This window comes from Streptomyces sp. NPDC001933 (genome assembly GCF_042890955.1).
Lineage (GTDB): Bacteria > Actinomycetota > Actinomycetes > Streptomycetales > Streptomycetaceae > Streptomyces.
Window position 1 is genome coordinate 1 of the sequence record NZ_JBIASS010000008.1, and the last position, 230,686, is coordinate 230,686.

The following is a 230,686-nucleotide window of genomic DNA, read 5'->3' on the forward strand; positions in this document are numbered from 1 at the left end:
GGCAATCACGCTCGGGTGTTGTTCCACTCGGCGATGGCGTTCGATGCGTCGACGTACGAGATGTGGGTTCCGTGGCTGAATGGCGGCACCCTCGTGGTGGCCCCCGCAGGACATCTCGACGCAGCAGCGTACGAAGGTCTGATCGCTGAGCACGGGATCACAGCGTTGTGGTTGACGGCGGGTCTGTTCCGGGTGATGGCGGAGGAGGCGCCCGGGGCGTTCGCCGGGGTGCGTGAGGTGTGGGCGGGGGGTGATGTCGTCCCGCCGGAGGCGGTGCGCCGAGTCATGGACCACTGCCCGGACGTCACGGTTGTCAATGGTTATGGTCCGACGGAGACGACGACCTTCGCGACCACGCACCGGATCCACCGTCCCATCGATTACGCGGGTGCGATCCCGATCGGTGAGCCGATGGACAACCACCGGCTGTACGTCCTGGACGAGGGGCTGCGGCTGGTCGCTCCGGGCACGCCGGGCGAGCTGTACATCGCCGGCGCCGGCCTGGCGCAGGGCTATCTGGACCGGCCCGCGCTGACCGCCGACCGTTTCGTGGCCGACCCGTACGGCCCGGCCGGCACCCGGATGTACCGGACCGGCGACCTGGTCCGCTGGAACCTCGAAGGTTCCCTCGAATACCTGGGCCGCGCCGACCAGCAGGTCAAACTCCGCGGCTTCCGCATCGAGCCGGGCGAGATCGAGACCGTCCTCGCCGGACGGCCGGGCGTTGCCCAGGCCACCGTCGTCGTCCGCGAGGACCGACCCGGCGACAAACGCCTCGTCGCCTACCTCACCGCGGAGGAAGGCGCCCGGATCGAACCCGGGGACGTACAGAAGCAGGTGTCCGGGCTGCTGCCCGACTACATGGTCCCGTCCGCCTTCGTCGTACTCGACGAGATCCCGCTCACCGTCAACGGCAAGGTCGACCGACGCGCCCTGCCCGCCCCGCAGTTCGGCAACGAAGCCACCGGGCGCGCACCGCGCACCGCAAAGGAAGAAGTCCTCTGCGGACTCTTCGCGGAGATTCTGGGACTGCCGTCGGTCACCATCGACGACCACTTCTTCAACCTCGGCGGGCACTCGCTCCTCGCCACCCGGCTCGTCGGCCGGATCCGCACCGTACTCGGGGTCGAACTCACCGTCGCGACCCTCTTCGAAAACCCGATCGTGGCCACGCTCGTCGAGAAGCTCGACGGCGCCGAGGCCGCACGGCCCAGACTTCGGCCGATGCGCCGGATGGGAGTGACCAAGTGATTCCCCTGTCATTCGCCCAGCAGCGGCTGTGGTTCATCGCCCAGATGGAAGGGCCGTCGACCACCTACAACATTCCGCTTGCCGTGCGCCTCAACGGCGAACTCGACCGCCCGGCCCTCCAGTCGGCACTTCTGGACCTGGTCGGCAGACACGAGAGCCTGCGCACCCTCTTCCCCGACCAGGACGGCACCCCGTATCAGGACATCCTCGCCGAGGAGGACGTGGAGCTCCCGCTCCGGGTCGTCCCGGCCGACGCCGCGACGCTGTCGGCCGTGCTCGCCGAGGAGTCCGCCCAGGTCTTCCACCTCGCGGTGGACCTGCCGATCCGGGCCCGGCTGATCGCCCTCGGCGAGCAGGAGCATGTCCTGCTCATCGTGATGCACCACATCGTGTCGGACGGCGGTTCGACCGCGCCTCTGCTCCAGGACCTCGCCACCGCCTATGAGGCACGAGCCAGGGGCGCCGCCCCCGCGTGGGAGCCGCTCCCGGTCCAGTACGCCGACTACACCCTCTGGCAGCAGGAACTGCTCGGCGAGGGCGACGACCCGGACAGCGCCGGGGCGCGGCAACTGGGCTTCTGGCGCGAGGCGTTGGCGGAGCTGCCGGAGGAGGCCACGCTGCCGGCCGACCGTCCGCGCCCGGCCTCCGCCTCGTACACCGGCGCCACCTGCGACGTCCACCTGCCCGCCGAGATCCACATCGGCCTGACCCACCTCGCGCGGGAATCCGGCGCCACCCTGTTCATGGCGGTCCAGGCCGCCGTGGCGACCGCCCTGTCCCGCTCCGGCGCCGGCCCCGACATCCCGATCGGCTCCCCGGTGTCGGGCCGCATCGACGAGGCGCTCGACGGCCTGGTCGGCTTCTTCGTCAACACCCTGGTACTGCGCACCGACCTGAGCGGCGACCCGAGCTTCCGTGACCTGCTCTCCCGGGTCCGCAGGACGGACCTGGCGGCCTGGGACAACCAGGACCTGCCCTTCGACCGGCTGGTAGAGGTGCTGAACCCCGAGCGCTCGGCCTCCCGCCACCCGCTCTTCCAGGTGATGCTCACCATGGGCGAGGCAGGGTCCGACGTCATCGGGTTTCCGGGGCTCGACGCCCGTACCGAGTACAGCGCCCTGCAGATCGCCAAGTTCGACCTGACGTTCGGCTTCGCCGAGCACCGCACCCGCGACGGCCGTCCGGACGGTCTGGACATCACCATCGAGTACGCCACCGACCTCTACGACGCCCGGACGATCGACGCCCTCATGGCCAGGGTGAACCGGTTGCTGGAAGCCGTGGTCACCTCGCCCGACACCCCGTTGTCCGTCCTCGACCTGCTCGGCGAACACGAGCGGCGGCTGCTCCTGGAGGAGCGGAGCGGTACCGCCACCGGCATCTCCGACATGAGCCTGGCGGAGCTGTTCGCCGCGCAGGCCGCCCGGACCCCGGACGCGATCGCCCTGGTCGACGAGGACCGCGATCTGACGTTCGCCGAACTCGACGAGGTCACCAACCGGCTGGCCCACCACCTCATCAACGCCGGAGTCGGGCGGCACGACGTGGTCGCCGTCCTCATGGAGCGCTCGACCGACCTGCTCACCGCGCTGCTCGCCGTGGTCAAGGCCGGTGCCGTGTACGCCCCGCTGAACACCACCGACCCCGACAGCCGCCTCGTCCAGATCCTGGCCGACACCCGGGCACCGGTCGTCCTCACCGACCAGGCCCTCTCGGACCACCAGGTCGTCCTGGACGCCGACGCGCGGGTCATCGTGCTGGGCGACACCACCGACCTGGCCGGGCTGCCCGCCACCGCCCCCACCCGCACCATCCACCCCGACCAGCCGGTGTACGCGATGTTCACCTCGGGTTCGACGGGGGTGCCGAAGGGCGTCGCGGTCACCCACCGCAACGTCTCGGACCTGGCCGCGCAGACCATGTACGCCAACGGCAACCACCGACGCGTGCTGTTCCACTCGCCGGCCGCCTTCGACGCGTCGACGTACGAGATCTGGGTGCCGTGGCTGAACGGCAACACCGTCGTGGTGGCACCGCGCGGCCATCTCGCCCCTGCCGACTACCGACGGCTGCTCACCGAGCACCGGGTCACCGCGCTCTGGATGACCGCGGGTCTCTTCCGCGTCATGGCGGAGGAGGCGCCCGGGGCGTTCGCCGGGGTCCGTGAGGTGTGGGCCGGGGGTGACGTCGTCCCGCCGGAGGCGGTGCGCCAGGTCATGGACCACTGCCCGGACGTCACGGTCGTCAACGGCTACGGACCGACGGAGACCACCACCTTCGCGACCACCCACCGGATCCACCGTCCGCTGGACTACGCGGGTGCGATCCCGATCGGTGAGCCGCTCGACAACCACCGGCTCTACGTACTCGACGCCGCACTGCGGCTGGTTCCGCCCGGCGCCCCCGGCGAGCTGTACATCGCGGGCGCCGGCCTGGCGCAGGGCTATCTCAATCGCGCCTCGCTGACCGCCGACCGCTTCGTCGCGGACCCGTACGGCCCGGCCGGCACCCGGATGTACCGGACCGGTGACCTGGTCCGGTGGAACCTCGAAGGCTCCCTCGAATACCTCGGCCGCGCCGACCAGCAGGTCAAGCTCCGCGGCTTCCGCATCGAACTGGGGGAGATCGAGAGCGCGTTGACCGCCCAGGAGACGGTGGGGCAGGCGACCGTCGTGGTCCGCGAGGACCGCCCCGGTGACAAGCGGCTCGCCGGCTACCTCGTCGCCGCCGAAGGCGCCAGGATCGACACCGACGCGGTGCACCGAGAGATCTCCGGTGCACTGCCGGAGTACATGGTCCCGTCAGCCTTCGTCGTACTCGACGAGATCCCCCTCACCACCAACGGCAAGGTCGACCGGCGCGCCCTGCCCGCACCCCAGCAACTCGCCGACACCGGCGGCCGTGCGCCCCGCACGCCCGCCGAGGAAGTACTGTGCGGCCTCTTCGCGGCCGTGCTCGGACTGCCGTCGATCACCATCGACGACCACTTCTTCCGGCGCGGCGGGCACTCCCTGCTCGCCACCCGCCTCATCAGCCGCATCCGGGCGGTGTGGGAAACCGAGATCACCATCCGGGACCTGTTCCAGTACGCCACGGTCGCGCAGCTCGCCGAGCGGGTCGCTGCGGAGGGCAGTGGGGAACGGCGGCCGGCGCTGATGGCCGAGGAGCGGCCGGAGATCGTCCCGCTGTCGTCCGCGCAGCAGCGGCTCTGGTTCCTCGACCAGATGGAAGGCCCGTCCGCCACCTACAACATCCCCCTCGCCCTGCGCCTCAAGGGCCCCCTCGACCACCGTTCCCTTCAGCTCTCCCTCACCGACGTAACCACCCGCCACGAAGGCCTGCGCACCGTCTTCCCCACCCACGAGGGCACCCCCCACCAGCACATCCTTCCCCCGACCACCACCGAACTGCCCCTGGTCACCACCACCGAGGAGGAACTCACCGGGCGGTTGGCCGACCTGGCCGGCCAGACCTTCGACCTGGCATCCGAACTCCCCATCCGCGCCCAGCTGCTGAAGCTCGGGGCCGAGGACCACGTCCTCATGCTGGTGATCCACCACATCGCCTCCGACGGCTGGTCCAACGGACCCCTCTTCCGCGACCTGGCCACCGCCTACGCCGCCCGCACCGAGGGCACCGCCCCCGCGTGGGAGCCGCTGCCGGTCCAGTACGCCGACTACTCCCTCTGGCAGCAGCGAATCCTGGAGCGGGACGAGGAGCGCCAGCTCGACCACTGGCGCGGGGTGCTCGCCGACCTGCCGGAGGAAGCCACCCTGCCCGCCGACCACGCCCGCCCCGCCGTCGCCTCCAACCGGGGCCGCACACACGCCGTGCACTGCCCCGCCGAACTGCACACCGCCCTGATGTCGCTGGCCCAGGACACCGGGACCACCCTGTTCATGGTGGCCCAGGCGGCCGTGGCGACGCTGCTGTCCCGCTCCGGTGCCGGGCACGACATCCCGCTCGGCTCACCCGTCGCGGGCCGCACCGACCAGAAGCTCGACGACCTCGTGGGCTTCTTCGTCAACACCCTCGTCCTGCGCACCGACACCAGCGGTGACCCGAGCTTCCGTGAACTGCTCACCCGGGTCCGGGAGACCGACCTCGCCGCCTGGGCCCACCAGGACCTGCCGTTCGACCGGCTGGTCGAAGCCCTCAACCCCGAGCGCACCACCGCCCGGCACCCCCTCTTCCAGGTCATGCTCACCGTCGGCGACACCAGCGACGACGCGCCCGGGCTCGCCGGACTGGAGAGCGAGTTCGCCATCCCGCCGGTCTCCGTCGCGAAGTTCGACCTCACCTTCGCGTTCGCCGAGAACCGTGCCGCCGACGGCCGGCCCGACGGCCTCGACATCCTGATCGAGTACACCACCGACCTGTACGACGCACGCACCGTCGAGGCCACCGCGGACCGCCTGGTACGGCTCCTCACCGGAGCGGTCGCCACGCCCGATCTGCCCCTCGCGGAGCTGGAGATGGTGTCCGGGCCGGAGCGGGCGCGGCTGCGGGAGTGGAGCGGCGCCCGGACCTCGGCGCCCGGACTCGGGCTCGACGCGTTGTTCACGGCGCAGGCCGCCCGCACCCCGCACCAGGTGGCGCTGATCCACGAGGAACAGCAGGTGACGTACGAGGAGCTGGACATCTGGTCCAACCGGCTGGCCCGCCACCTGACCGCCCGCGGCGTCACCCCGGGCAGCATCGTCGCCATCCACCTGGAGCGGTCCCCGCAGCTCATCGCCGCACTGCTCGCCGCCCTGAAGGCCGGGGCCGGATACACCCTGCTCGACCCGCAGTTCCCGGCCGACCGGCTGAACACCGTGCTCGGGCAGACCGACCCGGCGGCACTGGTCACCCAGGCCCACCTGACCGCCCTGACTACCCCGGCCACCCTGATCGACCTCACCGCGGAGATACCCGCGATCACCACCCTGCCGGGGACACCCGTGGAGACGGGCGGGCACCCGGAGTCCATCGCCTGCGTGATGTTCACCTCCGGATCGACCGGCGTCCCCAAGGGCGTCGCGGCCTCCCACCGGGCGCTGGCCGCCACGTTCATCGGCCCCGACTACCTGGAGTTCGGCCCCGGGCAGACCTATCTGCAGAGCTCGCCGGTGTCCTGGGACGCCTTCGCCCTGGAGGTCTTCGGACCGCTCCTGCACGGCGGCGTCTGCGTCCTCCAGCCCGGCCAGCACACCGACCCGCACCAGATCGCGGAGCTGGTGGAGCGGCACGCCATCACCACCCTGCAGATGTCGGCGAGCCTCTTCAACCACATGCTCGACGAGCACCCGGCGGTCTTCTCCCGGATCAAGGAGGCCATGACCGCCGGTGAGGCGGCCTCGCCCGCCCACACCGCCAAGGCCCTGGCCGACCACCCCCACCTCCACCTCGTCAACGGCTACGGACCGGCCGAGAGCATGGGCTTCACCACCACCCACACCCTCACCGGACCGGCGCCCGCCATCCCGATCGGACGGCCGATCGCCGGGAAGCACGCCTACGTCCTGGACGAGAACCTCCGGATGCTGCCACCGGGCGTCCCCGGCGAGCTCTACGTGGCCGGACACGGCCTCGCCCACGGCTACATCGGACAGCCCGCACTGAGCGCCGAACGGTTCGTCGCCGACCCCCACGGCGCACCCGGCTCGCGGATGTACCGGACCGGCGACCTGGCCCGCTGGAGCCAGGACGGCGCGCTGGAGTATTTCGGCCGGGCCGACCAGCAGATCAAGTTGCGGGGATTCCGCATCGAGCCGGGTGAGATCGAATCCGCGCTGCTGCGGCACCCCACCCTCGCCCAGGTGGCGGTGCTGATCCGCGAGGACCGGCCCGGTGACAAACGGCTGGTGGCGTACGTGGTGCCCACCGAAGGCAGCCGCCCGGACCTTCCCGAGCTGCGCCGGCACGCGGTCGCGGCCCTGCCCGAGTACATGGTTCCGGCCACGTTCGTGCCGCTGGAGGCGCTGCCCCTGACGGTCAACGGCAAGCTCGACCGCCGGGCGCTGCCCGAACCGCCGCAGGCCGACACCGCCGGTGGCCGGGAGCCCCGCACCCCGGCGGAGGAGGTGCTGTGCGGCCTCTTCGCGGACGTGCTGGGGCTGACCTCGGTCACCATCGACGACCACTTCTTCCAACTGGGCGGCCACTCGCTGCTCGCGACCCGGCTGATCGGCCGGATCCGCTCCATCTGGGACACCCGCGTCACCATCCGGGACCTGTTCCAGTACCCGACCCCCGTACTGCTCGCAGAACACATCGCCACCAACACGGGCGGCGACCCGATGGAGATGCTGCTGCCGATCCGGGCCGCGTCCGCCACCGACACCGGGGCCCCGCTGTTCTGCGTCCACGCGGTCTCCGGGATGAGCTGGTCGTACGCCGGACTGCTCCGGCACATCGGCGGTCGGCGGCCGCTGATCGGGCTGCAGGCGAAGGAGTTGACCAGCCCCTCGGACCGGCCGGCCGGCATCGAGGAGATGGCTGAGGGCTACGTGGCCGAGATCCGCTCGGTCCAGCCCCACGGCCCGTACCACCTGCTCGGCTGGTCGTTCGGCGGACTGGTCGCCCACGCGATCGCGGCCGAACTGGAGGCGCAGGGCGAGGAGGTGGCCCTGTTGGCGCTGCTCGACTCCTATCCGCTGCCCGACGGATTCCGGCCACCCGCCATCACCGGGCGGGAGGTGCTGACCGCCCTGCTCGGCGGCCGCGGCGCCGAAATCGACGTTCGCTGCGCCGACACCGCCCCGGACGCCGGGGAGCTGGCCGCCGTACTGCGCGCCGAGGACGCGGTCCTGGGCGCCCTGGAACCGGACCAGGCCGCGGCGGTCGTGACCGCCACGGCAGGCAACCTGGAGATGCGCTACCGGTACGTGCCCCGGCGGCGGTTCGGCGGCGACGCGGTGTTCTTCAACGCCGCCCGGACCCCCGCCGCGGCCGGCGGCGCCGACGCCTGGGCACCCCATGTCACGGGCCGGGTCGAGGAGCACGACATCGACTGCGAGCACTGGGACATGACCACGGCCGAGCCACTGCGCGAGATCGGAAAGGTGCTGGCCGAGGAGTTGCGAGGAGCGCGCCACTGACTCACAGCGGCCCCCGGGTGCCCGGGTCCGCCACCACGGCGGACCCGGGCACCTTCGCGTGCGCAGCTGCCCCGGGCCCCCAATTGCCCGCGGGCTGCCGCTCATGCCGCCGGGCGGCAGGTTCCGGCCTGCATAGCGTGAAGCCATCCGCAGGCCACGGCTCCCGGCGACAGAAAGTCAAGGAAATGGTTGATCATTCCGGCTGGCGTGTCGGGGTAGCTTCAGCCCCCGTCCACCACGGCGAGATCCTGCAAGGCGTGTTCACCGGCGACGGCGGGCTCACCCGAGGTCTCGTCACACTTCCCTGCACCATTCACGCGACCCGCGCGACCTTCATCCCCGCTCCCGGCGCCGAGGTCACCGTGACGCCGGACTGGAAGGGCAAGGCCCGGCGCGCGGCGGAACTCGCGGTACGCGCCGTGACGCCGCCGGGCGCCGAACTGCCGGGCGGTCACCTCGACCTCACCGGTGACGTGCCGCTGTGCCGGGGGTTCGGCTCCTCCACGAGCGATGTGCTCGCGGCCATCTGGGCGGTGAAGGACGCCTTCGTCAGCCCGCTGCCGCCGCAGGACGTCGCCCGGATCGCGGTACGCGCGGAGACCGCCTCCGACTCCCTCATGTTCGAGGAGTCCACCGTCCTGTTCGCCCAGCGCGAGGGCACGGTCATCGAGGACTTCGGCTACCGGATGCCGGCCCTGCGGGTCCTCGGCTTCGGCTCACGCCCCGAGAACGGCGGGCGGGGCGTGGACACACTGACCCTCTCACCGGCCCGCTACGGGCAGGACGAGATCGACCTCTTCACCCGGCTGCAGGCCATGCTCCGGGAGGCCATCCAGATGAAGGACGTGGCCCTGCTCGGCTCCGTGGCCACGGCCAGCACGGAGATCAACCAGCGTCATCTGCCGATCCCGGAACTCGACCGCATCCGGGACATCGCGCGGACCACCGGGGCCGTCGGCGTACAGGCGGCACACAGCGGGGACATCGCCGGCCTCCTCTTCGACCGGGACGACCCCGAGGTCGAGGCGCGGACCGGCCTGGCCCAGGACCTCCTGCAAGAGCTCGGAATTCACGAGCAGTGGAACTACACAACGGGTGACTGACATGACGACGACGACCCTCCCCAAGGCACACTCCTCGATCGTGGAGGCGACGGAGCTGCCACGCATCATCAAGGTGACCGACAACCTCTACGCGGCGGCCTTCAGCCTGATGAAGCTGCTGCCCGCCCGCTACATACTCGACCGTGCAGAAGCCGCCGGCCTGATCTCCCCGGGCACCCGGATCATCGAGACCTCCTCCGGCACCTTCGCCCTGGGCCTGGCCATGGTCTGCCGCCTGCGCGGCTACCCGCTGACCATCGTCGGCGACTCGGCGATCGACCGGGACCTGCGCACCCGGCTCGAAATGCTGGGCACGACGGTGGAGATCGTCGAGCACACCGGTCAGCCCGGCGGCATCCAGGGCGCCAGGCTCGCCCGCGTGGCCGAGCTGCGCCGGCAGCACCCGGACGCCTTCGTCCCCGGCCAGTACGACAACCCCGACAACCCGGGCGCGTACGGCATCGTCGCCGACCTGATCGGCAGCACCGTCGGCACCGTGGACTGCCTGGTCGGCCCGGTCGGATCGGGCGGCTCCACCGGCGGACTCGCCGCCGCGCTGCGCCAGACCGGCCCCGCACTGCACCTGGTCGGCGTCGACACCCAGGGCAGCATCATCTTCGGCAGCCCGGACGGGCCCCGCATGCTGCGCGGGCTCGGCAGCAGCATCCACCCGGGCAACGTCAAGCACGCCGCGTACGACGAGGTCCACTGGGTCACGGCCCCCGAGGCCTTCCACGCCACCCACGAGCTCTACCGCGCACACGGCCTGTTCATGGGCCCGACCAGCGGTGCCTCCTTCCAGGTGGCGTCGTGGTGGGCCGAGCAGAACCCGGCGAGCACCGTCGTGATGGTGCTCCCCGACGAGGGCTACCGCTACCAGTCCACCGTCTACAACGACAACTGGCTGCGCGAGCAGGGGATCGTCCCCGCCCCCGCCGTCGGCGGCCCGCTCACCGTCGAGCACCCGCTGGACGCCACCGCCGCCTGGTCCAGGCTGCTGTGGGCCCGCCGCGGCTTCGACGACGTGGTGATGCCGGTGGTCGGCTCATGAGCGAGCGCCTGCTGCTCCTGGTGGAGAGCAACACCACCGGTACGGGACGGCTGTTCGCCAGGCGCGCGGCCGAGCTGGGTGTGGTGCCCGTGCTGCTGTGCGCGGACCCGGACCGCTACCCGTACGCCGCCGAGGACCGGCTGCGGACCGTCGTCGTGGACACCTCCGACGAGACCGCGCTGTGGGCGGCCGTCCGCGCCCTGGAGGACGGCGCCACCATCGCGGGCGTCCTGACCAGCTCCGAGTACTACGTGCCGACCGCCGCCGCCCTCGCGTACCGGCTCGGACTGCCCGGCCCCTCGGCCGAAGCCGTCCGTGCCTGCCGCGACAAGGCCGAACAGCGCCGGATGCTCACCGAAGCGGGCGTCGGATCGCCGGACTTCGCCGTCGTCCGAGAGGTTCCCGACGCACTCGCCGCGGCCCGCTCCATCGGACTGCCCGTGGTGGTCAAACCGGTGCAGGGGTCGGGGAGTCTGGGCGTACGGCTCTGCACCGACCTCGACCAGGTCGCCGAGCACGCCGCGACGCTGCTGGCCGCCACCGTCAACGAACGGGGCATCGCCGCACCGAGCCGGATCCTGATCGAGGAGTACCTGACCGGACCGGAGTACTCCGTCGAGGTGTTCGGCACCGAAGCCGTCGTCACCGTCGCCAAGCACGTCGGCGCGCTGCCGGTCTTCGTCGAGATCGGCCACGACGTGCCGGCCGCCCTCCCCGGCGAACAGGAGATCGCCCTGCGCGAGTCCGCGGTACGCGCCGTGCGGGCGCTCGGCCTCGGCTGGGGAGCCGCCCACGTGGAACTCCGACTGACCGGACCCCGGACCGCCCGGGTCATCGAGGTCAACCCCAGGCTGGCCGGCGGAATGATCCCCGAACTGGTCCGCAGGGCCTGCGGGATCGACCTGGTCCGCGCCCAGGTGCTGGCCGCCCTCGGTACCGCTCCCGAGCTGGAACGCACCGGATACGCCCGCGCCTCGATCCGCTTCCTCACCGCGGAACAGGACGGCATCGTCGCCCGGTCCGCCGCACTGACCGAAGCCGCGGCCAGGGCCCGCACGGTCCCGGGCACCGTCGAGGCGGTGCTCTACCGCGCCCCGGGCGAACCCGTCGGTCCCGCCGAGGACTTCCGGGGCCGCGTCGGCCACGCCATCGCCGTCGCCGACCGCTCGGTACGGGCGGCCGAGGCCGCAGACCGGGCCGTGGCGCTGCTCGGCGAGGCCGTGACCTACGCGGACCTGCACACACAGGAGGCATTCGCATGACCGCAGCGACGGCACACGGCGTCGACACCGGCCGGCTCAAGGCCGCGCTCGACGCCGAGGCGCACCGCATCGTCTACGACCAGTACCTGCCGGACACCGCGGACGGGCTCGGTGAGGAGCTGCGCTGCATCAGCGAGGTCGACCGCGCGCACCTGATCATGCTCACCGAGCGCGGCATCGTGGACGCCGACCGGGCCGCCGCCCTGCTGCGCGCCGTCGAGGAACTGCGCGGACAGGACTTCGCACCGGTCAGGGCCACCCCGATGCCGCGCGGCGTCTACCTGGCGTACGAGGGCCACCTCATCGGGAGGCTGGGCGACGAGACCGGCGGCATCCTGCACACCGGCCGGTCCCGCAACGACCTCAACGCCACCACCACCCGGCTGAAGACACGCGGCCCCTACCTGGCCCTGCTCGACGCGGTCGACCGGCTCGCCGGGGTGCTCCTGGCGAAGGCCGAGGAGTACCGCGACGTGATCATGCCCGCCTACACCCACGGCCAGCCGGCCGTGCCGATCAGCTACGGCCACTACCTCGCCGGAGTCGCCGGCGCGGTGCTGCGCGCGTACGAGTCGCTGTTGGACGCCGGACGCCAGATCGACGTCAACCCGCTGGGCGCCGGCGCGATCGGCGGGACGTCCGTCCCCATCGATCCCGGGCGCACCGCACAACTGCTGGGCTTCGGCTCCGCCGCCCCCAACTCCGTCGACGCGGTGGCCTCCCGGGACTTCGTGCTGGACCTGCTGTCCGCCTCCGCCGTACTCGGTGTCGCGCTGGCCCGCGCCGGGCGGGACCTGAGCACCTGGACCTCGGAGGAGTTCGGGCTGCTGAGGGTGGGCGACACCCTCGTCGGATCCAGCTCGATGATGCCGCAGAAGCGCAACCCGTTCCTGCTCGAACACATCCAGGGCAGGTCCAGCGCGAGCCTCGGCGCCTTCGTCGGCGCGGCGTCCGCGATGACCACCGGCGGCTACACCAACGCCATCGCGGTCGGCACCGAGGCCGTACGGCACCTCTGGCCCGGACTGAGCAGCACCACCGACGCGGTGACGCTGCTGAGCCTGGTGGTGGCGGGCACCGAACCGGAACGCGAACGCATGACGGAGCGGGCCGTGGACGGCTTCACCTCGGCCACGTACCTGGCGGAACGGCTCGTCCTGGACGGGACACCGTTCCGGGCCGCGCATCACCTGGTCGGAGAGACCGTGCTCGGCGCCCTGGAATCCGGCCGTTCGCTGGTGGACGCGGCCCGCTTCGCCGCCGTCGACGACGGCGGGCTGGCCCCCGACCGGGTGGCCGCGGCGTGCGCCCACGGCGGCGGACCCGGCTCCACGGCCGACGGGATCCGCGCCCTGAACGCCCGACGGGACGAGCTCAGGGCCCAGACGGCCGAGCGGCGCACCCGCTGGTCCGACGCAGGCGCGCTGCTCTCGCGGGCCGTGGCCGAGGCGGTGGCATCATGTCTGCCCGCCTGACCGAACGCGCACCGGGCAAGGAGCACCGGCCGCCGCCGCGCGGCGGACTGCGCCGCCACCACGATTTCCGGCTGCTGTGGCTCGGCGAGACGACCAACCGCGTCGGCATCAACATCACCGGGGTCGCCATGCCCCTGGTGGCCGTGGTGACGCTCGACGCGAGCACGCTCTGGGTGAGCGCGCTGGCGGCCGCCCCCTGGCTGCCCTGGCTGCTCATCGGCCTGCCCGCCGGTGCCTGGGTCGACCGGATGCGACGCCGGCCGATCATGCTGATCTGCAACGTGGTCCCACTGGTGCTGCTCGCCAGTGTTCCGGTGGCGGGCTGGCTCGGGGTCCTGACGATGACCCAACTGCTGGCCGTGGCACTGATCAACGGCTTCGCCGCAGTGTTCTTCGGGATCTCGTACAAGGTCTACCTGCCCTCCATCGTCGGACCCGAGGACCTCCAGGAGGCCAACGCCAAGCTCCAGGGCAGCGAGTCGGTGGCCCAGGTCGCGGGGCTGGGCGGCGGTGGCCTGCTCGCCCAGGCCTTCGGCGCCGCCTCCGGTCTCCTCGTCAACTCGGCGACGTTCCTCGTCTCCGCGCTGTGCCTGCTCGGCATCCGGAGCAAGGAACCGCTCCCGGAGAAACCCGAGCGGCACCGGGCCCTGCGACAGGACATCAAGGAGGGCCTGCACTACACCTTCAAGGATCCGTACCTGCGTGTCCTCACCCTGTACGGCACCGCCACCAACCTGCTGCTGACCGCCGAGGCGGCGATCCTGCCGGTCTTCATCATCCGTGAGCTCGGGGTGCCGGAAGGCGCGACCGGCTGGCTCCTCGCGTCGAGCAGTATCGGCGGGATCCTCGGAGCCACCACCGCGAAACGCCTGATCGCACGGTTCGGATCGGCCCGCGGACTGCTGGTCGCCACCATCGCCAGCGCCCCGTTCGCCCTGCTCATCCCGCTGACACGGATGGACTGGACCCTGTCGGCACTGGTGGTCGGGAGCGCGGTCCTCTCGCTCGGCGTCGTACTCGCCAACGTGATCCAGGGGGCGTTCCGCCAGCGCTACTGTCCGCCCCAGCTGCTCGGCCGCGTCTCGGCCAGTGTCTCGGTCGCGAACTTCGGCGCCATTCCCTTCGGTTCACTGCTCGGCGGGATCCTCGGCACCGCCCTAGGTCTGCGGCCCACCCTGTGGCTGCTCACCGCGGGACTCGCCCTGACCCCGCTGCTTCTCCTGATCGGGCCGCTGCGCCTGAGGCGGGACCTCCCGGTCGCGCCGGCCACGCCGTGAGACCCGACTCGCCTGTCACTCTCGTACGAACAGGAGAGACCCCGTGGAACAAACCCTGCCGTGGGTCGTCCGTGAGCTGCCACCCCCCGGCTTGCTCGACCTCTGGCTCCTGAGGGTCTCGGATGTCCCCATCGGCATCCTGGACGAACAGGTACTCGACGCGACCGAGCGTCAACGTGCCGCCACCCTCATGCACGCCGCCGACCGGACCCGGTTCACGGCCGCGCATGTCGCCCTTCGCCGGCTGCTCGGCTCGTACCTGAGCCTGCGCCCCGAGGACGTCCACCTCGGCCGGGACACCTGCCCCTGCTGCGGCGGACCGCACGGCCGGCCCACCGTGCTCGACGCCGACGACCGGCTGTTCTTCTCGCTGTCCCACCGCGGCGACCTCGCCGTCGTCGGAACCGCGGCGGCCCCCATCGGGGTCGATGTGGAACTGGTGCCGGACGAGGACGGCACCGCCGACCTCGCGGCGATGCTGCACGTGGACGAGCAGGCCGAACTGGCGGCGCTGAGCCCGCCGGCCCGGCCCCGGGCCCTGGCCCGGCTGTGGACCCGGAAGGAGGCCTACCTCAAGGGCCTCGGCACGGGCCTGGGACGCGACCCCGCGCTCGACTACGTCGGCTCGGGGCGCCCCGAGGGACCGTACCCGCCGTCCGGCTGGACCCTGCTCGACGTACCGGTGGACCGGGGCTACGCGGCGGCGGTGGCGGTACGCGGCGAACTGACCGTGGAAGGACCGCTCGTCCGCAGGCTCGCCGGCCTCGATCTCGTACGGCACGACTGCGACGCCCTCCAGACGGCGAGAACCCCGCCCTGACCACCCGCCGAGTCCGCCGGGTGCACCGTTTCGGTGATCACCCGGCGGCGGGCACGCACCACCCGGCCGCTCCCGCCGCGGCTGCCGATCACCGATACGTCCTCGCCAACACTCCTACGGACTTTTGGAACTGACGATGTCAAACGCTGTGCAGCAGGCCCCCGCGGCCCTCCTCCCGCAAGTGCTGCCCCGTACCACCGGGCAGCCCGACACCGGCGCCGAGCACGTGACGGGCGCCCAGTCCCTCATCCGCTCGCTCGAAGAGGCCGGCGCGGAAACCGTGTTCGGCATTCCCGGCGGATCGATCCTGCCCGCCTACGACCCGATGATGGACTCGACCCGGGTCCGTCATGTGCTGGTCCGCCACGAGCAGGGCGCCGGACACGCGGCCACCGGCTACGCACAGGCCACCGGCAAGGTGGGGGTCTGCATGGCGACCTCGGGTCCGGGCGCCACCAACCTGGTCACCCCGATCGCGGACGCGCACATGGACTCGGTGCCGCTGGTCGCCATCACCGGCCAGGTCTCCTCCGCGGCGATCGGCACGGACGCCTTCCAGGAGGCGGACATCGTCGGCATCACCATGCCGATCACCAAGCACAACTTCCTGGTCACGAACGCAGACGACATCCCGCGCACGGTCGCCGAGGCCTTCCGCATCGCCTCGACCGGCCGCCCCGGACCGGTGCTCATCGACATCACCAAGGACGCTCTCCAGGCGACCACCACCTTCCGCTGGCCGGCCAGGACGGACCTGCCCGGCTACCGCCCGGTCACCAAGCCGCACGCCAAACAGATCCGCGAGGCCGCCCGCCTCATCAGCACGTCGAGCCGCCCGGTCCTCTACGTCGGCGGCGGAGTGCTCAAGGCACGGGCCACGGCCGAACTTCGCGCCCTGGCCGAACTGACCGGGGCCCCCGTGGTCACCACCCTGATGGCGCTGGGCGCCTTCCCCGGCAGCCACCCGCAGCACGTGGGGATGCCGGGCATGCACGGGGACGTCGCAGCGGTCGCCGCACTCCAGAAGGCCGACCTGATCGTCGCCCTCGGGGCCCGCTTCGACGACCGCGTCACCGGCAGGCTGGACGGCTTCGCGCCGCACGCCAAGATCGTCCACGCCGACATCGACCCCGCCGAGATCTCCAAGAACCGGGTCGCCGACGTGCCGATCGTCGGCGACGCCCGCGAGGTCCTGCTCGCCCTGGTCCAGGCCGTCCGGGCCGAGCACACCGAGGGCCGTGCCGGTGACTACGACGCCTGGTGGCGGGAGCTGAACCACTGGCGCGCCACCTACCGGCGCGGCTACGAACTGCCCGCCGACCCGGGACTGCTCTCCCCGCAGCAGGTCATCGAACGGATCGGGCAACTGGCCCCGGAGGGAACGCTGTTCGCCTCCGGTGTGGGGCAGCACCAGATGTGGGCGGCGCAGTTCCTCCCGCACGAGGAACCGGGCACCTGGTTCAACTCGGGCGGCGCCGGAACGATGGGGTACGCGGTCCCGGCCGCGATGGGCGCCAAGGCCGGCATGCCCGACCGCACCGTCTGGGCGATCGACGGCGACGGCTGCTTCCAGATGACCAACCAGGAACTCGTCACCTGCGCGCTCAACAACATCCCGATCAAGGTCGCGATCATCAACAACGGCGCGCTCGGGATGGTCCGCCAGTGGCAGAACCTGTTCTACGGTGCACGGTTCTCCAACACCGTGCTGCACGACGGCGCCACCAACGCCACCACCGGATCGACCCGCGGAGTGGGATCCGCCCCCCATCACGGCACCCGGGTCCCGGACTTCGTACAGCTCTCCGAGGCGATGGGCTGTGTGGGACTGCGCTGCGAGAACCCCTACGAGCTCGACGCGATCATCGACAAGGCCAACGCGATCAACGACCGCCCCGTCGTGGTGGACTTCATCGTCCACGAGGACGCGATGGTGTGGCCGATGGTTCCTGCCGGCACCTCCAACGACGACATCATGGCCGCACGCGACGTACGCCCCGACTTCGGCGACTACGCGGACGACTGAGAGGACCCTCTGACATGTCCCAGCACACGCTCTCCGTCCTGGTCGAGGACACGCCCGGCATCCTCGCCCGTGTCGCCGCCCTGTTCTCGCGCCGCGGCTTCAACATCGACTCGCTCGCGGTCGGCACCACCGAACATCCCGAGCTGTCCCGCATCACCATCGTCGTCAGGGTCGACCACGAACTGGCCCTGGAGCAGGTGACCAAGCAGCTCAACAAGCTGGTCAACGTCCTCAAGATCGTCGAGCTGGAGGCGGACTCCGCCGTCCAGCGCGAACTGGTCCTGGTGAAGGTGAGCGCCGGCCACGGCACCCGGGCCCAGATCATCCAGATCGCCGAGCTGTTCCGCGCGAGAACCGTCGACGTCTCGCCCGACGCCGTCACCCTCGAAGCGACCGGCTCCGGCGACAAGCTCGACGCGATGCTCCGGATGCTCGCCACCTTCGGCATCAAGGAGCTCGTCCAGTCCGGCGCGATCGCGATCGGCCGCGGCTCCCGCGCCCTGGCCGACCGCTCCGCCCGCGAGGCCCGTCCGATCCGCCTGACCCCGGCCGCCACCGAGGCGCAGAGCGCATAGCCCGTGCCCGTCAAGTCCCGTCCGAACACCCTCACGTTCCAGTGATCAAGGAGAAGTACCATGCCCGCCGAGCTGTTCTACGACGACGATGCCGACCTGTCCATCATCCAGGGCCGTAAGGTCGCGGTCATCGGCTACGGCAGCCAGGGCCACGCCCACGCGCTGTCGCTGCGTGACTCGGGTGTCGACGTCCGGGTCGGTCTGCACGAGGGCTCGAAGTCCAGGGCGAAGGCCGAGGAGCAGGGCCTGCGCGTGGTGACGCCGTCCGAGGCCGCGGCCGAGGCCGACGTCATCATGATCCTGGTCCCGGACCCGATCCAGGCCCAGGTCTACGAGGAGTCCGTCAAGGACAACCTGAAGGACGGCGACGCGCTGTTCTTCGGCCACGGTCTGAACATCCGTTTCGACTTCATCAAGCCGCCGGCCAATGTCGACGTCTGCATGGTCGCGCCGAAGGGCCCGGGTCACCTGGTCCGCCGTCAGTACGAGGAGGGCCGCGGCGTTCCGTGCATCGTGGCCGTCGAGCAGGACGCCTCGGGCAACGGCCTGGCGCTGGCCCTGTCGTACGCGAAGGGCATCGGCGGCACCCGCGCCGGTGTCATCAAGACGACGTTCACCGAGGAGACCGAGACCGACCTGTTCGGTGAGCAGGCCGTCCTGTGCGGTGGTACCGCGGCGCTGGTGAAGGCCGGTTTCGAGACGCTGACCGAGGCCGGCTACCAGCCGGAGATCGCGTACTTCGAGTGCCTGCACGAGCTGAAGCTCATCGTGGACCTCATGTACGAGGGCGGCCTGGAGAAGATGCGCTGGTCGATCTCGGAGACCGCCGAGTGGGGCGACTACGTCACCGGCCCGCGGATCATCACCGACGCCACCAAGGCCGAGATGAAGAAGGTCCTCGCGGAGATCCAGGACGGCACCTTCGCCAAGAACTGGATGGCCGAGTACCACAACGGTCTGCCCAAGTACAACGAGTACAAGAAGGCCGACAGCGACCACCTCCTGGAGACCACCGGCCGCGAGCTGCGCAAGCTCATGAGCTGGGTCGACGACGAGGACGCGTAACACCGACGCCCCGGACGTCCGGCCCCCGGTGCGCGAAGGCGCCCGCGGGGACCGGGCGCCGCGCCGTGCGCCGGACAGCCCGAAGTCACAGCGACCCGCTACGTCACGCCCTTTCGGGAGGGCGGATCGCTTCCAGGGATCGGGACGGGGCCGTGTCGGCATCCGTCGGCCTCTTCGCGGTGGGGTGCGGTGGCGGTGCCGGGGAATAGCGGTGATCCTGGCAGGGGATCGTGGCTGTCTTCGCACGGCCCGTGTGCGTCGGTGGCCGCGCCGAACAGGAAGGCTACGGCCATGACAGCGATGCCGAACAAGACGACGCCAGAGCCCAAGGGGTCCGGCGCGAAGATCGACGGTGCGTCCCAGGTGGCCGGGGCCCTGCTGATGCTCAGCGGGCCGCTCAGCATTCTCGTGGGCGCGTCCGGTATCGCGGAGGACAACCTGTTCGCCGTCTCGACCCGGTACGCGTACCGGTTCGATCTCACGACCTGGGGCGTGATTCACCTCGTGGTCGGTGTGGCGCTCGTCGTTGCCGGGCTGGCGATCCTGATGAACAAGAGCTGGGGTCGCGGGGCCGGTGTGGCGGCGGCGGGGATCAGCCTGATCACGCAGTTCATGTTCGTTCCGTACTACCCGGCGTGGGCCATCCCTGTCATGGCACTCGACCTCGTGATCCTTTTTGCGCTGACCAGGTTCCATGTGGGAGCCGGCGGAGACCTGTGAACCCAGGTGTGATGGCGCTTCGGATCCTTGGTGGTTGGGTTGTTGTGGCCTGGTGCTCTGTGTTTCCGGTGGGGATTTGAGGGTGGGGGTGAGGTGCGCCGGCGGGATCCGGCCGAGGACGGCGACACCGTGGGCGTCGCCGGGAGTCGGGCGGAGTTCAGCCGCAGACGAGGAGCCTTGCCTGCGGAGGACGACGCCCACGCTGTCGAAGAGCTGGCAACGTCAGCCGGTGGATGCCCGCGAGGCGCCGAAGGCAGGAAGCAACTGCTCGATCGCCGGCTGAAACTCCCCAGATTCTCCCCGGACCGTAAGGTGCCATCGCCGGATAGCCTGGGGAAATGCTCACCGAAGTCACAGCGACCCGCTACGTCACGCCCTTGCGGGAGGGCGGATCGCTCCCCGGGATCGTCGAGGCCGACGACCTCGGCACCTATGTCATGAAATTCACCGGCGCCGGACAGGGGCGCAAGACGCTGGTCGCGGAGGTCATCTGCGGGCAGCTCGGCCGCCGGCTCGGGCTGCGGGTTCCCGACCTCGTGCAGATCCAGCTCGACCCGGTCATCGGGCTCGCCGAGCCCGACCAGGAGGTGCAGGAGCTCCTGAAGGCCAGCGGCGGGCTCAACCTCGGGATGGACTTCCTGCCCGGCTCGATCGGCTTCGACTCCCTCGCCTACCAGGTGGACGCGCGGGAGGCCGGACGGGTCGTCTGGTTCGACGCGCTGATCAACAACGTCGACCGGTCCTGGCGCAACCCGAACATGCTGGTCTGGCACGGCGATCTGTGGCTCATCGACCACGGCGCCACCATGATCTGGCACCACAACTGGCCCGGCGCCCAGGCGTCCGCCGCCAAGCCGTACAACGCCTCCGACCACGCGCTCGCCCCGTTCGCGCCCGACATCGAGGCGGCCGCCGCCGAGCTGGCCCCGCTGGTCACCGAGGAACTGCTCACCGAGGTCGCCGCCGACGTCCCCGACGAGTGGCTGGTGGACGAGCCGGGCTTCGACTCCACCGACGAGCTGCGCCGCGCCTATGTGGAGGCGCTGCTGCCGCGCGCCGCGACCATCCACGAGCGGATCACGATGGACGGGCCCACCGCGCCCAAGGCGTCCCAGGCCCCCGGCTGGCTCACCGAACACCTCACCCCCTGGCCGCACCCCACCAAGAAGAACGACAAGGACGGCCGGCCGTGAGCGAGCGCGATGTCTTCGAGTACGCACTGCTGCGCGTGGTGCCGCGGGTGCAGCGCGGCGAGTTCTTCAACGCGGGCGTGGTCGTCTACTGCCGTGCGCGGAGCTTCGTGGCCGCCCGCACCCATCTGGACGAGACCAAGCTGAGGGCCCTGGACCCGGCCGCCGATGTAGTCGGTGTACGCGCCGCCCTGCACGCCGTCGAGGGAGTGTGCCGCGGCGGTACGGACGCGGGCCAGGCGGGCGGTGACGACGCCGGCCGCCGCTTCCGGTGGCTGATCGCGCCGCGCTCCACCGTCGTCCAGCCGAGCCCCGTGCACAGCGGTCTCACGGCCGACCCGGAGGCCGAGGTCGAGCGGCTGCTCGACCTGCTGGTGCGCTGACCTCCAGGGCCTGGGGCGCCGCCCGCGACCACCGCGCGGGCGGCGCCGCCGGGTGTGACATGCGCCCCGGCGGCCGTGCGCCGTTGACACCGGGTGCCAGGGCTTCTAGCGTCTCGTCTGCTGAAGGTACTAAGCGGTTGCTCAGCCATCGGGAAGGTTCCGCGCACACGAGGTCCCGTGCCGGGGGTGCCCCGACGTCCCGCTGAGCGGCGATCCAAGGGCGAGGAGAACCAAGCATGTCCACCACCGAGCAGCGCGTCGCCGTCGTGACCGGAGCGGCGCGGGGCATTGGCGCCGCCACCGCGGTACGCCTGGCGGCCGAGGGCCGCGCCGTCGCCGTACTCGACCTCGACGAGGCGGCCTGCAAGGACACCGTCGAGAAGATCACCGCCGCCGGGGGAACCGCCCTCGCGGTCGGCTGCGATGTGTCGGACAGCGCCCAGGTGGAAGCCGCGGTCGCGCGGGTCGCCGCCGAGCTCGGCGCCCCGACGATCCTGGTCAACAACGCGGGCGTGCTCCGCGACAACCTGCTCTTCAAGATGACCGAGTCCGACTGGGACACCGTGATGAACGTGCACCTCAAGGGCGCGTTCCTGATGGCCAAGGCCGTTCAGAAGCACATGGTGGACGCCAAGTTCGGCCGGATCGTCTCGCTCTCCTCCTCCTCGGCGCTCGGCAACCGCGGCCAGGCCAACTACTCCGCCGTCAAGGCCGGTCTCCAGGGCTTCACCAAGACCCTCGCCAAGGAGCTCGGCAAGTTCGGCATCACGGCCAACGCCGTCGCCCCCGGCTTCATCGTCACCGAGATGACCGCCCAGACGGCGGCCCGGGTCGGCATGGGCTTCGAGGAGTTCCAGGCCGCCGCCGCCACCCAGATCCCGGTGCAGCGCGTCGGCCGCCCCGAGGACATCGCCAACGCCATCGCCTTCTTCACGGGCGACGAGGCGGGCTTCGTCTCCGGTCAGGTCATGTACGTCGCCGGCGGACCGCTCAACTGACCCGAAGGGCTACGGACATCATGACAGTGCAGGACAGCGGGAAGGTCGCGCTCATCACGGGCGGGAGCCGGGGCATCGGCTACGGCATCGCCGAGGCGTTGGTGGCCCGCGGCGACCGGGTGTGCATCACCGGGCGAGGCGAGGACGCCCTCAAGGAGGCCGTCGAGCGGCTGGGTGCCGACCGGGCGATCGCCGTGGCGGGCAAGGCGCACGACGAGGCGCACCGGGCGGTGGCCGTCGAGCGCACCATGGAGGCGTTCGGCCGGGTCGACTTCCTGATCAACAACGCCGGTACGAATCCGGTCTTCGGGCCGATCGCGGAGCTCGACCTCAATGTCGCCCGCAAGGTCTTCGAGACCAATGTGATCTCGGCGCTCGGCTTCGCGCAGCAGACCTGGAAGGCCTGGCAGAAGGACAACGGCGGGGCGATCGTCAACATCGCCTCGGTCGCCGGGATCTCCGCCTCGCCCTTCATCGGCGCGTACGGCATCAGCAAGGCGGCCATGGTCAATCTGACCCTTCAGCTGGCGCACGAGTTCGCCCCGGTCGTCCGGGTCAACACCATCGCACCCGCGGTCGTGAAGACCAAGTTCGCCCAGGCGCTGTACGAGGGTCGTGAGGAGGAGGCCGCGGCCGCCTACCCGCTCGGCCGGCTGGGAGTGCCGGAGGACATCGGCGGTGCCGCCGCGTTCCTCACGTCCAGCCAGTCCGACTGGATCACGGGGCAGACCCTGGTGGTCGACGGCGGAATTTTCCTGAATGCGGGCGTGGGCTGAGAACAGCCTGAGCGGATTTGGCCCTGATTGACTCAAGTGCCCTGTCGGGCCCGTGGATTGACCCGACGGGGCACTGCGGTATGGTCTGCCGACCCATGGCTGATCGAGGAGCGTTCACGTGTTCTACCGGGCCAGTCTGCAGGCCGCTGCAGCCCTTGCTTCCCTTTCTCTGCTGGCCGGCTGCGGACTTCTTTCCGACAGCGGTTCGGAAGTCGAGCAGAAGATAGTCGTCGGTACGACCAGTGAGCCATCCACCCTCGATCCGGCGGCGGCGTGGGACAACTCCTGGGAGCTGATGCGAAATGTCTTCCAGACCCTGATGAGCTACCCCAGCGGCAGCACGAAGCCCGAGCCCGATGCCGCGGAATGGTGCAAGTTCACCGATACCACCAGCACCTCCTACCGGTGCAAGCTCCGCGCGGGCCTGAAATTCTCCAATGGGGACAAGCTCGACGCCGAGGCGGTGAAGTATTCCCTCGACCGGATCACAGCGCTCAAGGTCAAGGGCGGCCCGGTCGGCATGCTCGGCTCGCTCGACCGGATCGAGACCAAGGGGGACGACATTGTCATCTTCCACCTCACCAAGCCGGATGCCACCTTCCCCTTCGTTCTCACCACGCCTGCGATGTCGCTGGTGGCGCCGAGCGCCTATTCCGAGCACAAGCTCCGCAGCGATGGAAAGGTCACCGGTTCCGGTCCGTACCTGCTTGATTCGTACAAGCCGGGGAAGAGTGCCGAACTGGTGAAGAACCCGGACTACAAGGGCTACGCCAACCGCAAGAACGACGCCGTGACCATTCGGTACTTCAAGGATTCCGCGCCCGTGGTCGCGGCGCTGCGGAAGAAGGAGATCGACGCGATCTACCGGGGTCTGACTGCCGAGGAGGTCGTCAGCCTGGAGGAGAACAAGGACAAGGACAGCAATCTGCAGATCGTCGAGACGGTCGGCGCGGACATCCGCTTCCTGGTCTTCAACCCGAAGGACCCGGCGGCGGGGAACGTGGCCGTACGGCGGGCCATCGCCCAGCTCGTCGACCGCGACGCCCTCGTGGCCAAGGTCTACCAGGGCACGGCCGAACCGCTGTACTCCATGGTTCCCAAGGGCATAGCCGGGCACACCACCAGCTTCTTCGACGCCTATGGCGACCCGGACCAGGGCAAGGCGAAGCAGATCCTGACCAAGGCGGGCATCACCAAGCCGGTCGAGCTGACGCTCTGGTTCGCCACCGACCGGTACGGCTCCTCCACCGCCCCCGAGTTCGACGAGCTGAAGCGGCAGCTGGAGGGCTCCGGCCTCTTCAGGATCACGCTGAAGAGCAAGCCCTGGAAGACGTTCCAGGAGGGCTTCACCAAGGGCGAGTACCCCGTCTTCGGCCGCGGCTGGTTCCCGGACTTCCCGGACCCGGACAGCTTCATCGCCCCGTTCCTCGGCAAGGACAGCATCACGGGGATGCCGTACATGAAGAACGAGATCACCAAGGAGCTGCTGCCGCAGACCCGCAAGGAGAGCGACCGGGGCGCGGTCAGCAAGCAGTTCGAACAGGTGCAGAAGATCCTGGTCGACGACGTGCGGATCCTGCCGCTGTGGCAGGGCAAGCTGTACGTCGCCTCCGGCGAGGACATCGGTGGTGGGGAGCGCGCCCTGGACCCGCAGACGGTCATGCAGATGTGGGAGCTGTACCGCAAGGCCAGCTGGTAGGCCGGAGCCGGACCGGCAGGGCGCGTTGTCAGTGGCCCCCGGTAGGTTCTCGGTTGAAAAGCTGATTGCTTACCGGAGGTTGTTGAAGTGACCGACACCGACCTGCTGCCCGAGTCCTGGCGCGGCGTCCTCGGCGAAGAGCTGCAGAAGCCGTACTTCAAGGAGCTCACCGAGTTCGTCGAGGAGGAGCGGGCCAAGGGGCCGGTCTACCCGCCGCGCGACCAGGTGTTCGCCGCGCTGGAGGCCACGCCCTACGACAAGGTGAAGGTCCTCGTCCTCGGCCAGGACCCGTACCACGGGGAGGGGCAGGGGCACGGGCTGTGCTTCTCCGTGCGGCCGGGTGTGAAGACGCCGCCGTCCCTGCGGAACATCTACAAGGAGATGAAGGAGGAGCTCGGCCTGCCGGTCCCGGACAACGGGTATCTGATGCCGTGGGCCGAGCAGGGTGTGCTCCTGCTCAACGCCGTGCTGACGGTCCGCGCGGGCGAGGCCAACTCGCACAAGGGCAAGGGCTGGGAGAAGTTCACCGACGCCGTGATCCGCGCCGTCGCCTCGCGGCCCGACCCGGCGGTCTTCGTACTCTGGGGCAACTACGCCCAGAAGAAGCTCCCGCTGATCGACGAGGAGCGCCATGCGGTGGTGAAGGGGGCGCACCCCTCGCCGCTGTCGGCCAAGAAGTTCTTCGGCTCCAGCCCGTTCCGGCAGATCAACGCGGCGGTGGCCGCACAGGGGCACGAGGCGATCGACTGGCGCATCCCCGACCTGGGCTGACCGGTGGTTTCGCCCCGGCCGGCGGCGGGCGTCCGGCGACCGGCCGGGGACGCCCGCCCGAGCCTCAGCGGGATTGGCCGCCGCTGCGGCTAGCGTCGAACGCGGAACGGGGGACGAGCGCGCACGGAGGTCGCAGTGACGGAGCAGCGGGAGGCGTCCAAGGACGCCGTCATGACCAGAATCGGCCAGGCGGTCATGCTGCTGCACGGCGGCGACCGGGAAGAGGCCCGCAATCGTTTCGGCGAGCTCTGGTCGGAGATCGGCGAGGACGGTGACGCCCTGCACCGGTGCACCCTCGCCCACTACATGGCCGACACCCAGGACGATCCGGGTGACGAACTGGCCTGGGACCTGAGGGCCTTGACCGCCGCCGGGGCGCTGACCGACGAGCGCGCGGCTCAGCACCCCGACGCGCCGGCGGTGCGGGCGTTCTACCCCTCGCTCCATCTCAATCTCGCGGCGGACTATCTGAAGCTCCGGCGCCCCGATGCGGCGCGGATCCATCTGGACCGGGCGCGTGCCGCCTCCGGGGTGCTCGCGGAGGACGGGGCGGACGACGGGTACGGGGGAGGGGTGCGGGCGGCGATCGCGCGACTGGAGCTGCGGCTGCGCGAGGTGTGAGGGTGGCCCGTCCACGGCGGACGGGCCACCTCTCGTTTCTCCCGTCGGGGCTCAGCGGCCGTAGGTGTTGTCGCAGATCCGGGACTGGGGGCTGCCCGCGGGCCAGCGCCCGTACCCCCGCCCCAGCGCGCAGACGTCCGTCCCGGCGACCGGGGCGGGCAGGGCCGGGGCGGGTACGGTCGCGGCGGGCGGCACACCGTGCGGCCGGGGCGGCGTGGCGGCCGGGCGTCGCTGCTGCCGGGGTGCGCGGGGCACGGAGCGGCGGGTGTCCGGCGGTTCTGCGTGAGCGGGGCGGGGCGCGGAGGCGGACGGCTCGGGGCTCGGCACGGCCTCCAGGGAGTCGTGGACCGGAGGCAGCACGATCTGCGGTGCCAGGTCCTGGGCCGGCCCACTGGCCCGGGGTCGGGGCGGAACGTCGGGTTGCGGCTGCACGGACACGCAGCCGGACAGCGCCGTGACGGCGACGCCCATCAGGAGACTCACGGTGATTCTGGTTCGTTGCACCTGATCAACTCTGCTGTGTGGGACGGGCTCCGGGGGAACCGGGAAGCCGGGATTGGCCCGCAAGAGTGACACCTGCCGGCGAGTGCGGCGGCCATGGTGACGCCATTGCTGTGGTGGTGCCATTGCCGTGGTGACGTCGGCAGTGGCGACACGGCGGGCGTGGTGCCCGTGGCTCAGTGCGGCGCCCATCGCGGGCCCAGCATCCCGCCGAGCAGTTCGGTGAAGCCGGTGCGCAGCTCCTCCTCGCTCGGTACGGAGCGGTTGTACGACCCCGCGGCGCACGAGAACATCAGCCCCTCACACCAGGCCACCAGGGAGAGCGTGTGCCGTTCGGGCTCGGCCGATCCGGCGGCCGTCATCAGTGCCGTCAGCGGTTCGCGGAACTGGCGGCCGGTCGCGTCGAAGAACTCCCGCAGTTCCGGGCGGCGGGTCGCCTCCAGGGCCAGTTCGTAGCGGCAGAGGAGCAGTTCGGGATGGCGGGTGAGATAGCGGTGCAGCGCCCGCGCGAGACCGGCGACCAGTTCCTGCGCCCCGGCGGCAGGACCCGGCAGTTCGGCGGGGGCGAGCACCCGCGCCTCGCGTTCCGCCAGCCGTCGCACCGCCGCCTCCAGCAGGGACTGCCGGGTCCGCGCGTAGTTGGACGTCGAGCCCTGGGGGAGTCCGGCGTGCTCGTCCACCGCGCGGTGCGTCAGCCCGCGCATCCCGCGTTCGGCGAGGAGTGCGAGGGCGGTATCGGCGATGAGGTCGGCCCGGGAGGTACCGGTCGTGCGTGTGGCCATGGGGCCAACCTACCGCTGGCACTACACCCGTAGTACGGTGAATCTGTCACTACAGGTGTAGTCCCATCGCTCCGGGATTCCGGAGCGACAGGGATGCGCGGATTGCTGGAGGAGCCATGGACAAGCCCCATGCCGTCGTCATCGGCAGCGGAATCGGCGGCCTCACCGCGGCGGTGGCCCTGCACGGCCGCGGCTGGCGGGTCACCGTTCTGGAGCGCGCGGCCTCCCTGGACCCCGTCGGAGCCGGTATCTCCCTCGCCCCCAACTCCCAGCGGGCCCTGGACGTCATCGGCATGGGCGACGAGATCAGGGCCCTCGCCGCCTGGCAGGGCGAAGGGGGCATGCGCGCCCCGGGCGGCCGCTGGCTCTCCCGTACGGACAGCGCCGCGGCGACCGAGCGGTTCGGCGGCTCGATCGTCCTGCTGCATCGCGCCACTCTCGTCGACCGCCTCGTGGCCCGGCTGCCCGACGGCACCGTCCGCACCGGCGCCGAGGCGGAGCTGCTGGACCCGGGGACGGCGGACGGCGCGCCCGCCGTGGTCGGGACTGCGGCCGGGAGGATCGAGGCCGACCTCGTCATCGGCGCCGACGGCATCAACTCGGCCGTACGGCGGGCACTCTTCCCGGACCACCCCGGACCCTCGTACGCCGGATTCACCACCTGGCGCGTCGTCGTACCCGCGCCCCAGCGGCCCTTCGCCCCGCACGAGACCTGGGGGCGCGGCGCACTCTGGGGCACCCAGCCGCTCAAGGACGGCCGGGTCTACGCCTACGGGGCCGCCGTCGCCCCGGCCGGTGCCCATGCCGCCGACGGCGAGAAGGCGGAGCTGATGCGCCGGTTCGGCAGCTGGCACGACCCGATCCCGGAGATCATCGCCGCCGCCGACCCCGGCCAGGTGCTCCGCAACGACGTCCACCACCTGATCGATCCCCTGCCGTCCTTCCACCGGGGGCGTACCGTCCTCGTCGGCGACTGCGCGCACGCGATGGCGCCGAGCCTCGGCCAGGGCGGCAACCAGGCCATCGAGGACGCGATCGTGCTCGCCCACCATCTGACGCCGGGCGGTGACCTCGGTGCGGGAGCGGCGGCGTACACCGCCGACCGGCTGCCCCGTACCTCGGCCATCGTCCGCAAGGCCGCACGGACCGCGCGTCTGATGCGGCTGACCAGCGCCCCCGCCGTCGTGACGCGTGACGCGCTGCTCTCCGTCGTCTCACGCCTCGGGCCCAGCCTCGTCCTGCGCACCTTCGACGGGATAGCCGACTGGCAGCCGCCGCAGCACACGTATGCTGCCCCTCGCGAGGCGGACACCGCGACGGTGGACGCCGAACAGTGAGAGGGAGACCCCTGTGAAGGTCGGCTGCATCGGGCTCGGCGACATCGCGCAGAAGGCGTATCTGCCGGTTCTGACGGCCCTGCCCGGGGTCGAACTGCATCTGCAGACCCGCACGCCCGCCACCCTGGATGCGGTCGCCGAAGCCCACCGCATCCCGGCCGGGCAGCGCCACACCGAGCTCGAATCGCTGATCGCCCAGGGGCTGGACGCCGCGTTCGTCCATGCCCCGACAGCCGTGCATCCGGAGATCGTGGCCCGGCTGCTGGAGGCCGGTGTCGCCACCTACGTCGACAAGCCGCTGGCCTACGGATTCGCCGATTCCCAGCAGCTGGTGAGCCTCGCCGAGGAGCGCGGAACGAGCCTTGCCGTCGGCTTCAACCGCAGGGCCGCGCCCGGCTACGCCCAGTGCGCCGAGCACCCGCGCGAGCTGATCCTCATGCAGAAGAACCGGGTGGGCATGCCGGAGGACCCGCGCACCATGGTGCTCGACGACTTCATCCATGTCGTCGACACCCTCCGCTTCCTGGTGCCTGGACCGGTCGAGCACACCGCCGTGCAGGCCAGGATCCGCGACGGCCTGATGCACCACGTGGTGCTCCAGCTGTCCGGTGACGGATTCACCGCCATCGGCACGATGAACCGGCTCAGCGGCTCGACCGAGGAACGGCTGGAGGTCTCCGGCCAGGACACCAAGCGCGAGGTCGTCAACCTCGCCGAGGTGATCGATCACAAGGGGCAGCCGAGCGTCCGGCGGCGCGGCGACTGGGTGTCGGTGGCCCGCCAGCGCGGCATCGAGCAGAGCGTGCTGTCGTTCCTGGACGCCGTCCGCGTCGGCAAGGTGCTGAGCGCCGCGGACGCCCTGCTGACCCATGAACTCTGCGAACGCATCCTGCGCGACCTGGACTGCGCCTAGAGGCCGACGACCGATGGGCCTCCGGATGCGTCGGGTCCCGCTCCGATGCAGGCTGGGGTGATGGGCCACCGGCCCGTGGAGGTGACCTCGTGAGACCTCACGACGAGCCAAAGGGCTGGGGCGCACTCCAGCCGCCGCCGGGCTATTACTCGGCCGACGGGCGGCCCCCCGACGAAATGCAGCGCGGTCTGATCCTCGACTGGGCGGTCAACCAGCGGATCGCGAGCGGCTGGCGGGTGGAATCCCGCTCCGGTACACAGGTCGTCATGGTCCGGGGGCACCGGCTGAACCATGTGCTGCACGCCATCCTGATGGTGTTCACCTGCTTCCTCTGGGGCGCCGTGTGGCTGGTACTGGCCGTGACCAACAAGGTCGAGCGGGTCTCGCTCACCGTCGACGCCCAGGGCCACATCGTCTCGGTGAACGGCCCCCGATAGCCCGGCACTCACGGCCCCTGGTCCGGCACTCACGGCCCCGGACGCTCGGCCGGCCCGCCGACCGCGGCGGCCGTCTCGTCCGTCACGCCGGCCGGCCCGCCCCGGTCACGCCGCAGGAGGGCCCGGGCCGCTTCGACGGCGCAGAACAGGGCCAGCACCGCCGCCGCCCCCTGCACCGGCCAGTCGCCCAGCCGCACATAGAGCGTGGTGCCCGTCGCCAGCGGTACGTCGTACACGGCGGTCCCACTCGTCTCCGTACCGAGCGGAGCCCCGACCCGCGCTCCCTGCGGTCCGTACGCCGTGCTGACGCCGGTGAGCGTGGCGTGCACCATCGGGCGGCCGTTCTCGGCGGCCCGCAGCGCCCCGAGCGAGGCATGCTGCTCGGGTGCCCAGCTGTGCTGGAACGTGGAGGTGGACGACTGGGCGATCAGCACCTGCGCACCGTCCTGGGTGAGCCGGCGGCTCATGTCGGGGAACGCGGACTCGAAGCAGACCAGCGGCCCGATGCGGAGCCCGTGCTCGCCTTCGGCCCCGGGCAGCGACATGATCACCTGCCGGGTGCCCCGCAACCGGTCCTGGCCCGCCGCCTGGCCCAGGGACGTGACCCACCCGAGCACCGACCGGGCCGGGATGTACTCCCCGAACGGCACCAGCCGCATCTTGTCGTAGCGCTCCCCGGTCAGCCCGTCCGGACCCACCAGCACCGCCGCCTTGAAGATCCCCGTACGGCCCGACCGGTCGGTCTGCCGGGCGTCCATGTTGACCAGCACATCCGCGCCCACCCGGCGCGAGAGGGCGGCGATCCGGGCGGTGATGTCCGGGTGCCGGTCGAGATCCACCCCCACACTGCTCTCGCCCCACACCACCAGGTCGAGATCGCGCCCGGCCAGGGAGCCGGTCAGCCGCTCGCTGAGGGCGAGCCGGCGCTCGACGCTGTGTGCCCCGGTGACCACACCCGGCTGTACGACGGCGATCCTGGCCACTCCCGACTCCTCGGGCTGCGGCGCCCAACTCGCCATCGCCCCCACGGCCAGAGCGCACACCACGATGCCCACCACGGCCACTGTACGGGCAGCCGCGGTCACGAAGAGCAGCGCGACAGCGGTGTTCACCGCCACCACCACGAGGCTCACCAGCCACACCCCGCCCACCGACGCCACCCGCAGCGCGGGAGCCACCTGCCACTGGCTGGCGCCGAGCAGCCCCCACGGACCGCCGAGCGCCTCCCAGGAACGGGCCAGTTCGATCATCAGCCACCCGCAGGGCACCACGACGACCGCCAAGGCGGCGGCCGCGGCGGACACCCGCCCGTCCAGCATCCGGAAGACCAGCAGCCCCCAAGGGGCCCAGAGCAGACCGAGCAGGGCCGCCAGGATCAGGATGAAGACATGGAGGCTGGGCATCAGCCAGTTGTGCACCGCCAGCATGTAGCCGGTGCCGCCGAGCCAGCCCTCCAGCGCCGCCCGGCGCCCCGTGCCGGCGGTCCGGATCAGGAGCAGCCACGGAACCAGGCCGACCCAGGCGAGCCACCACAGGGAAGGAGCGGGAAATGCGAGCGCGGGCAGCGCGCCCGCGAGCACCGCCAGGCAGCCGCGCCACCGGCCGGACCGCAGCACCCGCGACCACTGTCCGCTCCGACCGGCCGGAATCCGCATGCCGCGCCTCCTCGTCCTGCCTGATGAGCAGTCTCCCCCCTTGTCCACCGCTCCGCAGTTCTTCCCCGGCGCGGGAAGGCGGAAGCAGCGGTGGTGCGGCTCAGCCCGCGGTCGAGGGGCCTGTCGGGCCGCGCCACTTCTCGTGGACGGTCACGGTACGGATCCGCCAGCCGCTGTCCGTACGCGAGAGCGAGAACGCGTACCGCCCGCCGGAGACGAAGTTCGGCGCGGTGGCCCGTACCTCCGCGTCGCCCGAACCCGCCGTGGCGCTCTCCAGCCGCATCGGGTTCACGTAGTCGGCCAGCACCTCGGCACGGTCGCCCGGGTAACCGTCGAGGTCCTGGAACCCGATCCGGCGGTTGACGACCAGGTGCTGACGTACGGGGAAGAGCCGCATCGTCCGCGCCAGCCACTCGGCGACCTCGTGCGCCGGCCCTTCGACACCACCGGCACCGCGGTAGTCGGCGCGGCCGTCCGGGGTGAACAGGGCCCGGTAGTCCGCCCATTCACCGTCGTCCACCGCCACCGCGTAGCCGGTGATCACTGCATCGATGGCCAGCCGGTCCATCACGGTCGCGAGGTCCACGCGCTGTGTCATCGGGTCAGTGTCCGCCCGCCGGCGTGCGAGGCCAAGAGGCGTGCACGCACGACGGGACGGCGCGGTGTCAGCAGGGCACCACGGCAACCGGGCCCAGCGCGTGCGTGAGCGTGGTCTGCGCGACGGGGGAGAGCCCCAGCCCGAGGGACTCGCCGCCCCGGCGCCGCCCGATCACGGTCAGCGCCGCGGTCGCCGAGGCCGTGACCAGGGTGCGTGAGGCGGAGCCGGCCACGGGTTCCCTGACGACTTCGACCTGCGAGTACTTCTCCCGCCAGCCGGCGGTGAGCTCCGCGAGCGTGCGTTCGGCGGAGTCCGCCGCCGCGTCCCGGTCGAAGACGGGGCCGCCGGAGAGCATCGAGGAGAACATCGTCCAGCCGTGCACGATCCGCAGCCGCGTCCCGGGCCGGGAGGCGGCGGTCTCGAAGGCGAACTCGAGAACCGCCTCGCTGCTCTCGTCGGCGGCCACCCCCGCGACGATGTCGGAAAGCGTTCCCTCCACCGCCGTGTCCTCGTCCGAAGGCCCGCTGTGGACCACCACGACGGGGCACGCGGCCATCGACGCGGTGGCCAGGCTGTTGGAGCCGAGCATCAGGGACCGGAAGCCGCCCAGACCGCGTGAGCCGACCACCACCAGCGAGGCGTTCCGGCTGAGCGAAGTGAGGACCGCCGAAGGGTAGTCCAGTGGGGTCAGCGTCGACGGGTGGAGCTCCGGAGCGATCTCGGAGACCCTTCGCACGGACCGGTCGAGCAGCTCCTGGGCCTCGCGCCGCAGCGTTTCCTGCTCGACGCGCCGGTCGGGCGTCCGGGCGTGCACGATCGTCAGGCCGAGCCCCCGCCGTACGGCTTCGTGGGCGGCCCAGTCGAGTGCCTCCTGGCTGTGCGACGAGCCGTCGACCGCGGCGATCACGGGACGGTCGGTGCTGGTCATGGTTGCCTCCAGGTTCCGGCGATGGATGTCCCGGGCCGATGCGCGCGGACAGCGCACGGCGGGGTCTTTCGACCCTATCTGCCTGGAAGATCGGGAACACACCGCCACCCGCGTCAGGCCGTGGCACGTGCTGGCGAGAGAGACGCTGCGGCGTGTGGCGACGAGAGGGAAGCCGTGGCACGGGCCGGCGGGAGCGAAAGAGGCCGGCCCCCGCGATTGTCAGTGACGGGTGCGATCCTGCCCCCATGGACGAGCTGATGCGGCAGCGGCGCGTGTACGGCGCCGACCATGACGATCCCGACCCGGGGCCCCGGCCGGGGCACACCTATCGGGAGTTGGTGGGCGGCCCGCTCGACGGCCTGCTGCTCGACGTGACGGACTGGACGGACCGGGCGCTGCGCGAGGGCGCGGCGCTGAACACGGAGATCGGGCGATTCGGTCCGGGCGGCAGAGCGGAGTACGGGCCACGGGACGGCGACCCCGACCACTGGGACTGGCGGGGCGACACACCCTGACCGCGGAGCGGTTCGGCAGCACCAGAGGTGTCCTCCGAACCGCCACGGGACGGCTCAGGCCGCCGACTCACCCGCGTGCGGGCTCAGCACACCCGCGGCCACCAGCACGTACGGCAGCACGCCGAGCAGCACCCGGTAGATGACGAACGGCATGAAGCGACCCCCAGCGTCGTCCCCGTCATCCGGACGGCCGGGTGCCCGGCTCACCTGTGGCGGTACGCCGCACAGATGGCAGGCGACGGCTTCGGCGCGTTCGTTGCCGCGGGGGCCGACGTCCTCGACATCGACATAGCCGCATCCGGCTTCCTCATCACGGCGGCTGTCGCCGCAGCCCCGCCACTCGGGGTCCGGGCGCACAACCTGACCAGACGCGTGCAGCGCGGCCGCGCCCAGGTATTCCTCGCCGGCGAGGTCAGCGCCGCCGCGCCGACCGGGACCTTCGAGGTCCGGTTCGGCGTGCCGACGGCCGGAGGTGCCGGCTGGTCGCTGCTCTCCCTCCACCTGGGCGCCGACGGCGCACCCACCAAACCGACCTCGGCCGAGATCCTGCACAACGGACACACCGTCCAGGTCAGCAACTCCGGCTCCCTGCGGATCTACCGCGACGACGCCACGGCCGGCACTTCTACCCAGCTGGCCAACACCGCGGCGGGCACCGCCCTCACGGCAAACACCGTCTACACCCTGCGCTGCGTCATCACCGCTAGTCGGATCAGGGTGTCTGTGCCTGAGGCGGGCGTCTCCACGACGGTGACGGGCAAGGTGTACCGGGTGCCGTGGTCGGTATTCGTCGGCCGGAACCACAATGCCAGCGCCTCCGGACTGATCAACATCGTGAGCATCAGCACCCCCTGACCCTGACCCATGCCTATGGCGCCCAACATCTCCTGTTTTAGGATCACTTGGCATCGCGGTCCCATTCGGGCCCTGCGTGAGGAGATCAAATATGTCAATTCCGGAAGGCGCCTACGCCGTTCAGTTCACGATTACGGCCTACGCCGACGCCGAAGGCGTTGAGATCGGCACCACCTTCGAGATCCCGCTCAGCTCGTCCCTGTCCCAGCTGCCGCACGAGGACGCCGCGGCGCAGGCCGCCGCCGAGGCATACATAGCCAGCCTTGCTTCCACTTACTCGTCTGTGCGGGTCTACGCGAACCGCGTCTACCTGTGTCGCCAGCTTGGCGACGCCTGGCCGACAGATGCCACCGAAGGCGTAGCTTCCGCCTGACCACATCCAAAGCGACGCCCCCGTGCACGATCACGGGGGCGTCCTCATGTCTGGAGGCCCGATGACCATTCCTCTGTCCGCCTCAGCGGTCCTCACCGTTCTCGATGTTTTGCTCGATCATTCAGTCAGGGGTGGGAGGGCGCTGGGCCTTGCCGCGCTTCTGCTCGGTCGCCCACTGCTCGGCCGCTGCGATTGCCGCGTCCACGGTGTGCAGGCACATGGCGTGCCGGGCCCGGGGAGCGCATGCCTAGTAGAAGCCGCGCAGACAGGCGCGGTGGCGGCACCCCGGCAGCAAGGCAGGCACAGGTCTTGGCGATCACGGATTTGCGACGCTCTGTGATCACCGGGGAGATCTGTGCCTGTGCTGCGATCATGGCTGACCGAACCGCCCCGGAGCCTATTCGCCGCCCTACTGCCTGAGCGATTGACGTACGCGCCGATCCATCCGCTGGAATGCCACCGCCCACGCATCAGCGACCGAATCGTCTTCGACAAGATGCTGCAGCTCCTGCGCTTCGGCTGCTCGCACCAGGCGATCGCCGACACGACCTGCTCAATCACTACGATCCGCAACCGTCGCGACGAGTGGATACGACTGGGCGTGATCGCCCGGCTCAAGCAGATCGCGCTGGAGTCCTACGACCGGATCTTCGGCCCCGTCCTCGATCAGATCGCCGTGGACGGCTCCATCACCAAGGCCCCCGGAGGCGGCGAGGCGGCCGGTCGCTCACCGGTCGACCGCGGAGAACAGGGCCTCAAACGCTCGGGCATGACGGACGGGTACGGGATTCCCCTGGGCCGTGTCCTGGCCGGTGCCAACCGCCACGAATCCCGGTTGCTCGCCCCGACCCTGGACCGTCTGGACGACCTGGGGCCGTTGCCCGACGACATCACCGTGCACCTGGACGCCGGCTACGACTCGGACAAGACCCGCGCTCTGCTCAACGAACGCGGCCTGCACGGACGCATCGCGCACAAGGGGGAGAAGGCGCCCATCCAGGCCAGTCAGCGTTGGCATGTCGAACGCATCCACGCCTGGCAGAACGCTTTCCACCGGCTCGCCCGCTGCTACGAGCGTCGCACCACCGTCATCGACGCATTCTTCGACCTCGCCGACACGATCATCACCGTCCGTAACCTGATCCGGCAGGCATGGACCACCTACCGCTGGGAGGAACGCCCCCGACGCCGACCATGACCTGCCGCCTGTCCGCGCGGACTCTGAAGACCATCGTCAGGCCGCCCGCGCGGAAAGACGGGTATCGGCGGAGGACCAGTACTCCAAGCGATCTCGATGCCGGCCGGAGGGGTGTGTCAGTGCGCCTCCGTGAGTGCCTGCTCGTAGGCTGCCTGAAGGAGTTCGGAGGCCCGGGGGCGGTCGGGGTTCGGGCGGGAAATACCCAGGTGCACCTCGCGGAGTTCGTCCATGAGGTCCTCCCAGAGATGCGGGCCGCCGTCCTCCAGGAGGCGAGCGCGGACGCTGAGTTCGGGTGTGGTCGGGCGGTGCCGCATTCCCCAGGAGCCGAGCGCGACCATGATGGGGACTGTCTGGATGCCCGCTTCTGTGAGGCTGTAGGTCGCTCGACGTCCTCGCTCGGCCTGTTCCTGCGTGAGGAGGCCGCCGGCGACGAGGGCCTTGAGACGGCTGCTGAGGATGTTCGACGCGATCCCCTCCTCGGAGTGGCTGAGCAGCTCGCGGAAGTGTCGGCGCCCGCCGAACATCACGTCGCGCAGGACGATGAGGCTCCACTGGTCCCCGAGTGCCTCGACCGCCGCGTTGACCGCGCATCCGGACCGCGGTTTGTCTCGCATGCCCACCTCCAGTGATTGCATTCTGCCACCACCGAGTCTAGGCTCGCCCACGGCTAGTGATTGCAGTTCGCAATCACATCGCTTCGAGGGCAGGGGTCCGTGCAATGTCCCGCGTGAGGGTCCACAACTTCTCCGTCTCCATCGACGGATTCGCCACTGGTGAAGGGCAGAGTATCGACGCCCCGTTCGGCCACGCCGGCACGCGGCTCCATGAGTGGTTCTTCCCGACCAGGACCTTCCAGCAGATGCTGGGCAAGCCGGACGGGAGCACTGGGGTCGATGGCGCCATCGCCGGCACCTGGGATGTCGGCATCGGAGCGGAGATCATGGGCCGCAACAAGTTCGGCCCCCAGCGCGGGCCATGGGAGAACGACGACTGGAACGGCTGGTGGGGGCCCAACCCGCCCTTCCACACCCCGGTTTTCGTCCTGACCCACCACCCCCGCCCCTCGGTGGAGATGGAGGGCGGCACCACATTCCACTTCATCGACGCCACGCCGCAGGAGGCACTGAGTCAGGCGCGCGAGGCCGCAGGCGACCTGGACGTGAGGATCGGTGGCGGGCCGACCACGATCCGCGAGTTCCTCGTCGAAGACCTCATCGATCATCTGCACATCGCCGTCGTCCCGATCGTTCTGGGCCGTGGCGAGCGCCTGTGGGACGGACTCGAAGGACTCGAGAAGCGCTTCCAGGCCGAGTCCGTGACAACCCCCAGCGGCGTCACGCACATGACCTTCACCCGGCCGTAACGACCGCCCGCGCAGGCGGCAATCGGCCTCGGTCTCCCACCCCGCACGCTCCGAAGGCCGACCGGACGGACATCACTGCAACCGGCCAGGGCGCGCCGCTGATCCTGATCGGCAGCGCCTTCAACGACCGCGCGACCGTGGCCGGGCTCGCCGACATGATGGCATCGCAGGCACAGGATCTCCGGTGGTCACAGAGCGTCGCAACTCCATGATCACGGAACCTGTACTTGCCCCGTCTGCCAACGGGCCCCGCCCGTGCCTATCGGCGTGGCCTCTTGGCCGCGCGGGTTTTGAGTGAGACGAGACCTTCACTGACCCCGTCTGTACGACGGTGTGCCGGCCGCCGCACGGACGGCGATTGCCGCGATGTCGTCGTCGAGACGGTCGTGGCTGAAGCGGACCAGGTCGCTGTGCAACTGTCCGAGCAGCCGGGACGGGGAGCCCGCGTCCCACTGTCCCGCATGCTGCACCAGCGGGAAGAACGCGCCGGTGTGGTCGCGGGTCTCTGTGACGCCGTCGGTGTAGAGCAGCAGCTGGTCCTCGGCGACGAAGGGGAAGGTGTCGGTGCAGTAGTCCTCCCCGACCAGCGCACCCATGTTGATGGGTGGTGAGGGAGCGGTGGGGGTGACCTCGCGGACCGTTCCCGCGCTGAGCAGCAGCGGAGGGGGGTGTCCCAAGTTGACGATGCCGACGGCCGATCCGTCGTCGGGGATCTCGACGAGCACGGCCGTGGCGAAGTACTCCATCTGGTCGCCGGGCAGCAGTACGGTGTAGCGGCTCGTGCTGACGTCCAGTCGGCGTGCCAGTCGTGCCAGGTCCGGCTCGTCGTACGCGGCTTCTCGGAAGCAGCCGAGGATCGCTGAGGCCATGCCGACCGCAGGGAGGCCCTTGCCGCGCACGTCTCCGATGATCATGCGGACGCCGTGGACTGTCTCCAATGCCTCGTAGAAGTCGCCGCCTACGCGGGCCTGGGCCGCGGTGGCAAGGTAGAGAGCCTCGATGTCCAGCCGGCCGAGGTGGTGCGGCATGGGGCGCAGCAGGACTTTCTGGGTCGTCTCGGCGACGGAACGGACGTCGGCGAGGGTCTGCTCCCGCTGCTGGCGCACATGGCTGGCGAAGGCGGCCGCGACTGTGGCGCCCGCGATCACCGCGAGGGTGAACAGATGTGTGCGCTCCACACTCACGCCACCGATGGTCACGGCGATCACTACGTCGACGGCCGCGGCGAGCACACCTATGGCCACCGTTCCGACCACTGGCCACACCGAGGCAGCGAAAACGGGGGCGAGAGAGAGAAAGCGACTGAAGTGGAGGTTGCTCGGACTGACATAGGCAACCACAGTGATGATGGCGATCAGTGCCAGGGGCACCAGACGCATCACCCGCTCCCCGAGGCTGCTGCCGGCAAAACGCCGAAATCGACCCGAAAAGTTCACAAGGTCAGCTTATAGGGCAATTGTGGCGCACCGGCCGGACACGGAGCCGGCAGCCCGCCAGGCCCAGGACAACCGGGAACGGCTCGGACACCGAAGGTGGGTCATCAAGTGCGCCATCAGCGCTTTCTTCGATCTCGCCGACACGATCGTCACCGACCGTAGCCCGATCCGCCGAGCCTGGACCACCCACCGCTGGGGCCGCCGTCCGGCAGCAGGGTCAAGCGGAGGGCGCCCTCGGCGGTCTCGGCCGCGTTGCCACCGGCAGCGGCGGCCCGGGGGGGGCGAGATCGGTGGCCCGTAGGCCGGGGGCGAGTGTGTTGGGGGCCGCCTTGGGCGACCGGGAGGCGGCGCCGCCGCCGGTGCCGACGGCGATGGGCGCCGATCGCCGCACACCGGGTCTGCGCCGTGAAGAGGTGGCGGAGCTCGCCCGCATGTCGGTCGACTACTGCACGCGGATGGAGCAGGCATGGGGGCCGCGAGCATCGGCCCGGATCCTGAACGAGTTGGGGACCGAGGTCGACGCGCTCAAGGTCCGGTGGTGGCCGCTCGGCATGGCTGGTGCGATGGCCGGCGTCGTGGGCGGCGCGACGGGGGTGATCGCCCTGTTCCGGTGACCTGCCCTTCGCGACTGAGTGCTCGCCCGCACAGCACCGGCTGTGCGGGCCGTCCTTATTGCTCTCCGACTTTGCGATAGCACATGGCCATGCTGCCGGCCTCTTCGGCTCCTGCGTGGGAGGAAATCGGCTCCTGCGTGGGGGAAAGCGGGAGAAGGCTGGGAGGCGAGTGGAAGACGATCATGACGCGCGGATGCACGGGAATGTCGGAAAGCGCTGGATCGGAATAGAAGTGGAGAGTTGATCACCCGGCGGACTCGCCCGCGTGCGGGCTCAGGACCCCCGCGCCGACCAGGGCGAATAGCAAAATGCCCAGAATGATCCGGTAGATGACGAACGGCATGAAGCTCTTGGTCGTGATGAACTTCATGAACCAGGCGATGACCGCGTACCCCACACCGAACGCGATGACGGTCGCGAAGATGGTCGGCCCCCACGACACGTGCCCCTCGCCCGCGTCCTTCAGTTCGAACACGCCCGAGGCAAGTACCGCCGGGATCGCGAGCAGGAAGGAGTACCGGGCCGCGGCCTCACGGGTGTAGCCCATCAGTAGACCGCCGCTGATGGTCGCTCCGGAACGGGAGACACCCGGGATCAGCGCCATCGCCTGGCAGAAGCCGAAGATCAGGCCGTCCTTCACGCCGAGCTCCCTGAGCGTCTTGCGCTCCTTGGCGGCCCGGTGCTTCCCGCCCACCTCGTCGCGGGCGGCGAGACGGTCGGCGATGCCGAGGACGATGCCCATCACGATCAGCGTGGTGGCGATCAGCCGCAGATCACGGAACGGGCCCTCGATCTGGTCCTTGAACGTCACCCCGAGCACGCCGATGGGGATGGAGCCCACGATGACCAGCCAGCCCATCTGGGCATCGTGGTCGCCGCGCATCGACCGGTCGGTCAGCGAACGGAGCCAGGCCGAGACGATCCGGACGATGTCCTTGCGGAAGTAGATGAGGACTGCCGCCTCCGTGCCGATCTGGGTGATGGCGGTGAACGCCGCACCCGGGTCGTGCCAGCCGGCGAAAGCTGCGGTGAGCCGCAGATGTGCGCTGGAGGAGATCGGCAGGAACTCGGTCAGTCCCTGAACGAGGCCCAGGACGAACGATTCGAACCAGCTCATGGGGCTTTGGCCATCCCGGAGTGATCGTGCATCGGCAGACGGCGGTGAGGGCCGTCGGCAGTGTGCGCATTGCGGTCGAATGAGGACGGGGCCATGACGGGCCCCGGAGATCTTCGGTCGGTCGCGGGCAGGGTACCGCCCTCAGATGAACAGCGTTACGCGTCCCCCGGCCTCCCTCCGACAGCCTCCGGGCGCCCCGGTTCACTCGGCGGCCAGCCGGTGGCGCTTGCGCCAGGCGACGACGGCCGCGCCGAGCCCCGTCAGCACGATGAAACCCATCGCGGCCAGGAACGCCGGCGATGTCGGTGACGTGGCCTCGCTGCCCGCGACGACATACGCCGCGGTGTTCGGGATCGAGCCGAGCCCGGTGGCGACCAGGAACGGCGGATACCCCATGCGCGACACCGCCGCGCAGTAGTTGGCCGCTGCGAACGGCACGCCCGGGAACAGCCGCAGCGCCAGCATCGAGCGGAACCCGTGCCTGCTCAGCTGGCCGTCCGCCGCCTTCAGCCACCGCCCGCGCAGCAGCGTACGGAGCGCGTCCTGCCCCAGCACCCTGCCCAGCCCGAACGAGATGCCCGCGCCGAGCACCGTCCCCGCCAGTGCGGCGGCCAGCCCCGCCTGCGTACCGAAGAGAGCGCCCGAGGCGAGATTGAGCAGCGGCCGGGGAACGAAGGCCACGGTGCACACGCCGTACCCGACACCGAAGAGGACCACCGCCACGGCGCCGCCGCTGAGCTGGGCGGGCCAGCCGGTGGCGAGCAGCCGCTGGGGTTCGAGGAGGAGCATCGTCGCCGCGGCGCCCAGCAGCACGGCCACGAGCAGCGAGAACCGGGACCAGGGCGAGAGCAGCGCCCTCGTGCAGCGCACGGCGAGGCCGGGGGCGGGCCGGGCTGCGGGGACGGGGTCGAGCATGCCGGGAGAGTAACCGACACCGGTGGTGATCGCCGTAACGCACACGGCAGGGGCCGGTCCGCCGATCCCGCGCCCGTCGTCCGCCCTGCAGCCGGCGCGGGCCGAACTTCCTTTGCCGACGCTGCGGTGTACGCCGGAAAACCATTCGACGCCGCCGGGCCCGTCGGACATGATCGGACCCATGTTCCGGTACGCCTTCCTCGCAGCGCCGTCCGCAGTCGCGGACGCGCCGAAGGCTGCCGTGAGCCCCTTCATCGCAGCGGCACTTGTCGCAGCGGCAGCGTTCACCGCTGCTGCCGCGCCCATCGGCGGCGCCCGAAGCTGACCCTCCCCCGACAGTCCGGCGGACCCCGCAAGGGGAGGGTCGGCGGGGCCCTGGGGTCTTCTCTCTCAGCTTCGAACACCAAGGAATGAGCCATGCCCAAGACGGCATACGTGCGCACCAAGCCGCACCTCAACATCGGCACCATGGGCCACGTCGACCACGGCAAGACCACCCTGACCGCCGCCATCACCAAGGTCCTCAGCGACCGGGGGACCGGCACGTTCGTCCCGTTCGACCGGATCGACCGGGCGCCGGAGGAGACGCAGCGCGGCATCACCATCAACATCGCGCACGTCGAGTACGAGACCGACACCCGCCACTACGCGCACGTCGACATGCCGGGGCACGCCGACTACATCAAGAACATGGTCACCGGCGCCGCCCAGCTCGACGGGGCGATCCTGGTCGTCTCCGCGCTCGACGGGATCATGCCGCAGACCGCAGAGCACGTGCTGCTCGCGCGTCAGGTGGGTGTGGACCACATCGTGGTCGCCCTCAACAAGGCGGACGCCGTCGACGACGGCGAGGACACAGTGCTGACCGACCTGGTCGAGCTGGAGGTCCGTGAGCTGCTCTCCGCGCACGGCTACGGCGGGGACTCCGTTCCCGTCGTACGGGTGTCGGGGCTGAAGGCCCTGGAGGGCGACCCGCGCTGGACCGCGGCCGTCGAGGCGCTGCTGGACGCGGTCGACACGTACGTGCCGATGCCGGTCAGGTACACCGACGCGCCGTTCCTGCTGTCGGTGGAGAACGTCCTGACCATCACCGGCCGGGGCACCGTCGTCACCGGAGCCGTGGAGCGCGGCACGGTCCGTACCGGCGACCGGGTCTCGGTGCTCGGACCGGACCCGGACATCGAGACGGTCGTCACCGGGCTGGAGACCTTCGGGAAGCCGATGGAGTCCGCGGAGGCCGGCGACAACGTGGCGCTGCTGCTGCGCGGGGTGGAGCGCGACCGGGTGCGACGCGGCCATGTGGTCGCGGCGCCGGGCAGTGTGACGCCGAGCCGGCGCTTCACCGCGCAGGTGTACGTCCTGTCGGCGAAGGAGGGCGGCCGGACCACCCCGGTCACCACCGGGTACCGGCCGCAGTTCTACATCCGCACCGCGGACGTCGTCGGCGACGTCGACCTCGGTGCGGTGGCGGTGGCGCGCCCCGGTGACACGGTCGACCTGACCGTCGAGCTGGGACGTGACGTCCCGCTGGAGAGCGGACTCGGCTTCGCGATCCGGGAGGGCGGCCGCACGGTCGGCGCCGGGACCGTCACCGGGCTGCTCTGAACCGCCACGCGCCAAGGGCCCGCTTCCCGTGCCCCACGGGAGGCGGGCCCGTGCCGTGCGCGAGACTGACGGCATGACAGACACAGCATTGGTGCTCGGTGCCGGTGGAGTCACCGGCAGTGCGTGGGAGACCGGGATCCTGCACGGGCTCGCGAAGGCGGGCGTGGACCTCTCCGCTACGGATCTGATCATCGGCAGCTCAGCGGGAGCGATGGTCGGCGCGCAGCTGGCCTCCGGACTGCTCGGTCTTCCCGAACTCTACGAACTCCAGCTCGCCGATCCGCAGGACATGACGGGCGGCAGGCTCGGCCCGCTCATGCTGCTGCGGTACGCGGGGGCCGTACTCTCCGCTCGGACCCCCGAGGCGTACGGCCGGAAGCTGGGCAGGATCGCGCGGGACGCCCGGCCCGGCATCACCGAGGAGCAACGGCGAGAGGCGATCGCGAGCCGTCTCCTGTCGCCGGAGTGGCCGGGGCGTCCTCTGCTCGTCACCGCCGTCGACGCCATGACCGGTGAACTCCACACGTTCGACAGGGACGGTGGGGTATCCCTCGTCGACGCCGTCACCGCGAGCTGCGCGGTCCCCGGCGTCTGGCCCGTCACCCGTATCCAGGGGCGGACCTGGATCGACGGCGGGGTGCACTCCACGGCCAACGCCCAGCTCGCCGCCGGATACGGACGCGTCGTCGTCATCGCGCCCTCGGCGGGCGGCAACAAGGCCATCGCCTCACCGCGCTCACAGGCGGCCGCACTCGCCGCGGACGGTGCCCGGGTCGAGGTCGTCACCCCGGACGCGGCCGCGAAGAAGGCATTCGGCCGCAACCCCCTCGACCCGAGCTGCCGGGCAGCGGCGGCCCGCGCCGGGCTCGAACAGTCGGCCGCACACACCGAAGCCGTCGCCACGGTGCTGAGCAGCTGATCCGGCACCCCACAATGGGGGAGTGAACGACTCGATACCCGTCATCCGGGACGTGGACCAGGGCACCGCCAGACTCCTCCCCGACGTGGACCGGGACCGGGCCTGGCTGCTCACCGTCGACGGCGCGCCCCAGTCCTACGTCGACCTCGACGCGCCGGAGCACCTCGAGTTCGAGTACGCCCGACGGCTCGCCCATGTCGTCGACTGCGCGGCCGGGCCGGGCGCACCGCTGGACGTACTCCACCTCGGCGGCGGTGCGCTCACCCTGCCCCGCTACACCGCCGCGACCAGACCCGGCTCCCGCCAGGACGTCGCCGAGGCCGATCTCGGGCTCCTCGAACTGGTCGCAGAGCAGCTTCCGCTCCCCGGCCACAGCGGGATCACCGTGCACGGCACGGACGCCCGGGGCCTGCTGGAGCGGACCGCGCCCGCTTCCCTCGACATCCTGATCGCGGATGTCTTCGGCGGCTCGCGGGTGCCCGCCCACCTCACCTCCGTCGAGTACGCACGCGCTGCCCGCCGTACGCTGCGGGACCGCGGGATCTACGCGGCGAACCTCGCGGACGGCGCGCCCTTCGGCTTCCTCCGCTCCCAACTGGCCACCTTCGCAGCGGTCTTCGAGGAACTCGCGCTCATCGCCGAACCCGCGGTGCTGCGCGGCCGGCGCTTCGGCAACGTCATCCTGGTCGCCTCGCCGAGCCCCATCGACACCGCTGCGCTGACCCGTCGCTGTGCCGGCGACGCCTTCCCCGCCAGGGTCGAGTACGGTGCCGCGCTGGACCGGCTGGCCGGTGGCGCCCGGCCGGTCGGCGACGGTGAGGCGGTCGCCTCACCCGAGCCGCCCGACGGAGCCTTCAGCATCGGCTGAGACCGGCCCCCGGTCCTTCCCCGCCGCGACCTCGGTGATCTCCGGGGCCCGGGTCAGCCGACGTACCTCCGGAACGAACAGCACGGCCCCGGTGACCAGCACGATCAGCGCCGCGCACCCCCACAGGGCCTCGCTCCGCCCGACCAGCGACTCCACCGGGCCGGCGAGTGCGGTGGCGACCGGCATCATCGCCACCGAGCCGAACCAGTCGTACGCCGAGACGCGCGAGAGCTTCTCCTCCGGGATCTCCTGGTGCATGGCCGTCATCCACGAGACCCCGAACACCTCGATGGCGACGCCGCTGACGAACATCACCGCGCAGAGCGCGCCCACCGGCAACGGCACCGCGAGGCCCGCCGACGGCAGCGCCAACGGGAAGACGCAGAGCGTTCCGGCCAGCAGCAGTCGCCGGGGCTTCCAGCGCGTCATCAGCAGCGCCCCGCCCAAGGTGCCGGCCCCGAACGCGGCGAGGGCGAAGCCCCAGGGGCGGGCGCCACCGAGTTCGTCCCGGGCGACCAGCGGACCGTACACCGACTCGGCCGCACCCACGGCGGCGACCACCACCGAGAACTGGGCCACGATGCTCCACAGCCAGGGGCGGCCGATGAACTCCTGCCAGCCGTCCCGCATGTCGGCGAGCAGGCCGCCGCCCGGCGTGCGAGGGGGAATGTGACCGACGTCCAGGAACGCGCGCAGCGCACCCGCCACCGCGAAGGCCGCGGCGTCGACGGCCAGCACCCAGCCGGGATCCATCGCCGCGATCATGGCACCGCCGAGTGCCGCGCCGCCGATCGTCGCGCCCTGCGTGGCCATCCGGAACAGCGCGAAGGCACGGCTCGCCTGCTCACGGCTGACGCTGGACATCAGCATGCCCTCGGCCGCCGGGTTGAAGAACGCCTGCCCGGTGCCGCACAACGCGGTGAGCAGCATCATCTGCCACAGCTTCGGATCACCGGCCAGGACCAGCCAGGCGAACGCGGCCTGCGAGAGGCAGTTGAGGGTGTTGGCCGCGACCATCACCCGGTGGCGCGGCAGCCGGTCCGCGATCGCCCCGCCGATCAGCAGGAAGAGCACCAGGGGCGCGGTCCTGGCGGCGGCCACCAGACCGACGTCGCCGCCGTCACCGCCCGCCTTCAGAACGGCGAAGGCCGCCGCGATCAGCGCGCCATGGGTACCCAGGCCCGTGATGATCGCGGCGGCGGTCAGCAGACGGTAGTTGCGGTCGGGGTGCGGCGGACGGGATGCGGTGGCGGCGACAGTCACCAGGGGACTATCGCTGCCCCGCCCCCGCCGTGCCAACTGCTTTCCCGGGGGAGGGAACGGGGTCAGGGGGCGGGGGTGACGTCCACCAGCCGCACGGTGCTCAGGATCTTGTCGATCGTCGTGTCGGGGAGTTCGTCCTTGACGGAGTCGGCTCCGTACAGGACCCAGGACGCGAACTCACCCTTCTTGTTCTTGAAGGTGAAGGCGATGGCCTTGCCGTCGCTGTCGCACTTCTCCTTCTTCGTGACGTTCGGGGCGGTGGCGCTGACGACCTGGCCGGTGAGACCCGACTTGGTGGTGTACTGCTTGGCCTCGGTGAACTTGATGGTGCTCTGCGGCATGTGCTGCGCGTAGGCGGCCCACGCCCAGGTGCCGGCCTCGCTGTGGGCGTTCTTGGCGGCGTCGGTGGCGCCCTGGGCGCCCCTGGTGCCGGCGCTCGCGAGGCTCATGTCCTCCTCGACGCCGTCCTTGTCGGTGTCGTCCACGCACCACTGCTTCTGGTAGTACGACGGCGCGGAGAAGCCGATGAGGGGCGAGCCGTCACCCTTCTTCTCGTCCTCGAAGTACGAGAACACGCCGGGCTTCCCGACCTCCCAGTCGCCGGGCACGTCGAACTGGGTGCCCCACTTGGGGTTGGTGACGACCTTCCACCCGGGGATGAGGGGCTTGGGGTCCCCGTCCTCGCCGCGCGGGTTCACCTCGCCGGACGCGGAACCGGACGGCTTGGCGGGCGCCGAGGACTGCTTGTCGTCGGCGACGTCCTTGCCCTTGTCGTCCTTGTTCATCACGACGACACCGGTCACCACGGCGGCCACGACCACGGCGGTGGCGGCGACGATCGCGATGGCGGTGGTCTTCTTCTTGTTGTTGTCGCCGGGCTGCGGAGCACCGGGCGGGCCGGGCACCGCATACTGCGGCACGGTCGGCTGCTGGTACGGGTTCGGCTGCGCGTAGCCGGGCTGCTGGCCCTGCTGCGGATACCCCGGCTGCTGCCCCGGCTGTCCCTGCTGCTGATATCCCGGCTGCTGATAGGGATTCGGCTGCTGGTACCCCGGCTGCTGGTACGGGTTCTGATTCTGGTCCTGCGGGTTTTGCTCGCCCCCGGGCGGCTGCTGTCCTGGCCACATGGCGAGTAACGATAGAGGGGCGGTGGCCGGTCTGCTACGCCCGCCCCCGTGTGCGGACGGTGAAGGAAGCGATCAGGGAGGTCCACCGGAGGTTCCGGGGATGGCCAAAAAGTTCTACTCGTGAGTAACATCTGGCCATGAGTGCTGAACAGATGACCGTCGGCGAGATGCTCGTCGCAACGGTTCCGATGGCCCGGACCCTCAACCTCGAATTCCTGGAGACGACCGCCGAGCGCGCGGTGGTCCGCCTGCCGGACCAGGCCGAGTACCACAACCACATCGGCGGACCGCACGCCGGAGCGATGTTCACGCTGGCGGAATCGGCGAGCGGGGCGATCGTCATCGCCGCCTTCGGCGACCAGATGTCGCGCGCCGTGCCGCTCGCGGTGAAGGCGGAGATCGGCTACAAGAAGCTGGCCAAGGGAGTCGTCACCGCGACGGCGACCCTCGGCCGCCCGGTGGCCGAGGTCATCGCCGAACTCGACGAGGGCAAGCGGCCGGAGTTCCCCGTGACCATCGAGATCCAGCGCGCGGACGGCGCGGTGACCGGTGAGATGACGGTCGTCTGGACGCTGCGCCCCAACGTCTGATTCCGGCCGGCTTCGCGAAGAGCCGCCACGCGCCCCGGGGGAGGGCGCGTGGCGGCTTTTCGAGCTGTCCGGTCAACTGGCGGGACAGGTAGGCTTCCCGCCGTGCGCCGAGGAGTTGCCCGGCGGGCAACAGGCATCAGTTACGGGAGGAACCGGCGTTGCACATCCAGGAATGGCTGGAGACCATCCCCGCGGTCAGCGTCTACGCACTGGTGGCCGCGGTCATCGGGCTGGAGAGCCTCGGCATCCCGCTGCCGGGCGAGATCGTCCTGATCAGTGCGGCGCTCCTGGCCGCCGGGCACGACGGAATCAACCCGTGGATGGTCGGCGCCTGTGCCTCGGCCGGCGCGATCATCGGTGACTCGATCGGATACGCCATCGGCCACAAGGGCGGACGCCCGCTGCTGGCCAAGATGGGCGGGAAGTTCCCCAAGCACTTCGGCGAGAGCCAGATCGCGATGGCGGAGCGGTCGTTCGAGAAGTGGGGTATGTGGGCGGTGTTCTTCGGCCGCTTCGTGGCGCTGCTGAGGATCTTCGCGGGTCCGCTGGCGGGCGTACTGCACATGCCGTACTGGAAGTTCCTGATCGCCAACGTGCTCGGTGGCATCGTCTGGGCGGGCGGCACCACAGCCGTCATCTACTCGGTGGGAGTCGTCGCCGAGGCCTGGCTCAAGCGGTTCTCCTACCTCGGCCTCGTGGTCGCGCTGCTGATCGGCATCGCCTCGATGCTGATCGTGAAGAACCGGGCCAAGAAGGCGGCGGCGTCGGCCGCCCCGGCGCCCGAGTCGGCGACGGTCGTGGCCACCGACTGACCGTACGGCGCCGCCACGGACCGGGCGGTGCGATTCACGCACCGCCCGTCGCGTACCGCCCGCCGGGCTCAGCCCTCGTGGGCCTGGCGGTGCGCCTTGGCCAGCTCCACGTAGCCGACCGCGTTGAACCTGATGCCTTCGAGTTCCTCCTCGGTCAGCGGCCGCTTCACCTTGGCGGGGACCCCGGCGACCAGCGAACCCGGCGGCACCCGCATTCCCTGCGGGACCAGGGCCTGTGCCGCGATCAGCGAACCCGCGCCGATGTGCGCGCCGTTGAGCACGGTGGCGCCCATGCCGACCAGGACATCGTCCTCGATGGTGCAGCCGTGGAGCACGGCGTTGTGCCCGACCGAGACGCGCTCGCCGACCGTGACCGGGAAACCGGGGTCACCGTGGACGCTGCAGTTGTCCTGGATGTTGCTGTCGGCGCCGATGACGATCGGTCCGCAGTCGGCGCGCAGTACGGCGTGGTACCAGACGCTGGAGCCCGCGGCCATCGTGATCTCACCGATGACGACCGACGTCGGTGCCGTGAAGGCATCCACGTCGATGTCCGGCTCCTTGCCGCCCATTCCCGTGATCAACGCCTGTTGTGCCATCGCCCGTTCCTCCGTGCTCAGGTGTCGCGCGGCCGAGGCTGTCCGGTCCCGGCAGCCGGCCACGGCTGTTCGATCGCGCCTGGAGGAACGGTAGGCGACGGCCGGTCGACCGCGACCGAGTGGGGTGAACATCACAGGTCGCCGCGGTGATCGACTCGGGCGCCGCCGACTACCGTGAGCGAGTGCCGAAGAACAGGAACACGTTCTCATCCCTTGCCGCCTGGCGGCGACGCACCCTGTCCCGGGCCGTCCACCGCGGCTGGCGATGGGTACAGGAGACGGGCGCGGTCACCGCGGACCGGCCGGGTGCGCTGCGCTTCCGCCGGATCGGCGAGGGCACCCGGCTGGCCTTCCCGCAGGGCACTGTCTTCGGTGAGCCGTGGATCGAGCTCGGCTCGCACTGCGTGATCGGCGAACAGGTCACCCTGACGGCCGGGCTCATGCCCGACCTCGATCTCGGCCCCGACCCGATCCTGACCCTGGGCGACGGGGTGGTGCTCGGCCGGGGCAGCCATGTGGTCGCCGACACCACGGTGACCATCGGCCCGGACACGTACTGCGGGCCGTACGTCTACATCACGTCGACGAACCACAGCTATGACGATCCGCACGAGCCGGTCGGCCGGCAGTGGCCCCGCATGGAGCCGGTCGCCATCGGGCCGGGCTGCTGGATCGGCACCGGAGCGGTGATCCTCCCGGGGGCCACGCTCGGGCGCAATGTGGTGGTCGCCGCGGGTGCGGTGGTACGGGGCGAGGTGCCCGACCATGCGGTGGTGGCCGGCGCCCCCGCCCGTGTCGTGCGCAGCTGGGATCCCGAGAAGGGCTGGCAGCCGCCGCTGCGCACCCCCGCGCCGGTGCCGATCCCGACGGGCGTCACGCCCGAGCAGCTGCTGGCCCTGGCGGAACCAGGCGAAACCTCCGACTGACGGGCCTCAACCGGTCGCGAGCAGCACCGTGCCCACCAGGGCGAGACCGGCCCCGGCGGCCTGCACCCCGCGCAGCCGCTCCTTCAGTACGCCCCGCGCCGCCAGGGCGGTGACCACCGGATAGAGCGAGGCGAGCACGGCGGCCACCGTGACCGGCCCGTGCCGCGCGGCGATCGAGTACGTGCCGTTGGCCGCGACGTCCGCCAGCCCGACGAGCGCCAGGGCCGGCAGTGCGGCGAGCACTGCGGCGGCCCCGCCCTCCTCGGGCAGCGCCCGTGAGCCCCGGCGCACCGACGCGTACAGCGCCGCACCGCCCACCGCGACATTGGTGAGGCGCTGGACGAAGAGCGCCAGAAACAGCCCGGTCACCGTCGAGGACGCTTCCGCGATCAGCGACATCACCGCACCGAAACCGAACGCGGCGAGCAGCGTCAGCAGCACCGCCCGGCGCTGCACCGGAGCCCCGCGCAGCTGCGGGCCGCCCGCCAGGACGACGCCCACCACGGCGATGCCGACCCCCGCGAACTGCGGCAGCCCCGGCCGTTCCCCGGCCAGCAGCCCGACACTCACCGGCACGGCGACGCCCAGCGATCCGAGCGGGGAGACGACCCCCATCGGGCCGAGCGCCAGGGCCTGGTAGAAGCTCAGCATCGCGACCGGCCCGACGACACCCGCCGCGACGGCGAACCACAGCTGCGGGCCCGCCTCGCTCCAGCCGCCGGTCGCGACCACGACGACGCCCAGCACCACGGCCGCGACGGCCTGGGAGACGACGACCACGGTGAGTGCGGGGACGCGCCGGGTGAGCAGCCCGCCGCCGAAGTCGGCCAGCCCCCAGAGCAGGCTGGTGGCCAGCGCGAACAGTGCTGTCATTGCAGGCCTCGCAGTACAGTGCGGTGAACGGTGGAGTGCACCACACCGTAGTGCAGTATTTTCGACCCTGTCATCCAAAATATTGGACGGAATGTGTCTGACCTCGATCAGCTCACTCAGTCGCTCGCGCGCAATCTCAAGCGCTGGAGGGGGGAACGCGGCTTCACCCTGGACGCTCTGGCCGCCCGTGCCGGGGTCAGCCGAGGCATGATCATCCAGATCGAACAGGCCCGCACCAACCCGAGCGTCGGCACCACGGTCAAGCTCGCCGACGCACTGGGGGTCAGCATCACCACCCTTCTCGACTACGAGCAGGGCTCACCGGTCCGGCTGGTGCCCGAGAGCCAGGCGGTACGCATGTGGTCCAGCGACGCGGGCAGTTCCACCACCCTGCTCGTCGGTACGGAGGCCAGGGGGCCGCTCGAACTCTGGTCCTGGCGGCTGATGCCCGGCGACAGCAGCGCCTCCGACCCGCACCCCGAGGGCACCGTCGAACTGCTCCACGTCACCGGGGGCGAACTCACCCTGGTCGTCGACGGCACCTCGTACGCCGTACCGGCCGGCGCCTCCGCCTCGTTCGAGGCCCACCACCCGCACTCCTACCGCAACGACGGCTCCGAGCCGGCCGAAGTGACCATGGCCGTCTCCATTCCGCCCGTACGGTGAGACGGCCGTCCGAAGGCCCCGAGGCCGCTGTTAGCGTGGCGCATATGCGCGCTCCCATCGGCTCCTTCGAGAACGCCGCTTCGGCGGCCGACCGGCTCGATCTGCTCACCGCCCCCGTCGCCGCGGCCGTGACCGCGGGCTGGGGAGGGTTCCCCGCCGAGCAGATCATCCATGTCGACTCGGATCCGGCCATCGCCGACACGGCGGTCTTCGTCGAGCACCACGGCACGGAACTGCTCGACCGGTCGGCCAATTGCGTGGTGGTGGCGGGCAAGCGCGGTGGTGAGGTGACACTCGCGGCCTGCCTCGTCCTGTCCAGCACCCGTGTCGATGTGAACGGCGTGGTCCGCAAGCAGCTGGGCGCCCGCAAGGTGTCCTTCGCCCCGATGGACACGGCGGTCGGCGAGACCGGCATGGAGTACGGCGGCATCACCCCCATCGGCCTGCCCGCCGCGTGGCCGCTGCTGATCGATCCCGCGGTCGTCGACGAGGAGTGGGTGCTGATCGGCAGCGGCAGCCGCCGGGGCAAGCTGATCGTCCCGGGCAAGGCGCTGGCGGCGCTGCCGGGCGCGGTGATCGTCGAGGGACTCGGCATCAGGGGCTGAAGCCCCTTCGGGAGGGCCGCGCCCTCAGCCGGACGAGTGGCAGAGGGCGCGTGCCGCCGCACCGGCACGGTGGTCCGGCAACCAGTCGGAGGCGAAGTCGACGGCGTCGACGATGCGGTAGAGCCGGCTCGTCGACGACCCCACCCGGCCCGTACGGATCTGCGCACCCGTGCCCGCGCGGGCGAAGTCCGCGCCCAGGGCGGCGAAGTCGCTGTCGTCCAGCACGATGTCCTCGTACTCCCACCACTGGCGACTGCCCCCGGCCGTCACCACGCAGCGGTAGTTCCGGCGGGGCGGGGCGGGTACCCGGTACTCGCCGAGGTGGAACGCGGAACAGGTGTCGAAACCGGTGCCCAGCATGAGCACCTGGGCCCGCAGATCGTAGAGCCGGGCCAGTGGCGAATCCTCGCCGAGGTGGCAGTCGGGGCTGTGATCCGCCATCAGCTTCCGGGCCAGTGGGCCGAGCGCGGCGAAGGACGTCTGCGGGTGGCCGCTGCGCGCCGCCCCATCGCCGAGCCGTACGGCCTCCGACAGCCGGCCCATCGACGGTGCGGCAGACGTCGCCGGATCGAAGGGCGGCATGCTCGCCCGCACGGCCTCCCGTGCCCGGTCGTCGAGCCCGCGCACCCGGTCGAGGTAGTGCGGAGAGGTGTCGGAGTTCTCCGGCGTGAAGGAGGGGACGACGAGCGTGCCCTGCCCGAGGGCGTCCCGCAACGCACCGACCATCTCACCGACCCCACCACTCACCGGGCCCACCGCGCGCATCGACGCGTGCACCAGCAGCACGCCGTCGCGCTCCACCCCCAACTCGGCGAGCTGTCCGGCCAGCCGGCTCCGGCTGTGGGTGTGGGTCGGTGCGGCGGTAGTGGTCACAGCGGGCCATTCTCCCAGCCGGACGCCGGGCGCGAAACACGCACGCGACGGGCACGTGCGCGCGAGGAACGCAGTTGCGGTTCAGCGGTCCAGGGCGGGGATCTCGATGGCGGGGCACCGGTCCATGACCATGTCGAGCCCTGCCGAACGCGTGCGGGCGTACGCCTCCGGGTCGACCACGCCGAGCTGGAACCAGACGGCCCCCGCACCCGCCGCGACCGCCTCGTCGGCCACCGGGCCCGCCAGCTCGCTGTTGACGAAGACGTCCACCACATCGACCGGGAACGGGATGTCGGCCAGCGAGGCGTAGCCGTCCTCGCCGTGCACCCGCTCGGCCTTCGGATGCACCGGGACCACCCGCTTGCCGAAGCGCTGGAGCACCTCGGCGACACGGTAGGCCGCACGCGACCGGTTGCCGGACAGGCCCACCACGGCCCAGGTGTCGCCGCCGTTCACGAGAATCCTGCGGATCGTCTCTTCGTCTGCGTACATGATCCGCACAACGGACGGCGGCCCCGGACCATTCCCGTACGGGGCATAGGGTGGCCGGATGCAGGAGCAGTACCGGACAGTCGCCCGAGCGGGCGTGCACGAGACCGAGATCAACCGGTCGCGCTTCATCTGCGCGCTCGCGCCCGCCGCCACCGAGCAGGAGGCGCAGGACTTCGTCGCACGCATCCGCAAGGAACACCCGACCGCGACCCACAACTGCTACGCCTATGTGATCGGCGCCGACGCCTCCGTGCAGAAGGCGAGCGACGACGGGGAGCCCGGAGGCACCGCGGGCGTACCGATGCTCCAGATGCTGACACGCCGTGAGATGCGCTACGTCGTCGCCGTCGTCACCCGCTACTACGGCGGTGTCAAGCTCGGCGCCGGCGGACTGATCAGGGCCTACGGGGGAGTGGTCGGCGAAGCTCTCGACGAGCTCGGCACCATCACCCGCCGGCGGTTCCGCCTCGCCACGATCACGATCGGCCACCAACGGGCGGGCAAGCTGGAGAACGACCTCCGCGCCACCGGCCGCACCGTGCGCGAGGTCCGCTACGCCGAGGCCGTCGTCATCGAGATCGGGCTCCCGGACGCCGACGTCGAGTCCTTCCGCGGCTGGCTGGCCGACGTGACGGCGGGCGAGGCCGGGCTGGAGCTCGGCGGCGAGGCGTACGGGGACGACTGACCGGATTCCGTGCCCCCACAGGACCTTCCCCGCTCGGACCCGGCTTGCGGGGCGACGGCCCGGACGGGGCCGACGGTGATGCGAGACTGGGGTGGGCGGGACGAGAGGGACTCAGCGGCCCCGGGGGCGGAGGAAGAGAACGATGCAGGTCGGAGCCGGCTCTTGAGAATTCTGCACACGTCCGACTGGCACCTGGGGCGCTCGTTCCACCGGGTCTCCCTGCTCGAAGCCCAGGCCGCCTACCTGGACCACCTGGTGGCGACGGTGCGCGAGCACGACGTGGACGTGGTCCTCGTCGCAGGTGATGTGTACGACAGGGCCGTACCGCCACTGGCCGCCGTCGAGCTCTTCGACGACGCGCTGCACCGGCTCGCCGCCGCCGGCGTGCCCACCGTGATGATCTCCGGGAACCACGACTCGGCACGCAGGCTGGGAGTGGGCGCGGGACTGATCGGACGGGCCGGGATCCACCTGCGGACCGACCCGGCAGGCTGCGCCACCCCCGTCGTCCTGCCGGACGCGCACGGCGACGTGGCGTTCTACGGGCTGCCCTACCTGGAACCGGCCCTGGTGAAGGACGTCCTCAAGGCGGAGCGCGCCGGGCACGAAGCGGTGCTGACCGCGGCCATGGAACGGGTACGCGCAGATCTGGCCAAGCGCCCGGACAACACCCGCTCCGTCGTGCTCGCCCACGCCTTCGTCGCGGGCGGTGAGCCCAGCGACAGCGAGCGCGACATCACCGTCGGCGGGGTGGCCGCCGTGCCCGCCGGGGTCTTCGACGGCGTCGACTACGTGGCGCTCGGCCATCTGCACGGCTGCCAGACCGTCACCGAACGCGTCCGCTACTCGGGCTCGCCACTCGCGTACTCCTTCTCCGAGGCCACCCACCGCAAGACCATGTGGCTGATCGACCTCGACGCCTCGGGCACGATCACCGCCGAACGTCTCGACTGCCCGGTGCCCCGCCCGCTCGCCCGGCTCCGCGGCCGTCTCGACGACCTCATCGACGACCCCGCGCTGGAGAAGCACGGGGAGTCCTGGGTCGAGGCCACCCTCACCGACCCGGCGCGCCCGGCCGAGCCGATGGCCCGGCTCGTCGAGCGGTTCCCGCACACACTCAGCCTCGTGTTCGAACCGGACCGGGCCCCCGACGACCCGCTCGCCTCGTACGCCCAGCGCCTCAAGGGGCGCGACGACCAGCAGATCGCCGAGGACTTCGTGGCACATGTGCGGGGCGGCTCCGCTGCCGACGAACAGGAACGAACGGTGCTGCGCGGCGCCTTCGACCACGTCCGGGTGGACGACGGCGTGCGTGAGGTGAACCGTTGAGGCTCCACCGGCTCGACCTCACCGCCTTCGGCCCGTTCGGCACCACCCAGTCCATCGACTTCGACGCCCTCTCGTCGGCCGGTCTCTTCCTCCTGCACGGGCCGACCGGCGCCGGGAAGACCTCCGTGCTCGACGCGGTCTGCTACGCCCTCTACGGCGCGGTGCCCGGCGCCCGCCAGACCCCTGGCACCTCCCTGCGCAGCGACCACGCCCCGGCGGATCTCACCACCGAGGTCGCACTGGAGCTGACCGTCGGCGGCCGCCGCCTGGAGATCACCCGGAGCCCCGCACAGCCACGCCCCAAGAAGAAGGGCAGCGGCTTCACCACGGAGAAGGCCCAGAGCCGGCTGCGGGAGTACGGCCCCGACGACGGCTGGCGGCCGCTCAGCCGCTCGCACCAGGAGATCGGCGAGGAGATCACCCAGCTCATCGGGATGAGCCGGGAGCAGTTCTGCCAAGTGGTGCTCCTGCCGCAGGGCGACTTCGCGCGCTTCCTGCGCGCCGATGCCGAGGCACGCGGCAAACTCCTCGGCAGGCTCTTCGACACCCGCCGGTTCGCCGCTGTTGAGGACCGCCTCGCCGAACTGCGCCGCACCGCCGAGACCAAGGTCAGGGCCGGGGACGAACGTGTCCTCGCGGTCGCCCAGCGGCTCGCCCAGGCCGCCGGACCCGCCGGACGCGAAGCGCCGCTGCCCGACATCCAGCCCGGCGAACCGGGGCTCGCCGAAGGGGTACTGGAGTGGGCGGCGACGGCCCGCAGCGGCGCCCGCGAACGGCTCGACATCGCCGCCTGCGCCCTGGCCGCGGCCGAGGACCGGCAGTCGGCCGCCCGCCAGGCCCTCGACGGCGAACGCGAACTCGCCGCACTCCAGCAGCGGTACGAGGAGACCCGGCGCCGGGCCTCCGTGCTCGAAGACCGCCGCGCCGACCGCGACCGCCACCACGAGCGACTCGCACGGGCCCGCAAGGCGGACCTCGTCGCACCGGCACTGGATCTGCGCGACGACGCCGAGCGCGCCTACCGGATGACCTGCCAGGCCCGTGACCGCGCCCGCGCGGTGCTGCCCGGCACCCTGGCCGACGCCGGTGCCGAACAGCTCGCGGAGCTGGAGCGACGGCTGCGGCAGGAGCTCGGCGGGCTCGAAGCCGCGAAGCGGGCCGAGCTGCGCAGTGCGCAGATCGACACCGAGCGCGCCGGACTGGAGCGCCAGGCCAGGGCCGACGACGAGCTGATCCGCGACACGGAGGTCTGGCTGGCCGGCTGGGAGTCCACCCGCGACGGCCTGCGTGCCCGTATCGAGGCGGCCCAGGAGGCCGCCACCCGCGCCGAACAGCTGGCAGGCCGGCTGGAGCCCGCCCGCGCCCGGCTGGACGCGGCCCGCCGCCGCGACGCGCTCGCCGGCCGGGTGTCCGCCGCCGCCGAGCGGCTGGCCACCGCCCGTGAGCACGCCGCCGGAGCCCACGAAACGTGGCTGGAGCTGCGCGAACGCCGGCTGCGGGACATCGCGGCGGAGCTGGCGGCCGGGCTGGTGGACGGCGAGGACTGCAAGGTCTGCGGCTCGGCTGACCACCCCAACCCGGCCCGCACGGCCGACGGGCATGTCGACCGGGCCACCGAGGAGCGGGCGCTCGACGCCTACCGCCGGGCCGACGAGGCACGTACGCACGCGGACCGGGAGCTCGGCGTCGTACGCGAGCAGCACGCCGCCGCCCGCGTGGCCGCACTGCCGTCGGTGCCCCAGCAGAGGGACGGGGCCGATGCCGCCGACCCGGCCGCGTCGGCACGCGTGACCGGGAGCGCCGCCGTCGGTTCGGCCGGGCCGTCACCGACCGCCGGGACTGGTCCGGCAGCCGCGGGCCCGGCCGGCACCGCGCTTGATGCCGAGCCCACCGTGGCCGAACTCGGCGCGCTCGTCGACCGGTTGACCGGCATGCACGCCGAGGCGTACCGCACCGCGGCGGGCATGCACTCCGCGCGCGAGGCCCTCGCGGCCGCCGAGCGGGAACAGGCCGAACGCCTCGACGCCCGGCAGCTCGCCGAACGCCGGGCCGCGGCCCGCACCTCCCTGCGCGAAGGGCTGGACCGCGAACACGCCGCACTGGAAGCCGAGTTGGCTACCGCACGCGGCGATCTGGGCAGCGTGGCCGAGCACGCCGCGCTGCTGGAACGCCGCGTCGCGCTGCTCGCCGCGGCAGCCGAGGCGGTACGTGCGGAGGAGGCCGCCGCACAGCACCGCAAGGAGGCCGACGACCGGCTCGCGGACGCCGCGTTCCGGGCCGGATTCGACACCCCGCAGGCCGCGGCCGAGACCCTCCTCCCCGATGCCGAGCAGCGCGAACTCCAACGGCTCGTCGACGCCTGGCAGTCCGAGGCGGCAGCGGTGGCCGACCGGCTGGCCGAGACGGAGACCCGGGCCGCCGCCGAACACCCGCCGGCCGCGGTGGACGTCGCGCAGGCCGCGTACGGCACGGCCGAACGGCTGCTGCGGGATGCCTCGGCCGCACTGGCGGCCGCGCGCGAGCGCTGCGCCGAACTCGGCCGGCTCTCCCGCCGCACCGTGGACGAGGTGCGCGGACTGGGCCCGCTGCGCGAGGAGTACGACCGGGTGGCACGGCTGGCCGGACTCACCGCGGGCACCTCCGCGGACAACGAACGCAAGATGCGGCTGGAGTCGTACGTGCTCGCCGCCCGGCTCGAACAGGTCGCCGCAGCCGCCACCGCACGGCTCCAGCGCATGTCCTCCGGCCGCTACACACTCGTCCACTCCGACGCCCGCACCGGAGGCCGCAGATCGGGCCTGGGACTGCATGTCGTCGACGCCTGGACCGGCCGCGAGCGCGACACGGCGACGCTCTCGGGCGGCGAGACGTTCTTCGCCTCGCTCGCCCTGGCGCTCGGCCTCGCCGATGTGGTCACCGACGAGGCGGGCGGGGTGCGGCTGGACACCCTCTTCATCGACGAGGGCTTCGGCAGCCTGGACGACCAGACCCTCGACGAGGTGCTCGACGTACTCGACTCGCTGCGCGAGCGGGACCGCAGCGTCGGCATCGTCAGCCATGTCGCCGATCTGCGCCGTCGCATCCCCGCCCAGCTCGAAGTGGTGAAGGAACGGCACGGATCGGCGGTCCGGCACCGCACCTCCGGCGAGGTCAGCGGCTGATGGCGCGGCGGGGGAGCGGCGAGGAGTAGACGACGCTCGTGGTCACCGAACCGAGCGCGCCGATCCTGCCCGCGACCTCCTCCAGGTGACTCATCGAGCGGGCGGTGACCTTCAGTACGAAGCAGTCGTCACCGGTGACATGGTGGGCCTCCACGATCTCCGGAGTCCTGTCGAGCAGATCGTGGAACGGCTTGTAGTGGCCGTTGGGGAAACGCAGCCGTACGAGGGCGAGAATCGGCAGCCCGAGCCGCTCCGGGTCGACCACGGCGGCGTAACCGCTGATCACCCCGGCCTCCTCCAGTCTGCGTACCCGCTCGGTCACCGCGCTCGGGGACATCGCCACCGCGCGCGCCAGCTCGGCGAACGACGCGCGCCCCTCGCGTTGCAGGACATCGAGGATGCGCCAGTCGGTGGTGTCCGGGGAATAGTCGGTCATGGGCAGGAGACAACAGGGAAATCCCCGGCAGGGCAAGCATTGTGCCGGGGATCTCATCTTCCGGGAGGGGATCACCCACCGTAGATTTCTGGACATGACCTCGCAGCCCACCGCCACCGCGGCCCACCCCGTCCTGCGCGTCCCGCCCGCCTCCCCGGCGGCCGCCGTCGCCTACTTCGGCGCCTCGCTCGCCTTCCACGCGGATGTCTCCGATGTCGCCGCCGCGCTCGCGGCCGACGGCGATCCCGGCTTCGTGCTTCTGGACTCGCGCTCCACCGAATCCTGGAACCAGGGACACATCCCCGGCGCGGTGCACCTGCCGACCGCGCTCATTGCCGAGCAGGCCCACCAACTGCTCGACCCGGCGGTCCCCGTGGTCACGTACTGCTGGGGCCCCGGCTGCAACGGAGCGACGCGTGCCGCGCTCGCCCTCGCCGAACTCGGCTACCGGGTCAAGGAGATGCTCGGCGGCTTCGAGTACTGGGTGCGTGAGGGCTTCGAGTCCGAGACCTGGGAGGGGCGGGAGCGGCGGGACGCGGACCCGCTCACCGCACCGGTCGGCTCGGAGGACTGCGGCTGCTGACCGTCGCGAGCGACTGAGTGCCCCGGCCGGTCCGGCCGGTCCGGCCGTTCGGGCTGCGCAGGTGCTCGGCGGCCGGGACCACGGTATGGACCGGGCCCGGCCGCCGGGCCACCGCGTCAGAGCTTGGAGAGCTCGTCGACGAGATCGTCGAGACCGAGCGGCCCCTGGGACAGAGCAGCCATGTGCCAGGCCTTGGCGTCGAACGCGTCGCCGTGGGCCTTGCGGGCGTTCTCCCTGCCCAGCAGCCAGGCGCGCTCGCCCAGCTTGTAACCGATGGCCTGTCCCGGCATCGAGAGATAGCGGGTCAGCTCGCTCTCCACGAAGTCGGCCGGACGGCCGCTGTGATTGCCGAAGAACTCCTGAGCCAGGTCGGGCGTCCACCGCTCGCCGGGGTGGAACGGGGAGTCCGCAGGGATCTCCATCTCCGCGTGCATGCCGATGTCCACGATCACCCGGCAGGCGCGCATCATCTGCGCGTCGAGATAGCCGAGGCGGCGCTCCGCGTCGGGCAGGAAGCCCAACTCGTCCATGAGGCGCTCCGCATACAGGGCCCAGCCCTCGCAGTTGGCGCTGACTCCGCCGATCGACGCCTGGTAGCGGGAGAGGCTGTCGGCGACATGCGTCCACTGGGCGATCTGGAGGTGGTGGCCGGGCACGCCCTCGTGGTACCAGGTGGAAACCAGGTCGTACACCGGGAAGCGGGTCTCGCCCATCGTGGGCAGCCAGGTGCGGCCCGGACGCGAGAAGTCCTCGGAGGGCCCCGTGTAGTACGGGGCGGCGGCGCCGCCGGGCGGGGCGATGCGGGACTCCACCTTCCGTACGCGCTCGGCGAGTTCGAAATGCGTTCCGTCGAGCGCCTCGATCGCCTCGTCCATCAGGGCCTGCAGCCAGGCCTGGACCTCGTCGACCCCCTCGATGTGCTTGCCGTGCTCATCGAGATGGGCCAGCGCCTCCCAGGGGCCGGCGCCGGGCAGCACCTTCTCGGCCTCGGTCTTCATCTCGGCGAGCAGCCGGTGGTACTCGGACCAGCCGTACGCGTACGCCTCGTCCAGGTCCAGGTCGGTGCCGTTGAAGTAACGCGACCAGCGCGCGTACCGCTCGCGGCCCACCGTGTCCGACGCGCCCTCGACCGCGGGGGCGTACACATCGCGCATCCAGTCGCGCAGCGCCACGACCGACTCGGTGGCCTGCCGGGCACCGTCGTCCAGATCGGCACGGAGCGACGCGGGTCCGGGGGCCACGAAGTCCTGGAAGAAGCTCGAACCGCCCTCACCCGCCCACTCGTCGAGCTGGCCGACGAAGGTGGCGGTGGCGCGCGGGCCGCCGTGGAGCTTGCGCTCCAGACCGAGCGCCAGCGACTCGCGGTAGCCCTCGAACGCGGCGGGCACCGCGCGCAGCCGGTCCACGACCGCCGCCCAGTCCTCATCGGTCTCGGTCGGCGTCACGGTGAACACGTCGCGGACGCTGTGCGCCGGGGAGTGGAGATTGGAGACCGCGCGCAGCCCCTCTTCGGCTTCGTGGACGGCGAGTTCCGCCATGAGGCGCTCGCGCAGCAGCCGGCCGCAGCGGCGCTCGGAGTCGCTGTCCGCGCCGGGCAGCTGTTCGGCGGCATCGAGCTTGGCCAGGGTGGTGCGGGCCAGCTCGGCAATACCCTCCTGGCCTGCGGGGGAGAAGTCGGGAAGGCGGCGCGAGCTCTCCGCGACACCGAGGTAGGTGCCGGCGATCGGGTCGAGTTCGATGAATGCGTCGACGTAGGCGTCGGCGACCTGACGGGGCAGCGCGCTGCTGGAAGTGTCTGACATGCGGACATCCTCGTACGCCGGAGGCCTCCGCGTCATCATCATTCGGTCTCAGGGCCCCTGCTCCGCCGGTTCTGCGGGCGGCAGCAGCGGCCCGCACTCCCACTGCTGGAATATCAGCCGGGTCTCGACCCGGGCCACTTCGCGGCGCGAGGTGAATTCGTCCAGCACCAGACGTTGCAGATCGGCCGTGTCCGTGACCGCGACATGGACCAGGTAGTCGTCCGGGCCGGTCAGGTGGAAGAGCGCACGGGACTCCGGCAACGTCCTGATGCGTTCGACGAACGGACCGATGAGCTCTCTGCGGTGCGGCCGCACCTGTACGGAGAGCAGCGCCTCCAGGCCCCTGCCGAGCCTCGCCGGGTCCAGACGCAGCTGGTGGCCGAGGATCACGCCGGAGCGGCGCAGCCTGGTCACCCGGTCCAGGCAGGTCGAGGGCGCGACCCCGACCTCGGCGGCCAACTCGCGGTAGGTGGTCCGGGCATCGTTCTGCAGCAGTCGCAGAATGTGCAGGTCCACCGGGTCAAGAGCGACAGAATCAGCCATCTGCCGAACGTAGCACGGGGGATGACCATCCAGTCCCGGGCGTTGTTCAGAGTGGCGGCATGGACACCGAATACTCGATGGCGCCCCCGACGGCAACCCGGTCCAGGGCGCTCGCCACCGATGCCGTGCACGCAGGCCGCGACGACCTCGCGGCCCTCGGACTGCACGCCCCGCCGATCGACCTGTCCACCACCTACCCCTCCTACGACTCCAGGGGCGAGGCGGAGCGGATCGACACGTTCGCCGCCACCGGTGCGAGGCTCGAAGGACCGCCGGTCTACGCACGGCTGGACAACCCGACGACCGCCCGGTTCGAGACCGCGCTCGCCCGGCTCGAAGGGACCGAGAGCGCCGTCTCGTTCGCCAGCGGCATGGCGGCACTCACCGCCGTGCTGCTGGTCCGCGCGAGCATGGGACTGCGCCATGTGGTCGCCGTCCGGCCGCTCTACGGCTGCAGCGATCACCTGCTCGGCGCCGGGCTGCTGGGCACGGAGGTGACCTGGACCGACCCGGCGGGCATCGCCGACGCGATCCGCCCGGACACCGGTCTTGTGATGGTGGAGACCCCCGCCAACCCGACGCTCAAAGAGGTCGACATCCGCGCGATCGCGCACTCCTGCGGCTCGGTGCCGCTGCTCGTCGACAGCACCTTCGCCACCCCGGTCCTGCAACGGCCCGTCGAGCACGGTGCCCGGATCGTGCTGCACAGCGCCACCAAGTACCTGGGCGGGCACGGCGATGTGATGGGCGGGGTCGTCGCCTGCGACGAGGAGTTCGCGGCCCGGCTGCGGCAGGTGCGTTTCGCCACCGGCGGGGTGCTGCATCCGATGGCCGGATATCTGCTGCTGCGCGGCCTGGCCACGCTCCCGGTACGGGTACGGGCGGCGTCCGCGAGCGCCGCCGAACTGTCCCGCAGGCTGACCGCCGATCCGCGCGTCGCCAGGGTCCACTACCCGAAGCTGGGCGGTGCGATGGTCTCGTTCGAGGTGTACGGGGATCCGCACCGGGTGATCTCGGCCGTGCGGCTCATCACGCCCGCGGTGAGCCTGGGCAGCGTGGACACCCTGATCCAGCATCCGGCCTCCATCAGCCACCGCATCGTGGATGAGGGGGACCGGCAGGCCGCCGGTGTCGGGGACCGGCTGCTGCGCATGTCGGTCGGCCTGGAGGACGTCGAGGACCTGTGGGCCGATCTGTGCCAGGCGCTGAGCTCGCAGGACGCCGGACGTGAGCCCTCCGCTTCCAGGTCCTCTGCGGTCGGGTCGTGAGCGGTCGGGGCCTTCGTGCCCGGGTCTTCTTCGGTGGTCGGGTCCTGAGCTGGCGAGGAGTCAGCGACCGGCCTGCTCGTACGGGGGCAGTGAGCGGACCGGTGTCGCGTCCAGCCGGGCGGTGATGACCAGGGTGCCTTCCTCGATCTGGTAGTCCAGCGGCAGCGACAGCGCGCGCATGGCCGCGACCATGCCGGTGTTGGACGACTGGGTGACGGCGTAGACGCTGTCGCAGCCCGCCTCGACGGCGAGCGCCACCAGGCGGCTCAGGAGCTCGGAGCCGATGCCGCGGCGCTGCCAGTCGTCCTCGACGAGGAGGGCCACTTCGGTCTCGTCGCCGTCCCAGAGGAGGTGGCCGAGCGCCACCAGGCGGCCCGAGGCCGTCTGCACGGCCAGGGTGCGGCCGAAGCGGGGACTGAGCAGGTGGTCCAGGTAGCGGTCGGCGTCGTGGACCGGCCCGTGGTAGCGCAGTCGCAGCGTTCGCTCGGAGCAGCGGTCGTGCATCGCACGTGCTGCCGAGAGGTCACCGCGGTCCGCGCGGCGCACGGTGATGTCGTTGCCCTCGGGCAGGGTGAGCACGTGCTCGCTGCGCGGGACGCGGGGGCCGAGCCGGGCATCGAGCTCGACCAGGGCACGGGCGCGGGCGAACTCGGTCGGCGTGAACGGAAGATAGGGCCGTTCGATGGTGATGGCACCCCCGGACGGGTCGCGCAGCCGCATCACCGTCTCCTCCAGCACTCCTTCGACGGGTGCGGTCTCACCGGTCGCCCGGCCGGTGACCGAGACGGCGGGCAGCGAGTGGATGGTGCAGCGGCCGAGCAACTGCCGTAGCGCGAGGGGGAGCTCGGCCGCGTCCAGCGCGGTGCGGGTGGCGAGGCTCAGCACGCGCGTCGGGGCGTCGACCAGATCGTGTGTGTCGGCCCGCTCGATCCAGGTCGAACTGCCCCCGGCGGCGGAGATCGCCCGGCTCAGCTGCTGAGCCTGGAGCGGGGCGGGTGCCCGCAGCAGGAACTCGTCGACCGTGCCACGGGACAGCGGGTGCGTCTGCAGGGTGAGGATGTCGACCCGGTGCCGGGCGAGGGCACCGCACAGTGCTGCCAGGCTGCCGGGGGTGTCCCGCACCGTGGTCCGCATCCGCCACAGCGCCGTGTCCTCGGGGGACGGCGCCGGTCCCGTGCCGGTGGGCGTGTCCACCGGCACGGTCGTGACGACGTCGGTGCCGTGGCCCGGGACTGTGCTGCTGCCGTCCCCCTCGGCGGGGAGGCCGGTACCGGTCGGCGGCGGGGCGTGGCTGTGGCGCCGGGCCCACCAGGTGTGGAACGCGGCCGTCACGGCCAGAGCCACGGCCGAGGCGATCAGCAGGTACGGTCCGTCGGGCTGGTGTCCGATCAGGTTCGCGATGGCGTCGGCCACCGCGACCGCGGTGAACAGTGCGGCGAGCTCGGTCACGTCCCGTCGCCAGTGGTGGGAGCGGCGGGCGGTCTTCGCGGATGTCACATCAGTCATGGCTTCACTCTGGCCGAGTGTTGTTGCCTGACCACGAACACTCTGTGACTGATGGGTTAAGTGTGGATCTAGTCCCTTATCGCCCGCTTTCGTCGCATTGGTGGACTGTGGTGCGGCCGCTTCGGCACCGGGCTGTCACGCCCGATCCGAGTCCTGCTCCCAGGCGGCCTTCAGCCGGACTGCTTGACGTACCAGCTGCGATGATCCGCCGCGCGCGGCCGTTTCGGCGAGCCCGGGTATCGGCTCCCCGCCACCCACCGCACCGCAGTGCTCCACGCATTCGGCGGCCACGGAGAGCAGGTCGCCCAGTCCACGAGGCGCCTTCTCCTGCGCCAGCAGCCCCGGCAGGGCGCCGGTCAGCGCGGACAGCACCGTCCGGTACGCGCCGGTGGCGGCTGCGGTACGGGCGGAATCCGCGAGGCGGCTGGGCTTGATCAGACCGTTTCCGAGGAGGTCCGCCAGCTGCTCGCCGAGCAGCACCGCGTCGAGCTGCTGCCGGGTGGCGAGCATCAGCAGGGCGTCCACCGCCGACAGCCGGTCCTCCGGGTGCCGAGCCCCCAGCGCGTACGCCACCATCAGGTGGACGGCCTCGCCCGCGGGCGCGTCGAGTTCGGCGAGCAGTACGAGCGGCCCGAGGGTGTCCCGTATCTCCTCGATCACACCGGTCGCGACGTTCGGCAGCAGCCAGGCGGCCAGGGTCTCGGCGTCCTCGGGCAGGGTGGCGGTCCACTGGTCCGGGTGATCGTCCCAGTGGTAGCAGTGGCGATGCTCCGGAACCTGCGGCCGGCCCAGCCAGTGGAAGGAACGAGGGAACTCCTCCTGGATGAAGGGGCGTTCCTGGCTGGCCATCAGGGCGCGGGACGACCGTACGACCGTCTGCCCCTCCCGGCCCCTTTTCTCCAGATCGAAGCGGTGCACCCGCGCGAGCGGCTCGTCGGCCCGCAGCCATGCGGCCAGCCGGTCGCCTTCAGGGGTGCCGAGCAGTGCCGCCGCCTCCGCGGCCCCGTGCTGATCTCCGCGCCGCACCCGCAGCAGGGCCTGGGCGAAGTCGGCCTCGCCGGGCCGCACCCCGAGCCGCTGACAGGTGCGCAGCCGCTCGACCAGCACCGCCGGGTCGAGCGAGCCGGTGTGCCAGGTGGGGACGGCCAGCAGGAACGGAGTGGAGCCGCTCAGCACCGCGTCGGCCGCCTCCCACAGCCGGGCCCTCAGGATCCCGTTCAGCGCGGCGTGGACGCAGGTCCCGGTGCCGGTCCAGGAAGCGCGCTCCTCCTGCACGGCCCGTGCCGACACCCGTCCGAGCAGCGTGGCCACGACGAGCCTGATCTCCACGTCCGAGCGAAGCTGCCGCTCGGTCTGCGACGGCGGTTCGTTCTCGAGCCACCACTCACCCGCCAGCGCGTCACGCAACGCGTCCGTCAACGCCGACCGGTCGCTGTGGGCATGGCGGACCAGCCCGTCCAGGGCCCGCTCGAACGCGGTGACGTCCGGCGTCGCCGATCTGATCAGCGTCACCACCTCCTCGACCAGTTCGGGCAGCGTCGCAGGTGCCGGATCGAGGAGCTGCGCGTCCGGAACCGGGGGCAACAGCTCCTCGTACTCCTGCCTGCCGGGCGTCCCGGCCGCCGGGCCGCCGAACACCTCGGCCACCATCGTGCGGTGCGCCGGCCCCAGCAGCGCGGCCGACAGGGCGAGTTCTTCCCGTACCGGGGTCCCGGCGGCGGGCAGATACCGGGCCACGAGCTTGAGGGCCCGCTCCTGGATGTCGATGTCCTCGTGCTCGAAAGCACCCGCGACGACGGGCAGCAGTTCGTCGGCCGCCGACGGATCGCGGCGCAACACCTTGCCGAGCAGCACGAGCTGGGACCGCACCAGCTTCTTCTCGGTGCGGAACAGCACCGATGCCGAGACGTCCGCCAGGGCCCGCACGGTGAGCTCACCGCGTCCGTCCAGCCGGGTGAGCACCCCCTGGGCGTGGCCCGCCACGGTGGAGGCGCCCTCGGCGGCCATCCCGATCCAGTCCGCGAGCCGCTCGGTCTCCTCCTGCTCGGTCAGTTCGAGCTTGCGCAGAAGCCCCAGGAAGAAGCGCAGTTCGCTGAGCTTTCCGCCACGCAACAGCCGGGTCGCGCAACCGTCGACGAGTACCGACCGCTCCAGCAGGCCTTCCTCCGGGAGCGCGGCCAAGGTGGTGGCCCACTGACACGGGTCGTTCGCATCGTCGGGCCAGAGCATCTGCGAAGGCAGCTCCGGCACCTCGAAGATCCGCGGCAGAAGAGCAGGCGCGTACGGATCGCTGCGGAGCACCTCGACGAGTGGCCGCTTCTTGCGCCGATGCCACTGCGCCATCGAGATCGCCTCGGCCCAGCCCAGCACGAAACCATCCGTCGTGGGCACGGGACACCGCGCCTTCTTCACCAGCCCGGAGATCAGCTCGTACATGGTCTGCGCGGTCGCGGGCCGGGCCGCCAGCCGATGCGCGACGTCACCGAGCCACTCCGGGTCACGGTCCGCCAAGGCCGCGAGGACCAGCGGGAAGGGCTGGCGGTTCCAGCCGGCCAGATCCCGTCCGCCGATCCAGGAGGCGCATCCCGCGGCGCCGGTGTGGCAGCCCGCCCCGGCCACCAGCAGGGCCCTGCGGACCCGGTCCTGCTTGTCCCAGTTCCAGCTGCGCACTTCCTTCCGGAGCGCCTTCAGCTCGGCCAGCGCCGCTCTGCGTTCCGCCCGGTCCATCCCGGCCAGCACTTCCGGCACGTCGTGTGCGCGCAATTCCCGTACTGCGGTGAGGAGCTCCTTCATCGCACACCCCCGGCGACCGGAGCGCCGCGACGGACCATACGGACGGCCAGGGCGTGCTTGCACGGGCCCCGCCGTCCTCGGTAGTCCGCCCACCACTGGCAGGTGCAGCTCAGCATTCCGTCCTTCTCCCTCACCTGATAGCGGCGTTCTCCCGAGGTCACGGCCGCCACGTCCTGGTCGAGCACGACCGCACCCGAGCCGGCCAGCTGCCGGGCCGCCACCAGGCGCGGATTGTGCCGCTCGGCCCGGTCGGCGTCGTAGGGCAGCTCGCGGTGGAAGTAGGCCGCGTCCGCGAGGTCGTAGCCGACCCGGCCCGCCGTCCCCAGCCGGGTGAGCGCGGCCCGTACCCGCTCCACCGTGAGACCCGACTGCTCCGCCAGGTCGGCGGTGTCGATCCGGGGCTCCCAGGCCAGCAGCACGGACACCAACTCGGCGTCGGCCGCCGCGTCATCGGTGGCCAGCGCGTCGAGCACACCGCCCTCGCCCGAGAAACCGCGCGAGGCATCGGGCGAGAGCGTCAGCGTGAGACGCATGCCCGGCAGCACGACCTCCCAGGCACTCGCGGTCGCCGCCCCGTCGGTGACCGGCCCGTACACCCGGAGCGACGTGGCATGACGCAGCACCCGCTGCAACGCCACCAACCGCTCCGGTCCCGGCAGGCACACCGCCCCGGCCACCGGCCGGGTCGTCGGCCGAAGCGTCTTCCCGGCGGGAACCACCCACCGGGCGCCCCGCGAGGCGTTCCCCGAACGCGGCAGCGAACGGAGGAACCGGACGGCCTCGGCGGCCGGCAGCTCGGCCCGCAGATCGAATCCGGCCGACACCACCTGGGCCTCGGCGAAGCCGCGCAGCCACCGGTCGGGCAGCGGCACCTTCTTCTCCACGACCGGGCCGTCCAGCGTGGTGACGGCCATCTCGTCCGGACCCACCCGCAGATGCAGCGGATCGTCACCCGCTATCCGCGAAAGCGCCTCCCGCAGCGGATTGTTGACATCCACATTCGTCGTTCCGTGCCCCGTCCGCGCCCCGTCCAGACCGTCCTGCAGCACATCCAGGCGTGCGTACACCCCACAGCAGCCGGAGAACGACTCGAAGCGCAGCCGGTCGCCGTTGCCCGTCACCACCGGGTCGAGCGACGCGGGCAGGGTGCGCTGGTAGTAGCGCGTGGACGCCACGTCCGCCACCGCGAGCAGGCCCCGGGCGGCGATCCCCGGCGAGGCGAGGAAACCGGAGAAGAACCGGGGATGGGACTCGGCACCCCGCGGTGTGAGGCCACCGGAGGTCTCCAGCCCGAGGAGCTGCCCCGACTGCGAGGGCTCCAGGGCGGACGGGCGTGCGTAGGCCAATGCCTGAACGGATCGGGTCATGGAAAAACCGTAGATCCCACCACTGACAATCGGCCCCCGGTCATCGCCCGGGGGCCGGTCGCCGGGCGCCGGTTCACTGACCGACGCGCCCCGGCTGCAGCACCTTGCTGAACAGTACGGAGCCGCCCTGCGCCCGCAGCCGCACGGTCAACTCGCCGCTGTCGCCGTCGATGTCGACCTCCCCGAAGTACTGCGGCGACTCCATCGGCGACACGTTCGCCCGGTCCGGCGCCCGCACGAAGACCCGGTCGGGACCGAACGTCGCGTCGAGCGCGTTCGCCTGGAACTGACCTGCGGCCAGCGGCCCCGACACGAACTCCCAGAACGGCGCGAAGTCCTTGAACACCGCACGCTCGGGCTCGTAGTGCTGCGCCGACGTGTAGTGCACATCCGCGGTCAGCCACAAAGTGCCGGTGATCCGGCGGTGCTTGATGTACCGCAGCAGTTCCGCGATCTGCAGCTCACGGCCGAGAGGGGCCCCGGGATCGCCCTGCGCGACCGCCTCGAAGTCCGTCGAGCCGTCGGTGACCACCAGTCCCAGCGGCATGTCCGCCGCGATCACCTTCCACACCGCGCGGGACCGGGAGAGCTCGTGCTTGAGCCACCGCAGCTGCTCGGCACCGAGGATGCCCGTCGTGTCGTCGGGCTGCCGGCCGGGGGAGTTGGCATTGCGGAAGGACCGCATGTCGAGCACGAACACGTCGAGCAGCGGGCCGTGGCGCACCACGCGGTGCATCCGGCCCTCCCCGGACGCGGAGTGCAGCGTGGACACCGGGAAGTACTCGCGAAACGCCCGCATCGAACGGGCCGCCAGCACATCCACGTTCTTCTCGGTGTACCGGGTGTCGTCGAGGATCTGCCCCGGATACCAGTTGTTGCGCACCTCGTGGTCGTCCCACTGAACGATCGACGGGACCTGTGCGTTGAACTCACGGAGGTTGTGGTCGAGCAGGTTGTAACGGAAGTTCCCGCGGTACTCGGCGAGGGTCTCGGCGACCTTCGCCTTCTCCTCGGTGGTGACATTGCGCCAGACCCGCCCGTCGGGCAGCGTCACGCTCGGCTCGATCACCCCGTCCGCGTAGATGTTGTCACCGCTGCACAGGAAGAAGTCCGGATCGAGGCGGCGCATCTCGTCGTACACCGCGTAGCCGCCGATGTCCGGGTTGATGCCCCAACCCTGTCCCGCGATGTCGCCCGACCACAGGAAGCGCACCCCGTCGCGACGCCGGGCGGGGGCCGTCCGGAAGGTCCCGTGCACCGGCTCCCCGGTACGGCGCGGGTCGTGGGGATCGGCGAGCGTCACCCGGTAGTGCACCTGCTCGCCCGGCGGCAGCCCGTACAGCGGAGTCGTCCCGGTGAAGTCGGTGCCGGAACCGACGAGCGGACCGTGCCAGGTGCGGGCCCGCCGGAACGACTCCGTCGCCGATGTCTCCACGATCATCCGGGCCGGCCGGTCCGACCGCACCCAGACCAGCGCGGACGACGAGGTCACATCGCCCACCTGCACACCCCACGCCGCGCGCGGCCGACCGGACAACGCGAAGGCGGGGGCAGCCGCGCCCACCGCGGGGAGCGCGAGCGCGGCCGACGCGGCGAGCGAACCGCGCAGCACACTGCGGCGGGCGGGGGACGGAAAACGCGGAGCGTACGACATCGAGGCGCCTCCGGGGCGTGGTCGGCGGGACGAACGGGTGGCAGGTCGATCGACTCCACCCTTGTTCCCGTCGGCGGCGCGCACACCAACCTCAGATGAACACCCGGCCACGGCCCCCGCCTGTGGCCGGTCCTCCCACGTCCCGTTGCGCCGCCGCCAGCAGACGCACGCCCCGCTCGATGTCGGTCGGCGCCAGATGGGCGTAACCGAGCACCAGGCGCACCGCCCCGTCCTCGCCCGTCACGGTGCCGCAGGCACCCAGCGGCCGCAGGGCGACTCCGGCATCGGCCGCGCGCGCCATGAACACCGGCTCCGGGCCGTACCGCTCGGGCAGCGCGGCGATGATGTGGAGACCCGCGGCGATGCCGCTCACCTCGGTTCCTGGGAAGTGCTCCGCCAGCATCGACGTGAGGGTGTCGCGACGCTCGCGATAGGCGCGCTGACAGCGGCGCAGCTGCCGGTCGTAGCCGCCCCGGGTGATGAAGTCGGCGAGGACCGCCTGGTCGACGGCCGGATTGCCCAGATCCATCGTGCGCTTGTGGGCGACGACCTCGTCGGTCATGGCCGCCGGTGCGAGCAGCCAGCCCAGCCGGAGCCCGGGAGCCAGCGATTTGCTCACCGAGCCGGTGTACGCGACGTGTTCCGGGTCGAGCCCCTGCAGCGCTCCGACAGGTGCGCGGTCGTAGCGGAAGTCGCCGTCGTAGTCGTCCTCCACGATCAGCCCGTCCGTGGCGCGCGCCCACTCCAGAATCCGGCCGCGACGGGCGGCGGAGTAGGCGATCCCGGTGGGGAACTGGTGCGCCGGCGTGGTGACCACGGCGCGCACTCCCGAGCGCACGAGGGGCGCGGTCACCAGCCCCTCGTCGTCGAGCGGCAGACCGATGGTGGTGATGCCCGCGGACGCGAACAGCGCAGAGTGTTCGGGGCTCCCTGGATCCTCGACACCGACGGTCCGCACTCCGCGCCCGTGCAGTACGAACCCCAGCAGAGTCGTCGCCTGCGCCACGCCGGAACACACCACCAGGCGCTCCGGATCCGCGACCACCCCACGGCGCCTGGACAGCAGGGCGGCCAGGGCGTCCCGCAGACCGGGCAGCCCGCGCGGATCGGGATAGCCGAGCGCGCCGTGCGGCAGCCGGCCGAGCACCGAGCGGTGGGCGGCGGCCCAGGCACTGCGCGGGAACAGCGAAAGATCGGGCGTTCCGGGCCGGAAGTCCACGCTCACGTCCGCTGCACGCGGAGCGAGATCGCGCGCCCCCGCCACCGGAGCACGGACCCCTTCGCCGACCCAGGTGCCCGCACCACGCCCGCTGCGCAGATAGCCCTCGGCCGTGAGCTGTTCGTACGCCTCGGTGACCAGCCCCCGCGACACCCGCAGATCGGCGGCGAGCGCACGGCTGGACGGCAGCCTCGTACCCGGAACGAGACGGCCGGAACGCACGGCTTCGCGCAGGGCCGACTGCAGGGCACGACCGCGCCTGCGGGCCGGCTCCGCGGCGGCCGGAAGCAGCAACTCCCAGGCGGCGGTGGCGGACTCCCCGTCCCGAGAACGCTCCGACCGCGAATTGGTCTGCGAAGACATCATGAAAGTGGACCTTAAACCGGACCGCCCGGCTGCCTAGCGTCGATTCCATGAACGTCAGCTCTCTGCGCGGGGCGCTCCTGGCCGCCTTCGCCTGCATCCTCGTGGGTGCTTCCTTCACCGCCAACAGTGTCCTGGGCGAGTATCCGTACGCGGGCGGCCAGGCGCTGCGCTACGGCCTCGCGGCGCTCCTGCTCGTACTCCTCCTGGCCCGGGACGAGCGGTCCCGGCCGACTGCCGTGCTGCGCACGCTCACCCGGCGCCAGTGGGGACGCCTCGCGCTGCTGGCAGCCATCGGAATGGTCGGCTTCAACCTCGCCGTGCTCGGCGCGGAACGATCTGCGGAACCCGCCGTTCCAGGAGTGTTCGTGGGCTGTGCCCCGATCTTCGTAGCCGTACTCGCGCCACTCGTGGACCGCCGTCGGCCCACGCGTACGGTCCTGTACGCAGCCGCGCTCGTCGCCGCCGGGGCCTTCGTCGTCCAGGGCTGGGGCCGTACGGACCTGGCCGGCATCCTCTGCTCGGTCGGCGCGCTGGAGGGCGAGGTCGGTTTCGCCGTCCTCGCCGTGCCGGTCCTGCGACCGCTCGGACCGAAACTGCTGTCCGCCACGGTCTGCTCCATCGCTGCCGCGGAGTCGGTCTGCCTCGGCCTGGTCCTGGACGGCAGCGGTGTGCTGCGGACGCCCACCACGGCGGAGGCGCTCGCGCTGCTGTGGCAGGCAGCCGTGGTCACGGTGATCGGTTTCGTCTGCTGGTACATGGGCATGCAGCGCATCGGCGCCGAGCGCGCCACACTCTTCTCCGGCCTGATCCCCGTCTCCGCCGCGCTGACCGCACCACTCGTCGGCGCCGGTTCGTACGGCCTCGCACAGGTCGGCGGCAGCCTTCTGGTCGGGCTGGGGGTCGCCCTCGGATCGGGTGTCCTGTCGCGGAGCGAAGCGGCCCGGAGTACGGATCCGGCGCCCGGTGCGCCGTCAGCGGCTCGTGTCGAGAACGACGCGTGCCACCAGCGCCGGATCGTCGTTCATCGGCACATGACCGCAGCCCGGAAGCCGGACCAGCCGGGCGTCGGGGATGGTGTGCTTGGCCCTGATTCCCTGCCGGCGCAGCAGGATCCGGTCCCGGCTGCCCCAGGCGACGGTCACGGGCAGTCCCGGCACGTCGTCGGTGAACGCGACACTTCCCCCGGCGGCGAGCGTCTGATGGAAGCCGGTCGCCTCGCGCAGGGCAAGGGTCTCCGCGACGACGGCACCGGATGAACGGCGGCCGGGCCGGGCGTAGATGGTGCTGGTCAGCGCCGTGCGCCCGGCCGCGCTGCGCGAGAGCCGCTCGATCAGCGGGACCGGCATCGACAACGCGGCCCGCCGCATGGCCCGCAACGTCCCGAACGCGTAGCGGCGTTCGCCCTCGGTCCAGAAACCGGCGGGGGACAGCGCCGTCACCGACCGTACGAGCTTCTCCCGGCCGAGCCCCAGCGCCAGCAGACCGCCGAGCGAATTGCCGGCCACATGGGGCCGGTCCAGACCGAGCTCGTCGCAGAAGGCGCCGAGCACCTTCACCATGGTCGGCAGGTCGTACGGCAGACCCTCGGGCAGCTCCGGCGAGACACCGAAGCCGGGGAGATCGACGGCTATCACGTCCCTTTCCACGGCGAGCACGGACAGCACCGGATCCCAGGCCTGGTGGTGGTGACCGATGCCGTGGAGCAGGAGCAGCGGCTCGCCGGCGCCCGTCCGTCCATAGGCCACGGACACCGTCCGGGGCCCTTGCGATGAGTCGACGCTGAACGAGACCGTGGTGGCCATGCTGGTGCTCCCGGGGTGATCCGGCATGAAGGGGCCATGCCTGAAGGCGACTTAGACGTCTCGTCAATAACAATTACCGTTCAGTAGCCCGCAGTTCAAGAGGGGCCGGTGATTCGCGCTGGACAGGGTGCGACAGGTCGGCTGGGATGGGGGAGTGACAGCCGACACCGCGACCGATGTCTTCGAGAGCCACCGCCCCGTGCTCACCGGCGTCGCCTACCGCATGCTGGGCCGGATCGCCGATGCCGAGGACGTGGTGCAGGAGGCATGGCTCCGCTGGTCCTCCGCGTCCCGCGAGGACGTGCGGGAGCCGCGCGCCTTTCTCGTGAGGATCATCACCCGCCTCGCCATCGACCGGCTGCGCCAGGTGCAGTCGCGGCGCGAGGCGTACGTCGGGCCATGGCTGCCGGAGCCGGTCGTCACCGATTTCGGACCGTCCGTGCCCGACACCGCGGAGCAGGCGGTGCTGGCCGACTCCGTATCGGTCGCCGTGCTGGTCGTCCTGGAGTCCCTGTCGCCGCTGGAGCGGGCCGTCTTCGTGCTGCGCGAGGCGTTCGGCTTCCCGTACGCGGAGATCGCCGCCGCCCTCGACCGGACCGAGGCCGCGGTGCGCCAGCTGGCGGGACGTGCGCGGCGCCATGTGGAGGAGCGCAAACCGCGCTACGACGTCGACCCGGCGCAACGCCGTGACCTCACCGAGCGGTTCCTCGCCGCGGCGGCGGGCGGCGACATCGAGGAACTGCTGGCCCTGCTCGCCCCCGACGCGCGGCTCGTCGGGGACAGCGGCGGAAAGTCCAGGGCGCCGCTGCGGATCATCGAGAGCGCCGACAAGGTCGGCCGCTTCCTCTTCGCCGTCGCCCACGACCAGGCTGATGCCCTCGACCACCGGTTGCTGGAACTCAACGGCGGACCCGGCCTGCTGCTGCTCCTGGGCGGAAAGGTCGACTCGGTCGTTCAGCTCGACATCGAGGACGGGCTCATCCAGTGCGTATATATCGTGCGGAACCCTGACAAGCTCACCCACTTCCGCGACCTCCCGGAGAAGTAGCCGGCCCCTGGCCGCCCGGCCCTTCGTCGCGCCTGTCCGAAGCCCCGCGTCCTGCCCGGTCGTGGGGCTCTTTGCTGCGTTCGCCTCACGGCGCCACGAACGTCCTGTGAACGCTCTGCGGCAGAGACCCGTTTCCCTGCGTGACCGACCGAGGATTGGTCTTGACCAAGGGTGTGTACCGTCCTATGGTCTCAACGTTAAGACAGGAACCTTTAATAAATAACGTCGCGGAATAGCCGCTGGGTGATTGCGGAGGACAGGGTGGGGACGACGCAGCTGGAATCGGTGCAGGAGCCGAAGTACTGGCACCTCAAGACCGTGCTCAGTGAGGCACTCGACTCGGACTTTGCGGTGGGGGAGATCCTGCCCAACGAGCGCGAGCTCGCCGCCCGGTTCGGAGTCGCCCGAGCCACGCTCCGGCAGGCTCTGGAACAGCTCGAACTCGAAGGAAGGCTGCAGCGTCGCCGCGGCGTCGGGACCACCGTCGCGCCGCCGCGCGTCGGGGTCGCCGTCTCCACGGCACAGCGGGACTGGTCCGGCGGAGGTCCGGCCGAGGCCTGGCAGCCGGTGGACTGCTCCACCGCGGTCGCGCCGTCGTCGGTGGCGGCCGTGCTCGACGTGGAAGCCGACGAGCTGATACACATCGTGCGCCGGATCCGGGTGACCAACGGGCAGACCGTCGCGGCGGAGTTCCTGTACGTCCCGTCGTCATCCGTGCCCGAACTCTCCGCGATCGACGCTCCGTCCGGTCCTGCCCGGGCCCGCCGTGTCCTGCGCGAGCTGCACCGTCTCGGCCTCGACGGCCAGGACCGGTCGGTGGAGCTGGGCTCGGCGCGTGTGGACGACGCCAAGGAGCTCGACCGGCTGCCCGGCGCCCCCGTGCTCGTCGTCACCACCCGCTACCTCGCGGCGGGCGGTACCGCCGCGCTCTCCGTCGCCACGTACCGGGCCGACACCTGCCGGCTCACCTTCGGTGACTCGGGAGACCTGGAGATCAGCCACCACGACCAGGAACGCCGGGCCTCCTGACCGGAGCCGGCTCCACCGGTCCGCGCCGGTAGGTACCGTCCGCCGGCAGGCACCGTTCGCCGGTGTGCACGGCCCGTCGCAGTCAGCGGCGGGCCGTCACCGTTCCCTCCACCGCGAAGAGCTGCTCCTCCACGTGGTCGAGCGCCAGCCGTAGCGCACCGGTGGCCACCGCGGCCTCACCGAGCAGCGACAGCGTGACCCGTGGCGGCCGGAGGCAGTAGCGGGCCAGCTCGCTGCGGAGCGGATCGAGCACATCGTCCAGCCCGGTGGCCCAGCCGCCCACCACCACGAGCTCGGGGTCCAGCGCCAGCGCCAGCGCCGCCACATCGTGCACCAGACGCTGAATGAAGCGTTCGACCGCGGCCTGAGCCCGGGCATCGCCGCGCCGGGCCTCCGCGAACACATCGGCGACCGCGGGCTCGTCCAGCGGATCCAGCGGGGTGTCCGTCGTGGACAGAAGCCGCTCCGGAGTCACTTCACGGCCGAGCAGATGCAGCGCGCCGATCTCGCCCGCCGCACCGCCGAACCCGCGGTGCAGCCGTCCACCGATCAGCGAACCGGCACCCGGGCTCAGCCCCGCCAGGACGAACACGATGTCGTCGGACTCGGTGGCCGCGCCCTTCCAGTGCTCCGCGACCGCCGCGGCATTGGCGTCGTTCTCCACCAGGACCGGGCAGCGGAAGGAGCGCCTCAGCCGCTCGCCCAGCGCGAGACCCGTCCAGCCGGGCAGGGCGGTGCCCAGCCGGACCGTCCCGTCGGCCTCCACGATGCCGGGGCTGCCGACCCCGACCGCGCGCAGACTGCTCCTGGCCACGCCCGTCCGCCGCAGGAGGTCGGCCACCACGGCCCTGACCTTGTCGAGCCGGTCATCGGCGCCGGCGGTCTCCGACACCTCGCGGGCGCCCGCGCCGATGATCCGGCCGTCCAGCCCCGACAGCAGCGCGGAGACGCGGTGCGGGCCGATCTCGATGCCGAGCAGATGCCCGGCCTCGGCACGGAACCGGAACCGGCGGGCCGGCCGCCCCTGGCGCCGGGTCTCGCCCCCGTCGGGCCCCGACTCGACGACCAGCCCGGCCTCGAAGAGCCCCTCCATGACACCTTCGACCGTCGGACGGGAGAGTCCGGTGATACGGGTCAGGTCCGTCAGGGTCGGGGAGTCGGCACCTCGCAGGGCATGCAGTACCACCGCGGAATTGATGCGTCGCAACAGCGACGGATCCCCACCGGTCAGCCGGCCCACGGTGTGTCCTCCCAGCTCTAGCGCATGTCAGGCGGATGGTACTCGCTGCCCAGGTGCGGGGCGACCGTGGGCCGCGAGGCGGTTCCCAGGAGCCGGGAATTCAGCCCGGGGCGACGAACCCGGATTCATATGCCGCGATCACCGCCTGGGTACGGTCCCTCGCGCCCAACTTGGCCAGTACGGCACTGACATGGGTCTTCACCGTCTCGACGCCGACCACGAGCTTGGCAGCGATCTCCGCGTTCGACAGGCCACGGGCCATCAGCCGCAGGACCGCGGACTCCCGCTCGGTCAGGGCTGCCCGGTCCATGGCCGCGCGCGCCTTGCTCGTCCCGTACTCGGCGGCGAGCTGCCGGACCGCCGCCGGGAAGAGCAGCGACTCGCCTTCGGCGACCAGGCGCACGGCATGCACGATCTCGGCAGGCCGGGCACGTTTGAGGAGGAAACCGTCCGCACCGGCACGCAACGCCTCATAGACATACTCGTCGTTCTCGAAGGTGGTCACCACAAGAATCTTCGGCGGATCAGGCACCGTACGCAGCACCACCCGGGTGGCCTCGATCCCGTCCATCAACGGCATCCTGACATCCATGGCCACCACATCGGGGCGCAGCTGATGCAACAGAGGGATCACGGCGGCGCCGTCGCCCGCCTCGCCCACCACCTCGATATCAGGCTGGGCCTCAAGGACCGCACGCAACCCCGCGCGGACGAGGGGCTCGTCGTCGACCAGAAGTACGCTAACCGGCATTGGGCCACCCTAAGCGCTGTCCCGCACCCCCTGGCGGGCGCACGACGACAGCTGCGGCACCTCGCCGCGTCGCCGGAACACCCGCCCGCACCCGGTGTGCCGACGCCCCCTGTCTCGCGACCTGCCGCATTCGACGCCGCGCCGCCGCACTGATGGGCGAAGGGCTAAGGGGCAGCCCTGAGGCCGTCCAACGGGAGCCTGGCACGAACGCGCCACTCCCCTTCGTGCGGACCCGTCTCGGCCTTTCCGCCCAGCAGCGCGGCCCGCTCCCGGATGCCCCGCAGTCCGCTCCCGCCGCCCGGCACCGCTGCCGAATCGGCTATCGCGGCACTGAGCGGATTGGTCACCTCCAACTCCAGCCCGCCGTCGGCGACGGTGATCCGCACGCGGACGGGAACCGTACCCGAATGACGCAGCACATTGGTGAGGGACTCCTGAAGGATGCGATATCCCTCGCGGGAGACCGCGCCCGGAACCTGCTCCAGCGGACCTGACACGTCAGCGTCGATCTTCGCGCCCGAGCCGCGCGCGGAGTCCAGGAGCCGGTCCGCTTCCACGAGCGTCGGCCGTTGCCCTACGGGCGGCCCCGATTCGCGCAGCACCCGCAGAACCCGCTCCAGATCGTCGAGCGCGTCCCGGCCCGTCTCCTCGATCGCGGCAAGGGCCCGTTCTGTGAACTCCGGGTCGTGTGCAGCCCGGGCCGCGCCGGCCTGTACGACCGCGACCGTCAACGCGTGCCCGATCGAGTCATGCAGCTCACGCGCGATGCGGTTGCGCTCCAGCAACTGCTCGGTGCGCTCCTCCAGAGCGGTCAGCCGCTGCACCGGCGAGGGGCCGAGAAGCTGCTTGGCAGCCTCGGTGATCAGCCGGCCGCTCAACACGACGACGGCGAGCAGCGGCAGAAGGGGCAGAGGGGAGAGCAGGGCATACCACCAGTGCGGCTCCACCCCGCGGACCAGCCATTGATCGCTCGGGCCGCTGCCGGAGGCGGTGAGGACGAGGTCCACCGCGGTTGCCGACAGCCACACCGTCGCGTACCCCACGGGAACGGCGAGCAGCATTCGTATCTCCAGCCACAGCACGGTTCTCCAGCGGTCACCCCAAGTGGCGGCCGTGGCCGCGGAGATACTGGCATCAGCCTTGCCTCGTTCCTCCGGTGCGAGCAGAAGTTGTGCCTGTACCCCCTCGGCCAGCCGCATACCGGGCACCAGACCGACCGGTACCGCGAAGACCATGGGCGCCCATGGGGAATCCGGCGAAATGAACAACCACACGCTGTAGCCCGCACCCGGGATGAGGAGATGCAGCCACCGGGTGTAGGTGACAGATGCGGCGAGCGGGCGCAGAAGGCGGAACATGCAGCCATCGTGCCAGCCCGCATGCGTGCGGCGGCTCCCCCGCGAGAGGGAGACGATCCCCACGCGCGAGGGAAGCGGGGACCCGGACGAGACGGCGAGGCTGAGGACATGACCAGCATCGACGTCCACAAGCTCACCAAGGCATACGGCACGACCCGTGCCGTGGACAACCTCACGTTCAGCGTGCGCCCGGGGCGCGTCACCGGCTTCCTCGGTCCCAACGGCGCGGGCAAGTCCACCACCATGAGACTCGTCCTCGGCCTCGACCGGCCCACCGGCGGCAAGGCCACGATCGGCGGGCAGCCCTACGCCGCGCTCAACGATCCGCTGCGTCGGGTGGGCGCCCTGCTGGACGCTCAGGCCGCCCATGGCTCGCGCACCGCGCGGAACCACTTGCTCGCCCTGGCGGTCAGCAACGGCCTCGGTGCGCGCAGGGTCGAGGAGGTTCTGGAAGAGGCAGGCCTCAGCGAGGTCGGCGGAACCCGGATCAAGACCTTCTCACTCGGCATGCGACAGCGGCTGGGCATAGCGGCCGCCCTGCTGGGCGAGCCGGAGGTCGTGCTGCTGGACGAGCCGTCCAACGGTCTCGATCCGGAAGGCATCATCTGGATCCGTGAGCTGATGAAGCGGCTTGCCCGCGAGGGACGCACGGTCCTGGTCTCCAGCCATCTGATGAACGAGACCTCGTCGTTCGCCGACCACCTCGTGATCCTCGGCCGGGGCCGGCTCCTCGCCGACCTGCCGATGCAGGACTTCCTGGACTCCCGCAGCAAGCCCCGCGCACGGATGCGGACGACCGAATCCACGCGGCTGCGCGATGTCCTCATCCGCAAGGGATATGACCCCGCGCAGGGCGAGGACGGCTCATGGACCATCGAGGGCGCGAAGGCAGGGGAGGTCGGTGCGATAGCCGCCGCCGAAGGCATTCCTGTCCTTGAACTCGTCGATGAGCAGGCCACGTTGGAACAGGCCTACCTCGACCTCACCGCCGACGCCACGGAATTCGCATCGGCGCCGACCTCATCCGCCAACCGTCAGGAGGCCTGACCATGTCGACCACCGCAGTACTGCGCTCCGAGTGGATCAAGATCAGATCGGTCCGGTCCGTCACGGGATCCTTGATATCCGTCCTCGCCGTGACACTTGCCGTCACCCTGCTCGCGTTCTCCACGGTCGGCCAGGCCGAGGCGGACAATGTCGACGCCGAACCGGTCTTCGACGCCTTCTACGCGCTGAACTTCGGCCAGATCGCGGCCATCAGCTTCGGAGCGACCGCGATCTCGTCCGAGTACCTCAACGGAGCCCTGCGTATATCGCTAGCCGCCGTGCCACGCCGCAATCTCTTCTACGCTGCCAAGATCGCCCTCGTCGGAGCGCCGGCACTCGTCGTCGGCCTCGTCACCAGCTTCGGCGCCTTCCTGGTGGGACAGCTGTTCATGGGCGAGTACGCGATCGACCTGGGGGAGCCGGGCGCGCTGCGGGCGGCCTTCGGGGGCGGGATCTATCTGGCGCTGATGGCCCTGTTCGCCGCCGGACTGACCGTTGTGCTGCGCAGCGCCGTAGCCGTGCTCAGCCTGCTCATCCCGTTCGTCCTCATAGTCTCCTTCGTGGTCGGTGATGTCGCAGGCGGAGTTGCGCAGTATCTACCGGACCGGGCAGGACAGTTGGTGCTCCACCAGAACCCCGAGGGAAGTCTCGGACCGTGGGGCGGGCTCGCGGTGACAGCGGCCTGGGCGGTGGCTGCCCTATTGGCGGGCTGGTGGGCGCTCCGGCGCAGGGACGCGTAGCCGGTTGCCACGATCCAATACGGCTCAAGGCGGCTGAAAGCACCTCAAAGGCCATGGCGAGGAGCGGCTTGTCAGTGCTGCACGGTTTACTGGCGGCATGACCACCGCACATCACCTCCGCCTCATCGACACGATGCGCACCTCGGGCTTTCCCACGGAGCGCATCCGGTCAGGCTCGGGAGTCAGCGGGCCCGGCTACCACACGGCGTCCCTGCATGCGGACGTCGATCACTGGGACGACGACGAGGTGCGGCGACTGGAACACCGGGCCCAGTGCCTCGCGGAGCATGACGCCCTGCTGACACTGCTCGCCGGTCGCTGGGGTGAGCCGCAGGCGATCAGCCTGTGGAGTGCACAGGAGCGGATGACCGCCGGCGAGGAGATACCGGAGGCATGGGCCGATACGGTTGCGGGCTGCGAGTTTCTCCAGCTCTGGAGGATCGAGGAGCGGTGGATCGGCATCGGTCTCTACCTGGAGGAGGAAGGGCCGGGGTGTGAGTTGAACGTTGTGGTGACGGAGATCGATCCGCCGTGACCTGAGCAGGCCGTCGGCCGTCGGTCGGAACGACGTTCGGGGAGACGTTCGGTGCGGTCGAGACCTGATGCCGGGAACGGAGGCTGTGGCGCCAGGCGTGTCAGGTGGCTTCCGCGGGATCGGTGAGATCGGCGGGATTGGCGGGGGTAGCGGGGAAAGCGGGGTCGGCGGTGTTGTGGTCGACGCAGGCGAGGAGGCGGCCGTACTCCTCCGCCATTGTCTGAGCGGTCCAGTGGGCGTTGAGGCCGCTGGGGTTGGGCAGGGCCCAGACGCGGGCGCCGCCGATTGCGTGGTCCTGTGGGCCGATCCGTGCGGTACGCCTGCCGAAGGCCGTGCGGTACGCCGTGACCCCTACGACCGCCAGCCATTGTGGTCGCAGCAGTTCCACCTTGGCTACCAGGATCTGACCGCCCTCGCGGAACTCCTCGGCGGTGAGCTCGTCCGCGCGGGCGGTGGCCCTCGCGACCACATTGGTGATGCCGAGGCCGTATCGCAGCAGTTCGCTCTGTTCGGCCGGTTTCAACTGCCGCGGTGTGAAGCCCGACCGATGGAGTACCGGCCAGAACCGGTTGCCGGGGTGGGCGAAGTGGTGGCCCGTCGCCCCCGTCATCAGGTTCGGGTTGATCCCGCAGAACAGCACACGCAGGCCGCCCGCGACCACATCGGGAACGGTGCGGTCGCGGGCGGCCTGGAGCTCTTCGGGTGTCATCCGGCGGTGGTCGTGGCCGTCAGAGGATGGAGCCCGGCGTGTATGCGGCGGCCTCGGGGTGCTGCTTGGCGATCTCCTCGATGCGGGAGACCAGCGCCGTGACCTGGTCGCCCGCGGCGCCGGTGAAGGAGAGCTTGTCGGCCATCAGCGCGTCGAGCTGCGCGCGGTCCAGCGGGATGCGGTCGTCGGCGGCCAGCTTGTCGAGCAGCTCATTGCGCTCGGCGCCCTGCTCGCGCATGGCCAGGGCCGAGGCGACCGCGTTCTCCTTGATCGCCTCGTGGGCTACCTCACGGCCGACACCCGCGCGCACCGCGCCCATCAGGACCTTGGTCGTAGCGAGGAACGGGAGGTAGCGATCCAGCTCACGGGCGACGACTGCCGGGAACGCCCCGAACTCGTCGAGCACCGTCAGGAAGGTCTCCAGCAGACCGTCGAACGCGAAGAAGGCGTCCGGGAGCGCCACCCGGCGGACCACGGAGCAGGACACGTCGCCCTCGTTCCACTGGTCGCCCGCCAGCTCACCAGTCATCGACGCGTATCCGCGCAGGATCACCATCAGGCCGTTGACCCGCTCGCAGGACCGGGTGTTCATCTTGTGCGGCATCGCGGACGAGCCGACCTGACCCGGCTTGAAGCCCTCGGTCACCAGCTCGTGCCCGGCCATCAGACGGATCGTCTTGGCGACCGACGACGGGGCCGCGGCCAGCTGGACCAGCGCGGTCACCACGTCGTAGTCGAGCGAGCGCGGGTAGACCTGGCCGACCGAGGTGAAGGCCTGGGAGAAGCCGAGGTGTGCGGCGATGCGCTGTTCGAGGTCGGCGAGCTTCCCGGCGTCGCCGCCCAGCAGGTCGAGCATGTCCTGCGCCGTGCCGACGGGGCCCTTGATGCCCCGCAGCGGGTAGCGGTCCAGCAGGTCCTCGAGCCGTCCGTAGGCCACCAGCAGCTCGTCGGCCGCAGTTGCGAACCGCTTGCCGAGCGTGGTCGCCTGCGCGGCGACGTTGTGGGAGCGGCCGGCCATGACCAGCTCGCGGTACTCGCCCGACAGCTTGCCGAGCCGGGCCAGGACCGCCACCGTGCGGTCGCGCATCAGCTCCAGGGAGAGCCGGATCTGCAGCTGCTCGACGTTCTCCGTGAGGTCCCGGGACGTCATGCCCTTGTGGACCTGCTCGTGGCCGGCGAGGGCGTTGAACTCCTCGATCCGGGCCTTGACGTCGTGCCGGGTGACCTTCTCGCGCTCGGCGATCGAGGAAAGGTCGACCTGGTCGATGACACGTTCGTAATCGGCGAGCGCGGCGTCCGGAACCTCGATCCCGAGGTCCTTCTGAGCGCGCAGCACCGCCAGCCACAGCTGGCGTTCCAGCTTCACCTTCTGCTCGGGGGACCAGAGGACGGCCAGCTCCGTGGAGGCGTAGCGGCCGGCCAGGACATTGGGGATGCGAGGCTTCGCAGACACAGCAGTCACGTGTCCGGATTCTACTGGTGGTTTGTGCAGGCCAGCGCCGCGGTCCGGTTTGTGGGTTGCTACGAGAGCGGCGCCGAGTCGATCCGGCGCCAGGTCGCCACGGGGCCGGGGACGCCGTTGTCCTCGGGGGTGACCCAGAACGCCCGACCCAGCTCGGCGCTGTACTGGGCGCCCGTCCGGCCGTCGCCGGACGAGCGGCCGGTCAGGCGGCGGCCGATCCACGGCATCAGGTGCTCGCGGGCGAAGCGGAGGTCGTCGACCCGCCGCCTGGCCCACCCGGGCGGTACGGCGGTCGACAGGGGCGTGCGCCAGTCGTTCTCCGGAGGCAGTCCCAGCGTCTGCCAGACCGCCTCGGCGACCCTGGTGTGCCCGTCCCCCGTCAGATGCAGCCGGTCGACGTCCCACATCCGGGGATCACCCAGGGCCGCTGCCCCGTACAGATCGACGACCACCGCTCCGTGCCGGGCAGCCAGGTCGTCGACCAGGGCGAACAGCTCCTCCATCCGCGGACGGAAACGCTCCATCACCGGACCGTTGCGCCCCGGGCTGCGCATGAGCACGAGCGTGTCGCACGAGGGGGCGAGTCGCTCCACGGCCTCTTCGAGCCGTCCGCGGACCATGCCCATGTCGCACTTGGGCCGCAGTGTGTCGTTGAGTCCGCCGACGAGTGTGACGACATCCGCCCGCATGGCGGCGGCCACATCGACCTGCTCGTCGACGATCTGGCCGATCAGCTTGCCCCGTACGGCGAGATTCGCGTAGCGGAATCCCGGCGTGCGGGCGGCGAGCCGTCCGGCGAGGACGTCGGCCCAGCCGCGGTACGAACCGTCGGGCAGCAGGTCCGACATGCCCTCGGTGAACGAGTCGCCGACCGCGACAAGACTGTTGTAGGAGGCATTTGTTTCCATGGCGATGCGATCGTATCGCGGCGGATCCGGCCACTCCCGGGGGCCGGAAAAGGCCGGAAAAGGCCGGAAGGGAACGGAAGGGGCCGGACGGGGACGGAAGAGGCCGCGGCCGGAATCCCGTGCCGCGGCCCCCGCATCGGTCAGCGCGCCTTCGGGCGCCCCACCAGCTCGCGGAGCACGTCCTCCATGGTGACCATTCCGGCCAGCCGGTCGTCCTCGTCGAGCACCGCCGCCAGGTGCGTACGGCTGCGTCGCAGTGCGGTCAGGGCGTCGTCGAGCGGTGTGCCGGCCCGGACCCGCGCGATCGGGCGCATCGCCGTCACCGGGAAGGGCACATCGCGCGGTGCGGCATCGAGGGCGTCCTTCACATGGAGGTAGCCCAGGATCCGCTCCTCGCTGTCCATCACGGGGAAGCGCGAGAAGCCGGTCTCGTTCGAGAGCCGCTCCAGCTGTTCCGGCGTGGTCCCGACCCTGGCGTACACGACCCGGTCCACCGGCATCACCACATCACGCACCGGACGACGACCCAGCTCCAGGGCGTGGCGCAGTCGCTCGGCCGAGCGGTCGTCGACCAGCCCGGCGTCGCCCGAGTCCGTCACCAGCCGGGCCAGTTCGTCGTCGGAGAACGTGGCGGACACCTCGTCCTTCGTCTCGACCCGCAGGATCTTGAGCAGCGCGTTGGCGAAGGCGTTGATCGCGAAGATCACCGGGCGCAGCGCCCTGGCGAGGGCCACCAGCGGTGGTCCGAGCAGCAGTGCGGCGCGAACGGGCTCGGCCAGAGCGATGTTCTTCGGCACCATCTCGCCGAGGAGCATGTGCAGATACGTCGCCACGGACAGCGCGATCACGAACGAGATCGGATGGATCAGTCCGTGCGGCACGCCCACCGCGTCGAACACCGGCTCCAGCAGGTGCGCGAAGGCCGGCTCGGCGACGATACCGAGCACCAGCGTGCAGAGGGTGATGCCCAGCTGCGCGGCCGCGAGCAGCGCCGATACGTGTTCGAGGCCCCAGATGACGCTGCGCGCCCGCCGGTTCCCGGCCTCGGCTCCGGGCTCGATCTGACTGCGGCGCACGGAGATCAGCGCGAACTCCGCCCCGACGAAGAAGGCATTGACGACCAGGGTCATCAGTCCGATGAAGAGCTGGACGGCGATCATCGTGCGTCCTCCGTCCGCTTGTCGTCGCCGGGCAGCGGCGCATGCAGCAGCGCCCGCGCGGCGCGGCGTCCGGATGCGTCGACCACGTCGATCCGCCAGTCCGCCAGCTCGACGGTGTCACCCACTGCCGGGATGCGGCCGACCTCGGTGGCGATGAGCCCGGCGAGCGTCTCGTACGGTCCGTCCGGCACCCGCAGTCCGATCGTCTTCAGCTGGTCGATGCGCGCGGCGCCGTCGGCCGACCACAGAGTCCGCCCGTCGGCGTCCTCGCCGGCCGGTGCGAGGTCCGCGGTCTCGTGCGGGTCGTGCTCGTCGCGCACCTCGCCGACCACTTCCTCGACGATGTCCTCCAGCGTCACGACGCCCGCCGTGCCGCCGTACTCGTCGATGACGACGGCCATGGCGAGCTTGCCCGACAACCGGTCCAGGAGCCGGTCCACCGTGAGCGTCTCCGGTACGAGCAGGGGGTCGCGCAGCATCTCCGACACGCGGGTACGGGACCGCTGCTCGGCGGGGATGGCCAGCACGTCCTTGATGTGCGCCACACCGACGACGGTGTCCAGGCTGCCTAGGTAGACGGGGAAACGGGACAGGCCCGTCGCCCGGGTGGCGTTCGCGACGTCCTCGGCGGTCGCCTGCGCCTCCAGCGCGGTGACCTGGACCCGGGGGGTCATCACGTTCTCCGCCGTCAGTTCGGCCAGGTTCAGCGTGCGGACGAACAGTTCCGCCGTGTCGGCCTCCAGCGCACCTTGCTTCGCGCTGTGCCGGGCCAGCGCCGCCAGCTCCTGCGGGCTTCGCGCGGAGGCCAGTTCCTCGGCCGGTTCGAGGCCGAAGCGGCGCACGATCCGGTTGGCGGTGTTGTTGAGGTGGCTGATGAAGGGGCGGAAGACGGCGGTGAAGGCCCGCTGCGGGGTGGCCACGGTCTTCGCCACGGCGAGCGGGGAGGAGATCGCCCAGTTCTTCGGGACCAGTTCACCGACGATCATCAGGAACACGGTGGACAGCGCCGTTCCCAGCACCAGGGCCACCGAGGACGCAACGCTCGGGGAGAGGCCGACCGCCTCCACCGGACCGCGGATCAGCTTCGCGATGGACGGTTCGGAGAGCATGCCGACCACCAGGTTGGTGACGGTGATGCCGAGCTGCGCGCCGGAGAGCTGGAAGGTGAGGCTGCGTACGGCCTTCATGGCGCTCGCCGCGCCCCGCTCGCCCCGCTCGACGGCGCGTTCGAGCTGTCCGCGCTCGACCGTCGTCAGAGAGAACTCGGCCGCGACGAAGGCGCCGCAGGCCAGCGAGAGCAGTACCGCCACGAGCAGTAGAAGCACTTCGGTCATCGGTTCACCTCCGTCCCATGATCGGGCAGGGGCAGGAGGATCGCTCGGTGCCGGCGATGTCGACTACTGGGAGGCTCGCCCATGGGCGGACGCTCACACCTTTCGGAAGGATCGGACAGGAGGACACCATGGTAAAGGATCGGCAAAGGCAGCCGTCTTGTCGGTGATCTTCTCAGTCGCTGAGCGGCTTCACCCAGCGCCGCCAGTGATCCTCGCGGTGGTAGCCGCTCGCGGCCCAGGTGTGGTGTGCCCGTTCGTTGGCTTCGAGGACCATGGCGTCGACCCGTCGCCCGCCAAGGGCGAGGAATCGCTGTTCCGCCGCTTCCATCAAGGCGGTGGCGACCCCTTGTCGGCGGCAGTCGGGGTGCACGGCCAGCCGGTAGGCGGAGCACCGCCAGCCGTCGAAACCGGCGATGACGGTTCCCACGAGGCGGCCGTCACGGGCCGCCAGCAGCAGGGCTTCGGGGTCTGTCGAAATGAGCCGGGCCACTCCGTCGTGGTCGTCGCTGATGCTCGTGCCCTCCGCGGCCTCGCGCCAGAAGCGCAACACGGTGTCGATGTCGGGGAGGCCGGCGTGGCGTATGCGGAGATCACTCATGGGGCGAGCCAAGCAGAGCGCGGATCCGTTCGGCGAATGATTTCGCCATCGGGAGGCGGTGCGGCGACTCGGCGATTCCGTGACTCCGCGGATCGGCGATTCCGCGGCTCAGTGATTTCGTGACTCGGTGAACCCACGGATCAGTAGGCGGAGTTGACGTTGTCGATGGATCCGTAGCGGTCGGCGGCGTAGTTGGCGGCCGCGGTGATGTTGGCGATGGGGTCGGTGAGGCTGTTGGCGGTGCCGGCGACGTGGTAGGCGCTGAAGGTGGGCTGGATGACCTGGAGCAGGCCCTTGGAGGGGGTGCCCTTCTGGGCGTTGACGTCCCAGCCGTTCTGGGCGTTGGGGTTGCCGCTGGACTCGCGCATGATGTTGCGGTGCAGGCCCTCGTAGGTGCCGGGGATGCCCTTGGCCTTCATGATGGCGAGGGATTCCTTGATCCAGCCGTCCAGGTTGTTGGCGTAGCCGCTGTTGCCCTGGGTGTCGCCGCTGGTGGTGGCCTTGGCGACGGCGGGGGTGGTGGGCTGCTTGGTCTCGGCGGCGTGTGCGGAGGTGGAGGTGAGGGTGAGGGCGGCTGCCGCGGCGGCGGTGGTGGCCAGGGCGGTGACGGACAGGTTGCGCAGGCGGCTGGTGCGGTTCAGGGCGTGGGTGGTCATGCGGAAGTGACTCTCCTTGGTGAGGGGGGTGTGCCGTCCGGGGTGGGGGGCGGCGTGCGGGGCGGGGGCCCTGCGCGGTCCGGCGGGTGGTCCGTCCGGGCCGGTCGCGGTGGACTGCGACGAGAACCATGGTTAGCGGCGGCCGGGACGGGGGTCAATGATGTGACGTACTACCCCAATACGGAGCAATGTCCGAAATGAACCACTCTGGACCGTTTTCACGCTGCTTGGGACGACCCTGTTTCTACTATCCGGCTTAGGGTGTGACGTGGCCCCTGTGGGTGGCATCACACCCACAGGGCCATTTCGAGGGTTTAGGCGGGCGTTCTGTGCATGCCGACCCGTGCGCCGGCGCCGGTGCACTGCTCTTGCCGGTGCTAGCGCACGCGCGCTAGCGTGTTGCTGTGCCCAAGACTCAGCTGAACGTGAGAGTGGACGAGGCCACCGCCGAGGCCGCGCGACAGCGCGCGCTGCAGAGGGGGATGAGCGTGAACCGCTACATAGAAGAACTCGTACGGCAGGATGCGGGCGAGGTCGGCCACACCTTCGTCGAAGCCGCGGCCGACTTCATGAAGCAGTACGAGTCGGTGTTCGCCGAAGAGATCGGCCCGGAGCGCAAGGGCACGCGTTGAACCTCCAGATCGACCTTTCCTGGCTGCTCATGGTGGCCGAGCACAAGACCCCCGGCGACCCGCAGGTGGTCGACTGGGGTGCGCTCGTGGCCGCCGTGGCCCGTCATGAGGCCGAGATCTTCGGCAGCCCCGTCTACAGCGACCCGCATTCCCGGGCTGCCGCGCTCCTGCAGTTGCTGCTTCATGTCCCCGCGCTCGAACACTCCAACGCGATGTTCTCCTCGGCCGTCGCGTACGGCTATCTCGTCGCCTCCGGGCTCAAGGTCATCACCTCGCCCGAGCAGGTGCGTGACCTGGCCCGGCTGGTGAAGGAGGGCAAGGCCGACGTCCGGGCCATCGCCGACGAACTCCGCCAGTGGAGCCTGTGACCGTCCCGGCAGCGGAGCCCACGACAGCCCCGCGCCGGAGGAGCCGGTGACAGCTCCGGCGGTGGCGTCTGTGACCGTCCCGGCAGTGGAGCGGAGCCCGTGACCCGCCCCGGCGGCACGGCGGCGGTGGACCGATCCGCGTACGACGGCGGACCGGCGCGTCAGGCCGCCACGCCGGGGCGGCGCGCCACACCCAGCACGCATGTCGACGTGGGCAGCCGGATTCCCCACTCCGGCATCCTGACCCTGCGGTACGTCTCCACTACGAATCCGGCCTTCTCGATGGCGCCCAGCGTGTCGCGACCCGTATGGCAACCGCCTGTCATCAGCGGCCAGACCGTACGGTCCAGCGCTTGCTGCGTCACCGCCATGGCCCGGTCGTCGGCCCGCACATGCTCGAAGAAGCGCAGCTCACCGCCGGGCCGCAGCACCCGCACGATCTCCGCGAGCGAACGCTCCACATTCCGTACGCTGCACAGCACCAGCGAGGCGACCGCCCCGTCGAACGCCTCGCTCTTCACCGGCAGCGCCTCCGCCGCGCCCGGCACCACATCCACCGGGAGCCCGGCACGCAGCGCCGACCGCACCGCCAGCCGCCGCAGACTGTGCTCGGGTTCGATGGCCACCACCTCCGACACCGCGGGCGGGTAGTGCGCGAAGTTCAGGCCATTGCCCGCGCCTATCTCGATGACCCGGCCGGACATGCCGGCCAACAGCTCCGAGCGCACCGCGGCCAGCCCCGCCTTGGTCTCCGCGACCACGCTCATCCGGGCGTAGAACCGGGCGAAGACGGGGTGGTGCACCGCGTCCTGTGGGATTCTCGTGCTGCGCAGACGCATGACGGACCTCCTCGACCGGGCGCTCCGGCAGAAAGTGCGGCTACTTAGATTCTCCCCCGTCCCGCGCCGCTCATCCGCTCATCCGGCGGGCCGATTCCCGCCCAGCTCCGCCGCGAGCCAACTCCCGGCCCGCGCACGGAAGTCGGCGGGCTCCAGTGCTCCCGCACCGGCCGGCACCGCACCCAGCAGCGGGGCGCCCGCCACCACGGGGAGATCCGCCAGATTGCAGCGCGACGCGAGATCCGGCTCGGCGGGCATGCTGCCCACCACCACGCCGAGACACCCCAGCCCCCGGGCCCGCAGCGCCTCCGTGGTCAGCGCGGTGGTGTTGAGCGTGCCCAGACCGGCGGGCGTCACGACCAGTACCGGCGCGTCCAGCAGCCGGGCGGCGTCGGCAAGGGTCGAACCCTCGTCGTCGAACCGTACGAGCAGGCCCCCCGCACCCTCGATCAGCACCAGATCGTGTTCGGTCGCCAGCTTCTGCGCCGCGTCGGCGATCTCGTACGGCCGCACCGGCGGGAGACCAGCCCTGCGGGCGGCCGTGGCGGGCGCCAACGGCTCGGGAAACCGGGCCAGTTCGACCGCGGTGACATGGCCGCCCGCCAACCGTGCCACCTCTGCGGCATCACCGGGTTCGCCGGGGGCCAGCCCCGTCTGCGCCGGCTTGAGCACCGCGACGCCACGGTCCGCGCACGCCGCCGCCACGGCCGCCGTCACGACCGTCTTGCCGATCTCCGTGCCCGTCCCCGTCACCACCAGAATCGTCATCTCAGCCCTCTCGCGCAGCCGCGCACACGGCGCGGCAGATCCGTGCCACATCCTCGTCACCGGTCACATACGGCGGCATCGTGTAGACGAGGTCGCGGAACGGCCGCAGCCACACCCCTTCCCGTACCGCCGCCCGGGTCGCGGCCGCCATGTCCACCTCATGATCGAGCTGTACGACGCCGATCGCGCCCAGCACCCGCACATCCCGTACCCCGGGCAGTTCCGACGCCGGGGCGAGACCCTCCCGCAGCCCCGTGCCGATCCGCTTCACCTCCCGCTCCCAGTCCTGGCCGAGCAGCAGATCGACGGAGGCGCACGCCACCGCGGCGGCGAGCGGATTGCCCATGAAAGTCGGTCCGTGCGCGAGCACCGGCACCTCGCCGCTGGAGATGCCCTCCGCCACCCGAGAGGTGCACAGGGTCGCCGCCATCGTCAGATAGCCGCCGGTCAGCGCCTTGCCCACACACATGACGTCGGGGGAGACCCCCGCATGCCCGGCGGCGAACAGCTTCCCGGTGCGGCCGAAGCCCGTGGCGATCTCGTCGAACACCAGCAGCACCTCGTGCTCGTCGCACGCCTCGCGCAGCACCCGCAGATACGCGGGGGAGTGGAACCGCATCCCGCCCGCACCCTGCACCACCGGCTCCACGATCACCGCGGCCAGCCGGTCGGCGTGCTCGGCGATCAGCTCCCGCAGATGCCGTACGTACGCGGCGTCCGGTTCCGCGTCGAATCCGGCCGGGGGCTCGTCCGCGAAGACCTGGCGGGGCAGCACCCCCGACCACAGCTCGTGCATGCCGCCCTCGGGGTCGCAGACCGACATCGGCTGCCAGGTGTCCCCGTGATAGCCGCCGCGCCAGGTGAGCAGCCGCTGCTTGGCGGGCCGCCCGGCCGAGCGCCAGTACTGCAGGCACATCTTGACCGCGACCTCGACGGAGACCGACCCCGAGTCGGAGAGGAAGACGTGCCGCAGCGGCTCCGGAGTGATCTCGACCAGCCGGGTGGCCAGCCGCACGGCGGGCTCATGGGTGAGCCCGCCGAACATCACATGGCTCATCCGGCCCAGCTGATCACGGGCCGCCTCGTTGAGCACCGGATGGTTGTAGCCGTGCACCGCCGACCACCAGGACGACATGCCGTCGACCAACTCGCTCTGCCCGTGGGCCGGTTCGGCCAGCCTCAGCCGCACCCCGGACGCGGACTCCACGACCAGCGGCTCCTGACGTCCCGGCATCGGGCCGTACGGATGCCAGACGTGGGCCCGGTCCAGGGACCGCAGCTCGGCCGGGGAGAGGGCCTCAGGCATTGGGGGCGAGATCCGTTCCCGCGCCCCGACGGCGGACCGCCACCAGGTCCGTGCGCGCGGCCGGCACCTCCTGGGCATCGGGCGCGGCCTCCCCGGGCGCGTCACCGCACGGGGCGCAGCCGCCGTCGTGCGAACCGCAGCCGCCGGACTCCGCACGGTGCGCGGGCAGGGTCGTCGTGCCCGCCCCCTCCACCTCGAAACCGGCGTCCGCGATCATGTCCAGGTCCGCCTGACCCGCCTGCCCCTCGCTGGTGAGGTAGTCGCCCAGGAAGATCGAGTTGACCAGGTGCAGGGCCAGCGGCTGCATCGAGCGCAGATGGACCTCGCGCCCGCCCGCGAGCCGTACCTCCACGTCCGGGCAGACGAACCGGACCATCGCCAGAATCCGCAGACAGCGCTGCGGGGTGAGGTTCCACTCCTTGGCCAGCGGGGTTCCCTCGAACGGGATCAGGAAGTTCACCGGCACCGAGTCCGGATCCAGTTCGCGCAGCGAGAAGACGACATCGACCAGGTCGGCGTCGCTCTCGCCCATCCCGGCGATCAGTCCGGAACACGCCGAGAGCCCGGCGGCCTGCGCCTGCTGGACGGTCTCCACCCGGTCCGCATAGGTGTGGGTGGTGGTGATGTCCCCGTACGTCCCTTCGGACGTGTTGAGGTTGTGGTTGTACGCGTCGGCACCTGCCGAACGCAGCCGGTCGGCCTGTCCGTCGGAGAGCAGACCGAGGCAGGCGCACACCTCGACGCCCTCGTTCTGTTCCTTGATCGCCTCGATGGTCTCCGACACCCGGTCGACATCACGGTCCGTCGGACCGCGGCCGCTCGCCACCAGACACACCCGCTTGGCACCGCCTGCCACCCCGGCGGCGGCGGCCTTCGACGCCTCGTCCGGTTTCAGCCAGGTGTACTTGAGGATCCCGGCCTTGGAGCCGAGCCGCTGCGAGCAGTACGAGCAGTCCTCGGGGCAGAGACCGGACTTGAGGTTGACCAGATAGTTCAGCTTCACGCGCCGCCCGAACCACTGACGGCGCACCTTTCCGGCCGCGGCCACCACTTCGAGCAGATCGTCGTCGGAGGTCGCCAGTACGGCGAGGGCTTCTTCGCGGGTCGGCAGCTCGCGCCGCAGCCCCTTGTCCACCAGCGTGTTCAGGAGGTCCATGGTCAAGATCCTGGCCTACGGCACGGCCCGCAGCCAAGGAGGAACCGGACAACAGAGCCCGCCGAGGGTGTGTGTATTGCCACACCATGACCTGTTGCAACCACGGTTAGGGTCTGTGAGCTGCCTACAAAAGGGACTGCTCATGCCCTTCGACCCGTTCGACTGGATCGACACCGAGGCGCGCCGCCGCGCGGACGCCGGACTCGTCCGGACCCTGCGCCCCCGGCCCGCCGCGTCCGGACTCCTGGACCTCGCGAGCAACGACTATCTGGGCCTGACCCGACACCCCGACGTCACTGCCGCCGCCGCCGAGGCCGCGCGCGAGTGGGGTGCGGGCGCGACCGGATCCCGACTGGTCACCGGCTCCACCGCACTGCATGCCGAACTCGAAAGCGAACTGGCCGAATTCTGCGGTTTCGAAGCGGCACTGGTGCTGTCATCGGGTTACGCGGCCAACCTCGCGGCCGTCACGGCGCTCACCGGCCATGGCTCGCTGATCGTCTCCGACGCGGGCAACCACGCCTCGATCGTGGACGGTTGCCGGCTCTCCCGCGCCGGAACCGCCGTCGTTCCGCATGCCGACCCCGAGGCCGTGCGCAAGGCCCTGCAGGCGCACGGAGGACGGGCACTGGCCGTCACCGATTCGGTCTTCTCGGTCGACGGCGACGCGGCGCCACTGCCCGAACTGGCCGGAGTCTGCCGGGCCGAGGGCGCCGCACTGCTCGTCGACGACGCACACGGCCTGGGTGTGCTGGGGGACGGCGGCCGAGGGGCGCTCGCCGCCGCCGGTCTCGCGGGCGGCGAAGGAATCGTCACCACGCTCACCCTCTCCAAGTCCCTGGGCAGCCAGGGCGGAGCGGTCCTCGGCCCGGCCCGGGTCATCGAACACCTCGTCAACACGGCCCGGACGTTCATCTTCGACACCGGCCTCGCCCCGGCCGCGGTCGGGGCCGCCCTCGGAAGCCTGCGGCTGCTGCGCCGGGAACCGGAACGGGCCGCCCGGGCCCGCGCGGTCGCCTCGGCGCTGTACGAGCAGCTCACCGGGGCCGGCCTGACCGCCGTGCGACCGGACGCCGCCGTGGTCTCGGTGCGCGCCCCCTCGGCGGACGCGGCGGTCCGGTGGGCGGCCGACTGCCGTGCCGCCGGAATCGCGGTGGGCTGCTTCCGGCCCCCGTCGGTGCCGGACGGAGTGTCCCGGCTGCGGCTGACGGCGCGGGCCGACCTGACGGAGGAGCAGATCGCCACCGCCGTGTCGGTCGTGCGGCGAACCGCTCCCACCAGCTGACCGGAGGGGTCCGGACCGCTTCCGTCAGCCGGCCGGAGGGGTCCGGACCGCCTCCGTCAGCCGATCGGAGGGGTCTCGACCGCTCCCGGCAGCCGGCCGGCCCCCCGGTGCAGGCCGACGACGAACGAGGTCCAGGCCGCTGCGGAGAACCGCAGCGGTGGTCTGGACACGTCCTTGGAGTCCCGCACGGCCAGCCGCCCGTCACCGAACGGTGCGGCCTCCACACAGTTGTTCATACCCGTGCTGCGGCTGCTGCGCCGCCACCGTAAGCCGTGCTGTGCGAGGCAATCCGACATGACGCCCCCCTCGGGCGGTCCGGGGTCACTGACCGTCGCGGTCGATCGCGGCGATGAGGTCCAACGAGTGCTCCGGCGACAGCGCGTGAGCCTGCATCGTGCGGAAGGCCGAGCTGTACGCCTCAAGGTCTTCTTTCCGCTCCAGGTAGAGGCTACTCGTCAAATGGTCGAGAACAACCACATCCAGATCAGAAGTGCTCGGAAATGAGAAGATAACGAAAGGCCCGGTGAGGCCGGCGTAGGCGCCCATCGAGAACGGCAGCAACTGGAGCTGCACATGGGGCAGTTGGGCAATCCGGGCCAGATGGCGCAGCTGCTCCCGCATCACCCGGCAGCCGCCGACCTCGCGCCGCAGCACCGCCTCGTCGAGCACCGCGCTCAGCCGCAGCGGCGGATCGGTCCGCAGCACCCCCTGCCGGGCGAGCCGCACCTCCACCAGGGAGTCCAGCTGGCCGGCGGGCAGCCCGTCCAGCGAGGCCCGGGTCACCGCACGCGCGTAGTCGGCCGTCTGCAACAGACCCGGCACCACCGAGGTCTCCAGCGTGCGAGCGGTCCGCGCCTGGGACTCCAGACTGATGAAGTCGCGGTACTGGGGCGGGATCAGACCGCGATAGGCATGCCACCATCCGGTGCCGCCGCCACCCGCCGAACCCGCCAGCGCGGCAAGGAGATCCCGCAACTGGGGGTCGTCCACGCCGTAGGTGTCCAGGAGCCGGGTCACATCGGCCGGCTGCACCCCGCTCACCCCGGTCTCGATCCGGCTCACCTTCGACTGGTGCCAGCCGAGCATCCGCGCCGCGTCCCGACTGGTCAGTCCCGACGCGTGGCGCAGACTCCGGAGCTCCTCCCCGAGCTTGCGGCGTCGAACCGCAGGGCCGTGCTGCATGCGCGGCCTCCCTCCCTCTTCTGCCGAGCGGACAGTGTGCCGCCCGCATACGGTCTTGCGTGGCAGGGTTCACCGCTTCGAGCGACAGATATATGCATATCTTGATGGAACGCCGTCCCAGAGGGCAGCATCGATGGCAATCTGGCGCGAAGCGCAACCTGTACCGATCGCGGGTCGGTTCGGGTGGGAAAGGGACGGCTCTCCATGGCAGACCAGCAGGAAGCAAACGTCACTCTGCCGAGCGAGCCGGTCTCGGTCTCGGCGGCCCGCAAATATGTGGCCCGGGTGCTCACCGAATGGGGTCTGGCCGCCGGCACCGACTTCGCCGACAGTATCCAGCTCATCGTCTCGGAGCTCGCGACCAATGCCGTCCAGCACACCTTCGGGCAGTCGCCCACGTTCACCGTGGACCTCCGGCTGGAGCGGGAGGAGCAGCTGCACCTCGGGGTGACGGACAGTCACCCCCGCTGGCCCAGGCGGCTGCCCGCCGCCGTCCAGCAGGACAACGGCCGCGGCATGGTGATCATCCGCTGTCTGGCGAAGGAATGCGGCGGCCGGCTCACCGTCACGCCCACCGCCGAGGGCGGCAAGACGGTGTGGATCGCGCTTCCGTGGAGCATCCCCGTGCGGAGCTGACCGACGCGCACCCCGTTTCGCCGCACAGACGCGCTCACCCCGCTTCGCCGCCCGGCCGCTGCGCCGAGCCCGCCTTCCCGAACCCGCTGCGCAACAGGGCCTGGAGCGTCGCCGCCGCGGCGCTCGCCCGGTCACCGCGGTGCACCACCGAGATCGTCCGCCGGAAGGAAGCGGGATCCAGCCGCCGTACGGACAGCGGTGTGGGTGACATCGCGGCGACCATCTCCGGGACGACCGCCATCCCGATGCCCGCACTGACCAGCGCGCACACCAGCGCATAGCCGGGCGACTCACAGACCACGGCGGGTGTCGCCCCGGCCTCGGCCAGTGCCTGCTCCACCCCGCGTCGCGGCGGATGCGTGGGCGCGCTGCTGATCAGCGGCCGGCCCGCCAGTTCGGTCACCGGCAGTCTCCCGCTGCCCTCGGACAGCATCTGGCCGACCGCCGTGATCAGCACCAGCTCCTCGACCAGCAGCGGTTCGGCGAAGACCCCGGCGGGCCAGGGCGTCGCGGCGGCCGGCTCGTACACATGGGTCAGCGCCAGATCGACCTCGCCGGCGGCCACCGCCGCCACCCCCTGGGGCGGTTCGTACTCGGTGACCGCCAGCTCCACATCCGGGTGGGCACGACGGAAGGCGCTCAGCACCGGCGGCAGCAGATGGATGCCCGCCGTGGTGAACGTGCCGACCCGCAGGCGTCCGCCGGACAGTCCGGAGAGGCGGGCCAGCTCATGGCGGGCCTGGTCCATCTCGTCGAGGACGCGCCTGGCGCGTCCGGCCAGCAGTTCGCCCGCGGCCGTGAGCCGGGCGCCTCGGTGGTGACGTACCAGCAGTGCGGCGCCCGCCTCCCGCTCCAGCTTGGCGAGCTGCTGGGAGAGGGCCGGCGCGGTGTAGCCCAGACGTGCGGCGGCCCGGGTGATCGATCCGGCCTCCGCGACCGCCACCAGCGCCGCCAGCCGTGTCGGGTCGTACATTAAGCGTTCCTTTTGGCAGACCCAGAAGATTGCAAGTACACGCTAATGGCTCTGCCGGGTCAGGGTGGACCCATGGACGCACAACTGATCGCCTTCGTCGGGGTCGCCGCAGGAATGGTCGCGCTGCCGGGCGCGGACTTCACCGTCGTCGTACGCAACGCGCTCGCCTCCCGGAGCGCGGGGGTGGCCAGCGCGCTGGGCGTGGCCGGCGGCCTGCTGGTGCACACCGCCCTGGCTGTCGCCGGGCTCGCCGCGGTGCTCGTGGCGGTGCCCGCCCTGTTGCGTACCGTCCAGCTGCTCGGCGGGGTCTATGTCCTGTACCTCGGCATCAGCGCCCTGCGTGCGGCCCGGCGCCGCGCCCCGGACGGGGACGGTCCCGAGGACCGGCCCGCGGACCGGGGACGCGTGCGCGCGCTGCGGCAGGGCTTCCTGACCAATGCGCTCAATCCCAAGGCGCCGGTGCTCTTCCTGAGCCTGCTGCCCCAGTTCGTCCCCGACGGGCAGCCGCCGCTGCCCAGGACCCTGCTGCTCGCGGCGATCGTCGTCGCGATGGCGCTGGTCTGGTTCCCGGCCGTGGCGCTGCTCGTGGACCGGCTGGGGCGGTGGCTGCGCCGGCCGCGTACCGCGCGCGCCATCGAGGGCGGCAGCGGCGCGGCGCTCACCGCGCTGGGGCTGGTGCTGGTGACCGGCCCGCTGCCGCACTGAGCGCGGGAGGAGCCGGCGGCCCCGGCCCGGCGGCCGGGCCCCTCCTCAGCGGACCCGGCCGTAGTAGACGCTCTTGGTCCAGATCTTCTCCAGCCGCACCACGGAGCCGGTCCTCGGTGAGTGCCAGATCTTGCCCTTACCGGCGTAGATCCCCACGTGGTAGATGCTGCGGCCGTAGTGGAAGAAGACCAGATCGCCGCGTTTGCGGTGCGAGGCCGAGATGTGCCGCGTCCGGTTGTACTGCTGCTGGGCGGTGCGGGGGAGCTTCTTGCCTGCCTTCTTGAACGAGTAGAGCGTCAGCCCCGAGCAGTCGAAGCGGTTGGGCCCGGTGGCCCCCCAACCGTAGGGCGCCCCCTTCTTCGATGCCGCGATCTTGAGCGCCTTCATCGACAGTGTCGCCGCCTGGGCCTCCGTCGCGGCGCCCGGGGCGAACATGGTGCCGCCGACGGCGGCGAGTGTGAGAACCGAGGCCGTACCGGCCCGGACAAGCAGAGACGGGACATGAACCTGCGCAGTCATGCGCAACCCTTCGTCAGCCGCCTGTGAAGGATGACCTGTCGGGTTCGGGCTGGCGAAGTTGCCCGGCCGCGTTCGGCGGCTTCACCCCGAGGGTCGACCGGTGTTCAGGCCGACCCGTTGTGCTCGGGTCCTCCACTCCTGCCGATCCACTTCTGTCGACCAGGCATCCGGACGGCGGCAGGACTCGGCGTCCGCCCGGACCGCCCCGCCGCGGTGGCGGGGGCTTGTCGTCCCAGGGATCTTGACTCACCGGCTGCCGGATTTCCGAGCTGAAACAGGGATATGTGAGGCTCCTCACGACTGATCCGTTCGGGTGGACATAGTGATTTTTTGACGACCCGTCGGTGATCCGGAAGGGGTTCGTACCAGGCACGGAAGGCTGGATTCCGCTCACTGTCCACGTGTGAAACGCAAATTGAGTGGTCCCTCGGGAGGGGGACTTCCTACGCCGAACGAGCGAGGATTTTCGGTGAGACCGTCGGGCGTGTCGAGTACGGGAGTTGGGTGAAGGGCCGCCGGACGGCGAGGCAGGGGGAGTTGGGCGGGCCCCGCCGTCGGCACGCGGGCGTGGGATTCGGTCAACTGCCCTGAGCAGGGGGTACGGTGACGCGTCCGGACCGCCGTTCCCCGTCCAGCACGCGCAGCGCACGGGCGAGCGTGGCGGCGTGGATGCGTGCCTCGCCGCGCTCGTGCATCAATGCGAGGGCGTCCCGCAGCGCCCGTGACCGCGCCACGAGTGCCTGTGCGGCGCGCAGTGCGCCATAGGTGTCGCTGCCTCGGGCCGGGTTGATCCGGCCTACCTGGTCGAGGACTTCGAGGTAGTGGTCGATGAACTCCCCCTCGGTGCGGGTCAGTGCGGGCAGGGGCGGGAACTCCGGTGGCTGCATCGGGCGTTCACCTCGCGCCGTGCGGCGGGAGTGAGGAATTCCGGCTCTCCAGGACGTGGTCCACCAGCCCGTACGCCTTGGCGCCCGCCGCGTCGAGGATGAGGTCGCGTTCGGTGTCGGCGGTGATCTGCCCCTCGGTGCGGCCCGTGTGACGGACCAACAGCGTGGTGAGCATCGCGCGGACCCGCTCCAGTTCCCGCGCCTCGATCTCCAGGTCGGAGGGCCGGCCCCGCACCGGCTCGGTGAGCTCGGGCTGCCGCACGACGACCCGCGCGCCGGGCAGTGCGTACCGCCGGCCGGGAGCGCCCGCGGCGAGCAGCGTGGAGGCGCAGGAGCCGGCCTGGCCGAGACAGTAGGTCTCCACCTCGCAATCGAGGTACTGCATCGTGTCGTAGATCGCGGACATGGCCCCGAACGAGCCGCCGGGCGAGTTGATGTAGAGCGATACGGGCCGGTCCGGGGCGTCGTGCTCCAGATACATGAGCTGCGCGATCAGATCGCCGGCCGCGGCGTCGTCGACCGGGGTGCCGAGGAAGACGATCCGTTCGGAGAGCAGCTTGGAGTACGGGTCGAGGGTGCGGGTCCCGTTGGATGTGCGCTCGGTGAACTCGGGCAGAACGTGACGGGCGGTGGGACGGAACAGCATGGCGATGCCTTTCCTCCGGGGTCTGCACGGGGTCTGTACAGGCGCTGCGCGGGGCCGCACCGGCTTCCGTAAAAAATGTACAGGACGTACAGACAGCTATGATGGGGAGCATGGCCTACGAGATTCCGGTGACGCAAGCCCGGGCTGAGCTCGCCGAACTGATCAACCGCGTCGTCTACGGCGGCGAGCGCGTGGTCGTGACGCGCCACGGCAAGCCGCTGGTGGCGCTTGTCTCGGCCGCTGACCTGGAGCGACTGGAGAAGGGCGGGGCGGCCGTCGAGGAGCAGGTGATCAGTTCGGTCTCCTCGCTCGACTCCGCGGTGTCCGCTCCCGGCGAACGGCGGCGGTTCGGTATCGCGGCGGAGCACCGGCAGCACGGCGAGCCGGGCAGCTGAGCCCTGCCCCCGCGGTCCGCGCCGGCGAACGGCCTGCGCGGACCGATGCCCCTGGGCCGGCCGAAGACCGGCTGACGCACGGGAATTTACGTGCCGGAATCCATGTGCCGGAAATGTCGCGCCGGATTTAACGCGCCGGAAAAACTCCGGTCCTAACGTGCACCGTCTCGCGCGAGTCGGCGGTTCGCCGTCCAGCGGCCGTGCCGGACACGGCCGATGCCTCGCCGCGCCCAGGGACGGTACTGGGCACCGGACCGTGAGGTGGAGCCATGCGACTGACCCCGCACGAACAGGAACGCCTGCTCGTCCATGTCGCCGCCGACGTGGCGCGGCAGCGCCGGGCGCGCGGACTGCGGCTCAACCATCCCGAGGCGATCGCGCTGGTCACCGTCCACCTGCTGGAGGGCGCCCGCGACGGCCGTACGGTCTCCGAGCTGATGGCGTCGGGCCGTACGGTGCTGGGCCGCGACGACGTCATGGACGGGGTGCCCGAGATGATCCACGACGTCCAGGTCGAGGCCACCTTCCCGGACGGCACCAAGCTCGTCACCGTCCACGATCCGATCGTCTGACCGGAGGTGCCATCGATGATTCCCGGCGAGATCCTGTACGCGGACGGGCCCGTGCCGTTCAACGAGGGGCGCCCCGTCACCCGCCTCACCGTGCTCAACGCCGCCGACCGGCCCGTCCAGGTCGGCTCGCACTACCACTTCGCCGAGGCCAACCCCGGCCTGGACTTCGACCGTCCGGCCGCCCGCGGACTGCGGCTGAACATCGCCGCCGGCACCGCCGTGCGCTTCGAACCCGGCATCCCGGTCGACGTCGAACTCGTCCCGCTCGCCGGAAGGCGCGTCGTCCCCGGCCTGCGCGGCGAGACCGGAGGTGCCCTCGATGGCTGAACTCGACCGCGCCGTGTACGCCGACCTGTTCGGCCCCACGACCGGCGACCGCATCCGGCTCGCCGACACCGATCTGCTCGTCGAGATCGAGGAGGACCGCTCGGGCGGCCCCGGACTCGCCGGTGACGAGGCCGTGTTCGGCGGCGGCAAGGTGCTGCGCGAATCGATGGGCCAGGCCCGCACCACGCGGGCCGAGGGCGCCCCGGACACCGTCATCACCGGCGCCGTGATCATCGACCACTGGGGCGTCGTCAAGGCGGACATCGGCATCCGCGACGGCCGGATCACCGGGATCGGCAAGGCCGGCAACCCCGACACCATGGACGGCGTCCACCCGGACCTGGTCATCGGCCCCGAGACCGAGATCATCGCGGGCAACGGGAAGTTCCTCACCGCCGGGGCCATCGACGCCCATGTCCACTTCATCTCGCCGACCCTGATCGACCAGGCGCTCTCCTGCGGGATCACCACCCTGGTCGGCGGCGGCACCGGACCGGCCGAAGGCACCAAGGCCACCACCATCACCCCGGGGCCATGGCACCTCGCCCGGATGTTCGGTGCGCTGGACGCGTACCCCGTCAACATCGGCCTGCTCGGCAAGGGCAACACCATGTCGCGCGAGGCCATGCACTCCCAACTGCGGTCCGGCGCACTCGGATTCAAGATCCACGAGGACTGGGGCGCCACCCCCGCCGTCATCGACGCCTGTCTGGGCGTCTGCGAGGAGACGGGCGCCCAGCTCGCCATCCACACCGACACCCTCAACGAGGCCGGATTCGTCGCCGACACCCTCGCCGCCATCGCCGGCCGCTCCATCCACGCGTACCACACCGAAGGCGCCGGCGGCGGGCACGCACCGGACATCATCGGCATCGTCTCGGAGCCGTACGTCCTGCCCAGCTCCACCAACCCGACCCGGCCGCACACCGTCAACACCATCGAGGAACACCTCGACATGCTGATGGTCTGCCACCACCTCAACCCGGCCGTGCCGGAGGACCTTGCCTTCGCGGAATCCCGGATCCGGCCCACCACCATCGCGGCAGAGGACATCCTGCACGACCTCGGGGCCATCTCGATCATCTCGTCCGACTCCCAGGCGATGGGCCGCATCGGCGAGGTCGTGCTGCGCACCTGGCAGACCGCCCATGTGATGAAGAAGCGCCGCGGAGCACTCCCCGGCGACGGACGGGCCGACAACCGGCGGGTGCGTCGCTATGTCGCCAAATACACCATCAACCCGGCGGTCGCCCAGGGGCTCGACCGGGAGATCGGCTCGGTGGAGCCCGGCAAGCTCGCCGACCTGGTGCTGTGGGAACCGGCGTTCTTCGGCGTCAAACCGCAGACCGTGATCAAGGGCGGCCAGATCGCGTACGCGCAGATGGGCGATGCCAACGCCTCGATCCCGACCCCGCAACCGGTGCTGCCCCGCCCGATGTTCGGCGCGGTGGGCCGCTCACCGGCGGCCGGCTCCCTCAACTTCGTGGCCGACGCGGCCATCCAGGACGGCTTGCCGGAGAGCCTTGGTGTCGGCAAGAGCTTCGTGCCGATCAGCAGTACGCGCGGCGTCACCAAGGCGGACATGCGGGAGAACGACGCGACTCCCCGGGTCCGGGTGGATCCCGACAGCTTCGCCGTGACGATCGACGGCGAACCGGTCGAACCGGCGCCCGCCGCCGAACTCCCCATGGCCCAGCGTTACTTCCTCTTCTGATGCGGTGCACAAGACACCCGACGCGGGCCGTTCGGTGAGCCGCGCCGCGCTGCTCGTCCTCGCCGACGGCCGGTTCCCCGCCGGCGGCCACGCCCACTCCGGTGGCGCCGAACAGGCCGTGAAGTCGGGGCGGATCCGCGACGCCGAGGACCTTGCCGAGTTCTGCCGGGGCCGCCTGCACACCACCGGACTCACGGCCGCCGCACTCGCCGCGGCGGCCGCCCACGGCCACGACCCGCTCGCACTCGACGAGGCCGCCGACGCCCGCACACCGTCACCCGCCCTGCGCGCCGTCGCCCGCAGGCTCGGCCGGCAGCTGATGCGGGCCGCCCGTGCCACCTGGCCCGGCCCCGAGCTCGACGCGCTCGCCGAGGCCCGGCCGCGCGGCGCACACCAGCCCGTCGTCCTCGGCCTCACCGCACGATCGGCGGGGCTCGGGCCCGAGGACGCCGCGCACTGCGTGGCCTACGAGACCGTCGGCGGACCGGCCACCGCCGTCGTCCGCCTGCTCTCCCTCGACCCCTTCGAGGCCACTGCCGTACTCGCCCGACTCGCCCCCGAACTCGACCGGACCGCCGCACAGGCCGCCGCCGCGGCGCACGGAACCGTCGACGCGCTGCCCGCCGCCTCGGCCCCGCTCCTCGACATCACCGCCGAGGCACATGCGGCCCGCCCGGTCCGCCTGTTCGCCTCATGACCCCGCAGGAACCAGGAGCCGCACCCATGCACCTCGACCACACCCAGCACGGGCTCGCCGCCGTGAGCGCCGACGCCGCACGCCCGGACGGCACCCGGCGCGCCCTGCGCATCGGACTCGGCGGACCGGTCGGCTCGGGCAAGACCGCGACTGTCGCCGCCCTCTGCCGGACCCTGCGAGACCAGCTGTCCATCGCGGTGGTCACCAACGACATCTACACCCGCGAGGACGCCGCCTTCCTGCTGCGCCACGCCGTACTGCCGCCCGAGCGCATCCAGGCCGTGGAGACCGGCGCCTGCCCGCACACCGCGATCCGCGACGACATCTCCGCCAACCTCGAAGCCGTCGAGGACCTGGAGGACACCGTCGGGCCACTCGATCTGATCCTGGTCGAATCCGGTGGCGACAACCTCACGGCGACCTTCTCCAAGGGGCTCGTCGACGCGCAGATCTTCATCATCGACGTGGCGGGCGGCGACGACATCCCGCGCAAGGGCGGCCCCGGCGTCACCACCTCCGACCTGCTCGTCATCAACAAGACCGACCTCGCCCCGCACGTCGGCTCCGATCTCGACCGGATGGCCCACGACGCCGCCCAGCAGCGCGGGACGCTCCCCGTGGTCCTCACCTCGCTCACCTCCGGGGCGGGTGTCGGGCCCGTCGCCGACTGGGTGCGCGAGCGGCTCGCCGCCTGGACCGCATGAGCATCGAGGCCACCGCCCGGATCACGGCGGCGCTCGACGGCCGGGGCGTCACCTCGCTGCCTCTGCTGGAGGGCGACGGACCGCTCGCCCCGCGCCGCACCCGTGACATGTCCGGTTCCGGTGCCCGGGTCACCGTCGTCGGCGCCATGAGCGCACCGCTCGGCGGGGACCGGCTCACCATCGTGTCGCGGGTCGAAGAAGGTGCCCGGCTCACCGTCGACTCCGCCGCGGCGACCGTGGCCCTGCCCGGCACGGGGCGCGAACCCGCCACGTACGACATCGAGTTGAGCGTGGCGGAGCGGGCCGAGCTGTGCTGGCTGCCGGAGCAGCTCGTCTCGGCCCAGGGCAGCGTCCTGCACATGACCACGCGCGTCCGGCTCGCGCCCACCGCACGGCTGGTGCTGCGGGAGGAACAGATCCTCGGCCGCCACGCCGAAACCACCGGCACCCTCGTCAGCCGCCTCACCGTGCACCGCGCGGGCCGGCCGCTGATCGACCAGCAGATGGCCTACGGGCCGGGCGCACCCGGCGGCTGGGACGGCGCCGCGGTCCTGGGCGGCCACCGGGCCGTCGGTCAACTCCTCGTCGTGGACCCGGTGTTCGATCAGCGGTGCCCCGATGCGCGAACGCTGGGGGACACCGCCGTCCGCACCCCGCTCGCCGGCCCGGCCGTGCTGGTCACCGCCGTCGCCCCCGACGCGCGCCTGCTGCGCGGAGTACTGGACGACGCGCTGAACGATCTGCTCGAAGCCCGCGCGGGGTGACCGCCGAGGCCCCCCGCCTCACCCCTTCCGGTCGTACGCCGCCAGCCAGGCGTCCTCCGCCGTGTAGTCGAAGAGCTTCTTCCCGTATGCCCGCAGCATGGCGGGGAAGGCCTCCGTCCAGTCCTGGCCCGCCAGCTGTGCCGCGATCCACTCCACCGTCTCCGGCAGCGACTCCACATAGCCGGTGACCGGCCGGTACCCCAGCTCACGCTCGGCGGCCGTCATGTCGTACACGATGGGATGGGCGCCGCTCCAGGGCGTCGCGCCGACACCGTCCTCCCCGAACGGGCCCGCCATCAGCACGGTCTCGGTCCTGCGGCCGAGCACCGCGTCGACGGCCTCGCCGATCTCCGCGACCGTCGGCGCCTGCGGATCCCCGGCGTTCAGCACCCGTGAACCGGGCCGCAGGGCGGCGAGCCGGATCAGCTCGGCCAGGTTGGAAGCGTGGACCGGGTGGAAGCGGGACTCCCCGCCGAACGCGAGCACCCGCCGGGCGCGGCCGTCCAGGAGACGCTTCACGAAGTACAGCTCACGCGGCGATCGGCAATGCGTCCCGTGGATCGCCCCGGGCCGCAGCAGCGTCACCGGCAGCGCGTCCCCTGCCGCCAGCAGATCCTGCTCCAGCTGTATCTTCCGCGTCCCGTACGTCGTGTCGCCGGCCGGCACGGTGCGCTGCGACTCCGGGAGCGGCACCGGATACCGCGGCGCCCCGTCGGGTTCGCCCTGCGTATCGAAGCTGCGGCCCCGGTCGTCCTCGTACACCGCACCGCTGGAGACGACCACCGCCGAACCGATGCGGTCCGCGAGGCCGGTCAGCTGACGGGCGTGCCCCGCGTCGTACGCCACCATGTCGACCAGCACGTCGCAGCCGTCGCCCAGCGCCGCCGCGAGCGCCCCCTCGGCATTCCGGTCCAGGGCGGTCGTGCGCACCGCCGCGTCCCACTGCGGATCCCGGCCGCCGCCGAGCGAGGCGGCCGTAACCTCCCAGCCGTCCTCGACGAGTGACCGCACCGCCACTCGTCCGATCTGTCCCGTCGCGCCCAGCACCCATGCGTGTCCCTTGCTCATGGGAGCCACGCTAGGGCCCGGCGGTCACCGATCCCGGCGGCGTTCACCGAGCGCGGATCCGCCGTCAGCGTCGCAGTTTCGGGAACTTCTTCGGGAACTTCTTGGACTGTCCCGCCTGTTCGGCCTGCGCCGCCTTCACCTTGACCGCGTACTCGTCCACGTACTCCTGACCCGAGAGCCCGAGGATCGCGTACATGATCTCGTCGGTGACGGCCCGGACCGCGGCCTTCTGGTTCTCCATCCCGGCGTAGCGGGAGAAGTCCAGCGGCTCACCGAAGCGGATGGTGACGCGCTTGATGCGCGGGACGGTCTGTCCCGGCGGCTGGATCTCGAACGTGCCCACCATCGCGCACGGCACCACGGGCACCTGCGCCGTGATCGCCATGACGGCCACGCCCACCTTGCCCTTGTAGAGCCGGCCGTCGTGCGAGCGGGTGCCCTCCGGGTAGATCCCGAGGAGTTCGCCCCGGCTCAGCACCCCGAGCCCTTCCCGGATCGCCGCCTGTCCCGCCTCCTTGCCGGAACGGTCCACCGGGATCTGGCCGATGCTCCGGAAGAAGGCGGCGGTCAGCCGCCCCTTCACCCCCGGTCCGGTGAAGTACTCGGCCTTGGCGAGGAACGTGATGCGCCGCTTGAGGATCGCGGGCATCAGGAAGTGGTCCGAGAACGACAGATGGTTCCCGGCGACGATTGCCGCACCGTCCTCGGGGATGTGCTCCAGGCCCTCGATCCTGGGGCGGAAGAACAGTCGCAGGAGCGGCCCGAGGATGACGTATTTGAGCACGTGGTAGAACACGGGGTGGCTCCTAATGCCTCTCGTCTGGATCATGCCTGGCTCGCCGGCGCACGTCTCCGGGAGGGCAGCCTATGTGCAGCTGTCGTCCTCCGTAACCGTCTTCCTGACGTAGTCCTGGACCGCCGCGTCGAGTCCGATGTCGTGCTGGGCCTGCTCGGAGAGGTGCCAGCGGTGTTCGAGGAGCTCGTGGTAGAGCTCGGCCGCGTCCATCCGGGCGGGCGCGTGGTCGCGTGCCGCGCGCACGGTGGGCCGGAAGATCTCCCGGACCCAGCGGTGGGCCAGCACCTCGGTGCGGGCGCCGTGCCGGTCGCCGGGCGCGTAGTCGTCCTGGGTGGCCATCCAGCTCTCCAGGTCGTTCAGGAGCCGGCGCGCCTGGTTCTCCTCCGCGTCCATCCCGGTGAGCCGCAGGAGTTGGCGCTGATGATGACCGGCGTCCACGACCTTGGGCACGAACGTGACCGTGTTCCCCTGGTCCGAGTGCGATATCTGCATCTCGGCGACGTCGAAGCCCAGGTCGTTGAGGCGCCGGATGCGGCGCTCCATGTAATGGTGCTTGCCCGCCGGGTAGACGGAGGTACGGGTCAGCTCCGTCCACAGCGCCTGGTAGCGCTCCTCGATCTCCAGGCCGAACGCGATCGGGTCGATGGACGGATGCAGCGCGCCCGATGCCTCCAGATCGAGCATCTCGCCGCTGATGTTGACCCGGGCGAGCTCGATGTCGTACCCGCGCTGCCCGTCGCTGAGCCGGGGGTGCAGCTCACCGGTCTCGGCGTCCACGAGGTAGGCGGCGTACGCGCCCGCGTCCCGCCGGAACAGGGTGTTGGACAGCGAGCAGTCCCCCCAGGCGAACCCCGTCAGATGCAGCCGGACGAGCAGGACGGCGAGGGCGTCCATCAGGCGGTGCACCGTGCCGGGGCGCATGGTCGTCTCGAACATCGAGCGGTAGGGCAGCGAACCGCCCAGGTGGCGGGTGATCAGGACGGGTTCCAGGGGCGAGCCGTCGGCCCCGGTCCGGCCGGTGACCACGGCGAGCGGGTCGACGGCGGGTATCCCGAGCCGGTCGAGCGTACGCAGGAGTTCGTACTCGCGCAGCGCCGGCCGTTCGGCGAGCTCCTTCACGGCCACGGTCTCCTCGCCCGCTCGCGCGTAGCGCACGACGTGCCGGGAGATGCCGCGGGGGAGCGGCACGAGGTACTCGTCGGGCCACTGCTCCAGGGGGATGTGCCAGGGCAGTTCGAGCAGGAGGGCCGGGTGTTCGGGGTTGGTGGCGCTGATCTGCAGAGTCATGCGGTCACAGTCCCTGGGTCGTGCGACGGGTCGACCGTGATCGGACCCCGAAGGGGCGGTGCGGGTCAAGACCCGGGTCCGCACCGCCGCCACGCGCCGTCAGTCCTTCAGATGCTCCAGGATCCGGTGCATCCCGCTGTTCCAGTTCTCCTTGAGCGCCACGACGGCCGCGTCCAGGTCACCGCGTTGCAGGCACTCGGCGATCCGCTCGTGCTCCTGTGCCGAGCGCTCCAGGATGTCCTGGTCGCCCAGGGCGACCCGCTCGTAGCGGTGCATCGTCACCTTCAGGGAGGTGATCAGCTTCATCAGCCGGTCGTTGGTGCAGCCGGACAGCAGCAGGTCGTGCCACGCGTCGTCGTAACGCTCTATGACGTCGTGCGGTGCCTGCGGGGCCGAGAACGCGCGGGCCTCCTCCAGGAGGCGGGGGGCCGTCGCCGCCAGATGCTCCGGATCGCTGGACTCCAGGGCGAGCGCCTCCAGCGTCGCGACGATCGCGGACAGATCGCGGAACTCCTGCGCGCTGAGCGGCGTGAAACGGAAGCCCTTGCCGCGCTCGCTGGTGATGACGCCCTCACGCTCCAGCGTGATCAGTGCCTCGCGCAGCGGAGTACGGCTGACACCGAGCTCGGTGGCGAGCTGCCCCTCGTTGATCGGCGAGTTGGTCGCGATCGTGCCGCGCCCGAGGCGCTTGATCAGTTCCTCCTTGACCTGTTCGCGCAACGGGCGGTTTTCGATTGGCATGTGAAGCTGCCCTCCCCTTCGGTCCGGTCGATTATCCGCTACCGGCGGGTCACGCGGTACCGGCGCCGTCGACGGGGATGACCGCCCCGCTGAGGAACGCCGAGGCGTCGGAGGCGAGGAACGCCACGGTCTGCGCGATGTCGCGGGGCTGCCCGATCCGGCCGAGCGGCCGGTCGGCGGCGTCGGCGTAGAACGCGTCGGAGCTCTCGCCCAGCTGGCGGGCCTCCTCGGCGAGCATCCCGGTCGCCGTGTCGCCCGGGCAGACACAGTTGACGCGGATGTTGTCGGGGCCGTGGTCGATGGCCATGGCGCGGGTCATGTTGACGACGGCGCCCTTCGACGCGCAGTACGAGACGGCCCGGCCGCCGCCGCGGATGCCCCATCCGGAGCCGGTGTTGACGATGGAGCCGCCGCCCTGGGCCGCCATCCCCGGGATCACCAGCCGGCTCATCAGCATCACCGAGCGGATGTTCACGGCCATCACCAGGTCCCAGTCGTCCTCGGTGATCTCGCAGACCGTGGAGCGGCGGATGATGCCGGCGTTGTTGAAGAGGACGTCCACGCCGCCGAACCGTTCCTGTGCCGTGTGCACGACGGCCTCGCAGTCCTCGCGCCGAGACACGTCGCAGCGTACGAAGGTTCCTCCGGTGTCCTTCGCGGTGTGTTCGCCGCCCTCCGTGTCGATGTCGGCGATCACCACGCGGGCGCCGAGCTCGGCGAGGACCTGGGCGGTGGCGCGGCCGATGCCGGCTCCGCCGCCGGTGACGATCGCGCGCTTGCCTTCGAGGGAGATCATCCTGGGCTCCTTGTGTCCTGGGTCGGGATGTCGAGATGTCGGGGTGTCGAGGGGCCGGGGTTACGCGGTCACATGGCCAGGCGGTACAGCGAGGTGCGCCGCCTGCCGGTGATGACGGGAAGGTGGCCGGACAGCTCCGCGTCGAGCGCGTCGTCGCCGGTGTCCAGGAGCAGCGGGCGGCCGCCGAGCGCGGCCAGTTTGGCTTCCGTGCACAGCACGAGCAGGCGCTCGCGGCCGCCCGCCGCGCGCAGCACGCGCGGCGAGATCTGCTGATTGCCGCGGCCGAGGAGGAACCCCTGGCCGCCGATGGGGGAGAGGGCGATCCAGGCGGGACCGAGTGCCAGGAGGGTGTCCTCCCCGGCTTCGTGGACCACGATGCGGGGCGGGTGGCCCGGCCGCAGGGCGAGCGCGTCGACCCCGGTGAGCGAGACGTCCGCGCCGAGCGCCGCCGCCACCGCCCGGGTGGTGCTGCCGGGGCCGAGCACGAGGAGCCCTTCCCCGACCCGCTCGGCGACCTCGGCCGCGATCCCGCCGACCGCCCCGGGCGAGGCGGTGGTGCTGCCGGTCTTGCGCTGCTGCACGCGGACCGGCACGTCGGGGACGGGCAGCCACCCGAACAACCGGGAGGTGACACGCCCTTCGCCCAGGGCGTCCTCGTCGCGGTCCATCACCTCGGCGTCCCGCAGCCGGACGCCGCCCGCGCGGGCGAGCCACGCCGCCGCGACCTCGCCCGCGGCACGCGGGCTGACCGCGAAGACGGCCGAGTGCATCTTGACGCCGGTCGGCACGCCGAGGACCGGGCAGGGGACGTCGCCGGGGGAGCTGAGGGAGCCGGGGGAGTTGGAGGAGTTGCAGGAGCCGAGGGCGCCGAGCACGTCCCGCGCGGTGCCGTCGCCGCCGGCGAAGAGCAGCAGGTCGACGCCCTCGTCGACGACCGCCCTCACCGCGGCGGCCGTGTCCGCGGCCGAGGTGTCGCGGCCGGCCCCGGCGGCGTACACGATCCGTTCCGCGAGCCCCGCGGCGGCGGCGGAGTCGGCGCCCAGCCGCCCCGCGGCGGTGACGACGAGGAGCCCGTCCCGGGCCGACTCGCCCGCACGCGCCGCCAGTTCGCCCAGGGCCGCGGCCGCCCGTGCCCCCGCCAGCGGGCGTGCGCCCAGCGAGAGCGCCGTGCGGGCCCGGTCCGGGCCGTCGGTGCCGCCCAGGCCCACCCGGCCGCCGAGCCCGGCGACCGGGTTGACCACCAGACCGACCCTCGTCACCGGCCGGCCTCACCGAGCACCTTGCGGCGGTACGCGCGCCAGGAGACCGCCCAGACCGCGGGGTCGTCCAGGGCCTGAGGGCGTACCCGGTGGATGGTCGAACGGTGCGGCGCCGTACGTACGGTCTCCGGGTCCTCGTACGCCTCGCGGGCGATCTCCGCGAGGATCGCCGCGTACTCGTCGAGGTCGGCGCGCGTGTACGACTCGGTCGGTTCCAGCGTCATGGGCTCCGGGACCACGTACGGGTGGTGGCTGGTCCAGTAGTGCGTGCCGAAGTCCGCGGCGCGCAGGCCGATGTCCTCGGAGTGCAGCCCGGTGTCCTGGTGGAGCTTCTCCCAGCTGTAGCGGACCTGCTCGACGCGCGGGCGCCCGGCCGCGTACGGCACGGAGACGCCCGGGATCTGCCGGACCTTGTGCAGCAGGTAGTTGTTGTTGAGGACCGCCGTCTCTGCGGCGGCCCGCAGACCCTCCGCCCCGAGCGACATGATCCAGGCGTAGGCGCGGACCAGGTTCGGCACGACGCCGTAGAACGGCCGCATCTTGCCGACCGACCCGGGCCGGTCGTCGTCCAGCCGGTACGTGCCCGTCTCCGGGTCCAACTCGACGGTCGGGCGCGGGAGATACGGGGCCAGCTCCTCGGTGACCGCGCAGGCGCCCGCCGCCGGGCCGCCGCAGGCGTGCGGGGTCGAGAACGTCTTGTGCAGGTTGAAGTGGCACAGGTCGAAGCCCGCGTCCCGGGCGCGGGTGATGCCGAGGATGCCGTTGGCGTTGGCCTGGTCGTACGAGCACAGGCCGCCCGCCTCGTGCACGATCCGCACGAACTCCTCGATGCGCGGGTTGTAGATCCCGGTGTCCTCGGGGTTGGTGATCAGGAGCGCCGCCGTGCGTGGGCCGACCGCCGCCCGGAGCGCCTCGATGTCGGGGTAGCCGTCGGCGTCCGGATGCAGGGTGATGACCTTGAAACCGGCGGTCTTCGCGCAGGCCGCGTTGGACGGGTGGGAGAAGATCGTCGTGATGACCTCGTCGCGCTGGTCCAGCTCGCCGCGCGCGGCGAAGTAGGCGCGGATCATGGCGACGTTGGTGTAGATGGCGGCGGAGCCCGCACCGGGCTGGAGCGAGACCCGGTCCATGCCGGAGAGCTCCTTCAGCAGCTGCTCCAGGCCGTGGATGATCCCGAGGACGCCCTGGACCGTGTCCTCGTCCTGGAGCGGGTGCAGCGCCGCGATCCGTGGGTCGCGGACGAACTGGTCGTTGACCTTGGGGCTGTACTTCATGGTGCAGGTCCCCTGGCCGACGTCGATGTTGAGATCGGCGCCGAGGTTCTCCTGCGAAAGGCGCAAGTAGTGTCGCAGGACCTGCTGTTGGGACATCTCCGGCAGGGCGGGCGGCTCGGCGCGGCGCAGCGCGGCGGGAATCACGGGCATGCCGAGGGACGGGTCGGCGGCCGGGACGAGGACGCCCCGCTCGCCCGGCGAACCCAGCTCGAAGATCAGCTTCTCGTCCCAGGACGCCTGCTGGAACCGGCGCAGCCGGGGCTTGTCGGCGATGCGCGCCTCCTCGGGGGAGACGGACACGGGCGCGTGCGAGGCGGTCACTTGACGATCTCCTTCAGGGTCGCGGCGAGCCGGTCGATGTCGGACCCGGTGTGGACTTCGGTGACGCAGAACGCGGCCTCGTGCGTACCGGTCGGGGTACCGCCGAAGATGCCCCGCTCCTTGAGTTCGGCGCGGATCTCGGCGGCGGTCCGGCCGCCCGTGTAGCGGACGGTGAAGTCGGCGAAGTGCAGGGCGTCGCCGTACGGGATCTCGATGCCGGGCACCTCGGCGAGGCTCCTGCGGGCGTACGCGGTCAGGGCGAGGATCGTCTCGCCGATCTCCCGCATGCCCTGCGGTCCCATCAGTGCGAGATAGACCCCGGCGCCGATGCCGTGCAGCGCGGCGGCCGTGCCGACCCACTCCTTGCCCTCCTCGCGCAGCGCGAACGAGGTCCGTTCGTAGGCGACGTCACCGAAGCCGTACTCGCCCTCGACGCTCGTCGGCACCAGGCCGAACAGCCGTGACGGATACTCGGCGACCAGCCTCTCCTCGTCGCGGGTGGCGATGAAACCGGCGTTCGCGCCGCCGAAGCTCTGGTGCAGGCCCAGCGGCTGGATGTCGCCGCACGCGATGTCGGCGCCGTACGCGGAGGGCGGCGCGAGCACGCCGAGCGTGAGCGGATTGCAGCCCACGACGTACAACGCACGTGCCTCGTGGGCGAGTTCGGCGAGGCGGGGGAGCGCCTCGTCGACGATTCCGAGCGCGGAGGGCGTGTCCGCGTACACCGCCGCGGTGTCGCCCGCGGCGAGCGCCTCGCGCACCGCTTCGAGGTCGGCGCGGCCGGTGGCCGGGTCGACAGGGACCACCGTCACGTCGTGGTCGGGGCGTACGTAGTCACGGATGCGGGAGAGCTTGTCGGCGTCGATCGCGGTGGCGACGAGCAGCCGTCGGCGGCCGGTGATCCGCCCCGCCATGCGCAGGGCCGTCCCCGATGCCTGGAAGCCGTCGTACACCGGGACGTTGACGATCTCGACATCGAGCAGCTCGGCCATCATCGACTGGTACTCCCACAGCGCCTGGAAGCGGCCGTGGTCCTCGTAGGGCTCGCCCGCGTATGCCGTGAGGAACTCGCTGCGGTTGACCACCTCGTCCACGACCGCCGGTACGTGGTGCTGGTAGCAGCCGGAGCCGAGGAAGCTGAGCGCCTGCCGCGTCGAGGTGTTGCGGCCCAGCAACTGTTCCATGTGGCGGGTGAGTTCGGCTTCCGAACGCAACGGCTCCGGCAGGTCGAGGGGGCGGTGCAGCCGGATGCCGTCCGGGATGTCGGCGTAGAAGTCCTCGACGCCCGCGGCGCCGATCTCCTCCAGCATCGCCTGCCGCACGGCCGGCACCGCGTTCGGGATGTAGGGATGGGTGTAGGTGTGGACGGAGTCCTGGGGTGACGTCATGCCGCGCCTTTCGCGTGCGCCGACTCGGGGGACGGCCATGGACCACAGCAGCAAAAGTCTTTGGGTGTACACCTCTTGACGGCAGCCTCCGTCATTCAGTGTTCTGAATACAGCATTAGGCATTCAGGCTCCAGGAGGCAAGAGTGTCAACAGGACCCACCCGACGGGCTGTTCTGGCCACAGGTTTCGCGACCGCGGCAACGTCCCTGGTCAGTGGCTGTGCCATGGGCGGCGCGGGCGGCGGAGAGGCCCGGGACATCGACGGCAGGAAGGACGACGAAGGGGGCAAGGTCAGAGGCAGGATCAGCGTCTGGTCGTGGGACGTGGCGGCCAAGGCCATGAAGCGCCTCGCCCGCACCTTCGAGGAGCGCCACCCCGGCACCACCGTCGACATCGTCGACATCGGCTACGACAACGCCTACGACAAGATCACCGTGGGCCTGCGCGGCGGCTCGGGTCTCGCCGACGTCCTCACGGTCGAGGGCAGTCACATGCCGCGCTTCACCGGCAACTTCCCCAGCGGCTTCTACGACCTGACCAGCCTCGGCGGCCGCTACGGAGGCGACTTCGACCGCGCCGCCTGGCGCACCGTCACCGGCAAGGACAGCGCGGTCCTCGCCCTGCCCTGGGACATCGGTCCCTGTGCGCTCTTCTACCGCAGGGACCACTTCCGTGCCGCGGGAGTGGACCCCGCGTCGCTGGTGACATGGGACGACTACGTGGCGGCGGGCGTCCGCATCAAGAAGGCCACCGGCCGCAAGCTGCTCATCATGGACTCCACGGACGCCGGGATCCTGCCGATGCTGCTCCAGCAGCAGGGCCAGTACTACTTCAAGGGCGGCCGGGTCGCGCTCGACACCCCGGAGGCCGTGAAGGCCCTCACCCTGATGAAGACCCTGCAGGACGAGGGGCTCGTCGACTACCAGAAGGGCTGGGACGGACTCGTCACCTGCACCAAGGAGGGCAAGGTCACCACCACACCCACCGCCGCCTGGTGGACGGGCACGCTCACCGACGAGATGCCTGAGCTGAAGGGCAGGTTCGGGGTGGTGCCGCTGCCCGGCTTCACCACCGACGGCATCCGCACCTCCAACGTCGGCGGCTCCACGCTCTGCGTCCCCGCGCAGAGCAAGAACCCCCGCCTCGCCTGGGCGTTCATCGAGTTCCTGCTCACCGGCAGGGCCAACCAGGTCTCCATGCTCAAGCGCGAAGGCCTCTTCCCCGCCTATCTGCCCGCGCTCGACGACCCGTACCTGAGCGAGAAACAGGAGTACTTCGGCGGGCAGGCCGTCCTCGACGTGTTCGCCCGGCTCGCCCGCAACATCCCTCCGGTCGAGAACAGCAAGGACGACGCGAAAGCCACCGACATCGTGGTCTCCGCCGTCAACGGTGTGATGCTGCGCGGCAAGGACCCGCGTGCCACCCTCGACTCGGCCGCGCGGCAGCTCGCCACGGCCACCGGCCGCGAAAGGGTGAAGTAGCCCGATGGCCGTCCACACCACCTACGACCGGCCGGTCGCCCCCGCCCGTGCCCCCCGTGCCCCGGCCACGGCGCGCCGCAGACGCCGGCGCCCCACCGCCTGGATCTTCGCCGGACCGGCGGCCGTCCTCTTCGTGCTCTTCTTCGCCTACCCGCTGGGCGCGAGCTTCCTGCAGAGCTTCACCACCGAGGACGCCGGCGCCACCCGCTGGGCCGGACTCGACCAGTACCGGCGGATGATCGAAGACCCCGCCTTCCTGGAGTCCCTGTTCAACACCGGGGTCATTCTCGTCGTGCAGGTCCCCGTCATGATCGGCCTGGCCCTCGTCCTGGCCGTCCTGCTCAACCAGTCCTGGCTGCGCTTCCGCGGCACCTGGCGGGCGGTCTACTTCCTGCCCGCCGTCACCACACTCGTCGCGTACGCCGTCGTCTTCCAGGTCCTCCTCAAGACCGACGGCGGCCTGGCCAACCAGATCCTCGGCGCCGCCGGTATCGGCCAGGTCGACTGGCTCAACAGCCCCACCTGGGCTCGCGTCTCCCTGATCGCGTCCCTGACCTGGCGCTGGACCGGCTACAACGCCGTCATCCTGCTCGCCGGACTCCAGTCCATCGGCAAGGAACAGTACGAGGCCGCCGCCATCGACGGCGCCACCACCTTCTCCACGTACGCCCGGGTGATCCTGCCGCAGCTGCGTCCCGTCGTCCTGTTCTGCGTGATCACCTCCACCATCGGAACACTCCAGCTCTTCGACGAGAACTACGTCCTCACCCGCGGCGGCCCCGACGACGCGACCCTCACCCCCGTCGTCTACCTCTACAAGGTCGGCTTCCAGCAGCTCGACTTCGGCTACGCCGCCGCCATCGCCTGGGTGGTCGTGGCCCTCATCGCCGCGATCTCCGCCCTCCAGTACGTCGCCTTCGGAAGGGAGCGCCGCCGGTGACCGCCCTCCAGCAGCCCCCCGTACGCGTCCACCCGGTCCGGCGCCTGGGCCGCTACGCCGTGCGGCTGCTGCTCGCGGCCGGTGCCGTCGTCAGCCTGGTGCCGTTCCTCTGGATGGCGATCGCCGCGACGCACTCCACCTCCGACCTGTTCCACTCGCCGCCCCCGTTCCTGCCCGGCGGCCGGCTGCTCGACAACCTCGCGCGGCTCCAGGACACCATCGGCTTCGGCCGGGTCCTGCTCAACAGTGTCGGCATCGCCGTCGTCCACACCGCGCTCAGCTCGCTGATCTCCGCCATGTGCGGCTACGGACTGGCCAAGTACCGCTTCCGAGGCCGCGGTCTGCTGCTCGGCGCCGTGCTCGCCACGATGATGATCCCGTTCCAGGTACTGCTCGTGCCGCTGTTCCAGATGATGGCCAGCGTCGGCTGGATCGACTCGTACCAGGCGGTGATCCTGCCGTTCCTGGCGAATTCCTTCGGCATCCTCCTGATGCGGCAGGGCTTCGTCGACTTCCCCGACGAGCTCCTCGAATCCGCCCGCATCGACGGCTCCGGCGAGCTGCGCACCTTCTACCAGGTCGTGCTGCCGTGCGTGCGCCCGCAACTCGGCGCCCTGGTCATCTTCACGTTCATGGCGCAGTGGAACAGCTTCATCTGGCCCCTGCTCATGCTCAACTCGGAGGACAAGTACACCGTGCCCGTCGCGCTCAACACCCTCACCGGTCTCTCCCACGTCGACTACTCCGGCCTGATGCTCGGCTCGCTCCTCGCCACGCTCCCGCTGATGCTCCTCTTCCTGCTGTTCCAGCGGCAGTTCGTGGCCGGGCTGCTCGGCGGGGCGGTGAAGGGATGAGCCGCCCGCCCCGTGTCCCGGGCATCCTCTACGGCGGTGACTACAACCCCGAGCAGTGGCCCGAGGAGGTCTGGGCAGAGGACGCCGCGCTGATGCGCGAGGCCGGTGTGAACATGGTGACCGTCGGCGTCTTCTCCTGGGCCCGGCTCCAACCCGGCCCGGACTCCTGGGACTTCGACTGGTTCGACCGGCTCCTTGACCTGTTGCACGTCCACGGGATCGCCGTCGACCTGGCCACCGCGACCGCGTCACCGCCGGCCTGGCTGGTCCGCGCCCACCCGGAGATCCTGCCGGTCACGGCCGACGGCGTACGCCTCGAATTCGGCTCCCGCCAGCACTACTGCCCCTCCTCGCCCGACTACCGCGCCGCCGCGCTCCGCCTCACCCGCACCCTCGCCGAACGCTACGCACACCACCCGGCGCTCGCCCTGTGGCACATCCACAACGAGTACGGCGACCACGTCACCGAGTGCTTCTGCGCCCGCTCCGCCGACCACTTCCGCGCCTGGCTCACCGACCGTTACGGCACCGTCGACGCCCTCAACCACGCCTGGGGCACCGCGTTCTGGTCGCAGCGCTACGGCAGTCACGAGGAGATCGAACCGCCGCGCACCGCACCCGGACCGGTCAACCCGACACAACTCCTGGACTGGCGCCGCTTCTGCTCCGACGCCCTTCTCGAATGCCACCGCGCAGAACGCGAGGCACTGCGGGAGATCAGCCCGGACATCCCGGCCACCACCAACTTCATGTCGATGTTCAAGGCACTCGACTACTGGAAGTGGGCCGAGCACGAGGACCTCGTCTCCGACGACGCCTACCCGGACCCCGCCGACCCGCACGCCCACGTCAACGCCTCGCTCAACTACGACCTCATGCGCTCCCTCAAGGGCGGCCGGCCCTGGCTGCTCCTCGAACAGGCACCATCCGCCGTCAGCTGGCGTCCGGTCAACGTCCCCAAGAAGCCCGGAGTGCAACGCCTCTGGTCGCTCCAGGCACTGGCCCGCGGCGCCGACGGCATCATGTACTTCCAGTGGCGCGCCTCCCGCGCCGGCGCGGAGAAGTACCACAGCGCACTGCTCCCGCACCGCGGCACCGCCTCCCGGGGCTGGCGCGAGACCGTCCGCTTCGGCGCCGAACTCGCCCGGCTCGGCGAGATCACCGGCACCACCACCCCGGCCGACGTGGCGATCGTCCTGGACTGGGACTCGTGGTGGGCCCTGGAGGCCGAGGACCACCCCTCCGCCCGGATGCGCTGGCGCGAGCTGCTGCACCCCTGGTACGCGGCGCTCCACGCCCGCGCAGTCTCCGTCGACTTCGTGCCCCCGCACGCGGACCTGGACGGTTACCGGGCCGTCCTCGCCCCCAACCTCCACCTGCTGCGGACCGAGAACGCCGCCCGCATCACCGCCTACGTGCACGGCGGCGGCCACCTCGTCTGCGGGCCCTTCAGCGGCGTCGTCGACGGCCACGACCACATCCACGACGGCGGCGCACCGGGACCGCTGCGGGACGTACTCGGTGTCTCCGTCGACGAGTTCTGGCCGATCCCCGACGGTACGGAGCTGCCGCTCGCCTCCGGCGCACGGGCCACCCTGTGGAGCGAGTGGATCGAGCCCGAGGGCCCGGACACGGAGACCGTCGACTCGTACGCGGCCGGCGAACTGGCGGGCCGCCCCGCCGTCACCCGCCACCGCCACGGCACCGGCACCGCCTGGTACATCAGCGCCCACCTCGGCGACGGCATCGCGGCCGTGCTCGACGAAGCGCTGCGGGCGGCGGGCGTACGCCCCGTGCTCGACGTCCCCGAGGGCGTCGAGGCGACCGTACGCTCCGGCGCGCAGGGCACGTACCTCTTCGTCCTCAACCACACCGACCACGACACCCGGACGCCACTGACCGGCTGCCACGGGGCCGGCGGCACCGATCTGCTCACCGGAGCCGCTGTCCGCGACCACATCGACCTCGGCCCGCTCGGCGCCGCCGTTCTGCGCATTGCCACCGACTCCCCGGAAGGGACCGCGAAATGACCCGCCGCAGAGACCGACACCTGACCGCACACCGCCCCATCGGCGCCCTGACCGCGCTCCTGCTCGCCGGCGGCGCCCTCGCCGTACCGCAGACGGCCGCAGCCCACGGGCACCCGGAACCCCCGCCCGCCTACGCCGACGTCCTCGATCTGCACGGCACCCCCGCCGCCGCCGAGCCCGGCGACGACGAGGACAACAACCCCGTCACCGTCTTCGCCGACCGGGGCGCCTGGCACGCCTACGCACTGCCGGAGACCGGGGACGAGGACGCCTACGGCGGCTTCTCCGGACCCCTCTACATCGCCCAGGAATACCCCTGGTGGCTCAGCAAGTCCTTCAGCCGCATCCGCCTCACCGAACACGGCCGGCCCATGGACCTGGCCGGCGGCGGCGCCCCCCGCTCCACCTCGCTCCCGGGCCGCCTCCTCCAGTCCTACGACCTCGGCCGCGGCCTGCGGCTCACCCTCGAACTCCGCTTCGCCACCGACCGCACCGCCCTGATCAGGGCCGAGGTCCGCAACACCGGCCCCGCAACCCGCACACTGGGCGCCGACTGGACGGGCACCCTGCTGCGCCCCGCCGACAAGCCGATGCGCGACGCGCCGTCGCTGACCGCCACCGGCTCCGGCGTCGGGGTCGACTTCGCGAAGGTACGCGAGACCTGGGACTACCTCACCGACGGCACGGAACGCTTCGAGGTCACCCACAAGGACCGCGTCCGCACGACCGTGGACGGCGACACCTACCGCACCGAGGCGGCGCGGCCGGTGACCCTCGCGCCCGGCCGCTCGCACAGCTTCGACTGGACCGAGTCCTACACCTTCACCGCCGCCGAGCGCACGAAGGAGAAGGCGAGGGTCCGCGACGTACTGGCCCGCCCCGCCGCCGTCGTGTCCGCGTCGGACGCGCGCTGGCGCGGCTATGTCGCCGGGGTGACCCGGGGCGTCCCGGCCGACCGGCGGCGCACGGCCGTGAAGTCCCTCCAGACCCTCGTCACCAACTGGCGCGGCGCGGCGGGACAGATCAAGCACGACGGCATCACTCCGTCCATCTCCTACAAGTGGTTCACCGGCGGCATCTGGGCCTGGGACACCTGGAAGCAGGCGGTGGGCACGGCGCGCTTCGCACCCGAGCTGGCCCAGTCGCAGATCCGCTCCATGTTCGACTGGCAGATCCTCCCCGACTCCGCGAACCGCCCCCAGGACGCCGGGATGATCCCCGACGTCATCTTCTACAACGACCCCGAACGCGGCGGCGGCAACTGGAACGAGCGCAACTCCAAGCCCCCGCTGGCCGCCTGGGCAGTGTGGGAGGTGTACGCGAAGTCGGGGGACCGGGCGTTCCTGCGCGAGATGTACCCGAAGCTCGTCGCGTACCAGGACTGGTGGTACCGCAACCGGGACCACGACCGCGACGGGCTCGCCGAGTACGGCGCCACCGTCGACCCGGCCAACGACTCCCCCGAGCAACGGCGGCTCGCCGCGGCCTGGGAGAGCGGCATGGACAACGCGCCCCGCTTCGACGCCACCCTCGGCACCGGCACCGTCGCCAACAGGGCCGCCGACGGAACGCTCCTCGGCTACTCCGTCGACCAGGAATCCGTCGACCTGAACTCCTATCTCGCCGCCGACCAGAGCTACTTGGCCCGCATCGCGGGAGCGATCGGCCGGGGCGCCCACGCCAGGCACTGGAAGCAGCGCTCCGCCGCCACCTCCGCCGCCGTCCGCACGACGATGTACGACCCCTCGGACGGCTGGTTCCACGACACCGCGCTCGGCACCGGCGCACCGCTCACGGCCCGCGGCCGCGGCATCGAGGGCGCCGTCCCGCTGTGGACCGGAACGGCGTCCGCCGCGCAGGCCCGCGCCGTGCGCGACAAGCTGACGGACCCGGCGGAGTTCGCCACCACCGTGCCCTTCCCGACCGTGTCGAAGAGCTCGCCCTACTTCTCGCCGACCGCGTACTGGCGCGGCCCCGTCTGGTTCGACCAGGCCTACTTCGCCCTCGGCGGCCTGCGCCGCTACGGCTACGGCAAGGACGCGGACGCCCTGACGGACCGGCTCCTCACCCACGCCTCGGGCCTCACGGGAGACGGACCGGTCATGGAGAACTACGACCCCACCACCGGGGCGCCCCTCAACTCGCCCGGCTTCAGCTGGTCGGCCGCGCTGCTGCTGCCGATGCTGACGGGAGAGAAGTAGGACCCGTCACCCCCGCTCGGTGCGCAGCCGTACCGGACCCAGCAGACCGCTGACGCGCTGACCGGGAAAGACGAAGTGGGTCGGGCTCGTCGAGTCCAGGCGGGGTGCCAACGTCCCGAACACGGTGATCTCCAGGGCGTTGGCCCCCGGCACGACCAGACCCGTCAGATCGAACACGTACGGGGAACACACCCGCACCCCCGCCACGACGCCACCGACCCGTACCTCCGCCGTCCCCCGGACCCGCCCGAGGTCGAGCGACACCCGTCCCGCGACGGCCCCGGCCGGCACGGTCACCTCGCGGCCGTACCGGACCCCGCCGCTGTACTCGGCCAGCCCCTGACCCTCCCAGTCGCCGAGCCGGATCCGCCCGGGGCCGACCACGCAGCGCACCGGACCGGCCAGCGCGGCCCCACCCTCGTACCCCGGGCGGGTCCGGACCCGCAGTGCCGCCGTCCGCGGCCCGCCACGGTCACCGGGCGGCAGATCGGCCGTCACGGTGCGCACCCCCCGGGCATCGGTGGCGCTCACGTCGGCGGGGCACTCGGCGCCGTCCACGTGGACGGTGACCTCGCCGTACACCTGCGCCGTCAAACGGGTTGTTCCGGGCGGAAGTTCGCACCACAGCCACTCCAAGCCGCCCCGCCGCCCCGGAACCGCGAACCGGACCGGAACCACCGTGCCGTCGTCGGCCTCCGGGTCCAGCCAGGAGGCACCCGGCAGCGGATGCGGGCGGCGGCGCAGACACAGCGCGGCGGGGTCTCCCACCGGCTCACGGCGCACCCGGACCGGCTCGCGGCCCTGCGGCCCCTCGGCCCACCAGCGGGCGTCGCTGTGCAGCGTCGCGACGGACTCGCCGTCCGCACCGTCCGCACCGTTGATGAGCGCGTCCACCAGGACCGCGCGCTCGCCGTCGCCGGACGCCTCGACCGTGATGTGGTTGTCGCCGACCCGCAGCGCCGCCGCCACGTCGTGCCGCCGTACGCGTGGCACCGCGTGCTCGGCGTACGGGTCGAAGCCGCCCTGTCTGCCCATGAGCCGGCCGTTCACCCGCAGTGCGCAGGGCACCTTGGACGCGACCTGGACGACTGCGCGGGCGGGGAGCGCGGTCAGTCGCAGCGTCGTACCCATGGTCCCGGGCGCGTGGATCCACTCCGGGCGCCGGTAGTGCCCGGGGTCACGCACGAGCGCCAGGTGCGCCCGCAGGTCACAGTCCTGATCGGGTGTCAGTTCCAGTTCCAGGAGATGGACTCCGGCCGTCGTCCGTACCGGGCCCATCGCGAGATGACCCCCGTCGTCGAGCGCCACGCGAACACCGTCGAGCCGGACCCGCTTCGCCGCCGCCGCCCCGATCGCGAGGTGCCCGTCGAAGTCCTCGCCCAGGTGCATCGCCGCGCTCAGCCGCACCACCTCTCCGGCGACCGCACGGCCGATGTGCGCGAACTCCTCCGGCACATGCCCCTTCGGTCCCAGGACCGCACGATGCACCGGGTCCTTGTGCACGCCCAGGGTCTCGGACCATTCCAGTACCGACGGGCCGTCCCGGCCGGGCCCCTCGCGGAGCACCAGCGCGCGCGGTCCGAATGTCGCGCGGACCGTGGCCGGTGGCGGACCGGAGCCGGGAGGCGCCGATGCCCAGCCGTCCCGGACGCCGTCCTCACCGGCCGCCTCCGCCCGGTGCCGGAAGGTACGGCACTCGGTGACGGCCGGGCCGGCGGGGGGACCGGTCGCCGGGCGGGCGAAGTCGCCCCAGGTGTTGTCGAGCGTGGGCACGAGCACCATGTCCCACTCCGCGTCCGGGGGGATCTCGACGGTGGTGGCGGTGGACGGCCGGGCGCCGGAAACCACGGGCCCGTCCGGCTCCCGGCCCTGCGCGGCCGGGAAGACCAGCACGGCCGCGGGGCCCGTGTCGAACGGGACGTCGACCTCGACGGTTCGGGGCTCGTCGACGACGGGCCGCACCGGCAGCCGCCGGGAAGCGCCGCCGAACGGGTCCACCAGAACGGCCGGGCCCGCCACGTCCCGCACCCGGACCAGGGCGCGCCGCGCGTAGCGGGCGGGGTCGAAGTCGTAACGGACGTCCAGCCAGCCCAGGGCGGCGCCCCGCTCGTCGGGGGCGGCGACTTCCGCACGGGTCGCCCGCGGGGCGGCCGCGGTCAGGAAGACCACCGTGGCGCCGTCGACCCGCCGCGCGAGCGCGGGCACCGGCGCGCGGACGACGGGCCGTACCCCGCCGAGAGCGGCACCGAGCGAACGGGCCGGGTCGTCCGTCCGGGGTACGTGCACGGCCCGGCCGTCCGCGAAACACGCCCGCAGCCCGTCCGCAGCAGTGGACGGCCCGGAGCCCACGAGCTGTTCGGGGAGCTCGCCCCAGGCGATCAACCGACCGCCGGCGGAGACGAATTCGACGAGCCGCTCGGCCGTCTCCCGTTCGAGGACGGTGCACGAGGGAAGCACGATCGTCGAGTACGCCTCGTCCGCGACCCGCAGCCGTACGCCGTCGTCGAGCCGCGAGACGCGGGCCCGGGCCACCGAGGCGTCGTCGATGACGTCGGTGTCGAGACCGAGCCGGTCCAGGACGCCCGGCCGGGTGCGGAACCAGGCTATGTCCCCGATGAGTTCGAGATAGGCCGACTGGGCGCGGGACGCCGCCTCACCGACGCTGTCCAGGGCGGTGCCCGCCTGGGCGGTGGTGGTGGGCAGCAGGACCGCGACGTCGCACAGATGGTGACCGAGGCCCAGGATCGCGCAGAGCCGGGTCACGGCGTCGGCGAACACACGGTGGTGGCGCCAGTAGGGCTGGCGCCAGTCGGTCGCGGGCGGCGCCCACTCCCACCAGCCGCCCTTGGTCGTGTAGTAGACGGCATGCGGGTTGTACAGCGTGGCACCGGCACGGAGCCAGGGGAGCAGCCAGTCGAAGGTCTCCTCCAGGGTGCCGCCCCAGCCGGTGGAGTGGAACGCCTCGACCCAGGTGCGGGGACGGCCGTAGAGGTGGGCGAGCGAGGAGTGGACGCGGGCGTCCCCGTGATGGTCGGAGCCGGGCGCCGAGAACCAGCGATGGGTCCGCGCGTAGTCGGCGTACAGCTCCACGCCCGCGACCGGATGTCCGGCGCGGGCCGGGTCCTGCTGGTCGCAGCCGATGAGCAGCCCGTGCCGCTCGTGCCAGGCGGCCAGCGGCCGGAAGAACGCCTCCTCGGCCAGTTCGGCACGGGTCAGGTGGTAGTCGCGCCGGACCCGGTGCACGTCCCGGTCCGCGCAGTCCTCGTACAGGGCGTCCAGCCGCTCGGTGATGTCGTACCCGCGAAGACGCAGAAAGGCGTCGGCGAAACCGGCGGACCAGGTGGGCAGGGACGGCAGTTCGTCCTGGAACGAGCCGGCCACGACGGACCCGAGCCGGTCACCGAGCCGGCGCTCGAACTCCCCGTGCACCTGGTCCAGCAGCGCCGCGCACGCCTCGGCGCCCAGGTAGTCGAAGCCGAGTGCCTCGTGGTGATGGAGCGTCAGCCGCCAGCGGCCGGCGCCCGGCGCCCGCAGGACCCCGTCGGCCACCGTCACCGCTACCGCCGGGCCGGTGCTCCGGCCGTCGGCGTCGAGCGGTTCGGCACGGCCCGCGAGCGGCCGGCCCCGGGGCGGACACCGCAGCTCGCCGGCGCGCTCCGCCGAGGACTCGACCACGGCCCGTACCCGGCCGAGCCGGCGACCGGCGTACGCGGGCCGCTCGTCGACGATGCAGGCCTGCAGATCGGCGCCGGAGAAGCCGAGCTGGTCGTAGAACCAGAGCCGTACGCCCAGCTCACGGGCGTCGTCGCACACCCCGTCGAGCAGCGCCCACCACGCGTCGGAGAGGAACGGCGGGTCGTCGGCGTCGGAGCCGAACAGCGGACCCGACGGCGCCAGGTTGAGGAGCACCAGATTGTGCACCCCGCCCTCGGCGAAGTGCTCCAGCTGCGCCCGCAGCCGCGTCCGGTCGAGCCGTTCCCCGCTCCACCACCAGATCGCGACGGGCGAGAAGGCGCGCGGGGGCCCGGCGAGTACCGCCGCGACGCTCGGCGGGAGGAGCGGATCACCCGGATGTGCCATGAGAGGTCCTCAGCCCTTGAGGCCGCCCGCGAAGCCCTTGATCACATAGCGCTGGAGGACCACGAAGACGATCAGGATCGGCAGTGCGGCGAGCACCAGTCCGGCGAAGACGAGCCCGTAGTCCGAAACGTACTGGCCGACGAACGCGAAGATGCCCACCGGCACGGTCTCCTTGTCGGAACCGCCCAGGTAGAGCAGCGGTGTGAAGAAGTCGTTCCAGATGAACACCGCGTTCAGGATGATCACGGTGCCGGTGATGGGGCGCAGCAGCGGGAAGACGATCCGGGTGAACGCCTGCCGGTGGTTGCAGCCGTCGATCAGCGCGGCCTGGGCGTAGTCCTGCGGCAGCGCGCGGATGAATCCGGTGTACAGGAAGACGGTGAACGGCAGTTGGATGCCGGTGTAGAAGAGCACCATGCCCTGGTACGTGCCGAGCCAGCCGAGGTCGTCGACGAGCTTGTACAGCGGGATCATGCCGAGCTGGAACGGCAGCACGATGCCCAGCAGGAACAGGATGTACAGCCCGTAGCCGAGGCCGCGGGCGCACCGCGCGAGGTAGTAGGCCCCGGTGGAACCGACGACGATCAGGAGCAGCAGACTGACGACGGTGATGACCGTGCTGTTGAGCAGTGCGGGCCCCAGCGACGCGGAGGACCAGGCGTCGCCGAAGTTGCCGAAGGTGGGCGGCGAGGGCAGCGAGAGGGGCGACTCGGAGATCTGCCGGGGGTCCTTCATCGCCAGGGTGATCAGGGCGTACACCGGGAACAGGAAGACGACGGCGACGGCGATCATGACCAGTTCGAGGGCGTACTGCCCGTACCGCGGTCTGCGGCCCCCGCGGCCGGCCTTCCGGTTCACCGGTCCGCGGGCCGTTGTGACGCTCACGCGGTGACCTCCCTCGCACGCAGATAACGGAGCTGGACCAGGGAGACCGCGGCGACGAACAGCGCGAGGACCAGGGCCACGGCGGTGCTGTAGCCGAACTTCCCGTAGACGAACGCCTCCTTGTACAGGACGGTCGACAGGGTCTCGCTGGAGGTGCCGGGACCGCCGTTGGTGGCGGCGTAGACCTGGTCGAAGAGCTTGAGACCGCCGATGGTCGACAGCATCAGGTTGATCGTCAGCGCCGGGGCCAGGAGCGGCCAGGTGACATAGCGGAAGCGCTGCCAGGAACCCGCCCCGTCGATCCTCGCGGCCTCGTGGAGTTCGGCGGGCACACCCTGGAGCCCGGCCAGGAAGACGACCATCGAGTAGCCCGCGTACTGCCACACGACCATCGCCGCGACGGACCACAGGGCGAGCGAGGGGTTGCCGAGCCAGTCCTGACGCAGCCCGCCCAGTCCGACGGCGCCGAGCAGCCCGTTGAGCCCGGCGCCGTTCTCCGGGTTGTAGACGTACTTCCACAGGATCGCGACCATGACGGGGCTGACCACGGCCGGTGCGAAGAAGATCAGCCGCAGCACCGCGCGGGACTTGATGTTGGCGTGGACACCGAGCGCCAGCAGCAGGCCGATGCCGTTCTGGACGACGACCACGGCGATGGTCAGGAGCAGGGTGTTGGTGACGGACTCCAGGGCGCGGCCGTCGTCGAGCAGGGCGCGGAAATTGTCCAGGCCCGTGAAGGTGAAGCCGCCGATGCCAGACCAGTCGGTGAAGGCGTACATCACCCCGGCGAGGCTCGGGTAGAGCACGACGACGGCGTAGACGACGAGGGCCGGGACGACGAAGAGCCAGGGCGGGACGGTGTGGTCGCGGCGCCGGGCCGGCCGGCCGTGACCCGTTCGTGGAACGTCCCCGGCCGCCGTGACCACGCCGGGGACGGTCTTCTGGGGGGTGCTCGTCACGATTTCTTCCCGTAGGCCTCGTCCATCTGTCCCAGGGCGCCGTCGACGTCCGTCTTCCCGGCGAGCAGATTCTGCACTGCGGCGAAGTGGGCGGGCTGCACCTCGGCGTTGGGCCAGCTCTGGTCCATGAAGGGGACCGCCCGGTTGTCGTCGATGATGGGCAGGAAGTCTGAGAGGACCGGGTCGATCTTCGTCGAGGCATTGCGCTTGAACGGGATCGCGGCCACGGACTGTGCCCAGCGGTCGACGTTCTCCTGCTTCCCGAGGAACTCGATGAACGCCTTCGCCGCCGACTTCCTGGACCGTGCCGAGACGCCGAGCCCGACGACGATGCCCGCCGGGATCCACAGCTTCGCGGGGTCGTCACCACCGGGGAAGGGGAACATGCCGAGGTCCTCCGGAGTCCGGGCGGCCTGGCGGAAGTTGGCGAGCACGGCGGAGACCTGGACGGCCATGGCGGCCTTGCCGCCGGCGACCATCGAGGTCTGCTGCTCGTACGTCGTTCCGTTGGGGTTCTCGTTGAAGAAGCCCCGGCGCTGGAGTTCCTGGTACTTGCCCAGGGCGTCGGCCCACCCGGAGCCGCGGAAGTGCGCCTTGCCGGAGGCCATCTCGGCGTCGAACCCGGGGTTCTTCGCATAGACGGCGTTGGGGACCAGCGCGTACGTGATCAGCTGGGTGACCCAGGCCGTCTGTGCGCCGAGTGCGATCGGGACGATGCCCTTGGCCTTCAACTTGGCGCAGACATCCAGGAGTTCGCTCCACGTCCGGGGCGGTTCCACCCCGGCCTCGGCGAAGGCCTTCTTGTTGTAGATGGCGCCGATGGCGCTGCTGCCCGCCGAGTAAAGATACGTTTTTCCTTCGCGGCGGTAAGCGGGGTGGAAGTTCGCCGGAACCTCTTTGGTCCACGCCTGCTCGCTGAGGTCGGCGAGCAGTCCGGCCTTGGCCAGCTCGACCATGGACATGGCGCTGCCACTGCCCGGATAGAGCACATGCACATCCGGGGCGTTGCCCCCGGCGAGTTGGGTGCGCAGCACCGTCTGGACCTGGTCCGTGGGTGCGAAGGAGGTGGCGAACGTGTCGTCGGGGTGGGACTTGCGGTAGAGGCCGACGAGTTCCTGTATCGGCTTCTGCTGGTCGGCGACGCCGACGACGCGCAGCTTGCCGGAACCGCCGCCGGAGTCGGAGCAGGCGGTCAGAGCGGGCGGCAGGGCGGCGAGCGCCGCGACCCCGCCGCCGATCCGGAGAAAGCCCCGGCGGCCGACCGTGCTTCGGCCCGGCCGGAAGCGAGAACCCGTCGTCATGGTGTGTCCTCCTCGTACGAACGGGCGAACGAAGGTTTCGTCGCCGGTCCTGATGTGCGTCGGCTCGGGGCGAGCGACAGCGGCAGTTCAGCCCCGGGCGGCCCCGCGTGGCAGTCCACCGGAGGATGGGCCGCGGTGAAGCGGTAGGCGCCCGAGGACACGCGGTGGACCACGTGGTCGGAGGCGGTCGCGATCAGCGTGATGTGGCGGTCGTCGGCGCCCGGCACCAGGCCCGATTCGCGGACCGAGCCGGGGTCCGTGGTGGGCACGTGCACATCGGCGGTGGCGCCGGGCGGCACCTGGACACGCAGGGAGATCCGGTCGCCCTGCCGCTCCCAGGTCACCCTCACGGTGCCGCGCACGGACTCGTGGTGGGCGCTCGCGTGGCGCAGGCCGCCGGGGCGCGGCCGGATCCGCAGGTGCCGGTATCCCGTGGAGTCCGGCGCCTGGTCCAGGCCGGCGACACCGCGGTAGAGCCATTCGCCGATCGAGCCGAGCGCGTAGTGGTTGAAGGAGTTCATCGACGGTGCCCGGAAGCCCGTGCCCGGGGTCCAGCCGTCCCAGCGTTCCCAGATCGTGGTGGCGCCGTGCCGCAGCGGGAACCGCCACGAAGGCACCTCGTCGCGGAGCAGGAGCGCATGGGCGAGGTCGGCCCGTCCGTGGTCGTCGAGGACGGGCGCGGCGAGCGCCACCCCGAGGAATCCCGTCAGCAGGGCGGGTCCGGCCGACTCGATGAGTTCGGCGAGACGGCGGGCGGCCGCCTCAGCGAGCCCGGCGGGCAGCAGATCGAAGGCGAGCGCGACGAGATACCCGGTCTGGGTGTCACCGGCGACGCGTACGGACAGGCCGTCCGCGGCATTCCGGGACGTCACGAACTGCTCGGTGAACGTACTGCGGACGTCGTCCGCCAGCCGGTGGTAGCGCTCGCCGGTGTCCTTCTGCCTGAGCACATCGGCGGCCTGCGCGGTGAGCCGGGCGCTCTGCGCGAAGTACGCGGTCGCGATCACGTCGCGCGGGGTGGGGGTGCCCGGGGCGAGCCAGTCGGAGAAGTGCGGGCCCACCCGGTCGCGCCAGATCAGACCGGGGTTGTGGCGATGGATCAGGTCGACCCAGGCGCACATGCCTTCCAGGGCCCGGGAGAGGAACCGCGGGTCGTCGTAGACGCGGTAGAGGTGCCACGGGATGATCACCCCCGCATCGGCCCAGCCGGGCGCCCCCTCGTCCGCGACGCCCACGAGGCGCGGAGCGACATTGGTGAAGCCGCCGTCAGGGGTGCGGGCGTCGTCGACATCGCGCAGCCACTTGGTGAAGAACGCGGCGACATCCGCGTTGAGCGCGGCCGTGGGCAGGAAGACCTGCGCGTCCGCGAGCCAGCCGAGCCGCTCGTCGCGCTGCGGACAGTCCGTGGGCACGCTCACGAAGTTCGAACGCTGCCCCCACGCCACACAGTCGTGGAGCCGTCTCAGCTCGGCGTCCGAGCAGTCGAACTCCCCGGCCCACGGGGTGTCGCTGTGCAGTGCCACGGCGACGACATCGGCCTCGGCCAGCTCGGGCACGCCGCTGATCTCCGCGTACCGGAACCCGTGATACGTGAAGCGCGGCTCGAACACGATGTGCTCGCGCCCGTCCCCGACGAGCACATCGGTCGCCGCGGCCGTGCGCAGATTGGCGGTGTAGAGCCGCCCCGCCCCGTCCAGGACCTCGGCGTGCCGGATCACCACCCGGGCCCCGGCCGCGAGCCGGCGCACCGTCAGCCGTACACGTCCGGCGAGGTTCTGGCCGAAGTCGACGACGTGGGTGCCGGGGGAGACGCGTTCGACCGAGCGCGGGCGCAGTTCGGCCATCGCCCGCACGGGCTCGTCGGCGGAGGCCACCAGCAGGCGGTGATCGGCGTCGGTGACCTGGGCGGGGGACCAGCCGGAGTCGTCGAAGCCGGGCAGCTCCCAGCCATCGGCGGAGCGCCGGAGGTCATGGCACTCGCCCATCAGCAGATCCGCGTGGCGGATCACCCCGGTGGCGGTGCGCCAGGTGTCGTCGGTGACCAGCACGGAGCCCCGGCCGTCCGCCCCGGTCAGGTGGAGTTCGGCCAGGAACTGGGGGTACGAGCCGTAGTGGGCCCCGGACCGGCGCGGCTCGAAGCCGACGAATCCGCTCCACCAGCCGTCGGCGACGGTGGCCGAGAGGACGTTCTCGCCGTCCCGCAGCGATGCGGTGACGTCGTACGTCTGGTACTGCACGCGGTGGTGGTAGTCGGTCCAGCCGGGCGCGAGTTCGGCGTCACCGACCCGTTCGCCGTTGAGCCGGACCTCGTACAGGCCGCGCGCGCTGACGTACAGCCTGGCCCGGGTGCCGGCCGACGCGGTGAAGGCCCGGCGCAGCACCGGGCACGGGGCGAGCCCGTGGTCGTCGAGGGCGAACTCGCCCTCGGTGGGCGCGTCCATGACATCGACCGGGCGCGGGTCGTGGGTGATCCACGAGGCCCGCCACTCGTCGGTCCGGATGAAGCCGGTCTCGAACCACGAGCTGTCCTCGACGGGCGTGTCCGATCCGGCCGGCCACACCGAGACCCGCCAGTGGAAGCGCGTACGGCCCGGCAGCGCCGGACCGGCGTAGTCGACGGCCGTGGCGCCGGGATCGGCCACCCGGCCGGTGTCCCAGAGGGGTCGGCCGCCCCCGTCCGGATCCCCGGTGTGCTCGGTGACGCGGACCCGGTAGGCCACCGGGTCGTCGCCACGAACGTCGGAGGCCAGCCGCCAGGAGAGCCGGGGCGCGGGTTCGTCGATCCCCAGCGGGGTGGTGCGGTGTTCGCACCGCAGGGCGTACGGACGCAGCCTCCGGGCCTCCGGCCGGCCGGTCACCGGCCCTTCGGCGGGGCGGCGGGCGGGGACACCCGCTGCCGGGGAACCGGACACGAACACGTCCTTCCGTCGCACCGAATTTCCCGATGTGAAATCTAACGTTAATTCTGTGGCGTGGAGACTATGAGCCGCCCTCAGGGGTGTCAAGGGTGTTGCCGACCTGGGATCGGTCGCGTCGGAGAAGGGCTGATGTCTCCTCAACTAACCGCCTGTGAACGGCAATATGACCACTCGTAGGTGGTCTTGTGGCGTGTGTTTCCTCTGTGATATTCACCCTGTGATTACCACATGGACGGGCGTGAAATCACGCGCCGATCCCATCTCGTACCGGACGGAATCCCGCCCGACGAAGGGACGAGTTTCATGCAAATGAACAGAGCGTCAAGTGGTACCGGAGGGTTCGGAAGACGGGTGATGCTCGGCGGAACGGTCGGCATGGCCCTGGCGGCGTCCGGTCTGTCGGCCGGCCGGGCCTGGGGTGACACACCCTTCCACGAGGACCCGTTCGCCCTCGGCGTCGCGTCCGGCGATCCGTGGCCGGACGGGGTCGTCCTGTGGACCCGCCTCGCCCCCCAGCCCCTCGCGCCCGACGGCAGCGGCGGCATGCCGCCGTACGCCGTCGACGTGCAGTGGGAGGTCGCCCGCGACGACCGCTTCCGGTCCGTCGTACGCCGGGGACGGACCCGGGCGGTGCCCGAACTCGCTCACTCCGTCCACGTGGAGGTCTCCGGACTCCAGCCGGACCGGCACTACTACTACCGCTTCCGCGCCGGCCGCGTCCACAGCCCGGTCGGCCGCACCCGCACCGCGCCCCCGCCGAACAGCCGGCCCAGGGAGCTCGACTTCGCCTTCGTCTCCTGCCAGGCGTGGTTCGAGGGCTTCTACACCGCCTACCGGCACCTCGCCGAGGAGGACGTCGACCTGGTCCTGCACCTCGGCGACTACATCTACGAGAACGCCATCGACGCCATGGGGGGCGTGCGCAACGTCCCCGTGGCCGCCGAGCTGCGGCCCGAGCCGATGAACCTCGTCCAGTACCGCAACCGCCACGCCCTGCACCGCTTCGACCCCGACCTCATCGCCGCCCACCAGGCCCACCCGTTCGCCGTCGTCTGGGACGACCACGAGGTCGAGGACAACTGGGCGCGCGACAAGTCCAAGGCCGACACCGAGCCCGACCAGGACCCGGCGGTCTTCCGCGAGCGCGCGGCGGCGGCCTTCCAGGCGTACTACGAGCACCTTCCGCTGCGGCTGCCGAACAAGCCGAACGGCTTCGAGGCACGCATGTACCGCCGTCTGCGCTACGGGCGGATGGCCACCTTCCACATCCTCGACACCCGGCTCTTCCGCGACGACCAGCCCTGCGGCGACGGCACCAAGAGCGGCTGCGACGAACGGCTGACACCGGGCCGCACCATCCTCGGCCCCGAGCAGGAACAGTGGCTCTTCAACGGCCTCGGACGCTCCGACGCGACGTGGAACATGATCTCCCAGCAGATCCCCGTGACCCAGGTCGACACCGACCCCGGCCCCGGCCAGGCATTCGTGATGGACTTCTGGGACGGTTACGTGGACGCCCGCCAGCGGCTGTTCAAGGAGCTCACCGACCGCAGTGTGAGCAACCCGGTCGTCCTGACCGGCGACATGCACCGCCACCTCGCCGCCGATCTCAAGCAGAACTTCGACGATCCGGAATCACCGACGCTCGGTGTCGAATTCGTCGGTTCGTCCATCTCCACCACCAAGGACGGAATGGACCTGGACCCCTCCGGCGCCAGGCTGCTCGCGGCCAACGAGCACATAAAGTTCACGAACTTCCAGCGCGGATACGTGCACTGCTCGCTGACCCGTGACAGCTGCCGCGCCGACTTCAAGGTGCTGCCGTACGTCACCACCCCCGGCGCACCCATCTCGACCCGGACCTCCTACGTGACCGAGGCCGGTCATCCAGGGCTCCAGGAGGCCTGAGGCAACACCTGCCGAGCGGTGCCCCGGGAACGGGGCGCCGCCCGCGTGGCTTCCCGGGGTCAGGACTCGCGCGTCGCCGCCATCCCCAGGGTGATCAGGCCGAGCACCACCCAACCGAACCAGAGCCAGCCGCTGCTCCCCAGGGCCACCGTGTAGGCGGTGACCACGACCAGGGCGGTCAGCGTGAGCACTCCCATGGCCTTCGTGGATCCGGACATGCCCGCACCCTCCTCATCGGCCGTGCGGCCGTGGATGCCATCGTCACCCCTGAGGCATGCCCACCGCTACTGCCCGCGCGCCTGCAATGAGGCGAGATAGGCGTTGTACGCCTGCAGCTCCTGGTCACCGTCCCGGTCGGCCCGGCGGTCCGAGCGCTTCGCCGTCCGCTGCTCGGAGCGGTACCACTGGAAGACCAGCGCGATCAGCACCAGCACCGAGGGGATCTCACTGAAGGCCCAGGCGATACCGCCCGCCCAGCCCTGATCGCTCAGCGCGTCGATGCCCAGCGACGCCGGCGGATTCTGGTACGTCCCCACCATCGGGGTGGTCGCCATCATCAGCGCGATACCGAAGAACGCGTGGAACGGCATCCCGGCGAACAGCTCCAGCATCCGCATCACATAGCCGGGGCGGTGCGGCCCCGGGTCGACGCCCATGATCGGCCAGAAGAACACCAGGCCGACCGCGAGGAAGTGCACCATCATCGCGATGTGACCGGTCTTCGAGCCCATCAGGAAGTCGAAGAGCGGGGTGAAGTACAGCCCGTACAGGCTGGCGATGAACAGCGGGATCGTGAAGGCCGGATGCGTGATGATCTTCATGTACCGGCTGTGCAGCAGCTTGAGCAGCAGCTCGCGAGGCCCCGTGCGACCACGGCCCGCGACCGGCAGCGCACGCAGCGCCAACGTCACCGGAGCGCCCAGCAGCAGCAGGATCGGCGACAGCATGCTGATCACCATGTGCTGCACCATGTGCACGCTGAACATGACCATGCCGTAGTCGTTGAGCCTGGTGCACATCACCAGGGCGATGCTCAGCACGCCGACGACGAAGAACACGATCCGGCCGACCGGCCAGTCGTCCCCGCGTCTGCGCAGTCGCAGCACGGCGTACGCGTACAGGCCGATGCCGAGAACGCAGCTGATGAGGAAGAACGGGTCCGCGGAGAATTGGAGCCCACGTCCCAGCGTGAACGGCGGCAGATCCATGTTCATGCCGTGCCCGCTGTGATCCATCTGTTCACTCCTGCTGGGGGCATCCCCGTTTCGTGCCGGTTGTCCCGACCAGAGTAGAACTGCCCCCGGCCGCAGCTGCGGGCGGGGGCAGTCCGAAGGACCAGGGCCTCTCGTTTGGACCATGCCGGGCTCGCGTGCCCCGGTGCCGGATCCGGCCTGATCCAAACGAAAGACCCTGGGCGTCGCTCAGAGCACGCACTCCGCCTCGGCGTACCGCTCGGCCGGGACCGTCTTCAGCGTCTCCACGGCCTCGCTCAGCGGCACCATCACGATGTCCGTGCCGCGCAGCGCCGTCAGCATGCCGAATTCGCCGCGGTGCGCCGCCTCCACCGCGTGCCAGCCGAAGCGGGTGGCGAGCACCCGGTCGTACGCGGTCGGGGTGCCACCGCGCTGCACATGGCCGAGGATCACCGGGCGGGCCTCCTTGCCCAGGCGCCGCTCCAGCTCGCCGGAGAGCTGCGTGGCCATGCCGGCGAACCGCTCGTGCCCGTAGATGTCCTTGGTGCCCTGCTCGATCTCCATCGACGTGCCCTCGCGGGGCTTGGCGCCCTCGGCGACGACGACGATCGCGAACTTCTTGCCGGCCGAGAAACGCCGGCCGACCACCTCGGTCAGCTCGTCGATGTCGAAGGGGCGCTCCGGCACGACGATGGCGTGCGCGCCGGCGGCCATGCCCGAGTGCAGGGCGATCCAGCCGGTGTGGCGGCCCATGACCTCGACGATCAGCACCCGCTGGTGCGATTCGGCGGTCGTCTTGAGCCGGTCGAGTGCCTCGGTCGCGACACCGACGGCGGTGTCGAAGCCGAAGGTCACATCCGTGGAGGCGATGTCGTTGTCGATGGTCTTCGGTACGCCGACGATCGGCAGCCCCGCCTCGGAGAGCAGGTTGGCCGCCTTCAGCGTGCCCTCGCCGCCGATCGGGATGATCGCGTCGAGACCGAGTTCGGCGACATGGCCCCTGGCTTGCTCCACACCGCCGCGCAGATGGGCGGGCTGGACACGGGAGGACCCGAGGATCGTGCCGCCCCGGGCGAGGATGCCGCCGACCGCGTCGAGGTCGAGCTTGCGGTAGTCGCCCTCCAGGAGGCCCTTCCAGCCGTCGTGGAAGCCGATGACCTCGTCGCCGTGGTCGACCACCGCGCGATGAACGACGGAACGGATGACGGCATTGAGGCCGGGGCAGTCGCCGCCGGAGGTGAGAACACCAATTCGCATTGCCCGGGAAACCTTTGCAACGTGGGCCGACGACCGGACCACGTCGTCCGGTTGGATCCCTGCCACCCTACCGGCGCAGGGTGGCGGGACCGAACCGGGCGTCCGCCTGCTGGACTCCGCTCAGACGAGCGAAAACCGCCTCATCAGGCAGGCTGTGTCGCCGACGCGATGCGCTCCGCGCGCAGCGCCTCGTACCAGCGGTCGTCCGTCGGCGGCAGGGCGTTCACATCGAGGGCCAGCTTCAGCAGCAGGTCCGCGATCAGCGGGTTGCGCGCCATGACGGGGCCGTGCATGTACGTACCGAAGACGGTGTCGTTGTACGCGCCCTCGGTGCCGTCACCGGTGCCGTTGCCCCGGCCGAGCTGCACCCGGGCGAACGGCCGTGCCGTCGGGCCGAGATGCGTGACGCCCTGGTGGTTCTCGAACCCGGTCAGCGGCGGCAGGCCGAGCTGCGGGTCGATGTCGGCCAGTACGTCACCGACGCACCGGGCACCCTCGCCGCGGGTGGAGACCACGTCGAGCAGCCCCAGACCGGGCTCGCGCTCACCGAGGTCGTTGATGAACTCGTGACCGAGGATCTGGTAACCCGCGCAGACCGAGAAGATGATCGCGCCGTTCGACGCGGCCCGGCTGAGCCCGCCGTCGCGGCGCAGCCGCTCCGCCGCGAGCCGCTGCGGCCGGTCCTCGCCGCCGCCGATCAGATAGATGTCGCCGGACGTCGGGACCGGCTGGTCGCTGCGCACGTCGACGCGCTGCACGTCGAGACCGCGCTGCCGGGCCCGGCGCTCCACCACCAGCGCGTTGCCCTGGTCGCCGTAGGTGCTGAGGAGGTCGGGGTAGACCCAGACCAGACGCAGACCGTTGCTCATGCTTCGTCCTCTCCGGAGGTGGCCGGGGCCGGGGTCAGTTGCCGACACGACGGCGCAGATCCTGGAAGGCGGTGTAGTTGGCGATGACCTCGATACGGCCGGGTGGGGCCTGTTGCACGGCCTCGTCGAGGTTCTCGCAGACCCGGAAGTCGAGACCGGCCACTTCGAGCCGGACCGCCAGGTCCAGCTTGCGGTCGCCGAGCACGAAGATCGGGTGACCGGCGAGCTGGGTGTAGTCCACGTCCCACAGCCAGGAGGTGTCCGTGCCGTCCGCGCCGCGGGCGTTGACGGAGAGGATCACCGGCGTGGGCGGCGGGTCGATCAGGGAGAACGTCTCCAGCCAGCCCGCCGGGTTCTTCGCCAGCAGCAGCCGCAGCTCACGGCCGAGGAAGGACACCACGTCGTAGCGGCCCGCGACGGCCTGCACCTGGTACATGCGCTCCAGCGCGACCTGCGGCGGCACACCGAAGACGGCGGCCACGGCGGCGGAGCTGGTGGCGTTGGCCTTGTTGGCGCGGCCGGGCAGCTGGAGGTGGATCGGCCACGCCGAACCGTGCGGGTCCAGGACGTAGTCGCCGTGCAGGACCCAGCTGGGAGCGGGCCGGCGGAATCCGCACTCGCCGCAGAACCAGTCGTCGCCGGGGCGCTGCATCACACCGCCGCAGGACGGGCAGGACCAGGCGTCGTCCTTCCACGCCTGTCCCGCCGCGACCCACACCACATTGGGGGAGGAGGACGCCGCCCAGACGATCAGCGGGTCGTCGGCGTTCGCGACGATCACGGCCTTCGAACCGGACAGCCCCTCACGCCACTTCTCCGCCAGCATCCGGGTCTCCGCCGCGCGGTCCAGCTGGTCGCGGGAGAGGTTGAGCAGTGCGATCACCTTGGGCGTCGTGTCGCGCGCGACCCCGGCGAGGTACTTCTCGTCCACCTCGATCACGCCGTACTGCGCGTCCGAGCCGCCGGCCAGCGCGGAGGTGATGCCCGCCGGCATGTTGGCGCCGAGCGCGTTCGACACCACCGGGCCCGCGGCCCGCAGCGCCTCGGCGATCAGCCGGGTGGTCGTCGTCTTGCCGTTCGTCGCCGACACGAGGATCACGTCCAGGTGCTGCGCCAGCCGCCCCAGCAGGTCGGGGTCGAGCTTGAGCGCCACCCGGCCGCCGATCACCGATCCGCTGCCGCGCCCAGCGGCGCGTGACACCGCCGCCGCGGCCTTGCCCGCCGTCACGGCCAGCTTGGCCCGTGGCGACAGCGGCTCCGTGTTGCCTGCCATCGTCCTAGATCCTCCTTGCATCGGTCCACGCCCAGCCTATCGATGTCCGGCGCGACGGCCGCACCCTGGCACCGCCGGGAAGGTGGAGGTCACGTGGAACGTACGATTGCGGCCATGCGAAACCGCCCGATCCCCGGCAGTTCCGGACTGATTCGTGCCATGAGCCTGCTCGGTGATCCGGTGCTGCACGGGAGCTGTGAACCCGTCACCGACTTCGGTCCCACGCTCGCCCGGCTCGTCGAGGACATGTACGCCACCATGTACGCGGCCGAGGGCGTCGGCCTCGCGGCCAACCAGATCGGCGTCCCCCTGCGGGTGTTCGTCTACGACTGCCCGGACGACGACGACATCCGTCACCTCGGGCACCTCGTCAACCCCAGGCTCGTCGAGGCCGACGGCATCACCGTACGCGGCCCGGAGGGCTGCCTCTCGCTGCCCGGCCTCGAAGCGGGCACCCCGCGGTTCGACCGGGCCGTCGTCGAGGGCTTCACGGCCGACGGCGAGCCGGTCCGGGTCACCGGCACCGGGTTCTTCGCGCGCTGCCTGCAGCACGAGTGCGACCATCTCGAAGGCAAGGTCTACACGGACCGGTTGACCGGGCTGCGCCGCAGAAGGGCGCTGCGGGCGGCCCGCCGGGCGCCCTGGGCGCGCACCGGTCGGGCCACGTCCGAGGTCTGAGGCTGTCGGGAGGTCCCGACCGGAGGTCGCCCGACGGCCGCTCAGAATCCGGGGCCGCCCGGCCGGTCGCCCGCGGCGGAGAGCCGGCCCCACAGCAGATCGGCCAGGCTGCTCACCAACTGCTCGCGGGAGCAGGGGCGTTCGCCCAGCCACCAGTCGCCCGCCGCGTGCATCATGCCGACGATGCCGTGGCCCCAGATGCGGGCCATGGCCTCGCTGTCCGGGCCGAGGTCGACCCGCTCGGCGATCACCAGGGCGAGTTCCTCGCCGAGCCGGCGCAGCAGCGGTGCCGAGTGCCGTCCGACGTCGAAGCCCTGCTCCGTCGAGGGCGCCGCGTCGTCGGACGGGTGCATCAGGAAGCGGTAGACCTGCGGGCGGGCCTCGATGGCCGCGAGATAGGTGTCGAGCGTCGACTCGACGCGCCGGCGGCGCTCGGCGGGGGCGTCGAGCGCGGCGCGCAGGGCGATCAGCAGGGCGTCGGTGTGGCGCTTGGCGAGGGCGCGGTAGAGGCCGCCCTTGTCGCCGAAGTGCCGGTAGAGAATGGGCTTGGTGATCCCGGCCTCCGCCGCGATGGCGTTCATCGAGGCCCCGGGCCCGTCCCTGAGCACCACGCGGTCGGCGGCTTCGAGCAGCTCGCGGCGGCGGCTCTCGGCCGCTGTCCGCTGTCGCTCTGCCTGTCGTGTGCTCTCCATGTCGCCTCTCCCCGCCCCTGGCCGTGCATATTGCGTCCTGCCTGCGCAACGTAACACCCTGCCCAACGCGGCGCGGATCCGAACCCCGACGGTTGACAGAGGCTACTTGTCGGTAACAGACTGCGGTTACCGCAAGTAACGAGTGGTTTTTCACAGCAGTACGTGGAGGGGAACATGTCCGAGTTCACGCTCGAACTCAACGATGACCAGAAGCAGGTCCGTGACTGGCTTCACGGCTTCGCAGCGGATGTGATCCGTCCGGCGGCCTCCGAGTGGGACGAGCGTGAGGAAACGCCCTGGCCCGTCATCCAGGAGGCGGCCAAGGTAGGCATCTACTCCCTCGACTTCTACGCCCAGCAGTTCTTCGACCCTACGGGCCTCGGTATCCCCATGGCCATGGAGGAGCTCTTCTGGGGGGACGCGGGCATCGCCCTGTCCATCGTCGGTACGGGCCTGGCGGCCGTGGGCGTCCTCGCCAACGGCACCGAGGAGCAGATCGGCACCTGGATCCCGCAGATGTACGGCGACGCCGACGACGTCAAGGTCGCGGCCTTCTGCTCCTCCGAGCCGGACGCCGGTTCCGACGTCGCCTCGATGCGCACCCGCGCGGTGTACGACCAGGCCAAGGACGAGTGGGTGCTGAACGGCACCAAGACCTGGGCGACCAACGGCGGCATAGCCAACGTCCACGTCGTCGTCGCCGTGGTCGACCCGGAGCTGGGCTCCAAGGGGCACGCCTCGTTCATCGTGCCGCCGAACACCCCCGGCCTCTCCCAGGGCCAGAAGTTCAAGAAGCACGGCATCCGCGCCTCGCACACCGCCGAGGTCGTCCTGGAGGACGTCCGGATTCCCGGCCACTGCCTGCTCGGCGGCAAGGAGAAGCTCGACCAGCGCCTGGCACGGGCCCGCGAGCGCGCCGCCTCCGGCGGTGAGCGGGTGAAGAACGCGGCGATGGCCACCTTCGAGGCGTCCCGCCCCGCGGTCGGCGCCATGGCGGTCGGCACCGCCCGTGCCGCGTACGAGGTGGCGCTGGACTACGCGAAGACCCGCACCCAGTTCGGCCGGCCCATCATCGACAACCAGGGCATCGCCTTCCAGCTCGCCGACATGCGTACGCAGATCGACGCGGCCCGGCTGCTGGTGTGGCGCGCCTCGTGGATGGCGACCACGGGCAAGCCGTTCACCTCGGCCGAGGGCTCGATGTCCAAGCTGTACGCGAGCGAGACCGCGAAGAAGGTCACCGCCCAGGCCGTCCAGATCCTCGGCGGCAACGGCTTCACCCGTGAGTACCCGGTGGAGCGGATGCACCGGGACGCGGCGATCTACACCATCTTCGAGGGCACCAGCGAGATCCAGCGCCTGGTGATCGCCCGCACCCTGTCGGGCATGCCGATCCGCTGACCGTGTGTCCCCGGGCGCAGGGCCGAGCTCCGGCCCTGCGCCCGAGGACATGATCCGTCAGGCGGGCAGCTGGGCCTCGATGGCCGCGATGAGCTCGGGCGCCTGGGGCTCCGTGCCCGGGCGCAGGCGCGCGACCGGTACGCCCGCCGGCGAGATGAGGAACTTCTCGAAGTTCCACTGGACGTCACCGGCCTCGCCGTCCGCGTCCGCCAGCTGGGCCAGCTCGGCGTAGAGCGGGTGGCGCCCCTCGCCGTTCACGTCGGTCTTCTCCAGCAGCGGGAAGCTGACGCCGTACGTCGTCGAGCAGAAGGTCTGGATCTCCTCCGGGCTCCCCGGCTCCTGGCCGGCGAACTGGTTGCACGGCACACCGAGCACGGTGAAGCCGCGGGCCGCGTACTCGCTCTGGAGCCGTTCCAGGCCCTCGTACTGCGGGGTGAGCCCGCACTTGGACGCGACATTCACCAACAGGACGGCCCGGCCCCGGTAGTCGGCCAGGGATGTGGGCTCACCGGTGAGCGTGCGCAGGGGGATGTCGTGCAGCGTCATGAGGTCTCCTCGTGAGGTGTGGCTTCCACAGCCATTGTCACGCCCGGAACAGGCCGGAACAGGTCCGTACGAAGCCGGTCCGCCGGCCGTCCGTGCTCCCGCACGTCACCGACCTGCGGGAGTACGGCAGTCGCTGCGACCGCGGCATGACCCCGATGAGCGACCCGTGTACGGATACGGGCCGGGGTCGAACTCCTGTGCCTGGGCCGGGAGAACGGCGTACTCTCACCGGTCGGGCAGCGCCCGCGCGGGGCCGATCGCCTTGTAGTAGAGGGTCGTCGGCTTCAGGACCCCGGCCGGGTCCTCGGCGTAGTCCGGGATCGAACCGCACTCCGTCCAGCCCGCCGAACGGTAGAGCCGCTCGGCGGGACTTCCGCTCTCGGTGTCCAGAACCAGCAGTGTGACGCCGGCCCCGGCGGCCGACCGCTCGGCCGCGTCGAGCAGCGACCGGCCCAGGCCCCGGCCGCGCGCCGACGGACGCACCATCAGCTTGGCCACCTCCGCGCGGTGGCGGGCGTTGGGCAGCCGGGCCCGGGACAGGGCGATGGTTCCCGCGATTCGTTCCGCGTCGCGGGCGATCCACACCTGGAGGAGACCGGCGTCCACGTCCCCGGCCCGCTCCCGCCACCAGACGGCGGCCACGTCGCGGTCCAGTGGCGCGAGGAATCCCACCGACGATCCGCCGTCCACGGTGTCCACCAGAAGTGCGGCCAACTCGTCGGCGTAGGTGATCAGTTGATTCCCGCATACGGCGACGATCTCGGTCATGCGCAAAGTCCTCTCACGGCAGAACGATCATCAGGGCGTAGCGGACCTGTTCCGGCCCCGGGCAGCGGAAGTGTGAGGGGCCGCGCAGCCGGAACCGAAGACAGTCGCCGCGGCGCACGGTGTGCACGGTGCCGTCGACGGTGATCTCCACCGTTCCCTCCAGCACCCACACGTGCTGCTCCAGGCCGGACACCGGTGCGTCGTCGTACGCGACGGCGGCCCCCGCGTCGAGGGTGCCCTCGATGACCTCCGCGCGCAGGCCGGTGTGCGGCGGCGACACCGAGCGGCGTACGAAGCCCGATGCCTCGTCCCGCCAGACCGGCTGCCGCGCGGCGGGGACGAGTTGCGGGGGCTCCGCCTCCACCTCCAGCAGCAGGCGGGACATCGTCCGTCCGTAGACCGTGCACAACTTGCCGAGCAGCGCGGCGGTCGGGCTCAACTCGCCGCGTTCCAGCCGGGACAGTGTGGAGCGGCTCACCCCGCCGCGTCGCGAGAGTTCGTCCAGCGACCAGCCGTGCTCGGTACGCAGCTCGCCCAGGCGTGCGGCGAGCCGGGCATCGACGGAGCCGGGCTCCGTCTCTTCGGTTTCTCTCATCATGGAGATGATATCCCTGTATGGAGACGGGTCGTGCGAGGGCGACAGCCCCGGGAAGCGCTTGTTCTGCCGGGTGGGTACCGACGTGACACCCTTGGTCCGGGAGGCCCGGGCGGTCACTCGGCCCGCCCGGTCGCCCTGCTACCCGAGGAGGCCGCAAATGGCCAGTACCAGCACTGGGCCGTCGGTGGCGCCCGCCGGCCCTTCGAGTTCGCGCCATCCCTTGCAGATCGGCTGGACCGCCTTCGCGGCAGTGCTGATGATCTTCAGCGGAGCGATGGCGATCTTCGAGGGAATCGCAGCCATCGCCAGGAACAACGTGTTCATCGCCACCCGCGACTATGTGTTCCGGTTCAATCTCACCGGCTGGGGCTGGATCCACCTCGCACTCGGCATCGTCATCGTCATCGCCGGGTGCGCGCTGTTCACCGGAGCCGCATGGGCACGCGTGACCGGCATCGTGCTCGCGGGCCTGAGCGCACTCGCCAACTTCCTGTGGCTGCCCCACTACCCGCTCTGGTCCATCGTGCTCATCGCCATCGACGTCTTCATCATCTGGGCGCTGTGCGCCGATTCGCCCGAGGAGAAGAAGAGCGTCTGAGGTCAAGGCGCAGGCCCGTCATCCTCGATCCGGCCGGGCGTCGGCCGGGGACGGCGCGAGCCTGAGCGTGACGACGTAGGAGACCACGACCGCGACGATCACGAGCGGCATGACGGTCAGGCCCTCGGACCCCAGCAGCAGTGTTGCCAGCAGCACCGAGGTCATCGGGAGCTTCAGCATCGCCACGCACATGGCGCCGATACCCATCGCGAAGCCCGACGTGAGGTCCAGTCCCGGCAGATGGGAAAGGGCGGTACCGCCCGCCGCTCCCACGAACATCGCCGGGAAGACCGGGCCGCCCCGGAAGCTGCTCAAGGAAGCGCAGTACGCCACCGCCTTGCAGGCGACCAGTACCACGAGCGTGCCCACCGAGTATCCGGCGCTCTGCGCCAGCAGCGGATCGAGGGCGTCCTCCCCGGAGTACAGCACCCCGGACGCGTCCCGGCCGGTGCTCTGCGCGTAGACGAGAGCCGCCGCGCCGACGACCAGGCCCGTGACGACGGTGGCCGTCACGGGCCGCCGCAACACACGTGCCTGGAGGAACAGCGCGAACCACCGAATGCCCGTGCCGACGAAGGCCGCGGCCACGCCCACGACGAGCGCCCAGCCGAATCGTGCGAGGTCGGGCGCCGTGGCGCCGGGCACATGGTGAAGTGCCAGGGAGTACGTCCCGAGACCGGTCCACGAACCGAGTCCGGTGAAGATGAGCGCGCCGACGCCGGACGCCAGCAGACCCGGCACCAGGACCAGCCCGAGCATCATCCCGGCCAGCCCCGAGGTCTCCATCAGGAGAAAGGCTCCCAGGAGCGGCGACCCCAGCAGCGCGCTGATCGCGGCAAAGCTGCCCGCGGCTCCCATCACGGCACTCGCGCCGGGATTGATGCCGGGCCGGACCAGGCGCGCCGCGAGCACGGCAAGTCCGCCGCCGAGCGCGATCAGCGGTGCCTCGGGACCGAGCACCGCCCCCAGGCCCAGCGAGGCGAGCGCCGCCAGCACAATGCCGGGCAGTTCCACCGTCGACGGTGCCCCCGTGCTCACCATCCCGTCGGCGGGCCGGTGGCCGCCGCTGCCCGGCAGGTGGCGGATGGTCAGCCCGACCAGCAGGCCCGCGACGGCGAGCAGCGGAACCGGCCACCAGGACGGCGTACCGGCGAACCCCAGGGCCCGGGGCAGGTCGTGGTAGGTGAGCGACTGGAGTTCGTGGACGAGCGCGAGGAAGCCGAACGCCACCGCCGAGACCGGGACTCCGAGAGCCGCCGCCATCACGAGGAGCACCGCGTAACCGCGGGTGCGGATCAGCGCGGAGGGGTTCACTGCCGCCGGCGGGGTAGTCGCGGCGGGCTCGGTCGACATGATCGTTGTCTCCTCGGCGTCACAACCGTCCGGAACACGCTGTCCCGCAAGCGTCCACAAGGAGATAGCACAATGTGCGCATTCGGCCGTGATGTACCCGCTGTGCGGGTGCGGTGATCTCCGTACCGCCATTCCCCTGGACCAGCGCGCGGGCGGCGCCGGGGAAGGCTCAGACGTCCCGGGTCGCGGGAAGCCGGCCCGCCCGCACCGCGTCGACGAGCGCCCGGTGGTCCCGCTCGTTGCAGTCGGCGTACTTCTCGGCGAAATACGTCAGCGCCCGGTCGAACGAATGGCTGAGCCCCAGGTACGCCGCGATGGCGATCCGGTCGCCCGAACGGGCGTGGGCGCGGGCCAGCGCGGTTCCGCACGCCTCGCCGAGGACCCGCATGCCGGACGGCACCATGTCCTCCGGCTCCATGACGCCCTTCCAGTCGCGCAACTGGCGTACGTAGAAGTCGCGGCGCCTGCCGTCGATCCCCTCCACCCGCGCCCAGCCGAGGAAGATATCGCCCGCCGCCTGCATCAGCCGCTGCCCCGCGACCACGCGCTCGCCCTGGTTCCGGTACGCGCCGGGGCCGGCATGGGGCGCGAGCACCGAGGGGCCGGCCTCCTTGACCTGGAGGAGGAGCGGGTCCCCGCCGTCCCTGCCGTGCATCAGGATGATCCAGCAACGCGTACCGACACTGCCGACGCCGACCACCTTGCGCGCCATGTCCACGAACCGGAAGTCGGAGAGCAGGGTTCGCCGGTCCGACGGCAGGCTGCGGCCGTAGCGGCCGATCAGTTCGCGGAACCGCTCCTGAGTCGCGTCGCGCTCGCCCGCCGGGAGCAGATCGGCCACCGGTACGAGCAGCGGCGGGTCCGCCGCGATGCGCGGCTCTCCGCCCACCGTCACGGTGAGCTTGTCGAAGGCCCGAAGGCTGTCCCGGGTGCGGGCCTTGGCCGCGGCCCGTGACAGCTTCCTGCGGCCGCGCTTCGCCAACTGTTGGGAGGCCAGCGCTTCGAGACGGCCGATGTCGGTCCGCGAGTACCACACGTCGAGATTGCGCATGCCGGCGAACCGGATCATCGACTCCCGGTACGACCTCACCGTGGTCAGCACGATGTCCGCGCGCTCCTGGTCGGTGAAGCCGTTCGCCCGGCCGGCGACGACGAAGCCGGCCGCCAGGCGCTTGACGTCCCACTCCCAGGGCCCCGGTGACGTCTCGTCGAAGTCGTTGATGTCGAACAGCAGATTGCGTTCCGGCGAGGCGAACAGCCCGAAGTTCAGCAGATGGGCGTCCCCGCACAGCTGGGCCCTGATCCCACAGTCCCCGGTGGCGGCCAGGTCGGAGGCCATGATCGCGGCGGCACCCCGGTAGAAGCGGAACGGCGACTCGGCCATCCGGCCGTAGCGGATCGGTACGAGTTCGGGCACCCGGGCCGCGGACTGGGCTTCGAGGACGGCCAGCGGGTCGGGCCGGTTGGCCGGCGGTTCGAACTCGGCGTGACTCGACCGCGGGGCCGTCCTCCGGGCCGCCTTCCCGCGAGCCGCCCGCTGCTCCGGCGTCGCGTCCGGTGCCGTCCTGAGCATCGAGGTCACGTCCTGCGCCATCGGGTCCTCCTGACCGGTCACGGGCGTGCGCCACCGCGCCGCGGGCGTATGCCGCTCCCGCCGACGCCCGCCTGCCCGGCCCCGGGGGCGCCGCACCGGTCGGCGCTTCCGTGCCCCGAGTCCGATCATCGCGGCTCGGCCCGGTTCCGGCATCATCTGGACGCCGCCCGTCACGTCCCGCGTCCGGACCGCTACCGGCGGACGCCCGGGGCGGGGCGGTCCGGGCGAGCGAGCACGGGGTGCCTGGCGGATAGTGGAGGCCGGAGCGGTCCGTCCGTACACGGATGGTCACGGACCCCGGGAGTGGATGCTCATGGACCGATACCCGCCCATAGCCGAACACGGTCTGGTCGGCGACCTGCAGACCGCCGCACTGGTCTCCGCGCGGGGTGTCGTCGACTGGTTCGCCGCCCCCAGGTTCGATTCCCCCAGCATCTTCGCCGCACTGCTCGACCACGACGACGGCGGCTTCTTCCGGCTGGCTCCCGACGAGGCCGAGAGCTCCTGCCGGCAGCTCTACTACCCGGACACCGCGGTCCTGGTCACCCGCTTCATGTCGCCGGACGGCGTCGGTGAGGTGCTCGACTGGATGCCGCCCGCACGCACCGGGACCCCCACCGACCGGCACACCCTGGTGCGGACCGTGCGCGCGGTGCGCGGGACCGTACGCTTCGCCATGGAGTGCCGGCCCCGGTTCGACTACAGCCGGGCCGATCACGAACTCGAACTGCGCCCCGGGGGAGCCGTGTTCCGGTCACCGGGGATCGCCGCCCACCTCCGGACCGGATTCCCCGTGGCACGCGACGGCCGGGACGCGGTGGGCGAAGTGGTGCTGAACGTCGGCGAGTCGACCTTCGCGCTTCTCACCGTCTGCGCGGCGGACGGGCCCGCACCGCCCGAACCGACCGTCGACGCCGTCACGGAACAGCTCTGGGAGACCGTCGACTTCTGGCAGCGGTGGGTGCGCGGCTCCCGCTACCGGGGCCGCTGGTCCGACATGGTCAACCGCTCCGCCATCACGCTCAAACTGCTCACCTACGCCCCCTCCGGCGCACCCGTCGCGGCGGCGACCATGGGGCTTCCCGAGCAGGCAGGCGGCGAACGCAACTGGGACTACCGCTACACCTGGGTCAGGGACGGCTCGCTGTCGGTCCGGGCCCTGCTCGACCTCGGGTTCGTGGACGAGGCGATCGCCTTCACCCACTGGCTGGGCGACCGGCTCCGGGCGGACGACAGCGGGGACGAACCCCTCCGGATCATGTACCGCGTCGACGGCGAGCCGTTGCTGACGGAGGAGCCCCTGGCCCATTTCGAGGGCTACCGGGGCTCGTACCCGGTACGGCTCGGCAACGCGGCCGCCGGCCAGTTGCAGCTCGACATCTACGGCGAGGCCCTCTACGCGCTGTCCGAGGGCCGCGAGGTGGACCTCCAGGCGGGCTACCGGGGCTGGCAGGCGGTGGCCCGGACCCTCGACTGGCTCGTGGACCGCTGGGACCGGCCCGACGAGGGCATCTGGGAGACCCGCGGCGGACGGCAGGACTTCACCTACAGCCGGGTGATGTGCTGGGCGGCGTTCGACCGCGGCCTGCGCCTGGCGGCCGATCTCAGCCGGCCCGCCGACACCGCCCGGTGGACGGGCGCCAGGGACGCCATTCTCGAACAGGTCATGGAACGCGGCTGGAGCGAGTCCGAGCAGGCCTTCGTCCAGTACTACGGCAGCACAGTGCTGGACGCCGCGCTGCTGCTGATACCCAGGGTGGGGTTCCTCGCCCCGCAGGACCCCGGCTGGCTCGCCACGCTCGACGCCATGGACCGCACGCTCGTCTCCGACAGCCTCGTCTACCGCTACGACCCCGCGGCCTCCCCGGACGGACTGCGGGGCTCCGAGGGCACGTTCAGCCTCTGCACGTTCCTGTACGTCGACGCCCTGGCCCGCGCGGGCCGGCTGCACAAGGCCCGCTACGCCTTCGAGAAGATGCTCACGTACGCCAACCATGTCGGCCTGTTCGCCGAGGAGATCGGCCCCAGCGGCGAGCAGCTCGGCAACTTCCCACAGGCGTTCACCCACCTCTCGCTCATCACGGCGGCGCGGACCCTGGACGAGGCGCTGGACGCGGCACGCGCCAAGGAACGCGGCTGACGGCGCTCGGTGGTTGTCGGGTCCCCTCCGGCCGCAGGACACCCGACAGCCTCTCAGGGCGACAGCGGCCGGGACGGGGGCCCGAGCAGGACGGCGGTGTCGCCCGGCCCGGCATCCGGGGTGTGCGTGTGGGTGACCGGGGCGAGCAGCCCGTCGGCGCGTACGACGAACAGCACGTCGTGCCCGGCCGGTACGGCTCCGTCGGCCCGCCGCGTGAGCACCCGGGCCCCGGCCTCGTACCGGCGGGCCAGCTCCGGACCGGTCAGACCGGTACGGAAGAGGGGCTCGCCCCCGGTGTACGGCGCCACCACACCCTGGCTGTCGGCGTCCGGAGCGAGCCGGTGGACCGGGCCCTCGACGCTCTCCCGCAGGGTCATCGCCGCCAGTGCGTTGAAGTCGTCCTCCTCGGTGAGCAGCAGCACACCGGTGATGCCCTCCAGCTCCGCACCGGCACCCGAGGCCGCCGCGAGCAGCTCGCCCGTCGCCAGGGGCAGCCCGGCCTCCTCGATCCGGGCCCGCTGGCGCTCGGCACCCGCCCACATCAGCACGTCCAGCCCCGCCGAGTTGAGCGCGCGCCCCATATCGACCGCCCAGGGCGCGCCGCCCACCAGCAGCGGCCGGGACCGGGACGGGCGCAGCACCTTCAGCCGCCGGGCGACCGGAAGCGCCGTCAGGCCGTACAGCGTGACGGTGGCGACGATCACCACGAAGGTCGCGGGCAGGATCCGCTCGGCGCCGTCGACGCCCCGCGCCACCAGGGTCGCCGAGAACGTGGAGGCGGTCGCCGCGGCGACGATGCCACGCGGGGCCATCCACCCGATGAACCACCGTTCCCCGCCCCGGACATCGGTACCGGCCGTCGACACCAGGGCCACGAGCGGGCGCACCACCAGCACCAGGAGGGCGACCAGGGCGAGCGAGGGCAGCACCACGTGGCGCAGCGAGGCCGGGGTGACCGTGGCCGAGATGGAGATGAACAACAGGCCGATGATCAGCGAGACCAGGGTGTCGAGGAACGGCCGACGGGCCGGAAGGTCCAGCCCCGGCAGATTAGCCATGGCCATACCCATCACGACCGCGGAGATGAGCCCGGTGTCCTCGCGGAGCGCGTCACAGGCGGCGGCGATCCCGATCACCGCGGCGATCTGCGCCGACGTGGCCAGTTCCTCGTTCAGGCGGGCCCGGCGCAACAGCAGCCACAGCACACCGGCCCCGACCACGCCGCCCACCGCACCCACCGCGACGCTGGCCGAGAACTGCTCCAACTGGCTTCCGAAACCCTTGAGTTCACCGGCGACCACGGCATGGAAGACGAGCGCCCCCAGAATGCCGCCGACCGGATCGATCAGGGAGCCCTCCCAGATCAGGATGCGCTGCAGCCGCTCGGAGGGCCGTACGAAGTTGAGCAGTGGCCCGACGACCGTCGGGCCGGACACGACGAGGATCGCGCCCAGCATCACGGCCGCGCCCTTGGACATGTTCAGCACCGGCACCGCGAACAGCGCCGCGGACAGCCAGGTGATGAGCGCTCCCAGCCAGAGCAGCCTGATCACGATGCGACGCGTATGGCCCCGCAGCCGGCTGATCTCCAGGCCGAGCCCGGCCTCGTAGAGGATCACCGCCACCGCGAGCGAGACCAGCGGCGAGAAGGCCTCGCCGAGCAGCTTCTCGGGATTGACGTCGTCCGTCAGCGCCCCGGCGGCGAAGCCGACCGGCAGCAGGACCAGCAGGGCGGGAATCCGCAGCCGGCTCGCCAGCAGCTGGGAGCCGACCGCGAGCACCACGATGAGCCCCACACCCACCATTACCTCATCAGCCGTCATGTCCGTGCCTCCTCGGATGCCAGGTGACCGGCCGCCCTCGCGAACAGGGTCAGCCCCCGGTGGCGAAGCCGGGGAAGAGAGTCATCCCGCCGTCGACGTAGAGGGTGGTGCCCACGACGTAATCCATCAGGTCCGAGGCCAGCAGGGTCACCGCGGTGGCGATGTCCGGCGGATCGCCCACCCTGCGGTAGGGGATCAGCTTGAGGAGTTCGGCCTCGGCCTCGGGGGTGTCCCAGGCGCTGGTGTTGATGGGGGTGCGGATGGCACCGGGGGCCACGGCGTTGACCCGGATGCCTCGGGGTGCGCATTCCTGGGCCAGGGTCTGCATCAGCATGAGGACGCCGCCCTTGGACGCGGCATAGTTCAGATGCCCCGACCACGGAATGATCTGGTGGACCGAGCTCATGCAGATGATCTTCCCGGCGGCGCGGGACACCTCGGGCACGACGCCCCGGCGGTCGAACTCCCTGACCGCCTCCCGGGCGCACAGGAACTGTCCGGTGAGATTGACGTCCAGCACCTTGTTCCACTGGTCCAGGGTCATCTCCGCGGCGGCGGCGTCCCGCTGCAGGCCGGCGTTGGCGACCAGGACGTCGACCGTGCCGAACTCCTCGACCATGCGGGCGAACATGGCGACGACCTGATCCTCCCGGGAGACGTCCGCCTCATGGGCGTACGCCCGCACCCCGAAGCTCTCGATCTCCCGCACCACGTCCTCGGCCGCCTCACGGCCGGCGACGTAGTTGACGACGACATCGGCACCCGCCTGCCCCAGCTCCACCGCGGTCGCCCTGCCGATGCCGGAGCTCGCACCCGTCACCAGTGCCTTCTGGCCCTGCAACAGGGGCAACGGCATCCGCTGCCGGGCCGCGTCCGCCGGTGAAGGTGAAGTCATCCTCGTCTCCCGTCGTCCCGCGCGTGGCGATGTCCGGGCCCCGCAGGAATCCGGACCGGCCCGGGCAGGCCGTCCGCGCGCGACAACCATCCGTGGCGGCCGGGCACGGGCTTGGCACGGCTCGCACCACTCGGCTGTCGGAGTGACCCGCTGTCCCTCCGACGGAGCAACCGGGGCCGCGTCCGTCCGCCGCCACGACCGAGATGCGCACAGGCCCGCCCACTGTTCCAATGACGGAGGCACAGGCCCTGGCGGACCCGGGGCAGTCGAGATTCTGAGGAGCCGGTGTGAGCAGCGAGACCGACGAGACGGGGCCGATCGACTACCTGGTGATCGAATTCCCGGGCAGCCGGATGACGGGCGAGGGACTGCCCCTGCTGGTCGACCTGGTCGACCGGGGAATCATCCGGATCCTGGACCTGGTCTTCCTCCGCAAGAGCGAGGACGGAACGGTCGCGGGCGTGGAGCTCTCCGAGCTGACCGCGAACGGGCACGAGGACCTGGCCGTGTTCGAAGGGGTGTCCTCCGGCCTGCTCGGCCGGGACGACATCGACGAGGTGAGCGCGATTCTCGAACCGGGCAGCGCCGCCGGGATCGTCATCTACGAGAACGTGTGGGCCGGACCGCTCGCGGCCGCGCTGCGCCGCTCGGGGGGACGCCTCGTCGCCAACGGGCGCATCCCGGTCCAGGAGATCCTGGCATCGCTCGACGCGGCCGAGGCCGGGGTCTGAACAGGCCGGCCCCGCAGCGCCGACCGGTCCTCGTGGCACCGTCCGGCCCCCCGAACCAGCCAGTCAACCGGCCCCCCGCACCAGCCAGTCAAAAGGAGATGCACCATGCCAGGCCTTCTTCGTGGCGTCGCCCGTACAGCGGTGATCGCCGGAACCGCCACCTCGGTCTCCAACCGGGTCTCCCGGCGGCAGGCGGGCCGCTGGGCGCGCCAGGACGCCGAGCAGGCGCAGGCCCAGCAGGCCGCCACGGCGCCCCCGCCCACGTCCCTCGCGCCGGAGGACGAGATGAGCAACAAGATCGCCCAGCTCAAGGACCTCGGCGATCTCAAGAGCCAGGGAGTGCTGAGCGAGAGCGAGTTCGAGGCACAGAAGGCCAGAATCCTCGGCTCCTGACCGGCCCGGCCGGGCGACCGGGACCGCGCCGGCCCCCGCTGGGCGACGGGGGCCGCGACGGCCCGGCTCACTCCCGCTTGTCGTCCCAGGGCGTGCCCAGCCAGCCGTCGAAGGTACGGATCAGCGCGCACAGCGCCGCCGCGAGCCGCCAGTCGACCCACGGCGCGTGGACATGGACCTCGTCGTCGTCCGAGAAGAACTCCAGCGGAACCTCCCGGCCGGCCCGCCAGATGACGCGTCGCGGCCCGCGCGCCACATCGCCCCCGCCGCTCAGCAGGCTGCCCACGCCGATCGCCACCTGGACCGGGAACAGCAGCCACCACACGTACCACCAGAAGATCCGGCCCTTGAAGCCGACCGCCTCCGGGCAGCCGGTCTGGGCGACCGTCCAGCGGGTCCGCAGCCCTCTGCCGTGGAGGGCCTTCTCCCGGACGAGCGTGCCGATCAGCTCGCCCTGCGCGCCCAGCACCCGGTACGTGGCCACGCCGTCGGCCGCGGACGCGGTGACGAGGGTGGCCTGCCGGGTCCGGCGCTCGCCGTCGGCCCACAGGACGAAGGAACGAACCCCCGACTTGCGGGCAGCGAGGTACGCGGGTGCCCCGCCCTCCGGCAGTTCGCGCTCCACATGCGCGACCACCCGGGACTCGCCGCCGGGCGCGTCGGCGAACTCGACGACATGGCCGACGGGCGAGGCCGCGGCCGGCTTCATGGTCAGCACGCTGCTCACCGGTGAACTCCTCCGTTGTGTGCTGCTCGGATGTCTGCTTGCTGCTCGGACGCCGCACAGCGGACGGCGCCCTGAGAAGATCGATCCGTGGAATCCGCCGAGCCCCTCCCCGAGCCGTTCCCCGGAACCGGCGCCGAGCCCCCGCCCGGGGACGACCCGGCCGGCCGCACCGCCCGCCGGAAGGTGGTGCGCTGCCGCATGTGCGGCCGCCCGCTCACCGGTACGGCCTCCCGCCGCACCGGCCTCGGCCCCGCCTGCGACGCCAAGCTCCACCCGGCGCCCCCGGACATCCGCACCCGCCGCCACGAGGTCGAGCAGGACCCGCTGCCCGGCATCTGAGCCGGACACGGCTACTCACCGAGACGGCGGAACAGCCCCTCCTGCACCACGGAAACCAGCAGGTTGCCGCCCCGGTCGTAGATCCGGCCCCGTGCCAGCCCCCGGCCGCCCGTTGCGACCGGCGACTCCTGGTCGTAGAGGAACCACTCGTCCGCACGGAACGGACGGTGGAACCACATCGCGTGGTCCAGCGAGGCCATGTCGAAACCGCGCCGCCCCCACAACGGCTCCACCGGGATACGGACCGCGTCGAGCAGCGTCATGTCGCTGGCGTACGTCAGCGCACATGTGTGCACCAGAGGGTCGTCGCCCAGCGGGCCGACCGCCCGCATCCACACCGCGCTGCGCGGGTCCGCGTCCTCGACCTCCTCCTTCGTCCAGCGCAGCCGGTCGACGTACCTGATGTCGAAGGGCTGCCGGCGGGCCATCCGCTCCAGCGCCTCCGGGAGCGCCCCGAGGTGTTCCCGGACCTCCTCGGCGACGGTCGGCAGCTCCTCGGGGTCCGGGACCTCGCGGGCCGGCGGCAGCTGGTGCTCGAAGCCCGCCTCCTCCGGCCGGTGGAAGGACGCCGTCAGATTGAAGATCGTCCGGCCCTCCTGGACGGCCGTGACCCGGCGGGTGGTGAACGACCGGCCGTCCCGGACGCGCTCCACCTCGTACACGATCGGCACACCCGGCCGCCCCGGCCGCAGGAAGTACGCGTGCAGCGAGTGGACCGGCCGGTCCCCGTCGGTGGTCCGGCCGGCCGCCACCAGCGCCTGCCCGGCGACCTGCCCGCCGAAGACCCGCTGCAGGGACTCCTGCGGGCTGCGCCCACGGAATATGTTGACCTCGATCCGCTCCAGGTCGAGCAGATCGACCAGGCGCTCGGCGGGGTTCGTCATGCGGTTCGTCTCCACTCTCGCAACGGTGCCGCGCCCGCGGCGTACGTCCTCACAGCTGACCGACGGAGGTCACGCGGACCACGGCCCGGCCCTCCTCGTCGGAGGCGGCCAGATCGATCTCCGCGCTGATGCCCCAGTCGTGGTCGCCGTTGGGGTCGGCGAACGTCTGCCGGACCCGCCACAGCCCGTGCGCCGCGTCCTCGTCGATCTTCAGCAGCTTCGGACCGCGGGCGTCCGGACCGGTGCCCAGGTCGTCGTACTCGTCCCAGTAGGCGTCCATCGCATCGCCCCACGCGTCCTCGTCCCAGCCCGCGTCGCCGTCCAGCCCGCCGAGCTCGCCCACCTTGTCCAGCGCGGCCAGCTCCACCCGGCGGAACATCGCGTTGCGCACCAGGACCCGGAAGGCGCGGGCGTTGGCGGTCACCGGCTTCACCTCGTCGGCCCGCTCCTGCGCCTGCTCGGCGGTCTCCACCTCCGGGTTGGCCAGCTGCTCCCACTCGTCGAGCAGACTGGAGTCCACCTGCCGGACCATCTCGCCGAGCCAGGCGATCAGATCCTCCAGGTCCTCGGACTTGAGGTCGTCCGGGATGGTGTGCTCCAGCGCCTTGTACGCACTGGCCAGATAGCGCAGCACGATGCCCTCGGTGCGGGCCAGTTCGTAGTTGGAGGTGAACTCCGTGAACGTCATGGCACGTTCGTACATGTCACGGATCACGGACTTCGGCGAGACCGGGTGGTCGCCCACCCACGGGTGGCTCCTGCGGTACACGTCGTAGGCGTGCCACAACAACTCGCTCAGCGGCTTCGGGTACGTGACCTCCTGGAGCAGCTCCATCCGCTCCTCGTACTCGACACCGTCCGCCTTCATCTGCCCGACCGCTTCGCCGCGCGCCTTGTTCTGCTGCGCGGCGAGGATCTGCCGCGGGTCGTCGAGCGTCGACTCGACGACGGAGACCATGTCCAGGGCGTACGAGGGGGAATCCGGGTCCAGCAGGTCGAACGCGGCCAGCGCGAAGGTCGACAGCGGCTGGTTGAGCGCGAAGTCCTGCTGGAGATCGACGGTGAGCCGGACGATCCGGCCCTCCGCGTCCGGCTTGTCGAGCTGTTCCACGACGCCGCCGTCCAGCAGCGAGCGGTAGATCGCGATGGCCCGGCGGATGTGCCGCAGCTGCGCCCGGCGCGGCTCGTGGTTGTCCTCCAGCAGACGCCGCATCGCCTCGAAGGCGTTGCCGGGGCGGGCGATCACGGACAGCAGCATGGTGTGCGTGACGCGGAAGCGGGAGGTCAACGGCTCCGGGTCGGACTGGATCAGCTTGTCGAACGTGGTCTCCGACCAGGCGACGAAGCCCTCGGGGGCCTTCTTGCGGACCACCTTGCGCTTCTTCTTCGGGTCGTCGCCGGCTTTCTTGACGGCCTTCTCGTTCTCGATGACGTGCTCGGGTGCCTGCGCCACGACGAAGCCCGCCGTGTCGAAGCCGGCCCGGCCCGCGCGGCCGGCGATCTGATGGAACTCACGGGCCCGCAGCGTACGCACCCGGGTGCCGTCGTACTTGGTGAGCGCGGTGAACAGCACCGTACGGATGGGTACGTTGACGCCGACGCCGAGGGTGTCCGTACCGCAGATCACCTTCAGCAGACCGGCCTGGGCGAGCTTCTCCACCAGGCGCCGGTACTTCGGCAGCATGCCCGCGTGGTGCACCCCGATGCCGTGCCGTACATAGCGGGAGAGGTTCTGGCCGAACTTGGTGGTGAAGCGGAAGTTGCCGATCAGATCGGCGATCTTCTCCTTCTCCTCCTTGGTGCACATGTTGATGCTCATCAGCGACTGTGCCCGCTCGACGGCCGCGGCCTGGGTGAAGTGCACGATGTAGACCGGCGACTGCCTGGTGTCCAGGAGCTCGGTGAGGGTCTCGGTGATCGGGGTCAGCCGGTACTCGTAGCTGAGCGGGACCGGCCGGGTCGCCGAACGCACCACGGACGTGGGGCGGCCGGTACGGCGGGTCAGGTCCTCCTCGAACATCCGGACGTCGCCGAGCGTGGCCGACATCAGGATGAACTGGGCCTGCGGCAGCTCCAGCAGCGGGATCTGCCAGGCCCAGCCGCGGTCCTGCTCGGCGTAGAAGTGGAACTCGTCCATCACGACCTGGCCGATGTCGGCGTACTTGCCGTCACGCAGCGCGATGGAGGCCAGCACCTCGGCGGTGCAGCAGATCACCGGGGCATCCGCGTTGACCGAGGCGTCGCCGGTGAGCATGCCGACGTTCTCCGTACCGAACAGCTTGCACAGGTCGAAGAACTTCTCCGAGACCAGTGCCTTGATCGGCGCGGTGTAGAAGGTGACCTTGTCCTGGGCCAGCGCGGTGAAGTGCGCACCTGCCGCGACCAGGCTCTTTCCGGAGCCGGTCGGGGTGGAAAGGATCACATTCGCGCCGGAGACCACCTCGATCAGTGCCTCCTCCTGGGCCGGATAGAGGGTGATGCCCCGGGTCTCGGTCCATGACGAGAAAGCCTCGAAGAGGGCGTCGGGGTCGTCGGTCGGGGGCAGCTGATCGATAAGGGTCACGCCCCCATCTTGCCTGCCTTCCGCCCGGATGAGGGAACCGGACGACGGTATGAAGATCATGGGCGATACGCTTCCCACTCAACTCGGCCGTGCCACAACGGCAATGGCAGCGATACGACTCTGGGGGCGGGAAGAACCATGATGGGACCGGCACACTCTCTGTCAGGGGCGGCGGCCTGGCTGGGGGTGGGCGCGGCGGCGGCGGCCGCCGGCCATGCGATGCCGTGGCCCGTCCTCGTCGTCGGGGCGCTGATCACCGCCGGAGCCGCGCTGGCCCCGGACCTCGACCACAAGTCCGCGACCATCTCGCGCGCCTTCGGGCCGGTGTCCCGGGGGGTCTGCGAAATCGTCGACAAGCTCTCGCACGCCGTCTACAAGGCGACCCGGATGCGCGGTGACTCGACCCGCAACGGCGGCCACCGGACGCTGACCCACACCTGGGTGTGGGCGGTCCTGATCGGTGCCGGAGCCTCCGCCGCGGCGATCACCGGCGGCCGGTGGGCGGTGCTGGCGATCCTCTTCGTCCACCTGGTGCTCGCCGTCGAAGGGCTGCTGTGGCGCGCCGCCCGGATGTCCAGCGACGTCCTGGTCTGGCTGCTCGGCGCGACCAGCGCCTGGATACTGGCCGGTGTCCTGGACAAGCCGGGCAACGGCTCGGACTGGCTGTTCACCGCCCCCGGCCAGGAGTACCTGTGGCTCGGGCTGCCCATCGTGCTCGGCGCCCTCGTCCACGACATCGGCGACGCGCTCACCGTCTCGGGCTGCCCGATCCTGTGGCCCATCCCGATCGGCCGCAAGCGCTGGTACCCGATCGGCCCGCCGAAGGCCATGCGGTTCCGGGCCGGGAGCTGGGTGGAGCTGAAGGTGCTGATGCCGGCGTTCATGGTGCTCGGGGCAGTGGGCGGGGCGGCCGCGCTGAACTTCATCTGACCCGCCCCGCCGCTGACCGGCCCCGGGGCCGTGCGGTCAGCCGTGCCAGGACCGCCACAGCGCCGCGTACGCGCCGTCCGCCGCCACCAGCTCGTCATGACTGCCCAGCTCACTGATCCGGCCGCGCTCCACCACCGCGATCACATCGGCGTCGTGCGCGGTGTGCAGCCGGTGGGCGATCGCCACGACCGTACGGCCGTCCAGCACCCGGGCCAGTGAGCGCTCCAGGTGACGGGCGGCCCGCGGGTCCAGCAGGGATGTCGCCTCGTCCAGCACCAGCGTGTGCGGATCGGCCAGGACCAGCCGGGCCAGCGCGATCTGCTGGGCCTGCGCCGGGGTCAGCGCCAGACCACCGGAGCCGACCTCGGTGTCCAGCCCCTCCTGAAGAGCCTTTGCCCAGCCGTCCGCGTCGACGGCAGCGAGCGACGCCCACAACTCGGCGTCCTCGGCGCCCGTCCGGGCCAGCAGCAGGTTGTCGCGCAGCGAACCGACGAACACATGGTGCTCCTGGTTGACCAGCGCCACATGCGTACGTACGTCCTCCGCCCGCATCCGCGACAACTCGGCACCACCGAGCGTCACTTCGCCCACGCGCGGGGCGTAGATCCCGGCCAGCAACCGGCCCAGCGTGGACTTGCCGGCGCCGGACGGGCCGACCAGCGCCAGGCGCGTACCCGGCGCGACGTCCAGCGACACCCGGTGCAGGACGTCGAGCCCGGCGCGGTACCCGAAGCGCACCTCGTCGGCCCGGACGTCCCGGCCGTCCGGCACGACCTCCGCGTCCCCCGCGTCCGGTTCGATGTCCCGCACCCCGACCAGCCGGGCCAGCGACACCTGGGCGACCTGCAACTCGTCGTACCAGCGCAGGATCAGGCCGATCGGGTCGACCATCATCTGTGCCAGCAGCGCACCCGTGGTCAGCTGCCCCACGGTCAGCCAGCCCTCGATGACGAACCAGCCGCCGAGCATCAGCACCGCGCCCAGAATCGTCACATAGGTGACGTTGATGACGGGGAAGAGCACGGAGCGCAGGAAGAGTGTGTACCGTTCCCACGCCGTCCACTGGGCGATGCGGGTGTCCGACAGCGCCACCCGGCGCGCACCCAGCCGGTGCGCCTCCACGGTCCGTCCGGCGTCCACGGTCTCCGCGAGCATCGCGGCGACCGCGGCGTACCCCGCCGCCTCCGAACGGTACGCGGACGGTGCCCGCTTGAAGTACCAGCGGCAGCCGAGGATCAGCACGGGCAGGGCGAGCAGCACCGAGAGCGCCAGCGGCGGAGCCGTCACGGTGAGAGCGGTGAGCAGCAGCCCCGCCCACACCACACCGATCGCCAGCTGCGGCACGGCCTCGCGCATCGCGTTGGCCAGCCGGTCGATGTCCGTGGTGATCCTGGAGAGCAGATCGCCGGTCCCGGCCCGCTCCAGCACCCCCGGCGGCAGTCCCACCGACCGTACGAGGAAGTCCTCGCGCAGATCGGCCAGTATCTCCTCGCCGAGCATCGCGCTGCGCAGGCGCATCAGCCGGGTGAACACGGTCTGCACGACCAGCGCGAGCACGAACACCCCGGCGGTGCGCTCCAGATGGAGATCCCGCACCCCCTCGGAGAGGTCCTCGACCAGCCCGCCCAGCAGATACGGGCCGACGATCGACGCGATGACCGCGACGGCGTTGAACGCGACGAGCACTGTGAACCGCCCGCGATGGCGCCGCAACAGCTCCCGTACATAGCTCCGTACGGTGGTGGGGGTGCCGACCGGCAGGGTCGTCGCCGACTCCGGCGCGGCCGGGTCGTACGCCGGTACCGCTACGCCGATCATGCCCGTTCCTCGATTTCCTCGATCGTTCCGGTCGCGCCACAGGAGGCCAGGGCCGCGATCTCGTCGTCCGTCTCGCGTGTCACGACCGCCCGGTAGCGGGGCTCCGTGCGCAGGAGCTCGCGGTGCCCGCCGAAGGCGACGACGGTGCCCCTGTGCATCAGCACCACCCGGTCCGCGAGGTCGAGCAGCAGTGGCGAGGAGGCGAACGCCACGGTGGTACGGCCCTGGCGCAACGCCTTGATCCCGGCGGCCACCAGGGCCTCCGTGTGCGAGTCGACGGCGGAGGTCGGCTCGTCGAGAACCAGCGCCTCCGGGTCGGCCACCAGGGAGCGGGCCAGCGCGAGCCGCTGCCGCTGGCCGCCCGAGAGCGACCGGCCGCGTTCGGTGATCCGGGTCGTCATAGGGTCGCCGTCCGTGGTGGGCGACGCCTGCGCCAGGGAGTCCAGCACATCGCCGCACTGCGCGGCCGCCAGAGCCTCCTCGGTACGAACCCGGCCCGACGACGGGACGTCCAGCAGCTCGCGCAGCGTGCCGGAGAGCAGCACCGGGTCCTTGTCCTGGACGAGCACGGCGGTCCGTGCGGAGTCCAGCGTGAGCTCGTCCAGCGGCACGCCACCGAGCAGGACGGACGGCGCCGTCCGCGCCGCGGCGTCCCCGCCCGCGGAGCCGGGCGCTCCGTCCTCCGCCTCTGCGGCACTCCCGTCCGCGTCCGGAGCCGTGTCCGTCTCCGGGTCCGTCCGGGCGTGCCCGCCGAGCCGCTCCGCCAGCCGGCCCGCCTCGTCCGGATCGCCGCAGACCACCGCGGTGAACAGGCCGGCCGGGGCCATCAGACCGGTGACCGGGTCGTACAGATCACCGGTCGGCGCGGCGTCGGCGGCCGGTGCGGCATCGTCGCCCGACGGCTGGGCCGTGCGGTGCAACGACAGCACCCGGACCGCCCGCTGGGCGGAGGGCCGCGAGAAGGAGTACGCCATCGCGATCTCCTCCACGTGGCGGAGCGGGTACAGAAGCATGGCCGCCGCGCTGTACACCGTGACCAGCTGGCCGACCTCGATCCGGCCGTCCCGGGCCAGCATCGCCCCGTACACGACCAGCGAGATGAGCAGCACGCCCGGCAGCAGCACCTGGATCGCGGAGATCAGCGACCACATCCGCGCGCTGCGCACCGCGGCCTCGCGGACCTCCTGGGAGGCACGCCGATAGCGGCCGAGGAAGAGCTCCTCGCCGCCGATCCCGCGCAGCACCCGCAGCCCCGCCACGGTGTCCGAGGCCAGTTCCGTGGCCTTGCCCGCCTTCTCGCGCTGGAGGTCCGCACGCCGGGTCGCCCGGGGGAGCAGCGGTAGCACGGCGAGGGCCAGCAGCGGTACGGAGACCGCCACCAGAATCCCCAGCGACGGCAGATACAGCAGGAGCCCCACACAGATCAGCACCAGCGCGGCGGCCGCCGCGGCGAACCGCGAGAGCGCCTCGACGAACCAGCCGATCTTCTCGACGTCCGCTGTGGATACCGCGATCACCTCGCCCGCCGCGACCCGGCGCGTCAGCGCCGAACCGAGCTCCGCGGTCTTGCGGGCCAGCAGCTGCTGGACCCGGGCGGCGGCGGTGATCCAGTTGGTGACGGCCGTACGGTGCAGCATCGTGTCGCCCACCGCCATCAGCACGCCCAGGACCGCGATCAGCCCGCCCGACCACGCGAGCCGGCTGCCGGAACGGTCGACGACCGCCTGGACGGCCAGGCCGACGGCGGGCGGCAGACCGGCGAGGGAGCATTGGTGCAGCAGGCCCCAGGACAGGGAAGCGAGCTGGCCCCTGAGCTGGTTGCGGCCCAGCCAGAGCAGGAAGCGAGGGCCTGAGCGGACATCGGGATCGCCGGGATCCGGGTAGGGAAGATCGCGAATCTGCATGACGTCCCATGGTTCGGTGTGACTGGTGGTTCGGTGAATGGATCAAGACGAGTGATCCAAACCGTGCCAGGTTCACCCAGGGGCGTCGGATCGAGCAATTGGTTTTCTCCAGGAACGGCCGTATCGCGCCGCTGCCGCTGCCGCTGCCATCACCTGGGCTGCACAGGCACTGCCACTGCCACTGCCAGGGCCGCGACGCGCATGGGCGGGCGGGCCGGGCCGGCTCAGGCCCCAGCAGGGCCTGTGCCCGGCCCGGCCGGCCGGTCAGGCCTTCTCCGGGTTCTCCGAGTCCATGCCGGAGCGGGCCTTCTTCCACTTGCCGCGGGTGAAGTCCGGAATCTGCTGCGGCGCGCCCTTCGCCTTGATGGACAGGTGACTGAGCGGAACGGGCGACGTCCAGGTCGCCGCGTCGTACACATCGAAGTCGGGAACGAGGCCGAGCCGCATGCACTGCATCAGCCGGAACACCAGCATGTAGTCCATGCCGCCGTGGCCGCCGGGCGGGTTGGCGTGCTCCTTCCACAGCCAGTGGTCCCACTCCTGGTACTTGGAGAAGTCGCCCCAGCTGTCATTGGTGTGGTCGGGCTCGATGTAGATACGGGCGGGGTAGTCCTCGAAGACGCCCTTCGTGCCGCCTAGGCTGTTGATCCGCGAGTACGGATGCGGGGTGGACACGTCGTGCTCCAGCCGGATGACCCGTCCCTTGGCGGTCTGGACGAGACTGATGGTCCGGTCGGACTCGATATAGGTCTCCTTCCAGCTCGGGTCGCCGGCCGGCATGTTCTTCTCGCGGTACTCGGCGAGCCCGAGGGACGGGGAACCGACACTGGTGATGCTCACCGCGCGGTCGCCGCGGTTGATGTCCATGTAATTGGCGACCGGGCCGAACCCGTGGTTGGGGTAGAGGTCGCCGCGCAGCCTGGTGTGCCACAGCCTGCGCCAAGGGCCTTCGTAGTAGTCCGGGTCGAACATCAGGCCGCGCAGATCGTGGTTGTAGGCGCCCGCGCCGTGCAGCAGATCACCGAAGAGACCGGCGTGCGCCATGCGCAGCACCCGCATCTCGTTCCGCCCGTAACAGCAGTTCTCCAGCTGCATGCAGTGGCGCCTGGTCCGCTCGGACAGGTCGACCAGCTCCCAGAGCTGGTCGAGCTGGAGCGCGATCGGACACTCCACACCGACGTGCTTGCCGTTCAGCATGGCGGTCTTCGCCATCTGGAAGTGGAAGTCCCAGGGCGTCGCCACATAGACGAAGTCGATGTCCCCGCGCTTGCAGAGGTTCTCGTAGTCGTCCTCGCCGTTGGTGTAGACGGCGGGCGCCGGCTGACCCGCGGCGGTCACCTTCGCGGCGGCCCGCTGCGCCTTGGCCTTGACCGGGTCGCACACGGCGACGACCTGTACGCCGGTGACGGCGAGGAAGAGGTCGATCATGCTGCCACCGCGATTGCCGAGGCCGACGATGCCGACCCGCACGGTGGAGCGCCCCTCGAAGGGGACCCCCACCATGGTCGCGCCCTGGCGCTTCGGAGCGGCCGGCTGGTCCGCAGTGGCGGCCTCGGGGCCCCGGACGGGGGCGGCGGCTGCGGAGGAGGTGCCGAGAGCGCCGAGTCCGAGCCCGGCACCGGCCACCGAGGCGGTCGTCCGGAGGACCGAGCGGCGGCTCACGGAACCCTCGTCGCCACCCTGCGTACCGTCGTGTCGCTGTGCTGCGTCGTTCATCGATCCTCCAGAAAGGGGGTCTGACGTGCGCGGCTGGTTAATGAACTTCGGTAAGGACCCTGGTAGTTGAGTCTGTTGTTGCGCAAGGGGGGCGATTGGACTCCTGTGTCGAAACCATGGACTTTCGTGCCCGCACGAAGAAGCCGGGCGGGCTCGAACGCGTCGAGCCCGCCCGGCGGTCCGGGACGGCGAACGGGGGCCGTGCGGCCCGGTGATCAGTGAACAACGGCCCCGGTTCGGTGGTCAGCGCACGACGGCCCCCGGCCGGGTGGCCCGCTCCAACTCCATCAGCACCGAGTAGTACTGCTGCCCCGTTGCCCGGTCCATGCCGATCTCGCACATGCGGTTGGCCGAGAGGTACGCGTCGTACTCGCGCGCCTTCACCTCGGCGGCCTCCTTCGCCGTCGCCGAGGCCGTCAACTCCTTGTGCAGCATGCCCCGGTCGCCGGCGAAGGCGCAGCACCCGGCGTCGTCGGGGATCACGACCTCCTCGGCGCAGGCCTCCGCGACCGTACGCAACTGCTCCACATCGTCCAGATGCTGCATGGAGCACGTCGGATGCAGAACCGCCGACCCGGTCTTCCGCAGCACCGTCAGCTCCGGAAGCAGCTCGTCGGCCGCCCAGACGAGGGAGTCGACGATGGTCAGCTCCCGGTGCAACTCCCGGTTGTCATCGGTGAGATACGGCACCACCTCATGGGCGATGCCCAGGGTGCACGAAGAGGCGTCGACGACCAGCGGCAGCTTTCCGCCGGCCGTCCAGCCCCAGGCCGCCTCCACGATGCGGTTGGCCATCACGGCGTTGCCCTCGTCGTAACCCTTGGAGTGCCAGATCGTCGCGCAGCAGGTCCCCGCGACATCGTCGGGGATCCACACCGGCTTTCCGGCGCGGGCGGACACGGCGACGACGGCCTGCGGGAGCGAAGGACCACGATGGCCCTCGGGGCCGCCGAAGATGCGGTTCACACACGCCGGGTAGTAGACGGCGCTCGCCCCGACGCGGGAGGTCCGGGGCAGCTTCCGGGCGGCGGCGCCGGGAATCTCCGGCAGCCACTCGGGCACCAGATCGGGGCGCACGGCCCTGCGGGCGAGAGCGGTGATGGTCTCCAGCGGTCCGTCACCGAGCCGGTCACCGATCCGGTCGGCCGCGGCCACCGCGAGCCGCGCCGCCGCCTCCACCGCCTTGAAGTTCTTCGCTGTGAGCGCCGCGATGCGCTCCTCGCGCGGCGAGTGCCGCCGGTGGCGGAAGTCCTTCATCATCGCGCCGGTGTCGATGCCCACCGGGCAGGCGAGCTTGCACGTCGAGTCGCCCGCACAGGTGTCGACGGCGTCGTAGCCGTAAGCGTCGAGCAGCTGCGTCTCCACCGGGGAGCCGTCAGGCTGGCGCAGCATCTCCCGCCGCAGCACGATCCGCTGGCGCGGGGACGTCGTCAGATCGTGGCTGGGGCAGGTGGGTTCGCAGAAGCCGCACTCGATGCAGGGATCGGCGATCGCCTCGACCTCGGGGATGGTCTTCAGCCCGCGCAGATGGGCCTTCGGGTCGCGGTCGAGGACGATCCGGGGAGCCAGGACGCCGTCGGGGTCGATGATCTGCTTGGTGCGCCACATCAGCTCGGTCGCCTTGGGACCCCACTCCAGCTCCAGGAACGGGGCGATGTTGCGGCCGGTGGCGTGCTCGGCCTTCAGGGAGCCGTCGAAGCGCTCCACCGTCAGCCGGCAGAAGTCGTCCATGAACGCGGCGTACCGGTCGACGTCGGACGGCTTCGCCGCGTCGAAGGCGAGCAGGAAGTGCAGGTTCCCGTGTGCGGCGTGGCCGGCGACGGCGGCGTCGAAGCCGTGCTGCGCCTGGAGACCGAGCAGCGCCTCGCAGGCCTCGGCCAGCCGGGAGGGCGGCACCGCGAAGTCCTCCGTGATCAGCGTCGTGCCCGAGGGCCGGGAGCCGCCGACCGCGCTGACGAATGCCTTGCGGGCCTTCCAGTACCCGGAGATGACCTTGGCATCGCGGGTGAACGCATTGGTCACCGAGGGGACGGGCGCGACCAGGTCGAGCTCCTCCACGACGGCCGCCGCCGCCCGCTCGTACGCCTCCTGGCCGGGCTCGTCCGGAGCGCGGAACTCCACCAGGAGTGCCGTGGTCGCCTTGGGCAGCTCGGCCCAGTCCGCCGGTACGCCCTTGACGCTCACCGAGGCGCGCAGCGTATTGCCGTCCATCAGCTCGACGGCGATCGCGCCCGCCTCGTTGAAACGGGGCACGGCGGCCGCCGCCGCGGTGAGGGAAGGGAAGAACAGCAGGGCCGTGGAGATCCGGCGGTCCAGCGGCAGCGTGTCGAAGACGACCTCGGAGATGAAGCCGAAGGTGCCCTCGGAACCGACCATCAGGCCGCGCAGGATCTGGACCGGCGTCGAGCCGTCCAGGAAGGCGTCGAGCCGGTAGCCGTTGGTGTTCTTGATCTCGTACTTGGCCCGGATCCGGGCCGTGAGCTCCGCGTCCGCCTCGATCTCCGCCTTCAGGGCCAGCAGCCCTTCGCAGAGCCCCGGCTCGGCGCGGGCGAGGTTCTCGTCCGCGGCCGGGTCGCCCGTGTCGACGACGGTGCCGCTCGGCAGCACGAAGGTGAGGGAGGAGACCGTGCGGTACGAATTGCGGGTCGTGCCCGCCGTCATCCCCGAGGCGTTGTTGGCGACGACTCCGCCGATCGTGCAGGCGATCGCGCTGGCCGGGTCGGGGCCCAGCAGCCGGCCGTGCCGGACGAGGGCGGCGTTGGCCCGCACGACCGTCGTACCCGGGCGGATGCGCGCCCGCGCTCCGTCGTCCAGCACCTCGATGCCCGCCCAGTGGTGGCGGACGTCGACCAGGATGTCCTCGCCCTGGGCCTGGCCGTTCAGGCTGGTGCCGGCGGCCCGGAAGACGACCTCGCGGCCCCTGCCGTGCGCGTACGACAGGATCGCCGAGACGTCGTCGATGTCCTGCGGGACCACCACGACCTGGGGGAGGAAACGGTAAGGACTGGCGTCGGAGGCGTACTTCACCAGGTCGGAGACCTTCCAGAGCACCTTCTCCGGCCCGAGCAGGGCGATCAGCTCGCCGCGCAGCGGTTCGGGCGTGCCCGGAGCCTGCCGGTCGGGGACCCGGTCCACGGAGGGCTTGCGCGCCGCGTCGGGACGCAGTGCTTCCGGCTTCGGCTCCAGCAATGGCATGTCGAGGTCTCCTCGGCGGTTCGGTTCGGTACCACGGCGGCGGACGCGCCGCCCGGTGTCCAGGGGGCGTCCGTCAGCAGCGGCGCTCCGGCATTCCGTTGACCAGAGCGGACAGCAGTCCGCCGAGCACCTCGCGCTGATCGGCGGTCAGTGGAGCCAGGATCTCCTCTGCGGCGGCCCGTCGCGCGTCACGCAACGAGCGGAGGGTGGCGAGTCCCTCCTCGGTGATCTCGATGCGGACCACCCGGCGGCTGTCCGGATCGGGGGCGCGGCGCACCCGTCCGCTCGCCTCCAGACCGTCGACCAGGGTGGTCACGGCGCGCGGGACGACGTCCAGGCGCTGTGCGAGATCGGCCATCCGGGGCGGGCCGTCGTAATGCGCGACGGTGCGCAGCAGCCGGAACTGCGCGGGCGTGATGCCGATCGGCTCCAGCTGGCGGCTCTGAATCCGCTGGAGCCTGCGGGTCACCCGCAGCAACTGCTCGGCGAGCACGCCGTCGGCGTCGGAGGAGTCCATGGTGGGAACAATATCAGGATCTTGTTCATTGTGAGTATAGGTAACAATGAGCTATGCTCTCAAAAATCGGCTCGCCCGCGCGCTCGCCCGGTCCCCCGATCGAGCCCCGCCCGGGTCACAGCCGTCGCACGCCCGACGAAGGAGCCCATGAAACCCGACGCGATCAACTGGACACCCCCGCCGCGGGACGAGAGCCGTCCGCCCGCCGAAGTGCGCCGCATCCTGCGCCTCTTCCGTCCCTACCGAGGCCGGCTGGCGCTGGTCGGCCTGCTCGTCGGCGCTTCGTCACTGGTATCGGTCGCCTCCCCGTTCCTGCTGCGCGAGATCCTGGACACGGCCATTCCCCAGGGGCGTACGGGACTGCTGTCCCTGCTCGCCCTCGGCATGATCCTCACCGCCGTGACGACCAGCGTCTTCGGCGTCCTGCAGACCCTGATCTCCACCACGGTCGGCCAGCGGGTCATGCACGACCTGCGCACCGCCGTCTACGCCCAGTTGCAGCGGATGCCGCTCGCCTTCTTCACCCGGACGCGCACGGGCGAGGTCCAGTCCCGCATCGCCAACGACATCGGCGGCATGCAGGCGACCGTCACCTCCACGGCGACGTCACTGGTCTCCAACCTCACCGCGGTCATCGCCACGGTCGTCGCCATGCTGGCCCTCGACTGGCGGCTCACCCTTGTCTCGCTCCTGCTGCTGCCGGTCTTCGTCTGGATCAGCCGCCGGGTCGGCCGTGAGCGCAAGAAGATCACCACCCGGCGCCAGAAGCAGATGGCCGCGATGGCGGCCACGGTGACCGAGTCGCTCTCCGTCAGCGGCATCCTGCTGGGCCGGACCATGGGCCGCGCGGACTCCCTCACCAAGGGCTTCGCCGAGGAGTCCGAGAAGCTCGTCGACCTCGAAGTGCGCTCCAGCATGGCCGGGCGGTGGCGGATGTCCACGATCGGCATCGTCATGGCCGCCATGCCCGCGTTCATCTACTGGGCGGCGGGCCTCGCCCTGCAGTCCGGCGGACCCGCCGTCTCCATCGGCACGCTCGTCGCCTTCGTCTCGCTCCAGCAGGGCCTCTTCCGGCCCGCCGTGAGCCTGCTCTCCACCGGTGTGGACATGCAGACGTCCCTCGCGCTCTTCCAGCGGATCTTCGAGTACCTCGACCTCGAAGTGGACATCACCGAGCCCGAGAACCCGGTCCGGCTGGAGAGCATCCGCGGCGAGATCCGCTTCGAGGATGTCGATTTCAGCTACGACGAGAAGAGCGGCCCGACCCTCAGCGGCATCGATGTGACAGTCCCGGCCGGCGGCAGCCTGGCGGTCGTCGGCCCGACCGGATCCGGCAAGTCCACGCTCAGCTATCTGGTGCCCAGGCTCTACGACGTCACCGGCGGCCGGGTCACGCTCGACGGGGTCGACGTACGCGATCTCGATTTCGACACCCTGGCCAGAGCCGTGGGTGTGGTCTCCCAGGAGACCTACCTCTTCCATGCCTCGGTCGCCGACAACCTGCGCTTCGCCAAGCCGGACGCGACCGACGCCGAGATCGAGGCGGCGGCCCGTGCGGCACAGATCCACGACCACATCGCCTCACTGCCCGACGGCTACGACACCCTTGTCGGTGAACGCGGCTACCGCTTCTCCGGCGGTGAGAAGCAGCGCCTCGCCATCGCCCGCACGATCCTGCGCGACCCGCCGGTCCTGGTGCTCGACGAGGCGACGAGCGCCCTCGACACCCGTACGGAATTCGCAGTGCAGGAAGCCATCGACGCGCTCTCCGAGGGGCGCACCACCATCACCATCGCGCACCGGCTCTCCACCGTCCGCGACGCCGACCAGATCGTCGTCCTGGACCGCGGCCGGACCGCCGAGCGCGGCAGCCACGAGGAGCTGCTCCAGCAGGAAGGCCGCTATGCCGCGCTGGTCCGGAGGGACACCCAACTGGCCCCCGCGACAGGCTGATCGACGAGGCCGGGGGGCCGTCGGGCCGCACACGCGGCGACGCCGCCGCTCCCGTGGGACGGGGAGCGACGGCGCCGGGCGGAGCAATAGTCAGACGAGCCAACCCACGAAGTGGACGATGCCGGCGAGCAGGTTGGTGAGGAAGTTCATTTGGTGCTTCTCCTTGTGCGTATTGCAAATCTGGGACAGCGCAATCGCGGTCTGCAGCCCGTCGCTTGCGCCCTGTAATCATCCTGCGTCACAGCGGAGTTGAGCAACGAATCCCGGAACGATCACGCGTTCCAGCGAACACCCGATCCCCTGTTCGTGTGTTCCATTCATGAACCGCGGGGCTCGTGTCGTCAGGGCCGGGTTCCGGGCGGCGGGATAGCGTGCGCATGGTGAACGAACCCCCGGACGCCCCGCCCCGTCGCCCTCTCCGCCCGACCCGGCGCGGCCGTCTGGTCCTGTTCATCGGAGCCGCCCTCGTCCTGGTCGTGGCAGCGGCAGTGCTCGTACCGCTGCTGACGAGAGGGCCGAAGGTCGAGCAGGCCCGCTCGCTCGTCATCCCCGAGGGATGGCGGGCCTCCCAGGTGTACGCGGCGGTCGACAAGTCCCTCGATGCCGAGCCCGGGACCACCGAGAAGGCCGCCGCCACGACGGACCTGCCGCTCCCGGCCGCGGCGAAGGGCAACCCCGAGGGCTACCTCTTCCCGGCGACGTACCCCGTCACCTCCGCCACGACCCCGCAGAGCCTGCTCCGGTACATGGCCGACACCGCGGTCGAACGATTCGGCGCGGACCACATCGCCGAGGGCGCGCAACGCAACGGCGTATCGGTGTACCAGACGGTGACGATCGCGAGCATCGTGCAGGCCGAGGCGGACACCGTGGCCGACATGGGCAAGGTCGCCAGAGTGATCTACAACCGACTGGACCGGGGCATGCCGCTCCAGATGGATTCCACACTCAACTACGCGCTGAACCGCAGCACCCTGCACACCACCACGGGCGACACGAAGATCGACAGCCCGTACAACAGCTACGAGCGCGAGGGGCTGCCTCCCACCCCCATCGGGAACCCGGGGGAGCAGGCGATGACGGCGGCGATCGACCCCGCTCCCGGAGCATGGCTGTACTTCGTCACGGTCGCGCCGGGGGACACCCGATTCACCAGCAGCTATACGGAACACCAGAGAAACGTGGCGGAGTTCAACCGCAACCGCCGCAGCGCGTCCGCTCGTTGATCCCCCGCAGCCGTCGCAGCGGGTCCGCCGGCTGAGCCCCGCCCCGTCACACCGAGGCGGGCGTGAACACCTCGTCGACGTCCGCCGCCGTGTTCTTCTCGTCCAGCAGCCGGCCGATCGCGCGCACCGCGGCCCGCCCCGCCCGGTTGGCGCCGATCGTGCTGGCGGACGGCCCGTACCCGACGAGGTGGACGCGCGCGTCCCGGACCGCCCGGGTGCCCTCGACCCGGATGCCGCCGCCCGGCTCGCGCAGCTTCAGCGGTGCGAGATGGTCGATGGCGGCCCGGAATCCGGTGGCCCAGAGGATGACGTCCGCCTCGACCGTCCGCCCGTCGTCCCACGCCACCCCGCTCGGAGTGATCCGGTCGAACATGGGCAGCCGGTCCAGCACCCCCGTCTCACGGGCCCGCCGCACCGCGTCGGTGAGCGGCAGCCCGGTCACGGACACCACACTCTGCGGCGGCAGCCCGCGCCGCACCCGCTCCTCCACCATCGCCACCGCGGCCCGCCCCCGGTCCGCGTCGAAGGGGCCGTCCCGGAAGACCGGCGGCCGCCGTGTCACCCAGTACGTCTCGGCCGCCACCTCGGCGATCTCCATCAGATGCTGCGTCCCCGAGGCCCCGCCGCCGACCACCACCACACGCTGCCCGGCGAACTCCGCCGGACCTGGGTAGTTCGCGGTGTGCAACTGCCGCCCCAGGAAGCTCTCCTGGCCCGGGTAGCGCGGCCAGAACGGCCGGTCCCAGGTGCCGGTGGCGTTGATCAGGGCACGGGCGGCGTACGTACCCTCGGAGCTCTCGACGAGCAGCCGCCCGTCGGCGCCCTCGCGTACCGCGCTCACCTCCACGGGCCGGTGGACGCGCAGGTCGAAGGTGCGCTCGTACTCGGCGAAGTACTCACCGATCACCTCGGAGGAGGGCCGGCGGTCGTCAGCTCCGGTGAGCTCCATGCCGGGCAGTGCGTGCATGCCGTGGACCTTGCCGTAGGTGAGCGAGGGCCAGCGGAACTGCCAGGCCCCACCGGGGTGCGGGGCATGGTCGAGCACGACGAAGTCGCGATCGGGCTCCAGGCCGGCGCGGCGCAGATGGTAGGCGCCGGACAGACCTGCCTGTCCGGCGCCGATCACGACGACATCGACCTCGCGTGCTGCTGCGGCCACCCCAGAGTTGTTCACGTTTCTACTAACTCTGTCGCGGTCCAGGATCTTCCCAGATCGGCCAGGCCCGGCCCCGGGGCTTCCCCTGCCGGTCGACGGGCCGGCCCGCTGGTCGCCGCCCGGTCAGCGGCCCCCGGCGACCAGCAGCGGCGCCCCGCCCGGCGCCGACGCCGGCCGGCCGTTCGCGGCAGGCACCCCGAGCAGCGGCGACGCCGGTACGGTCGAAAGCAGGCCGCGCGCCGCCAGCTCGGGCGTCACGCCCTCGCCGAACCAGTACGCCTCCTCCAGATGCGGGTAACCGGACAGCACGAAATGCTCCACACCCAGCGCGTGGTACTCCTCGATCCGGTCGGCGACCTCCGCATGACTGCCCACCAGCGCGGTTCCGGCACCGCCCCGCACCAGCCCGACGCCCGCCCACAGGTTCGGCGAGATCTCCAGCTTGTCGCGCGAACCGCCGTGCAGCGCCAGCATCCGCTGCTGCCCGACCGACTCGCTCCGCCCCAGCGCCTGCTGGGCGGCCGCGATCGTCCCGGCATCGAGATCGCCCAGCAGCCGGTCGGCCGTCGCCCATGCCTCGCGCGAGGAGTCGCGCGAGATCGTGTGCAGCCGGATGCCGAAGCGGACCGTACGGCCCTGCTCCTCGGCCAGGCCGCGGATCCAGTCGATCTTCTCCTTCACCGCGGCCGGCGGCTCGCCCCAGGTCAGATAGACATCGGCATGCGCGGCGGCCACCGGGCCCGCCGCCGCCGACGACCCGCCGAAGAAGATGTCCGGCAGCGGGTCCGGCGGCAGCGCGGTCAGCCCGCCCTCCACCTGGTAGTGCTCACCCTCGAAGTCGAAGGGCCGCCCGCTCCACGCGCCCCGCACCACCGACAGGAACTCCGCGGTCCGCGGGTAACGCCGGTCGTGGTCCAGGTGGTCGCCGAACCGCCGCTGCTCCGTCGAGTCACCACCCGTGACGACGTTGAGCAGCAGCCGCCCCCGGGTGATCCGCTGATAGGTCGCCGCCATCTGCGCGGCGAGCACCGGTGAGATCACCCCCGGCCGGAACGCCACCAGGAACTTCAGCCGTTCGGTGTGCTGGGCCAGGGCCACCGTCGTCAGCCAGGCGTCCTCGCACCAGGTACCGGTGGGCGTCAGCACGGCCTCGAAGCCCAACTGCTCGGCGGCCTTGGCGATCTGCGCCAGGTATTCGATGTCGGGGGCGCGCACGCCGCTCACCGGAGTGATCCGGTCCCGCTTGATCCCGCCGTCGGTGTAGGCGTGCCGGTCGACGAGCGTACGTCCGTCGCCACCGGTGGGCAGGAACCAGTGCAGATGAACATTCATGACGAGGCCTTTCCGAAGGAGCGGGGAGCGGCGGAGGACGGAGGCAGATCGCGGTTGAAACGGGGGTCGACGTACTTCTCGAAGGAGAAGCGCCTCGGAATGAGCTCCAGATCGGCGAAGGTGTCGGCGATCGCCTGCTCGGAGGCGATCGCGGCAGGATCGAGGGCCACGGACACCCGGGTTCCGGCACTGCGCCTGACCGCGTCCAGGGCCACCTCGTACGGCAGCCCGGTCTCCTTCGCCCAGACCTTCGCCCAGGCATCGGGATGTTTGAACACCCAGGACTGTGCCCGCTGCAGACGGAGCAGCAGATCACCGATGGCCCGGGACTTCCCGGGGTCCTTCAGCGCGGCAGGCGAGGCCACCTGGAAGCTGAGACCGTTCACGACACCCTGACCGGTGGTCAGAACCCGGGACTTCGTGGTGCGCAGAACCTGCGAGGTGTACGGGTCCCAGATCGCCCAGGCGTCGACCTTGCCCCGGCTGAACACGGCCAGCGCGTCCGCCGGCTGAAGGTACTTCGGCTTCACGTCCTCGATGCCGAGCCCCGCCTTCTTCAGCGAGGCGATCAGCTGGTAGTGGGCCGAACTGCCCTGCGCCACAGCGATCGACCGGCCCCTGAGCTGCTTCGGGGACTTCAGTGGCGAGTCCTCGGGTACGACGATGGCCTCGCCGTCGGACGATCCGTGTGCGGCGCCCACCACGACGATCCTGGAATCGGAACCCGCCGCGAAGACGGGTGGTGTGTTGCCGACGCCCCCGAGGTCCACGGCCTGGGCGTTGACCGCCTCCAGGAGCGGTGGGCCGGAGGTGAAGGTCGACCATTTGATCCGGTAGTCGAGATCGTCCAGTTCACCGGAGGCCCGCAGGATGGCTTCGTAACCACCCTTCTGGTCGCCGACGGCGAGGGTGACACTGCCCTTCCCGTCGGTGCCACTGGTGGTGGTGGCGGCGGACGTGGCACCGCCGCAGGCGGACAGCAGCAGAGCCAGGGGCAGCAGGAGGGCGGGCAGAGCGCGGCTTCTCATCGGATCCTCTTTCGTCTTTCGTCATGAGCGGCGGGAGCCGGGGAGACAGATGGCCGGCAGCCCCCGTCTCAGGCGGCCTCGCCGGGCGCGGGGGGTGCGGCGGATGCGTCGCCGTCGACGCCCAACTCGGCCAGCAGCCGGGAGCGCAAGGCCGTGAACCCGGCATCGCTCGCACTGCGTGGCCGGTCCAGACCGACGGGCGTGTCGTACGCGATCGCCCCGTCCCGCATCACCAGTGCGCGGTCGGCCAGCAGCAGCGCCTCGTCCACATCGTGGGTGACCAGCAGTACGGCGCAGCCGCGCCGCTGCCAGAGCTCGGCCACCAGTCGCTGCGCCTTGATGCGGGTCAACGCGTCCAGCGCGCCGAACGGTTCGTCGAGGAGCAGCAGATCGGGCTCACGCACCAGGGCGCGGGCCAGTGAGGCGCGTTGCGCCTCGCCCCCCGAGAGCGTCTTGGGCCACGCCCCGGACCGCTCCCCGAGCCCGACTTCCGCCAACGCGCGCTCGGCAACGGCCCGTTCGGTCCTTCCGGGCAGACCGAGCAGCACATTGCGCCAGACCCGCTTCCACGGCATGAGCCGTGGTGCCTGGAAGGCGACCGCCCGTCGCCTCGGCACGAGCACCGTGCCCTCGATCTCACGGTCCAGCCCGGCGAGCACTCGCAGCAGTGTCGACTTCCCGCAGCCGCTGCGACCGAGTAGCGCGGTGAACTCCCCGGCGCGCAGGGTGAGATCGAGCCCGTCGACGACGGCCCTGCCGTCGAAGGAACGGGTCAGTCCCCGCACCCGCACCGCGCTCTCGGTGGGGCCGGCCGGTGCGGCGGGGCTCACTGCCCCGCGAAGGCCGGTCGCCATTGCAGCAGCAGCCTTTCGAGTGTGCGGACGATGACATCGGCGGTGAGGCCGAGGAAGGCGTAGACGACGAGGCAGACGACGATGACGTCGGTACGGAAGAACTCCCGGGCCTGGTTCATCAGGAAGCCGATCCCGGCGTCGGCGTTGACGGACTCGCCGAAGACCAGGGCCAGCCACGCGGTGGCGAGCGAGTACCGGAGCCCGGTCATGGCCCCGGGCAGCGCGCCCGGCAGCACGACATGCCGGATCAGTCCCCACCGTCCGAGCCCCAACGACGCACCAGCCTCGATGAGTTGGGCGTCGACACCGCGAATGCCCGCGTACACATTGAGGTACAGATGAAAGGCCACACCGAGCGCGATGAGCGCCACCTTCGGGGCCTCGCCGATGCCCAGCCAGATGATGAAGAGCGGGATCAGCCCGACCCAGGGGACGGTGCGCAGCATCTGCACACTCGCGTCCACGAGATCCTCGCCGAGCTGCGAGAGCCCGGAAACCAGCGCGAGCGCCGTTCCGGCAACACCCCCGAGCGCCAGCCCCGCGGCGACCCGCTGAAGCGAGATCCCCATCGCCGAGGGCAGCGTCCCGTCGGCGATCAGATCCGATCCGGCACGGGCGATGGTGCCGGGCGAGGCGAGTACATCGGCGTGCAGGATCCCGGTGGCACTGAGCACCTGCCACAGCGCGAGCAGCAGCAGCGGCCCGATGGCACGCCGAAGCCAACGGGGCAGGGCCCGCAGGCGCGCCCTCCGTGCGGAGTCCGGCACGACAGGTTCCAGGTCGAGCGGCCTGCGGTCGGGAGAAACAGGAAACTTACCGGATTCTGAAGACATATCCGGTGGTGCGAGGGCATGGCTGATGGCCATGAGGGCTCCACGAGCAGTCCATGGACAGGGGGAGGCGCACCGCGACCAGGGCAGCGCGAGCCCCCGCTGCCGTCACGGCAGCGGGGTCACGCAGGGCAGCGGACGGGGCGGGACACGCCGATGTGCGTTGCGTACGGGCAGACGCCTACGGCGAGGGGGACAGGCGGCAGGAGAGCCCGGTCACCGGCGGAGAAGGGGCTGAAAGTGCGTCAGCAGCCGCGACGACACGCGGCGGAGGCCACCCGCAGCAGGTCGATGTGACCGCGCGAAGTGAGCAGAGCTGAACGGAACATGCCGCTGAACGTAGCGATCCATCACCGAGACGGTCAATGACGTCTCGGCAGATGGACGCGCGATCCTGCCCCATGGGCGCGATGATGGGCCCATGCCCCACGCCTTCGCCACCAGCGTTCTGCACATCACCACCGGCACGACGGAGTCCGTCACCGACCTGACCGCCGAGTGCGAGCAGTTCCTCGCCCGGCACGCCGCCTCCAGGGACGGTCTCCTCAACATCTTCGTACCGCACGCGACCGCCGGCATCGCCGTCCTGGAGACCGGAGCCGGCAGCGACGACGACCTCCTGGCCACCCTCCACACCCTGCTGCCCGCCGACGACCGCTGGCAGCACCGCCACGGCAGCCCCGGCCACGGCCGCGACCACGTACTGCCCGCCCTCGTCCCACCCCACGTGACGCTTCCGGTGATCGGGGGGCGGCTGGAGCTGGGGACGTGGCAGTCGGTGTGCCTGGTCGACACGAACAAGGACAATCCGCGGCGGCAGGTCCGACTCTCGTTTCTTGGGTGACGGGGGTGCCGACTGTAGGTCTGAGGCCCGGCCGGACCGAGAGTTCGGCTGGTGAGGCGTATGCGGGCACGTGATTCGAACGCGATGTTGTCTCTCGTCGCCTGGTACATGCGACGAGTCGGTCGGCCCATCCCGTCGCTCGCGCGCGGGGTGCTGAGCGCGTAGAGCGGTACGGCCGACAGGGCTGTGACGGCCGTGGTTCTTCGGAGGACCATGGCGTCGGTGTCACCGACGCGCAGGCGGGCGGCCGCACGAGGCCGACCTGGGCCGGCCAAGCCGCAACAGCGTGTCCTGTGCCGGCGTCCGCTGGTCAGCGCGGACGCGGGAATCCTCGTTGTGCCGGCCGCTCGCGCCCCTGGGGACGTGCCGGTCTCAAAAGGCGCCACCCTGCTCGCAACTCCCTTTGAAAATAGCCGAGTTGAATCGGCCTGGCCAAAAGGGAAAGGGGGACGGGTGCGCCTGGCGCGGTCGGCCTCAGGGGTGTCTCGCTTGTTATGGCCGCGTCAGAGATGCGGCAAGGGTGACGGTATTGCCCGGTGGCCCTCGCCCTGCCGCAGCGCGCTGCGATCTCCGTGCCCGGCCTGGCGCGCGTGGCACCTCGGCCGTCGTTCGCCGCGGAGGGACTCGGTTGCGGAGTGTTGACACCCATCCGCACGCCACTTATGTTTGCCACTAAATTTAGTGTCCAAAATTAGCGGCTGCGCTGCGAGTCGCTCCACGTAAGCCCAAGAAAGGAGGTGTGGCGCGTGTCACCAACTGCCCACACCTCGCCCCGCGGCCTGTCCCGCACGGCGGTTCTCGCGTTGCTCGGGCGCAGTGGTCCGCTGAGCCGGATCGAGATCGCCCGGCAGCTGGACCTCAGCCCGGCAACCGTCACCCAGATCACGAAGCGCCTGCTCGCCGAGGGGCTGATCGTCGAGGCCGACTCGGTGCCCTCGGCGGGTGGCCGCCCGGCGATCCGGCTCGCCGTCGTCGCCGATGCGGGGCGTGCCATCGGAGTGAAGGTCGCGCCCGATCATGTGACCGTCGTGCACGTCACGCTCGACGGCTCGGTCACCGGCTGTGTCACGCACCCCTTCGACGCCCTGGACGCCGATGCCCTGGACCGTCTTGTCGTGCTGCTTGCCCCTGAGGTGCACGCCGTTCGCGGTGCGGCCCCACTGATGGGGCTCGGGGCCGGGGTGCCCGGCCGGGTCGACACCGACGGCAGTGTCGACTCGCCCGTACTCGGCTGGCGCCGGGTCCCGCTGGGCAAGGTGTTGTCCCAGGCGCTTGCCTTGCCCGTCCTGGTGGACAACGACGTGAACACGGTCGGCGCCGCCCAGCTCCTCTACGGGCACGGGCGCGGTCGCGACGACTTCCTCGTCCTCACCCTCGGTTACGGTGTCGGCCTCGCGGTCGTCGACGGTGGCTCGGTGCGTCGGGGCGCCCGGGGTGCGGCCGGCGAGATCGGCCACGTACCCGTCATGGACAACGGGCGCCAGTGCCAGTGCGGCAACCGAGGCTGCCTGGAGGCCTACACCGGTTTCGCCGGGCTCATGCGCACCGCCATCGAGCATGGCCTGCTACGGGAGGGCGACCGGCCGGAGTCCCTGGTGGCTCTCGCGGAGGCGGGGGAGAGCGCGGCCCTCGAAGTGCTGCGCGGCGCGGGCCGCCTGCTCGGCCGTACGCTCGCGGGCGTCGCCAACGTGCTCGACCCCGGAGCCGTCGTCGTCACGGGCGAGGGCGTCGCGCTGTGGCCGTATCTGCGCGACGGGTTCGAACCCGCCCTGCGCAGCCACCTCTTCCGCCCGGTCCAGGGCCTCGACGTGATCACCGACGACTGGAACGACCAGGCGTGGGCACAAGGCGCCGCGGCCGTCGTCCTGTCGGCTCCCTTCAACGCCGGTGACCACGGGGTCGGCCCGGCGGACGCGGTGCGGGCCCGTCTCGGAAAGGCCGGCGCGACCTCGTGAACACGCTCACCGGCCCCCGCAAGGCGGCGCTGCTCACTCTGCTCCTCGCGCCGAGCTTCGTGCTCATCCTCGCGTTCGTCCTCGGTCCCATGCTCGGCTCGCTGTGGATCAGCTTCCACGACTGGAACCTGCTCAAGCCGATGACGTGGACGGGCCTGGACAACTACCGCGAGGTCCTCACCAGCGCCGACACATGGAAGGCGTTCCGCAACACCCTCTACTACGTGGTCGGTTACCTGCCACTCGTCTATGTCGGCGGGCTGCTCATCGCCCTCGGCCTCAACCGTGCGATGCGCGGCCGGAACCTCCTGCGCGGGATCTACTTCCTGCCCGTGGTGACCAGTTGGGTCGTCGTCGCCCTCGTGTGGAAGTGGATCCTCAACCCGAACTCCGGCGCGCTCAACGCCGTCCTCGGCTGGTTCGGTATCGATGGCCCCGGCTGGTGGACCGACCCGACCTGGGCAATGCCGTCCGTCATCCTCGCCTCCGCGTGGAAGGACCTCGGCTTCGTCATGGTGATCCTGCTCGCCGGGCTCCAGGCGATCCCGGAGAGCGTGTACGAGGCCGCGAAGGTCGACGGCGTCACCGCCTGGCAGCGCTTCCGGCACGTGACGTTCCCGCTGCTCGCGCCCTCCAGTCTTTTCGTCGTCATGATCTCCCTCATCAACGGCTTCCAGGTGTTCGACCAGGTCTTCGTGATGACGGGCGGCGGCCCGGCCGGCGCCACCACGACGGTGGTCTCCGCCGTCTACGACAACTCCTTCCGCTACGGGAAGATCGGTTACGCGAGCGCGCTCAGCTGGGTGCTGTTCGTGGTGATCCTGATCGTCTCCGTGGTCCAGTCGCGCGTACAGCGCAAGGTGGTGGATGCCCAGTGACCGCCGTGACCCCCGCACCCGGTCCACGCCATTCGCTGCGCGGCACCGTCGTCACCATCGCGCTCGTCGTCGGCGCGCTGTGCATGCTCTTCCCGTTCGCGTGGATGGTACTCACCGCGTTCCAGCCCGACGGTTCGCTCGGCTCCGTGCCTCATCTCTCCGACCTGACCACCGGGAACTTCGGCAGGCTCTCGGACGCGCTGCCGTTCTGGCGGATCCTCGGCAACTCCCTGTGGATCTCGGTCCTCTCGACGCTCGCCCAACTGGTGACCAGCACCCTCGCCGCGTACGCCTTCGCCCGCTTCACCTTCCGTGGCCGCGACACCCTGTTCATGGTGTATCTGGCGACGATGATGATCCCCCAACAGGTGCTGCTCGTCCCGCTGTTCGTGGAGATGAAGCAGATCGGTCTCATCGACACCTACGCCGGGATCATGCTGCCCGGCCTGGCCTCCGCCTTCGGAACGTTCCTGATCCGGCAGGCCATGCTGTCCGTGCCGCGCGAACTGGAGGAGGCGGCTCTCGTCGACGGCGCCGGGCACATGCGGATCCTGTGGAGCGTCGTGCTGCCCCTGGTGCGTCCCGCGCTCGCCACGTTCACCGTATTCGGATTCATGGCCTCCTGGAACAACTTCCTGTGGCCGCTGGTGGTGACCCGCTCGCCCGAGCTGTACACACTGCCGCTCGGACTCTCGTCCCTCCAGGGCCAGTTCACCACTCAGTGGAACGTCGTCATGGCGGGCTCGGTCATCAGCGTCGTACCGATGCTGCTCCTGTACCTCTTCGCGCAGAAGCACATCGTCCGCTCCATCGCCACCACCGGACTGAAGTAGGCCCCCGATGAACCATCCCACCAGGCGCCGCGCCATGACGGCTCTCGCCGCGGCCGGGGTGCTGCTGACCGCCGGCTGCACCCAGGGCTCGGCGACCCGTACCACTTCCGGTGACGGACGCAAGATCGTGCACTACATGACGTTCACGGCGGCGCCCGACCACCTCAAGGACCTGGCCGAGCTGGAGAAGACCTTCGAGAAGGCGCACCCCGACATCGACATCCGGGTGCAGACCGCCCCGTTCGACCAGTACTTCACGCAGTTGCAGACCGCCGTCGCGGGCGGCACCGCACCCGACGTCTTCGAGCTCAACCAGGACAACTTCACCACCTACGCCGACTCGGGCGCCCTCGCGGACCTGGACGGCCGCGTCGCGAAGAGCGGCGTGCGCGACCACTTCACCGACTCGTCCCTGTCCGCCTTCGCCTACCAGGGAAGGCAGTACGGCCTGCCGTCCAGCTTCTCCACCGAACTCCTCTTCTACAACAAGGCGTTGTTCGACAAGGCGGGCGTCGCCTACCCCACGGCCGACTGGACGTGGCAGGACGAGCAGAAGGCCGCCGAGAAGATCAGCGCGCTCGGCGACGGCATCTTCGGTGACTTCCAGCACCCCTCCTACCTGGAGTTCACCAAGGCGCTCGCCCAGAACGGCGGCAGCTTCCTGTCGAAAGACGGCAAGAAGGTGGCCTTCGACAGCCCGCAGGGCGTCGCCGCCGCCACGTGGCTGACCGGCAAGGTCGGTTCGACCATGCCGACGCAGGCGCAGATGGGCGGGGCTGCGGACTACGACACCAAACTGTTCACCGAGGGCAAGCTCGGCATGTGGCACAGCGGTTCGTGGTTCTTCCCCGCCATCACCGACGCCGGCCCGAAGAACTGGGACGTCGTCCTCGAACCCGCCGCCACCTCGGACAAGAAGGCCAACTCGGTCTTCCAGAACACCCTCGCCCTGTCCAGCCAGTCCAAGAACGCGGACGCCGCCTGGGAGTGGATGCGCTACCTGACCACCTCCCAGGAGGTCGCCGAACTGCGCATCGACACTTCCTGGGAACTCTCCCCGGCCACCAGCGGCGAGCTGAAGAAGAGGTACGTCGCCCGGACGCCCCCGGACAACCGGGCCGCCGTCTTCGACGCCCTCGACGACGTGGCCCCCAGCCCGCAACTCGTCGACCAGGCGAAGATCGCCGACATCGTCACCAACCAGCTCGAAGCCGTCGTGATCGGCTCCACCACTGTGGAGAAGGCCCTCCACAAGGCCGCCGCCGAGATCCAGCCGCTGCTGGACGCGGCCGACGACTGACGCCCCCGATGCCCTCCGTACGTGAACACCCCGCAGGAGACATGAACGTGCCCATCCCGCACGCCCCCGACCACCCCGCTCTGCTGCGCCGCAGCATCGAGGTGATCACCGAGAACCAGGCCCCGTCCGGCGCCTATCCGGCCTGTCCGGCCTTCGAGGTCTACCGCTACTCGTGGTTCCGGGACGGCTCCTTCATCGCCGAGGCCGTCTCCCGGGCAGGATCCCCGGACAGCGCGGACGCCTTCCACCGCTGGTGCGCCCAGGTCGTCACCGACCGCGCCGGCCGCATCGAGGAGCTGCTCGACGCGCTGCGCCGCGGCGAGCGCCCCGACGAGGTGGCCTACCTGCCCACCCGCTACACGCTCGACGGCGAGGACACCGGCGAGGTCGGCTGGTGGGACTTTCAACTCGACGGCTATGGAACGTGGTTGTGGGCCCTGACGGCCCACCTTGCCCGGCACGGCTCGGACCCCGAGCCCTACCGCGAGGCCGTCCGTCTGACCGTGGACTACCTCGCCGCGACCTGGTCCACCCCCTGCTACGACTGGTGGGAGGAGTACAACGACCAGGTGCACGGCGCCACCCTCGGCGCGATCCGCGGCGGACTGCACGCGGTCGCCGAGGCCGGCCTCGCCGACCGCGACCTGTGCGCGCGCACCATCGACGCCATCGACACGCTCGTGCGCGAACGCGGCATGTACGAGGGGCACTTGGCGAAGTGGCTGGGCAGCAAGCAGGTCGACGGCAGCCTGCTCGCCTGCCTGACCCCGTTCGGGAACGTACCCCTGGACGGCCCGGTCGCCGCCGCGACCCTGCACGCCGCGGAACTCGACATCGTGCAGCCCGACGGCGGCGTCTACCGCTACCTCGGCGACACCTTTTACGGCGGCGGCCAGTGGCCAGTACTCGCCGGATTCCTCGGCTGGCACTACGCGCGCATCGGCCGCACCGCCGATGCGCATCGCGCGCTCGACTGGATCGCCTCGTACGCCACCGAAGACCACCTGCTGCCCGAGCAGGCCCCAGGCGTACGGCTCCAGGCGCCGCGCCGCCTCACCGAGTGGGAGGAGCGCTGGGGGCACAACGCCACCCCGCTGCTCTGGTCCCACGCCATGTACCTCATCCTCGCCGACGAACTCGGAGTCTCCCTGTGATCCGCCACCGCCCGCACGGCTCCGGCCACGCCTACGAGCCGACCGACGACCAGATCGTGCCGGCCACTCCGCTCGCCGGAGAGGCCTTCGACGTGCGCGCCTCCACCGGCCCGGACATCACGGCCGTGGTGTGCGAGTGGGCAACCGGCGGGACCGTCACCTTCCTGACCGCCGCCGTCGAGGCGGACGAGGCGCCGGCCGGCGACTCCGGCGGCGACAACGACAGCCACCTGGCCGCCGCCGCGTCCGGAGTCGGCCGCGGCGGACGCAGGCGCTGGGTCGTCCGCCCGCAGCCCCTCGCCGAGGGCGCGAGTGCCCGTTACCGGTTCACCGCCACGCACGCCGACGGCCGTACCCGCTCCACCCGCTGGTACACCGTGGCCCCCGCCACCTGGCACGACGGCGCGGACGCCCTGACGGTGTCGGGCCCGGCCACCCGTCTCGTGCCCGGCACCGCCCGCACCCTGCGGGCCGCCGACGGCACCCCACTGCGCGTCCGCTTCGCCCTGCGGCTGGCCGAGGGCGAGCACGTCGTCGGCTTCGGCGAGCGCTACAACGCGGTCGACCAGCGCGGCGTCGCCCTCGACTCCCAGGTCTTCGAGCAGTACAAGGGCCAAGGCTTCACCACCCGCACCTATCTGCCGATGCCGTTCGCCCTCGTCATCGGAGGTGACGGCTGGGGCTTCCACGTCCGCACCTCCCGCCGCACCTGGTACGACATCGGAGCCACGGACACGGACCTGATGTGGATCGAGGCGGAGGTCGGCGCCGACGGTGCCCTCGACACCCACTGCTACCGAGGCACCCCCGCCGACGTGCTCGGCGCCTTCCTCGACGAGGCGGGCCGCCCCGAAGAACTGCCCGAGTGGGTGTTCGGCCTGTGGGCCAGCGGCAACGAGTGGAACACCCAGGCTCGTGTCATGGCCGAGATGGACCGCCACCGCGACACCGACATCCCCGTCCGCGCCCTGGTCATCGAGGCGTGGAGCGACGAGGCGACGTTCACCGCGTTCCGCGACGCGCAGTACGAGGTCAACGAGGACGGATCGGCGCACCGGCTCGCCGACTTCACCTTCCCCGCCGACGGCGCCTGGCCCGACCCCAAGGCCATGGTCGACGAACTGCACGCGCGCGGCATCAAGGTGCTGCTGTGGCAGATCCCGCTGATGAAAATGCGCCCGAACCCGTCCGGGCAGGCCGCCGCCGACGCCAAGGCCATGATCGACAACGGGTACGGCGTCCAGGAGGAGGGCGGCAAACGACCCTACCGCAACCGCGGCTGGTGGTTCCCGCTCTCCCTGATGCCCGATCTGACCAAGCCCGAGGCCCGCGAATGGTGGCTGTCCAAGCGCCGCTACCTCGTTGACGAGGTCGGTATCGACGGCTTCAAGACCGACGGCGGCGAGCACGCCTGGGGCGCCGACCTGCGCTACGCCGACGGCACCAGTGGCGACGTCACCAACAACCTCTTCCCCGTCGAATACCCGCGAGCCTACGGCGAGTTGCTGCGCGAGAGCGGCAAGGCGCCGGTCACCTTCAGCCGTGCCGGATTCACCGGATCGCAGAACGCGGGCGCCTTCTGGGCGGGCGACGAGGACTCCACCTGGGACGCCTACCGCCACTCCGTCAATGCCGGCATCACCGCCTCCGCGTGCGGCATCGTCTACTGGGGGTGGGACCTCGCGGGCTTCTCCGGCGACGTCCCGGACGCCGAACTGTACGTCCGCGCCACGGAGTTCTCCACGTTCGTGCCGGTCATGCAGTACCACTCCGAGTACAACCACCACCGCCTGCCGCTGCGCGACCGCACCCCGTGGAACATCGCGGACCGCTCCGGCGACCCGGCCGTCCTCGACAGCTTCCGCCGCTACGCCAAGCTGCGTGAACGCCTGATCCCGTACCTGGCCGAGGAGACGAAGGCAGGCCTGGCCGAGAACAAGCCGCTGATGCGTGGCCTGTTCTTCGACCACACCGACGACCCGAAGATCTGGGACCATCAGGACCATTTCCGGCTCGGCTCGGCGCTGCTCGTCGCCCCGGTCACCGAACCGGGTGCCACGCGCCGCACCGTCTACCTGCCCGTCGGCACGGACTGGGTCGACGCATGGACGGGCGAGACGGTCGCGGGCGGCCAGGAGATCCTCCGTGAGGCACCCCTCGGCACCATTCCGGTCTTCGTGACGGCCGAGCGCTGGCCGACCCTGAAGCCGCTCTTCTCCGAACTCATCTGACCCCGCACGGAGAAGAGCACATGCCACGCCGGGCGGCACCGGGACCTGACGGACCGGTGCCGCCCGGCGTCCACGCTGACGGTTGTCCTGGCGGAGTTTCGCGGACACGAACGCAGACAACGGCAACCGGCAGGTGCGTCTGAGCTTCCTCGGCCGACCGGGACGCCTCTGGGGGCGTGCCGCCCTTCACCGGCGGCTTGGTGTGTGGGTGGGGACGTTCACGGCTCAGGCGCTGCGGTGAAGGTGCCCCGGATCGTCAGCTCGACGGAGACGACGCTGTTGAAGAGCCGTCCGCGGCGAACAGGTCCATGAAGCCCTGCACATCCAGGACGCATGTCCGGACCTCGGTCGCAGGCCGTCAACTGTCCGGCAGGCGTCAGCTGAAGGTTGATCCGCATCGCCGCTGAAGGCCGATCCCCATTGCCGCAGACGCCGTCCTCCACGGTCTGCGGAGCGCTCGACAGGTCCCCGTCCAGGGCGTCATCCACAATGTCGGGATCTCACCCTGCGCTGGGACCGAAGGGCCGCGTGGTCGCACTTGCCGTTCGATGAGTGCTACCACGCGACCGCCCTACGCCTCGTCAGCTCGTCGCGCGTACCGCATCGCGGATCAGTTCGGCGACCTCCTTGGGCCGGGACACGGCCACGGCATGAGAGGCACCCTCGATCTCGACGATCGTGGCCCCGGCCCGCTCGGCTCCGAAGCGCTCGACCTCGGGGTTGATCGCCTGGTCCGCGCCGGCTACGAGCGCCCAGGAAGGCCTGGTCCTCCACGCGGCGGTCGAGGCCGTCTCCGTGAAGGCCGAGGTGGCCAGCGGACGCTGCGTCACTGCGAGGACCTCGGCGGTGGCGGCCGGGACGTCGGCGGCGAAAATATCCGGGAAGGCGTCGGCCCTGATGGTGACTTCGGTGGCAGGCTTCGCCCCCTCCCCGGGGTACGCCGCCTCCTTGAGGTTGCTGACGAGCGGCGAGAGGGGGAAGCGGCCCTGCAACTCACCCAGACTCTCGCCCTCTTCGGTGACATAGGCCGCTACGTAGACCAACCCGACGACGTTCTCCGCAGCGCCTGCGACGGAGATCACCGCTCCGCCGTAGGAGTGGCCGACGAGCACCACCGGACCGTTGATCTGAGCAGCCACGGACGCGATGTATGCGGCGTCGGACGCCAGGCCGCGCAGTGGGTTCGGCGGCGCGACCACAGGGACTCCGTGGTTCTGCAGTTCCGCGATGACCCCGGTCCAACTGGCGGCGTCCGCGAAGGCTCCGTGTACGAGAACAGCTGTGGGGGTGGGGTTCGTGCTCATGTGCGGGGGTGTTCTCCCTGTTGTCGGGGCTTTCGGAGGTCGGCGTCGAGCGCGGTTCAGCCGGTGTGCAGTGCGGTGCGCAGAGTGTCGGTGGCCAGCGTGATGGCTGCCTGTGCGGCGTGGGTTTCGCGGAGGGCGTTGAGCATGACGAAGTCGTGGATGATGCCCTGGAAGCGGACGGCGGTGACGGGGACGCCGGCTTCGCGCAGCTTGTTGGCGTACGCCTCGCCTTCGTCGCGCAGGACGTCGGCCTCGCCGGTGATGACCAGGGCCGGCGGCAGGCCGGTGAGCTGTTCGGTGGTGGCCCGTAGCGGGGAGGCGGTGATCTGGGCGCGGTCGGTCTGGTCGGGCGTGTACTGGTCCCAGAACCACTGCATACCGTCGCGGCGCAGGAAGAAGCCCTCCGCGAACTGGTGGTAGGAGCCGGTGTCGAAGTTCGCGTCGGTGACCGGGTAGAACAGCACCTGCTGCACGATCGGGAGGTCGCCGCGTTCCTTGGCCATCAGGGTCAGTGCGGCGCTCATGTTGCCGCCGACGGAGTCGCCGGCGACGGCCAGCGGCGCCCCGTCCAGGTTCTTGGACGCGCCCTGCTGGACGACCCACTTCGCGACCGTGTAGTTCTGCTCGATGGCGACCGGGTAGCGGGCCTCGGGGGAGAGGTCGTATTCGGGGAAGACCACGGCGGCGTTCGCGCCGACGGCGAGTTCGCGTACGAGGCGGTCGTGGGTGTGGGCGTTGCCGAACACCCAGCCCGCGCCGTGGATGTAGAGGATCACCGGCAGGGTCCCTGTCACACCGACGGGGCGCACGATGCGTGCGCGGACGCTGCCCGTCGGACCGCCTGAGACGGTGACCCATTCCTCGTCGATCCGCGGCTTTTCGGTCTCTGCGGACTGCACCTCGTCAACCGCCTTGCGGCCCTCGGCGGGTGGCAGGTCGAACAGATAGGGCGGATTGGCCGTCGCTTCGGCGAAAGCAGCTGCCGCCGGCTCCAGCACGGGCGCGACCGGCTCTACAACGTCCGACATTTGAGTCTCCTGAGTTTCATTTTATGTGCCGGCTCTCCGGTGGGGCTTCTCCGGGCCAGACGCGGGATCCCCGGGGCCGCCGATCGTAACGCTAAACCGTGACGGCGGCGGAGATTGACCGTCAGTGCATCGGAGCTGACCTAGCAGCGCATGGATCGGGGCTCAGTGCACTGTCGGAACGAATGCTGTGCACTGTCAGAACACATGGATGCTCCGACTCGAAATAGCCTGGCGGCGAAGCGGTTACGGGATCCAGGAGTCGGTGCTGCGCATCGCACGGAAGGCCTGCCCGGGATTCATTTCGGTGGAGCGCAGACGCATTGACTACCGTTCGGCCGATTCCATGTGCCCACCGCTGTGACCACATTCGGAAGTCGATGTAGATGGAAATCGGCGCTGCTCATGCCGCAGGAGGTTGTCGAAAGGTGTCCACGATGCCGGTCGGTGGGCTGGTTTCCAGCAACACCGACAACCCCGCAGACCTCATGGTCCGCAACGCGAAGATCCACACAGGAGACCCGGGGCGACCGCAGGCCGAAGCGATCGCCATACGGGACGGCGTCATCACGGTCGTCGGCGACGACCGGGACGTGGCTCCCCATGTCGGCCCGGCCACGAAGGTGGTCGACGCCCTCGGCCGCAGGATGATCCCTGGCCTCAACGACTCCCACCTGCACGTCATCCGGGGTGGGCTCAACTACGTGCTGGAGCTGCGCTGGGACGGGGTGCGAACGCTGCGCCAGGGCCTGTCCATGCTGCGTGAACAAGTGGCCCGCACGCCGAAGGGCCAGTGGGTCCGGGTGGTGGGGGGATGGTCGGCCGAGCAGTTCGCCGAACGCCGGCTACCGACCGTCGCGGAGTTGAATGCCGTCGCGCCGGACACGCCGGTGTTCGTTCTGCACCTGTACCAGTCGGCGGTGGTCAACCGGGCTGCGCTCAAGGCCGCCGGATACACCAGGGACACCCCCGATCCGAAGGGCGGTCAGATCGTACGGGGCCGGGGCGGTGAGCCCACGGGGATGCTGCTGGCCGCCCCGAGTGCTCTGATTCTCTACTCGACTCTGGCCAAGGCCCCGGTGCTGGAGGGCGAGGACAGGAAGACCTCCACCTGTTACTTCCTGCGGGAGCTGAACAGGTTCGGGCTCACATCGGCGATCGATGCAGCGGGGGGATTCCAGAATTTTCCCGACAACTACAGCACGGTCGTCGAACTGGCCGAGGCCGGTGAACTTTCACTGCGTATTGCCTATCATCTTTTCCCGCAGACTGCGGGGCAGGAAATAGACGACCTCGCCCGCTGGATCGAAATGGCCCGTCCCGAGGACGGTGACGAATGGCTCCGCCTCAACGGTGCAGGAGAGAATCTCACCTGGGCGGCAGCAGATTTCGAGAACTTCGCCCAGCCGCGTCCGGAACTTGGTACTTGCTATGAGGAAGAATTCGAAAAGGCCGTACGTCTCCTCATGGAGAACGGCTGGGGGTTTCGGCTTCACGCCACCTACGACGACACCATCCGACGCGATCTCGCAATATTCGAGAAGTTGGCCTCTGAGGGAATCTTCCCGGCCGGAAACCGGTGGCTGTTCGACCATGCGGAAACTGTCTCCGCCGACAGCCTCGACCGCATCGCGGAACTCGGCGGCGCCATGTCCGTGCAGAACCGCCTGTCCTTCCAAGGAGAGGCGTTCGTTCACCGCTACGGTCCCGGTGCCGCGGCGGACGCCCCGCCGATCCGGGCCATGCTGGAGCGCGGTCTGACTGTCGGCGCCGGTACCGACGCCACCCGGGTCTCGACCTACAACCCGTGGATCGCCCTGCACTGGCTGATCACCGGCCGTACCGTCGGCGACCTGGTCATGCGCCCGCCGCACAACCGCGTCGACCGGCAGACGGCGCTGTCGATGTTCACCGAAGCAGGGGCCCGGCTGACCGGCGAAGAAGACGTAAAGGGCGTTCTGCGTCCGGGCTTCCTCGGCGACCTCGCGGTCCTGTCCGAGGACTACTTCGCCGTGCCCGAGCCGGACATCGCGCACATCGAGTCCTTGCTGACGGTCGTCGGCGGCCGGATCGTCCACGCCGCCGCCGAGTACGAGGGCCTCGACGAGCAACTGCCGCCGGTCAGTCCCGAATGGAGTCCGGTCGCGCACTTCGGTGGCTACCAGTCCAGGCCAGGTCCCGGGGCGTCGGGTGCCCGCCAGGCCGAGCTGCTCGGGCTGGCCGTCGCGGAGTCGGAGCAGCACCGACAGTGGCGCGCCCGACGAGGTCTGGCCCCGGATACCGGGAGCACGGTCTTCGACCCCTGCTTCTCGCTCTGATCCACCAGGGGTGGCCTGGCCACGAACTCACGAGCCGCTCCTTCCAGGACACCACCCCCCACTGCGCGCCGTCGAACGGACGGCTTCGCTCAGCAGCGGACGCCCGTCCGCGATCACATCACTCATGGAAAGGCCCTCTCGTGGTCAACATCTCCGAAGTCACCGCCGCCCCCGGCCCCGATCTGCTGACCCCCGACAACTGCGCCGTGCTGTTCGTGGACCACCAGCCGCAGATGTTCTTCGGCACCGGCAGCGGCGATCGCACCGCCATCATCAACTCGACCGTGGGCCTGGCCAAGGCGGCCAGGGTGTTCGACGTTCCCGTGGTCCTGAGCACCGTGGCCGCCGAGTCCTTCTCGGGTCCGATCCTGCCGCAGCTGGCCGATGTCTTCCCTGACCGGAAGATCATCGACCGCACCACGATGAACGCCTGGGAGGACACCGACTTCGTCGAGGCCGTCAAGGCGACGGGCCGCAAGAAGCTCGTCATAGCCGGGCTGTGGACCGAGGTCTGCGTCGTGCTGCCCACGCTGTCCGCCATCTCCCAGGGCTACGAGGTCTACGTCGTCACGGACGCGTCCGGCGGCGTCAGCCCGCAGGCGCACGAGCACGCCATCCAGCGCATGGTCCAGGGCGGCGCGTTTCCGGTGACCTGGGTGCAGGTGCTCCTCGAGCTCCAGCGCGACTGGGCGCGGACGGAGACGTACGTCCCCGTCACGGAGGTGGTGAAGGAGCACGGCGGGGCGTACGGCCTGGGGCTGGTCTACGCGCAGGCCGTCATCGGTGCCCACGCGGCCGGCTGACCCTTCACCTGGGCATCGGCGGAACGTCAGGAACAGGTAGGGACGAATGGAAACGGGACTGTTGGTGCTCCGGCTCGTGGTGGGGCTCCTCATCGCCGGGCACGGAGTACAGAAAGTCAGTTTCCGCCTCGGCGGCAACGGCTTGGCAGGTGGAACCGAGGAGTTCCGCCACGACGGCTTCCGCGGCGGCAGGCTCACCGCGCTCGCCGCGGGCGGCAGCCAGATCGGCGGCGGTCTGTTCCTCGCGGCCGGTCTGCTCACTCCCGCGGCGGCGATGGTCGCCATGGGCGTGATGACGGTCGCCGGCACCGTCAAACGGCACAACGGGCTCTGGGTCCAGAACGACGGCTACGAGTACCCCATGGTCCTCGTAGCGGCTTCCGCGGTCCTGGCCCTCACCGGACCAGGCCGTTGGTCGGCCGACCACGTTCTCGGGCTGAGCCCCTGGCCCCTGTGGTTGTCGGTCGTGGCCATCGTCGCCGGCCCGGTGACCGGACTGCTCACCCGTGTGCTGCTGCATCGTCCCTCGGTCAAGGAAGGAACAACTCGGTATGCGCAGGCTGCTGACTGACGCGGCCCACACGCTGGCTCCGCCCAAGGGGGACAGGCACGGCCCGTTGCCACCGCTCATGCTGCTGCTGACGGTGGCGACCGGCCTGGTCGACGCCGTCAGCTACCTGGGGCTCGGCCACGTCTTCGTCGCGAACATGACCGGCAACGTGGTGTTCCTCGGCTTCGCCCTGGCAGGTGCCGACGGCCTGTCCGTGCTCGCCTCCGTGGTGTCGATGGCCGCGTTCCTCGTCGGCGCGCTGGTGGGAGGCCGTTTCGGCACCCGATTCGCGGAGCACCGAGGCCGGTTGCTGACCTTCGCCACAGCGCTTCAGTCGTTGCTCGTCGCCGGGGCGGTCATCACGGCCATGGTCTCGCACAACAACGTGACCACCGAGGTTCGTTATGCGCTGATCGTGCTCCTCGGCCTCGCCATGGGGCTGCAGAACGCGGCCGCCAGGCGCCTCGGGGTCCCGGACCTGACCACGACCGTGCTGACCCTGACCCTGACGGGCCTGGCCGCGGATTCCACCCGGGCGGGCGGGGCGGCACCCAGGCCGGGCCGGCGGATCCTGTCCGTACTGGCCATATTCCTCGGAGCCCTCGCCGGCGCCGTGTTTTTGGCACACTCCGGACTCGTCCTGGTCCTGGTCCTGACCCTGGTGCTGCTGGTGGTGACATCCGTGGCTGCCCACCGCCTCTCGGCCTCCGACGCCCCCTGGGTCAGGCCGCAGGCGTGAACTCGGCGTCGGCTCCTCCCGCGGGAGGAGCCGACGCTGTCGTCGCTGAGCCGCGGGCGGCAGTTGGACGCGGTCCGTTTCGGCCGTCGCGCGGTGCGTACGGGGTGCTGCTCGGCCCGGCATCCCGTCACTGCGGCGGACTCTGCTCAAGGGCGTCGCGGAGTTGTGCCCTTGAGCGGATTCCCAGCTTGGGGAAGATCTTGTGCAGGTGGTAGCCGACGGTGCGGGGGGACAGGAACAGCCGGGCCGCGATGTCGCGGTTGGTGAGGCCCTGCGCCCCCAGTTCGGCTATCTGCCGTTCCTGTGCGGTGAGTTCGCTCGCGGCACGCGTGGTCGTCGGCACCGCTGCCGGGGCGCCCGCCGCCCGCAGTTCAGCGGCGGTGCGGTCGGTCCAGGGCCGGGCGTCGAGCCGCTGGAAGCACTCCAGTGCCGCGCCGAGGTGCGGGCGTGCCTCGGCACTGCGCCGCTGTCGGCGCAGCCACTCGCCGAAGTCGAGGTGGGTGAGCGCCTTTTCGAAGGGCCAGCAGTCGGTGGCGGGGTCGGCCAGGGAGGCGCGAAAGCGCCGCTCGGCGTCCTCGGTGTCGCTCAGCAGTGCGGCGGCCCGGTGGAGGATGGCGGCCAGCCGGGGCGACCTGTCGGGCTCCAGGCTGTGCTCGACGGCCTCGACCACGGTGCGCGCGTCTTCCCTCCGTCCGGCACGGACCGCCGCGGCGGCCAGATCGCCCAGGTGGTAGACGGAGGCGTGATAGTGGACGGGCACCGGGCGGAAGTCGCGGGTGAAGGTGGCGCGCAGCTGTTCATAGGCGTCGGCGTGGTCCCCCGCGACGAAGGCGGCCATGCCCAGCGCGTGCCGGTGCCGGACCTGGAGGCTCAGGGACCTGCGCAGGTCGACGCCTCGTACGGCCTCCAGGGCCTGCGTCCGCGCGGTCGCGTGGTCGCCCCGCAGCGCGCGAAGGGTGGCCTGGAGGATGCAGGAGCCCAGGGTCACGTTGTCGGCTCCCGCTTCGGTCGCCGCCCAGAACGCCTCGTCCGCAGCGTCCTGGGCCGCCGTCCACGAACCGCATTCGAACAGGGCGAGGGCGAGCGCCTGCATGACGGTCGCGTTCGTGCCCGCGCTGCCGGCCTGCCGTATGACATCCATGGTGCGCCCGAGAATGCGTACGGCCTGCTCGGTCTCGTCCAGGATCCAGGTGGTGCCGCCGAGCGCCGTGAGGTCCGCCAGGGAGTCCTGCGACATGGCGGCCAGCGCGTCCTTCAAGAGGTCCAGGAGCCGAGCCCGTTGGCGGTGCGGGCCGATGACCGCCTGGGACCAGGCGAGCGCGGCCGGATTGCCGACGTCGTCGAGGAGGGCGCCGATCCGCCGCAGCTCGGCCCGGTGGAACGGTGTCCCCGAGTTGTACACGGACGTCGCGGCGGTGGCCAGGGTCCCGAGCGCCAGGTCCGGGACCGAGGCGGCCGTGGCTTCGGCGACACCCAGCATCAGCGCCAGCGCCTCCTCATGACGGAGCGTCACGCCCAGGGCCCACCCGCCCAGGAGCGAGGCCTCGGCGCGCAGCCGGGCGTCCTCGGTCAGGTCGCCGACCCGGCCGCTGATCTCGCCGACCCACTGCGGATGGCCGGCGAACATGGCCGCCTGGGCGGCCATCAGCAGGCGCCGTGCGCGCAGGCGTGGTGCCGGGGTCAGATCGGCGGCGCGTTCCAGCGCAGCAGCGGCCGCCGCGAACCCGCCCCGGGCACGCGCCCGTTCGGCACTCTCCGCCAGGGCGTCGGCGACGTCTGCGTCCTGGCCCGCCGCGGCGGCGGCCAGGTGCCACGCACGGCGGTCCGGTTCCCCGGCGAGAGCGGCGGCCAACGAGAGATGGGCCTGCCGGCGCTCGGCGAAGGAAGCCGCCTGGTAGACGGCCGAGCGCACCAGCGGATGGCGCAGCACCACCTGGCCGTTCTCGATCCGCACCAGTCCGACGCGTTCCGCGGGGTCCAGTGCCTCGACGACGTCCAACGACGGGGCGGCGCGAAGAAGGTCGGCGAGTTGCCCGGTGCCGGCGGCCGCGACCAGGAGCAGCGCCCGACGCGTGGGCTCGGGCAGGCCGGGGAGGTCGGCGGCGAACAGGTTCTCCAGGCGTGCGGTGAGCGGCAGCGCGGCACCGCCGTCCTGGCCCGTGCCGGTCCGGCCCCGGGCGAGGGCCCGGGGCAGCTCGATCAGGGCCAGTGGGTTACCGGCGGCCTGCTGGAGGATCTGGGTGCGGGCCCTGCCGCGGGGCGGGTCCGGCTGGGCGTTCAGCAGCAGGCCCGCCGCTGCCCTGGTCAGCGGGCCCACGGGCACCTGGGGGAAGTCCCGGTCGAAGCGGGCCGGCACGCCTTCCTCGCGGGAGGCGAGCAGCAACACCACGGGCTTGCCCTCCAAGCGCCGGGCGAGGAAGCCCAGTACGTCCACCGAGCCGAGGTCGAGCCACTGGACATCGTCCACGAGCAGGAGCAGTGGCTGGCGCGTGGCGGCGTCCGCGATGAGGGCGAGCACACCGATGCACAGCGACATCTGGTCGAGAGCTGCCTCGTGGTGCGCCGCTTTCATCCCGAAGGCGCGGTCGAGCACCTCCCGCTGCTGGGCGGGCAGTGTGTCACCCGGAAGCAGCGGATGCAGGAGCTGGTGGACACCCGAGAGCCCCAGCCCGGCCTCGCCCTCGCTGCCGCGCACCCGCAGGGGCCGCAGACCCCGGGCCCGGCCCTGCTCGGCAGTCCAGTCCACGAGGGTGCTCTTGCCCGCCCCCGGCTCCCCGACCAGTACCAGCACCTGCGGTGCGGTGCCGTCGACCGCCCCGAGCAGCGCCTCGATACGGGACAGCTCGGTGGTCCTGCCGAGGATGCCCGGATCGGCGGGGTAACCGGGACCGATGTGCACCACGGACGTTCTCCTCCAGCCGGTGATCATGTCCTGGTCATCCTGCCAGTCGGGGAACCCCCGGACGTGCGCGAGCCGCGGGTACGGCCGACCGCCGGTGATCCACCGTACGGCCGCCTGTCCGGAGTCCGGGCGGAGCCACCGCCCGCGGCCCTGGTGCCGGCCGGAACCGGAGGCGGCGACGACTGGTCATGTGACAGAAGCGTCGTGATCTCGTTCCCCCGACCATGGACTCGGCCAGGAAACAGGTCCACACCCGTGGGCAGCCGAGCAGGTCCGGAGTACACGCATGAAGGTCCCCCCGTCCCGGTCGGCGGTCGGCGAGGAAATCGCCCGCCGATCGTCCTGCGGCACGGCGTCGTCCCGTCCACTGGGGAGGGACGACGAGATCGGGCGCATCCTCCGGTGCGTGACGCGCGAGCCCGGCGGCCCGCAGGCCCTGTTGCTCCTCGGGGAAGAGGGGATCGGTCGTACGACATTGCTGGGCCACGCCCGGGAACTGGCCGACGACGACGGGATGTTCGTACTGTCCGCGCAGGGCTGGGCCGCGGACCACCGGCACGCTCGCGCCTGCCTGCAGCAACTGCTGGCGCCGGTCCTGGATCAGTTGGCCGGCCTGCCCGCCGAGCAGAGCCAGGTACTGAGCGCCGCGCTGAACCCCGTCACCCACGACGGCGGGCCGGACGACGCGCAGGTGCGGGCCGCCTTGCTGGTCCTGCTGGACCGACTGGCCGGCTCTCGGCCCGTGCTTGTGTGCGTGGACGACATCCACGCCTGTGACCGTGCCTTCCTCGACGCGCTCTGCGCGGGGATCCGGCTTCTGACCGGCCGCCCGTTCAGGGTTCTGCTCTCCGCGTGCGGTGAGGTGCCCCCGCCCGGCCTGCCACCCGTCATGGAGAGCCTGCATCTGGGCCCGCTGAGCGCCACATCGGCCGCGGCGCTGCTGGATCGCCGGCCGACGGCGCCGACCGGTCGGCGCAGGCTGGAGATCCTGGAGGAAGCCGAAGGCAATCCTGCGGCCCTCGTGGAACTGAGCCGCCGCGTGCCCACGGCCTTCCGAGCCGGAGGAGCCGGCTCCGGCGGCGCCCCGGCGGGGCACCCGCCGACGGCACACGCCTTCGCGGCACGACTCGACGCGCTGCCTCCCGCGACCGGACGGGCCCTGCTGTACGCCGCTGCCGCGGGACCCGGGGAGAGCGTCGCCACTCTCATGGCCGCTCTGGACATCGACGACCTCGCCGTGTGGGCCCCGGCGGAGGCGGCCGGTCTGGTCGCGTTGGTCGAGGACCGTCTGGTCTTCCGGCATCCGCTGGCGCGGGTGACCGCCTACTCGCGGCATCCCGCAGGCGAGCGGCAGCAGGCCCGGCAGGACCTCGCCGGGACCGTCGCGCGACCGGAGATCAGGGCCCACCACCTGGCCGCCGCCACCCTGCGGACCGACGAGTCCGTGGCCACCCTGCTCGAGGACTCCGCGTGGCGGCACGCGGACGTCGTGGGCACCGCGCGCGCCCTGGAGCAGGCGGCCCGGCTCAGCCCACGGCGGCGGGAGCGCTCACGCCGTCTGGCCGAGGCCGTGGTGGCAGCGCATGCGGTGGGAGATCCGGGCTGGGTGAGAGACCTGCACGACCGGGTCGTCAGGGACTTCAGGGACCCGGAGCTCGTCTGCGCGGCGGCCGGTGCCTTGGCCTCGATCATGTCGCTGGAGTCCGCCCAACGGGAAGCCTTCGACCTGCTGGTCGAGGTCTCGGAGCACTTTCCGGCGGTCGGCCGATCCGTCGCGCTCGCGGTGACGGCGGTGGCCGGCGGCATCGCTGTCCAGTCCGGCCTGCCAGAACACCGGGCGGGCCTGTCCGAGCTGCTCGACCGCGCCCGGAAGACGGCCCCTGCCCAAAGGACCGCTCCTGCCCGGGCGACCGAGCCTGCCGGAGAATCGGACGCTGCTGGGGAGACCGGCCGTGCCGAGCGGCATCGGCCTCCGGTGACCGGGTTTCTGGGCCACCTCGCCGGGCCGGACACCCAGCGGGCACTGGAGACTCTGGTCACCGCGGTGATCCGGCCGCAGAACACCACAGGCGCGCCGGTCAGGCCCGGCCAGCCGCATGGTGCGCCGCTCGACGGCCCGTACACATGGGCCTCCCGGACGGCGGCCCTGGCGGCGGCCTGCCTCGCGGACGAGGCGGACGTGTACCTGGGGCAATTACGCGAGACCGATGCCCAGCTGCGGACCGCTCGTGCCTTCGGCATCCGAGGCTGGACCGTCGTCGCCCTCGTGGACACCTTCATGAGTATCGGGTGGTTCACGGAGGCCGAGACCCTGATCCGGGAAGCGGAGGCCGAGGCCGCGGTGCTGCGACTGCCGCGCCTCCGAGCGGATCTCCACGCGCAGGCTCTGGCCCTGCAAGCGCTCCGCGGAACCGTTCCGCCGGAGCCCCGGCTCAATCCCTCGGTCTGGCGTGCCGTCTGCCTGGACGAGAATCGGGCCACCCACGCACGCCTGCTGCGCGCCCGTGGACTCGCTGCCATCGCGCTGGGGGACTGGGACGGCGGATGGCGGCATCTGCGCGAGCTGTTCACCGCCGACGGCTCGCCGTTGCATCCCGTCCTGTCGCCACGCAGCATCGCGGAACTCGCGGTCGCGGCCCAGCGGACCGGCCGGTCCGAAGAGGCCGTGCCGGTGCTGGCCCGGGTCCGGGCGGAACAAGGGGAGCGCCCGAGCACCAGAATGACGCTGCTCCTGCACCATGCCACCGCCCTGGTCGACCCGGACGAGGACGCCGAGCAGCACTTCCAACTCGCGCTGGTCAACCACGAGGCGGATCGGTGGCCGTGGGAACGAGCCCATGTCCGCCTCAACTACGGCATCCGGCTGAGGCGCTGCCGCCGGATACGTGAGGCGCGTCAGCAGCTGACCACCGCGCTGGAAACCGCCGAACGTCTCGGCGCGGGCGCCCTCGCCGCGGCCGCGGCCCGCGAGCTGCGCGCCAGCGGAGCGGCACCCACCCCCGACACCGCCGCTCTGCTGGAGCAGTTGACGGCACAGCAGGGGCAGATCGTCCTGCTGGCCGCGCGCGGCCTTTCGAATCGTGAGATCGGTGAACAACTCTTCCTCTCGCCGCGTACCGTGGGCTCCCACCTGTACAACGTCTACCCGAAGCTCGGCATCAGCCGCCGCCAGCAACTGCGTGATCTCCTTGAGGAGAAGTGAGGCGCAGCCCATCCGGTTCCGCGCGGACCTGCCGACCGGCGGCGCTGCCCGACCGGAGGGGAGTGCGTGATGCCGGGAGTCTTCGGGGACCGGGCCGACGGTGAATCCCCCGCGACCCTTCTCCTCGACCCCGTGGTGCAGCGCGTTGTTGCCGCGTCCGCCACGCCTCCGTCCCTCGACGACCTCGGGCCGGAGACGGCACGGCAGGCGCTGCGGGAGACCCAGGTGAACCGTTTCGAGGACTTCGACGTGGACGCGGCCTACCACGTGGCCTGCGTCGGCCCCTCCGGACTGGTCGGGTACTGGACCGTCCGCCCGGCCGGTGCGACCGGCCCGCTCCCCGCGCTGCTGTACCTCCATGGCGGCCGGTGGACGCTCGGCGAGGCGCAGACCCACGCCCGCCTCATCAGCGAACTCGTCGACGGCGCGGGGGTGTGCGCCGTCGTCCCCGAGTACAGCCGTACCCCCGAGACCCGCTATCCCGTGGCATTGGAGGAGTGCTACGCCCTGCTGGCCTGGGCAGTCGCCCGGGCCGACGAACTCGGTCTGGACGCACGCCGGCTGGCGGTGGCCGGCGACTGCGCCGGAGCCACACTGGCCGCCGCGGTGACCATGCTGGCGAAGTCCCGGGGCGGGCCACGGATCGGCGCACAGCTGCTCTACTACCCGCTCACCGACTCCCGCTGCGACAGCGCCTCGCAGCGTCGGTTCGCCACCGGATATCTCCTCACCCGCCAGGCGCTGCGCGCGTACTGGGCGCGCTACGTCACGGACCCGGCTCTGCGCGACGAGCCCACCGCCGCACCCCTGCGGGCGGGCAGGGAGGACCTGGTGGGGCTGCCTCCGGCCTTGGTCGTCACGGCCGAGGCCGATGTGGCCCGGGACGAGGGCGAGCAGTATGCGCGGAATCTCCGCGCGGCCGGCGTCGAGGCGTCCGCCGTACGGTTCCTCGGCACGATCCACGACTTCGTGGCTCTGCACGCCCTGCACGACAGCGCGCCCACTCGGGCAGCTCTCATGACCGGTGGCGACTTTCTGCGGGCCCGCTTGCGCTGAAGCGGGCGGTACGGGCCGGTGACCAGTCGACCGACTGATGCGCCGACCGGCACCGTCGCACCATGCTCACAGCATGCCAACCGTAATCGGCTCCACGGAGAACAGACGCCGGTGTCCGGCCCCCGTCGCGAGTTCACGAGCCCGGGTCCTGAGCACCCGCTCGGTTCCGTCGCGCGAGAGCCTGGCCTTCTGGCACGACGCCGTGCTCGCGACCCTCGTCGGGATGGACATCGCCACCGAAGGCCGTAGCTATGACGCGGCCCTGCGCACCGACCGCCTCGGGGACCTGCGGATCACCACGGTGGAATGCGACCCGGGCCGCGTCCACCGGTCGCCGCGCCTCATCGCCCGCGGCGATGGGCGGGACGTCTTCGTGGCGGTCCAGAGCACCGGCCGTGCGCAGGTCGAACAGGACGGCCGCACCACGGAGTTGAGGGCCGGTGACATCGGGTTCTTCGAGACGGTCCGGCCGTTCCGCACCACCTTCCCCGAGCGTTTCAAGTTGAAGATCTACGCGGTACCGCGGGCCCTGCTCGGACGGTCGGAGGCCGAGCTGCGGCAGCTCACCGCGCGGGCAGTGCGCCCCAGCGGCGGTCTGCCCGCGCTGCTCGTTCCCCTGATGGAACGACTGGCGGACACCTCCGACGCATACGCGACGCCGGTGGCCGAGCGACTGGCCGAGGGGGTCATCGATCTGATGGCGGCCACCGCGGCGGACGGGCTGGAGAAGGATCCCGCCGCCCTGCCGGGTGCCGACCCGGTCCTGCGCCTGCGGATCAAGACCTTCATCCGCTGGCACCTGTCGGACCCCGGGCTGGCCCCCCGGGCCGTCGCCGACGCCCACGGCATCTCCGTCCGCTATCTGCACCGGCTGTTCGAGGCCGAGAGCACCACCGTGTGCCAGTGGATCTGTGAGCAACGCCTGCACGAGTGCCGCAGGGAACTCACCGTACGGGCAGCGGAATCAGTCAGTCTGGGTCAGGTCGCCCGACGCTGGGGCTTCACCAGTCCAGCCCGGTTCAGCAGGGCCTTCCGCAGGTCCTACGGCCTGTCTCCCACGGACTGGCTCGACCGGGAGCGTGCGCGCCGCGCGGTGGGAGACGCGCCGTGCTGACGGGATCGCTGACCGTTCCCGGCGAGGGGGTTTCCTTCTCCACCCGAGGCATGCCTCCCGGCGACCGCGTTGCCGCCTGGGAACACACGCTGTCACAGGTGTTCGCACACCTCGAGGTCGCCGTCGAGGGCAGTCGGCCGTGGGAGGGCGAACTGACGGCCGAGCGCCTGGGCGCTCTCCAGATCGCCACGGAGGAGTTCGGCCCGGGGAAGGTTCTGCGCAGTGCCCGATCGGTGGCCGCAGACCCCAGCACGCACATCCTGGCCCGCCTGCAACTGGAGGGCACCGCACTGCTGTCACAGGAAGGCCGCACCGCCGAACTGCGGCCCGGCAGCCTGGCGTTCCACGACGCGCGGTACCCGTTCCGGATAGTACTGCCGAGGCGGCAGCGGGCCCGGATCCTCATGATGCCCCGGGCCCTGCTCCGGCTGGAAGAAGGTCAGTTGGCCGCCCTGACGGCCACCGCGGTGGACGCCGCCGGGGAGGGCGCGGCAGCCCTGCTGCTGCCGGTCCTGCGCGGGATCGTCGACGAGGCCGTCCGGGCGGACGCGACCCGACGCGGCGAACTTGCCCGACTTGCCGCGGAGATCCTGGGCACCCTGGCCCTGGAACAGGTCGGCAGGAAGCCCACGTCGGCACTGTGGGAGCGGATCACGTCATCTGTCCAGGACCGGTTGCAGGAGCCTGGACTCACCCCCCAGGACATCGCCGACCAGCACAGGATCTCCCTGCGCTATCTGCACCGGCTCTTCCAGATGCAGGGGACCACCGTCAATGCCTGGGTGCGGACGCGCCGGCTGGAGGCGGCACGCGCGGAACTCGCGCGTGCCGGTGCTGCCCACCGGTCGATCGCGGCGGTGGCCGCGCGCTGCGGCTTCACCAACCCCTCCCACTTCAGCCGGACGTTCCGCGACACCTATGGGATGTCGCCGGTGCAGTGGCGCAGCGCGCAGCAGAGGGCCTGACATCCGGACACGCTGTTCCCACGGCGGCGGCTTGCCCCCGTGACACGCACACGTCGAGTCCTGGCATACATCGAGACCCGACACACGTCGAGTCTTCGCATCGGAAAGGAACAACACCATGCCCAGAACCAAGCGAGGGGCGCGGACCGGCATGCTGGCCACAGCCGTGGCGGCTGCTCTCACCGTCACCAGCGCGGCGAGCGCTGCCTCCGGTCCGAGGCCGGACGTACGCTTCGTCGCGCATCTGAACATCACCGACGGGCAGCGGCCGGAGAACATATCCCTGGAGCCCGGAGGCGGCGCGGACGTCACTTTCGCCTACTCCCGTCAGATCGCCCGCATCACCCCCGACGGCGGAGTGCACGTTCTGGCGACCCTGCCGACACCCCCGCCCGGGTCCGTCACACCTGCCCTGACCTCGCCGTTCCTCGGAGGTGTCGTCCGCACCCACGACGGGACGCTGTACTTCCTGTACGCCACGGGTACCAGCGACCTGACCGGTGTGTGGCGCCTGCGTCCCGGTGGCACCCCGCATCGCATCGCCGCCCTTCCGGCCGACGGCCTGCCCAACGGCCTTGCCATCGACCGGCACAGCGGCCTGCTCTACGTCGCCGACTCGGTACTCGGCACCGTCTGGCGCGTACCGGTCGCGGGCGGCACGCCCATCCGGTGGGCCGCCGCACCGGAGTTGTGGCCCACCGGATTCCTCGGTGCCAACGGCATCAAGATCCACAACGGGGCGGCCTGGGTGTCCAACCTGGACAAGGGCACCGTGCTGCGCATCCCCCTCACGCGCCACGGCAGCGCCGGGCGGATCGAGACCCGGGCCACCGGACTGGTCGGCATCGACGACATCGAGTTCACCGGCGTCGGTGACACCCTGCTTGCGGCGATGAACCAGGACAACGAGGTCGCCCTGGTCAGGCCCGACGGCAGCCACAGCACTGTGCTGACCGCCGCCGATGGCCTGGAGAACCCGACCTCGCTCGCCGTGCGCGGCGGCACGGCGTACATCGCCAGCGGCGCCTACTTCACGAACACCGACCCCAATGTGCTCGCGGTCCACGTCGAACACGGCAAGTAGCGGAGAGGAGCCGTCTGAAGGGCGATGGCGATGAAACCCGTCGGCCTGCGGACGGCCGGTTCAGCGCCCCTCGGCCCTGACGGTGCGGCGCGCCCAGTCGGCGAAGCCGGTCCAGGGGATCTGCGGGTGGGCGGCGTGTAGGGCGGGGATGTCGACGCGGTAGCCGGGTCCGTTCAGGAACGTCCACATCGCGTGCATGTCCGGATTCCCGATGGCCGTCAGCGGGACGTACTCGTGGCGGACCTCCCGTCCCAGCGCCGTGCCGAGCGCTGCCGCCATCTGCGTGGGAGTGGGCGCGTCGCCGGCCAGTTCGATGCGATGCCCGATGTAGGGAGCGGGGTCGAGCAGCACGTCCGCGGCGAACGCGCCGAGGTCGGGCCGGGCGAGCTGCTGCAACGGCCGATCGGGCGGCAGCGGCAGATCGAGTACGCCGTCGAGGATGCGCCGCGCTCCGCCGAGCGCGTTGTCGAAGAAGTAGGTCGGTCCAAGGATCGTGTACGGCACATCGCCCGCGGCCAGTTCCGCCTCGATGCGTGCCTTGCTCTCGAAATGCGGTACCCCGCTGTCCTGGTCGGCCCCGGCGACCGAGCTGAACACGAGATGTGGAACGCGTTCCTGCGCCGCCGCGGCGAGGATCGCCCGCCCCTGCTCCACCTCCGCCTCGACACCGGCCTCGAAGGGAGTGGTGAACGCGAAGACACCGGCCACCCCCTTCATGGCCGCGGAGAGTGACCCGGGATCGCTCAGGGAACCCGCAACCACCTCGACACCTCTGTCGGCCAGTTGCCGCGCCGCGCTCCGGTCGGGGTCGCGGACCATCGCCCTGATCCGGGCCCCGCGGACGAGCAGCGCGTCGGTCACGGCACCGCCCTGTCCGCCCGTCGCGGCAAGCACCAGGATCTGCTCATGCACCATGGATGAACTCCCTTCTCTGCAACGGGGCATCGGCTCCGAAGCCGGCCCCGACGGCAACCATGCGCCACGCACGGCAGTGCATGACGCAGACTCGCCCGAGACCGGCGCTGAAGGGCTCGACCCCGTGCGCGCACAGTCATGACGCCTGTGCGCCGGGGGCCTGGTGTTCCCCACCCCACACGGTCGCCGGAAGGAAGAGAACCATACAGTTCGGTATCTTCACGGTCGGGAACGTGACGCCCGATCCGACCACAGGCCGCACGACGTCGCAGCACGAGCGCATCAAGGCGATGGTCGCCATCGTGCTCGGGCGGTTCGCTCACCCGGAAGGCCGCACCCTTCTGATGCAGCCAAGGCCGACTGCCTCCGGGCTCGGGGCTGGTGGTCATGATGTGCCTCCTGTGAGGTCGGTGCCCGCTGTGCGCGCACGAGGCCAGGAGCCGGAGCGTCGGCCGTTGCCTGCCACCACATCACCGGCAACTTCGACTGCCTGCTCCAGGTCGAGCCGGCCGACCTGCCTGCCTATGCGGAATTCCACGCCCATCGGTCGGCCACCCTGCCCGGCGGCGCCACGGTGACCACAGCATGAAGGCGCTCACCGCCGACACCCCGTGATGCTCCCGTCTCGACCCACCGAGCTGCTCGGCTCGGCCGTCGCGGATTCGGAGCATCACCGACAGTGGTGGGCCAGACAAGGTCTGGCCCCGGATCCCGAGAGCACGGGCTTTCGACCCCTGCTTCTCGCTCTGATCTGCCGGGAGCGGCTCGGGCTCGTTGAGTTGCGTGCCCCTTACGCTGCGAGACACTGATTCTGATACGCATTTGCCAGGGAAAGAACCCAGGTCATGAGTACTGAACTCCTCGATCTGGCCATCGCCACCGCCGGCGGTAAAGAAGTCTGGGACACCGTGAGTGGTCTGAGGGCCGAAGTCTCCATCGGTGGTCCGGTCTGGGGGCTGAAAGGCTGGCCGCCGGGGACGAGCTTCGACCAGGTTCTGACGATCGACACGGCAAGAGAACACATTGTGTTCACCCCGTTCACCCGCCCGGAGTGGCAGATGACCTTCGACGCCGCCACCGACAGCGTCACTGTGCAGACTCTCGACGGCGAGCCGGTCGAGACCCTCACGCCCGCCCGTGCCGCCTTCAAGGGGATGCTACGGAACACCGCCTGGGACGCTCCGCACCTCGGCTACTTCCTGGGCTACGCCTGCTGGAACTACTTCACCAGCCCGTTCCTCTTCACGTATCCGGGCGTGCGGGCCCGCGAGATCGAACCGTGGCACGAGGCGGGCCAGACATGGCGGCGTCTACAGGTGCGTTTCCCGCCCGACATCGCCACACACAGCCCGAACGCGGTCTTCTACTACGACGCCTTCGGTATGCAACGTCGCATGGACTACGTCGCCGAGGTCAACAACAGCTTCCTCGTCGGCCACTACACCGGCCACCACCAGAACTTCGACGGGCTGGTCATGCCGACACGACGACGAATGTTCCGCCGCAACCCCGACAACAGCGTCAACCTCAACTTCCCCTCCATCACGGTCGACGTCCACGGTGTCGAACTCGTCCGCTCCGACGACGAACAGGTACGGCCATGACCACGGACAGCATCTTCATCGACCACCCCGCCCGGAGGCTCGTCGTGACGCTCCCGCGCCCCTACGACGCGGCATGCGAGCACTTCGAGAACCTCGTTCCGGAGGCCGATCTCCACCGCTTCTACCAATTGGGCTCCTGGAAAGCCACGCTCGAACTCGCAGAGATCAACGGCCCCCACGGGTTCATGCGCTACTACCGCAGCGACGTCTGCGCCCTCATGGCGGGCTCGCAGTCCCTCTGGAAGGCCACTCAGTACCTCATGGGCGACCACGTCCTCGCGGAACGCGCGTTCCGCGAGGACGCGCCGGCCGCGCTGCACACACCACTGCCCGCCCTGATCTACGCCGACCCCGACGGCGACACCAAACTCGTTGTCGACCAGCCCAGTTTGCTGTTCGACAGCTACGGCAACCCGCAGATCGCCGAGGTCGGCCGCGAACTCGACGCACGCCTGGCGCAGCTGATCACGCTCCTCGGCGGCGTCGTCCCTCCCCAACAGCACGGCGGGTGAGGTTCCGGAGACGGTGGGGCCGTGGCCCCGCCGGGTATGCGGCGACGGGCATACCCGGCAGGTGGACGGTGCGACTGGCCGTTTGTTCAGGCGGGGAGGTTCCAGTGCTGCTCGGGGCCTGCTGTGCAGGTCCGGATCAGCAGGCGTGTGCCGTCGTTGCCGTCCCCTTCGGCGTGCAGGCACAGCCCTGACTTGGTGTTCTGCAGGGTCCGGTCTCCTCGTGCGGTCCAGGTCTGGGCGGGGGTGCCGTTGCACTGGTAGAGCTGTACGACGGTGCCGTCCGCGGTGGAGCCGTTTCTGACGTCCATGCACTTGCCGTAGGCGCGCAGGGTGCCGTCGCCGGGGATCGTCCAGGTCTGGGCGGGGGTGCCGTCGCACTGGTCGAGCCGGAGAGCGGTGCCGTCGGCGGAGTCTGCGCCCGTGACCTCCACGCACGTGCCGTCGGCGCCGGTGACCGGTCCCGAGGGCGGCGGGGCGGGCAGGGCGTCGCGTACCGCGGTGGCCAGTGCCACCGGGGCGCCCGAGGCCTTGACGGGGTAGGTGTCGCGCTGCTGGTTCCAGGCGTTCTCGACGGCGAACCAGTCGATGGGGACCGGTGCCTGGCCGGTGGCCAGCGCGGTGTCGAGGGAGTCGAGGTACTTGGTCCAGCGCATGGCGTAGAAGTCGGAGACCAGCCCGGACCATTCCCGGTTGGCGTAGTCGCGCAGGCCTCCCGAGTCGCTGCCGGAGCGGTCGCCCCAGGTGGTGAGGATGGAGCGGGCGTCGAACTCGGCCGCCGCCTTCTCCGCCTTCGTGGTGCCCGAGGACTTGGCGTCCTCCAGCCAGGGGCCGAGGAGGAACCGGGTGTCGGTGGCGAGGAGTTCGTCCAGCAGGGCGAGGTCGCTCTTCCACTCGGCGGCCCGCTGACGGAAGCGGGGCAGGTCCTTGGCGTCGTAGGCGGCCTTGATCTGCGGGAGCAGGGCCCGGCTGTGGTTGGCCAGGGCCTGCCGCGCGACATCGACCAGGTCGAAGCGATAGGCGTCCGTGTTGCGCAGTCCGGGCGCGACCTGCAGCAGTTCGATCAGCGCCCGCTGCACCGTGCTCGCGTCGTAGCGCATCGCGCCGGGGCTCCAGCTGGCCGCGGTGGTCGCCGTCAGCCGGGGGCGTGCGGTGAAGAGGCTGTCCTGGGACTCGCTCCACGTGCCGGACGAGGTGCTGTACGGGCCGCTGCGCAGCAGCTCCCACGCCTTGGCGGCATGCGGGTCCACACCGCCGTAGCGGCGCTCCGCATACTGGGCGAACCACGCCTTGTGGTCCACCGGGCCGGTACGCCAGGCCAGTTCGGTGAACAGCTCGTAGGCGACGGGGTTGCCGCCGGTGCCTTCCGGAAGGTAGGCGATGCCCTTCAGCGCGCTGCCGGGCTTGGTGCGCCACTGGTCGAAGCGTTCGGCCCAGACAGCGGTGTTGGCGCCGATGGTGGTGTGGCCGCCGAAGTTGGGGATCGTGCCGAACGCGTAGGGCGCGCCGTGCCAGGAGGCTTCCCGGTCGAGGCCGTTGTAGCGGTCGGACAGGCCGTCGACGATGAACAGCTTGCTCTTGTCGACGGCGTCGATGATCTGCGTGGAGGGGTTGTTCTGCCAGCCGAGCAGGGTCCAGGTGGCACCGGGGTGCGCGGTCTGCAGCGCGTTCATCACGGCCTTGGCGGCGTCGCCGATGGGGACGTCGCCCGGCCGCCCGCCCTCGTGGAGCAGGTCCATCTTGTACATCGTGGAGTCGCCGAAGAGTTCGCGCTGGTGGCGGTAGAACGAGGCGGCGACCTCGGGGAACATCTGGCTGCGCGGGTCGAGCCAGTCGGGCCGGTCGAAGCCGACCCAGCCGCCCTGCGGGACGACCGGTCCGGTGGGGTTCTTCTCCGTGAACCGCGGCGGAACGGTGCCGTAATAGCCGGGCAGCACCGGGGTCATGCCGAGTTGGCGCAGCCGGTCCGCGATCCTGCGGCCGAGTTCCGCGCGGCCCTTCAGCTGCTGCTCGGAGACGGGGCCGCCGAAGCCGGACATGTTCTGCATCAGCCACCACGGCTGGTGTGCCGGGCCGGGGATCCAGGACCGGAGTTCGTCCTTGGAGTAGCCGAAGTCCTGGAGGGTTTCGTAGTAGACGGCGTCAGCGCCCATCTGGACGAAGACCTCGTTTGCGCCGTGCAGGGCGAGCAGATCGATCTGCTTCTCGTAGGAGGCCCAGTCGCGGTAGGCGCCGGAGTAGCCGTCGTCGGTGTCGTTGAGCGCGAAGCGGTGTGGCACCGAGGCGTCCTTGCGGACGGTGCCGGCGGGGGCGGGCAGTGTGCGGGGCAGTTTCGCCGTGCTGTCGCCAGGCCATCCGAGGTCGGCTTTCGCGGTGTACTTCAGGTACCAGTTGACGCCGCTGAGGATCACGGCGGGGCTGGTTCCCTGGACACGGAGATCGCCGGCGCTGCCGGAGACGGCGAAGTAGTCGCCGGACTCGGGGCGGTTCACCGGGACAAGTGTGAACTGGGAGACGTGGCGCGGCAGCAGCCGTGCGAGCGCTGCCCTGGCCGGACCTGTGGCGAAGGCGGGCCGGCCGGCGGAGGTCACCGCGGCGGCTCCGGTCCCGGTGGCTGCAGTAGTGGTGGAAGTGCCCAGGACCGTGGCCAGTGCGGCAAGGGCCATGGCCAAGAACGCGGCGGCCCAGGATCTCGGTTCTCTCATTGGCAGCCCATCAGAGAGGGATTATTAATGGAGCGTTCGATAATATGGAGGCGGGTGCTGGAGCCCGTCAATACACCGGACCGCTCGTTGTGGATCGGCTGGGTAGAGTGCCCAGCACGACAGCGGGGAGGGCGGGGGTACGGACGCACATGGCAGCCAGGAGAGCAGCGGCCAACGGGCCGCATGTGCTTCGGCAGATGAACGTCGCTGCCGTCCTGGCGGCGCTGCGGGAGGCCGACTCCGCCGCCACCAGCGTCAGCGGCCTCGCCGCGGCAACGGGGCTGTCAAGGCCCGCGGTGACGAGAGCCCTGGCGGACCTGCGGGACCGCGGCCTGGTGGAGTTCACATCGACGGGCCATTCGCTGCAGCCCGGACGGCCGGCCCAGTACGCCAGGTTCCGTGCCGAGACGGGGTACGTCGCCGGGATAGACATCGGGCCCCACAAGGTGCTGGTGGCGATCGCAGACCTCGCGGGGCGGGTCCTGACGGTCCACCGTGCAGCGGTGGACGCGGGCACTGACGGGCGGCAGATGTTCGACACCGTTCGCGCCGCACTGACGACGGCGGTCGTCGAGGCGGGAGTTCAGCTGTCCCGCCTGTGGGCGGTGACTGTCGGCACGCCCGGCATCGTCGACCGGGACCGGGGCGAGGTACTGCTGGCTCCGAGCATCCCCGGCTGGGCCGGGCTGCCCGCGGTGACGCGACTCGGCGACTGGTTGCACTGCCCGGTGTTCATCGACAACGACGTCAACCTCGCCGTCCTCGCCGAACGGCGACGGGGGGCCGACGCCGAGGCCGAGAGCCTGGTGTTCGTGCAGTGGGGCCGGCGCATCGGCTGCGGCATCATCATCAACGGCAAGCCGTATCGCGGGCATTCGGCCGCCGCCGGGGAGCTGGGCTTCATCGACCTGGCATCCGACCCCGACGCACCTCCCGGACCGCGCCCCTCCGACGGCACCGGACCGTTCGAGCGGTTGGTCGGGGCGGCAGCCATCCATCGGCTCGCCCTGGAGGCCGGCGCGCCGGCAGGCGACGAGGACGACATCGCACCGCTCTTCGAGGCGGCGGCGGCCGGTGACCGGGCCGCCACCGATGTCGTGGAGCGGGTGGCCGCCCGCTTCGCACGCGGTCTTGCCGCGATGCTGCTGGTGCTCGACCCGGACCGCGTCGTCATCGGTGGCGGAGTGTCCCGGGCGGGAGACGCCCTGCTGGATCCGGTCCGCCGTCATCTGCACCTCCACGCCCTGGTACCGGTCACCGTGCATGCGTCGACGCTGGGGGAGCGAGCCGTGGCGCTGGGTGCGGTGCGCCATTCCCTGGACGTCGCGGAGGAACGGATGCAGGGAACGCCCCAGCGCTGAGCAAGCGCCGCGAGCACGAGTGCCCTGGGTCCGCCGGTGGGTGTATCCGCAACCCCTCGCTACGACGCGGGGCCCGACGGTAACCGCACCACCGTGAGGCGCGGCGGGCCGGCGTCAGGACGGGGTTCCCGGGTCGATGTACCGCAGCAGAGCGCCCACGCCCTCGTGCAGCCTCAGCTCGTTCTCCGGTACGACGACCAGCTCGGCGCTGGTGCCGACGAGGGCCCGGACGAGGGCCTCGTCGGCGCGTTCCTCGCGCGGGGCCCGGACGCCGAAGGACATCAGTTCCGCCTCGGTCAGGGCGAGCTGAGTGGGCCGGGAGCCTGTCCAGAGCCGCAGCGAAGACCCTGGCGGCCGGTTCAGCAGCAGTGCCGCGACCTGGCCGCGCTGGAGGGCGGCGACAGTAGCGGCCAGCCCCTCCGCCATGGGTCCGTCCAGGGCGCGCCGGCCGATGAAGATGTCCACGAGTTCCCGGTCGTGCGCGGCCATGCGGCCGCGGAAGACGCCGTCGAGCTGCGGCTCCAGCAGGGCGCGTCCGGTGTCGGTGGGGGTCCGGCCGCCCACGCGTACGACCTTGTCCCGCAGGGCGTGCGGCAGGCGGCGGATCAGTACGTTGCACGCCCACTCGTCCCCGCCCACGACGACGGCGTCGGCATGGGCGCGCCGCGCCCGTTCGTCCAGCCGGTGGCCGAGCCGGAGGGCGGTGCGGTGCCAGGTCGCCACCGCGACCCTGCGGTGCAGCCGCTCACCCGGGGTGACGGTGGACGCGGGCCAGGTGCCGGTCTCCGCCTCCAGGGTCACCCAGCCGTGGGTCTCGGCGGTCGGAAGGCCGCCGTAGTGGACGACCACGGCCATGTAGGGGATCTCCGGAACGTGCTGTGTGACCAGGGGCATCGCGTCCGGCAGGGTGCTGTAACGCGCGGAGTCGCGTTCGGGCGGCCTGGGCAGCTCCCCGTCCAGGACGAGTGTGCCGTGGGCGGCGAAGATGGCCTGACCATGCACCCCCGGCACCGCTGTATCGGCACCGACCGCCTCCTCCAGTACGTTCAGCAGAGCCGGGTCAGAGCCCTGACGGGACAGACTCTCGCGCAGCCGCTGCCAGCGCAGCGCGATCGCTCGCTCGGGATGCTCGACGTCTCGGGAGGTGTCCAGGTACACGGAGGCGAACGGACCCGGCTCCGCGTAGAGGGGTTCAAGAAACGACAACCTCATCGCCACTCCTCGTCGATGTCTCCCCTCCTTTGATGATGCGCGTCTCAGGGGAGGGCGATGGAGCTCGACGAGCGCGATGCGGTGCGGAATGCGGGGTGGTCGGACGCCGGTCGTCACAGCCGCGGCCCCGAATTCCCTATTTCACTCGGCCGTGTCTCCGTCGGGAGTTTTGTGCGGCGAAATCACGCCGCTTTGGACGGAATCCTGCCAGTTGCGGAGGAGGGCGGTGGCTTCCCTGAATCGACGATGGCCTTGGTGGATGAGCTCGGTCGGCATCGTGACCATGAATTGACGGCTCCTTCCCTGCTGCTGTGGCCAGAGGGAAACTCAGTGCTTCGCTGTCCGAACTGATCATTGAAGCGATCCGTGCAGCGGCCGGCCTGGTCGGAATGCGTGATCCCGGGGCGGTGCGGGACACGTATCGCATGTGGCGTGTCGCCCACCCGCCGGCCGTATCGATGCCCGGTTCCGGGTGTGCCGACGAGGTCAGGAACGGCTACAGGTCGTTCGCGCGCACGATCGATCGTCTCCTCTCGTGACCCTGCCCGGTCGGCTCCCTCGGGTCCAACGCACTGGGGCAGGCCCCTTGACGGGTGGCTGGGGGCCCGTCCCGGCCTTGACGCTCCGGGCGCCTGCGATGTGACACGAGCCCGCGAGCCCCGTCCCGTGTGCGAGCAGTCAGGCGAAGAGCGGATCCAGCATCGCCTCCCCGGCCGGTACGCGCCAGGCCGGCAGCCGCACCGCCCTGGTCACCGGCGCGGGCTTCGCGCCCCGGCCGCCGGACGGCAGCCCGATCAGCAGGTCACCGCGTGCGTGGGTGAGCCGCAGATGGCGCACGGGATCCTGCCCGGGCAGGGGGCCCGTGTCGATGAGTACAGCCGTGTTCTCCCCGTCCACCGTGAACAGCAGGTCCACGGTGTGCCCGCCGACCACCGTCGCGCGCTCCAGGTCGGTGATGCCACGGGCACCGAGAAACTCCTGGAGCCGGTCGGCGAGCTCCTCGCGGAAGCCGGGCGGCGCCGGGGGACCGGAAACCGTGTCCTGGTCGGCGCAGGCGCCCGCGCGCAGCACGGTCGAGCGCTCTGCCAGCAGGGCCGGCAGCCCCGCCTGGCCCTGCCAGAAGCGATGGCTCCCCACCGTGATCAGCTGCGACTTCGCCCGGGTGACCGCGACGTTCCAGAGATTGACCTGGCTCGACACCCAGTGCGTCGTCTTCGGCGGGGTGTTGTCCGTGGCCACGGGGCTCAGCACCATGACGTCGCGCTGGCCGCCCTGGAAGGCGTGCACCGTACCGACCCGGACCCGGTCGTCACCGGCCCACACCCGGGCCAGTGCCTCCTTCTGCGCACGGAAGGGCGTCACGACTCCGACCGTGGCATCCTCCGGCAGCCGTGCCAGCAACTCGTCCACCGTCTGCCGCACCTGGTCCGCCTCGGCCTGGTTGCGCCAGGATCTGCCGCCGCTGCCGGCCGCGGACTCGCCGTACGGCACGTCCACCCAGCCGAGCACCGGAGCCGGATCGGCCGCCCCCGCCGGATCGACCGGCGGCACCTGCCTGCGGACATCGGTGAGTACCTGCAACTGGCCCGCATAGCAGTAGCCGTTGACCAAGTCCGCGATCTGCGGATGGCACCGGTAGTGCTCGTCGAGCAGCAGCGCCGCCTCACCGTGCTGCGCCGCCGCGTGGTACGAGGCGTACACGTGATAGGCCAGCCTGTGGTCCTCCAGCTGCGCGGCGGTCAGGCCCGCCCGCACCCGGGCCTGCCGCTCCTGTTCCGGGCCGATCCCGGGAATGTGCCCGAGCTGCATCGGGTCGCCGATGATCAGAGCCCGCTTCGCCCGGAACAGCAGCGGCAGCACCGACGGGATCGAGCACTGGCTCGCCTCGTCGATCACCACGAGGTCGAAGAGCTTCGGGGAGAGTTCGAGCTGGCGCACCGAGTGCGTACTGATGGCCCAGGCCTTCAGGTGCGCCATCAGATTGCGCTGGCTCTTCTGGAAGCCCGAGCGCCGGCGCAGCGCCTGGAGCCGCTGGTTCATCAGCGACCGACCCCGCGCCGTGGTCTCGGCGGCCACGGAATGCGCCAGCTCTCCCGACACCGCGGAGGACCCGGCGGCGCTCTCCAGCCGGGCCTGCTTCAGCGCGTCCTCGTCCCAGGCCAGATGCGCCGGTACGAGCTCCCGCAGGGCCCTCTCCACCGCCACGGCCTCCGCGAGGTCGAGCAGCAACGCGGGCGGGGCAGGGCGCTGCGCGGCCCAGGCCGGCCACGAGACCCCGGATCCGTCGCCCGACGAACCTGCGAGGGCGGCGAGCGCCCGCCCCCGGCGCCACCCGCCCAAGGTCAGCCGTCCGGCCCCGGCGGCCCTCCGGGCGCGTTCCTCCCAGCGGGCGAGGGCAGCCGCTTCCTTCGCCGCCCAGGCACTCTCCAGCACCTGTACGGGCAGCGCGAGCCCGTCCGCCCGTCGGGCCCGCTCACGGACCAGCTCCAACAGGCGAGACTCCTCGCCGATCCGCCCTGCCGCCTCCGCCCGGAGCACAGCCGCACGCGCGTGGCGGTTGCGCAGCTCACCGGCCACGGTCGCGGCACCCCGGGCCGGGGCCGCTACCGGCTCGGCCAGCAGTCCGGCCAGCTTGGCTGCCTCCCGCTCCCGGGCCTCCACGTTTCCGGTGCGCATGAGCAGGCCCGGCGAGATCTCGTCGCACCGCTCGGCCACCACGTCGACGGCCTCGTTGTTGGTGGACGCGACGAGTACGGACTGGCCGGCGGCGACGGCGGTCGCGACCACGGCGGTCACCACCTCGCTCTTGCCGGTACCGGGCGGGCCGGTCGCGACGGTGAGCCGGCGGGTCATCGCCGAGGAGATCACCTGCTCCTGGCTCTCGTTGCACGGGCCGGGGGAGACCACCGTCACGACCGCCGCGTCACGACCCGGCCCGTCGCCGTGGTCGTCGCCGCCGGTGAGGAGGGCGTCCAGCGCGGTACCCGCGATCTGGCCCGCACGCGTGGACATCTGGAGCAGGTTGTCGACCAGGCCCTCGGTCGCGACCCGTTCCAGGCCGGAGGGTGCCAGCAGCACCGCGGCGTTGTGGGCGCCGGGCCGCAGCGAGTCCATCACGGACCGCTCGCTGAGCGAGGAGAGATCGAAGGGCTCCAGCTCCGGAACGCCGAGCTCGGTCAGGAGCTCCCGTACCGCCTTGACCATCTGGGCGCCGTTGCCCTCCTGCCAGCTCGGCTGCCAGTGGGTCAGCAGCTCGGCGGCCTCGTCGTCGGAGAGCAGCTCGGTCACCACACCGGTGTGCAGGGAGGGAACCCCGCTCGGGCGCAGCAGATCGCGGCCGTTCTCGTCCGGGGTGAGTTCCATGGGCTGGACCAGCAGGGGCGCGATCCGCACAGGTGTCCGCCGACGCCCGTCCGCGCGCTCGGGAAGGGTGATCGCGGGATATCCGTACCAGTACTCCTGGAGCCCGGTCCCGTCGGCCTGTGCGCCCGTGTTCTTCGGTCTGGGCAACTGCCCGGGGGCCGGGAAGGAGTGCCCCAGCCCGGATTGGATCGCCTCCGGGCCCTGGCCCAGCAGGAAGTACGCCGATCCCCGGCCGCCGTCTCGATCGGGCAGCATGCCGGACGCCACTTGGGCGCCGAGGCAGTGCGCGTAGTAGCGCAGCAGTCGCTGCGGGTCGATGCCCTCCCCGGCGTCCTGGGCGACCAGCTGCCTGGCCTTCAGCAGGGCGGGGGAGACGTCGGACCGGGCGGCGGCACGGGCCGCGTCACGCGGTGCGTCGGGGAGACGGACCGGACGGGCGACCGAGCGGGCGAAGGGCAGTGAACGGGTGGCCCGGATCGTGGACTTGGTCGGCCGCTGCTCTTCGGGGACGCCCTTGATCACCATTTGCGCGGTCAGGTACTCGAAGAGGTCGTCGGGGGTGATCCAGCCGCCTTCCTTGATCCGCCCACTCCGCAGGCCTTCCACTATCTCGCCGGTGAACCGGGAGGTGCCGAGGGAGGATCCCTCCGGTGCCATCGCGGACGCGGTCTGGAGGGCGTCGGACGCGGTGATGAAGTACACGCCGGTCGGGTGCAGGAGCGTGCTGGGCGCCGTTCGGTCGCCGGGGTCCGCACCGCCCTTGGAGGTCCACCCCTGGACGACGGACCCGCTGGAACAGCAGTCCAGCAGCACCAGCTTGGACGAGGCCCGGCAGGACTGGAGCATCCGCTCCAGGAACTCGGCCGGGACGGCCGTGCCGGGCAGGTCGTCCGGGTCGGCGTCCCGGGTCAGGAAGTACAACTGCCCGTCGGCCTCGCAGAACTGGCCGTGCCCGCTGAAGTAGAGCAGCGCCGTCTCGCTGGGCTGCCGTTCCTCGAGAAACTGCTCAACCGCGTACAGCATTTCCGAGCGGGTCGGCTCGGCGACCATCGCGCAGTCGTTGTACATGCCGATCTCGGTGCTCTCCAGCACGGCCCGCATGTAGTGCAGGTCGGCCCGGACGGGCGGCAGGTCGTGGTAGCGGTCGCTGGCGTACGTGGATACGCCGATGAGCATGGCGTACCGGTCGTTGTCGCTCACTGCGTGTCCGGCCCTGCCTCGTCGCCTTCCCCGTCCCGGGCCCCGGCCGCACCGCCGGCGAGGAACCGGTCGATCAGCTCGCTGTCGGCCCGGGCCTCCTTGCCGGAGACGCGGAGCGTCGCCCCGTCCGCCCGGGTGATGACGATGGTCCGCTGGGGTACGCGGGCCAGCCAGATCTGGATGCCGGCGGCGACGAGTGAACCCCCGCTGAAGACCAGTCCGATCAGGTCGCCGACCGGGCCGCCCTTGAGGGTCTCGTCCTCGGGCCGGGGGCGCGGGATGTCGAGCGCGGCGCGAGGATCGGCCTCGATGAGGGCGGCAAGCAGCTCGCGCGCCTCGCGGCGGGCGCGCAACGGGTCCTCGTCGAGGACGGCGATGCGGTGGCCGGAGTCGGCCGGGTCGGTGGTGGTGCTCACGTGCTACATCCCCCTAGGTCTTTCCCGTGCGGCGGACACACGGACGGGCGAGAGTACCGAAGATCTCCGGCAGCGAACCTGCGAGTTTCCGAAAGTCCGCTGGTCATTGGCGTGAAATGGCCGGCTCTGCCCTTACGTCCGCACCGGGCGCCTCGACGCGCGGCGCCAACTCCCCACGCCCGGACGGAGGGCAGGCGAGTCGCGCACGCCAGGGCGCCCGCGATCCCCGGTGGAGGCGCGGGCGTTCCGGCGTGCGGGGCGGGGTGGGTCAGGCAGGGGCCGGCTCCTCCAGCGCCACCACGACCATCACCGGAAGATCGGTGTCCTGCTGGATCACGCCTGCGGTCAGGATCCGGCCGTCGAGGGTCCACTTCTTCACCGCGATGAACTCGTCCCTGTCCGCCGCCGTCTGCTCGGCCTCGACGAGGTGGCCGGCGAGAGAGGATTCCTCGATCTCGGGCAGAAAGCCGGCCAGCGCCTGCTCCCCCTGCTCGTAGACGGCATCCACGTCGTCGAAGTAGCCCGACTCGTCGACGTCACGGATCCAGACGTAGAACTTGACGCTGACCGCCCCACTGCTGAACGTCTGGATCCAGCCGCCGACGCTTCCCTTGTCCCACGACGTCTCCACGCCGTCGCGGGGCTTGCCCCCGGGCGTCCACTCCTGGGCCGAGAACCGCGCCGCCGTGCCCTCGGCGGTCAGTGGGACGACACCCCTGAGCTCTTCCAGCATTGCGATCACTGCAGCCATGAACTCATTCCACTCATTCCGTTGCCGGGCACGTGGTACGCCTTCAGTTGCCCGCCCGCAGTGGTCATCGTGGCTGACGTACTACGCCATTCCAGAGCCGTACGTCATGGCCGGCGCGCCGTGCAGCGACGGCGGCCCCGGGGCAGGCGGCTCGACACGGTGTCCTGGGCCTCGGCGTTCCTCGCTGGGCTCACGCGGTGAAGGCGGTGCCGTCCAAGGTCCAGTGAGGGTCGGGCGTGATGTCGAGGGCGGTGTAGACGTGCGCGGCGACGTCGGCGTGGTGGAGGGGCGACGGGGCCGTGCCGGGGGTCAGGCCGGGACCGGAGGCGGCGATCCAGGCCGTACGCTCCTGTCCGCTCCGTCCTCCGTGGCCCCCTTCGTCGCGGTGGCCGTGGTCCGTCACCACGATGACCGTCCACCGCTCCGCCGTGTGGCCGGGGCGATCACGTATGGCGGTGAGGAGGCGACCGAGGCGTCGGTCCGCCGCCTCGATCGCCTGGCGGTACTCCTTGCCGCAGCCGAGGAAGTGGGCGGTCTCGTCGACGGCGCCGAGATAGACGAAGCCGGCGTGGAGGTCCTCGTCCAGCCCGAGGAGGTGCTCCGCGTCGTCGGTCACCCTGTCGTCCACCTCCTCCCAGGCTTCGGGGGTGTCCTCGCGGGGAGCGATGTAGCGGAGCCGGGTGGGGGAGACGAAGAGGGGGCCGCCGTCCCGGGCGAGGAAGAGCGGTGCCCAGCCTCCGACGGCGAAGGTCCGTCGTCCGCAGTCGGCCGCGAGGCGGGTCGTGAAGTCGGGGAAGAGGTCGAGACGGTTGCCGTCGAAACGGTTGGCCCAGACGCCGTGTTTCGCGACGCCGACGCCGGTGACGATGGTGGTCCAGCAGGGGCCCGACATCGTGGGCGTCACGGAGTCCACCTCGACGGGGGCCAGGAAGCCTGCGCGGGCGATCCCGTCGAGATGCGGCGTATGCAGTTCGGGGAGCAGGTCGAGGCGTACGCCGTCGATGCCGATCACCAGTACGTGGGCGCTGTTCATGGGTGGGTCCAGGGGAGTCGTGGGTGGGCGTGGGAAAGGGAGGTGTCAGGGGCCGACGCGGCGGAGCCGGATCAGGCTGCTGGCGTAGTCGCCGACGGGCAGCCGCGGGTCGATGCCGTGGCGTACGAGGACGGCGCCGCTGTGGACCTGGTTCAGATCCGGGTCCAGGTAACGCGCCTCGGGGTCGAGAGCGGGCAACCGTACCGGGGCGGAGCGGTGACCGAAGCGGGTGGTGGGACGCCAGACGAGGAGCACGTGCTCGCTGTCGTCCGGTGCCGCGTAGTGGACGGCGGTCACCGGCTCGGCGGCCGGGGCGACCCGGTGCTGGTGTCCTCTCTGCACGAGCGGGCGGATCAGCTTGTACTCGGCCACGAGCCCCGCGGCTTCCGAGAGTTCCTCCTCGGACCACGACGTCAGGTCTCCGCCGAGTCCCAGCGCGCCTGCCATGGCGACATGGAAGCGGAAGCGCAGCGGGGTGCGCCGGCCGGTGGCGGTGTTGGGGCTGTCGGTCACCCACGCGGCCATGGCCTGGGCGGGGAAGAGCTGACCGAAGCCGTGCTGGATGCCGATCCGGTCGACCGGGTCGGTGTTGTCCGAGGTCCAGGCCTGATCGGTGCGGGTGAGGATGCCGAGGTCGACGCGCCCGCCGCCGCCCGCGCACGCCTCGATGCGCAGACCGGGGTGGGCGGCGCGGAGCCGGTCCATGATGCGGTGGACGGCACGGGTGTGATCGATCCACAGGCGGTCGGGGTCGGGGTGGCCGTCCCATCCCGCTTCGGTGAAGGCCCGGTTGGCGTCCCACTTGAGCCAGTCGACGCCGTTCTCGCGCACCAGGTGGTCCAGGGTCTGCCGGGCCCAGGCCTCGACCTCGGGCCGGGCGAAGTTCAGCACGAGCTGGTTGCGCAGTTCGGTCGCGTCGAGCTGGGGGGAGTGGAGGACCCAGTCCGGGTGCGCGCGGTACAACTCGCTGTCACGGTTGACCATTTCCGGCTCGACCCACAGCCCGAAGCCCATGCCGAGGCGGTGCACCTCGTCGGCGAGCGGCCGCAGTCCACGGGGGAAGGCCTCGGGGCGAGGGGTCCAGTCGCCGAGTCCGGACCGGTCGTCGCGACGGGTGCCGAACCATCCGTCGTCCAGGACGAAGAGTTCGGCACCGACGCGCGCGGCCAGCTGGGCCAGGCCGATCTGACCGGCCTCGCCGACGTCGAATCCGGTGGCCTCCCACGAGTTGTAGAGCACCGGCCGGTCCCGCTCGGGCTCGGGCAGGACGTGCCCGCGTACGTAGTCGTGCCAGGCGCGGGCGGCGCCGCCGAAGCCGTGCGGGGTGAACAGCCCGGCGTACACCGGTGTGCGAAGGGTCTCGCCCGGCTGCAGGGTCCAGCTGAGGCCCTCGTGGCCGAATCCGCCGGTCCAGGTGGTGCGGCCGGTCGGGTCACGGTGGATCGTGACGCGCCAGCTGCCGCTCCAGGCGAGCGCCGTGCTCCGGACCTCCCCCTGGTCCTCGCTCGCGGTGCCGTCGTCGAGGGCCAGCCAGGGACTGGCGTGGTGGCTGGTGAGACCTCGACGGCTGGTCAGTACGGTCTCTGCGACGGGAAGCCGGTCGCGCTGGAGTTGGAACTCGCTGTTCCAGCCCCCGGTCAGATGACTGAGCCGGTAGTCGGGCAGCGGAGGAGCGGTCCATGACGCCGAGTCCAGCCGGTCGACGGTGATGGGATCCGGCGGACCGTCCGCGGCCCCGGTGTGGGTCAGTTCCGTCCAGCGCTCGATGACGTCGGTGTCGCTCCGGACGCGGTAACAGAGTTCGGCACGCAGGGGGCGGCGCCGGTCGTCGAGGCGCAACCGCAGTTCGCCGCCGTCAATGGTGTGACCGGCGAACCGCCACTGGGCACCCCGGGTCCCGTCGGCGAAGCGGACCTGAAGGCCGGCCGGGCCGAAGCGCGCCCCGGTCTGCGGCGCGAGTTCGTCGGCGGCCGCGTCGGCCTCGAAGCTGCTCGCCGCAGGGGAGACCGCGTCCGGGACGTCGGCGAGCGTCGCGGTGTCGAGCGGCAGGCCCCAGTGGAGGTGACGCGGGCTGCCGTCGGCGGCGAGGCGCAGTGCGTAGAGGCTGTTCGGCGTGCGCAGGACCGCGAGGCCGGGGCCGGGTTCGAAGGTGACGGGCGGGAGCGTGGCGTGCACGGATGGATCCCCTGAGGTCTGGTGTGGAACAGGGTGCGGTCCAGGGCGACTTGAAGAAAAGGTGACACAACACCGCAAAGGCGGCGTGGTGTTCGAGAAGTCCTGGGGGAGCAGAGGAGGGCCCGAGCGTAGGGCGGCACCAGCGCCCAAATCAATACTGGAAGAAGTTATTTATTTGCTCTATGTTGCTCCCGTGTTTCGACATCACTCCCGCCCTCTGGTCAGTGCGCCCGCCGAGACCGCGGTCCTCGCCCTGCTTCTTGCGGAGGGGCCGCTCAGCAGAGTGGAACTGGCACGGCGGACGGGACTCTCCTCGACCGCGGTCACCAAGGCGGCCAGGCCCCTCATCGACGACGGCTATCTGTACGAACTTCCGCCCGAGCGCACCGCGCCCGGTGCCGGCCGACCGGTCAACCCGCTCGCGGTCGACCCCGACCGGGAGTACTTCATCGGACTGAAGATCAGTGGCGACCAGGTCTTCGGCGCCGTCTGCGATCTGCGGGCCGGGATCCGGGCCACCGCGGGCCGGCCGCTCGACGGCTGCACCCCCGGGGCCGTCGCCGAGCTGACCGCCGAACTGGTCGACGAACTGCTCGACACCGAACCCGCGTTCCGTGCCCGGACCCGACACCTCGGCGTCGCGGTCAACGGGGACGTGGACCGCGAGAGCGGCCGGCTCCGTCACTCCGGCCTGCTGGGCTGGCGCGAGGTCCCGCTCGCGGAACTGCTCACCGAATCCACCGGCCTGGCAGTGACCGTCGAGAACGACGTCAGGGCCCTGACCATCGCGGAGCACTGGTTCGGCGAGGGCATCGGCACCGAATACTTCGCGCTGGTCACCATCGGTGCGGGCATCGGCTCCGCGCTCGTCGTCAACGGGCAGCTGATCAGGGGGGCGTACGGCGTCGCAGGGGAGGTCGGACACCTCTGCGTCGACCCGACCGGTCCGCGCTGCCGCTGCGGGGGGCGCGGCTGCGTCGAGGCGATCGCCTCGACCGACGCGATCCTCGCGGCGGTCCGCCAGGCCACCGCGGAGCCGCACCTCACATTCGGCGAGGCCGCCGACATCGCCAGGGAGGGCCATCCGGCAGCCCGCGAAGCCTTCGCCAGGGCCGGACACGCCATCGGGGTCGGCATCTCCGCACTGGTCAGCCTCGTCGGCCCGGAGCGTGTCGTCGTCAGCGGCGAAGGCGCCGACGCCTACGACCTGTTCAGCCGCCACATCCAGGACGCGTACGCCGAACACGCCTTCGGGGCGGCTTCCCGGTGCCCGCTGTCGCTGCGGCCGCTCCCCTGGGAGGAATGGGCCAGAGGCGGTGCTGCCGTGGCCATCCAGGCCCTCTTCCCGCAGTACGCGGCCACCACCACGATCGGCGTCGGCTGAGCACTCCCGCAGCCGTCGCGTACGACTCCCTGGCCGACGCCTTCCTCTGCCGGCAAGCAATGACGAAGGCGTCGGCCAGGCAGCACATCCACTCCGCCACACCCCTATAAGAAGGATGCGACATGAGCACACGCAGACCAGAGCATAGCCGACGCGGATTCCTCAGGGGATCGCTGCTCGTCGTCGCCGGAACCGTCCTGTCGGCCGCGTGCAGCACCGATCCCACCGGCGGTTCCTCCTCCGGAGCGAAGACCACCCTCAACGTCTGGTACCACGCCTACGGCGAGGCCGGGACCCAGCAGGCGGTGCTCCGCTACGCCACCGCCTTCACCAAGGCCAACCCCGACATAGCCGTGAAGGTGACTTGGGTCCCGGGCGACTACTCGGCCAAGGTCAACGCGACCCTGCTGACCGACGCCGCCCCCGACGTCTTCGAGATCGGCGACTTCAAGGAGAGCCTCGTCCACCGCGGCCAGATCGCCGCCCTCGACGACGTGTACGGCACCGCCAAGAGCGACTTCAACACGAACGCCGTCGAGGCGGTCACCGTCGACGGCAAGCTCTACGGCGTCAAGATGATCGACGACGTCATGATGCTGTACTACCGCAAGAGCGCCCTGTCGAAGGCCGGGATCACCCCGCCCACGACCTTCGACGGTCTCGTCGCCGCGGCGAAGGCCCTGACCACGAAGAAGAACAAGGGCCTGTTCGTCGGCAACGACGGTCTCGGCGACTCCGCGACCAACGCCGTCTGGTCCAACGGCGGCGACCTCGTGACCCCCGAGGGCAAGGTGGCGTTCGGATCGGCACCGGCACTCGAGGCGCTGACCGGCCTGAAGCGACTGCGCGACGACAAGTCGCTGCTGCTCGGCTTCACCACCGACTGGTGGGACCCCGCCGCCCTCACCCAGGGCGTCGTGCCGATGCAGTGGAGCGGCCTGTGGGCGAATCCCGCGATCAAGTCCGCGCTCGGCGACGACTTCGGCGTGCTGCCGTGGCCCGCCTTCAAGGCCGGCGGCGCCCCCGTCGTCCGCGTCGGCGGCTGGACCAGCTGTGTCAATGCCAAGGGCAAGAACGTGGCCGCGGCGAAGAAGTTCGTCCAGTGGCTGTGGGTCCAGCAGACCGACCTGCAGAAGGACTTCGCCGAGAGCTACGGCTTCCACGTCCCGCCGCGCAGGACCGTCGCGGCGTCCGCGGAGAAGCTCTCCCAGGGCACGGCCAAGGAGGCCGTGGTGCTCGCCGAGAAGCACGGGAAGCACTACCCGGGAACCTGGGACACCGCCGTGAGCAACGCGTTCAACGCGGCCGCGATGAAGATCGTCGAGGGGCAGGGCGATCCTGCCGCCCTTCTGGCCGACGCGGTGAAGAAGGCCCAGCGCGAGATCGACAAGCAGCTCGGCCGATGAGCCAGTCGACGGACCTCACACTGAAGCCCGAGCATGCCGGGCGGCGCCCCGCGGTCATCCCGCGCGGCGCCGCCCGTCCCGGCCGGGCACGTCCCGGCCGGGACGGCTGGGCCGCGTTTGTCCTGCTGACCGCGCCGATGCTGATCGGCCTCGGTCTCTTCAAGTACGTCGCGATCGGCTGGAGTTTCCTGCTCAGCCTCAGCGACGCGCGCGGCACCATCGCCCTCGGCCACTGGGTCGGACTCGAGAACTATCGCAGGCTCCTGTCCGACCAGGAGTTCCGCGGCTCCCTCCTCCAGATCCTGCTGTTCACCGCCTTCATCGTGCCGCTCACCTTCGCGGCCTCGCTCGGTCTCGCCCTGCTGGTGCACCGGATCAGACGGGGCCGGGCCCTGTTCCGTACGGCCTTCCTCATCCCGGCGGCCGTCTCGTACGTCGCCGCGTCCCTGCTGTGGAAGATGTCCCTGTTCAACGGCCTCCCGGCGGGTATCGCCAACACGATCGGAAGCTGGTTCGGAGCGGATCCCGTTCCCTGGCTCCAGTCCACCTCGCCGCCGCTCTACTGGGTGGCGCTCGTCACCCTGCGGCTCTGGCTCCAGGTCGGCTTCTACATGGTGCTGTTCCTGGCCGGACTCCAGGCCATCCCCAAGGAGTTGTACGAGGCCGCCGCACTCGACGGCGCCACCGGCAGGCGGCTCCTGACCAGGATCACCCTGCCCATGCTGCGCAACACCTCCGTCGCCGTACTGATGCTGCTGTTCATCGCCGCCTTCCAGGCCTTCGACGAGTTCTACAACCTGTTCAACAGCGGTCTCTCCGGAACGGCCACCGCCCCCGTACAGACACCGCTGGTCCACCTCTACAACACCGCCATGGGCAGCCAGAACTACGGCGTCGGCTCGGCCGGATCCTTCGTCCTCACCGCCCTCATCGTCGGAGTGACCCTGCTGCAGGGCCGGTTCACCGGCTTCGGCCGGAGCGGAGAATGAGACGCGCATGATCACCCTCCCCGGACTGTCCCGATCCGCGCGCCTCCTCGTACGCGCTCTGTTCGTCGGCCTCCTCACCACGGCCTTCCTCGCGCCCTTCTACCTCATGCTCCGCAACGCGCTCATGGACTCGCAGAGCCTGACGTCGCCGGAGTGGACGTGGTGGCCCTCGACGATGCACTTCGAGAACTTCACCGCCCTCTTCAGCGACCCCACCGTCTCCATGGGCCGGGCCCTCGGCAACTCCCTGCTCATCGCGGCCGTCACCGCGCCCGTCTCCACCCTTCTCGCCTCCGCCGCGGGCTACGCCCTGGCCCGGATCCCCGTCCCCGGACGCGGCGTGGTGCTCGCCCTGATCGTGGCCACGCTGATGATCCCCGGCTCGGTCACCTTCGTGCCGACGTTCGTCGTCGTCGGCTCCATGGGGGGTGTCAACACCCTGTGGGGCATCATCGTGCCCGGTCTCTTCAACCCGTTCGCGGTCCTGCTCTTCCGCAACTTCTACCTCCAGTTCCCCAGCGAGATCGAGGAGGCCGGCCGGCTCGACGGCCTCGGCTGGCTCGGCCTGTACCGCCGGGTCGCCCTGCCGAGCTCCGGAGCCATGCTGGCCTCGCTCGGTGCGCTGTCCTTCATCGACAGCTGGAACTCCTTCCTGTGGCCGCTGGTCATCGGACAGGACCCGTCCGCCTGGACCGCGCAGATCGCGCTGTCCACCTTCCTCACCTCGCAGACCATCAATCTGCCCGGCCTCTTCGCCGGTGCCGTCGTCACCATCACGCCCCTGGTCGTCATGTTCCTCGTCGCCCAGCGGTACATCGTCGAAGGCATCGCCACCAGCGGCCTCAAGGGCTGACCCCGCACCGCACCTCCCTGTACCACGCACAAGGCAGACGCAAGCACCCCCACCCGTAAGGAGCCCCCGTGACATCCCGCTTCACCTTGCTCCGACGCGCGACCGCAGGCCTCGTCACCTCGTCCGCGCTCGTCCTCGCCACCCTCACCCCCCACGCCGCCGCGGCGGACACGGGGACGGCGCCGCCCCCGGCCCTCACCGGCGCGCAACTCGCCGCCTCATGGACCGCCCCGCTGTCGACCCGGGACCGGTACGTCGTCGACGCCGACGGCGACCGGTTCAAGCTCAAGTCAGGAAACTGGGCCGGCGCTCAGGGCACCTGGCAGGGCAGCGGCGACGTAGGGGACGTCGCCAACCACCAGGCGAGGCAGATGTCGAACAACATTCCGCTCGGCCTGGACCGGAAGCCGATGGCCCAGATCCTGGCCGACTTCCACGCCCTGGGCCTCAACAGCATCCGGCTGCCCTTCGCCAACGCCATGATCCGCGACACGAGCGTCGTCCCGGACTCGGCCGTCGCCGCCAACCCGCAGCTCAAGGGCAAAACCCCGCTGCAGGTGCTCGACGCCGTCGTCGGGGCCCTGACCACGGACGGCTTCGCCGTCATCCTCAACAACCACACCACCAGCTACCGCTTCTGCTGCGGCCTGGACGGCAACGAGCGCTGGAACAGCGGCCAGTCGACCCAGCAGTGGATCGACGACTGGGTGTTCCTGGCCAAGCGCTACCAGGCCGACAAGCGGGTCGTCGGAGCCGACCTGCGCAACGAGGTCCGACGCGACACCTGGGACGATCCCAACTGGGGCTGGGGCGACGACCACGACCTCAACAAGGCACTGGAAGAGGCCGGTAACAAGATCCTGCAGGCCAACCCGGACATGCTCGTCATCATGGAGGGCATCAACTGGCAGGGCATACCCACCGATCTGACCCCCCACGGCCGCCCGACGCTCACCCCGGTCGCCACCCTGTCCAACACCCTGATCCGCTCCGACAAACTCGTCTACGCCGCCCACTTCTACGGCTACACGGGCCCGAACCACACCGGCGCCACCGGCACGGGCGAGACACACGACCCGCGCTACGAGGAGCTCACCCCCGCGCAGCTCGCCCAGGTCGTCGACGACCAGGCCCTGTTCGTCACCCGGTCCGGCCAGCACTTCACCGCACCCGTGTGGATCAGCGAGTTCGGCGCCGCCGGCCGTGGAGAGACCGACGCCAAGGAACGCGCCTGGTTCACCAACTTCACCGACATCATGGTGAAGAACGACACCGACTTCGCCATCTGGCCCCTCGTCGGCTGGACCGACACGAACGGCACACCGCAGGACAACTGGGCCCTGGTCAACTACAGCGCGAACGGCACCCGGCTCGGCGTCATGGACGCGGGCGACTGGCGCGCCACCGACTGGAACAAGCTCGTCAACGCCCCCGGCCGCACCGGCCGGGTCGCCCCGACCCCGCGCTGGAACATGCTCAACCTGGACCACGCCGACTACAACGTATCCGCCACCATGCTCGCGAAGCCGGACTGGTCAGCGGGCAACCGCAAGGCCAACTGCCCGGACAGCCAGCGCGTGACCGGGATCGCCCGGAGCAGCAGCCGAGGACTGTGCACCGACGCCGGGCAGCCGACGAAGGCGAGCGGCCCCTGGACCGTCGTCACCGACGAGCGGTACGTCACCGGCGGCGACTGGGCTAGCGGCTACAACAAGCTCCAGTGCCCCGGCAACACCTTCGCCGTCGGCTACAGCGTGAGCGGCAACGCCATGGCCGCCCTCCTGTGCGCACCCGCGGCCGCCGCCCTTCCCACCACCGGCCGTGTCCTCTGGTTCGACGGCGGCGACAACCGGCCCGCCACCGGAGGCTCGACCGCCAGCGACTGGGCACCGGGCCACTACAAGGGCCAGTGCAACGACAACGAGTACCTCGCCGGCGTCGCCCACACCTGGAAGTGGAACCACGGCGGCGTCCCCGACGCCCTGCTGTGCCGCCCGCTCGCCTGAGCCGTCCCATCGACCTCAGGCCCATCACTACCGACCTCCGAGCGATTCCGGCCGCCCGACTCCGGGCGGCCGGCCCGGCCCGTACCGTCTGCGCGCCCAGGTCAAGGCCCCTCTGTTCGGCACAGGCGCCGCCGACATGTTCCTTCACCTCCACGGCTGGACGACGGGGCTGGCCCGCATCAACGGTCTTCCCCTGGGCCGCTCCTGGTCCCGGGGGCCCGGACAGCCTGTACATTCCCGCACCCCCGAGCCCGACCCCGCCCAGATCAGCAGGAGACCCCCGTGCCCACCGAACTCCAAGCGGTCCTTTTCGACATGGACGGCACCATCGTCGACACCGAGCGACTCTGGCGACAGGCGGTCGAGGAGGAGGCCCTCGGTCTGGGACTCGTCCTCACGGACGCGGACCTCCCGTTCGTTCTCGGCCGGGGAATCGAGGACTGCGCAGAGCACCTGGCCGCCCGCGCAGTCGGCCGCGTCCGGTCGGCGCAGCTCGGCGACTCCCTCGAACAGCGCTTCACGGAACTCGTACACCGACAGGTCGTCCCCATGCCCGGGGCTGTCGAACTCGTCGCAGCGGTCCACGCCGCAGGGGTGCCGATGGCGCTGGTCTCCGCCTCGCCGAGGCCGGTCGTGAACACCGTCCTCGACGTCATCGGGCGGAACTGGTTCGTCACTTCCGTCGCCGCAGGGGAGACCCCCCGCACCAAGCCGTCTCCCGACCCCTACCGGGCGGCCCTGACCACTCTCGGTGCCGCTCCGGCCCGCTGCGTCGCCGTCGAGGACTCCCCGACCGGCGTTGCTTCCGCGGAGGCGGCCGACTGCGCGGTCCTGGCAGTGCCCTCGCTGACCGACATTCCCGTGGCACCGGGCAGGACGGTCGTGCGCACTCTGTCGGACGTGGATGTCGCCCTGCTCAGGGCGATGGTGGCGGGGCGATGACGCATGGGTGGGTCCGGGCGGCAGGTGAGCGGGCCCCACTCCGCGAGCCGAGGACCGGTACAACGCGCTGAGTGACCGTGATCCCGCCGACGTTCCCACTCCATCGGCTCTCCGCTCGGCCACGTGACGCATGCGGTCCTGCATCACGCGCGCTGCCCGGTCGTCCTCGTACCCCATCCTTGATCACTTCAAGAACCTTTTCCGGACGCCTGGCCCACGATCCAGCAGACCGCCCACGCGAGACCGCACCCGGGGATGATCGAGGAAGAGCTCCTCCTGGGGACTTTCCGATCCAGCGGTCAGAGTTCCGCGTCGAGGATGGCCGGCCACGCCGTGCCTTCCGTGCTCCCGTCGGGCCGGGGCAGCGCCATCTCCGCCCAGATGACCTTTCCTCGGGGGGTGTAACGGGTACCCCAGCGCTCGGTCAGTTGTCCGACGAGGAACAGGCCGCGGCCCCCTTCGTCCATCGCGGCGGCATCGCACAGATGGGGCGAGGTGCTGCTGCTGTCGGCCACCTCACAGGTCAGGGTGCGGTCGAGCAGCAGTCGTACGGTGACCGGTGCGGAGCCGTAGCGGATGGCGTTGGTGATCAACTCGCTGAGCACCAGTTCCATGGCGAACACAAGCTCGGACAGACCCCAGGCGTCGAGCTTCTCGGCCACGACAGCACGCATTCCCGCCACGGCGGCGGGATCGAACGGTACGTCCCAGTCGGCGACACGGTCGGGCGGGATCGTTCGTGTCCGGGCGATGAGCAGTGCCACATCGTCCTTCGGCCGATCCGGCAGGAGCGCGTCGAGGACCGCCTGGCAGTTCTCCTCCGGTGACCGGCCGGGGTGGCACGCCAGGGTCTCACGCAGCAGCTCGATCCCCACGTCGATGTCCCGGGTGCGGTCCTCGATGAGCCCATCGGTGTAGAGGATGAACTGCGTGCCTTCCGCCACTTCCAGTTCCGCCGTCTCGAACGGCATACCGCCCAGGCCCAGGGGCGGGCCGGCCGGCAGGTCGGGGAACGACACAGTGCCGTCGGGCCTGACCAGTGCGGGCAGGGGATGCCCGGCCCGAGCCATGGTGCAGTGGCGGGAGACGGGGTCGTAGATCGCGTACAGGCAGGTGGCTCCGATGATCCCCGCGTCGGCGCCGGACTCCGCCTCCTCCTGGTCGATGCGCCCGATCAGGTCGTCGAGGTGGCGGAGGATCTCGTCGGGCGGCAGGTCGAGTGTGGAGAAGTTGTGCACGGCCGTGCGTAGCCGTCCCATCGTTGCGGCCGCGTGCAGGCCGTGGCCGACGACATCCCCGACGACCAGTGCCACCCGGCTGCCCGGGAGCGGGATCACGTCGAACCAGTCGCCGCTCACCCCGGAGAATGCGGGCAGGTAGCGATGGGCGACGTCGAGCGCGCTCTGTTCGGGCAGGGCCCGCGGGAGCAGGCTGCGCTGCAGAGTCATGGCCATGGCGTGCTCACGGGTGTAGCGGCGGGCGTTGTCGATGCTGACGGCCGCCCGTGCGACCAGTTCTTCGGCCAGGGACAGGTCGTCCTCCTCGAACGGCTGGGGCTTCTCGGAGCGCCAGAAGTTGGCCATGCCCAGGATGACTCCCCGTGCCTGGAGGGGCACCGTGATGAGCGAATGGATGCCGTAATCGACGATCCTCCGTGTCAGCTCCGGGTCCTGGGCGAGCCAGCCGGGAGCGTCGGACAGGTCGGGCACCAGCTCCGGCCGGCCTGTGGCGAAGGCCCCTGCCTGCGGCGTGGAAGGGAGAAAGGTGATCAGCTGACCGAGTTCGTACAGGGGATGGTCGTCCCGGATGCCGCTTACAGCCGTGCGGCGCATGCCCGCGTCCGTACCGGTCGGCTCGTCCCCGTGGAGGACCGGTTCGGCCAGATCGACGGTTGCGAAGTCGGCGAGCCTGGGAACCGCGATCTCGGTCAGTTCCTCGGCCGTGCGCACCACATCGAGCGTGGTACCGATGCCGAGACCGGCGTCGTACAGCAGGCGCAGCCGCTCGCGGGCGTTCTCCGCCCTGCCGGACAGTGCCCGCAGCTCTGTGGAGTCACGCAAGGTCACCACTGTCCCCCGGGGCCCACCGCGGCGCCCCGTCGGCCGCTGGTTCACCGCGAGCAGTCGGCTCCCCATGAGGTGCACTTCGTCCGTGGCCGCGCGCCCCGAGGTCAGCAGCTCCACCATGCCGGGATCAAGGCTGGACAAGTCCGGGATGCGTCGTCCCTCGGCGTCGAGCGGCAGATCCAGCAGCCGTCTGGCCTCGTCGTTGGCCAGCAGCAGTCGACCGCCTACGCTGACGATGAGAACGCCTTCGCGCACGGCGTGCAGCACCGCGTCGTGATGCTCGTACATGCGATTCAGATCGGCAGGGCCCAAGCGGTAGGTCTGCCGCCGCAGCCGCCTGGTCACCAGGGCCGTCCCGCTCGTGGCCACTCCGAGCGCAACCGCTCCTGCACCGAGGATGATCGGCATCTGCCGTGCCACCACGCCGGTCACGCTCTCGATCTTCATGCCGGCAGCCACCAGGGCGACGACCCGCGCGTGATCGTGGACGGGGACGATCACCTGTACCTCGCGGCCGAGCGGGCCGTTGACTCTCTCGGTGTACACGTGTCCGGCCAGCGCCGGCGCGAGGGTGGCGACGGCCTTCTTCCCGATCAGCTCCGGACGGGGGTGCGTGTAGCGGATCCCTTTCGTGTCCATCACCACGATGAAGTCGACGCCCGCCGCCTTCCGCCCTGCCTCGGTGAGCGGCTGGAGCACCTTGGAAGGATCAGGAGCCTTCAGCGCGGTCAGGAGGCCCGGTGAATGAGCGAAAGCCTGCGCGACGGCGACGGAGCGGTTTCTCGCCTCCGTACTGCTGTCGTGGCGGGCCTGCACTACGAGCGCCAGCACCGAAGCGGCCACGAGGAGCACGACCACGACCACCTGCAGGGCGAAGACCTGGCCTGCAAGGCTCCGGGGGTACTTGCCCGTGAGTGACCGCATGTGTGCGCTCCGGAATCGGCCGAAACGACTAACCCAGTGCCCTTTGTAGCACCGTGAGGTCGAAGGTGCGTGCGGTCGGGGCACGCTCGGAGGCGGTACCGCGCGGAGGCCCGACGACAATCCGGCAGCAGTGGAACCGGATCGGCGCCAGGACGGTACGGATACGGCGTGCGGCCGCGGTGCTCCGTTCCGCGGTGAGCGATTGCCGGACGCGCCGGCCGGCGCCAGGCTGGGAACATGGTGCGCGAGCCGGCTTCGGAAATGCTGACCGGGTGGGCCGTGGAGAGCCC

The 230,686-nt window shown here is 71.0% G+C and carries 197 protein-coding genes, 7 pseudogenes and 1 riboswitch (1 of these 205 cut by a window edge); of the genes and pseudogenes, 106 read left to right on the forward strand and 98 right to left on the reverse strand.

All coding sequences use genetic code 11. From position 1 onward, the window contains the following. The 19 genes from ACFYY7_RS20485 to ACFYY7_RS20575 form a co-directional block, all read left to right on the forward strand. Positions 1–1,251 (forward strand): AMP-binding protein (locus ACFYY7_RS20485; protein WP_388663252.1); only part of this gene is annotated, 1,251 nt, incomplete at its 5' end. Continuing rightward, a complete protein-coding gene (locus ACFYY7_RS20490; RefSeq protein ID WP_388663254.1) occupies positions 1,248–8,333 on the forward strand; it encodes an amino acid adenylation domain-containing protein in 7,086 nt (2,361 codons plus the stop codon). The genes ACFYY7_RS20485 and ACFYY7_RS20490, both read left to right, overlap by 4 nt. Before the next feature lie 185 nt (positions 8,334–8,518). Then, entirely contained in the window at positions 8,519–9,436 is a 918-nt protein-coding gene (locus ACFYY7_RS20495; protein ID WP_388663256.1) for a kinase, read from the forward strand. A gap of 1 nt (position 9,437) precedes the next feature. Beyond that, a complete protein-coding gene (locus ACFYY7_RS20500) occupies positions 9,438–10,487 on the forward strand; it encodes a PLP-dependent cysteine synthase family protein (RefSeq protein WP_388663257.1) in 1,050 nt (349 codons plus the stop codon). Continuing rightward, positions 10,484–11,749 (forward strand): ATP-grasp domain-containing protein, encoded by a 1,266-nt coding sequence (locus ACFYY7_RS20505; RefSeq protein ID WP_388663259.1) that lies wholly within the window; start codon positions 10,484–10,486, stop codon positions 11,747–11,749. Before ACFYY7_RS20500 ends, ACFYY7_RS20505 begins: the two co-directional genes overlap by 4 nt. Further along, positions 11,746–13,224 (forward strand): argininosuccinate lyase, encoded by a 1,479-nt coding sequence (gene argH / locus ACFYY7_RS20510; RefSeq protein ID WP_388663260.1) that lies wholly within the window; start codon positions 11,746–11,748, stop codon positions 13,222–13,224. Before ACFYY7_RS20505 ends, argH begins: the two co-directional genes overlap by 4 nt. Beyond that, entirely contained in the window at positions 13,209–14,501 is a 1,293-nt protein-coding gene (locus ACFYY7_RS20515) for an MFS transporter (protein ID WP_388663262.1), read from the forward strand. Before argH ends, ACFYY7_RS20515 begins: the two co-directional genes overlap by 16 nt. Positions 14,502–14,544: 43 nt before the next feature. Next, positions 14,545–15,321 carry a 4'-phosphopantetheinyl transferase family protein gene (locus ACFYY7_RS20520; protein ID WP_388663264.1) on the forward strand — a complete coding sequence of 259 codons (777 nt, stop codon included), beginning with the start codon at positions 14,545–14,547 and terminating at the stop codon, positions 15,319–15,321. 136 nt (positions 15,322–15,457) lie between these two features. After that, the gene (locus ACFYY7_RS20525) at positions 15,458–17,347 is read left to right on the forward strand and encodes an acetolactate synthase large subunit (protein WP_388663266.1); all 1,890 of its coding nucleotides are present in this window, start codon (positions 15,458–15,460) and stop codon (positions 17,345–17,347) included. A gap of 14 nt (positions 17,348–17,361) precedes the next feature. Further along, positions 17,362–17,922 carry an acetolactate synthase small subunit gene (gene ilvN, locus ACFYY7_RS20530; protein WP_266735442.1) on the forward strand — a complete coding sequence of 187 codons (561 nt, stop codon included), beginning with the start codon at positions 17,362–17,364 and terminating at the stop codon, positions 17,920–17,922. Between the two features lie 60 nt (positions 17,923–17,982). After that, the gene (gene ilvC, locus ACFYY7_RS20535) at positions 17,983–18,987 is read left to right on the forward strand and encodes a ketol-acid reductoisomerase (RefSeq protein ID WP_388663268.1); all 1,005 of its coding nucleotides are present in this window, start codon (positions 17,983–17,985) and stop codon (positions 18,985–18,987) included. Between the two features lie 300 nt (positions 18,988–19,287). Beyond that, the gene (locus ACFYY7_RS20540) at positions 19,288–19,707 is read left to right on the forward strand and encodes a hypothetical protein (RefSeq protein WP_388663269.1); all 420 of its coding nucleotides are present in this window, start codon (positions 19,288–19,290) and stop codon (positions 19,705–19,707) included. A 338-nt stretch (positions 19,708–20,045) separates the two neighbouring features. Beyond that, positions 20,046–20,900, forward strand: a complete 855-nt coding sequence (locus ACFYY7_RS20545) for a HipA family kinase (RefSeq protein WP_388663271.1) — start codon at positions 20,046–20,048, stop codon at positions 20,898–20,900. Further along, positions 20,897–21,280 carry a DUF3037 domain-containing protein gene (locus ACFYY7_RS20550; protein ID WP_388663273.1) on the forward strand — a complete coding sequence of 128 codons (384 nt, stop codon included), beginning with the start codon at positions 20,897–20,899 and terminating at the stop codon, positions 21,278–21,280. Before ACFYY7_RS20545 ends, ACFYY7_RS20550 begins: the two co-directional genes overlap by 4 nt. Positions 21,281–21,516: 236 nt before the next feature. Then, positions 21,517–22,278 (forward strand): 3-oxoacyl-ACP reductase FabG, encoded by a 762-nt coding sequence (fabG, locus tag ACFYY7_RS20555; RefSeq protein ID WP_351265814.1) that lies wholly within the window; start codon positions 21,517–21,519, stop codon positions 22,276–22,278. 20 nt (positions 22,279–22,298) lie between these two features. Further along, on the forward strand, positions 22,299–23,054 hold the full coding sequence (locus ACFYY7_RS20560) for an SDR family oxidoreductase (protein ID WP_376626079.1): 756 nt from the start codon (positions 22,299–22,301) through the stop codon (positions 23,052–23,054). 118 nt (positions 23,055–23,172) lie between these two features. Then, positions 23,173–24,753, forward strand: a complete 1,581-nt coding sequence (locus ACFYY7_RS20565) for an ABC transporter substrate-binding protein (protein ID WP_388663275.1) — start codon at positions 23,173–23,175, stop codon at positions 24,751–24,753. An 87-nt stretch (positions 24,754–24,840) separates the two neighbouring features. Further along, complete coding sequence (locus ACFYY7_RS20570; protein WP_351265822.1) at positions 24,841–25,524, forward strand: uracil-DNA glycosylase; 684 nt, start codon at positions 24,841–24,843, stop codon at positions 25,522–25,524. 135 nt (positions 25,525–25,659) lie between these two features. After that, entirely contained in the window at positions 25,660–26,145 is a 486-nt protein-coding gene (locus tag ACFYY7_RS20575; protein ID WP_388663276.1) for a hypothetical protein, read from the forward strand. Positions 26,146–26,196: 51 nt separating this feature from the next. Here the strand turns inward: ACFYY7_RS20575 and ACFYY7_RS20580 are convergent, their stop codons facing one another. Both ACFYY7_RS20580 and ACFYY7_RS20585 read right to left on the reverse strand, forming a co-directional pair. Continuing rightward, entirely contained in the window at positions 26,197–26,649 is a 453-nt protein-coding gene (locus ACFYY7_RS20580; protein WP_388663277.1) for a hypothetical protein, read from the reverse strand. Positions 26,650–26,822: 173 nt separating this feature from the next. Further along, complete coding sequence (locus ACFYY7_RS20585; RefSeq protein WP_388663279.1) at positions 26,823–27,428, reverse strand: TetR/AcrR family transcriptional regulator; 606 nt, start codon at positions 27,426–27,428, stop codon at positions 26,823–26,825. 116 nt (positions 27,429–27,544) lie between these two features. On the opposite strand from ACFYY7_RS20585, the gene ACFYY7_RS20590 reads away from it, so the two are divergent. From ACFYY7_RS20590 to ACFYY7_RS20600, 3 genes are all read left to right on the forward strand, one after another. Continuing rightward, on the forward strand, positions 27,545–28,765 hold the full coding sequence (locus tag ACFYY7_RS20590; protein WP_388663281.1) for an FAD-dependent monooxygenase: 1,221 nt from the start codon (positions 27,545–27,547) through the stop codon (positions 28,763–28,765). A 13-nt stretch (positions 28,766–28,778) separates the two neighbouring features. Continuing rightward, positions 28,779–29,678 (forward strand): Gfo/Idh/MocA family protein, encoded by a 900-nt coding sequence (locus tag ACFYY7_RS20595; protein WP_388663283.1) that lies wholly within the window; start codon positions 28,779–28,781, stop codon positions 29,676–29,678. A gap of 89 nt (positions 29,679–29,767) precedes the next feature. Then, positions 29,768–30,115 (forward strand): hypothetical protein, encoded by a 348-nt coding sequence (locus ACFYY7_RS20600; protein ID WP_388663285.1) that lies wholly within the window; start codon positions 29,768–29,770, stop codon positions 30,113–30,115. A 29-nt stretch (positions 30,116–30,144) separates the two neighbouring features. Here the strand turns inward: ACFYY7_RS20600 and lnt are convergent, their stop codons facing one another. The 3 genes from lnt to ACFYY7_RS20615 form a co-directional block, all read right to left on the reverse strand. Then, entirely contained in the window at positions 30,145–31,770 is a 1,626-nt protein-coding gene (gene lnt / locus ACFYY7_RS20605; RefSeq protein ID WP_388663287.1) for an apolipoprotein N-acyltransferase, read from the reverse strand. A gap of 100 nt (positions 31,771–31,870) precedes the next feature. Further along, positions 31,871–32,368 (reverse strand): nuclear transport factor 2 family protein, encoded by a 498-nt coding sequence (locus ACFYY7_RS20610; protein WP_388663289.1) that lies wholly within the window; start codon positions 32,366–32,368, stop codon positions 31,871–31,873. Between the two features lie 67 nt (positions 32,369–32,435). After that, positions 32,436–33,296 (reverse strand): universal stress protein, encoded by an 861-nt coding sequence (locus ACFYY7_RS20615; RefSeq protein WP_388663291.1) that lies wholly within the window; start codon positions 33,294–33,296, stop codon positions 32,436–32,438. 245 nt (positions 33,297–33,541) lie between these two features. Here ACFYY7_RS20615 and ACFYY7_RS20620 point away from each other — a divergent pair, with 245 nt between their 5' ends. After that, positions 33,542–33,811 (forward strand): hypothetical protein, encoded by a 270-nt coding sequence (locus ACFYY7_RS20620; protein WP_388663293.1) that lies wholly within the window; start codon positions 33,542–33,544, stop codon positions 33,809–33,811. 54 nt (positions 33,812–33,865) lie between these two features. On the opposite strand, the pseudogene ACFYY7_RS20625 reads toward ACFYY7_RS20620, so the two are convergent. Further along, a pseudogene (locus ACFYY7_RS20625) lies at positions 33,866–33,967 on the reverse strand (undecaprenyl-diphosphatase); the annotation flags it as partial. Between the two features lie 72 nt (positions 33,968–34,039). Between ACFYY7_RS20625 and ACFYY7_RS20630 the strand changes: the two are divergent. From ACFYY7_RS20630 to ACFYY7_RS20640, 3 genes are all read left to right on the forward strand, one after another. Beyond that, positions 34,040–34,666 carry a hypothetical protein gene (locus ACFYY7_RS20630; RefSeq protein ID WP_388663294.1) on the forward strand — a complete coding sequence of 209 codons (627 nt, stop codon included), beginning with the start codon at positions 34,040–34,042 and terminating at the stop codon, positions 34,664–34,666. A gap of 91 nt (positions 34,667–34,757) precedes the next feature. Further along, positions 34,758–35,039, forward strand: coding sequence for a hypothetical protein (locus ACFYY7_RS20635; protein WP_388663296.1), 282 nt, complete (start codon positions 34,758–34,760; stop codon positions 35,037–35,039). 355 nt (positions 35,040–35,394) lie between these two features. Continuing rightward, complete coding sequence (locus ACFYY7_RS20640; RefSeq protein WP_388663298.1) at positions 35,395–36,237, forward strand: IS5 family transposase; 843 nt, start codon at positions 35,395–35,397, stop codon at positions 36,235–36,237. A 116-nt stretch (positions 36,238–36,353) separates the two neighbouring features. Here ACFYY7_RS20640 and ACFYY7_RS20645 read toward each other — a convergent pair whose 3' ends face one another. Beyond that, complete coding sequence (locus tag ACFYY7_RS20645) at positions 36,354–36,851, reverse strand: winged helix-turn-helix transcriptional regulator (RefSeq protein ID WP_388663300.1); 498 nt, start codon at positions 36,849–36,851, stop codon at positions 36,354–36,356. A gap of 104 nt (positions 36,852–36,955) precedes the next feature. On the opposite strand from ACFYY7_RS20645, the gene ACFYY7_RS20650 reads away from it, so the two are divergent. Then, entirely contained in the window at positions 36,956–37,600 is a 645-nt protein-coding gene (locus ACFYY7_RS20650) for a dihydrofolate reductase family protein (RefSeq protein ID WP_388663302.1), read from the forward strand. A 308-nt stretch (positions 37,601–37,908) separates the two neighbouring features. Here ACFYY7_RS20650 and ACFYY7_RS20655 read toward each other — a convergent pair whose 3' ends face one another. Next, a complete protein-coding gene (locus ACFYY7_RS20655) occupies positions 37,909–38,979 on the reverse strand; it encodes a PP2C family protein-serine/threonine phosphatase (protein WP_388663304.1) in 1,071 nt (356 codons plus the stop codon). Between the two features lie 172 nt (positions 38,980–39,151). On the opposite strand from ACFYY7_RS20655, the pseudogene ACFYY7_RS20660 reads away from it, so the two are divergent. Beyond that, positions 39,152–39,244 (forward strand): annotated as a pseudogene (locus ACFYY7_RS20660) (IS5/IS1182 family transposase); the annotation flags it as partial. Here the strand turns inward: ACFYY7_RS20660 and ACFYY7_RS20665 are convergent. Then, positions 39,201–39,397: pseudogene (locus tag ACFYY7_RS20665) on the reverse strand (short-chain dehydrogenase); the annotation flags it as partial. The pseudogenes ACFYY7_RS20660 and ACFYY7_RS20665 overlap by 44 nt on opposite strands. Between ACFYY7_RS20665 and ACFYY7_RS20670 the strand changes: the two are divergent. After that, positions 39,351–39,542: pseudogene (locus tag ACFYY7_RS20670) on the forward strand (transcriptional regulator); the annotation flags it as partial. The pseudogenes ACFYY7_RS20665 and ACFYY7_RS20670 sit on opposite strands and share 47 nt — an antisense overlap. A 352-nt stretch (positions 39,543–39,894) precedes the next feature. On the opposite strand, the gene ACFYY7_RS20675 reads toward ACFYY7_RS20670, so the two are convergent. Beyond that, entirely contained in the window at positions 39,895–40,767 is an 873-nt protein-coding gene (locus ACFYY7_RS20675) for an undecaprenyl-diphosphate phosphatase (protein ID WP_376320052.1), read from the reverse strand. A 201-nt stretch (positions 40,768–40,968) separates the two neighbouring features. Further along, on the reverse strand, positions 40,969–41,682 hold the full coding sequence (locus ACFYY7_RS20680) for a TVP38/TMEM64 family protein (RefSeq protein WP_388663306.1): 714 nt from the start codon (positions 41,680–41,682) through the stop codon (positions 40,969–40,971). 417 nt (positions 41,683–42,099) lie between these two features. Between ACFYY7_RS20680 and tuf the strand changes: the two genes are divergently transcribed. From tuf to ACFYY7_RS20695, 3 genes are all read left to right on the forward strand, one after another. Beyond that, entirely contained in the window at positions 42,100–43,287 is a 1,188-nt protein-coding gene (gene tuf / locus ACFYY7_RS20685; protein WP_376320057.1) for an elongation factor Tu, read from the forward strand. Between the two features lie 73 nt (positions 43,288–43,360). Continuing rightward, entirely contained in the window at positions 43,361–44,206 is an 846-nt protein-coding gene (locus ACFYY7_RS20690; protein WP_388663308.1) for a patatin-like phospholipase family protein, read from the forward strand. Between the two features lie 22 nt (positions 44,207–44,228). Then, positions 44,229–45,074, forward strand: coding sequence for a fused MFS/spermidine synthase (locus tag ACFYY7_RS20695; protein WP_356089670.1), 846 nt, complete (start codon positions 44,229–44,231; stop codon positions 45,072–45,074). Here ACFYY7_RS20695 and ACFYY7_RS20700 read toward each other — a convergent pair. Together ACFYY7_RS20700 and ACFYY7_RS20705 are read right to left on the reverse strand one after the other, a co-directional pair. Continuing rightward, positions 45,036–46,337 (reverse strand): MFS transporter, encoded by a 1,302-nt coding sequence (locus ACFYY7_RS20700; protein ID WP_388663310.1) that lies wholly within the window; start codon positions 46,335–46,337, stop codon positions 45,036–45,038. The genes ACFYY7_RS20695 and ACFYY7_RS20700 overlap by 39 nt on opposite strands. A 62-nt stretch (positions 46,338–46,399) precedes the next feature. Continuing rightward, positions 46,400–47,464: a hypothetical protein gene (locus ACFYY7_RS20705; protein WP_388663312.1), complete on the reverse strand. Its 1,065-nt coding sequence runs from the start codon at positions 47,462–47,464 to the stop codon at positions 46,400–46,402. Positions 47,465–47,616: 152 nt separating this feature from the next. Between ACFYY7_RS20705 and ACFYY7_RS20710 the strand changes: the two genes are divergently transcribed. Together ACFYY7_RS20710 and ACFYY7_RS20715 are read left to right on the forward strand one after the other, a co-directional pair. Then, positions 47,617–48,054, forward strand: coding sequence for a DUF4442 domain-containing protein (locus tag ACFYY7_RS20710; protein ID WP_388663730.1), 438 nt, complete (start codon positions 47,617–47,619; stop codon positions 48,052–48,054). Positions 48,055–48,212: 158 nt separating this feature from the next. Next, on the forward strand, positions 48,213–48,866 hold the full coding sequence (locus ACFYY7_RS20715) for a DedA family protein (protein ID WP_388663314.1): 654 nt from the start codon (positions 48,213–48,215) through the stop codon (positions 48,864–48,866). A 68-nt stretch (positions 48,867–48,934) separates the two neighbouring features. On the opposite strand, the gene ACFYY7_RS20720 is transcribed toward ACFYY7_RS20715, so the two are convergent. Further along, complete coding sequence (locus ACFYY7_RS20720; RefSeq protein WP_266735400.1) at positions 48,935–49,465, reverse strand: gamma carbonic anhydrase family protein; 531 nt, start codon at positions 49,463–49,465, stop codon at positions 48,935–48,937. Positions 49,466–49,647: 182 nt separating this feature from the next. On the opposite strand from ACFYY7_RS20720, the gene ACFYY7_RS20725 reads away from it, so the two are divergent. After that, positions 49,648–50,391: an acyltransferase gene (locus ACFYY7_RS20725; RefSeq protein WP_358945618.1), complete on the forward strand. Its 744-nt coding sequence runs from the start codon at positions 49,648–49,650 to the stop codon at positions 50,389–50,391. Positions 50,392–50,397: 6 nt separating this feature from the next. Here ACFYY7_RS20725 and ACFYY7_RS20730 read toward each other — a convergent pair whose 3' ends face one another. Then, positions 50,398–51,264 carry an EamA family transporter gene (locus tag ACFYY7_RS20730; protein WP_388663316.1) on the reverse strand — a complete coding sequence of 289 codons (867 nt, stop codon included), beginning with the start codon at positions 51,262–51,264 and terminating at the stop codon, positions 50,398–50,400. A 93-nt stretch (positions 51,265–51,357) separates the two neighbouring features. Here ACFYY7_RS20730 and ACFYY7_RS20735 point away from each other — a divergent pair, with 93 nt between their 5' ends. Then, on the forward strand, positions 51,358–51,930 hold the full coding sequence (locus ACFYY7_RS20735) for a helix-turn-helix domain-containing protein (RefSeq protein WP_388663318.1): 573 nt from the start codon (positions 51,358–51,360) through the stop codon (positions 51,928–51,930). A gap of 44 nt (positions 51,931–51,974) precedes the next feature. Beyond that, positions 51,975–52,535 (forward strand): YbaK/EbsC family protein, encoded by a 561-nt coding sequence (locus tag ACFYY7_RS20740; protein WP_388663320.1) that lies wholly within the window; start codon positions 51,975–51,977, stop codon positions 52,533–52,535. A 24-nt stretch (positions 52,536–52,559) separates the two neighbouring features. Here the strand turns inward: ACFYY7_RS20740 and ACFYY7_RS20745 are convergent, their stop codons facing one another. Further along, the gene (locus ACFYY7_RS20745; protein ID WP_388663322.1) at positions 52,560–53,408 is read right to left on the reverse strand and encodes an aminoglycoside N(3)-acetyltransferase; all 849 of its coding nucleotides are present in this window, start codon (positions 53,406–53,408) and stop codon (positions 52,560–52,562) included. A gap of 81 nt (positions 53,409–53,489) precedes the next feature. Beyond that, positions 53,490–53,900 carry a CoA-binding protein gene (locus ACFYY7_RS20750; protein WP_388663323.1) on the reverse strand — a complete coding sequence of 137 codons (411 nt, stop codon included), beginning with the start codon at positions 53,898–53,900 and terminating at the stop codon, positions 53,490–53,492. Between the two features lie 58 nt (positions 53,901–53,958). Between ACFYY7_RS20750 and ACFYY7_RS20755 the strand changes: the two genes are divergently transcribed. The 3 genes from ACFYY7_RS20755 (at position 53,959) to ACFYY7_RS20765 (ending at position 59,075) form a co-directional block, all read left to right on the forward strand. Further along, positions 53,959–54,585 (forward strand): YigZ family protein, encoded by a 627-nt coding sequence (locus tag ACFYY7_RS20755; protein WP_388663325.1) that lies wholly within the window; start codon positions 53,959–53,961, stop codon positions 54,583–54,585. A gap of 162 nt (positions 54,586–54,747) precedes the next feature. After that, a complete protein-coding gene (locus ACFYY7_RS20760; RefSeq protein WP_388663327.1) occupies positions 54,748–55,914 on the forward strand; it encodes an exonuclease SbcCD subunit D in 1,167 nt (388 codons plus the stop codon). Next, complete coding sequence (locus ACFYY7_RS20765) at positions 55,911–59,075, forward strand: AAA family ATPase (protein ID WP_388663329.1); 3,165 nt, start codon at positions 55,911–55,913, stop codon at positions 59,073–59,075. The genes ACFYY7_RS20760 and ACFYY7_RS20765 overlap by 4 nt, the downstream gene beginning before the upstream one ends. Here ACFYY7_RS20765 and ACFYY7_RS20770 read toward each other — a convergent pair. After that, entirely contained in the window at positions 59,065–59,511 is a 447-nt protein-coding gene (locus ACFYY7_RS20770) for an Lrp/AsnC family transcriptional regulator (RefSeq protein ID WP_388663331.1), read from the reverse strand. The two genes, ACFYY7_RS20765 and ACFYY7_RS20770, sit on opposite strands and share 11 nt — an antisense overlap. Before the next feature lie 94 nt (positions 59,512–59,605). Here ACFYY7_RS20770 and ACFYY7_RS20775 point away from each other — a divergent pair, with 94 nt between their 5' ends. Next, entirely contained in the window at positions 59,606–60,094 is a 489-nt protein-coding gene (locus ACFYY7_RS20775; protein ID WP_388663333.1) for a rhodanese-like domain-containing protein, read from the forward strand. Between the two features lie 116 nt (positions 60,095–60,210). On the opposite strand, the gene ACFYY7_RS20780 is transcribed toward ACFYY7_RS20775, so the two are convergent. Together ACFYY7_RS20780 and ACFYY7_RS20785 are read right to left on the reverse strand one after the other, a co-directional pair. Then, positions 60,211–61,896 (reverse strand): DUF885 domain-containing protein, encoded by a 1,686-nt coding sequence (locus ACFYY7_RS20780; RefSeq protein WP_388663335.1) that lies wholly within the window; start codon positions 61,894–61,896, stop codon positions 60,211–60,213. Between the two features lie 48 nt (positions 61,897–61,944). Next, a complete protein-coding gene (locus ACFYY7_RS20785) occupies positions 61,945–62,439 on the reverse strand; it encodes an Lrp/AsnC family transcriptional regulator (protein ID WP_388663337.1) in 495 nt (164 codons plus the stop codon). A gap of 59 nt (positions 62,440–62,498) precedes the next feature. On the opposite strand from ACFYY7_RS20785, the gene ACFYY7_RS20790 reads away from it, so the two are divergent. Then, entirely contained in the window at positions 62,499–63,707 is a 1,209-nt protein-coding gene (locus tag ACFYY7_RS20790) for a trans-sulfuration enzyme family protein (protein ID WP_388663339.1), read from the forward strand. A 60-nt stretch (positions 63,708–63,767) separates the two neighbouring features. Here the strand turns inward: ACFYY7_RS20790 and ACFYY7_RS20795 are convergent, their stop codons facing one another. The 5 genes from ACFYY7_RS20795 to ACFYY7_RS20815 form a co-directional block, all read right to left on the reverse strand. Further along, a complete protein-coding gene (locus ACFYY7_RS20795; RefSeq protein ID WP_388663341.1) occupies positions 63,768–65,213 on the reverse strand; it encodes a GNAT family N-acetyltransferase in 1,446 nt (481 codons plus the stop codon). Between the two features lie 135 nt (positions 65,214–65,348). Continuing rightward, positions 65,349–68,006 (reverse strand): DUF6493 family protein, encoded by a 2,658-nt coding sequence (locus ACFYY7_RS20800; protein ID WP_388663343.1) that lies wholly within the window; start codon positions 68,004–68,006, stop codon positions 65,349–65,351. Next, positions 68,003–69,373 (reverse strand): SWIM zinc finger family protein, encoded by a 1,371-nt coding sequence (locus tag ACFYY7_RS20805; protein ID WP_388663344.1) that lies wholly within the window; start codon positions 69,371–69,373, stop codon positions 68,003–68,005. The genes ACFYY7_RS20800 and ACFYY7_RS20805 overlap by 4 nt, the downstream gene beginning before the upstream one ends. A 73-nt stretch (positions 69,374–69,446) precedes the next feature. Then, on the reverse strand, positions 69,447–71,027 hold the full coding sequence (locus ACFYY7_RS20810) for an alkaline phosphatase D family protein (protein ID WP_388663346.1): 1,581 nt from the start codon (positions 71,025–71,027) through the stop codon (positions 69,447–69,449). A gap of 91 nt (positions 71,028–71,118) precedes the next feature. Then, a complete protein-coding gene (locus ACFYY7_RS20815; RefSeq protein ID WP_388663348.1) occupies positions 71,119–72,612 on the reverse strand; it encodes a PLP-dependent aminotransferase family protein in 1,494 nt (497 codons plus the stop codon). 47 nt (positions 72,613–72,659) lie between these two features. Here ACFYY7_RS20815 and ACFYY7_RS20820 point away from each other — a divergent pair. Continuing rightward, a pseudogene (locus tag ACFYY7_RS20820) lies at positions 72,660–73,508 on the forward strand (DMT family transporter); the annotation flags it as partial. 75 nt (positions 73,509–73,583) lie between these two features. Here ACFYY7_RS20820 and ACFYY7_RS20825 read toward each other — a convergent pair. After that, a complete protein-coding gene (locus ACFYY7_RS20825) occupies positions 73,584–74,414 on the reverse strand; it encodes an alpha/beta fold hydrolase (RefSeq protein ID WP_388663350.1) in 831 nt (276 codons plus the stop codon). Between the two features lie 154 nt (positions 74,415–74,568). On the opposite strand from ACFYY7_RS20825, the gene sigJ reads away from it, so the two are divergent. Together sigJ and ACFYY7_RS20835 are read left to right on the forward strand one after the other, a co-directional pair. Beyond that, a complete protein-coding gene (sigJ, locus tag ACFYY7_RS20830; protein ID WP_388663351.1) occupies positions 74,569–75,462 on the forward strand; it encodes an RNA polymerase sigma factor SigJ in 894 nt (297 codons plus the stop codon). A 261-nt stretch (positions 75,463–75,723) separates the two neighbouring features. Then, positions 75,724–76,491 (forward strand): GntR family transcriptional regulator, encoded by a 768-nt coding sequence (locus ACFYY7_RS20835; protein ID WP_388663353.1) that lies wholly within the window; start codon positions 75,724–75,726, stop codon positions 76,489–76,491. 82 nt (positions 76,492–76,573) lie between these two features. Here ACFYY7_RS20835 and ACFYY7_RS20840 read toward each other — a convergent pair whose 3' ends face one another. The 3 genes from ACFYY7_RS20840 to ACFYY7_RS20850 form a co-directional block, all read right to left on the reverse strand. Further along, positions 76,574–77,731, reverse strand: a complete 1,158-nt coding sequence (locus ACFYY7_RS20840; protein WP_266735366.1) for an ROK family protein — start codon at positions 77,729–77,731, stop codon at positions 76,574–76,576. A gap of 100 nt (positions 77,732–77,831) precedes the next feature. Continuing rightward, the gene (locus ACFYY7_RS20845) at positions 77,832–78,482 is read right to left on the reverse strand and encodes a response regulator (RefSeq protein WP_388663355.1); all 651 of its coding nucleotides are present in this window, start codon (positions 78,480–78,482) and stop codon (positions 77,832–77,834) included. A 164-nt stretch (positions 78,483–78,646) separates the two neighbouring features. Continuing rightward, a complete protein-coding gene (locus ACFYY7_RS20850; protein ID WP_388663357.1) occupies positions 78,647–79,840 on the reverse strand; it encodes a sensor histidine kinase in 1,194 nt (397 codons plus the stop codon). A gap of 108 nt (positions 79,841–79,948) precedes the next feature. Here ACFYY7_RS20850 and ACFYY7_RS20855 point away from each other — a divergent pair, with 108 nt between their 5' ends. The 3 genes from ACFYY7_RS20855 to ACFYY7_RS20865 all read left to right on the forward strand — a co-directional run bounded on the left by ACFYY7_RS20855 (position 79,949) and on the right by ACFYY7_RS20865 (position 82,162). Then, complete coding sequence (locus tag ACFYY7_RS20855; RefSeq protein WP_388663358.1) at positions 79,949–80,887, forward strand: ABC transporter ATP-binding protein; 939 nt, start codon at positions 79,949–79,951, stop codon at positions 80,885–80,887. A gap of 2 nt (positions 80,888–80,889) precedes the next feature. Beyond that, positions 80,890–81,627 carry an ABC transporter permease gene (locus ACFYY7_RS20860; RefSeq protein WP_388663360.1) on the forward strand — a complete coding sequence of 246 codons (738 nt, stop codon included), beginning with the start codon at positions 80,890–80,892 and terminating at the stop codon, positions 81,625–81,627. A 97-nt stretch (positions 81,628–81,724) separates the two neighbouring features. Continuing rightward, a complete protein-coding gene (locus ACFYY7_RS20865; RefSeq protein ID WP_388663362.1) occupies positions 81,725–82,162 on the forward strand; it encodes a hypothetical protein in 438 nt (145 codons plus the stop codon). Between the two features lie 100 nt (positions 82,163–82,262). Here ACFYY7_RS20865 and mug read toward each other — a convergent pair whose 3' ends face one another. The 7 genes from mug to ACFYY7_RS20900 form a co-directional block, all read right to left on the reverse strand. After that, complete coding sequence (gene mug / locus ACFYY7_RS20870; protein ID WP_388663363.1) at positions 82,263–82,871, reverse strand: G/U mismatch-specific DNA glycosylase; 609 nt, start codon at positions 82,869–82,871, stop codon at positions 82,263–82,265. Positions 82,872–82,890: 19 nt separating this feature from the next. After that, entirely contained in the window at positions 82,891–84,333 is a 1,443-nt protein-coding gene (purB, locus tag ACFYY7_RS20875) for an adenylosuccinate lyase (protein ID WP_388663365.1), read from the reverse strand. Between the two features lie 59 nt (positions 84,334–84,392). Further along, complete coding sequence (locus tag ACFYY7_RS20880; RefSeq protein WP_388663367.1) at positions 84,393–85,241, reverse strand: SGNH/GDSL hydrolase family protein; 849 nt, start codon at positions 85,239–85,241, stop codon at positions 84,393–84,395. 140 nt (positions 85,242–85,381) lie between these two features. Then, on the reverse strand, positions 85,382–86,401 hold the full coding sequence (locus ACFYY7_RS20885; protein ID WP_388663369.1) for a hemolysin family protein: 1,020 nt from the start codon (positions 86,399–86,401) through the stop codon (positions 85,382–85,384). After that, entirely contained in the window at positions 86,398–87,735 is a 1,338-nt protein-coding gene (locus tag ACFYY7_RS20890; RefSeq protein WP_388663371.1) for a hemolysin family protein, read from the reverse strand. Before ACFYY7_RS20890 ends, ACFYY7_RS20885 begins: the two co-directional genes overlap by 4 nt. Positions 87,736–87,907: 172 nt before the next feature. Then, complete coding sequence (locus tag ACFYY7_RS20895; protein ID WP_351263708.1) at positions 87,908–88,333, reverse strand: GNAT family N-acetyltransferase; 426 nt, start codon at positions 88,331–88,333, stop codon at positions 87,908–87,910. A gap of 140 nt (positions 88,334–88,473) precedes the next feature. Further along, on the reverse strand, positions 88,474–88,989 hold the full coding sequence (locus ACFYY7_RS20900) for a transglycosylase SLT domain-containing protein (protein WP_388663373.1): 516 nt from the start codon (positions 88,987–88,989) through the stop codon (positions 88,474–88,476). Between the two features lie 404 nt (positions 88,990–89,393). Here ACFYY7_RS20900 and ACFYY7_RS20905 point away from each other — a divergent pair, with 404 nt between their 5' ends. Continuing rightward, a complete protein-coding gene (locus ACFYY7_RS20905) occupies positions 89,394–89,621 on the forward strand; it encodes an antitoxin (RefSeq protein ID WP_388663375.1) in 228 nt (75 codons plus the stop codon). Next, positions 89,618–89,989: a fic family toxin-antitoxin system, toxin component gene (locus ACFYY7_RS20910; protein ID WP_093551070.1), complete on the forward strand. Its 372-nt coding sequence runs from the start codon at positions 89,618–89,620 to the stop codon at positions 89,987–89,989. The genes ACFYY7_RS20905 and ACFYY7_RS20910 overlap by 4 nt, the downstream gene beginning before the upstream one ends. Positions 89,990–90,150: 161 nt before the next feature. Here the strand turns inward: ACFYY7_RS20910 and ACFYY7_RS20915 are convergent, their stop codons facing one another. The 4 genes from ACFYY7_RS20915 to bioB all read right to left on the reverse strand — a co-directional run bounded on the left by ACFYY7_RS20915 (position 90,151) and on the right by bioB (position 94,058). Beyond that, positions 90,151–90,828, reverse strand: a complete 678-nt coding sequence (locus tag ACFYY7_RS20915; protein ID WP_388663377.1) for a class I SAM-dependent methyltransferase — start codon at positions 90,826–90,828, stop codon at positions 90,151–90,153. Between the two features lie 78 nt (positions 90,829–90,906). Further along, on the reverse strand, positions 90,907–91,596 hold the full coding sequence (bioD, locus tag ACFYY7_RS20920) for a dethiobiotin synthase (RefSeq protein WP_388663379.1): 690 nt from the start codon (positions 91,594–91,596) through the stop codon (positions 90,907–90,909). Between the two features lies 1 nt (position 91,597). Further along, positions 91,598–92,902: an adenosylmethionine--8-amino-7-oxononanoate transaminase gene (locus ACFYY7_RS20925; RefSeq protein ID WP_388663381.1), complete on the reverse strand. Its 1,305-nt coding sequence runs from the start codon at positions 92,900–92,902 to the stop codon at positions 91,598–91,600. Further along, on the reverse strand, positions 92,895–94,058 hold the full coding sequence (gene bioB, locus ACFYY7_RS20930; protein ID WP_351253867.1) for a biotin synthase BioB: 1,164 nt from the start codon (positions 94,056–94,058) through the stop codon (positions 92,895–92,897). The genes ACFYY7_RS20925 and bioB overlap by 8 nt, the downstream gene beginning before the upstream one ends. Before the next feature lie 142 nt (positions 94,059–94,200). Between bioB and ACFYY7_RS20935 the strand changes: the two genes are divergently transcribed. After that, on the forward strand, positions 94,201–95,343 hold the full coding sequence (locus tag ACFYY7_RS20935; protein WP_388663383.1) for an 8-amino-7-oxononanoate synthase: 1,143 nt from the start codon (positions 94,201–94,203) through the stop codon (positions 95,341–95,343). A 56-nt stretch (positions 95,344–95,399) separates the two neighbouring features. Here ACFYY7_RS20935 and ACFYY7_RS20940 read toward each other — a convergent pair whose 3' ends face one another. Beyond that, positions 95,400–95,639 carry a DUF397 domain-containing protein gene (locus tag ACFYY7_RS20940; RefSeq protein WP_388663385.1) on the reverse strand — a complete coding sequence of 80 codons (240 nt, stop codon included), beginning with the start codon at positions 95,637–95,639 and terminating at the stop codon, positions 95,400–95,402. Between the two features lie 25 nt (positions 95,640–95,664). Continuing rightward, entirely contained in the window at positions 95,665–96,525 is an 861-nt protein-coding gene (locus ACFYY7_RS20945; RefSeq protein WP_388663387.1) for a helix-turn-helix domain-containing protein, read from the reverse strand. A gap of 204 nt (positions 96,526–96,729) precedes the next feature. On the opposite strand from ACFYY7_RS20945, the gene ACFYY7_RS20950 reads away from it, so the two are divergent. Beyond that, positions 96,730–97,161 carry an ATP-binding protein gene (locus ACFYY7_RS20950; protein WP_388663389.1) on the forward strand — a complete coding sequence of 144 codons (432 nt, stop codon included), beginning with the start codon at positions 96,730–96,732 and terminating at the stop codon, positions 97,159–97,161. Positions 97,162–97,195: 34 nt separating this feature from the next. Here the strand turns inward: ACFYY7_RS20950 and ACFYY7_RS20955 are convergent, their stop codons facing one another. Further along, the gene (locus tag ACFYY7_RS20955; protein WP_388663391.1) at positions 97,196–98,134 is read right to left on the reverse strand and encodes a LysR family transcriptional regulator; all 939 of its coding nucleotides are present in this window, start codon (positions 98,132–98,134) and stop codon (positions 97,196–97,198) included. Positions 98,135–98,206: 72 nt separating this feature from the next. On the opposite strand from ACFYY7_RS20955, the gene ACFYY7_RS20960 reads away from it, so the two are divergent. Next, positions 98,207–98,839 (forward strand): LysE family translocator, encoded by a 633-nt coding sequence (locus tag ACFYY7_RS20960; protein ID WP_383721510.1) that lies wholly within the window; start codon positions 98,207–98,209, stop codon positions 98,837–98,839. A 45-nt stretch (positions 98,840–98,884) separates the two neighbouring features. On the opposite strand, the gene ACFYY7_RS20965 is transcribed toward ACFYY7_RS20960, so the two are convergent. The 3 genes from ACFYY7_RS20965 to ACFYY7_RS20975 form a co-directional block, all read right to left on the reverse strand. Continuing rightward, the gene (locus tag ACFYY7_RS20965; RefSeq protein ID WP_388663393.1) at positions 98,885–99,358 is read right to left on the reverse strand and encodes a C40 family peptidase; all 474 of its coding nucleotides are present in this window, start codon (positions 99,356–99,358) and stop codon (positions 98,885–98,887) included. 3 nt (positions 99,359–99,361) lie between these two features. Next, a riboswitch (cyclic di-AMP (ydaO/yuaA leader) is annotated at positions 99,362–99,534 on the reverse strand. 402 nt (positions 99,535–99,936) lie between these two features. Beyond that, a complete protein-coding gene (locus ACFYY7_RS20970) occupies positions 99,937–100,245 on the reverse strand; it encodes a hypothetical protein (RefSeq protein ID WP_388663395.1) in 309 nt (102 codons plus the stop codon). 7 nt (positions 100,246–100,252) lie between these two features. Beyond that, complete coding sequence (locus ACFYY7_RS20975; RefSeq protein ID WP_388663732.1) at positions 100,253–100,888, reverse strand: ATP-dependent Clp protease proteolytic subunit; 636 nt, start codon at positions 100,886–100,888, stop codon at positions 100,253–100,255. A 113-nt stretch (positions 100,889–101,001) separates the two neighbouring features. On the opposite strand from ACFYY7_RS20975, the gene ACFYY7_RS20980 reads away from it, so the two are divergent. From ACFYY7_RS20980 to ACFYY7_RS21010, 7 genes are all read left to right on the forward strand, one after another. Beyond that, a complete protein-coding gene (locus ACFYY7_RS20980) occupies positions 101,002–101,286 on the forward strand; it encodes a type II toxin-antitoxin system Phd/YefM family antitoxin (RefSeq protein ID WP_266735288.1) in 285 nt (94 codons plus the stop codon). Between the two features lie 269 nt (positions 101,287–101,555). Continuing rightward, positions 101,556–101,858 (forward strand): urease subunit gamma, encoded by a 303-nt coding sequence (locus ACFYY7_RS20985; RefSeq protein ID WP_388663398.1) that lies wholly within the window; start codon positions 101,556–101,558, stop codon positions 101,856–101,858. 15 nt (positions 101,859–101,873) lie between these two features. Then, entirely contained in the window at positions 101,874–102,185 is a 312-nt protein-coding gene (locus tag ACFYY7_RS20990) for an urease subunit beta (protein ID WP_266735285.1), read from the forward strand. Further along, positions 102,178–103,899: an urease subunit alpha gene (locus ACFYY7_RS20995; RefSeq protein WP_388663400.1), complete on the forward strand. Its 1,722-nt coding sequence runs from the start codon at positions 102,178–102,180 to the stop codon at positions 103,897–103,899. The genes ACFYY7_RS20990 and ACFYY7_RS20995 overlap by 8 nt, the downstream gene beginning before the upstream one ends. Positions 103,900–103,933: 34 nt before the next feature. Continuing rightward, positions 103,934–104,596, forward strand: coding sequence for an urease accessory protein UreF (locus ACFYY7_RS21000; RefSeq protein WP_388663734.1), 663 nt, complete (start codon positions 103,934–103,936; stop codon positions 104,594–104,596). A 26-nt stretch (positions 104,597–104,622) separates the two neighbouring features. Beyond that, positions 104,623–105,300, forward strand: a complete 678-nt coding sequence (gene ureG, locus ACFYY7_RS21005) for an urease accessory protein UreG (RefSeq protein ID WP_388663402.1) — start codon at positions 104,623–104,625, stop codon at positions 105,298–105,300. After that, the gene (locus tag ACFYY7_RS21010) at positions 105,297–106,064 is read left to right on the forward strand and encodes an urease accessory protein UreD (RefSeq protein ID WP_388663404.1); all 768 of its coding nucleotides are present in this window, start codon (positions 105,297–105,299) and stop codon (positions 106,062–106,064) included. Before ureG ends, ACFYY7_RS21010 begins: the two co-directional genes overlap by 4 nt. 18 nt (positions 106,065–106,082) lie before the next feature. Here ACFYY7_RS21010 and ACFYY7_RS21015 read toward each other — a convergent pair whose 3' ends face one another. The 8 genes from ACFYY7_RS21015 to gcvPA all read right to left on the reverse strand — a co-directional run bounded on the left by ACFYY7_RS21015 (position 106,083) and on the right by gcvPA (position 114,994). Next, positions 106,083–107,132 carry an NAD-dependent epimerase/dehydratase family protein gene (locus ACFYY7_RS21015; protein WP_388663406.1) on the reverse strand — a complete coding sequence of 350 codons (1,050 nt, stop codon included), beginning with the start codon at positions 107,130–107,132 and terminating at the stop codon, positions 106,083–106,085. Between the two features lie 64 nt (positions 107,133–107,196). Then, positions 107,197–107,928, reverse strand: a complete 732-nt coding sequence (locus ACFYY7_RS21020; RefSeq protein WP_388663407.1) for a lysophospholipid acyltransferase family protein — start codon at positions 107,926–107,928, stop codon at positions 107,197–107,199. A 69-nt stretch (positions 107,929–107,997) separates the two neighbouring features. Continuing rightward, the gene (locus tag ACFYY7_RS21025; RefSeq protein WP_356088990.1) at positions 107,998–109,215 is read right to left on the reverse strand and encodes a DUF4032 domain-containing protein; all 1,218 of its coding nucleotides are present in this window, start codon (positions 109,213–109,215) and stop codon (positions 107,998–108,000) included. Positions 109,216–109,314: 99 nt separating this feature from the next. After that, entirely contained in the window at positions 109,315–109,956 is a 642-nt protein-coding gene (locus ACFYY7_RS21030; protein WP_358945236.1) for a GntR family transcriptional regulator, read from the reverse strand. 49 nt (positions 109,957–110,005) lie between these two features. Beyond that, a complete protein-coding gene (locus ACFYY7_RS21035) occupies positions 110,006–110,752 on the reverse strand; it encodes an SDR family NAD(P)-dependent oxidoreductase (RefSeq protein ID WP_388663410.1) in 747 nt (248 codons plus the stop codon). Positions 110,753–110,820: 68 nt separating this feature from the next. Next, positions 110,821–112,011 carry an ATP-NAD kinase family protein gene (locus ACFYY7_RS21040; RefSeq protein WP_388663412.1) on the reverse strand — a complete coding sequence of 397 codons (1,191 nt, stop codon included), beginning with the start codon at positions 112,009–112,011 and terminating at the stop codon, positions 110,821–110,823. Continuing rightward, a complete protein-coding gene (gcvPB, locus tag ACFYY7_RS21045) occupies positions 112,008–113,606 on the reverse strand; it encodes an aminomethyl-transferring glycine dehydrogenase subunit GcvPB (RefSeq protein WP_388663414.1) in 1,599 nt (532 codons plus the stop codon). Before gcvPB ends, ACFYY7_RS21040 begins: the two co-directional genes overlap by 4 nt. Continuing rightward, complete coding sequence (gcvPA, locus tag ACFYY7_RS21050) at positions 113,603–114,994, reverse strand: aminomethyl-transferring glycine dehydrogenase subunit GcvPA (RefSeq protein ID WP_388663416.1); 1,392 nt, start codon at positions 114,992–114,994, stop codon at positions 113,603–113,605. Before gcvPA ends, gcvPB begins: the two co-directional genes overlap by 4 nt. A 143-nt stretch (positions 114,995–115,137) precedes the next feature. Between gcvPA and ACFYY7_RS21055 the strand changes: the two genes are divergently transcribed. Genes ACFYY7_RS21055 through ACFYY7_RS21075 form a run of 5 tightly spaced genes read left to right on the forward strand, consistent with a single transcriptional unit; the run spans position 115,138 to position 122,500 of the window. Continuing rightward, positions 115,138–116,475 carry an ABC transporter substrate-binding protein gene (locus ACFYY7_RS21055; protein WP_388663418.1) on the forward strand — a complete coding sequence of 446 codons (1,338 nt, stop codon included), beginning with the start codon at positions 115,138–115,140 and terminating at the stop codon, positions 116,473–116,475. A gap of 4 nt (positions 116,476–116,479) precedes the next feature. Continuing rightward, positions 116,480–117,415, forward strand: a complete 936-nt coding sequence (locus ACFYY7_RS21060; protein ID WP_388663420.1) for a carbohydrate ABC transporter permease — start codon at positions 116,480–116,482, stop codon at positions 117,413–117,415. Beyond that, on the forward strand, positions 117,412–118,269 hold the full coding sequence (locus ACFYY7_RS21065; protein WP_388663422.1) for a carbohydrate ABC transporter permease: 858 nt from the start codon (positions 117,412–117,414) through the stop codon (positions 118,267–118,269). Before ACFYY7_RS21060 ends, ACFYY7_RS21065 begins: the two co-directional genes overlap by 4 nt. Beyond that, a complete protein-coding gene (locus ACFYY7_RS21070) occupies positions 118,266–120,299 on the forward strand; it encodes a beta-galactosidase (protein WP_388663424.1) in 2,034 nt (677 codons plus the stop codon). Before ACFYY7_RS21065 ends, ACFYY7_RS21070 begins: the two co-directional genes overlap by 4 nt. Further along, positions 120,296–122,500, forward strand: a complete 2,205-nt coding sequence (locus ACFYY7_RS21075) for a trehalase family glycosidase (protein WP_388663426.1) — start codon at positions 120,296–120,298, stop codon at positions 122,498–122,500. Before ACFYY7_RS21070 ends, ACFYY7_RS21075 begins: the two co-directional genes overlap by 4 nt. A gap of 6 nt (positions 122,501–122,506) precedes the next feature. Here ACFYY7_RS21075 and ACFYY7_RS21080 read toward each other — a convergent pair whose 3' ends face one another. Genes ACFYY7_RS21080 through ACFYY7_RS21100 form a run of 5 tightly spaced genes read right to left on the reverse strand, consistent with a single transcriptional unit; the run spans position 122,507 to position 132,637 of the window. Beyond that, on the reverse strand, positions 122,507–126,580 hold the full coding sequence (locus tag ACFYY7_RS21080) for a hypothetical protein (protein WP_388663428.1): 4,074 nt from the start codon (positions 126,578–126,580) through the stop codon (positions 122,507–122,509). 9 nt (positions 126,581–126,589) lie between these two features. Further along, the gene (locus tag ACFYY7_RS21085) at positions 126,590–127,465 is read right to left on the reverse strand and encodes a carbohydrate ABC transporter permease (protein ID WP_388663430.1); all 876 of its coding nucleotides are present in this window, start codon (positions 127,463–127,465) and stop codon (positions 126,590–126,592) included. Beyond that, positions 127,462–128,424, reverse strand: a complete 963-nt coding sequence (locus ACFYY7_RS21090; RefSeq protein ID WP_388663432.1) for a carbohydrate ABC transporter permease — start codon at positions 128,422–128,424, stop codon at positions 127,462–127,464. The genes ACFYY7_RS21085 and ACFYY7_RS21090 overlap by 4 nt, the downstream gene beginning before the upstream one ends. Next, complete coding sequence (locus tag ACFYY7_RS21095; RefSeq protein ID WP_388663434.1) at positions 128,421–129,725, reverse strand: extracellular solute-binding protein; 1,305 nt, start codon at positions 129,723–129,725, stop codon at positions 128,421–128,423. The genes ACFYY7_RS21090 and ACFYY7_RS21095 overlap by 4 nt, the downstream gene beginning before the upstream one ends. After that, entirely contained in the window at positions 129,722–132,637 is a 2,916-nt protein-coding gene (locus ACFYY7_RS21100; RefSeq protein ID WP_388663435.1) for a family 78 glycoside hydrolase catalytic domain, read from the reverse strand. Before ACFYY7_RS21100 ends, ACFYY7_RS21095 begins: the two co-directional genes overlap by 4 nt. Positions 132,638–132,997: 360 nt before the next feature. Here ACFYY7_RS21100 and ACFYY7_RS21105 point away from each other — a divergent pair, with 360 nt between their 5' ends. Then, the gene (locus ACFYY7_RS21105; RefSeq protein ID WP_388663437.1) at positions 132,998–134,551 is read left to right on the forward strand and encodes an alkaline phosphatase D family protein; all 1,554 of its coding nucleotides are present in this window, start codon (positions 132,998–133,000) and stop codon (positions 134,549–134,551) included. A gap of 59 nt (positions 134,552–134,610) precedes the next feature. Here ACFYY7_RS21105 and ACFYY7_RS21110 read toward each other — a convergent pair whose 3' ends face one another. From ACFYY7_RS21110 to ACFYY7_RS21130, 5 genes are all read right to left on the reverse strand, one after another. Continuing rightward, on the reverse strand, positions 134,611–134,769 hold the full coding sequence (locus ACFYY7_RS21110) for a hypothetical protein (RefSeq protein WP_107408259.1): 159 nt from the start codon (positions 134,767–134,769) through the stop codon (positions 134,611–134,613). 66 nt (positions 134,770–134,835) lie between these two features. Next, positions 134,836–135,786, reverse strand: coding sequence for a cytochrome c oxidase assembly protein (locus ACFYY7_RS21115; RefSeq protein WP_388663438.1), 951 nt, complete (start codon positions 135,784–135,786; stop codon positions 134,836–134,838). A gap of 186 nt (positions 135,787–135,972) precedes the next feature. Further along, the gene (locus tag ACFYY7_RS21120) at positions 135,973–137,001 is read right to left on the reverse strand and encodes a 6-phosphofructokinase (protein WP_388663440.1); all 1,029 of its coding nucleotides are present in this window, start codon (positions 136,999–137,001) and stop codon (positions 135,973–135,975) included. A gap of 143 nt (positions 137,002–137,144) precedes the next feature. Beyond that, complete coding sequence (locus ACFYY7_RS21125) at positions 137,145–137,870, reverse strand: type 1 glutamine amidotransferase (protein ID WP_266735241.1); 726 nt, start codon at positions 137,868–137,870, stop codon at positions 137,145–137,147. 34 nt (positions 137,871–137,904) lie between these two features. Next, a complete protein-coding gene (locus ACFYY7_RS21130; protein WP_189544649.1) occupies positions 137,905–139,143 on the reverse strand; it encodes a MurT ligase domain-containing protein in 1,239 nt (412 codons plus the stop codon). Positions 139,144–139,257: 114 nt separating this feature from the next. Here ACFYY7_RS21130 and def point away from each other — a divergent pair, with 114 nt between their 5' ends. After that, the gene (gene def / locus ACFYY7_RS21135; RefSeq protein WP_388663442.1) at positions 139,258–139,821 is read left to right on the forward strand and encodes a peptide deformylase; all 564 of its coding nucleotides are present in this window, start codon (positions 139,258–139,260) and stop codon (positions 139,819–139,821) included. 41 nt (positions 139,822–139,862) lie between these two features. Here def and ACFYY7_RS21140 read toward each other — a convergent pair whose 3' ends face one another. Next, positions 139,863–140,513 carry a TetR family transcriptional regulator gene (locus tag ACFYY7_RS21140; RefSeq protein ID WP_266735234.1) on the reverse strand — a complete coding sequence of 217 codons (651 nt, stop codon included), beginning with the start codon at positions 140,511–140,513 and terminating at the stop codon, positions 139,863–139,865. 174 nt (positions 140,514–140,687) lie between these two features. On the opposite strand from ACFYY7_RS21140, the gene ACFYY7_RS21145 reads away from it, so the two are divergent. Beyond that, on the forward strand, positions 140,688–141,914 hold the full coding sequence (locus ACFYY7_RS21145; RefSeq protein ID WP_266735233.1) for an acyl-CoA dehydrogenase family protein: 1,227 nt from the start codon (positions 140,688–140,690) through the stop codon (positions 141,912–141,914). Between the two features lie 57 nt (positions 141,915–141,971). Here ACFYY7_RS21145 and ACFYY7_RS21150 read toward each other — a convergent pair whose 3' ends face one another. From ACFYY7_RS21150 to ACFYY7_RS21160, 3 genes are all read right to left on the reverse strand, one after another. Then, positions 141,972–142,460 carry a glutathione peroxidase gene (locus ACFYY7_RS21150; protein WP_388663443.1) on the reverse strand — a complete coding sequence of 163 codons (489 nt, stop codon included), beginning with the start codon at positions 142,458–142,460 and terminating at the stop codon, positions 141,972–141,974. Between the two features lie 225 nt (positions 142,461–142,685). Beyond that, entirely contained in the window at positions 142,686–143,228 is a 543-nt protein-coding gene (locus ACFYY7_RS21155) for a GNAT family N-acetyltransferase (RefSeq protein ID WP_388663444.1), read from the reverse strand. Positions 143,229–143,241: 13 nt separating this feature from the next. Next, positions 143,242–143,823, reverse strand: a complete 582-nt coding sequence (locus ACFYY7_RS21160; RefSeq protein ID WP_388663445.1) for a helix-turn-helix domain-containing protein — start codon at positions 143,821–143,823, stop codon at positions 143,242–143,244. A gap of 160 nt (positions 143,824–143,983) precedes the next feature. On the opposite strand from ACFYY7_RS21160, the gene ACFYY7_RS21165 reads away from it, so the two are divergent. Beyond that, positions 143,984–144,424 carry a hypothetical protein gene (locus ACFYY7_RS21165; protein WP_388663446.1) on the forward strand — a complete coding sequence of 147 codons (441 nt, stop codon included), beginning with the start codon at positions 143,984–143,986 and terminating at the stop codon, positions 144,422–144,424. An 18-nt stretch (positions 144,425–144,442) separates the two neighbouring features. On the opposite strand, the gene ACFYY7_RS21170 is transcribed toward ACFYY7_RS21165, so the two are convergent. After that, positions 144,443–145,777 carry a chloride channel protein gene (locus ACFYY7_RS21170; RefSeq protein ID WP_388663447.1) on the reverse strand — a complete coding sequence of 445 codons (1,335 nt, stop codon included), beginning with the start codon at positions 145,775–145,777 and terminating at the stop codon, positions 144,443–144,445. A gap of 169 nt (positions 145,778–145,946) precedes the next feature. After that, positions 145,947–147,371, reverse strand: a complete 1,425-nt coding sequence (locus ACFYY7_RS21175) for a DUF2252 domain-containing protein (RefSeq protein ID WP_388663449.1) — start codon at positions 147,369–147,371, stop codon at positions 145,947–145,949. Positions 147,372–147,678: 307 nt separating this feature from the next. Between ACFYY7_RS21175 and ACFYY7_RS21180 the strand changes: the two genes are divergently transcribed. Beyond that, complete coding sequence (locus ACFYY7_RS21180) at positions 147,679–149,511, forward strand: glycoside hydrolase family 15 protein (RefSeq protein WP_388663451.1); 1,833 nt, start codon at positions 147,679–147,681, stop codon at positions 149,509–149,511. 53 nt (positions 149,512–149,564) lie between these two features. On the opposite strand, the gene ACFYY7_RS21185 is transcribed toward ACFYY7_RS21180, so the two are convergent. After that, positions 149,565–151,334, reverse strand: a complete 1,770-nt coding sequence (locus tag ACFYY7_RS21185) for a cation:proton antiporter (RefSeq protein WP_388663453.1) — start codon at positions 151,332–151,334, stop codon at positions 149,565–149,567. A 49-nt stretch (positions 151,335–151,383) separates the two neighbouring features. Next, positions 151,384–152,229, reverse strand: a complete 846-nt coding sequence (locus tag ACFYY7_RS21190; RefSeq protein ID WP_388663455.1) for an SDR family oxidoreductase — start codon at positions 152,227–152,229, stop codon at positions 151,384–151,386. 287 nt (positions 152,230–152,516) lie between these two features. Between ACFYY7_RS21190 and ACFYY7_RS21195 the strand changes: the two genes are divergently transcribed. Beyond that, a complete protein-coding gene (locus tag ACFYY7_RS21195; protein ID WP_388663457.1) occupies positions 152,517–152,960 on the forward strand; it encodes a DUF6325 family protein in 444 nt (147 codons plus the stop codon). 105 nt (positions 152,961–153,065) lie between these two features. Further along, complete coding sequence (locus ACFYY7_RS21200) at positions 153,066–153,353, forward strand: SHOCT domain-containing protein (RefSeq protein WP_388663459.1); 288 nt, start codon at positions 153,066–153,068, stop codon at positions 153,351–153,353. 67 nt (positions 153,354–153,420) lie between these two features. Here the strand turns inward: ACFYY7_RS21200 and ACFYY7_RS21205 are convergent, their stop codons facing one another. After that, on the reverse strand, positions 153,421–154,080 hold the full coding sequence (locus ACFYY7_RS21205) for a hypothetical protein (RefSeq protein ID WP_388663461.1): 660 nt from the start codon (positions 154,078–154,080) through the stop codon (positions 153,421–153,423). A gap of 87 nt (positions 154,081–154,167) precedes the next feature. Between ACFYY7_RS21205 and ACFYY7_RS21210 the strand changes: the two genes are divergently transcribed. After that, positions 154,168–154,419: a DUF6011 domain-containing protein gene (locus ACFYY7_RS21210; protein WP_351253771.1), complete on the forward strand. Its 252-nt coding sequence runs from the start codon at positions 154,168–154,170 to the stop codon at positions 154,417–154,419. An 11-nt stretch (positions 154,420–154,430) separates the two neighbouring features. Here ACFYY7_RS21210 and ACFYY7_RS21215 read toward each other — a convergent pair whose 3' ends face one another. Beyond that, positions 154,431–155,303 (reverse strand): acyl-CoA thioesterase, encoded by an 873-nt coding sequence (locus tag ACFYY7_RS21215; RefSeq protein ID WP_388663463.1) that lies wholly within the window; start codon positions 155,301–155,303, stop codon positions 154,431–154,433. Between the two features lie 49 nt (positions 155,304–155,352). Next, positions 155,353–157,926 (reverse strand): DEAD/DEAH box helicase, encoded by a 2,574-nt coding sequence (locus tag ACFYY7_RS21220; RefSeq protein ID WP_388663465.1) that lies wholly within the window; start codon positions 157,924–157,926, stop codon positions 155,353–155,355. A gap of 78 nt (positions 157,927–158,004) precedes the next feature. On the opposite strand from ACFYY7_RS21220, the gene ACFYY7_RS21225 reads away from it, so the two are divergent. After that, a complete protein-coding gene (locus tag ACFYY7_RS21225; RefSeq protein WP_388663467.1) occupies positions 158,005–158,796 on the forward strand; it encodes a metal-dependent hydrolase in 792 nt (263 codons plus the stop codon). 36 nt (positions 158,797–158,832) lie between these two features. On the opposite strand, the gene ACFYY7_RS21230 is transcribed toward ACFYY7_RS21225, so the two are convergent. The 5 genes from ACFYY7_RS21230 to ACFYY7_RS21250 form a co-directional block, all read right to left on the reverse strand. After that, positions 158,833–160,614, reverse strand: a complete 1,782-nt coding sequence (locus tag ACFYY7_RS21230) for an ABC transporter ATP-binding protein (RefSeq protein ID WP_388663468.1) — start codon at positions 160,612–160,614, stop codon at positions 158,833–158,835. Then, positions 160,611–162,518, reverse strand: a complete 1,908-nt coding sequence (locus tag ACFYY7_RS21235; protein WP_388663470.1) for an ABC transporter transmembrane domain-containing protein — start codon at positions 162,516–162,518, stop codon at positions 160,611–160,613. Before ACFYY7_RS21235 ends, ACFYY7_RS21230 begins: the two co-directional genes overlap by 4 nt. A 264-nt stretch (positions 162,519–162,782) precedes the next feature. Next, entirely contained in the window at positions 162,783–164,234 is a 1,452-nt protein-coding gene (locus ACFYY7_RS21240; RefSeq protein WP_388663472.1) for a Gfo/Idh/MocA family protein, read from the reverse strand. Positions 164,235–164,477: 243 nt separating this feature from the next. Next, positions 164,478–167,429, reverse strand: a complete 2,952-nt coding sequence (locus ACFYY7_RS21245; protein ID WP_388663474.1) for an FAD-binding and (Fe-S)-binding domain-containing protein — start codon at positions 167,427–167,429, stop codon at positions 164,478–164,480. A gap of 73 nt (positions 167,430–167,502) precedes the next feature. Further along, a complete protein-coding gene (locus ACFYY7_RS21250) occupies positions 167,503–167,946 on the reverse strand; it encodes a MarR family winged helix-turn-helix transcriptional regulator (RefSeq protein ID WP_124719176.1) in 444 nt (147 codons plus the stop codon). Between the two features lie 147 nt (positions 167,947–168,093). On the opposite strand from ACFYY7_RS21250, the gene ACFYY7_RS21255 reads away from it, so the two are divergent. Together ACFYY7_RS21255 and mltG are read left to right on the forward strand one after the other, a co-directional pair. Further along, complete coding sequence (locus ACFYY7_RS21255) at positions 168,094–169,899, forward strand: ABC transporter ATP-binding protein (RefSeq protein ID WP_388663477.1); 1,806 nt, start codon at positions 168,094–168,096, stop codon at positions 169,897–169,899. 377 nt (positions 169,900–170,276) lie between these two features. Further along, complete coding sequence (mltG, locus tag ACFYY7_RS21260) at positions 170,277–171,125, forward strand: endolytic transglycosylase MltG (protein WP_388663478.1); 849 nt, start codon at positions 170,277–170,279, stop codon at positions 171,123–171,125. Positions 171,126–171,171: 46 nt separating this feature from the next. Here the strand turns inward: mltG and ACFYY7_RS21265 are convergent, their stop codons facing one another. The 6 genes from ACFYY7_RS21265 to ACFYY7_RS21290 all read right to left on the reverse strand — a co-directional run bounded on the left by ACFYY7_RS21265 (position 171,172) and on the right by ACFYY7_RS21290 (position 176,654). After that, positions 171,172–172,284 (reverse strand): NAD(P)-binding domain-containing protein, encoded by a 1,113-nt coding sequence (locus ACFYY7_RS21265; RefSeq protein WP_388663480.1) that lies wholly within the window; start codon positions 172,282–172,284, stop codon positions 171,172–171,174. A 120-nt stretch (positions 172,285–172,404) separates the two neighbouring features. Beyond that, positions 172,405–173,613, reverse strand: coding sequence for an LLM class flavin-dependent oxidoreductase (locus ACFYY7_RS21270; RefSeq protein ID WP_388663482.1), 1,209 nt, complete (start codon positions 173,611–173,613; stop codon positions 172,405–172,407). Next, a complete protein-coding gene (locus ACFYY7_RS21275; RefSeq protein ID WP_388663484.1) occupies positions 173,610–174,641 on the reverse strand; it encodes an ABC transporter substrate-binding protein in 1,032 nt (343 codons plus the stop codon). The genes ACFYY7_RS21270 and ACFYY7_RS21275 overlap by 4 nt, the downstream gene beginning before the upstream one ends. A 68-nt stretch (positions 174,642–174,709) precedes the next feature. Beyond that, complete coding sequence (locus tag ACFYY7_RS21280; protein ID WP_388663486.1) at positions 174,710–175,495, reverse strand: ABC transporter ATP-binding protein; 786 nt, start codon at positions 175,493–175,495, stop codon at positions 174,710–174,712. After that, positions 175,468–176,361, reverse strand: coding sequence for an ABC transporter permease (locus ACFYY7_RS21285; protein WP_388663487.1), 894 nt, complete (start codon positions 176,359–176,361; stop codon positions 175,468–175,470). The genes ACFYY7_RS21280 and ACFYY7_RS21285 overlap by 28 nt, the downstream gene beginning before the upstream one ends. A 209-nt stretch (positions 176,362–176,570) precedes the next feature. After that, positions 176,571–176,654, reverse strand: coding sequence for a putative leader peptide (locus ACFYY7_RS21290; protein ID WP_350692898.1), 84 nt, complete (start codon positions 176,652–176,654; stop codon positions 176,571–176,573). A 92-nt stretch (positions 176,655–176,746) separates the two neighbouring features. Between ACFYY7_RS21290 and ACFYY7_RS21295 the strand changes: the two genes are divergently transcribed. From ACFYY7_RS21295 to ACFYY7_RS21325, 7 genes are all read left to right on the forward strand, one after another. After that, positions 176,747–177,169, forward strand: coding sequence for a secondary thiamine-phosphate synthase enzyme YjbQ (locus tag ACFYY7_RS21295; RefSeq protein WP_388663489.1), 423 nt, complete (start codon positions 176,747–176,749; stop codon positions 177,167–177,169). A 746-nt stretch (positions 177,170–177,915) separates the two neighbouring features. After that, positions 177,916–179,124 (forward strand): ROK family protein, encoded by a 1,209-nt coding sequence (locus tag ACFYY7_RS21300; protein WP_388663491.1) that lies wholly within the window; start codon positions 177,916–177,918, stop codon positions 179,122–179,124. Next, the gene (locus tag ACFYY7_RS21305) at positions 179,121–180,002 is read left to right on the forward strand and encodes a carbohydrate ABC transporter permease (RefSeq protein ID WP_388586506.1); all 882 of its coding nucleotides are present in this window, start codon (positions 179,121–179,123) and stop codon (positions 180,000–180,002) included. The genes ACFYY7_RS21300 and ACFYY7_RS21305 overlap by 4 nt, the downstream gene beginning before the upstream one ends. Beyond that, complete coding sequence (locus tag ACFYY7_RS21310; protein ID WP_388663493.1) at positions 179,999–180,835, forward strand: carbohydrate ABC transporter permease; 837 nt, start codon at positions 179,999–180,001, stop codon at positions 180,833–180,835. The genes ACFYY7_RS21305 and ACFYY7_RS21310 overlap by 4 nt, the downstream gene beginning before the upstream one ends. Before the next feature lie 7 nt (positions 180,836–180,842). Continuing rightward, positions 180,843–182,135: an ABC transporter substrate-binding protein gene (locus ACFYY7_RS21315; RefSeq protein ID WP_388663495.1), complete on the forward strand. Its 1,293-nt coding sequence runs from the start codon at positions 180,843–180,845 to the stop codon at positions 182,133–182,135. Between the two features lie 41 nt (positions 182,136–182,176). After that, entirely contained in the window at positions 182,177–183,289 is a 1,113-nt protein-coding gene (locus ACFYY7_RS21320; RefSeq protein WP_388663497.1) for a glycoside hydrolase family 15 protein, read from the forward strand. Further along, positions 183,286–185,520 carry a TIM-barrel domain-containing protein gene (locus tag ACFYY7_RS21325; protein WP_388663499.1) on the forward strand — a complete coding sequence of 745 codons (2,235 nt, stop codon included), beginning with the start codon at positions 183,286–183,288 and terminating at the stop codon, positions 185,518–185,520. Before ACFYY7_RS21320 ends, ACFYY7_RS21325 begins: the two co-directional genes overlap by 4 nt. 581 nt (positions 185,521–186,101) lie before the next feature. Here ACFYY7_RS21325 and ACFYY7_RS21330 read toward each other — a convergent pair. Together ACFYY7_RS21330 and ACFYY7_RS21335 are read right to left on the reverse strand one after the other, a co-directional pair. After that, positions 186,102–186,824 (reverse strand): alpha/beta fold hydrolase, encoded by a 723-nt coding sequence (locus ACFYY7_RS21330; RefSeq protein WP_388663500.1) that lies wholly within the window; start codon positions 186,822–186,824, stop codon positions 186,102–186,104. 56 nt (positions 186,825–186,880) lie between these two features. Next, positions 186,881–187,852 (reverse strand): alpha/beta hydrolase, encoded by a 972-nt coding sequence (locus ACFYY7_RS21335; protein WP_388663502.1) that lies wholly within the window; start codon positions 187,850–187,852, stop codon positions 186,881–186,883. Positions 187,853–188,286: 434 nt separating this feature from the next. Here ACFYY7_RS21335 and ACFYY7_RS21340 point away from each other — a divergent pair, with 434 nt between their 5' ends. The 4 genes from ACFYY7_RS21340 (at position 188,287) to ACFYY7_RS21355 (ending at position 192,259) form a co-directional block, all read left to right on the forward strand. After that, complete coding sequence (locus ACFYY7_RS21340; protein WP_388663736.1) at positions 188,287–190,167, forward strand: amidohydrolase; 1,881 nt, start codon at positions 188,287–188,289, stop codon at positions 190,165–190,167. 140 nt (positions 190,168–190,307) lie between these two features. Further along, entirely contained in the window at positions 190,308–190,970 is a 663-nt protein-coding gene (locus ACFYY7_RS21345; protein WP_388663504.1) for a hydrolase, read from the forward strand. A gap of 46 nt (positions 190,971–191,016) precedes the next feature. Continuing rightward, a complete protein-coding gene (locus ACFYY7_RS21350) occupies positions 191,017–191,541 on the forward strand; it encodes a DoxX family protein (RefSeq protein WP_388663506.1) in 525 nt (174 codons plus the stop codon). Further along, positions 191,522–192,259, forward strand: coding sequence for a YoaK family protein (locus tag ACFYY7_RS21355; RefSeq protein WP_388663508.1), 738 nt, complete (start codon positions 191,522–191,524; stop codon positions 192,257–192,259). Before ACFYY7_RS21350 ends, ACFYY7_RS21355 begins: the two co-directional genes overlap by 20 nt. A gap of 127 nt (positions 192,260–192,386) precedes the next feature. Here ACFYY7_RS21355 and ACFYY7_RS21360 read toward each other — a convergent pair whose 3' ends face one another. Beyond that, positions 192,387–195,161 (reverse strand): ATP-binding protein, encoded by a 2,775-nt coding sequence (locus ACFYY7_RS21360; protein WP_388663510.1) that lies wholly within the window; start codon positions 195,159–195,161, stop codon positions 192,387–192,389. Between the two features lie 367 nt (positions 195,162–195,528). Between ACFYY7_RS21360 and ACFYY7_RS21365 the strand changes: the two genes are divergently transcribed. From ACFYY7_RS21365 to ACFYY7_RS21385, 5 genes are all read left to right on the forward strand, one after another. Further along, a complete protein-coding gene (locus ACFYY7_RS21365) occupies positions 195,529–198,363 on the forward strand; it encodes an AAA family ATPase (protein WP_388663738.1) in 2,835 nt (944 codons plus the stop codon). A 69-nt stretch (positions 198,364–198,432) separates the two neighbouring features. Continuing rightward, a complete protein-coding gene (locus tag ACFYY7_RS21370) occupies positions 198,433–199,419 on the forward strand; it encodes an alpha/beta hydrolase (RefSeq protein ID WP_388663512.1) in 987 nt (328 codons plus the stop codon). 73 nt (positions 199,420–199,492) lie between these two features. Beyond that, positions 199,493–200,533 carry a helix-turn-helix domain-containing protein gene (locus tag ACFYY7_RS21375; protein WP_388663514.1) on the forward strand — a complete coding sequence of 347 codons (1,041 nt, stop codon included), beginning with the start codon at positions 199,493–199,495 and terminating at the stop codon, positions 200,531–200,533. 50 nt (positions 200,534–200,583) lie between these two features. After that, positions 200,584–201,498 (forward strand): helix-turn-helix domain-containing protein, encoded by a 915-nt coding sequence (locus ACFYY7_RS21380; protein ID WP_388663740.1) that lies wholly within the window; start codon positions 200,584–200,586, stop codon positions 201,496–201,498. A 118-nt stretch (positions 201,499–201,616) separates the two neighbouring features. Next, entirely contained in the window at positions 201,617–202,582 is a 966-nt protein-coding gene (locus ACFYY7_RS21385; protein ID WP_388663515.1) for a hypothetical protein, read from the forward strand. Positions 202,583–202,642: 60 nt separating this feature from the next. Here ACFYY7_RS21385 and ACFYY7_RS21390 read toward each other — a convergent pair whose 3' ends face one another. Then, a complete protein-coding gene (locus ACFYY7_RS21390) occupies positions 202,643–203,497 on the reverse strand; it encodes an NmrA/HSCARG family protein (RefSeq protein WP_388663517.1) in 855 nt (284 codons plus the stop codon). Positions 203,498–204,011: 514 nt separating this feature from the next. Here ACFYY7_RS21390 and ACFYY7_RS21395 point away from each other — a divergent pair. The 3 genes from ACFYY7_RS21395 to ACFYY7_RS21405 all read left to right on the forward strand — a co-directional run bounded on the left by ACFYY7_RS21395 (position 204,012) and on the right by ACFYY7_RS21405 (position 205,613). Next, positions 204,012–204,086, forward strand: a complete 75-nt coding sequence (locus tag ACFYY7_RS21395; protein ID WP_388663741.1) for a hypothetical protein — start codon at positions 204,012–204,014, stop codon at positions 204,084–204,086. A 256-nt stretch (positions 204,087–204,342) separates the two neighbouring features. Further along, positions 204,343–205,101, forward strand: coding sequence for a hypothetical protein (locus tag ACFYY7_RS21400; RefSeq protein WP_388663519.1), 759 nt, complete (start codon positions 204,343–204,345; stop codon positions 205,099–205,101). Next, positions 205,098–205,613: a hypothetical protein gene (locus ACFYY7_RS21405; protein WP_388663520.1), complete on the forward strand. Its 516-nt coding sequence runs from the start codon at positions 205,098–205,100 to the stop codon at positions 205,611–205,613. The genes ACFYY7_RS21400 and ACFYY7_RS21405 overlap by 4 nt, the downstream gene beginning before the upstream one ends. Before the next feature lie 86 nt (positions 205,614–205,699). On the opposite strand, the gene ACFYY7_RS21410 is transcribed toward ACFYY7_RS21405, so the two are convergent. Further along, complete coding sequence (locus ACFYY7_RS21410; protein WP_388663522.1) at positions 205,700–208,315, reverse strand: alpha-N-acetylglucosaminidase TIM-barrel domain-containing protein; 2,616 nt, start codon at positions 208,313–208,315, stop codon at positions 205,700–205,702. Positions 208,316–208,512: 197 nt separating this feature from the next. Here ACFYY7_RS21410 and ACFYY7_RS21415 point away from each other — a divergent pair, with 197 nt between their 5' ends. After that, positions 208,513–209,676 carry an ROK family transcriptional regulator gene (locus ACFYY7_RS21415; RefSeq protein ID WP_388663524.1) on the forward strand — a complete coding sequence of 388 codons (1,164 nt, stop codon included), beginning with the start codon at positions 208,513–208,515 and terminating at the stop codon, positions 209,674–209,676. A gap of 114 nt (positions 209,677–209,790) precedes the next feature. Here ACFYY7_RS21415 and ACFYY7_RS21420 read toward each other — a convergent pair whose 3' ends face one another. After that, complete coding sequence (locus ACFYY7_RS21420) at positions 209,791–210,888, reverse strand: hypothetical protein (protein WP_388663525.1); 1,098 nt, start codon at positions 210,886–210,888, stop codon at positions 209,791–209,793. Positions 210,889–210,945: 57 nt separating this feature from the next. Between ACFYY7_RS21420 and ACFYY7_RS21425 the strand changes: the two genes are divergently transcribed. Continuing rightward, complete coding sequence (locus ACFYY7_RS21425; RefSeq protein ID WP_388663527.1) at positions 210,946–211,239, forward strand: hypothetical protein; 294 nt, start codon at positions 210,946–210,948, stop codon at positions 211,237–211,239. A 327-nt stretch (positions 211,240–211,566) separates the two neighbouring features. On the opposite strand, the gene ACFYY7_RS21430 is transcribed toward ACFYY7_RS21425, so the two are convergent. The 5 genes from ACFYY7_RS21430 to ACFYY7_RS21450 all read right to left on the reverse strand — a co-directional run bounded on the left by ACFYY7_RS21430 (position 211,567) and on the right by ACFYY7_RS21450 (position 219,826). Next, positions 211,567–215,451 (reverse strand): AAA domain-containing protein, encoded by a 3,885-nt coding sequence (locus tag ACFYY7_RS21430; RefSeq protein ID WP_388663529.1) that lies wholly within the window; start codon positions 215,449–215,451, stop codon positions 211,567–211,569. Further along, entirely contained in the window at positions 215,448–215,867 is a 420-nt protein-coding gene (locus tag ACFYY7_RS21435; protein ID WP_388663531.1) for a hypothetical protein, read from the reverse strand. Before ACFYY7_RS21435 ends, ACFYY7_RS21430 begins: the two co-directional genes overlap by 4 nt. A 268-nt stretch (positions 215,868–216,135) precedes the next feature. Continuing rightward, positions 216,136–216,618 (reverse strand): hypothetical protein, encoded by a 483-nt coding sequence (locus ACFYY7_RS21440; RefSeq protein WP_388663533.1) that lies wholly within the window; start codon positions 216,616–216,618, stop codon positions 216,136–216,138. A 190-nt stretch (positions 216,619–216,808) separates the two neighbouring features. Beyond that, positions 216,809–217,651 carry an alkaline phosphatase family protein gene (locus tag ACFYY7_RS21445; RefSeq protein ID WP_388663534.1) on the reverse strand — a complete coding sequence of 281 codons (843 nt, stop codon included), beginning with the start codon at positions 217,649–217,651 and terminating at the stop codon, positions 216,809–216,811. Between the two features lie 45 nt (positions 217,652–217,696). Beyond that, positions 217,697–219,826, reverse strand: a complete 2,130-nt coding sequence (locus ACFYY7_RS21450) for an alpha-galactosidase (RefSeq protein ID WP_388663536.1) — start codon at positions 219,824–219,826, stop codon at positions 217,697–217,699. A 193-nt stretch (positions 219,827–220,019) separates the two neighbouring features. Between ACFYY7_RS21450 and ACFYY7_RS21455 the strand changes: the two genes are divergently transcribed. The 8 genes and pseudogenes from ACFYY7_RS21455 to ACFYY7_RS21490 all read left to right on the forward strand — a co-directional run. Beyond that, positions 220,020–221,210 (forward strand): ROK family protein, encoded by a 1,191-nt coding sequence (locus ACFYY7_RS21455; RefSeq protein WP_388663538.1) that lies wholly within the window; start codon positions 220,020–220,022, stop codon positions 221,208–221,210. A gap of 122 nt (positions 221,211–221,332) precedes the next feature. After that, complete coding sequence (locus tag ACFYY7_RS21460) at positions 221,333–222,616, forward strand: ABC transporter substrate-binding protein (protein WP_388663540.1); 1,284 nt, start codon at positions 221,333–221,335, stop codon at positions 222,614–222,616. Then, a complete protein-coding gene (locus ACFYY7_RS21465) occupies positions 222,613–223,605 on the forward strand; it encodes a carbohydrate ABC transporter permease (protein ID WP_388663542.1) in 993 nt (330 codons plus the stop codon). The genes ACFYY7_RS21460 and ACFYY7_RS21465 overlap by 4 nt, the downstream gene beginning before the upstream one ends. A 7-nt stretch (positions 223,606–223,612) precedes the next feature. After that, on the forward strand, positions 223,613–224,458 hold the full coding sequence (locus ACFYY7_RS21470) for a carbohydrate ABC transporter permease (RefSeq protein ID WP_351253704.1): 846 nt from the start codon (positions 223,613–223,615) through the stop codon (positions 224,456–224,458). Positions 224,459–224,526: 68 nt separating this feature from the next. After that, on the forward strand, positions 224,527–226,464 hold the full coding sequence (locus ACFYY7_RS21475) for a glycoside hydrolase family 5 protein (protein ID WP_388663544.1): 1,938 nt from the start codon (positions 224,527–224,529) through the stop codon (positions 226,462–226,464). A gap of 88 nt (positions 226,465–226,552) precedes the next feature. Beyond that, positions 226,553–226,678, forward strand: a pseudogene (locus ACFYY7_RS21480) (hypothetical protein); the annotation flags it as partial. A 68-nt stretch (positions 226,679–226,746) separates the two neighbouring features. Then, positions 226,747–227,406, forward strand: a complete 660-nt coding sequence (locus ACFYY7_RS21485; RefSeq protein WP_388663545.1) for an HAD family hydrolase — start codon at positions 226,747–226,749, stop codon at positions 227,404–227,406. Positions 227,407–227,499: 93 nt separating this feature from the next. Then, a pseudogene (locus ACFYY7_RS21490) lies at positions 227,500–227,589 on the forward strand (universal stress protein); the annotation flags it as partial. Positions 227,590–227,705: 116 nt separating this feature from the next. Here ACFYY7_RS21490 and ACFYY7_RS21495 read toward each other — a convergent pair. Beyond that, positions 227,706–230,396, reverse strand: a complete 2,691-nt coding sequence (locus ACFYY7_RS21495) for a SpoIIE family protein phosphatase (RefSeq protein ID WP_388663547.1) — start codon at positions 230,394–230,396, stop codon at positions 227,706–227,708. Positions 230,397–230,633: 237 nt separating this feature from the next. Between ACFYY7_RS21495 and ACFYY7_RS21500 the strand changes: the two genes are divergently transcribed. Continuing rightward, positions 230,634–230,686, forward strand: partial view of a zinc-binding alcohol dehydrogenase family protein gene (locus ACFYY7_RS21500; RefSeq protein ID WP_388663549.1) — the 5' portion only. 976 nt of this gene lie beyond the right edge of the window; 53 of the gene's 1,029 nt are visible here — the first part of the coding sequence; the start codon lies at positions 230,634–230,636; its stop codon lies off the right edge, out of view.

Bases quoted from the DNA above. Each gene is read 5' to 3' on its own strand.
- ACFYY7_RS20495 (WP_388663256.1), top strand. From the start codon at position 8,519: ATGGTTGATCATTCCGGCTGGCGTGTCGGGGTAGCTTCAGCCCCCGTC.
- ACFYY7_RS20500 (WP_388663257.1), top strand. From the start codon at position 9,438: ATGACGACGACGACCCTCCCCAAGGCACACTCCTCGATCGTGGAGGCG.
- ACFYY7_RS20505 (WP_388663259.1), top strand. From the start codon at position 10,484: ATGAGCGAGCGCCTGCTGCTCCTGGTGGAGAGCAACACCACCGGTACG.
- argH (WP_388663260.1), top strand. From the start codon at position 11,746: ATGACCGCAGCGACGGCACACGGCGTCGACACCGGCCGGCTCAAGGCC.
- ACFYY7_RS20515 (WP_388663262.1), top strand. From the start codon at position 13,209: ATGTCTGCCCGCCTGACCGAACGCGCACCGGGCAAGGAGCACCGGCCG.
- ACFYY7_RS20525 (WP_388663266.1), top strand. From the start codon at position 15,458: ATGTCAAACGCTGTGCAGCAGGCCCCCGCGGCCCTCCTCCCGCAAGTG.
- ilvN (WP_266735442.1), top strand. From the start codon at position 17,362: ATGTCCCAGCACACGCTCTCCGTCCTGGTCGAGGACACGCCCGGCATC.
- ilvC (WP_388663268.1), top strand. From the start codon at position 17,983: ATGCCCGCCGAGCTGTTCTACGACGACGATGCCGACCTGTCCATCATC.
- ACFYY7_RS20540 (WP_388663269.1), top strand. From the start codon at position 19,288: ATGCCGAACAAGACGACGCCAGAGCCCAAGGGGTCCGGCGCGAAGATC.
- ACFYY7_RS20545 (WP_388663271.1), top strand. From the start codon at position 20,046: ATGCTCACCGAAGTCACAGCGACCCGCTACGTCACGCCCTTGCGGGAG.
- fabG (WP_351265814.1), top strand. From the start codon at position 21,517: ATGTCCACCACCGAGCAGCGCGTCGCCGTCGTGACCGGAGCGGCGCGG.
- ACFYY7_RS20560 (WP_376626079.1), top strand. From the start codon at position 22,299: ATGACAGTGCAGGACAGCGGGAAGGTCGCGCTCATCACGGGCGGGAGC.
- ACFYY7_RS20585 (WP_388663279.1), bottom strand. From the start codon at position 27,428: ATGGCCACACGCACGACCGGTACCTCCCGGGCCGACCTCATCGCCGAT.
- ACFYY7_RS20590 (WP_388663281.1), top strand. From the start codon at position 27,545: ATGGACAAGCCCCATGCCGTCGTCATCGGCAGCGGAATCGGCGGCCTC.
- lnt (WP_388663287.1), bottom strand. From the start codon at position 31,770: ATGCGGATTCCGGCCGGTCGGAGCGGACAGTGGTCGCGGGTGCTGCGG.
- ACFYY7_RS20610 (WP_388663289.1), bottom strand. From the start codon at position 32,368: ATGACACAGCGCGTGGACCTCGCGACCGTGATGGACCGGCTGGCCATC.
- ACFYY7_RS20615 (WP_388663291.1), bottom strand. From the start codon at position 33,296: ATGACCAGCACCGACCGTCCCGTGATCGCCGCGGTCGACGGCTCGTCG.
- ACFYY7_RS20620 (WP_388663293.1), top strand. From the start codon at position 33,542: ATGGACGAGCTGATGCGGCAGCGGCGCGTGTACGGCGCCGACCATGAC.
- ACFYY7_RS20630 (WP_388663294.1), top strand. From the start codon at position 34,040: ATGGCAGGCGACGGCTTCGGCGCGTTCGTTGCCGCGGGGGCCGACGTC.
- ACFYY7_RS20635 (WP_388663296.1), top strand. From the start codon at position 34,758: ATGTCAATTCCGGAAGGCGCCTACGCCGTTCAGTTCACGATTACGGCC.
- ACFYY7_RS20645 (WP_388663300.1), bottom strand. From the start codon at position 36,851: ATGCGAGACAAACCGCGGTCCGGATGCGCGGTCAACGCGGCGGTCGAG.
- ACFYY7_RS20650 (WP_388663302.1), top strand. From the start codon at position 36,956: ATGTCCCGCGTGAGGGTCCACAACTTCTCCGTCTCCATCGACGGATTC.
- ACFYY7_RS20655 (WP_388663304.1), bottom strand. From the start codon at position 38,979: ATGCGTCTGGTGCCCCTGGCACTGATCGCCATCATCACTGTGGTTGCC.
- ACFYY7_RS20675 (WP_376320052.1), bottom strand. From the start codon at position 40,767: ATGAGCTGGTTCGAATCGTTCGTCCTGGGCCTCGTTCAGGGACTGACC.
- ACFYY7_RS20680 (WP_388663306.1), bottom strand. From the start codon at position 41,682: ATGCTCGACCCCGTCCCCGCAGCCCGGCCCGCCCCCGGCCTCGCCGTG.
- tuf (WP_376320057.1), top strand. From the start codon at position 42,100: ATGCCCAAGACGGCATACGTGCGCACCAAGCCGCACCTCAACATCGGC.
- ACFYY7_RS20690 (WP_388663308.1), top strand. From the start codon at position 43,361: ATGACAGACACAGCATTGGTGCTCGGTGCCGGTGGAGTCACCGGCAGT.
- ACFYY7_RS20705 (WP_388663312.1), bottom strand. From the start codon at position 47,464: ATGTGGCCAGGACAGCAGCCGCCCGGGGGCGAGCAAAACCCGCAGGAC.
- ACFYY7_RS20710 (WP_388663730.1), top strand. From the start codon at position 47,617: ATGACCGTCGGCGAGATGCTCGTCGCAACGGTTCCGATGGCCCGGACC.
- ACFYY7_RS20720 (WP_266735400.1), bottom strand. From the start codon at position 49,465: ATGGCACAACAGGCGTTGATCACGGGAATGGGCGGCAAGGAGCCGGAC.
- ACFYY7_RS20730 (WP_388663316.1), bottom strand. From the start codon at position 51,264: ATGACAGCACTGTTCGCGCTGGCCACCAGCCTGCTCTGGGGGCTGGCC.
- ACFYY7_RS20740 (WP_388663320.1), top strand. From the start codon at position 51,975: ATGCGCGCTCCCATCGGCTCCTTCGAGAACGCCGCTTCGGCGGCCGAC.
- ACFYY7_RS20750 (WP_388663323.1), bottom strand. From the start codon at position 53,900: ATGTACGCAGACGAAGAGACGATCCGCAGGATTCTCGTGAACGGCGGC.
- ACFYY7_RS20755 (WP_388663325.1), top strand. From the start codon at position 53,959: ATGCAGGAGCAGTACCGGACAGTCGCCCGAGCGGGCGTGCACGAGACC.
- ACFYY7_RS20770 (WP_388663331.1), bottom strand. From the start codon at position 59,511: ATGACCGACTATTCCCCGGACACCACCGACTGGCGCATCCTCGATGTC.
- ACFYY7_RS20775 (WP_388663333.1), top strand. From the start codon at position 59,606: ATGACCTCGCAGCCCACCGCCACCGCGGCCCACCCCGTCCTGCGCGTC.
- ACFYY7_RS20780 (WP_388663335.1), bottom strand. From the start codon at position 61,896: ATGTCAGACACTTCCAGCAGCGCGCTGCCCCGTCAGGTCGCCGACGCC.
- ACFYY7_RS20785 (WP_388663337.1), bottom strand. From the start codon at position 62,439: ATGGCTGATTCTGTCGCTCTTGACCCGGTGGACCTGCACATTCTGCGA.
- ACFYY7_RS20790 (WP_388663339.1), top strand. From the start codon at position 62,499: ATGGACACCGAATACTCGATGGCGCCCCCGACGGCAACCCGGTCCAGG.
- ACFYY7_RS20795 (WP_388663341.1), bottom strand. From the start codon at position 65,213: ATGACTGATGTGACATCCGCGAAGACCGCCCGCCGCTCCCACCACTGG.
- ACFYY7_RS20800 (WP_388663343.1), bottom strand. From the start codon at position 68,006: ATGAAGGAGCTCCTCACCGCAGTACGGGAATTGCGCGCACACGACGTG.
- ACFYY7_RS20805 (WP_388663344.1), bottom strand. From the start codon at position 69,373: ATGACCCGATCCGTTCAGGCATTGGCCTACGCACGCCCGTCCGCCCTG.
- ACFYY7_RS20810 (WP_388663346.1), bottom strand. From the start codon at position 71,027: ATGTCGTACGCTCCGCGTTTTCCGTCCCCCGCCCGCCGCAGTGTGCTG.
- ACFYY7_RS20815 (WP_388663348.1), bottom strand. From the start codon at position 72,612: ATGATGTCTTCGCAGACCAATTCGCGGTCGGAGCGTTCTCGGGACGGG.
- ACFYY7_RS20825 (WP_388663350.1), bottom strand. From the start codon at position 74,414: ATGGCCACCACGGTCTCGTTCAGCGTCGACTCATCGCAAGGGCCCCGG.
- ACFYY7_RS20845 (WP_388663355.1), bottom strand. From the start codon at position 78,482: ATGCCGGTTAGCGTACTTCTGGTCGACGACGAGCCCCTCGTCCGCGCG.
- ACFYY7_RS20850 (WP_388663357.1), bottom strand. From the start codon at position 79,840: ATGTTCCGCCTTCTGCGCCCGCTCGCCGCATCTGTCACCTACACCCGG.
- ACFYY7_RS20855 (WP_388663358.1), top strand. From the start codon at position 79,949: ATGACCAGCATCGACGTCCACAAGCTCACCAAGGCATACGGCACGACC.
- ACFYY7_RS20860 (WP_388663360.1), top strand. From the start codon at position 80,890: ATGTCGACCACCGCAGTACTGCGCTCCGAGTGGATCAAGATCAGATCG.
- ACFYY7_RS20865 (WP_388663362.1), top strand. From the start codon at position 81,725: ATGACCACCGCACATCACCTCCGCCTCATCGACACGATGCGCACCTCG.
- mug (WP_388663363.1), bottom strand. From the start codon at position 82,871: ATGACACCCGAAGAGCTCCAGGCCGCCCGCGACCGCACCGTTCCCGAT.
- ACFYY7_RS20880 (WP_388663367.1), bottom strand. From the start codon at position 85,241: ATGGAAACAAATGCCTCCTACAACAGTCTTGTCGCGGTCGGCGACTCG.
- ACFYY7_RS20885 (WP_388663369.1), bottom strand. From the start codon at position 86,401: ATGATCGCCGTCCAGCTCTTCATCGGACTGATGACCCTGGTCGTCAAT.
- ACFYY7_RS20890 (WP_388663371.1), bottom strand. From the start codon at position 87,735: ATGACCGAAGTGCTTCTACTGCTCGTGGCGGTACTGCTCTCGCTGGCC.
- ACFYY7_RS20895 (WP_351263708.1), bottom strand. From the start codon at position 88,333: ATGAGTGATCTCCGCATACGCCACGCCGGCCTCCCCGACATCGACACC.
- ACFYY7_RS20900 (WP_388663373.1), bottom strand. From the start codon at position 88,989: ATGACCACCCACGCCCTGAACCGCACCAGCCGCCTGCGCAACCTGTCC.
- ACFYY7_RS20915 (WP_388663377.1), bottom strand. From the start codon at position 90,828: ATGCGTCTGCGCAGCACGAGAATCCCACAGGACGCGGTGCACCACCCC.
- bioD (WP_388663379.1), bottom strand. From the start codon at position 91,596: ATGACGATTCTGGTGGTGACGGGGACGGGCACGGAGATCGGCAAGACG.
- ACFYY7_RS20925 (WP_388663381.1), bottom strand. From the start codon at position 92,902: ATGCCTGAGGCCCTCTCCCCGGCCGAGCTGCGGTCCCTGGACCGGGCC.
- bioB (WP_351253867.1), bottom strand. From the start codon at position 94,058: ATGGACCTCCTGAACACGCTGGTGGACAAGGGGCTGCGGCGCGAGCTG.
- ACFYY7_RS20935 (WP_388663383.1), top strand. From the start codon at position 94,201: ATGCCCTTCGACCCGTTCGACTGGATCGACACCGAGGCGCGCCGCCGC.
- ACFYY7_RS20940 (WP_388663385.1), bottom strand. From the start codon at position 95,639: ATGTCGGATTGCCTCGCACAGCACGGCTTACGGTGGCGGCGCAGCAGC.
- ACFYY7_RS20945 (WP_388663387.1), bottom strand. From the start codon at position 96,525: ATGCAGCACGGCCCTGCGGTTCGACGCCGCAAGCTCGGGGAGGAGCTC.
- ACFYY7_RS20950 (WP_388663389.1), top strand. From the start codon at position 96,730: ATGGCAGACCAGCAGGAAGCAAACGTCACTCTGCCGAGCGAGCCGGTC.
- ACFYY7_RS20955 (WP_388663391.1), bottom strand. From the start codon at position 98,134: ATGTACGACCCGACACGGCTGGCGGCGCTGGTGGCGGTCGCGGAGGCC.
- ACFYY7_RS20960 (WP_383721510.1), top strand. From the start codon at position 98,207: ATGGACGCACAACTGATCGCCTTCGTCGGGGTCGCCGCAGGAATGGTC.
- ACFYY7_RS20965 (WP_388663393.1), bottom strand. From the start codon at position 99,358: ATGACTGCGCAGGTTCATGTCCCGTCTCTGCTTGTCCGGGCCGGTACG.
- ACFYY7_RS20970 (WP_388663395.1), bottom strand. From the start codon at position 100,245: ATGCAGCCACCGGAGTTCCCGCCCCTGCCCGCACTGACCCGCACCGAG.
- ACFYY7_RS20980 (WP_266735288.1), top strand. From the start codon at position 101,002: ATGGCCTACGAGATTCCGGTGACGCAAGCCCGGGCTGAGCTCGCCGAA.
- ACFYY7_RS20985 (WP_388663398.1), top strand. From the start codon at position 101,556: ATGCGACTGACCCCGCACGAACAGGAACGCCTGCTCGTCCATGTCGCC.
- ACFYY7_RS20990 (WP_266735285.1), top strand. From the start codon at position 101,874: ATGATTCCCGGCGAGATCCTGTACGCGGACGGGCCCGTGCCGTTCAAC.
- ACFYY7_RS20995 (WP_388663400.1), top strand. From the start codon at position 102,178: ATGGCTGAACTCGACCGCGCCGTGTACGCCGACCTGTTCGGCCCCACG.
- ureG (WP_388663402.1), top strand. From the start codon at position 104,623: ATGCACCTCGACCACACCCAGCACGGGCTCGCCGCCGTGAGCGCCGAC.
- ACFYY7_RS21010 (WP_388663404.1), top strand. From the start codon at position 105,297: ATGAGCATCGAGGCCACCGCCCGGATCACGGCGGCGCTCGACGGCCGG.
- ACFYY7_RS21015 (WP_388663406.1), bottom strand. From the start codon at position 107,132: ATGAGCAAGGGACACGCATGGGTGCTGGGCGCGACGGGACAGATCGGA.
- ACFYY7_RS21025 (WP_356088990.1), bottom strand. From the start codon at position 109,215: ATGACTCTGCAGATCAGCGCCACCAACCCCGAACACCCGGCCCTCCTG.
- ACFYY7_RS21030 (WP_358945236.1), bottom strand. From the start codon at position 109,956: ATGCCAATCGAAAACCGCCCGTTGCGCGAACAGGTCAAGGAGGAACTG.
- ACFYY7_RS21035 (WP_388663410.1), bottom strand. From the start codon at position 110,752: ATGATCTCCCTCGAAGGCAAGCGCGCGATCGTCACCGGCGGCGGAGCC.
- gcvPA (WP_388663416.1), bottom strand. From the start codon at position 114,994: ATGACGTCACCCCAGGACTCCGTCCACACCTACACCCATCCCTACATC.
- ACFYY7_RS21060 (WP_388663420.1), top strand. From the start codon at position 116,480: ATGGCCGTCCACACCACCTACGACCGGCCGGTCGCCCCCGCCCGTGCC.
- ACFYY7_RS21070 (WP_388663424.1), top strand. From the start codon at position 118,266: ATGAGCCGCCCGCCCCGTGTCCCGGGCATCCTCTACGGCGGTGACTAC.
- ACFYY7_RS21075 (WP_388663426.1), top strand. From the start codon at position 120,296: ATGACCCGCCGCAGAGACCGACACCTGACCGCACACCGCCCCATCGGC.
- ACFYY7_RS21080 (WP_388663428.1), bottom strand. From the start codon at position 126,580: ATGGCACATCCGGGTGATCCGCTCCTCCCGCCGAGCGTCGCGGCGGTA.
- ACFYY7_RS21095 (WP_388663434.1), bottom strand. From the start codon at position 129,725: ATGACGACGGGTTCTCGCTTCCGGCCGGGCCGAAGCACGGTCGGCCGC.
- ACFYY7_RS21105 (WP_388663437.1), top strand. From the start codon at position 132,998: ATGCTCGGCGGAACGGTCGGCATGGCCCTGGCGGCGTCCGGTCTGTCG.
- ACFYY7_RS21110 (WP_107408259.1), bottom strand. From the start codon at position 134,769: ATGTCCGGATCCACGAAGGCCATGGGAGTGCTCACGCTGACCGCCCTG.
- ACFYY7_RS21115 (WP_388663438.1), bottom strand. From the start codon at position 135,786: ATGGATCACAGCGGGCACGGCATGAACATGGATCTGCCGCCGTTCACG.
- ACFYY7_RS21120 (WP_388663440.1), bottom strand. From the start codon at position 137,001: ATGCGAATTGGTGTTCTCACCTCCGGCGGCGACTGCCCCGGCCTCAAT.
- ACFYY7_RS21125 (WP_266735241.1), bottom strand. From the start codon at position 137,870: ATGAGCAACGGTCTGCGTCTGGTCTGGGTCTACCCCGACCTCCTCAGC.
- ACFYY7_RS21130 (WP_189544649.1), bottom strand. From the start codon at position 139,143: ATGGCAGGCAACACGGAGCCGCTGTCGCCACGGGCCAAGCTGGCCGTG.
- def (WP_388663442.1), top strand. From the start codon at position 139,258: ATGCGAAACCGCCCGATCCCCGGCAGTTCCGGACTGATTCGTGCCATG.
- ACFYY7_RS21140 (WP_266735234.1), bottom strand. From the start codon at position 140,513: ATGGAGAGCACACGACAGGCAGAGCGACAGCGGACAGCGGCCGAGAGC.
- ACFYY7_RS21145 (WP_266735233.1), top strand. From the start codon at position 140,688: ATGTCCGAGTTCACGCTCGAACTCAACGATGACCAGAAGCAGGTCCGT.
- ACFYY7_RS21150 (WP_388663443.1), bottom strand. From the start codon at position 142,460: ATGACGCTGCACGACATCCCCCTGCGCACGCTCACCGGTGAGCCCACA.
- ACFYY7_RS21155 (WP_388663444.1), bottom strand. From the start codon at position 143,228: ATGACCGAGATCGTCGCCGTATGCGGGAATCAACTGATCACCTACGCC.
- ACFYY7_RS21160 (WP_388663445.1), bottom strand. From the start codon at position 143,823: ATGAGAGAAACCGAAGAGACGGAGCCCGGCTCCGTCGATGCCCGGCTC.
- ACFYY7_RS21165 (WP_388663446.1), top strand. From the start codon at position 143,984: ATGGCCAGTACCAGCACTGGGCCGTCGGTGGCGCCCGCCGGCCCTTCG.
- ACFYY7_RS21170 (WP_388663447.1), bottom strand. From the start codon at position 145,777: ATGTCGACCGAGCCCGCCGCGACTACCCCGCCGGCGGCAGTGAACCCC.
- ACFYY7_RS21175 (WP_388663449.1), bottom strand. From the start codon at position 147,371: ATGGCGCAGGACGTGACCTCGATGCTCAGGACGGCACCGGACGCGACG.
- ACFYY7_RS21180 (WP_388663451.1), top strand. From the start codon at position 147,679: ATGCTCATGGACCGATACCCGCCCATAGCCGAACACGGTCTGGTCGGC.
- ACFYY7_RS21185 (WP_388663453.1), bottom strand. From the start codon at position 151,334: ATGACGGCTGATGAGGTAATGGTGGGTGTGGGGCTCATCGTGGTGCTC.
- ACFYY7_RS21190 (WP_388663455.1), bottom strand. From the start codon at position 152,229: ATGACTTCACCTTCACCGGCGGACGCGGCCCGGCAGCGGATGCCGTTG.
- ACFYY7_RS21200 (WP_388663459.1), top strand. From the start codon at position 153,066: ATGCCAGGCCTTCTTCGTGGCGTCGCCCGTACAGCGGTGATCGCCGGA.
- ACFYY7_RS21215 (WP_388663463.1), bottom strand. From the start codon at position 155,303: ATGACGAACCCCGCCGAGCGCCTGGTCGATCTGCTCGACCTGGAGCGG.
- ACFYY7_RS21220 (WP_388663465.1), bottom strand. From the start codon at position 157,926: ATGATCTTCATACCGTCGTCCGGTTCCCTCATCCGGGCGGAAGGCAGG.
- ACFYY7_RS21225 (WP_388663467.1), top strand. From the start codon at position 158,005: ATGATGGGACCGGCACACTCTCTGTCAGGGGCGGCGGCCTGGCTGGGG.
- ACFYY7_RS21230 (WP_388663468.1), bottom strand. From the start codon at position 160,614: ATGATCGGCGTAGCGGTACCGGCGTACGACCCGGCCGCGCCGGAGTCG.
- ACFYY7_RS21235 (WP_388663470.1), bottom strand. From the start codon at position 162,518: ATGCAGATTCGCGATCTTCCCTACCCGGATCCCGGCGATCCCGATGTC.
- ACFYY7_RS21240 (WP_388663472.1), bottom strand. From the start codon at position 164,234: ATGAACGACGCAGCACAGCGACACGACGGTACGCAGGGTGGCGACGAG.
- ACFYY7_RS21245 (WP_388663474.1), bottom strand. From the start codon at position 167,429: ATGCCATTGCTGGAGCCGAAGCCGGAAGCACTGCGTCCCGACGCGGCG.
- ACFYY7_RS21250 (WP_124719176.1), bottom strand. From the start codon at position 167,946: ATGGACTCCTCCGACGCCGACGGCGTGCTCGCCGAGCAGTTGCTGCGG.
- ACFYY7_RS21255 (WP_388663477.1), top strand. From the start codon at position 168,094: ATGAAACCCGACGCGATCAACTGGACACCCCCGCCGCGGGACGAGAGC.
- mltG (WP_388663478.1), top strand. From the start codon at position 170,277: ATGGTGAACGAACCCCCGGACGCCCCGCCCCGTCGCCCTCTCCGCCCG.
- ACFYY7_RS21270 (WP_388663482.1), bottom strand. From the start codon at position 173,613: ATGAATGTTCATCTGCACTGGTTCCTGCCCACCGGTGGCGACGGACGT.
- ACFYY7_RS21275 (WP_388663484.1), bottom strand. From the start codon at position 174,641: ATGAGAAGCCGCGCTCTGCCCGCCCTCCTGCTGCCCCTGGCTCTGCTG.
- ACFYY7_RS21280 (WP_388663486.1), bottom strand. From the start codon at position 175,495: ATGGCGACCGGCCTTCGCGGGGCAGTGAGCCCCGCCGCACCGGCCGGC.
- ACFYY7_RS21285 (WP_388663487.1), bottom strand. From the start codon at position 176,361: ATGGCCATCAGCCATGCCCTCGCACCACCGGATATGTCTTCAGAATCC.
- ACFYY7_RS21290 (WP_350692898.1), bottom strand. From the start codon at position 176,654: ATGTTCCGTTCAGCTCTGCTCACTTCGCGCGGTCACATCGACCTGCTG.
- ACFYY7_RS21295 (WP_388663489.1), top strand. From the start codon at position 176,747: ATGCCCCACGCCTTCGCCACCAGCGTTCTGCACATCACCACCGGCACG.
- ACFYY7_RS21315 (WP_388663495.1), top strand. From the start codon at position 180,843: ATGAACCATCCCACCAGGCGCCGCGCCATGACGGCTCTCGCCGCGGCC.
- ACFYY7_RS21320 (WP_388663497.1), top strand. From the start codon at position 182,177: ATGAACGTGCCCATCCCGCACGCCCCCGACCACCCCGCTCTGCTGCGC.
- ACFYY7_RS21330 (WP_388663500.1), bottom strand. From the start codon at position 186,824: ATGAGCACGAACCCCACCCCCACAGCTGTTCTCGTACACGGAGCCTTC.
- ACFYY7_RS21335 (WP_388663502.1), bottom strand. From the start codon at position 187,852: ATGTCGGACGTTGTAGAGCCGGTCGCGCCCGTGCTGGAGCCGGCGGCA.
- ACFYY7_RS21340 (WP_388663736.1), top strand. From the start codon at position 188,287: ATGCCGGTCGGTGGGCTGGTTTCCAGCAACACCGACAACCCCGCAGAC.
- ACFYY7_RS21350 (WP_388663506.1), top strand. From the start codon at position 191,017: ATGGAAACGGGACTGTTGGTGCTCCGGCTCGTGGTGGGGCTCCTCATC.
- ACFYY7_RS21355 (WP_388663508.1), top strand. From the start codon at position 191,522: ATGCGCAGGCTGCTGACTGACGCGGCCCACACGCTGGCTCCGCCCAAG.
- ACFYY7_RS21370 (WP_388663512.1), top strand. From the start codon at position 198,433: ATGCCGGGAGTCTTCGGGGACCGGGCCGACGGTGAATCCCCCGCGACC.
- ACFYY7_RS21375 (WP_388663514.1), top strand. From the start codon at position 199,493: ATGCCAACCGTAATCGGCTCCACGGAGAACAGACGCCGGTGTCCGGCC.
- ACFYY7_RS21380 (WP_388663740.1), top strand. From the start codon at position 200,584: ATGCCTCCCGGCGACCGCGTTGCCGCCTGGGAACACACGCTGTCACAG.
- ACFYY7_RS21385 (WP_388663515.1), top strand. From the start codon at position 201,617: ATGCCCAGAACCAAGCGAGGGGCGCGGACCGGCATGCTGGCCACAGCC.
- ACFYY7_RS21390 (WP_388663517.1), bottom strand. From the start codon at position 203,497: ATGGTGCATGAGCAGATCCTGGTGCTTGCCGCGACGGGCGGACAGGGC.
- ACFYY7_RS21400 (WP_388663519.1), top strand. From the start codon at position 204,343: ATGAGTACTGAACTCCTCGATCTGGCCATCGCCACCGCCGGCGGTAAA.
- ACFYY7_RS21405 (WP_388663520.1), top strand. From the start codon at position 205,098: ATGACCACGGACAGCATCTTCATCGACCACCCCGCCCGGAGGCTCGTC.
- ACFYY7_RS21410 (WP_388663522.1), bottom strand. From the start codon at position 208,315: ATGAGAGAACCGAGATCCTGGGCCGCCGCGTTCTTGGCCATGGCCCTT.
- ACFYY7_RS21415 (WP_388663524.1), top strand. From the start codon at position 208,513: ATGAACGTCGCTGCCGTCCTGGCGGCGCTGCGGGAGGCCGACTCCGCC.
- ACFYY7_RS21420 (WP_388663525.1), bottom strand. From the start codon at position 210,888: ATGAGGTTGTCGTTTCTTGAACCCCTCTACGCGGAGCCGGGTCCGTTC.
- ACFYY7_RS21425 (WP_388663527.1), top strand. From the start codon at position 210,946: ATGGAGCTCGACGAGCGCGATGCGGTGCGGAATGCGGGGTGGTCGGAC.
- ACFYY7_RS21440 (WP_388663533.1), bottom strand. From the start codon at position 216,618: ATGGCTGCAGTGATCGCAATGCTGGAAGAGCTCAGGGGTGTCGTCCCA.
- ACFYY7_RS21445 (WP_388663534.1), bottom strand. From the start codon at position 217,651: ATGAACAGCGCCCACGTACTGGTGATCGGCATCGACGGCGTACGCCTC.
- ACFYY7_RS21460 (WP_388663540.1), top strand. From the start codon at position 221,333: ATGAGCACACGCAGACCAGAGCATAGCCGACGCGGATTCCTCAGGGGA.
- ACFYY7_RS21465 (WP_388663542.1), top strand. From the start codon at position 222,613: ATGAGCCAGTCGACGGACCTCACACTGAAGCCCGAGCATGCCGGGCGG.
- ACFYY7_RS21470 (WP_351253704.1), top strand. From the start codon at position 223,613: ATGATCACCCTCCCCGGACTGTCCCGATCCGCGCGCCTCCTCGTACGC.
- ACFYY7_RS21495 (WP_388663547.1), bottom strand. From the start codon at position 230,396: ATGCGGTCACTCACGGGCAAGTACCCCCGGAGCCTTGCAGGCCAGGTC.